Annotated in this window: 187 protein-coding genes, 1 tRNA gene and 25 pseudogenes; 126 read left to right on the forward strand and 87 right to left on the reverse strand. The window is 59.7% G+C overall.

Features of this window, described 5'->3' with window-relative positions; all coding sequences use genetic code 11:
• A partial coding sequence (locus NKH23_RS12770) for an IS3 family transposase (protein ID WP_353034735.1) occupies positions 1-916 on the forward strand: 916 nt, incomplete at its 5' end.
• A 764-nt stretch (positions 917-1,680) separates the two neighbouring features.
• Here the strand turns inward: NKH23_RS12770 and NKH23_RS12775 are convergent.
• Positions 1,681-4,614 carry a class I SAM-dependent DNA methyltransferase gene (locus tag NKH23_RS12775; protein WP_353034737.1) on the reverse strand — a complete coding sequence of 978 codons (2,934 nt, stop codon included), beginning with the start codon at positions 4,612-4,614 and terminating at the stop codon, positions 1,681-1,683.
• A 267-nt stretch (positions 4,615-4,881) separates the two neighbouring features.
• Here NKH23_RS12775 and NKH23_RS12780 point away from each other — a divergent pair, with 267 nt between their 5' ends.
• Positions 4,882-6,774, forward strand: a complete 1,893-nt coding sequence (locus NKH23_RS12780) for a UvrD-helicase domain-containing protein (RefSeq protein WP_353034739.1) — start codon at positions 4,882-4,884, stop codon at positions 6,772-6,774.
• A gap of 376 nt (positions 6,775-7,150) precedes the next feature.
• Here the strand turns inward: NKH23_RS12780 and NKH23_RS12785 are convergent, their stop codons facing one another.
• The 4 genes and pseudogenes from NKH23_RS12785 to NKH23_RS12795 all read right to left on the reverse strand — a co-directional run bounded on the left by NKH23_RS12785 (position 7,151) and on the right by NKH23_RS12795 (position 9,054).
• Positions 7,151-7,522 (reverse strand): protein NO VEIN domain-containing protein, encoded by a 372-nt coding sequence (locus tag NKH23_RS12785; protein ID WP_352502737.1) that lies wholly within the window; start codon positions 7,520-7,522, stop codon positions 7,151-7,153.
• Positions 7,417-7,665, reverse strand: coding sequence for a hypothetical protein (locus NKH23_RS34570; protein WP_502912348.1), 249 nt, complete (start codon positions 7,663-7,665; stop codon positions 7,417-7,419). Before NKH23_RS34570 ends, NKH23_RS12785 begins: the two co-directional genes overlap by 106 nt.
• 67 nt (positions 7,666-7,732) lie before the next feature.
• On the reverse strand, positions 7,733-7,864 hold the full coding sequence (locus NKH23_RS34575) for an epoxide hydrolase N-terminal domain-containing protein (RefSeq protein ID WP_502907050.1): 132 nt from the start codon (positions 7,862-7,864) through the stop codon (positions 7,733-7,735).
• A 44-nt stretch (positions 7,865-7,908) separates the two neighbouring features.
• Positions 7,909-9,054 (reverse strand): annotated as a pseudogene (locus NKH23_RS12795) (IS30 family transposase).
• A 531-nt stretch (positions 9,055-9,585) separates the two neighbouring features.
• Between NKH23_RS12795 and NKH23_RS12800 the strand changes: the two are divergent.
• From NKH23_RS12800 to NKH23_RS12860, 13 genes are all read left to right on the forward strand, one after another.
• Positions 9,586-10,923: a metallophosphoesterase family protein gene (locus NKH23_RS12800; protein ID WP_353034741.1), complete on the forward strand. Its 1,338-nt coding sequence runs from the start codon at positions 9,586-9,588 to the stop codon at positions 10,921-10,923.
• Entirely contained in the window at positions 10,924-12,990 is a 2,067-nt protein-coding gene (locus NKH23_RS12805; protein ID WP_352721688.1) for an ORC-CDC6 family AAA ATPase, read from the forward strand. It abuts the gene before it with no gap.
• Positions 12,987-14,039 (forward strand): hypothetical protein, encoded by a 1,053-nt coding sequence (locus tag NKH23_RS12810; RefSeq protein WP_352502734.1) that lies wholly within the window; start codon positions 12,987-12,989, stop codon positions 14,037-14,039. The genes NKH23_RS12805 and NKH23_RS12810 overlap by 4 nt, the downstream gene beginning before the upstream one ends.
• An 872-nt stretch (positions 14,040-14,911) precedes the next feature.
• On the forward strand, positions 14,912-16,543 hold the full coding sequence (gene ccoN / locus NKH23_RS12815; protein ID WP_353034744.1) for a cytochrome-c oxidase, cbb3-type subunit I: 1,632 nt from the start codon (positions 14,912-14,914) through the stop codon (positions 16,541-16,543).
• Complete coding sequence (ccoO, locus tag NKH23_RS12820; protein ID WP_352721684.1) at positions 16,534-17,265, forward strand: cytochrome-c oxidase, cbb3-type subunit II; 732 nt, start codon at positions 16,534-16,536, stop codon at positions 17,263-17,265. The genes ccoN and ccoO overlap by 10 nt, the downstream gene beginning before the upstream one ends.
• 11 nt (positions 17,266-17,276) lie before the next feature.
• On the forward strand, positions 17,277-17,426 hold the full coding sequence (locus tag NKH23_RS12825) for a cbb3-type cytochrome c oxidase subunit 3 (protein ID WP_352457387.1): 150 nt from the start codon (positions 17,277-17,279) through the stop codon (positions 17,424-17,426).
• A gap of 2 nt (positions 17,427-17,428) precedes the next feature.
• Complete coding sequence (gene ccoP / locus NKH23_RS12830) at positions 17,429-18,292, forward strand: cytochrome-c oxidase, cbb3-type subunit III (RefSeq protein WP_352808466.1); 864 nt, start codon at positions 17,429-17,431, stop codon at positions 18,290-18,292.
• A gap of 132 nt (positions 18,293-18,424) precedes the next feature.
• On the forward strand, positions 18,425-19,984 hold the full coding sequence (gene ccoG, locus NKH23_RS12835) for a cytochrome c oxidase accessory protein CcoG (protein ID WP_353034747.1): 1,560 nt from the start codon (positions 18,425-18,427) through the stop codon (positions 19,982-19,984).
• Complete coding sequence (locus tag NKH23_RS12840; RefSeq protein ID WP_353034749.1) at positions 19,981-20,478, forward strand: FixH family protein; 498 nt, start codon at positions 19,981-19,983, stop codon at positions 20,476-20,478. Before ccoG ends, NKH23_RS12840 begins: the two co-directional genes overlap by 4 nt.
• Complete coding sequence (locus NKH23_RS12845; protein WP_353034751.1) at positions 20,475-22,763, forward strand: cation-translocating P-type ATPase; 2,289 nt, start codon at positions 20,475-20,477, stop codon at positions 22,761-22,763. The genes NKH23_RS12840 and NKH23_RS12845 overlap by 4 nt, the downstream gene beginning before the upstream one ends.
• Complete coding sequence (ccoS, locus tag NKH23_RS12850) at positions 22,760-22,912, forward strand: cbb3-type cytochrome oxidase assembly protein CcoS (RefSeq protein ID WP_023679633.1); 153 nt, start codon at positions 22,760-22,762, stop codon at positions 22,910-22,912. The genes NKH23_RS12845 and ccoS overlap by 4 nt, the downstream gene beginning before the upstream one ends.
• A gap of 423 nt (positions 22,913-23,335) precedes the next feature.
• Positions 23,336-24,517, forward strand: a complete 1,182-nt coding sequence (gene ubiM, locus NKH23_RS12855; RefSeq protein ID WP_352711153.1) for a 5-demethoxyubiquinol-8 5-hydroxylase UbiM — start codon at positions 23,336-23,338, stop codon at positions 24,515-24,517.
• 303 nt (positions 24,518-24,820) lie between these two features.
• Positions 24,821-26,728, forward strand: a complete 1,908-nt coding sequence (locus NKH23_RS12860; RefSeq protein WP_353034753.1) for a putative bifunctional diguanylate cyclase/phosphodiesterase — start codon at positions 24,821-24,823, stop codon at positions 26,726-26,728.
• 95 nt (positions 26,729-26,823) lie between these two features.
• Here NKH23_RS12860 and NKH23_RS12865 read toward each other — a convergent pair whose 3' ends face one another.
• Positions 26,824-27,093 (reverse strand): DNA -binding domain-containing protein, encoded by a 270-nt coding sequence (locus tag NKH23_RS12865; RefSeq protein ID WP_352756854.1) that lies wholly within the window; start codon positions 27,091-27,093, stop codon positions 26,824-26,826.
• Positions 27,094-27,221: 128 nt separating this feature from the next.
• Between NKH23_RS12865 and NKH23_RS12870 the strand changes: the two genes are divergently transcribed.
• The 12 genes and pseudogenes from NKH23_RS12870 (at position 27,222) to rlxS (ending at position 36,746) form a co-directional block, all read left to right on the forward strand.
• A complete protein-coding gene (locus tag NKH23_RS12870) occupies positions 27,222-27,473 on the forward strand; it encodes a helix-turn-helix domain-containing protein (RefSeq protein ID WP_023722035.1) in 252 nt (83 codons plus the stop codon).
• A 135-nt stretch (positions 27,474-27,608) separates the two neighbouring features.
• The gene (locus NKH23_RS12875) at positions 27,609-27,836 is read left to right on the forward strand and encodes a hypothetical protein (protein ID WP_353034755.1); all 228 of its coding nucleotides are present in this window, start codon (positions 27,609-27,611) and stop codon (positions 27,834-27,836) included.
• A gap of 58 nt (positions 27,837-27,894) precedes the next feature.
• Positions 27,895-28,215: a sunset domain-containing protein gene (locus NKH23_RS12880; protein ID WP_352707152.1), complete on the forward strand. Its 321-nt coding sequence runs from the start codon at positions 27,895-27,897 to the stop codon at positions 28,213-28,215.
• A gap of 487 nt (positions 28,216-28,702) precedes the next feature.
• On the forward strand, positions 28,703-29,665 hold the full coding sequence (locus NKH23_RS12885) for an ArdC family protein (protein ID WP_353034757.1): 963 nt from the start codon (positions 28,703-28,705) through the stop codon (positions 29,663-29,665).
• Positions 29,662-29,865: a hypothetical protein gene (locus NKH23_RS12890; protein ID WP_352842612.1), complete on the forward strand. Its 204-nt coding sequence runs from the start codon at positions 29,662-29,664 to the stop codon at positions 29,863-29,865. Before NKH23_RS12885 ends, NKH23_RS12890 begins: the two co-directional genes overlap by 4 nt.
• Positions 29,866-29,879: 14 nt before the next feature.
• Positions 29,880-30,299 (forward strand): DUF2958 domain-containing protein, encoded by a 420-nt coding sequence (locus tag NKH23_RS12895; RefSeq protein WP_352884895.1) that lies wholly within the window; start codon positions 29,880-29,882, stop codon positions 30,297-30,299.
• A gap of 131 nt (positions 30,300-30,430) precedes the next feature.
• A pseudogene (locus NKH23_RS12900) lies at positions 30,431-30,850 on the forward strand (ParB/RepB/Spo0J family partition protein); the annotation flags it as partial.
• 1,768 nt (positions 30,851-32,618) lie between these two features.
• Positions 32,619-32,942 (forward strand): DUF736 domain-containing protein, encoded by a 324-nt coding sequence (locus NKH23_RS12905; protein WP_023672372.1) that lies wholly within the window; start codon positions 32,619-32,621, stop codon positions 32,940-32,942.
• 151 nt (positions 32,943-33,093) lie between these two features.
• Complete coding sequence (locus tag NKH23_RS12910; protein WP_352453595.1) at positions 33,094-33,363, forward strand: helix-turn-helix transcriptional regulator; 270 nt, start codon at positions 33,094-33,096, stop codon at positions 33,361-33,363.
• Complete coding sequence (gene lepB / locus NKH23_RS12915) at positions 33,360-33,908, forward strand: signal peptidase I (RefSeq protein ID WP_352480250.1); 549 nt, start codon at positions 33,360-33,362, stop codon at positions 33,906-33,908. The genes NKH23_RS12910 and lepB overlap by 4 nt, the downstream gene beginning before the upstream one ends.
• A gap of 8 nt (positions 33,909-33,916) precedes the next feature.
• Positions 33,917-34,582, forward strand: coding sequence for a lytic transglycosylase domain-containing protein (locus NKH23_RS12920; protein ID WP_502912353.1), 666 nt, complete (start codon positions 33,917-33,919; stop codon positions 34,580-34,582).
• 193 nt (positions 34,583-34,775) lie between these two features.
• The gene (rlxS, locus tag NKH23_RS12925; protein WP_353034762.1) at positions 34,776-36,746 is read left to right on the forward strand and encodes a relaxase/mobilization nuclease RlxS; all 1,971 of its coding nucleotides are present in this window, start codon (positions 34,776-34,778) and stop codon (positions 36,744-36,746) included.
• Between the two features lie 753 nt (positions 36,747-37,499).
• Here the strand turns inward: rlxS and NKH23_RS12930 are convergent.
• Together NKH23_RS12930 and NKH23_RS12935 are read right to left on the reverse strand one after the other, a co-directional pair.
• Positions 37,500-37,696, reverse strand: a pseudogene (locus NKH23_RS12930) (phage integrase N-terminal SAM-like domain-containing protein); the annotation flags it as partial.
• Positions 37,697-38,587: 891 nt separating this feature from the next.
• On the reverse strand, positions 38,588-40,234 hold the full coding sequence (locus NKH23_RS12935) for an MFS transporter (RefSeq protein ID WP_353034764.1): 1,647 nt from the start codon (positions 40,232-40,234) through the stop codon (positions 38,588-38,590).
• 442 nt (positions 40,235-40,676) lie between these two features.
• On the opposite strand from NKH23_RS12935, the pseudogene NKH23_RS12940 reads away from it, so the two are divergent.
• Together NKH23_RS12940 and NKH23_RS12945 are read left to right on the forward strand one after the other, a co-directional pair.
• Positions 40,677-41,559, forward strand: a pseudogene (locus tag NKH23_RS12940) (class I tRNA ligase family protein); the annotation flags it as partial.
• 89 nt (positions 41,560-41,648) lie between these two features.
• Positions 41,649-42,044, forward strand: a complete 396-nt coding sequence (locus NKH23_RS12945; RefSeq protein ID WP_352453596.1) for an FMN-binding negative transcriptional regulator — start codon at positions 41,649-41,651, stop codon at positions 42,042-42,044.
• A gap of 626 nt (positions 42,045-42,670) precedes the next feature.
• Here NKH23_RS12945 and NKH23_RS12950 read toward each other — a convergent pair.
• The 4 genes from NKH23_RS12950 to NKH23_RS12965 all read right to left on the reverse strand — a co-directional run bounded on the left by NKH23_RS12950 (position 42,671) and on the right by NKH23_RS12965 (position 45,812).
• Complete coding sequence (locus NKH23_RS12950; RefSeq protein WP_353034766.1) at positions 42,671-43,105, reverse strand: hypothetical protein; 435 nt, start codon at positions 43,103-43,105, stop codon at positions 42,671-42,673.
• A gap of 190 nt (positions 43,106-43,295) precedes the next feature.
• Positions 43,296-43,805 (reverse strand): GNAT family N-acetyltransferase, encoded by a 510-nt coding sequence (locus NKH23_RS12955; RefSeq protein ID WP_352835552.1) that lies wholly within the window; start codon positions 43,803-43,805, stop codon positions 43,296-43,298.
• On the reverse strand, positions 43,806-44,090 hold the full coding sequence (locus tag NKH23_RS12960) for a type II toxin-antitoxin system TacA family antitoxin (RefSeq protein ID WP_352453587.1): 285 nt from the start codon (positions 44,088-44,090) through the stop codon (positions 43,806-43,808).
• Positions 44,091-44,627: 537 nt separating this feature from the next.
• Positions 44,628-45,812 (reverse strand): glycosyltransferase family 9 protein, encoded by a 1,185-nt coding sequence (locus NKH23_RS12965; protein ID WP_352791170.1) that lies wholly within the window; start codon positions 45,810-45,812, stop codon positions 44,628-44,630.
• A gap of 320 nt (positions 45,813-46,132) precedes the next feature.
• Here NKH23_RS12965 and NKH23_RS12970 point away from each other — a divergent pair, with 320 nt between their 5' ends.
• A complete protein-coding gene (locus NKH23_RS12970; RefSeq protein WP_352457364.1) occupies positions 46,133-46,309 on the forward strand; it encodes a hypothetical protein in 177 nt (58 codons plus the stop codon).
• Between the two features lie 85 nt (positions 46,310-46,394).
• Here NKH23_RS12970 and NKH23_RS12975 read toward each other — a convergent pair whose 3' ends face one another.
• On the reverse strand, positions 46,395-48,461 hold the full coding sequence (locus NKH23_RS12975) for a carbamoyltransferase family protein (protein WP_352457394.1): 2,067 nt from the start codon (positions 48,459-48,461) through the stop codon (positions 46,395-46,397).
• Between the two features lie 1,013 nt (positions 48,462-49,474).
• Here NKH23_RS12975 and nadE point away from each other — a divergent pair.
• The 4 genes and pseudogenes from nadE to NKH23_RS12995 form a co-directional block, all read left to right on the forward strand.
• Positions 49,475-49,806 (forward strand): annotated as a pseudogene (gene nadE, locus NKH23_RS12980) (NAD(+) synthase); the annotation flags it as partial.
• A gap of 404 nt (positions 49,807-50,210) precedes the next feature.
• A complete protein-coding gene (locus tag NKH23_RS12985; protein WP_352874785.1) occupies positions 50,211-51,293 on the forward strand; it encodes a sensor histidine kinase in 1,083 nt (360 codons plus the stop codon).
• Between the two features lie 453 nt (positions 51,294-51,746).
• Positions 51,747-51,899 (forward strand): aminopeptidase, encoded by a 153-nt coding sequence (locus NKH23_RS12990; RefSeq protein ID WP_352453905.1) that lies wholly within the window; start codon positions 51,747-51,749, stop codon positions 51,897-51,899.
• Positions 51,900-51,954: 55 nt separating this feature from the next.
• The gene (locus NKH23_RS12995; protein ID WP_353034769.1) at positions 51,955-52,212 is read left to right on the forward strand and encodes an aminopeptidase; all 258 of its coding nucleotides are present in this window, start codon (positions 51,955-51,957) and stop codon (positions 52,210-52,212) included.
• 2 nt (positions 52,213-52,214) lie between these two features.
• On the opposite strand, the pseudogene NKH23_RS13000 reads toward NKH23_RS12995, so the two are convergent.
• Positions 52,215-52,532 (reverse strand): annotated as a pseudogene (locus tag NKH23_RS13000) (integrase); the annotation flags it as partial.
• 191 nt (positions 52,533-52,723) lie between these two features.
• On the opposite strand from NKH23_RS13000, the gene NKH23_RS13005 reads away from it, so the two are divergent.
• Positions 52,724-54,385 carry a tannase/feruloyl esterase family alpha/beta hydrolase gene (locus tag NKH23_RS13005; protein ID WP_353034771.1) on the forward strand — a complete coding sequence of 554 codons (1,662 nt, stop codon included), beginning with the start codon at positions 52,724-52,726 and terminating at the stop codon, positions 54,383-54,385.
• A gap of 242 nt (positions 54,386-54,627) precedes the next feature.
• On the opposite strand, the pseudogene NKH23_RS13010 reads toward NKH23_RS13005, so the two are convergent.
• Positions 54,628-55,275, reverse strand: a pseudogene (locus NKH23_RS13010) (site-specific integrase); the annotation flags it as partial.
• 77 nt (positions 55,276-55,352) lie between these two features.
• Here NKH23_RS13010 and NKH23_RS13015 point away from each other — a divergent pair.
• On the forward strand, positions 55,353-56,483 hold the full coding sequence (locus tag NKH23_RS13015; RefSeq protein ID WP_352750260.1) for an IS481 family transposase: 1,131 nt from the start codon (positions 55,353-55,355) through the stop codon (positions 56,481-56,483).
• Positions 56,484-56,541: 58 nt separating this feature from the next.
• Here NKH23_RS13015 and NKH23_RS13020 read toward each other — a convergent pair.
• Positions 56,542-57,026 (reverse strand): annotated as a pseudogene (locus NKH23_RS13020) (integrase); the annotation flags it as partial.
• A gap of 536 nt (positions 57,027-57,562) precedes the next feature.
• On the opposite strand from NKH23_RS13020, the gene NKH23_RS13025 reads away from it, so the two are divergent.
• Positions 57,563-58,531 (forward strand): glycosyltransferase family 10 domain-containing protein, encoded by a 969-nt coding sequence (locus NKH23_RS13025; RefSeq protein WP_352493678.1) that lies wholly within the window; start codon positions 57,563-57,565, stop codon positions 58,529-58,531.
• Positions 58,532-58,668: 137 nt separating this feature from the next.
• Here the strand turns inward: NKH23_RS13025 and NKH23_RS13030 are convergent, their stop codons facing one another.
• The 8 genes and pseudogenes from NKH23_RS13030 to NKH23_RS13065 form a co-directional block, all read right to left on the reverse strand.
• A complete protein-coding gene (locus NKH23_RS13030) occupies positions 58,669-59,025 on the reverse strand; it encodes a hypothetical protein (RefSeq protein WP_352874789.1) in 357 nt (118 codons plus the stop codon).
• A 266-nt stretch (positions 59,026-59,291) separates the two neighbouring features.
• Positions 59,292-59,453 carry an ATP-binding protein gene (locus NKH23_RS13035; RefSeq protein ID WP_502912349.1) on the reverse strand — a complete coding sequence of 54 codons (162 nt, stop codon included), beginning with the start codon at positions 59,451-59,453 and terminating at the stop codon, positions 59,292-59,294.
• A gap of 65 nt (positions 59,454-59,518) precedes the next feature.
• Positions 59,519-59,805 (reverse strand): annotated as a pseudogene (locus NKH23_RS13040) (transposase); the annotation flags it as partial.
• Between the two features lie 106 nt (positions 59,806-59,911).
• Positions 59,912-60,934, reverse strand: coding sequence for a transketolase family protein (locus NKH23_RS13045; RefSeq protein WP_502895560.1), 1,023 nt, complete (start codon positions 60,932-60,934; stop codon positions 59,912-59,914).
• Entirely contained in the window at positions 60,931-61,770 is an 840-nt protein-coding gene (locus NKH23_RS13050; RefSeq protein WP_352453734.1) for a transketolase, read from the reverse strand. Before NKH23_RS13050 ends, NKH23_RS13045 begins: the two co-directional genes overlap by 4 nt.
• A 19-nt stretch (positions 61,771-61,789) precedes the next feature.
• A complete protein-coding gene (locus NKH23_RS13055) occupies positions 61,790-62,542 on the reverse strand; it encodes an SDR family NAD(P)-dependent oxidoreductase (RefSeq protein WP_352453729.1) in 753 nt (250 codons plus the stop codon).
• 35 nt (positions 62,543-62,577) lie between these two features.
• Positions 62,578-63,354 carry an amidohydrolase family protein gene (locus NKH23_RS13060; RefSeq protein WP_352974128.1) on the reverse strand — a complete coding sequence of 259 codons (777 nt, stop codon included), beginning with the start codon at positions 63,352-63,354 and terminating at the stop codon, positions 62,578-62,580.
• Positions 63,354-63,758 carry an ATP-binding cassette domain-containing protein gene (locus NKH23_RS13065; protein WP_353034773.1) on the reverse strand — a complete coding sequence of 135 codons (405 nt, stop codon included), beginning with the start codon at positions 63,756-63,758 and terminating at the stop codon, positions 63,354-63,356. The genes NKH23_RS13060 and NKH23_RS13065 overlap by 1 nt, the downstream gene beginning before the upstream one ends.
• A gap of 184 nt (positions 63,759-63,942) precedes the next feature.
• Here NKH23_RS13065 and NKH23_RS13070 point away from each other — a divergent pair, with 184 nt between their 5' ends.
• Positions 63,943-64,914, forward strand: coding sequence for a LysR substrate-binding domain-containing protein (locus NKH23_RS13070; protein WP_352457357.1), 972 nt, complete (start codon positions 63,943-63,945; stop codon positions 64,912-64,914).
• A gap of 203 nt (positions 64,915-65,117) precedes the next feature.
• On the opposite strand, the pseudogene NKH23_RS13075 reads toward NKH23_RS13070, so the two are convergent.
• From NKH23_RS13075 to NKH23_RS13090, 4 genes and pseudogenes are all read right to left on the reverse strand, one after another.
• Positions 65,118-66,057, reverse strand: a pseudogene (locus tag NKH23_RS13075) (IS5 family transposase).
• Between the two features lie 583 nt (positions 66,058-66,640).
• Positions 66,641-67,772: pseudogene (locus NKH23_RS13080) on the reverse strand (site-specific integrase).
• A complete protein-coding gene (locus NKH23_RS13085; protein ID WP_352453724.1) occupies positions 67,769-68,155 on the reverse strand; it encodes a type II toxin-antitoxin system VapC family toxin in 387 nt (128 codons plus the stop codon). Before NKH23_RS13085 ends, NKH23_RS13080 begins: the two are co-directional and overlap by 4 nt.
• Entirely contained in the window at positions 68,155-68,412 is a 258-nt protein-coding gene (locus tag NKH23_RS13090) for a type II toxin-antitoxin system VapB family antitoxin (RefSeq protein ID WP_031195575.1), read from the reverse strand. Before NKH23_RS13090 ends, NKH23_RS13085 begins: the two co-directional genes overlap by 1 nt.
• Before the next feature lie 168 nt (positions 68,413-68,580).
• On the opposite strand from NKH23_RS13090, the pseudogene NKH23_RS13095 reads away from it, so the two are divergent.
• Both NKH23_RS13095 and scpB read left to right on the forward strand, forming a co-directional pair.
• Positions 68,581-69,601: pseudogene (locus NKH23_RS13095) on the forward strand (DUF1403 family protein).
• Between the two features lie 5 nt (positions 69,602-69,606).
• Complete coding sequence (gene scpB / locus NKH23_RS13100; protein ID WP_023679077.1) at positions 69,607-70,329, forward strand: SMC-Scp complex subunit ScpB; 723 nt, start codon at positions 69,607-69,609, stop codon at positions 70,327-70,329.
• 396 nt (positions 70,330-70,725) lie between these two features.
• Here scpB and NKH23_RS13105 read toward each other — a convergent pair whose 3' ends face one another.
• The 8 genes from NKH23_RS13105 to NKH23_RS13140 form a co-directional block, all read right to left on the reverse strand.
• A complete protein-coding gene (locus NKH23_RS13105) occupies positions 70,726-71,463 on the reverse strand; it encodes an SMODS domain-containing nucleotidyltransferase (protein WP_353034776.1) in 738 nt (245 codons plus the stop codon).
• A gap of 38 nt (positions 71,464-71,501) precedes the next feature.
• The gene (locus NKH23_RS13110; protein ID WP_023679075.1) at positions 71,502-72,011 is read right to left on the reverse strand and encodes an SLATT domain-containing protein; all 510 of its coding nucleotides are present in this window, start codon (positions 72,009-72,011) and stop codon (positions 71,502-71,504) included.
• A gap of 186 nt (positions 72,012-72,197) precedes the next feature.
• Positions 72,198-73,328 (reverse strand): DUF4238 domain-containing protein, encoded by a 1,131-nt coding sequence (locus NKH23_RS13115; RefSeq protein WP_023679074.1) that lies wholly within the window; start codon positions 73,326-73,328, stop codon positions 72,198-72,200.
• Between the two features lie 64 nt (positions 73,329-73,392).
• Positions 73,393-74,595 (reverse strand): toll/interleukin-1 receptor domain-containing protein, encoded by a 1,203-nt coding sequence (locus tag NKH23_RS13120; RefSeq protein WP_353034779.1) that lies wholly within the window; start codon positions 74,593-74,595, stop codon positions 73,393-73,395.
• Between the two features lie 146 nt (positions 74,596-74,741).
• A tRNA-OTHER gene (locus tag NKH23_RS13125) sits at positions 74,742-74,846 on the reverse strand.
• 6 nt (positions 74,847-74,852) lie between these two features.
• The gene (locus NKH23_RS13130) at positions 74,853-75,335 is read right to left on the reverse strand and encodes a helix-turn-helix domain-containing protein (RefSeq protein WP_353034781.1); all 483 of its coding nucleotides are present in this window, start codon (positions 75,333-75,335) and stop codon (positions 74,853-74,855) included.
• Between the two features lie 361 nt (positions 75,336-75,696).
• On the reverse strand, positions 75,697-76,647 hold the full coding sequence (locus tag NKH23_RS13135) for a DUF3800 domain-containing protein (RefSeq protein ID WP_353034783.1): 951 nt from the start codon (positions 76,645-76,647) through the stop codon (positions 75,697-75,699).
• 68 nt (positions 76,648-76,715) lie between these two features.
• Positions 76,716-78,011 carry a DUF2130 domain-containing protein gene (locus tag NKH23_RS13140; RefSeq protein WP_031212405.1) on the reverse strand — a complete coding sequence of 432 codons (1,296 nt, stop codon included), beginning with the start codon at positions 78,009-78,011 and terminating at the stop codon, positions 76,716-76,718.
• A 174-nt stretch (positions 78,012-78,185) separates the two neighbouring features.
• Between NKH23_RS13140 and NKH23_RS13145 the strand changes: the two genes are divergently transcribed.
• Positions 78,186-78,455 carry a hypothetical protein gene (locus tag NKH23_RS13145; RefSeq protein WP_023679069.1) on the forward strand — a complete coding sequence of 90 codons (270 nt, stop codon included), beginning with the start codon at positions 78,186-78,188 and terminating at the stop codon, positions 78,453-78,455.
• 161 nt (positions 78,456-78,616) lie between these two features.
• A complete protein-coding gene (locus tag NKH23_RS13150) occupies positions 78,617-79,420 on the forward strand; it encodes a DUF4236 domain-containing protein (RefSeq protein WP_353034786.1) in 804 nt (267 codons plus the stop codon).
• Here NKH23_RS13150 and NKH23_RS13155 read toward each other — a convergent pair.
• Positions 79,411-80,022: an SH3 domain-containing protein gene (locus tag NKH23_RS13155; protein WP_156937413.1), complete on the reverse strand. Its 612-nt coding sequence runs from the start codon at positions 80,020-80,022 to the stop codon at positions 79,411-79,413. The two genes, NKH23_RS13150 and NKH23_RS13155, sit on opposite strands and share 10 nt — an antisense overlap.
• A gap of 251 nt (positions 80,023-80,273) precedes the next feature.
• On the opposite strand from NKH23_RS13155, the gene NKH23_RS13160 reads away from it, so the two are divergent.
• Genes NKH23_RS13160 through NKH23_RS13175 form a run of 4 tightly spaced genes read left to right on the forward strand, consistent with a single transcriptional unit; the run spans position 80,274 to position 83,660 of the window.
• Positions 80,274-80,942, forward strand: a complete 669-nt coding sequence (locus NKH23_RS13160) for a vWA domain-containing protein (protein ID WP_023679066.1) — start codon at positions 80,274-80,276, stop codon at positions 80,940-80,942.
• Complete coding sequence (locus NKH23_RS13165) at positions 80,942-81,739, forward strand: PP2C family serine/threonine-protein phosphatase (protein WP_023679065.1); 798 nt, start codon at positions 80,942-80,944, stop codon at positions 81,737-81,739. Before NKH23_RS13160 ends, NKH23_RS13165 begins: the two co-directional genes overlap by 1 nt.
• Complete coding sequence (locus NKH23_RS13170; RefSeq protein ID WP_353034789.1) at positions 81,736-83,190, forward strand: helix-hairpin-helix domain-containing protein; 1,455 nt, start codon at positions 81,736-81,738, stop codon at positions 83,188-83,190. The genes NKH23_RS13165 and NKH23_RS13170 overlap by 4 nt, the downstream gene beginning before the upstream one ends.
• On the forward strand, positions 83,139-83,660 hold the full coding sequence (locus tag NKH23_RS13175) for a helix-hairpin-helix domain-containing protein (RefSeq protein ID WP_353034791.1): 522 nt from the start codon (positions 83,139-83,141) through the stop codon (positions 83,658-83,660). Before NKH23_RS13170 ends, NKH23_RS13175 begins: the two co-directional genes overlap by 52 nt.
• A gap of 445 nt (positions 83,661-84,105) precedes the next feature.
• Here NKH23_RS13175 and NKH23_RS13180 read toward each other — a convergent pair whose 3' ends face one another.
• From NKH23_RS13180 to NKH23_RS34580, 5 genes and pseudogenes are all read right to left on the reverse strand, one after another.
• Positions 84,106-84,699 (reverse strand): nitroreductase family protein, encoded by a 594-nt coding sequence (locus NKH23_RS13180; RefSeq protein ID WP_023679063.1) that lies wholly within the window; start codon positions 84,697-84,699, stop codon positions 84,106-84,108.
• A gap of 67 nt (positions 84,700-84,766) precedes the next feature.
• Positions 84,767-85,363, reverse strand: coding sequence for a 7-cyano-7-deazaguanine synthase (locus NKH23_RS13185; protein WP_023679062.1), 597 nt, complete (start codon positions 85,361-85,363; stop codon positions 84,767-84,769).
• A complete protein-coding gene (locus NKH23_RS13190; RefSeq protein WP_023679061.1) occupies positions 85,360-86,562 on the reverse strand; it encodes a PfkB family carbohydrate kinase in 1,203 nt (400 codons plus the stop codon). The genes NKH23_RS13185 and NKH23_RS13190 overlap by 4 nt, the downstream gene beginning before the upstream one ends.
• Entirely contained in the window at positions 86,562-86,996 is a 435-nt protein-coding gene (locus tag NKH23_RS13195; protein ID WP_156937412.1) for a hypothetical protein, read from the reverse strand. Before NKH23_RS13195 ends, NKH23_RS13190 begins: the two co-directional genes overlap by 1 nt.
• A 92-nt stretch (positions 86,997-87,088) precedes the next feature.
• Positions 87,089-87,721 (reverse strand): annotated as a pseudogene (locus tag NKH23_RS34580) (8-oxoguanine DNA glycosylase); the annotation flags it as partial.
• Positions 87,722-87,739: 18 nt separating this feature from the next.
• On the opposite strand from NKH23_RS34580, the gene NKH23_RS34585 reads away from it, so the two are divergent.
• The 5 genes from NKH23_RS34585 to NKH23_RS13220 all read left to right on the forward strand — a co-directional run bounded on the left by NKH23_RS34585 (position 87,740) and on the right by NKH23_RS13220 (position 92,490).
• A complete protein-coding gene (locus tag NKH23_RS34585) occupies positions 87,740-88,042 on the forward strand; it encodes a hypothetical protein (RefSeq protein ID WP_023679058.1) in 303 nt (100 codons plus the stop codon).
• A 210-nt stretch (positions 88,043-88,252) separates the two neighbouring features.
• The gene (locus NKH23_RS13205; protein ID WP_353034794.1) at positions 88,253-89,659 is read left to right on the forward strand and encodes a hypothetical protein; all 1,407 of its coding nucleotides are present in this window, start codon (positions 88,253-88,255) and stop codon (positions 89,657-89,659) included.
• Positions 89,660-89,734: 75 nt separating this feature from the next.
• The gene (locus NKH23_RS13210) at positions 89,735-89,902 is read left to right on the forward strand and encodes a hypothetical protein (RefSeq protein WP_156937410.1); all 168 of its coding nucleotides are present in this window, start codon (positions 89,735-89,737) and stop codon (positions 89,900-89,902) included.
• Positions 89,903-89,905: 3 nt separating this feature from the next.
• Positions 89,906-91,381, forward strand: a complete 1,476-nt coding sequence (locus tag NKH23_RS13215) for a deoxyguanosinetriphosphate triphosphohydrolase family protein (protein WP_353034796.1) — start codon at positions 89,906-89,908, stop codon at positions 91,379-91,381.
• Positions 91,382-91,464: 83 nt separating this feature from the next.
• On the forward strand, positions 91,465-92,490 hold the full coding sequence (locus tag NKH23_RS13220; protein WP_352671815.1) for an IS110 family RNA-guided transposase: 1,026 nt from the start codon (positions 91,465-91,467) through the stop codon (positions 92,488-92,490).
• 1,149 nt (positions 92,491-93,639) lie between these two features.
• Here the strand turns inward: NKH23_RS13220 and NKH23_RS13225 are convergent.
• Complete coding sequence (locus NKH23_RS13225; RefSeq protein WP_352541505.1) at positions 93,640-93,891, reverse strand: DUF6074 family protein; 252 nt, start codon at positions 93,889-93,891, stop codon at positions 93,640-93,642.
• A gap of 77 nt (positions 93,892-93,968) precedes the next feature.
• On the opposite strand from NKH23_RS13225, the pseudogene NKH23_RS13230 reads away from it, so the two are divergent.
• The 9 genes and pseudogenes from NKH23_RS13230 to NKH23_RS13270 form a co-directional block, all read left to right on the forward strand.
• Positions 93,969-94,166: pseudogene (locus NKH23_RS13230) on the forward strand (transposase); the annotation flags it as partial.
• A gap of 635 nt (positions 94,167-94,801) precedes the next feature.
• The gene (locus NKH23_RS13235; protein ID WP_352492323.1) at positions 94,802-94,999 is read left to right on the forward strand and encodes a hypothetical protein; all 198 of its coding nucleotides are present in this window, start codon (positions 94,802-94,804) and stop codon (positions 94,997-94,999) included.
• A gap of 668 nt (positions 95,000-95,667) precedes the next feature.
• Positions 95,668-95,895: a hypothetical protein gene (locus tag NKH23_RS13240; protein ID WP_352458909.1), complete on the forward strand. Its 228-nt coding sequence runs from the start codon at positions 95,668-95,670 to the stop codon at positions 95,893-95,895.
• 354 nt (positions 95,896-96,249) lie between these two features.
• Positions 96,250-96,504, forward strand: coding sequence for a DUF982 domain-containing protein (locus NKH23_RS13245; RefSeq protein WP_353034798.1), 255 nt, complete (start codon positions 96,250-96,252; stop codon positions 96,502-96,504).
• A 220-nt stretch (positions 96,505-96,724) separates the two neighbouring features.
• Complete coding sequence (locus NKH23_RS13250; RefSeq protein WP_353034800.1) at positions 96,725-96,970, forward strand: DUF982 domain-containing protein; 246 nt, start codon at positions 96,725-96,727, stop codon at positions 96,968-96,970.
• A gap of 8 nt (positions 96,971-96,978) precedes the next feature.
• Positions 96,979-97,221 carry a DUF982 domain-containing protein gene (locus NKH23_RS13255; RefSeq protein WP_352877556.1) on the forward strand — a complete coding sequence of 81 codons (243 nt, stop codon included), beginning with the start codon at positions 96,979-96,981 and terminating at the stop codon, positions 97,219-97,221.
• A 37-nt stretch (positions 97,222-97,258) separates the two neighbouring features.
• Positions 97,259-97,471: a DUF982 domain-containing protein gene (locus tag NKH23_RS13260; RefSeq protein ID WP_352877559.1), complete on the forward strand. Its 213-nt coding sequence runs from the start codon at positions 97,259-97,261 to the stop codon at positions 97,469-97,471.
• 541 nt (positions 97,472-98,012) lie between these two features.
• On the forward strand, positions 98,013-99,908 hold the full coding sequence (ligD, locus tag NKH23_RS13265; RefSeq protein WP_353034803.1) for a DNA ligase D: 1,896 nt from the start codon (positions 98,013-98,015) through the stop codon (positions 99,906-99,908).
• Between the two features lie 107 nt (positions 99,909-100,015).
• Positions 100,016-101,677, forward strand: coding sequence for a DNA polymerase/3'-5' exonuclease PolX (locus tag NKH23_RS13270; RefSeq protein ID WP_353034805.1), 1,662 nt, complete (start codon positions 100,016-100,018; stop codon positions 101,675-101,677).
• 21 nt (positions 101,678-101,698) lie between these two features.
• Here NKH23_RS13270 and NKH23_RS13275 read toward each other — a convergent pair whose 3' ends face one another.
• Positions 101,699-102,337: a hypothetical protein gene (locus tag NKH23_RS13275; protein ID WP_353034807.1), complete on the reverse strand. Its 639-nt coding sequence runs from the start codon at positions 102,335-102,337 to the stop codon at positions 101,699-101,701.
• A gap of 373 nt (positions 102,338-102,710) precedes the next feature.
• Here NKH23_RS13275 and NKH23_RS13280 point away from each other — a divergent pair, with 373 nt between their 5' ends.
• The 5 genes from NKH23_RS13280 to NKH23_RS13300 all read left to right on the forward strand — a co-directional run bounded on the left by NKH23_RS13280 (position 102,711) and on the right by NKH23_RS13300 (position 108,459).
• On the forward strand, positions 102,711-103,025 hold the full coding sequence (locus NKH23_RS13280; protein ID WP_353034809.1) for an alpha/beta fold hydrolase: 315 nt from the start codon (positions 102,711-102,713) through the stop codon (positions 103,023-103,025).
• A gap of 1,167 nt (positions 103,026-104,192) precedes the next feature.
• Positions 104,193-105,062, forward strand: a complete 870-nt coding sequence (locus NKH23_RS13285) for an MBL fold metallo-hydrolase (RefSeq protein WP_352492316.1) — start codon at positions 104,193-104,195, stop codon at positions 105,060-105,062.
• 355 nt (positions 105,063-105,417) lie between these two features.
• The gene (locus tag NKH23_RS13290) at positions 105,418-105,870 is read left to right on the forward strand and encodes a YidB family protein (RefSeq protein WP_352503351.1); all 453 of its coding nucleotides are present in this window, start codon (positions 105,418-105,420) and stop codon (positions 105,868-105,870) included.
• A 278-nt stretch (positions 105,871-106,148) separates the two neighbouring features.
• Entirely contained in the window at positions 106,149-106,352 is a 204-nt protein-coding gene (locus NKH23_RS34590) for a hypothetical protein (RefSeq protein ID WP_502912354.1), read from the forward strand.
• Positions 106,353-107,538: 1,186 nt separating this feature from the next.
• The gene (locus NKH23_RS13300; RefSeq protein WP_352492311.1) at positions 107,539-108,459 is read left to right on the forward strand and encodes an ArsR/SmtB family transcription factor; all 921 of its coding nucleotides are present in this window, start codon (positions 107,539-107,541) and stop codon (positions 108,457-108,459) included.
• A 233-nt stretch (positions 108,460-108,692) separates the two neighbouring features.
• Here NKH23_RS13300 and NKH23_RS13305 read toward each other — a convergent pair whose 3' ends face one another.
• Positions 108,693-109,616, reverse strand: a complete 924-nt coding sequence (locus NKH23_RS13305; protein WP_352473704.1) for a glycoside hydrolase family protein — start codon at positions 109,614-109,616, stop codon at positions 108,693-108,695.
• Positions 109,617-110,014: 398 nt separating this feature from the next.
• Between NKH23_RS13305 and NKH23_RS13310 the strand changes: the two genes are divergently transcribed.
• Together NKH23_RS13310 and glf are read left to right on the forward strand one after the other, a co-directional pair.
• Positions 110,015-111,187 (forward strand): glycosyltransferase family protein, encoded by a 1,173-nt coding sequence (locus NKH23_RS13310; protein ID WP_353034814.1) that lies wholly within the window; start codon positions 110,015-110,017, stop codon positions 111,185-111,187.
• Between the two features lie 2 nt (positions 111,188-111,189).
• Positions 111,190-112,332 carry a UDP-galactopyranose mutase gene (gene glf / locus NKH23_RS13315; RefSeq protein WP_352492345.1) on the forward strand — a complete coding sequence of 381 codons (1,143 nt, stop codon included), beginning with the start codon at positions 111,190-111,192 and terminating at the stop codon, positions 112,330-112,332.
• 139 nt (positions 112,333-112,471) lie between these two features.
• Here glf and NKH23_RS13320 read toward each other — a convergent pair whose 3' ends face one another.
• Both NKH23_RS13320 and NKH23_RS13325 read right to left on the reverse strand, forming a co-directional pair.
• On the reverse strand, positions 112,472-113,638 hold the full coding sequence (locus NKH23_RS13320) for a glycoside hydrolase family 1 protein (RefSeq protein ID WP_023677857.1): 1,167 nt from the start codon (positions 113,636-113,638) through the stop codon (positions 112,472-112,474).
• Positions 113,639-113,844: 206 nt separating this feature from the next.
• Entirely contained in the window at positions 113,845-114,369 is a 525-nt protein-coding gene (locus tag NKH23_RS13325; protein WP_023677856.1) for a YciE/YciF ferroxidase family protein, read from the reverse strand.
• 457 nt (positions 114,370-114,826) lie between these two features.
• Here NKH23_RS13325 and NKH23_RS13330 point away from each other — a divergent pair, with 457 nt between their 5' ends.
• On the forward strand, positions 114,827-115,336 hold the full coding sequence (locus tag NKH23_RS13330; RefSeq protein ID WP_353034816.1) for a ferritin-like domain-containing protein: 510 nt from the start codon (positions 114,827-114,829) through the stop codon (positions 115,334-115,336).
• 707 nt (positions 115,337-116,043) lie between these two features.
• On the opposite strand, the gene NKH23_RS13335 is transcribed toward NKH23_RS13330, so the two are convergent.
• The 6 genes and pseudogenes from NKH23_RS13335 to NKH23_RS13365 form a co-directional block, all read right to left on the reverse strand.
• Complete coding sequence (locus tag NKH23_RS13335; protein WP_353034818.1) at positions 116,044-116,808, reverse strand: hypothetical protein; 765 nt, start codon at positions 116,806-116,808, stop codon at positions 116,044-116,046.
• Complete coding sequence (locus tag NKH23_RS13340; RefSeq protein ID WP_353034820.1) at positions 116,805-117,689, reverse strand: hypothetical protein; 885 nt, start codon at positions 117,687-117,689, stop codon at positions 116,805-116,807. Before NKH23_RS13340 ends, NKH23_RS13335 begins: the two co-directional genes overlap by 4 nt.
• Entirely contained in the window at positions 117,686-118,081 is a 396-nt protein-coding gene (locus NKH23_RS13345; protein ID WP_353034822.1) for a phage holin family protein, read from the reverse strand. The genes NKH23_RS13340 and NKH23_RS13345 overlap by 4 nt, the downstream gene beginning before the upstream one ends.
• Positions 118,082-118,085: 4 nt before the next feature.
• Positions 118,086-118,601 (reverse strand): hypothetical protein, encoded by a 516-nt coding sequence (locus NKH23_RS13350; RefSeq protein WP_353034977.1) that lies wholly within the window; start codon positions 118,599-118,601, stop codon positions 118,086-118,088.
• Between the two features lie 69 nt (positions 118,602-118,670).
• Positions 118,671-119,216: pseudogene (locus NKH23_RS34595) on the reverse strand (transposase); the annotation flags it as partial.
• A gap of 48 nt (positions 119,217-119,264) precedes the next feature.
• Entirely contained in the window at positions 119,265-120,314 is a 1,050-nt protein-coding gene (locus NKH23_RS13365; RefSeq protein ID WP_352503337.1) for a YihY/virulence factor BrkB family protein, read from the reverse strand.
• Between the two features lie 236 nt (positions 120,315-120,550).
• On the opposite strand from NKH23_RS13365, the gene NKH23_RS13370 reads away from it, so the two are divergent.
• On the forward strand, positions 120,551-121,345 hold the full coding sequence (locus tag NKH23_RS13370; RefSeq protein ID WP_353034828.1) for an alpha/beta fold hydrolase: 795 nt from the start codon (positions 120,551-120,553) through the stop codon (positions 121,343-121,345).
• Between the two features lie 340 nt (positions 121,346-121,685).
• On the opposite strand, the gene NKH23_RS13375 is transcribed toward NKH23_RS13370, so the two are convergent.
• The 4 genes and pseudogenes from NKH23_RS13375 to NKH23_RS13390 all read right to left on the reverse strand — a co-directional run.
• Complete coding sequence (locus NKH23_RS13375) at positions 121,686-121,964, reverse strand: hypothetical protein (RefSeq protein WP_353034830.1); 279 nt, start codon at positions 121,962-121,964, stop codon at positions 121,686-121,688.
• Positions 121,965-122,403: 439 nt separating this feature from the next.
• Positions 122,404-122,686 (reverse strand): annotated as a pseudogene (locus tag NKH23_RS13380) (alcohol dehydrogenase catalytic domain-containing protein); the annotation flags it as partial.
• A 462-nt stretch (positions 122,687-123,148) separates the two neighbouring features.
• Positions 123,149-123,433, reverse strand: coding sequence for a DUF982 domain-containing protein (locus NKH23_RS13385; RefSeq protein WP_023680323.1), 285 nt, complete (start codon positions 123,431-123,433; stop codon positions 123,149-123,151).
• Positions 123,434-124,096: 663 nt separating this feature from the next.
• Positions 124,097-124,261: pseudogene (locus NKH23_RS13390) on the reverse strand (diguanylate cyclase); the annotation flags it as partial.
• Here NKH23_RS13390 and NKH23_RS34600 point away from each other — a divergent pair.
• Positions 124,253-124,423, forward strand: a pseudogene (locus tag NKH23_RS34600) (group II intron reverse transcriptase/maturase); the annotation flags it as partial. The pseudogenes NKH23_RS13390 and NKH23_RS34600 sit on opposite strands and share 9 nt — an antisense overlap.
• Positions 124,424-124,481: 58 nt before the next feature.
• Here the strand turns inward: NKH23_RS34600 and NKH23_RS13395 are convergent.
• Complete coding sequence (locus NKH23_RS13395) at positions 124,482-124,718, reverse strand: helix-turn-helix domain-containing protein (RefSeq protein ID WP_353034832.1); 237 nt, start codon at positions 124,716-124,718, stop codon at positions 124,482-124,484.
• A gap of 601 nt (positions 124,719-125,319) precedes the next feature.
• A complete protein-coding gene (locus NKH23_RS13400) occupies positions 125,320-125,673 on the reverse strand; it encodes a hypothetical protein (protein ID WP_352456137.1) in 354 nt (117 codons plus the stop codon).
• A gap of 176 nt (positions 125,674-125,849) precedes the next feature.
• Between NKH23_RS13400 and NKH23_RS13405 the strand changes: the two genes are divergently transcribed.
• Together NKH23_RS13405 and NKH23_RS13410 are read left to right on the forward strand one after the other, a co-directional pair.
• Positions 125,850-126,152, forward strand: coding sequence for a hypothetical protein (locus NKH23_RS13405; RefSeq protein WP_353034834.1), 303 nt, complete (start codon positions 125,850-125,852; stop codon positions 126,150-126,152).
• A complete protein-coding gene (locus tag NKH23_RS13410; protein ID WP_353034836.1) occupies positions 126,139-126,327 on the forward strand; it encodes a hypothetical protein in 189 nt (62 codons plus the stop codon). The genes NKH23_RS13405 and NKH23_RS13410 overlap by 14 nt, the downstream gene beginning before the upstream one ends.
• 313 nt (positions 126,328-126,640) lie before the next feature.
• Here NKH23_RS13410 and NKH23_RS13415 read toward each other — a convergent pair whose 3' ends face one another.
• A complete protein-coding gene (locus tag NKH23_RS13415; RefSeq protein ID WP_353034838.1) occupies positions 126,641-127,063 on the reverse strand; it encodes a KTSC domain-containing protein in 423 nt (140 codons plus the stop codon).
• Between the two features lie 68 nt (positions 127,064-127,131).
• On the opposite strand from NKH23_RS13415, the gene NKH23_RS13420 reads away from it, so the two are divergent.
• The 13 genes from NKH23_RS13420 (at position 127,132) to NKH23_RS13485 (ending at position 140,247) form a co-directional block, all read left to right on the forward strand.
• Positions 127,132-127,365, forward strand: coding sequence for a hypothetical protein (locus tag NKH23_RS13420; RefSeq protein ID WP_352467844.1), 234 nt, complete (start codon positions 127,132-127,134; stop codon positions 127,363-127,365).
• A gap of 976 nt (positions 127,366-128,341) precedes the next feature.
• Entirely contained in the window at positions 128,342-130,369 is a 2,028-nt protein-coding gene (locus tag NKH23_RS13430) for a conjugal transfer protein TraG (protein ID WP_353034840.1), read from the forward strand.
• A 120-nt stretch (positions 130,370-130,489) separates the two neighbouring features.
• Positions 130,490-130,903, forward strand: coding sequence for a CopG family transcriptional regulator (locus NKH23_RS13435; RefSeq protein WP_031193934.1), 414 nt, complete (start codon positions 130,490-130,492; stop codon positions 130,901-130,903).
• The gene (trbB, locus tag NKH23_RS13440; RefSeq protein ID WP_352449744.1) at positions 130,900-131,868 is read left to right on the forward strand and encodes a P-type conjugative transfer ATPase TrbB; all 969 of its coding nucleotides are present in this window, start codon (positions 130,900-130,902) and stop codon (positions 131,866-131,868) included. Before NKH23_RS13435 ends, trbB begins: the two co-directional genes overlap by 4 nt.
• 11 nt (positions 131,869-131,879) lie before the next feature.
• Positions 131,880-132,188, forward strand: a complete 309-nt coding sequence (locus tag NKH23_RS13445) for a TrbC/VirB2 family type IV secretion system protein (RefSeq protein WP_023680310.1) — start codon at positions 131,880-131,882, stop codon at positions 132,186-132,188.
• Positions 132,188-132,460, forward strand: a complete 273-nt coding sequence (locus NKH23_RS13450; protein WP_023718722.1) for a VirB3 family type IV secretion system protein — start codon at positions 132,188-132,190, stop codon at positions 132,458-132,460. Before NKH23_RS13445 ends, NKH23_RS13450 begins: the two co-directional genes overlap by 1 nt.
• Positions 132,454-134,904 carry a conjugal transfer protein TrbE gene (gene trbE, locus NKH23_RS13455; protein WP_353034842.1) on the forward strand — a complete coding sequence of 817 codons (2,451 nt, stop codon included), beginning with the start codon at positions 132,454-132,456 and terminating at the stop codon, positions 134,902-134,904. Before NKH23_RS13450 ends, trbE begins: the two co-directional genes overlap by 7 nt.
• Positions 134,901-135,626, forward strand: a complete 726-nt coding sequence (trbJ, locus tag NKH23_RS13460) for a P-type conjugative transfer protein TrbJ (RefSeq protein WP_352650984.1) — start codon at positions 134,901-134,903, stop codon at positions 135,624-135,626. Before trbE ends, trbJ begins: the two co-directional genes overlap by 4 nt.
• Positions 135,627-135,661: 35 nt before the next feature.
• The gene (gene trbL, locus NKH23_RS13465) at positions 135,662-136,984 is read left to right on the forward strand and encodes a P-type conjugative transfer protein TrbL (RefSeq protein WP_352755449.1); all 1,323 of its coding nucleotides are present in this window, start codon (positions 135,662-135,664) and stop codon (positions 136,982-136,984) included.
• Entirely contained in the window at positions 136,985-137,716 is a 732-nt protein-coding gene (gene trbF / locus NKH23_RS13470) for a conjugal transfer protein TrbF (RefSeq protein ID WP_353034845.1), read from the forward strand.
• Complete coding sequence (trbG, locus tag NKH23_RS13475) at positions 137,706-138,734, forward strand: P-type conjugative transfer protein TrbG (protein ID WP_353034847.1); 1,029 nt, start codon at positions 137,706-137,708, stop codon at positions 138,732-138,734. The genes trbF and trbG overlap by 11 nt, the downstream gene beginning before the upstream one ends.
• An 11-nt stretch (positions 138,735-138,745) precedes the next feature.
• Positions 138,746-139,963 carry a TraB/TrbI/VirB10 family type IV secretion system protein gene (locus tag NKH23_RS13480; RefSeq protein WP_353034849.1) on the forward strand — a complete coding sequence of 406 codons (1,218 nt, stop codon included), beginning with the start codon at positions 138,746-138,748 and terminating at the stop codon, positions 139,961-139,963.
• A gap of 11 nt (positions 139,964-139,974) precedes the next feature.
• Entirely contained in the window at positions 139,975-140,247 is a 273-nt protein-coding gene (locus NKH23_RS13485; RefSeq protein WP_353034851.1) for a DUF2274 domain-containing protein, read from the forward strand.
• 234 nt (positions 140,248-140,481) lie between these two features.
• Here the strand turns inward: NKH23_RS13485 and NKH23_RS13490 are convergent, their stop codons facing one another.
• The 4 genes from NKH23_RS13490 to NKH23_RS13505 are packed head-to-tail and all read right to left on the reverse strand — an operon-like array spanning position 140,482 to position 142,779.
• Positions 140,482-141,408, reverse strand: a complete 927-nt coding sequence (locus NKH23_RS13490) for an ImmA/IrrE family metallo-endopeptidase (RefSeq protein WP_353034853.1) — start codon at positions 141,406-141,408, stop codon at positions 140,482-140,484.
• 4 nt (positions 141,409-141,412) lie between these two features.
• Positions 141,413-141,913: a helix-turn-helix domain-containing protein gene (locus NKH23_RS13495; RefSeq protein ID WP_352643069.1), complete on the reverse strand. Its 501-nt coding sequence runs from the start codon at positions 141,911-141,913 to the stop codon at positions 141,413-141,415.
• A 16-nt stretch (positions 141,914-141,929) separates the two neighbouring features.
• Positions 141,930-142,559 (reverse strand): hypothetical protein, encoded by a 630-nt coding sequence (locus NKH23_RS13500; protein WP_352643068.1) that lies wholly within the window; start codon positions 142,557-142,559, stop codon positions 141,930-141,932.
• Between the two features lie 4 nt (positions 142,560-142,563).
• On the reverse strand, positions 142,564-142,779 hold the full coding sequence (locus NKH23_RS13505) for a ribbon-helix-helix protein, CopG family (RefSeq protein ID WP_353034856.1): 216 nt from the start codon (positions 142,777-142,779) through the stop codon (positions 142,564-142,566).
• A gap of 135 nt (positions 142,780-142,914) precedes the next feature.
• On the opposite strand from NKH23_RS13505, the gene NKH23_RS13510 reads away from it, so the two are divergent.
• From NKH23_RS13510 to NKH23_RS13530, 5 genes are all read left to right on the forward strand, one after another.
• The gene (locus NKH23_RS13510; RefSeq protein ID WP_353034858.1) at positions 142,915-143,634 is read left to right on the forward strand and encodes a multiubiquitin domain-containing protein; all 720 of its coding nucleotides are present in this window, start codon (positions 142,915-142,917) and stop codon (positions 143,632-143,634) included.
• Between the two features lies 1 nt (position 143,635).
• Positions 143,636-144,157, forward strand: a complete 522-nt coding sequence (locus NKH23_RS13515) for a hypothetical protein (RefSeq protein ID WP_352643061.1) — start codon at positions 143,636-143,638, stop codon at positions 144,155-144,157.
• Positions 144,108-144,680: a Mov34/MPN/PAD-1 family protein gene (locus tag NKH23_RS13520; RefSeq protein ID WP_353034860.1), complete on the forward strand. Its 573-nt coding sequence runs from the start codon at positions 144,108-144,110 to the stop codon at positions 144,678-144,680. Before NKH23_RS13515 ends, NKH23_RS13520 begins: the two co-directional genes overlap by 50 nt.
• Positions 144,677-146,149, forward strand: coding sequence for a ThiF family adenylyltransferase (locus tag NKH23_RS13525; RefSeq protein WP_353034862.1), 1,473 nt, complete (start codon positions 144,677-144,679; stop codon positions 146,147-146,149). The genes NKH23_RS13520 and NKH23_RS13525 overlap by 4 nt, the downstream gene beginning before the upstream one ends.
• A 242-nt stretch (positions 146,150-146,391) precedes the next feature.
• Positions 146,392-146,766 (forward strand): DUF4336 domain-containing protein, encoded by a 375-nt coding sequence (locus NKH23_RS13530; RefSeq protein WP_353034864.1) that lies wholly within the window; start codon positions 146,392-146,394, stop codon positions 146,764-146,766.
• 1,061 nt (positions 146,767-147,827) lie between these two features.
• On the opposite strand, the gene NKH23_RS13535 is transcribed toward NKH23_RS13530, so the two are convergent.
• On the reverse strand, positions 147,828-148,712 hold the full coding sequence (locus NKH23_RS13535; protein ID WP_353034866.1) for an SIR2 family protein: 885 nt from the start codon (positions 148,710-148,712) through the stop codon (positions 147,828-147,830).
• Positions 148,713-149,015: 303 nt separating this feature from the next.
• Between NKH23_RS13535 and NKH23_RS13540 the strand changes: the two genes are divergently transcribed.
• Entirely contained in the window at positions 149,016-152,285 is a 3,270-nt protein-coding gene (locus NKH23_RS13540; RefSeq protein ID WP_353034868.1) for an AAA domain-containing protein, read from the forward strand.
• Positions 152,282-154,009 carry a phospholipase D-like domain-containing protein gene (locus tag NKH23_RS13545; protein ID WP_353034870.1) on the forward strand — a complete coding sequence of 576 codons (1,728 nt, stop codon included), beginning with the start codon at positions 152,282-152,284 and terminating at the stop codon, positions 154,007-154,009. Before NKH23_RS13540 ends, NKH23_RS13545 begins: the two co-directional genes overlap by 4 nt.
• Positions 154,010-154,167: 158 nt before the next feature.
• Here the strand turns inward: NKH23_RS13545 and NKH23_RS13550 are convergent.
• The 3 genes and pseudogenes from NKH23_RS13550 to NKH23_RS13560 all read right to left on the reverse strand — a co-directional run.
• Positions 154,168-154,350 (reverse strand): annotated as a pseudogene (locus NKH23_RS13550) (IS3 family transposase); the annotation flags it as partial.
• A gap of 81 nt (positions 154,351-154,431) precedes the next feature.
• Entirely contained in the window at positions 154,432-155,130 is a 699-nt protein-coding gene (locus NKH23_RS13555) for a thermonuclease family protein (protein WP_353034872.1), read from the reverse strand.
• A 123-nt stretch (positions 155,131-155,253) separates the two neighbouring features.
• Positions 155,254-155,526 (reverse strand): hypothetical protein, encoded by a 273-nt coding sequence (locus tag NKH23_RS13560; RefSeq protein WP_023803258.1) that lies wholly within the window; start codon positions 155,524-155,526, stop codon positions 155,254-155,256.
• Between the two features lie 947 nt (positions 155,527-156,473).
• Here NKH23_RS13560 and NKH23_RS13565 point away from each other — a divergent pair.
• Positions 156,474-156,719 (forward strand): integrase core domain-containing protein, encoded by a 246-nt coding sequence (locus tag NKH23_RS13565; RefSeq protein WP_502912350.1) that lies wholly within the window; start codon positions 156,474-156,476, stop codon positions 156,717-156,719.
• Between the two features lie 124 nt (positions 156,720-156,843).
• On the opposite strand, the gene gmd is transcribed toward NKH23_RS13565, so the two are convergent.
• Both gmd and NKH23_RS13575 read right to left on the reverse strand, forming a co-directional pair.
• Positions 156,844-157,914 (reverse strand): GDP-mannose 4,6-dehydratase, encoded by a 1,071-nt coding sequence (gmd, locus tag NKH23_RS13570; protein ID WP_353034874.1) that lies wholly within the window; start codon positions 157,912-157,914, stop codon positions 156,844-156,846.
• Between the two features lie 140 nt (positions 157,915-158,054).
• Positions 158,055-158,370: pseudogene (locus tag NKH23_RS13575) on the reverse strand (nodulation factor ABC transporter ATP-binding protein NodI); the annotation flags it as partial.
• A gap of 1,634 nt (positions 158,371-160,004) precedes the next feature.
• On the opposite strand from NKH23_RS13575, the gene NKH23_RS13580 reads away from it, so the two are divergent.
• The 6 genes from NKH23_RS13580 to NKH23_RS13605 all read left to right on the forward strand — a co-directional run bounded on the left by NKH23_RS13580 (position 160,005) and on the right by NKH23_RS13605 (position 166,655).
• Positions 160,005-160,994 (forward strand): nodulation protein NodZ, encoded by a 990-nt coding sequence (locus NKH23_RS13580; protein WP_023718699.1) that lies wholly within the window; start codon positions 160,005-160,007, stop codon positions 160,992-160,994.
• Positions 160,995-161,146: 152 nt separating this feature from the next.
• Positions 161,147-161,308 (forward strand): hypothetical protein, encoded by a 162-nt coding sequence (locus NKH23_RS13585; protein ID WP_352479197.1) that lies wholly within the window; start codon positions 161,147-161,149, stop codon positions 161,306-161,308.
• A gap of 55 nt (positions 161,309-161,363) precedes the next feature.
• Positions 161,364-162,824, forward strand: coding sequence for a mannose-1-phosphate guanylyltransferase/mannose-6-phosphate isomerase (locus NKH23_RS13590; RefSeq protein ID WP_353034876.1), 1,461 nt, complete (start codon positions 161,364-161,366; stop codon positions 162,822-162,824).
• Positions 162,825-163,457: 633 nt separating this feature from the next.
• Positions 163,458-163,754, forward strand: coding sequence for a DUF4917 family protein (locus NKH23_RS13595; RefSeq protein ID WP_245278578.1), 297 nt, complete (start codon positions 163,458-163,460; stop codon positions 163,752-163,754).
• A 237-nt stretch (positions 163,755-163,991) separates the two neighbouring features.
• The gene (locus tag NKH23_RS13600) at positions 163,992-164,450 is read left to right on the forward strand and encodes a (2Fe-2S)-binding protein (protein WP_352467057.1); all 459 of its coding nucleotides are present in this window, start codon (positions 163,992-163,994) and stop codon (positions 164,448-164,450) included.
• Positions 164,451-164,453: 3 nt separating this feature from the next.
• The gene (locus tag NKH23_RS13605) at positions 164,454-166,655 is read left to right on the forward strand and encodes a xanthine dehydrogenase family protein molybdopterin-binding subunit (protein WP_352700478.1); all 2,202 of its coding nucleotides are present in this window, start codon (positions 164,454-164,456) and stop codon (positions 166,653-166,655) included.
• A gap of 378 nt (positions 166,656-167,033) precedes the next feature.
• Here NKH23_RS13605 and NKH23_RS13610 read toward each other — a convergent pair whose 3' ends face one another.
• Both NKH23_RS13610 and NKH23_RS13615 read right to left on the reverse strand, forming a co-directional pair.
• On the reverse strand, positions 167,034-168,431 hold the full coding sequence (locus NKH23_RS13610) for a tyrosine-type recombinase/integrase (protein ID WP_353034878.1): 1,398 nt from the start codon (positions 168,429-168,431) through the stop codon (positions 167,034-167,036).
• A gap of 11 nt (positions 168,432-168,442) precedes the next feature.
• Positions 168,443-168,745 (reverse strand): hypothetical protein, encoded by a 303-nt coding sequence (locus NKH23_RS13615; protein WP_353034974.1) that lies wholly within the window; start codon positions 168,743-168,745, stop codon positions 168,443-168,445.
• A 676-nt stretch (positions 168,746-169,421) separates the two neighbouring features.
• Between NKH23_RS13615 and NKH23_RS13620 the strand changes: the two genes are divergently transcribed.
• From NKH23_RS13620 to NKH23_RS13635, 4 genes and pseudogenes are all read left to right on the forward strand, one after another.
• On the forward strand, positions 169,422-170,519 hold the full coding sequence (locus NKH23_RS13620; RefSeq protein ID WP_353034880.1) for an SIR2 family protein: 1,098 nt from the start codon (positions 169,422-169,424) through the stop codon (positions 170,517-170,519).
• Between the two features lie 109 nt (positions 170,520-170,628).
• Positions 170,629-172,278, forward strand: a complete 1,650-nt coding sequence (locus NKH23_RS13625) for an ATP-binding protein (RefSeq protein WP_353034882.1) — start codon at positions 170,629-170,631, stop codon at positions 172,276-172,278.
• The gene (locus tag NKH23_RS13630) at positions 172,268-172,492 is read left to right on the forward strand and encodes a KTSC domain-containing protein (RefSeq protein WP_140739918.1); all 225 of its coding nucleotides are present in this window, start codon (positions 172,268-172,270) and stop codon (positions 172,490-172,492) included. Before NKH23_RS13625 ends, NKH23_RS13630 begins: the two co-directional genes overlap by 11 nt.
• 22 nt (positions 172,493-172,514) lie before the next feature.
• A pseudogene (locus NKH23_RS13635) lies at positions 172,515-172,922 on the forward strand (VOC family protein).
• Between the two features lie 185 nt (positions 172,923-173,107).
• Here the strand turns inward: NKH23_RS13635 and NKH23_RS13640 are convergent.
• Positions 173,108-173,971: a hypothetical protein gene (locus tag NKH23_RS13640; protein ID WP_353034885.1), complete on the reverse strand. Its 864-nt coding sequence runs from the start codon at positions 173,969-173,971 to the stop codon at positions 173,108-173,110.
• 345 nt (positions 173,972-174,316) lie between these two features.
• On the opposite strand from NKH23_RS13640, the pseudogene NKH23_RS13645 reads away from it, so the two are divergent.
• Positions 174,317-176,672 (forward strand): annotated as a pseudogene (locus NKH23_RS13645) (hypothetical protein).
• Positions 176,673-176,786: 114 nt separating this feature from the next.
• On the opposite strand, the gene NKH23_RS13650 reads toward NKH23_RS13645, so the two are convergent.
• The 6 genes from NKH23_RS13650 to NKH23_RS13675 are packed head-to-tail and all read right to left on the reverse strand — an operon-like array spanning position 176,787 to position 186,441.
• Positions 176,787-177,446: a hypothetical protein gene (locus NKH23_RS13650; RefSeq protein ID WP_353034887.1), complete on the reverse strand. Its 660-nt coding sequence runs from the start codon at positions 177,444-177,446 to the stop codon at positions 176,787-176,789.
• 10 nt (positions 177,447-177,456) lie between these two features.
• Positions 177,457-179,235: an AIPR family protein gene (locus tag NKH23_RS13655; RefSeq protein ID WP_353034889.1), complete on the reverse strand. Its 1,779-nt coding sequence runs from the start codon at positions 179,233-179,235 to the stop codon at positions 177,457-177,459.
• Positions 179,232-180,254, reverse strand: a complete 1,023-nt coding sequence (locus NKH23_RS13660) for a PD-(D/E)XK motif protein (protein ID WP_353034891.1) — start codon at positions 180,252-180,254, stop codon at positions 179,232-179,234. Before NKH23_RS13660 ends, NKH23_RS13655 begins: the two co-directional genes overlap by 4 nt.
• On the reverse strand, positions 180,238-183,072 hold the full coding sequence (locus NKH23_RS13665; protein ID WP_353034893.1) for a Z1 domain-containing protein: 2,835 nt from the start codon (positions 183,070-183,072) through the stop codon (positions 180,238-180,240). The genes NKH23_RS13660 and NKH23_RS13665 overlap by 17 nt, the downstream gene beginning before the upstream one ends.
• A 4-nt stretch (positions 183,073-183,076) precedes the next feature.
• A complete protein-coding gene (locus NKH23_RS13670) occupies positions 183,077-184,525 on the reverse strand; it encodes an ATP-binding protein (RefSeq protein WP_353034895.1) in 1,449 nt (482 codons plus the stop codon).
• Between the two features lie 50 nt (positions 184,526-184,575).
• Positions 184,576-186,441 (reverse strand): sigma-70 family RNA polymerase sigma factor, encoded by a 1,866-nt coding sequence (locus NKH23_RS13675; RefSeq protein WP_353034897.1) that lies wholly within the window; start codon positions 186,439-186,441, stop codon positions 184,576-184,578.
• Between the two features lie 682 nt (positions 186,442-187,123).
• Here NKH23_RS13675 and dcm point away from each other — a divergent pair.
• The 5 genes and pseudogenes from dcm (at position 187,124) to NKH23_RS13700 (ending at position 194,020) form a co-directional block, all read left to right on the forward strand.
• Positions 187,124-188,389: a DNA (cytosine-5-)-methyltransferase gene (dcm, locus tag NKH23_RS13680; protein WP_353034899.1), complete on the forward strand. Its 1,266-nt coding sequence runs from the start codon at positions 187,124-187,126 to the stop codon at positions 188,387-188,389.
• Complete coding sequence (locus NKH23_RS13685) at positions 188,382-188,837, forward strand: very short patch repair endonuclease (RefSeq protein WP_353034901.1); 456 nt, start codon at positions 188,382-188,384, stop codon at positions 188,835-188,837. The genes dcm and NKH23_RS13685 overlap by 8 nt, the downstream gene beginning before the upstream one ends.
• Positions 188,834-190,060, forward strand: a complete 1,227-nt coding sequence (locus NKH23_RS13690; RefSeq protein WP_353034903.1) for a type II restriction endonuclease — start codon at positions 188,834-188,836, stop codon at positions 190,058-190,060. Before NKH23_RS13685 ends, NKH23_RS13690 begins: the two co-directional genes overlap by 4 nt.
• Before the next feature lie 176 nt (positions 190,061-190,236).
• Positions 190,237-191,229: pseudogene (locus tag NKH23_RS13695) on the forward strand (IS110 family RNA-guided transposase).
• 670 nt (positions 191,230-191,899) lie between these two features.
• Positions 191,900-194,020, forward strand: a complete 2,121-nt coding sequence (locus tag NKH23_RS13700; protein WP_353034905.1) for a DUF3363 domain-containing protein — start codon at positions 191,900-191,902, stop codon at positions 194,018-194,020.
• A gap of 183 nt (positions 194,021-194,203) precedes the next feature.
• Here the strand turns inward: NKH23_RS13700 and NKH23_RS13705 are convergent, their stop codons facing one another.
• Positions 194,204-194,452, reverse strand: coding sequence for a helix-turn-helix domain-containing protein (locus NKH23_RS13705; RefSeq protein ID WP_352617894.1), 249 nt, complete (start codon positions 194,450-194,452; stop codon positions 194,204-194,206).
• A 144-nt stretch (positions 194,453-194,596) separates the two neighbouring features.
• Here NKH23_RS13705 and NKH23_RS13710 point away from each other — a divergent pair, with 144 nt between their 5' ends.
• The 15 genes from NKH23_RS13710 to NKH23_RS13780 all read left to right on the forward strand — a co-directional run bounded on the left by NKH23_RS13710 (position 194,597) and on the right by NKH23_RS13780 (position 216,730).
• The gene (locus NKH23_RS13710) at positions 194,597-195,316 is read left to right on the forward strand and encodes a hypothetical protein (RefSeq protein ID WP_353034907.1); all 720 of its coding nucleotides are present in this window, start codon (positions 194,597-194,599) and stop codon (positions 195,314-195,316) included.
• Between the two features lie 816 nt (positions 195,317-196,132).
• Entirely contained in the window at positions 196,133-197,755 is a 1,623-nt protein-coding gene (locus NKH23_RS13715) for an amidohydrolase family protein (RefSeq protein ID WP_353034909.1), read from the forward strand.
• Positions 197,756-198,019: 264 nt separating this feature from the next.
• Positions 198,020-198,358: a hypothetical protein gene (locus tag NKH23_RS13720; RefSeq protein WP_353034911.1), complete on the forward strand. Its 339-nt coding sequence runs from the start codon at positions 198,020-198,022 to the stop codon at positions 198,356-198,358.
• Positions 198,359-198,624: 266 nt separating this feature from the next.
• Positions 198,625-199,350 carry an AfsR/SARP family transcriptional regulator gene (locus NKH23_RS13725; protein ID WP_353034913.1) on the forward strand — a complete coding sequence of 242 codons (726 nt, stop codon included), beginning with the start codon at positions 198,625-198,627 and terminating at the stop codon, positions 199,348-199,350.
• Positions 199,351-199,798: 448 nt separating this feature from the next.
• Positions 199,799-200,470: a DUF6008 family protein gene (locus NKH23_RS13730; RefSeq protein WP_353034915.1), complete on the forward strand. Its 672-nt coding sequence runs from the start codon at positions 199,799-199,801 to the stop codon at positions 200,468-200,470.
• Positions 200,471-200,903: 433 nt separating this feature from the next.
• Complete coding sequence (locus tag NKH23_RS13735; RefSeq protein WP_353034917.1) at positions 200,904-201,893, forward strand: DUF1702 family protein; 990 nt, start codon at positions 200,904-200,906, stop codon at positions 201,891-201,893.
• Positions 201,890-203,854: a CRTAC1 family protein gene (locus NKH23_RS13740; protein ID WP_353034919.1), complete on the forward strand. Its 1,965-nt coding sequence runs from the start codon at positions 201,890-201,892 to the stop codon at positions 203,852-203,854. The genes NKH23_RS13735 and NKH23_RS13740 overlap by 4 nt, the downstream gene beginning before the upstream one ends.
• Positions 203,854-204,846 carry an enediyne biosynthesis protein UnbU gene (locus NKH23_RS13745; protein WP_353034921.1) on the forward strand — a complete coding sequence of 331 codons (993 nt, stop codon included), beginning with the start codon at positions 203,854-203,856 and terminating at the stop codon, positions 204,844-204,846. Before NKH23_RS13740 ends, NKH23_RS13745 begins: the two co-directional genes overlap by 1 nt.
• The gene (locus NKH23_RS13750) at positions 204,846-210,449 is read left to right on the forward strand and encodes an SDR family NAD(P)-dependent oxidoreductase (protein WP_353034923.1); all 5,604 of its coding nucleotides are present in this window, start codon (positions 204,846-204,848) and stop codon (positions 210,447-210,449) included. The genes NKH23_RS13745 and NKH23_RS13750 overlap by 1 nt, the downstream gene beginning before the upstream one ends.
• A complete protein-coding gene (locus NKH23_RS13755) occupies positions 210,446-210,916 on the forward strand; it encodes an acyl-CoA thioesterase (protein WP_353034925.1) in 471 nt (156 codons plus the stop codon). The genes NKH23_RS13750 and NKH23_RS13755 overlap by 4 nt, the downstream gene beginning before the upstream one ends.
• Positions 210,917-211,605: 689 nt before the next feature.
• Positions 211,606-212,658: a hypothetical protein gene (locus tag NKH23_RS13760; RefSeq protein ID WP_353034927.1), complete on the forward strand. Its 1,053-nt coding sequence runs from the start codon at positions 211,606-211,608 to the stop codon at positions 212,656-212,658.
• Positions 212,659-212,667: 9 nt separating this feature from the next.
• Positions 212,668-213,855 (forward strand): YcaO-like family protein, encoded by a 1,188-nt coding sequence (locus tag NKH23_RS13765; RefSeq protein WP_353034929.1) that lies wholly within the window; start codon positions 212,668-212,670, stop codon positions 213,853-213,855.
• Positions 213,852-215,213: a TfuA-like protein gene (locus NKH23_RS13770; RefSeq protein ID WP_353034931.1), complete on the forward strand. Its 1,362-nt coding sequence runs from the start codon at positions 213,852-213,854 to the stop codon at positions 215,211-215,213. Before NKH23_RS13765 ends, NKH23_RS13770 begins: the two co-directional genes overlap by 4 nt.
• Positions 215,214-215,510: a YciI family protein gene (locus NKH23_RS13775; RefSeq protein ID WP_353034933.1), complete on the forward strand. Its 297-nt coding sequence runs from the start codon at positions 215,214-215,216 to the stop codon at positions 215,508-215,510. It begins immediately after the preceding gene.
• Positions 215,511-215,518: 8 nt separating this feature from the next.
• Positions 215,519-216,730 (forward strand): AarF/UbiB family protein, encoded by a 1,212-nt coding sequence (locus NKH23_RS13780; protein ID WP_353034935.1) that lies wholly within the window; start codon positions 215,519-215,521, stop codon positions 216,728-216,730.
• Here NKH23_RS13780 and NKH23_RS13785 read toward each other — a convergent pair.
• Both NKH23_RS13785 and NKH23_RS13790 read right to left on the reverse strand, forming a co-directional pair.
• Complete coding sequence (locus NKH23_RS13785; RefSeq protein ID WP_353034937.1) at positions 216,695-217,831, reverse strand: hypothetical protein; 1,137 nt, start codon at positions 217,829-217,831, stop codon at positions 216,695-216,697. The genes NKH23_RS13780 and NKH23_RS13785 overlap by 36 nt on opposite strands.
• On the reverse strand, positions 217,828-219,765 hold the full coding sequence (locus tag NKH23_RS13790; protein WP_353034939.1) for a LodA/GoxA family CTQ-dependent oxidase: 1,938 nt from the start codon (positions 219,763-219,765) through the stop codon (positions 217,828-217,830). Before NKH23_RS13790 ends, NKH23_RS13785 begins: the two co-directional genes overlap by 4 nt.
• 692 nt (positions 219,766-220,457) lie before the next feature.
• On the opposite strand from NKH23_RS13790, the gene NKH23_RS13795 reads away from it, so the two are divergent.
• Positions 220,458-221,306, forward strand: a complete 849-nt coding sequence (locus tag NKH23_RS13795) for a hypothetical protein (RefSeq protein ID WP_353034941.1) — start codon at positions 220,458-220,460, stop codon at positions 221,304-221,306.
• 305 nt (positions 221,307-221,611) lie between these two features.
• Here the strand turns inward: NKH23_RS13795 and NKH23_RS13800 are convergent, their stop codons facing one another.
• Both NKH23_RS13800 and NKH23_RS13805 read right to left on the reverse strand, forming a co-directional pair.
• Positions 221,612-221,917 (reverse strand): MoaD/ThiS family protein, encoded by a 306-nt coding sequence (locus NKH23_RS13800; protein ID WP_353034943.1) that lies wholly within the window; start codon positions 221,915-221,917, stop codon positions 221,612-221,614.
• Positions 221,918-221,919: 2 nt separating this feature from the next.
• Positions 221,920-223,002, reverse strand: a complete 1,083-nt coding sequence (locus NKH23_RS13805) for a WD40/YVTN/BNR-like repeat-containing protein (protein ID WP_353034945.1) — start codon at positions 223,000-223,002, stop codon at positions 221,920-221,922.
• 697 nt (positions 223,003-223,699) lie between these two features.
• Here NKH23_RS13805 and NKH23_RS13810 point away from each other — a divergent pair.
• A complete protein-coding gene (locus NKH23_RS13810; RefSeq protein WP_353034947.1) occupies positions 223,700-224,740 on the forward strand; it encodes an alpha/beta hydrolase in 1,041 nt (346 codons plus the stop codon).
• A gap of 896 nt (positions 224,741-225,636) precedes the next feature.
• Here NKH23_RS13810 and NKH23_RS13815 read toward each other — a convergent pair.
• From NKH23_RS13815 to NKH23_RS13825, 3 genes and pseudogenes are all read right to left on the reverse strand, one after another.
• Positions 225,637-229,047: an AAA family ATPase gene (locus tag NKH23_RS13815; RefSeq protein WP_352975987.1), complete on the reverse strand. Its 3,411-nt coding sequence runs from the start codon at positions 229,045-229,047 to the stop codon at positions 225,637-225,639.
• A gap of 9 nt (positions 229,048-229,056) precedes the next feature.
• Positions 229,057-229,435, reverse strand: a pseudogene (locus tag NKH23_RS13820) (IS91 family transposase); the annotation flags it as partial.
• 3 nt (positions 229,436-229,438) lie between these two features.
• Positions 229,439-230,324 (reverse strand): annotated as a pseudogene (locus NKH23_RS13825) (site-specific integrase).
• Between the last annotated feature and the right edge of the window lie 362 nt (positions 230,325-230,686).

Consider the following 230,686-nt stretch of genomic DNA (forward strand, 5'->3'; position numbering starts at 1 on the left):
CGCCGCCAAGCGCGAAGCCGTCGCGCATCTGCAGGCCACGATGGGCCTGTCGGAGCGGCGGGCCTGTTCCTTTGTGGGCGCTGATCGCAAGATGATCCGGTATGGTTCTTGTCGCCCACCTGAGGCGGCACTGCGCGGCCGGCTACGCGACCTGGCCAACGAGCGCCGGCGCTTCGGCTATCGGCGGCTGTTCATTCTGCTCAGGCGCGAAGGCGAGGCATCGGGTATCAACCGCATCTACCGGCTATACCGCGAAGAAGGACTGGCCGTGCGCAAGCGACGCTCCAGGCGCCGAGCGGTAGGGACGCGGGCACCGATCCTGGTCCAGGCGAAGCCGAACGCGCGCTGGTCGCTGGATTTCGTCCATGATCAGTTCGCCTGCGGCCGGCGCTTCCGCGTACTCAACATCGTCGACGACGTGACGCGCGAATGCCTGGCTGCGATCCCGGACACCTCGATCTGCGGCCGCCGGGTGGCGCGTGAACTGACGGAATTGATCGCTCACCGCGGCAAGCCGGGCATGATCGTCTCTGACCACGGCACCGAGTTCACCTCGAACGCGATCCTCGCCTGGTCGAAGGATCATCAGGTGGAATGGCACTTCATCGCGCCGGGCAAGCCGATGCAGAACGGCTTCTGCGAAAGCTTCAACGGGCGGATGCGGGACGAGTTGCTGAACGAAACCCTGTTCTTCGGCCTCGACCATGCCCGAACAACCATCGCCGAATGGGCAGACGACTACAACCGATCGCGCCCACATTCGGCGCTCGGATACATCACGCCTGCGGCCTATGCCGCCAATCTCACCGCAACGGACGATCGGCTGCGCAACCCCGACCAGCTCCGCCGATCACCCGTTGCTCAACCCGCGCCATACGGCGTAAAACCCGCCGAGGCTCTAACTGCAGCCGGATGAAAATTCAGTGGCAGGTCACCAACAACCCCACAAATTGGGGTTTGACCATGTTTGATCGTGCAAGTCGTCCGTCAGGGGCCGCTCTACCTATGGCGACAGTTCCGCCTCCACTCAATCGGGGCGAGTTTGAGAAGGCCCCAGGGGATCATGCGCAAAGTCGCGGAACACTACATCGGAACCGATGAGAGCCGGGTGTTGGAGGAGGCCGCTCGCCTGCTATCCACACTTGAGGCCATGCCCGAGCGGGATGCGATGAAGCAAGGTGAGCGCGGGCCTTCGATTGCGCTACCTTAAAACCTATCCGCACTACGCCGCGAAGAGCAAAACGGTTAGGGGCTTTGTCCGCTCATTCCGCGCTGACGCTGACCATTATCTGAAAAACCGCAGCAAATATGATGACAAGCGAACGGAACGGCCACGCTTCGACCCTGGCTTTCAGTGCCACGTATCATCGAGCTTTGCGGCGGCGAAATTCCGAGCGACAATACCGTACGCCGCGATGTGCAATGATTTCAAATGGTTATGAAAATCGCGGGTCCTTCCGGGGCGGTGCCAGGGTGAGGGGAGCGCTGCATCGCACGTTCTCACTAGCGACAGAAATCTAGGAAAGCATATCTCAAGTTATAATGACGCATGATATTCTAAAGACATAATCTGTTTGATTAATTTCGTTTTGCATATGTGTCTTTCCGCTATTCGCAGTGATACCTGAACCTGCATTGCCCCGTGGCGGCAAGTCCGGCTACTGTCCCGAGCAGACCGAACTATGATGCCAAAGGGCGTTGTTGATTGAGGACAAACAGCCGGGCCACGATCTCATCGTCGCTGAGCACTCCAGCTCGCCAATCGTCGGCCCAGCCGTAGGCTTCTGCCACCGCCTCATCGAGTTCGGCGTGAGCGTTCGCCAGCCATTGGGGCCTTGCGTTGTAAAGGTTGGTCAAGGTGCGTTGGTTGAGCTCCTTAGCGGCGTGCTCATCCTTGGGCACAATGCGATTGGGATAGTCCGGCCCAATGTCCGGCTCCCGCTCGATCAGGTTGGCTGGATTGAGCCAATTCTCTCGCAATTCATCAAGTCGTGAGGCCGCGGTCGCGATCGCATTTGCGCGAGGATCAACGGCATAGTCAGCAGCGAGAATGTCGGGGGTGAGACCTTCGGGGAAGGGAAAGGTAAGGTATACAAACGACGCATTGTATCGCCGCTGATTTCCAGCGCCGATGCGGTTGCCAAAGTATGTGGACCACACTTCATGAAAAGAGCTCTGCAAAATCCCGAAGCCGGTCAAACCTGCATATGGGAAGGCATAAAGGGTCTTATCCGGAACCATCGTCGACGGAAGGAAGCGGAATACTCGATGCTCGGTAGTTTCGGCCGTAGCCAGATAGCGGTCAACCGTCTGAAGGATCGCCCTCATTGCTCGGCGTGATCGGTGAGGTTCCCACCAGGAAGGGTTTTGACCGGGGGTGGATGTCCGGTAGTTCGTAAAGCTGACTAGCTGGCCGTCCCTGTGGGGATCATATCGTGCGCTATGAAGGTACTCGAAGGGCAGCTCGAATTCGCTTGCAGTCGTTTTGCTCAGCCCTTGAGGGAAATCGATAAGAAACTCTTCCGCAGGACGCCCAACGATATCGTCGGTCGATGCGTAAGCTGAAAGAACCTTCGAATTCCGACTGCCATTCGGGTTCGTCGGCGATTGCAACCATTTCTTCGCCTGCTCACGAGGGACGGTAAGAGGGCCGCTAAGTTGCACGCCAATGAAGACGGAACCCGTATTTTGCCCGAGCCGTTTGACGCTGCTCGTATCAATACCTGAGGTAAGGTTCGGATTGATGTGCTTGACTTGAATTCCGTTTAGGCTTGTACCCCTGATAGGGTCTTTGCCAGTGAAGCAAACAACGGAAACCCTAACTGCTGCACCGTTGACCACCCACCGCTCATTCTGCCAAGCATTAAATATTCTAGTGTCGGCGCTCAATCGTATTAACACTGGAAGATTGGCGTTCTTTGCGATTGCCTTGGTAGCTACCAAGCCGCACCGGCGAAGCCTCCCCTCTGCAATCATCGCTCGCGACTTTTCAAACCAGTAGCAAACCAGGTCGGAGAAGGGAGCTATTCTCCCCGAATAGATACGCCGGATGGTTTTGGTGGTTTCGTCGCCGAGGTTGCGCCTCATGCTTTTCCCACCGAGAAACGGTGGGTTGCCGACGATCACATCTACCGTCGGCCAAACTGACTCCACCCAATTGTCCGCCTCGGCATCGTAGTCTACAAGGGCGTCTCGACACTCGATTGTCTCCAAGGGCCGCAAGATCGGGTCTTTCACAGCGTCGAAGCCATTGCGCCGCATCCATTGAATTTCGCCGATCCAGACTGAAACGCGCGCCAATTCCGCTGCGTATGGGTTGAGTTCGATTCCAAGCACACATTCTGGTCCTATACGCGGAAAGCCGCGTGGAAGGCCGAGAGCTTCGGCGTCGAGATTAGCGCGATGCTCTATGTCCTTGAGCGACCGCAGTGCGACGTACAGGAAGTTGCCGGAACCGCAGGCAGGATCGAGGACACGGAAGTTCGAAAGGCGCTCAATAAAGGCGTTGTGAATTGTTTCCGCCTCGGTGATTGCCCTTGTGCGCTTGGCAAGCTCCGACCCTCGCAGCAGCTTGTCTTTCGTCTGACGCGGGGCGTTCTCGACGAGCGCAGTAACCTTCGCAAACGCCTCAGCCCATTCGGCCTCGAGCGGTTCGATGATTGTCGGACGGATGATCATCATGATTTTGTCGCGGTCGGTGTAGTGCGCGCCCAACTGACTGCGTTTAGCGGGGTCCAGCCCCCGCTCAAACAGCGTACCGAGAATTGAGGGATCGATCTGCGACCAGTCACGTCCAGCAGCCGCGAGCAGTTTGACGATGTCATCGGCGGTCACCGGTAGTACATGGTTGTCCTTGAACAGGCCGCCGTTAAACCAATCGATCGCCGTAAAGCCGACCTTTCCCCCTTTGTGTGCCATCGCGCCAAAAAGCGTCGCAGCATTTTCAGTAAATTTCGTCGGGTCGTTGCGGCTGACCTCGAGCATTTTTGTGAAGAGATGGTCGGGCAGCAAGCCCACATCTTCCGCGAACATACAAAATACCAGTTGGATGACGAAATGCGCTACCTGATGCGCTTCGTGGCCACGGTCCCGCAGGCGCTGCGCCAGCTCAGCAAATTCTCCGGCGGTTTCCTCGGTTAATTCCTGGCGAGTTTTTTTCGGTTTAAAGATATCAGGATCGAGGAAAACTGCTTTTAGCCGGTCTCGCACTGCGCCATCGATCAGATCGTCGAGCGCGAATTCGTGCGTCTCCTGAACGCTATTCGTCCAGTTGGTCCGGATGATTATTCTGGCCATATCGGATACGATCAGAAGCGGCGGATTCTCCAATGCGACTGAATATTGAAGAAGCTGGTTGTAGGCTTTATCGAGGTTGGCATGCCGGCCTTTATACTCCCAGCCAAAATGGCCCCTCCGCCATACATCAGCCCAGCCTTCGCCACCGCTCGTTTTGCTCGCACCCCTCTCGAACGTAAACCAATCTCCCGTGGGATCAGCAGAGACTGGGTCTAGCACTCCTAAAAGCGCGCACAGATCGTTGAAATGGCTCTGCGAGGCAGAGCGTTCCTTCAACTCGACATTGCGCCATTTCATTAGGAATTCATGCGGAGTCATCAGCGGTTCTCATTAACGTTATGGCGCGCCCGACAAGCTGGTCGCAGGAAAGCTAGTACCGGTTCTGAACGGCAAAGCAATTAGAGTTACCCATGCCAGCATAATTGTCGGCAGCTTGCGTGAAGGTCGCGTTTGAAAGGGAACGATCGACAAGAGTCGGCGCGTTTGCTTACCGGCACTATCACGCCTTCGCGATGCGGGCGTGCTCGGGTTCTCAACTTGACTCGAGCCTGATTATAGGCGCGAAATCGGCTGGGGGGATTTTGAATGAAGCGGCCATTTAGTTCGTTGAGCATCGACCAGCTTGAGGCAATCCTGGAGAAAGCCACCGCGAGTGGTAATTCCAAGGCAGTCAAAGCCGTCGTTGGTGAAGCCGGATTTAGGAAGACAGCTCGTGCCGGGAGACTTTTGATGCGTGCCAAGTCCGCACTGGATGTAAAGCAGGCGGACCTCTTCGACCGAAGTCTCACAAATGGTAGAGACCAGCCCTCCGTGGCGCGCAAGGAAGTTGCGAGGAAGAGGGGAGGTCGCAAACCTACCGCAGATCGCAAACCTACCGCAGAGCAACAACAGGCAATTGAAGCCTTCCTGTCTGGTGGCTCGCTCCGTATCAACGCTTATGCGGGTACAGGCAAGACCGCGACACTGCAATTCCTTGCGCACGGCACTCGCCGCCGCGGCCAGTATATCGCTTTCAACAAGGCGATTGTCGGGGACGCCCGTGACAAGTTTCCTCCGACGGTAGATTGCTCGACAACGCATAGGCTGGCGCTGAAGGCACTGCACTCTGGTTATAAAGAAACTAGGGAAAAGTTCGCAGGGAAGGTCAGCACCAAGCAGCTCGCAGAGATCCTTGGGTTTAAGAAGACCTGGCGAGTCGACCGCGACCATTCGCTACAGACAGTTTCACAAGCCTATTTGATCCAGCAGACGGTCAAACGGTTCGCGCAGAGCGGCGACGATGAGATCTCTGACGCACACGTGCCTCGCCATGGATCCCTGCTTACGGCCAATGAAGACAGTCTGGCGGCGGTGAACGAGTTCGCCCGCAACAATGCCAAGCACGTGTGGCAGCGGATGTGCGACCCCAAGGACGCGATCCCACTGGGTTTTGACGGGTTTTTAAAGCTCTGGGGCCTGTCCAGGCCACAGATTGCAGCGGACTATATACTCCTCGATGAGGCGCAGGACACTAATCCCGTGGTGCTCGACGTACTGCAGCGGCAAAGCGCTCAGCTTGTCTACGTTGGTGACCGATACCAGCAGATTTACGAATGGCGCGGCGCGGTGAATGCAATGGACGCGATCAAAACCGACTCCATTGTTGGGCTGACCCAGTCGTTCCGGTTCGGACCGGAAATCGCTGGTGAAGCCTCCCGCGTGCTGCTGCGGCTCGGTGAGAGTGTGCCGTTGACGGGCAATCCCGCCCTGCGAAGCCGTGTCGGCAGCTGCAAACCCAACGCCATCTTAGCGAGGACCAACGCGAACGTCATGACAGCGCTAATCCAGTGCCTCGACGAGGGCTGCAAGCCACATCTCGTTGGCGACAACAAGGATCTCAAGGAGCTGCTCTGGGGTGTGCGCGACTTGAAAGAGGGGCGTCCGACCGACGTCCCCGACTTCTTCGGTTTCACAAACTGGGAATCGGTCGTCGATTTCGCCAAGACCACCGAGGGCGAGCACCTGACCATGTTCGTCAATCTGGTGCAGAGTAAGGGCGAAAAGCGCCTCCTGTGGGCTATCAACCAATCGGTCAGCCAGGAGGCAGCCGAGCTTGTCATCTCGACAGCCCACAAAGCCAAGGGACGGGAATGGAAGAATGTCCGACTGATGGACGACTTTTTGAAGACCCGAGAGGCACGGACTACTGCGGATAAGGCCCAACAAGAGCGTGAAGATGCTGCTGAACTTAGACTGTTCTACGTCGCCGTTACACGCGCCAAGGAGGCGATAGAAATCCCCGTCATGGGTGTCAAAGGTGAGCAAACGCGAACTTCGGCCGTGTCGTTAGGGCTGGCGGCGCCGGCTTTGGCCAAGCGCGTTGTTACGCAACCGGCCGACTGGGAGGACCCGGTAAAGGAAAGCGGCAGAGTCCAACCACCGCATGTCCCCCAGAAACCGGCCAAGCGTGGCTTCTTTTCCCGTCTATTCGGCGGGTAAGTTACGAGCCCGCCGGATACGCCCTATTCTGGGATTTAATCTGCCCCCTGCTGATTGATTGAATGTCCGCTTGGGCGCAGGCCGGCGACAACCGTCAAGTGTCAGGTAGCTCTCCGGACAAGATCGAGGACATCCACTTGGCGGCCGCACGTTCGATCATGTTCCGGATGCTCTGGTCCCACTTGCATTCCCGCGGGCTAATTCACGGCCGCTGCCCAGGGGTTGTGTGCGAAGCTCGGTCTGGAAACAGAAAAAAAGCGAAAACGCTGGCCGGCCAGGCTCGTCCGTGCCTCGAAGTCGCTAAGGAAGTTCCACTTCACCAGGAGTTGAGTTCTCTTAGTCGCTTATTTGGGCTCGACAAATCCGACCATTCCGCTCAGTCCACTCGCAACATGCACCGTTCCAGCAGGCCAGCTGGATTGGCGAACGGCTTCGCAATTGGATGCGTCGTGTGGGCTTCGTAAACGCGCCACAATATGTATCGGTCACGTTCACGGAGCGCTTTTTCGAACTCCCGCTGCGGCCATTCAAATCGGCCGTCGACCCCCATGGTCGATTTCACCTCGAGCCATAGGGGTTTTCCCTCCTTGTCGATGGATCGAATGTCGTGGTCGGCGCCAGGATGTGTCCTCGAGACCCAGATCACGTGCTTCTCGGGTTCCCCATGGCCGAGCAATCGAACCCGCTCCAATTCCGCGCGGTAAACGATTTCTTCTCCTCGGGCGCCGACCTTTTGATCCCTGTCCACGTCGTTGGCTTCCGGCGGACGCCAACTGCTGGACCCACCGGAATACCAGCTGCCGCTGGCGGGGTGAGGCGGTAAGCGGACGGACGATCTTCAACAACTCGAAAAATTGAGCCGGGCCAGCCATGGGTCATGATCAGCGGCAAAGCGTTTTCGTGCCCGGAACGGCTATATCCAGCCCGTCGATGGTGGTCACGAATTGCGGCAAGGCATTCAGCTTGGGTCTCCCTTGGACCAATCGTAGTCCGTACCCCAGTAGCGCAGCAGGTGCCGCAGTTTCTTCAGCTGTAGGCCCTGCGAAGTGTCGCTGGCGGTTTCGCGAAGGGGCAGGCGGGTCGGGGCCAACTGCTAAGTCAGCGTCGCGAACGACAGCTTTGCGCAGGGTGGGTTCAACCGGTCACTGCAACACCTTCTGTAGCCTATCGGCGGGTGTTTCGAAGTCCAGGGTTTTTCGGGGGCGCTGATTGAGCCGCAGGGCGACGCCGTCGAGTTGGGCCTGCGAGACCTGGGAGAAGTTGGTTGTTCTGGGGAAATACTGCCTGAGCAGACCGTTCGTATTTTCGTTGCTGCCGCGTTGCCAGGGACTGCGCGGGTCGCAGAAGTAGACCTGTAGATCGGTTGCGACGGTGAAGCTCTTGTGACGAGCCATCTCCTTGCCCTGGGCCCATGTCAACGAGCGCCGCAGCTCTTCGGGCAATGTGCCGATCTTCTCGGCGAGGGCCGCCACGACGGTCGCAGAGTCTCTCCTCGCCAACTTCACAAGCATCGTGAACCGGCTGTGTCGCTCGACCAGGCTGGCGATTCGCTCCGGTGAGCAGATCACCCTCCCAATGACCTGGGATGGCACGATCCTCCGCCTCGGCGGGACGTTCGCGGATGGAGACCATATCGAGGATTTGTCCTTGCCCCGTTCGGCTCTGTGCACCTTTGCCGAGGCGCATCTGTCGTTTGGTGCGCAGATGCGCTGTCAGTTCCTTCTTGAGCACCCCTCGCGACTGGATGAATAGACTGCGATAGATCGCTTCGTGAGATATCCGCATGCTTGGATCGCCTGGGTGCGCTCGCCTCAGCCAGCCTGCTATCTGCTCCGGCGACCATTGCAGCGCCAGCTTTTGCGCCACCCGCCACCGTAGCCGCCCAGAGCATGCCAGGCGACACTGCTTCGGTCGAAGCGCGCACTGCTAAGCCTGCTTGTCGGCCCGGGTTGCACGACACGTTTGTGCACCGCCATTGCGGGAGATCTCCCGACATATCGTCGATGGGGATCGTCCCAGACTTCGTGCAATAGCGCGGATGGCAAGACCTGCCGCAATCCCGCGAGAGATCTCTTCGCGCTCCCCCAGCTCGAGCGCCGAGGCCGCTCTACGCCTTGCTGCCGGAGCAATGCCGCCGTGTAAGGATACGATCCGCTGAACGCCGCCCTTGTTCCGGCGCTCCAGTGCCCGCGAGATCGACGAAATGCTCTGACCTTGCTTCCATCGCTCCCAGAGCTCGGCCTTCTGCTCCGTGGTAAACCAGATCCGTGACGTCACCATGCGACACCTCCCCATCCTCTCAGATCAAAGGTGTTGCGACGACCGGTTGAACCCACCGCCCAATTTCAGACACTCCGTGGTGATTTCGCTGCGCTCGAAAGCGGACGCTCGAATGACACGTGCGGTGTGACCGATAAGCATCTTTAGAGGTCGTCTGGCAAACGGTTCGCGGTGGAAAAATATCTTGGCGACTGTGAATCACGACGGCGCGCTCTGCAAATCGTGCCTATCGACACGCAACAACCACTATAGCCCTGCCGGTTCACCATCGACGCTGTTTTGCCTGACACCGACCATGCGGTCCGCATCAAGATATTCACGTTGGGTCGCTAACCGGGGCAATGTGTTCCTCCAATTCCATCTGCCTTGAATTCTCCACGAGAACGTTCCGCTGAATAAGCCGATTCACAAGCGAGGCGGGATGAATTTCATCGGCTACGCAAAGTAGTTGTTGCAAGTTGTGGCGACCCGTCGTTCGCGCTTGGCAAAGTCGGACAGTTCATTCTATGGCTATCGGCAGGGGAGCAATTTATGCAGCGTGTGCGAATCCTTCAAATCGGCGATGTTCACTATCCAGACTGGCATTCCTCCGCTAGCGACATCGATGCAAAGGACAGCAAGTTCGCTCCGAAGATCACCCAGAAGTTGCGTGCCTCCTCACTTCGGGCAGTCCTTACCAAGCTCCGGCGACTGATCACCACGAAGCGCCCAGATGCGGTGGCATTCATGGGGGATTTTACGAGCCGTGGCGACAAGGAATACATCGCGTCCGCCTTCCAGCATTTGACCCTTTTGTGCCGCGCGCAGGGTAGTAAATCAGCATTTCTCCCCCTGATTTTTGTTCCCGGTAATCATGACGTGAATCGCGACGATGCGCGGGAGCTCGGACCGACCGAGAAGTTCAGCGAAATGGCAGGATTGGCAGCTGGCCTCGGTTGGGAAACTGTGCCAGTGGACCAACCTGTCCACTTCAGGCTTCCGGCCAAGTCGGGTAGCGCCAATGTCATCTTGGTCAACACTGCGATAGGTAGCTGGGAGCTTCAGAACCTTCCTGCATTTCTTCGCGATCGGCTCAAGGAACTCAATACGGGGGCCGACCCGGTTGATTTGGGTACCTCGGATACCTCAGGTCATTCCCCCGCCACGCCGCCAAATGACCCAACAAAGGACGCATCGGATGATGAGTACTACGGTCAACTTGACACCCCGTACATCTCACGGGAGATGCTTGCTGGGCTTCAAGAGTTGCTCCAGCAAGTCGGTATGCGGTTCAGCATCGTGATAGGCCACCACAACCTGCTTCCGCAGAAAATTCCACGCATCACACCTTACGCGGAGATGCTCAACAGCGGTTTTGTCCGGACCCAGCTGCTTCAAAGCGATAAGTCGATCGTCTACTTGCACGGGCACATCCATAGTGACCCCGTAGAAATCGTCAGCGATCCGCGATCTCCAAACGGCAAGCTGATCTGCATATCAGCCCCAGAGATACAGGCGGGGTTCAACGAGCTTGTCTTCTTCATGACAGATCAGGGAGAACTTGTCGGTATCCGCTTGATTCCCTATCGAACGAACGTCGCCGATGGTCTGGTCACTGAAGGCGAGCATTGCTTCATCTCGACCATCGCCAGCGGCAAGGCCTTCCTGAGTGGCGAAACTTTTGATCTGCTCGGCCGGCTCCGTGATCACGTCAAGAAGCGTGGCAGCGCCCTACTGTTCTGGGACGAGTTAGTGGAGATCGCGTCGACGGCCGCGCCCGACCAGGATCTGGAAGACTCCCTGCTAATGCTTCAGGCAGCCCGGATCATCGAGATTGACGGGCTGACGAAACCCAACTCGGAATGGCGGATCAAGGTAAGGGAAGAGTAGATGCAGAACCCCTTTGGTCCCAACAGGATAGAATACGAAAGTCGACCGATTCTTTGGTTTAGTCAGAAATCAGCTTCGATTTCGACAGCAGCAAAGCCTGTTTTCGTGGCGGGTACCAGGGGAAGTGGCAAGACTAGCATTCTTAGATCGCTTTCCACGGCTCACATCCTTGAGGACGACAATCTTGCAGAACAAGTCGGAAAGCTCGGCTGGTATGGAGTGTTCTTTCAGCTGAACGAGACATTTTCGCCGCTGATCGACAATGCCGTCCTCAGTCTCATTCCCGAGAATATACAGCTTGATCCGACTGCGGTGGCTAACCGACAGTTTATAATCTTCTCTCACTACCTAGAGCTGAAGATCGTCGAACGTCTGCTTGAGAGTGTTGTCCAACTCAGGCGGGACGGACACCTCAAATATCCAGCATCTGGCGATCGCGACGTCGCGCTAGCCCTGCATCGCCAAGTGCTGCACTTCATCCCGCAACCAGCGCGTCCAGACTTCTTCAGCATCGACGAATTGCGGGCGGGGGTTACGCGATACATCGACGACTGCTTCAATGCCTTCTTCTTCGCGGCGGACACGGCAAAGACAAACTTCAGGGCAACAGACCCCGGAGCCATAATCAACAAGGTTGCAACTGCGATCACTCCGCTCTTGGAAGGGCCTGCCTTCGCGAGCGGCACAGTCCCGTTCTTCAAGATACTGATTGACGACTGCGAGGCGCTCACGCCGCTACAGCAGCAGTTCTTGAACACGCTGGTCAGGAAAACGCGCGGCAACGTTAAGTGGGTGCTCGCCTATATCGGCGGACTTTATGACACGATCCGGACCATCATACCGGGCCAGTCCCTATCGAACGCCGACCGCGACGTCGAAAATCTCGACTCAGTAACGAACAAGGAATTCGCAACCCTCTGCGAGAACGTGTCATCACTTCGACTATATTACGCGCTTCCCGATGAGCTGCGAAGCAACCTAAAGCGCAAGAGCCCACTCAACGCGTTTTCATTGAAAAGCCGACTGGGAAGGCTTTCGGTCAACGAAATCATAGAGCGGGTGATTGAAACGGGGCATTCCGAAGGCCGAGACAGGCTAGTGACCCTCGCGGAGGCAGCGCGCGAATTTTTCTCCATAAACCTCAGGTCCGCCGACCAGCAACAGTTTCATCTTCACAGGAAGGCGCGGCCATATGCGGAGGGTCTGGCGCTCGCGCTCATGAAACCGGAAATTAAACGCAAGCCCATGAGTTCGGCGGACGCAGCGAATCTGATGCGCTCGATAGCACGAAAGCAGGGGTGGGCGTTCCTGCAAGCGTGCCGAATTCTGGGCCTCCACGAATATCCCTACGTAGGGCACCAAATAATTACGTCATTGAGCGATGTCTGCATACGAGACTTCCTTGACATAATGGGGGAGATCTTCCGCCGTAGCGTTCCGAATGCGAGCGATCTGCGCAAGCTGGTGGACTTCATCAACTCGGATTCGCAGATCGCCATCGAACAGCAAAAACAAGCAGTAAACGCTGCCTCCAAGAGAAAGATGGACGGCCTGCAGGCGCTTTCACATCCCTATGAGGAAGAGAGCGTGCGCATGGTGCGTGCGCTCGGATACCTCACCGCGCGCCTCCAAACAGACTTTGCCGAGGATAGCCCCCTCGGCACAACTGAAAGGGGTATTTTCAAGGTTGATCTTAGTGAGATGCGCTCGCTCGTGAATAAGCTCGAGCTTCCAACAGGGAAACTAGACGAGGTCCTGCGACGTGCGGAGAAAGATGGTTTCATTCGCGAGGTCTCCGCTGCGGGCAACTTGGAGGTGGATCGGGCCGATGCAAGATCGAAGGAGATGCTCATACGGTTGCATCGTCGTTTTGCCCCGTACTTTGGATATTCTTATCGCGGGCCCTATGAGACGAACACAATTCCGGCTGCGCGAATCGTTGACCTGCTCTTCACGCGATACCGCATCCCGGAGGACTGGGCCGACGCAGTGTTCAAAGAACTCGTCGCACGGCCGGCTTCACATACCGAATTTCAGGGCTCTCTGTTTGAGAGTGATCTAGAATGACCCCAACGGTTGAGTATCGGGTGTTCGGCAACGTGGCTGTCACTGAGAGGGTCAGTGATCGCGGTGCTGTCGAAGTGGTCGAAGCAGACATTGCGATCGTTGCGCTTGGATGGGAGACGCGGTTCACCGCCTTCGGCGACCACGTTGATCTTAAGGTCAAGAAAATGATCGTTCTCGACTTCGCGCTAAAGAGCACCGGCATCGCGGCCGTTGAGGCCAACCGGGAAAAGCTCGTTGCGATAGGCAAGCGGTGGGGCATCGATGTCACGGTTGTCGACCTGGAAGCATCAATCGAATACCAGAAGAACATCAATATCCTCGACCACACGCTGTCGCAAATGGCCGAGTCCTATGGTTCCTACCAGGGAAACCTGCGCAAGGTCTTCGTAGAATGCTCAACGATGCCCCGGATCTACATTCAGTGGCTTGTTGCCTTCGCTTTCAAGAAAGTGGCTATCCAGTCGCTGGAGTTCGGCTATGCCGAAGGGACTTATGAGAATGCAGCCGGCAAAGAGGACTTTTCCAGCGGCCTCGACCGCTATGTGACGGTACCCCATCTTCAAGGCGGCGGCGGTATGGGTGAGGAGAAGATCCTGCTGGTGGGTATCGGCGGAGATGCGGACGTCTTCTATGGATTGATCGATCTGGTAAGTCCGGAACGAATCTCTCTTCTCGTTCCCCGAAGCGAACGAAATGAGCACATCGATGTATTGCTAGATCAGCAGGTTGCCAAAGTTCGTGAGACCCATCGGCTTGAAGAAGGTGAAGTTCGCGACATCGAAGCATTCGGCCTTACGGCTCACCTCGACGCTTTCGAAGCTTATCTCGAGGGTTTCGGCTCGCGATCGGTCGTGAACGTATTCGTGAGCGGGCCTAAAGTTCAGGCGATTGCCGCAGCCGTTCTGGCGTGCAGTGACAACCGGGTCCAGATTAAGGCGCGAATCCCTACCTCATATGCCCACCGGGAGGTTTCAGCGAACGGGCGATATCATTTTTACAAGCTGATCGATCTGACCTCGCCTGCTTGTAGCCTTCCTGGGACGTTCTGACTCTGTCTTGCTTTCACGCAGCATCGTGATCGCCGTGGCCATACGGGTTGATCCACAACATACATAGAAAGTGCGATATCATCCGGTATGTGATTTCAGGAGAACGGCAGCTTGCGGGTGGCTTGGTCTAACGGCGGACTGACAGCTTCCGGCCCTATTTTGGTCATTCGCGAGAGCCGCTCATATTCGGACGCGCCGTCTGGCTTCTTTGTTGGGCCGACGCCAGCGGAGCTCGCTTTTGAAATTTGTGAACCGTCATGATTCCACGAGTCTCCACGGGTCGCCAGGAGACGAATATTAGACAAATATCAAACGAGATTTTTTGAAGATGAGCTAGTGCTTGAAATTGCTGGTACGCCCAAGGGGAATCGAACCCCTGTTACCGCCGTGAAAGGGCGTTGGCGATACTGAAATCGTGCGAAGCCCTCCTGTCACACGACGATCGCGGCAATCATCAGATCAGCGATCAGCCGTTTTCCTCCGATTTTTTGGATCGGCTAAGTACTTGAAACTGTTGGCTCCCCGAACGATGAATGTCACGAAGGCAGCGCAACGCTGGCGCTGGCTGTCCCAAGGCATTGAAACGATCGACGTTCGGCAAGGCATCGGCCTACTTTCCACAGAAGGCGCGCTTCCCCACACGCCCGCGATCGCCTCCATACCCGGCCCGACCGGGGACGCCGGGCCTGTCGATTAAGCGTGGTGGCCGATGCTGCGCTTCCAAATTCGATCGCCACAGTCTGATCGCACCGAACTCGATGCTGCTCGAAGCAAATCGTGCGGCTCTGACATGGATCAGGGCGAGCAGGCCACGGCTGCGCAATAAGGCACTGCGGTTTGGCGCCCGCCGGAATTGGAAATCGGGGCTTGCGATGAAATTCGGCACAGAGATCGTCCTTCTAAGCCTGTTTGCGTTTGCGGCCCTGGTGGCTGCCGGCTTCGGCGTAGATGAACCTTTTCGCCAGCATATGTGGGTTTTGTTCTTCGCCGTGGCTGGCTTCACTGCGATTCTGTTGCGCAACACGGAGTTCAAGCCGACAGTTCCGATCGACCCCGCCGCTTACATGGATGGGCCGATCCGCTACGGTGCCATCGCCACCGTATTCTGGGGCGTCGTCGGCATGCTGGTCGGCGTGGTCATCGCCCTGCAGCTCGCCTACCCGGATCTCAACATCCAGCCCTGGTTCAATTTCGGCCGACTGCGGCCGCTGCACACATCCGGTGTTGTGTTCGCTTTCGGCGGCAACGCGCTGATTTGCACGTCTCTCTATGTGGTGCAGCGCACCTGCCGCGCGCGTCTGTTCGGCGGCGATCTCGGCTGGTTCGTGTTCTGGGGCTATCAGCTGTTCATCGTCATGGCGGCAACCGGCTACCTGCTCGGCATCACCGAGAGCCGCGAATACGCCGAGCCCGAATGGTATGTGGACCTGTGGCTGACCATTGTCTGGGTCGCCTATCTCATCCTGTTCCTCGGCACGATCCTAAAGCGCAAGGAACCGCACATCTATGTCGCCAACTGGTTCTACCTTGCATTCATCGTGACCATCGCAATGCTGCATGTGATCAACAACCTGTCGATGCCGGTCTCCTTCCGGGGCTCCAAGAGCTATTCAGCCTTCTCCGGCGTACAGGACGCCCTGACGCAATGGTGGTACGGCCACAATGCCGTGGGCTTCTTCCTCACCGCCGGCTTCCTCGGCATGATGTATTACTTCGTGCCCAAGCAGGCCAACCGGCCGGTCTATTCCTACCGGCTGTCGATCATCCACTTCTGGGCTTTGATCTTTCTCTACATCTGGGCCGGCCCCCATCACCTCCACTACACCGCACTCCCTGACTGGGCGCAGACGCTCGGGATGGTGTTCTCGATCATGCTCTGGATGCCGTCATGGGGCGGCATGATCAACGGCCTGATGACGCTATCCGGCGCCTGGGACAAGATCCGGACCGACCCGATCATCCGCATGATGGTGATGGCCGTCGCCTTCTACGGCATGTCGACCTTCGAAGGCCCGATGATGGCGATCAAGACGGTCAATTCGCTCTCGCACTACACCGACTGGACCATCGGTCACGTTCATTCGGGCGCGCTCGGATGGGTTGGCATGATATCGTTCGGCGCGATCTACTACATGGTGCCGAAGCTTTGGAGCCGTGAACGGCTCTATTCGCTGCGGCTCGTCACCTGGCACTTCTGGCTGGCGACACTTGGGATCGTCGTCTACGCCGCTGTCATGTGGGTGTCCGGCATCATGCAGGGCCTGATGTGGCGCGAGTACGACGAGCAGGGCTTCCTGGTCTACTCCTTCGCCGAAACCGTCGCCGCCATGCATCCCTACTACATCATGCGTGCCATCGGCGGCGCGATGTATCTGTCGGGCGCCCTCATCATGGCCTGGAACATCGCCATGACCATCCTCGGCTACCAGCGCGAGGAGGATCCGATGCCGCGCTCCATCCCCGCCCTCCAGCCTGTGCGATCAGGAGCCAGAAAATGGGCTTGATGGACAGACACGCGGTCATCGAGAAGAACGCCACACTTCTTCTCCTCGGGTCCCTGCTGGTCGTAACAATCGGCGGTATCGTCGAGATCGCGCCGCTCTTCTATCTCGACAACACCATCGAGAAGGTCGAAGGCATGCGGCCCTATTCGCCGCTCGAGCTCGCCGGGCGCAACATCTATGCGCGCGAGGGCTGTTACCTCTGCCATAGCCAGATGATAAGGCCGTTCCGCGACGAGGTCGAGCGCTACGGCCACTATAGCCTGGCGGCCGAGTCGATGTACGACCACCCGTTTCAGTGGGGCTCGAAGCGCACCGGGCCGGATCTCGCCCGGGTCGGCGATCGCTACTCGAACGGATGGCACGTCCAGCATCTCACCGAGCCGCGTTCGGTGGTGCCGGAATCGATCATGCCGAGCTACGCGTTCCTGAAGGACATGCCAATCGAGGTGAAGGATTTCTCGACGCATCTGATCGCCAACAGCCGTGTCGGTGTGCCCTATTCAGACGACATGATCGCTCATGCCAATGCCGATCTCATGGCGCAGGCCGATGCGAATGCCGACACATCGGGCCTGGAGAGACGCTATCCGAAAGTCAAGGTTGGGGACTTCGACGGCGATCCGCAGCAGGTCACCGAAATGGATGCGCTGGTCGCCTATCTCCAGATGCTCGGCACGCTGGTCGATTTCAGGACCTATGACGAAGCCGCCGGTTACCGCTGAGGAGAATGGCGATGACCTACAATTTCATGCGGGAGTTTGCCGACAGCTGGGGCCTGCTTGCCATGGCACTTTTCTTCCTCGGATGCGTTGCCTTTGCATTTCGTCCCGGCAGCCGCAGGCAAGCCGAGAGAGCCGCTCACATTCCTCTCAAGGACGACTGATCATGGGCAGCGAGCATATCGACGAGGTTTCGGGCATCTCGACGACCGGCCATGAGTGGGACGGCATCAAGGAACTCAACAACCCGCTTCCGCGCTGGTGGGTCATCACCTTCTACATCACCATTGCCTGGGCGATCGGCTACACCGTCGTCTATCCGGCATGGCCGATGCTGACTTCCGCGACCAGGGGTGTGCTGGGGTATTCGAGCCGCAAAGACGTCAAGAATGAACTGGCGGCGGCCGAAGTGGCCAAGGACAAATATGTCGCTGCCATTCAGGCGAAGACCGTCTCCGAGATTACTGCCGACGATACGCTACGCGAATTCGCGGTCGCCGCAGGTGGCGCCGCGTTCAAGGTCAATTGCGTGCAGTGCCATGGCTCGGGCGCTCAAGGGTCCAAGGGTTTTCCCAACCTAAACGACGACGATTGGCTGTGGGGTGGCAACGCCGAACAGATCCAGCAGACGATTGCGCACGGCATCCGCTTCGCATCAGACCCGGATACGCGCCTGTCGGAAATGCCTGCTTTTGGCGACATCATCACGACGGATCAGATCAAGCAGGTCGGCGCCTATGTCGCAAGCCTCTCCGATCCTGTTCAGGACACAAGCCTGATCGAACTCGGCGCCAATGTTTTCGCCGAGAATTGTGCGGCCTGTCATGGTGAGAATGCAAAGGGCAACAGGGAGCTCGGCGCACCCGACCTGACCGACGCGATCTGGCTTTACGGGTCTGGCGAAACAGCCATCGCCGCGCAGGTCCGCGCCCCGAGGCATGGCGTCATGCCGGCCTGGATCGGGCGTCTCGGCGAGATCAAGGTCAAGGAACTCGCGGTCTATGTCCATTCGCTTGGCGGCGGAGAATAGGAACGCAAGCCTATTCTCGTCCTCCCCCCAACCGCCAAGCGACGAGGCCCGGCGCGAGCCGGGCCTCGGCATCATCCAGAAACCGATGGGTCGGGCTTCCGGCGAAATCGTCGCTGGTGACTGGAGCTTCTCGTGCTCGATAACACGCAAATAGAACGGCTCGAAGCCGATGCGGTCAACTCCGCCAAGACCCGTCAGCCGCTCTATGCCGGACGCAAGAAGATCTTCCCGAACCGGGCCTCTGGCAGTTTCCGCCGCTTCAAGTGGTCGGTGATGGCAATCACGCTGGGGATCTACTACCTGACCCCCTGGCTGCGGTGGGATCGCGGGCCATTTGCCCCTGACCAGGCCGTGCTGGTCGATCTTGCCAACCGCCGCTTCTACTTCTTCTTCATCGAGATATGGCCGCAGGAATTCTACTACGTCGCCGGCCTGCTGGTCATGGCCGGTGTCGGCCTTTTCCTGATCACATCCACCGTCGGCCGGGCCTGGTGCGGCTATACCTGCCCGCAGACCGTGTGGGTCGATCTGTTTCTGGTCGTCGAGCGAGCCATCGAGGGCGACCGCAACGCGCGCATCAAGCTCGATGCCGGTCCCTGGACTGCGCGCAAACTCGTGCTGCGAACATCGAAAGACGCCATTTGGCTGGTCATAGGGGTGCTGACCGGCGGCGCCTGGATTTTCTATTTCGCCGATGCGCCGACGCTGCTTGGGGAACTCTTCACCGGCACCGCCGCCCCCGTCGCCTACATCACCGTGTCCGTGCTGACGGCGACGACCTATACGTTCGGCGGGCTGATGCGCGAGCAGGTCTGCACCTACATGTGCCCATGGCCGCGCATCCAGGCGGCCATGCTCGACGAGAATTCCCTCACCGTCACCTATAATGACTGGCGCGGCGAACCGCGCTCGCGTCACGCCAAGAGGGTCCTTGCCGCCGGGCAGCCCGTCGGCGACTGCGTCGACTGCAATGGCTGTGTCGCGGTGTGCCCGATGGGGATCGACATTCGTGATGGCCAGCAGCTTGAATGCATCACCTGCGCGCTCTGCATCGATACCTGTGACGGTATCATGGACAAGCTCGGCAGGGAGCGCGGACTGATTTCCTATGCGACGCTGGCCGACTACAACGCCAACATGATGCTGGCGACCCCGGGCGGCTCCGGTTCAGTCAACCCGTCACTGGTCAGGAGCGCTGACGGCCTGTTCTCCGACAAGGTGGCCCGTTTCCATATCCGCAAGATCTTTCGCCCGCGCACCTTCATCTACATGGGCGCCTGGTCGGCGGTCGGTCTCGCGCTGCTATATTCGCTGCTGACCCGCGAACGGCTCGAATTGAATGTCCTGCACGATCGAAACCCGCAGTTCGTGACGCTGTCCGACGGTTCGATCCGCAACGGCTACACCGTCAAGCTGCTCAACATGATCCCCGAACCAAGAACGATCATTGTCACGATGCAGGGCCTGCATGGAGCCGAAATGAGCGTTGTCGGCATCGACCTGCCGGCGGATCGCTCCTTCGCCATCCCGGTCGAACCTGACCGGCTGAAGATGCTCAAGGTTTTCGTGCGTCAGCCGGCAGATCAGGTTCGAGGTGCAGCGCAAAGCTTCAAGTTCCGGGTCGAAAACAAGGCAACGTTCGAGTCGGACGAATACACGGCCACTTTCAACGCACCGGAGATCGCCAGATGAGCGACACCTCGCGACAATCCCGCGAATTCACCGGCAGGCATATGCTGTTCACCATCCTTGGCTTCTTCGGCTTGGTCATAGCGGTCAATCTGACGATGGCGACGCTCGCCAACACGAGCTGGACCGGCCTTGTCGTCGAAAACACCTATGTGGCGAGCCAGCAATTCAACAAAAAGGCCGAGCAAGGGCGAGCTCAGGCAGCCCTCGGCTGGACTGGCAAACTGACCATCGCAGGCGGTGAGGTCCGCTACAGCCTCACCGATGCTGGCGGCAAGACGGTTGCCGTGCATGGCGTCAAGGTGCTGTTTCGTCATCCCGCCTACGAGGCCGAGGACAAATCCGTCACTCTTGCAGCTGCCTCCGGTCAGATATTCGCCGCGCACCACATCCCCAAGGATGGCGTCTGGATCGTCGAAATCGACGCCCATGCGAGCCTTGCGGAACCCTATCGCGACGTTCGCCGGATCGTGATTTCCCACGGGGCGCTGCAATGAGCTGCTGCGCGCCAGGCGCCGAAATGGCATTGGACCTGGAAAAGGTCACACTGGTCCTGCCTTCTGGCCAGGAAATCAGACTGGCGAGCCGCTCGATTGGCGAAAATCTTCGCCAGACCGACCTCTCGGTGCCGGCTGTGCATTGTGCCGCCTGCATCCAGACGATCGAGACGGCGATCGGCAAGCTGGATCGCGTCGAAGGCGCTCGTGTCAATCTTTCGACGAAACGTGTTTCGGTCCGGTGGCGCGGCGAGGAGGTTCCGCCATTCGTCGCCACACTTGGACGGCTGGGCTATGGCGCGCACCTGTTCGATCCCGAGGCTGACGGGAAGGACAAGATGCTCTCGGAACTGATCCGCGCCGTCGCGGTCGCCGGCTTTGCGGCGGGCAACATCATGCTGCTATCAGTCTCCGTCTGGTCCGGCGCGCAAGGCGCGACCCGCGACCTGTTCCATTGGGTCTCTGCCTTGATTGCCATTCCTGCGCTCGCTTTCGCCGGCGGCATCTATTTTCGCTCGGCCTGGAATGCGCTGCGCCACAGCCGCATCAACATGGACGTGCCGATCGCGGTCGGGGTAGCGCTCGCTTACGCCATGAGCCTCTACGAGACGATCAGCCATGGCGACCATGCTTATTTCGACGCGTCGGTGTCGCTGCTGTTCTTTCTGCTGATCGGCCGCACGCTGGATCACGTGATGCGGGAACGGGCACGGACGGCCGTGAACGGACTGGCTCGGCTGGCGGCGCGCGGCGCCATGGTGCTGCGCGAGGACGGTTCGCGCGACTACTTGCCGGTTGGCGAGATCGAACCGGGAATGGAGCTCTTGATCGCGGCCGGCGAGAGGGTGCCCATCGACGGCAGGATCATTGGCGGGGCGTCGGATCTCGACTGTTCCCTGGTTTCCGGGGAAAGCACGCCCAGAACGGTGGGCCCGGGGGCGCAGGTCCAGGCCGGTACACTCAATCTCACCGGTCCACTGACCATCGAGGCGACGGCCGCCGCGAAGGATTCCTTCCTGGCCGAAATCGTTCGGCTGATGGAAGCGGCAGAGGGCGGCCGCGCCCGCCATCGCAGGATCGCCGATCGCGTCTCCGCGCTCTATGCCCCCGTGGTCCACCTCACCGCCTTTGTGACGTTCCTCGGCTGGATGGCGGCGACCGGCGACTGGCACCGGGCAATAACAATCGCGATCGCCGTTTTGATCATTACATGCCCGTGTGCGCTCGGTCTCGCCGTGCCGATCGTGCAGGTGGTCGCTGCGCGGCGGCTGTTTGAAAGCGGCGTCATGGTCAGGGACGGCTCCGCCATGGAGCGCCTGGCGGGGATCGACACGGCATTGTTCGACAAAACCGGCACGCTTACGCTCGGACTGCCCAGGCTGATCAATGCGCCGTCCATCGATCCGACGATGCTCGCCATGGCGGCCGAGATGGCAGCGCATTCCCGCCATCCCTTTTCGAAGGCAATCGCTGGCAATGCAGCCTTTGCCGGCCAGCCGAAACTCGCGTCCGTCAGCGAGCATCCGGGCTTCGGCATCGAAGCCATCGCCGAGGGCAGTACCTGGCGGCTGGGTCGCCGCGGATGGCGTGAGTGGAAAGCCCGGACCGGCGGCGAAGGCAAACAAGGCTATGGCGGAACCGTTCTGACGAAGGACGGGGTCATTGTCGCGACTTTCGATTTCGAGGATGAGCTGCGTGCCGATGCCAAGGCGGCCATCGAGCAACTGAACGGCGCCGGCGTGTCGGTGGAGATGCTGTCGGGCGACACAGAAGCTGCCTGCGGCGAAGTCGCGGAAGCACTGGGCGTCGAGCGCTTCGTTCCCGCGTTGCTTCCCTCCGGGAAGGTCGAACACGTCGAAGCATTGACGCGAACTGGCCACAAGGTGCTGATGGTCGGCGATGGGCTCAACGACACGCCTGCATTGGGCGCCGCACACGTTTCGATAGCTCCCGCCACGGCGGCGGATATCGGTCGCAACGCCGCGGATTTCGTGTTCCTGCGTAAAAGTCTTCTGGCGGTCCCACTTGCTTTAGACATTTCGCGGAAGGCCGGACGGCTGATCCGGCAGAACATCGCCATCGCGATCGTTTACAATGGCATCGCCGTGCCGGTCGCCATTCTGGGGCACGTTACGCCACTGATCGCGGCGGTCGCGATGTCCGCCTCGTCCCTCCTGGTCATCGGCAATGCGCTACGCCTGCAAGGTTTCGTGTCAAATGCATCGGTGCAAGATGCCCGACATGACAGGCGCTCCGACATTGGCGCACTGGCACAATCCTCATGACGACGCTCGCCTACCTCATACCTGTGGCCCTGTTCCTCGGAGCGCTTGGGCTGGCGGGGTTCCTGTGGGCCTTGAGGAGCGGCCAATATGAAGATCTCGATGGCGCCGCGGAGCGGATCCTGATCGACCGCGACGAGCCACGCAGTTGACCCAGCCTGCCCTGCGAGGACTCGCTCGAATATTTTCCGCGGTTGCTTCGCGTCATGCCGATTTCGGCGCGCGACGGGTGCGAATGGATCAGCCAGAATACGTTGCCGAACTTTCGGCCAGGAAAGGGCCGCACCGAACGGGAAGCCGGCCATTCCATGATGACCTGACCAGACCATGGTGTGGCGGTCGACCAGTCGACCGTGAACCCGCCGTTGCCGCGTTTATCGAGCCTGGTTGATCCACATCAGGGTTATCTCTTCATCGGCATGGTTTCATTGAGCATTTTTGAACGGAGAACGGATGTCTAACGGACGGTTAGGTCGCGTGGAGACGCTTGGGGAGATGAGCCGCAAACCGTGGATCGATTGCGATGCGTTCCAGTGCCCTTCGTCGCAGATAGCCGACGCAATGGCGGCACGCTGATGGCCGGCTCTGTCGATAGATTCGACGTTATTGTGGTCGGAGCCGGGCCGGTCGGACTTTCCTTCGCCGCGTCGCTTGCCCAGAGCCGACTCAAGGTGGCAGTGGTTGAACGGCAGTCGCTCGAAAGCCTGGCGAATCCGGCTTTCGACGGTCGTGAGATCGCGCTGACCCACGCATCGGTTGGAATCCTTCGCGAGCTCGGCGCCTGGGATGCCATCCCCGCTTCGGACAAATCACCGCTACAAGGCGCGCGCGTGCTCAACGGATCGAGCCCTTTCGCCCTGAGCTTCGATTCTCCCAGCGGATCTGGGGAACCACTCGGAATTCTGGTCCCAAATTGTCGGATCCGCGACGCCCTGTTCAAGCTTGTCCACTTCCAGGATCATGCCCAGCTGCTGTGCGGCCGCTCGGTCGTCAATGCAACAACCAGCCACAAAGAAGCAGTCATAACGCTCTCTGATGGCAGGCAATTGGCCGCTCGGCTGCTCGTTGCAGCGGATTCGCGTTTGTCCGCGACGCGCGACCTGCTCGGCATTGGCGCCGACATCAATCGGCTTGGCAACTCCATGCTGATTTGCCGAGTGAGGCACGAGCGCGCCCATCACCAGATCGCGGTCGAATGGTTCGATCACCATCAGACGATAGCGATGTTGCCGCTCATGGAAGGCGTGTCGTCGCTGCTTCTCACGTTGCGCTCAAGCGAGGCCGACAGACTGCTTGCTCTCGACGACGATTTGTTCCTCATGGAATCGACGAGCCGGTGTCGAGGACGCTTCGGAGAGATGACCTTGGCAAGCACCCGCCATGCCTATCCGCTGGTCACGACCTGGGCGCACAAGTTCTGGGCTCCGAGTGCGGCACTGATCGGCGATGCTGCCCTCGGCATGCACCCGGTGACCGCGCATGGCTTCAACATCGGCCTCAGTGGCCAGAAGCAACTCGCCGATAGAATCCTGGCGGCATGTCGCGAGCGCCGCGACATTGCTGATCCCGACATGCTCGGCAGATACGAAAGCCGGCTGCGTCTGTCGGCGGCACCGCTCTATCATGCTACGAATGCACTTGTCGCTCTCTACTCAGGCGAGCACCCGGCGGCACGGCTTGCAAGACATGCAGGGCTTCGCTTTGCCCAATATCTTCCCTTTATCCGCCATGGCATTTCGGCCATGCTCAGGCGGTGAATCGCAGGCAGCGCTGCCGCTCTGGAACGCTATCTCGGCCCGGCTTCCTTTTGTCTCGCCGGGCGCGTTGATGCCGTTGGTAGGGCTGCTTCCATGGTGACGTTGCCGATCCTGGGATGATTCGGATCAAGGCACGCGTGCGGGCAAGAGCTCGATGGTCAGACGGCAAGGCCAAGAGGCAGACGTGCGCCCCGAAGACATGGTGAGCACACTGGTTATCCCCGCTGGATAGTTAACCCGTCCTTCAGTGGGCCTGCGTAGGCTTGTCCTCGCGAACAACGATGGGAGCAAGCTGGTCCGTCCATGGCCCCGAAGAATGAAGACACGCTGGAGGCCAAAATCCGTCAGGATCAGCTTGCTGACCTGAGGGCCGGCCTCTTCGTGTCGATGCCGATAAGCGCTATCCTGTCAGGCCTGATTTGGGCGGTGCACGCCCTTTCTGGCAGCGGCTTTGCAGCTGCAATCTGGTTCCTGGTCGTCAATGCGATAAATGCCGCCCGCCTTGCACTCGCGCGTTATCAGCTAAAGGAAACGGGGCGCCATGACGGATTAGTGGGGGTTTTGCCGCGGCTTCGCTGGTTTGGCATCCTTGCTCTTCTGGCAGGGTTTGCCTGGTCCTTCCTGGCCGTCCTGACTGTTGGATACACGACACCTCAAGCACCGCTGCATCTGGTCATTCTGGCGGGCATTTCAGCTGGTGCGGTTACATACGGCAGTTCGTATGCCGCGGCGGCGATCAACTTCATCACACCTCCGCTCCTCATCACGGTGGGTTGCCTTTTGGCGAAAGGCAATTTTGAAGACTACATTCTGGCTTTTACCGTTCTGCTCTTCATGGGCGGCTTGGTTCGAGCTTCGTTTGTTGGGCAAGCACGGTTCCGCGAAGCGAGCCGCCTGAGGCATGAGGCCGAGCGGCTTGCGGCGGAGATGAAGGCCAGTTCCAGGCAGGACCACCTGACGGCCCTTCTCAACAGGCGTGGCCTCGAAGACGCTATCGGACGGTTCGAGACCGCGGATGGCCCCTTCGTGGCAATGCTGGTTGACCTGGACGGGTTCAAATCCGTCAACGATACCTACGGTCACAGGACCGGTGATGAACTGCTTGTCAGGATCGCCCGCCGCATAGAGGAGGAAGCACCGGAAGGCTCAACGCTCGCTCGTATCGGCGGCGATGAGTTCGTGCTGTTTTTTCCCTCAACGAGGGTTTCGCTTTCTGCCAATGATCTCGCCTCCAATATCATAGCAAAAATTGCCCGCCCCTATCGGGAGGTCGCGTCCGTCCGGGTCGGGGCATCAATAGGAATATACCTGGCGGAAAGCCCGGGCCTGACCGAAATGTTGTTGCGGGCGGATATCGCCCTTTACACGGCCAAGCGTCGTGGCAGGAACGAATTTTGCCTGTTCGATGCCGAACTCGACAGGGAACTGCAACGCCGCCAGTCCGTCGAACGGGACCTTCATTCGGCGATAAAGACGAGAAGCTTGCAACCTTGGTTCCAGCCGATCGTGAAACTCGACACCGAGGCCGTGGTCGGTTTTGAAGCCTTGCTGAGGTGGTCCCATCCGACTCATGGTGCCATCTCTCCACCCGAAATCATCACAGCTGCACGCGAAACCGGAATGCTTCAGCTGCTGACGCAAACCGTCTTCGCCGACTGTTGTGCTTTTATCGACGGCTTGGTGAAAGCTGACTGTCGTGATTTCCGTGTGGCGATGAATGTTTCGCCGCGCGAACTGGAAGCCGGCGATATCGACGACTTGGTTTTGGATGGTCTGGCGGCAAAAGGCCTCCCTGCAACGATGTTCGAAATCGAGATTACCGAAGAATCCCCGGTGGACCCGGACAGAGTGGATGAAAAGCTCGGACGGCTTTCACATGCGGGCATTTCCATCGCGCTCGATGACTTCGGCACCGGCTTTTCTACGTTGGCATCGCTCAAGGACAGTCGGATACGCAAGGTCAAAATAGACCAGGGCTTCATTCGCGGCTTGGCCAAGTCCCGAGAGGACCGACTGCTTGTCAAATCGGTCATCGATCTCGGTAACATGCTCGGGATCGAGGTCATGGCCGAGGGCGTCGAAACAGAGGCGGATCGGCAAACCCTGCACAAGCTTGGCTGCCGAACCGCTCAAGGCTTCCTGTTCTCCAAGGCTGTGCCTCTGAGCCAAGCACTGGAAATGGCAGTCAAACAGCACGCGAACCAGTTGTGACCGCTCCCGCCGCGCCGTCTCTCGCGGCCGTGCGCTCATGAGTGACGGGTATCTGAACGTCCTTGTTTGAAGAGCATGACAGTCCGTGCTGTGCGTCAGCCGGCGAACAGTTCCTTGTAGCCGGTCGTCACCATCCAGTTCGCCCGGTCGATATGGCTGCGAAGAGCCTTGCGGGCGCGGACCGGTTCAAGGGCCGGGTCGATGCCTAGAATGAGATCGGCCATCTCCTCTTCGCTGGCATTGTCGGCGCAGGCATCCAGGATCCGCAGGTAGATCGTGAAATGCTGCCTGTCGTAGCTCGTGAGGTTCTCCGACCAGGGGACTTCGTCGCACAGAGTTGAGTTTCGAGTCTCATCTGTTCCCATTGATCGATTCATGCCTGTTGCGAGCCTCGGCTGTTGAGCGCTGGATGCAACGCAGCATATCCCAAAATGGGATAATCCGAAACCGGGATTAGTCGCTGATCCGGTCTTTACCCGACCGGTTCGCCTACATGCCCAAATCTCTTCGCTCGCCCCGCCACCAGCGGTTTCTGGCCCAGCTGGTTTCCCTGCGCAAGGCCAAAGGCCTGACTCAGGCGCAGGTGGCCGAGAAGCTTGATCGTCCCCAATCCTTCGTGGCCAAGTACGAGGGTGGAGAGCGGCGTCTCGATGTCATCGAGTTTCTCGACTTAACTGCGGCGCTTGACGCTGATCCGTGCGAGATTCTGTCCAGCCTGCGGGCTAACGGGCGCCTGCGCGTCTGACGGCTCGCGCCGGTGCCGTGAACCGAGCGCGCTTTTCTTCGGCAAGCTGCCATTCCGCTGCGGGTGGGTCTTTACCAAGCCATGCCGATATAGGATGATAATCCTAGGTGGGGCGATTCCTCAACGGAGATCGCAATGGCTAGGACCAAACTTTCCAGGCAGCTTTCACAGGCTGAAATCGAGCGCTTTCTCGCGGAGGCGGAACGGCTGCACCAGAGCATCGTCCAGCCGCTTCTATCACCTACCAGCAACCATTACCGGGCTCTCCAACGCACCCATGAAGCGCTGTTGAAGACGGTGAAGGATATCACCGGTAAGGATGCGCCGTTCATTCAATGGTTCGGAACAGGACCGGTGAATTAGACCAGACTTATAGACTCCAGGCTGCAAACGTCGCATTCTCTCTTCGGGGAGAAGGGGCGTGGGCAACCATCGCTATCAAGACAATCGGTACAACCGTCGCAGGTATGGCGAGCGCCATCGTTCGAAGGACGCTCCGTTGTGGGCAAAGATCGTTGCTGGTGGAACAATCCTGGCTGGCTTTCTTGCCTTCGAAATCGGCCCTGCCGCTCTCGGCTGCAACATCAAAGCCAATATCAGCTACAACACGGGCGAGCGCATCTATCATGTTCCCGGACAGGAATATTACTGGGAGACGCGCATCAACCTGTTGAAAGGCGAGCGCTGGTTTTGTTCGGAGGAAGCCGCGCGCAAGGCTGGGTGGCGGAAGTCTCGGGTCTGAGCGTCCGTGGTAAATGCTTGCGAAAATGCTGCATCGCACATGTTTTCGGTGCAGCATTCATTTGAAGTATTTATCGCGATCCGTTCGAAAAATCTGTCCAGCCTGCCGTCCTGGCGGGCGCCCGCGCGCCTGACGACGCGCACCAGGTGCTCGTGAACCGAGCCCGCTTTTCTTCGGCAAGCTCAGGCGGTCTCGGCCATTCGGCTTCGCCCCTTGGCGTGGGCAGCCCTTCGGGCTGAGACGGCCGCCGCCCTTGCGGGCGGCGCGGTTTGTCTGTTGGCCTTTCCCGGTGGCGCGGGGTGGGCGGCACTCCCTTCTAGGCCCGCCGCGGCATCCCGCAACCCTTCGCATCCCGCTCAGGGTCCTCCTCTTCGTTCCGGTCCTTCGGATGCGGTCCGCCTCCCACGGCGGGCCTTTCCGGTCGTGACTCGCCGCCCACCCCGCTTCCGGGGAAAGGCGCGGCGATTGGCGAGCGGAGGATGAGACGATGCATGCAAACAGCAAGCGTTGTGCCAGCACAGAGGCTGGCGCAGGCAAGGGCGGGCGCCCGGGCGCCAGCCTTTATCAGGAGATCACCGACCGCATCATTGCCGAGCTGGAGCGCGGCACCGTGCCATGGGTCAAGCCATGGGGCAGCGCAAAGGCAGGCCTTGGCCTGCCGAGGAATGCATCCTCTGGGCGCACCTATTCCGGCATCAATATCCTCATCCTGTGGGGCGCGGTCATCGAGCGCAGCTATCCCAGCCAGAACTGGCTCACCTTCCGGCAGGCGCTCGTCCTTGGCGGCAACGTCAGGAAGGGCGAGCGCGGCACGACCATCGTGCATGCCGACCGCTTTGTCCCCAAGGACGAGAAGGAGCGCGCACGCCACGAGGGCGATGAACCACAGGCCGTGCCTTTTTTGAAGCGCTTCACCGTCTTCAATGTCGCGCAGTGCGATAATCTTCCGGAAGACCTCTATGCCGCCGCCGAGCCGCTGCCTCAGTGCGAGATCGTGCCGCAGGCCGAGACGCTCATTCGCGCCAGCGGTGCGGATTTCAGAGTCGGCGGCGATCGCGCTTTCTACATGCCGGGCAGCGACCACATTCAGGTGCCGCCGCAGCCGGCGTTCCATCAGCAGATCGACTATTACCGGACCTGCTTTCACGAGCTTGGCCACTGGACCGGCCACCCGACGCGGCTTGCTCGCGACCTCTCCGGCTCGTTCGGCTCCAAGGCTTACGCGCGTGAAGAATTGGTCGCCGAAATCACTGCCGCCTTCGTCTGCAGCAATCTCGGTATCGAGCCGACCGTGCGTCATGCCGATTACATCGGCTCATGGCTGAAGGTGCTGCGCGAGGACAATCGCGCCATCTTCCGTGCCGCCAGTCTTGCTTCCAAGGCCGCCGATTTCCTGTTTGGCCTTCAGGCCGATGCCGAAGGCGAGGCGCACGAAGGGATTGCGGCATGACGATGCGCGATCCTCAACTGACCGCGAGCGAGCCGACGCCGCAAGGCGAGCAGATGCTCATTCCCGGTGTCCGGCCGATCACCACGCGCGATCGGCTCACCCTCCTGATGAACGCGCCGATGTGTCCGCGCGCGGCGCAAAAGCCGCTCGATATCGGCCTCTTCGATGAAGCCAGCAGAAATCAACTCGACCTGTTCTGACAAGGAGTCTTTCCATGATCCTGATCACCGATCCACTGCGCGCACGACTGCTCGCCAATGGCGCCGCCGAGGCCGACATCGACCATTTTCCCGTTGTGAAACTGTTTAATCCCTCAGGTGCCGCCACGTGGCTTTTGACCGAACTCGACGCCGATGGCGACACGCTGTTCGGCCTTTGCGATCTCGGCTTCGGCTTCCCCGAACTCGGCAGCGTCAGTCTGGCCGAGCTTGCATCCGTAAAAGGTCCGCTTGGCCTCGGCATCGAGCGCGACCTGCATTTCCAGGCGCGCTTTACGCTCTCCGTCTATGCCGAAGCCGCCCGCATGTGCGGCCACATCACCGAGGCCGAGCGACTTCTGCGGCAGGCAGCAGACGCCCTTTCAAAGCCCCATTCCGAGCTTCCGTCCGACACGGCGGAACAGCAGCGCCGATAGGCGCAAAAACCGTCCCGCCGCGCCGGCCTTCGGCCTCTGCGGCGGGGGACAACCTCAACCAAAGCGAAAGGAGAGTAACCATGCAGCTTGCCCACATTCCCTTGGATCAGCTCAACATTTGCGCGCTCAACATGCGCCATGGAAAACGCGCGCCCGACATATCCGACATCCTGCCCTCCGTGCGTGCGCGCGGCGTGCTGGTGCCTCTCCTTGTGCGGCCGAACGGCCAGCCGGAAACCTTCGAGATCGTCGCCGGCAGGCGGCGCTACTTCGCCGCGAAATCGCTTGCCGACGAGCGCGGCGAAGGCGATCCCTTGCCCTGCGCCATCATGGAGGACGGTGATGACGCCGATGCGCTGGAAGCTTCGCTGATCGAAAACCTCGCCCGCCTCGATCCTGACGAAGTATCGCAATGGGAGACGTTTTCGCGGCTCGCCAGGCAAGGCCGCACCGTTCCCGACATCGCTGCGACCTTCGGCATCACTGACCTCAAGGTCAAACGCATTCTGGCGCTTGGCGACCTCTTGCCCAAAATCCGCGAAGCCTATCGCCGCGAGGAGATCGACGCCGAGACGGTGCGCCATCTCACCATGGCGTCCAAGGCGCAGCAGAAGGACTGGCTGGCACTCTGTGCCGATCCCGATCAATACGCGCCGCGTGGCTTTCAATTGAAGCAATGGCTGTTCGGCGGCCAGTCGATTTCCACCAAGGTGGCGCTGTTTGCCATCGACGAATATCCCGGCCTGATCACCTCGGACCTGTTCGGCGAGGACAGCTATTTCGCCGATGCCGACCTGTTCTGGCAAAAGCAGAACGAAGCGATTGCCGCCAGACGCGACACCTATCTCAACGACGGCTGGAGCGAGGTGGTGCTGCTGGAGCCGGGCCAGTATTTCCACGCATGGGACCACGAGAAGACCCCGAAGAAGAAGGGCGGCAAGGTCTTCATCGCGGTCACGTATCGCGGCGAGGTCGAGTGTCACGAGGGCTGGCTGTCACACAAGCAAGTCCGCCGCGCCCGCGAGGGCGGCGAGCAAGAAGAAACAGCCGCCGAGCCGCCGCGCCCCGAACTCACCGGCCCGATGCAGAACTATGTCGATCTGCATCGCCATGCTGCCGTGCGTGCGGCCATGCTCGACCATCCCGCCGTGGCGCTGCGCCTCGTGGTGGCGCACGCCATCACCGGTTCCGGCCTGTGGCAGGTGCGCCCCGAGCCACAGCGCGCAGTCAACGAGACGGTGACTGCCAGCCTTGCCGGCTGCAAGGCTGAAGCTGCATTCGGCAAAAAGCGGCGCGAGGTGTTGGCCCTGGTCGGATCACCGGATGAGGATGGAGTGGTGGCCGGCGGCAATGGCGACGCCTTTGCTATCGCCGGCGTGTTCGCGCGCCTCTTGGCGCTCTGCGACGACGATGTCATGCGCGTTCTCACCCTTGTCATGGCCGAGACGCTTGCAGCCGGCAGCGCTGTCATCGAGGCACTTGGCAATCATCTGAACGTGGATATGGGCGCATGGTGGGAACCGGACGATGCGTTCTTCGACCTCTTGCGCGACAAGGAAATCGCCAATTCGATGCTGGCCGAGGTCGGCGGCAAGCTGGTCGCGGATGGCAATGTCGCCCAGAAGGTCAAGGCGCAAAAGAAGATCATCCGCGACTTCCTGGCGGGCGAGAATGGCCGCCTCAGGGTCGAGACCTGGCTGCCGCGCTGGATGAATTCCCGGCCGAAAGCTACACCAGCCGCGGCGGCTTCCGCACCGCCGATCAGTGGACACAGGTACAGCCGCTGTTCGTCCGCGAATAATCGATCAGGGCCCGAGCGGCGGTTCTCTCGATTACCGCCGCTCAGGTCGCGCGCGCCGCTCCGGGTCGCGCGAGCCAGTGCCGCGCGCGAGAAATCCCGACGCCAACTCGCCCCCGTTTCGGCAGCCCTGCACCGCGCCGGGTTGCTTGCCGAGGCGCTCCGCGCATGGGCCAATTACCGATCCGGTTGCCGACAGAGCCCCCGCAGCCGGCGCCCTGCATTGCCGCCCGCTCTTGTGCCACCGATCGCGCCACCTGTCTCCATGTGTCTCAGGAACCATTCCCCTGCGGCTGGCTTGACGACCTATGGGCGGATCCGGCCCGCCCGAAACCCTCGCCAGCAGCTTTTTTCCCCGCCGCCTGCGGCGGCTTCCTCGCGCCGCTTCGCTTCAAAAAAGCTGTCCGCTCGGGTCCTCCGCTATCGCTGCGGCCGTCCCGGTTCCGGCGGTCCGGACGCGCCCATCACGGTCCGCCATCGCAGGGGAATGGTCCCCGGCGAGCACCAAAAGGAGACTGAAAATGACCGCGATCGGATACGTCACCAAACAGGAAAACGGCGGCTACAAGGGCCAGCTCAAGACGCTCAGCGTGCGCGCCGACATCGACATCGTGCCCAATCAGGCAAAGAGCGCCGACACCCATCCCGACTTCCGGGTGCTGACGCAAGGGGTCGAAGTAGGGGCCGGCTGGATCCGCACCGGCGAGACCTCCGGCAAGGACTATGTGAGCCTGTCGATTGCCGCCCCGGAGTTCGGCCCGCGCAAGCTCTACGCCAATCTCGGCCGCGCCGCCGGCCAGGATGACGACGACACATACGCCATCATCTGGAACCCCGTCGACTGAACCGCCAGCCTCGAGCCCCGCGCCGCAACCGGCGCGGGGCTCTTCTCAAGAAGGGGCGGCGAAAACTCGCCCCCCACTCTTCGCCCGTCCCCAAAACGATCTCGCTCGCCGATCCTCGCCTTCGCTTCTCCGTAACGAAACGAGGATCATCATGGACGACGAAAACGAACGCGCGGCCCGCGCCAAGAAGGGCAGTCCGTTTCTCAACACCGCGCAGGCCGCCTTCTATATCGGGCTGTCCCAGCGCACGCTGGAGAAGATGCGGCTCAAAGGCGGCGGCCCGCAATTTCGCAAGCACGGCCGCTATGTCCGCTATCACATCGACGAGCTCGACGACTGGTCGAAGGGACGCGCGCAGGAGACCAGGCCCGAGGATGGCGGGCACAATTCCGGCTCGGCCGGTGAGGGAGGCCGCTCATGAGCCGGCGTCCCACTATCCGTCTGATCGGCAGCCATCTGCGGCGCATTCGGGCGCGCAAGACGATCGCCGTGGCCACAATAGGCCTCAGCCTGATCGGCTTCGCCGCTTTCGACAACCCATCGCCCTGGCTGGTCTGGAACGCCTCGGCCAGTGCGCCGGTCGGCCTCTATCGCGTCGCGTCCGGATCGCCGGCTCGTGGCGATCTGGTGCTCGTCCGCCCGCCAAAACCGGTCGCCGATCTCGCCGCCGAACGCTTCTATCTGCCCAGCAACGTGCCGCTGGTCAAGCGCCTTGCCGCGCTGCCTGGCGAGCATGTCTGCGCCTTCGGCGACGCCATCATCATCGGCGGCGAGATTGTCGCGCGCCGGCTGGCAACCGACACGCAGCACCGTCCGCTGCCTTGGTGGAATGCCTGCCGCAAGCTCGCCGCCGACGAGTTTTTCCTGCTCGGCAACGATAGAAACCGCTCCTTCGACAGCCGCTATTTCGGGCCGGTGCCGGCCGAAAATATTGCCGGGAGGCTCGTGCCGCTATGGACCGAGTAACCCTCCTGATGCTGGGCATAGTCGCGATAGCGCCATGCGCCTGTTCCGCCGCGACCGACGCTCAGCCGGCCGCCATCTCCCGTGGTCCGCAGCTGGCAAGATGGCAGCCCTTGGTAGCCGAAGCGAGCCGGCGTTTCAGCATTCCACAGCCCTGGATTTATGCCGTCATGGATGCCGAAAGCCGGGGGCAGACAAGGCTGAATGGACGGCCGATCGCCTCACACGCCGGCGCCATTGGCCTCATGCAGGTGATGCCCGGCACCTACAAGGAGATGCGCGCAGAGCTTGGCCTGGGAGCCAGTCCGCACGACCCTCGCGACAACATTCTGGCAGGCACTGCCTATCTGCGCGCCATGTATGACCGCTTCGGCTTTCCCGGCCTGTTTGCCGCCTATAACGCTGGGCCGGACCGCTACGAACAGCATTTGCAGCGTGGGCGACCGCTGCCCAGCGAGACGGTTTCGTATCTGGAAGAGCTCAAGGCTGCGGGGATCTCCGCCGCTGACATGGACGCGTTCACCGGCAAATCCCGTTCCGGAAAAGCGCCGGAAATCCCGTCCGGGCAGTCGCTGTTTTTCCTGCGAAACGGTGTTTCCGTGACCGATCCGAATGGCCAAATCGTGGTGCCGCTCGGATCGGAGCGAGCAAGGTCAGGCCGGCCGGATCGCAGGTGAGGGCAGGGGTACCGTGGGTCGGGCGGGGCAGGGAGGCAGGGAGGCAGGTCCGCGGAAGGCAAGATAAAGGCATCGCCTCCTGGAGGCGGCGAAGTCTTTGTCTGCACATCGTTTTCCACGGAGGCTGCCTTCAGCGTCAGGAGAGCTGCTGCCGACAAACCTCTGATATTGCTTAAGATTACTAGGAGGCTCAATGCAGGATGAAGAGTTCAAGCCGAGCCTGGGCAAAATCGGATCGCGCGGCTCGAAGGCAGGCAAGCGTTTCGCCGGCCAGATCCGCGCCGCGATCAACCGAGCCGGCGGCGGCAGCGGTCGCCGTGGCCGCTTCATCGGAAGCCGGGCGGGGCGCGGCGGGGCTGCTGCCGCCGTTCTCAGAGCGCGCGACCCCCACGCGGCGTTTCGGCAGCGGCGCGCCGTCGTCAAGGCGCGTATCGTCAAGCTGGCCGGCAAGGGTGTTGACGGGGCACGTGCACACCTTCGCTACCTCCAGCGCGACGGCGTCACCCGCGAAGGCGAGCCTGGCGAGCTCTATAGCGCCGACAGCGACCGCGTTGATGGCAAGGCCTTCATCGATCGTGCCGATGGCGACCGGCATCAGTTCCGCTTCATCGTCGCCCCTGAAGACGGCATCGAGTATGATGACTTGAAGCCGCTCACGCGGCGCCTCATGGCGCAGATGGAAGAAGACCTCGGCACTAGACTCGACTGGGTGGCCGTCGATCATTTCAACACTGGTCATCCGCATACCCATATTATCGTCCGCGGCAAGGACGACCGCGACGAAAACCTCGTCATCGCGCGGGACTACATCTCGTCTGGAATCCGTGAACGGGCGGCGGAGCTGGTCAGCCTCGACCTTGGCCCGAGAACGGACCGCGAGATCGAGCAACGCCTGCGCCAGGAAATGGAGCGGGAACGCTTCACCAACATCGATCGGCAGCTGCTCCGCATGCGCGACCATGAGGGGCATGTCTCACCGGCCAGCCGAGACACGTTTCGCCAGACGCTGCACCAGGGCCGCCTGCGCAAGCTCGAGCGGATGGGTCTGGCTGAGGAAGTCGGCTCGGGCCGCTGGCGCCTTGATGGCGAGCTTGAAGCGACGCTGCGCCGCATCGGCGAGCGGGGCGACATCATCAAGACCATGCACCGCGAACTGACCGGCAAGGGGCTCGCCCGCAGTGCCGCCGACTATGTTGTCCATGATCGATCTGCAGAGCAGATGCAGCCTGTCGTCGGCCGCATCATTGCGCGCGGCCTGGCCGACGAAATCACTGACCGCCATTACCTCGTCGTCGACGGCGTGGACGGCAAAAGCCACTATGTTGATATCGGCAAAGGCGAGGCCACCCAACCGACGCCAGAGGGCTGCATAGTGCGGGTCACGCCGAGGGACACCGGGCCAAGGCAAGTCGACCGCACAATTGCCGAGATCGCCACGGCCCATGACGGGCGCTACAGCATCGATATCCATCTCAAGCATGACCCGTCGGCCACCGAACGCTTTGCCGAAACGCACGCGCGGCGACTGGAGGCGATCCGCCGGGCGACCGGTCGTGTCGAGCGCGAGCCGGACGGCACCTGGATCGTCGCACCGGATCATCTCGACCGTGTGTCTGACTACGAGCGTCAGCGGGCCGGGGCCGAGCCTGTCACGGTTGACAAGCTCTCATCGACGCCGCTGGAACAACAAGTCAGCTTCGACGGCGCCACCTGGCTCGATCGAGAGCTGGTTTCCGACATACCGGAGGCCTTGCACAGCTCTGGTTTCGGCCGCGATGTCCGAGAGGCGCAAGGCCGCCGACGGCAGTGGCTGATTGCGCAAGGTCTTGCTCGGGAAGAGCAGGACCGGATCGTCTATCGCGCCAACGTGCTTTCGATGCTGCGCCAACGCGAGTTGAACCGCGTGGCCGGCCAGTTGTCGAACGAACTCGGTCTGCCCTATTCTGAAGCCCAGAGTGGAGATCGAATAGAAGGCACGCTCCGCCGCTCCGTCGAGCTCGCCGGCGGAAAATACGCTGTCATCGAGAAATCGCGCGAGTTCACGCTGGTGCCATGGCGGCCGGTGCTTGAGCATCATATCGGCAAGGAGGTTTCCGGCGTCGTGCGTGCAGAGGGGATTTCATGGACCATCGGCCGGCAGAGAAGCGGACCAAGCATTTCGTGACATGGCTACACAACTTCTTTTGCCCGCGTTGAAACAGGTACTCAGTCCGGACGGAGTTCGCCTGCTAATTGCCCGCGGCATTGATCTCGCGAGGGATAAATGGCTGGTCGTGCAAGACTTATCGTTCGCTCTACAAAATGCGCCGCGATGATTCATCGTGTTCCATGATTCTGAGCCAAAACCCTCCTGCGCCACCACGGCACTCTTCCCGGTGCCACGGAAGCCGCGCCGACGCGGCGGTGCCGGCCTGGTTGCACAGGGCTGCCCCCGACCCAAACAGTTGCGGCGCATTGAGGACATTGCAATCACTGACGGTGCAGCCATCGGCGCGCTCGATGAGATGGTCCGCCAGCTAGAGAGGTGGGCTGGCGCCTGGTGACAGCGCCTAGGGCTTTCGGCGGCCGTGGTACGGCGAAGCAGGCTCGCGGCGTCGAGGATGAAGCCGCACTTCGCGATGTTCTTCTGCTCACACGACCGGGAGACAAGGTCGACCCCGCGGGCCGGATGCTGTTGACCGGGCGTGAACTGGCAGCCCATCCCGCTGAGGATCTTCTAACGGGAGAAACCTCGCTGCGGTGGGGAAGATTTCGATCGTCGCCCGCGACGACGAGGCGGTCAGCGACCTGACCAGACGAGCTCGGCAGCTTTCCGCTGCGGCATGGTGACCGGCGCGATCATGGCCGCCGAATGAGATCGCTTCGAACGCACCGTCGGATGCTGGCTCGCCGACGCTTTACTGGCGCAGCGCCTGGGAGGGCACGAGATTCCGGTAGAGACCAGATGCACCTGGGAGGCGCGAACGTCCTCCAGGCCGAGCCGGTCCGGCGAGCGGTCGAATATCGCGAAAACTTGGCCACCGCGTGCACGTAGGATCGCTGGGTGGCCGGCGACAGATTGCGGATCGTCATGTCCTCGATCATGCGTCGGCGAAGAGGGCTCAACTCGGCCATCTCAAACTCTCAAACTCCTGTTCTCAAGATTGCGCTTCAACAGCCGCAATCCTTCAAAACAGAAGCGTCATCCGCAAACCCACGCACCAAATGACGCGTCAGCGGCTTCGTTCAATCCCTTTATGGGTCCGGATCCTAGCAGGTTGTGACCATTGCTGTGGCAATGCAGCAGTCCTGGATGGCTGCATCAAATAAGTTCCAAGATGCCCCGGGCGCGCTTCCACCGGACCACCTGGACGCTGCAGTTAAATGCACAAATCCACGCGCGTGCTGAAGCATCGTGAAAAATTCATGGATTATGACCCGATCCAATTTCGGTCGATCAATCAGCGCCCTTCGCCGGGGCTGTCGGTCCGCATCGCGCCTGACAGCGGCGCTATGCTGGCGCTCCCATGGCCGCCCTGTTGAATCGCTTTCTCCAGCACCGAACTGAATTGGTCCCGCTGGCGAACATTTCGATGCTTCCGCCTTGTAGGCCTTCTTTGTTGCGGCCGCCTCTGCGGCACGGCTGCGCCGACGTGAACGTGCTTGGCGGCACGTTTTGTCAGGGAGGGGAAAGAGGCGCGCGGCCCTCTCCCAGCAAGCCGCCGCTGGCGGATTCCTCCGTCTGCCCGCTGCGCTCCCTGCAGACCGGGGAGACCCTTCCGCCCCCCTTGCTCCCGCTGCTCGCCGCGATGCAGGGGGACAGGCGACCTGAACCCGTGCCCAAGCCGATCTGATGGCCGCAGAGGCGGTGGGGCTGGACATGGGCCCGTGGTGGACATACGTGCCACACAAATCCTCATGCTCGCCTAACCGGCTGCAACGTATGGCAATCCGGGCAGACCCGACGAAAGAAGGAGTAGGTCTCGGCCATTCCCGTGTCCGAACCCAGAAAAGTTACTGGTTTCCTTACGGGCGCGATACAAAGGGCACAGGCTGGACTTGGCTGCCGGGGGCGGGGCTTGTCGACCGCTCAATCGAAAGTGAGAGACGAGGAGGAGAATCACCGACCTGCAGAGCGGCAAGGCGCTCGCCTACTTCCCTGTCAGTCACCGTTAGCCGATGGTTTAGACGAAGATAGTCCGTCCATGTCGGCGTGCGGAATGTCTCGGTCCAATGAGTCGAGTTCTGAAGATCGCGCTGGAGGGTCCAGTCCCGCGCACCGGCACGGCTCTGAACGCGCCGCCTTTCGCGCATGCAGCTCAGAAATTCCTCGATATTCTCCTCGGGTATCGAGTACTCCACCTTGATCACGATCGGGCCGCTCCTGGGCTTCAAATCGAGGGCCAGTTCTGGTGGCCTGAAGTCGAAGGCCCCTTGATCCGATTCCTCCCATAGGCGGACCGGCAATAGCTTTCCCACAGCTGCAACCAGCAACAGCGCCGCTGCAGCACCTTCCAAAGCCCACGTCAGGGAATAGTTCTGCGCGACAGCACCCCAGATCCAGCTGCCCGCTGCCATGCCGCCGTAGGTCAGGGCGTAATAGATCGACAGGGTGCGACCAACGACCCACCTTGGGCTTGCCAACTGCACACACACGTCGGTTCCGGTCCAGGTGACAACCCAGCCTGCGCCAGCGATTGCAAGCGCGATCGCTGCTACAGCCACCGATGATGTGAGAGCCAGTAAAAGGCAACACGTTGCGCAAGCAACGGACGCGAACGTGATCAATCGATTTTGGGACGTGATGCGTCGCAAGTAGCTATTGCCAATGCCCGCGATGAAGGCGCCTGTGCCGAAGCCGGCCAACAGGACGCCGTAAACAATTGGCCCCCCCGCCAGTTGGTCGCGAACCAGGAGGGGGAGCAGAGCAAGGATCGAGATGCTTGACAGCCCGAACAGGGTTGCACGCACGATCGCCACTCTGATCTCCGAGGAGATTGCCGTGAAGCGCATGCCATCATGAATGGCCGTCGTCATCCGCTCGCGCGGAAGAGGCGAAGAGCGAACTTGCCACTTGGAGCGCAGTACAGCGCTCAACGGGACCAGGTCGGTCAGCGCAGCGAAGGCGAAAGCCGTAAGGGGGCCCAGCAAAGCCAAAATTACACCGCCAAGCGCCGGTCCTATGCTTCGAACCACGTTGTACCCCACCGACATCAGCGTCACTGCAGCGGGTATGTCGCGCTTTTCCAGGATGTCGCCGACCGAGGCGTGCCAGGCTGGATCATTCAAGGCAAAGCCGCATCCCGCCAAGAAACTCAGTCCCAAGATCAGCCATGGACTGACAAAGCCCAGTCCAACAGAGAGAGCCAGCGCCGTGGATGCCAGTGCGATCAGGCAATGTCCGGCAAGCATCACGCCGCGGCGGCTGAAGCTGTCTGCAATCGCTCCAGCAAGGATCGACAAGAAGAAGGCGGGCAGTGTCGATGCAGCCTGCACGAGCGCAACCATCAGATCGGAGGCTGAAATCGTTGCCATAAGCCAGCTTATAGCCACGCTCTGCACCAGCCAGCCAAGGCTGGATATCTGCGTGGCTGTCCAGATCGAACGAAAGACCGGATTCTGAAGAGGGATCAGTGTGTTTGCCGCAAAGGGCGGGGAATCTTGACGCCGCATGACTTCTCACCTCCACCACGTAGTTCTTTCGCTCACTCACTTGCTGACAGCGGTGCGCTTACGCACAGCTGCGTCACAACCAAGTTCCGATATCGCGCTCGCAACAAAGTAGATGTCGCATCCACGGTGCTGATGCGCGATGAGTGTGCCAGTTGGGCGTCAGCTGGTCTGGGTCGCGCAGCCCGATGGGGTGCGGTCTGCCCTGCGACTCTTGGCCTTGGACGGTGCTACCGCCCCGATGGCCGGGTTGTCAAACTGCCACGGTGCTAGCAGCGCCCATCCCATCCTGACAGGCATGAGCGTACGACGCAGCGCATCGCTGGTATCGGAGGCGGGTGCAAGATCAAGGGTGGCATCGTCTTGACAAGTACGAGCTGGTGGACGCCTTCGCCCGACCTATCACATCGGCGATTTATGGGGCCGCCGTTCAACTCGTTGGTCTATGCACAAAAAACATAATACGCTTCAAAAGACGTTTCGTGTCGGCGCAGGCGCCGAGGAGGGCGCGGAAGCCTTTACCATCGTCATCCCGCCACCGAACGTCACTGGCTCGCTGCACATGGGCCATGCGCTCAACAACACGCTGCAGGACATTCTGGTGCGCTTCGAGCGCATGCGCGGCAAGAACGTGCTGTGGCAGCCCGGCATGGATCACGCCGGCATCGCCACGCAGATGGTGGTCGAGCGCCAGCTTATGGAGAAGCAGATCCACCGCCGTGACCTGACGCGCGACGAGTTCATTGAGAAAGTCTGGGAGTGGAAAGCCGAATCCGGCGGCGCGATCTTCAACCAGTTGAAGCGGCTGGGGCCTCGGCCGACTGGAGCCGAGAACGTTTCACCATGGACGAGGGCCTGTCCAGGGCGGTGCTCGAAGTGTTCGTCACGCTCTACAAGGAAAGGCCTGATCTACAAGGACAAGCGCTTGTCAACTGGGACCCGAAGCTCTTGACCGCGAGTCCGACCTTGAGGTCGAACAGCAGGAGGTCAACGGCAATCTCTGGCATTTCCGCTACCCCGTCGAGGGCGAGGTTTTGGATCCGGAAAATCCTAAAACCTTCATCACCGTGGCGACGACCCGCCCGGAGACGATGCTGGGCGATATGGCGGTCGGCGGTGCATCCCGACGACGAGCGTTTCCGGCATCTTGTCGGCAAGAACCTCATCCTCTGCCGATCGTCGGCCGCAGGATCGCGGTGGTGGCGGACGAGTATTCTGATCCGGAGAAAGGCAGCCGCGCGGTCAAGATCACGCCGGCGCACGACTTCAACGAATTTGAGGTCGGCAGGCGCCATAAGTTGCCGGCGATCAATATTCTCACCATAGAGGGGCGGTCACCCTCACGGACAATGACGACTGTCTCGCCGGGCTGGAGGTGGCGCCGTAGCGCCATGCGGTCCGGGACGAGCTCGACGGTCTGACGCTTACATCTCGCCGAACTGGTCCAAGCAAGCATGAATTCCATAACCAGGCGCCGACGTGGAACTATCTCGTCGTCCACGCCCACGGACGCATCACTGTCCGGGATGATGAGCGCTATGTGCGCCGTAACGTGGCGAAGCTCACTCACATGCATGAAGCCTCGCAGCCTGCCCCGTGGAAGATGGGCGACGCGCCGAAGGACTTCATTGACACGATGGTGAAGGCGATCGTCGCCCTGGAAATCGAGATCACCAGCCTGGTTGGTAAATCAAAACTCAGCCAGAACAAAGAGGTGCGCGACATTCAGAACGCTGGTGAAATGCTGAATGCCCGAGGCGTCAATGGGATGGGAGAAGCGATGCTCGCGGTTGCGGCGGCCAAATCCCAATAGCAACTATCTTGTCCCGACAAGCCGCTGGTGCTGGATTTCCAACGGGTGACCTTGAGAGACAAATGCTTCGGCTCGCCGGAAACGCGACCAGCATCTGACCACCCGCTATGCGGCAGATGGACAAGAACTCAGGCCGCCATCGCCAGCCACATCCGCAATGCCGCCGGATCGATGGAAGCTGCTTACCCCGCCAGTCTCTCCGGTCATGCCGCCTGCGTCGTTAATACCTTGAACAGCAGCCTGGCGGTTAAACCGCCTTGCGTGTTCGGTATGGCGGCACAGCGGTTTGGAGATCGGCGAACGCCACGCCCCACGGTAGCGATGCCTCGCATGACCAAGCAGCGGCATGTGCGGCAGGCTTGCACCCGCTTCAGATGCGAGACGGGTCAAGACAATCATCCTGCACAACGCCACGCGGCGGTGAGCCGGTTTCGAAAAGGGCCGGCCCCGGCCGTTCATACAAGTGGAGTTGGGGGCGCGGGGCCGGATCAAGCCTATCGCGTTGGACCCGCCGGGACCGCGCGTACATCATCCCGGCAACGCCAGGCGCTCGCCTCGCGTCATGCGGGCTTCGGCTTGGCGCGCCGAATGTCTGGACCGGCATCGCGGAGCAATGGCGCACCAGTCTACGACATGGTGCGTAGTCGCCATGCTGCCCCTGGCCAGATCGTAGGTGACCTCGGCTTGTTCGCCATGGCGAGCCGAAGCACGTTGACGGCCGTGCCGGGTGATGCGCCGTCCCAGACTATCATCCCAAAATCGGCGCGCGCCATCTCCCGGTCTTTGGCGGCGTAGATCCAGTATCCTCTAGCACCTTCAGGAGACGGGACCCGGTAGGCAGCCCAGTCGCCCAGATCATTGCGGGGTTCCTTGGCCGCATGGAAGACCCCGACATGTTTGTAGCCGTCGCCCGCGAGCAGGCCCTGCGCCTCGGCATCGGCTCCAGACGCGTCGCCAATCAGCACGCCGTGCACGGCAACAACGATTGGGCGGATCCGAGCGATGGCAGGTTCCGTCAGCTCAAATATCTCGCGTGAACCCCCTATGAATATCATCGACATCATGACTTTCCCTTCTCTCCAGGGCTCCCTCGCTCTGACCGCCGTCTCCCTCTGGCCCTGCGTGAGGGGTCACCCGAACGCCGAGACGGCGAAGCCGGCTCGGGGAGCGGCGGGACGCCGCAACTAGAGCCCGGTCGGCGGCAGGCCGGCGCGCAGACCTGCCGCTTCCGGAGGCGCTACGCGCGCGGAGCTAGTGGCCTTTGTCGGCCAGCCAGAGGCTCACGTCCTGGATCGAGCGCATGAGCACCGACGGATTGTCCCGCGCGGGAATGAAGCCCCAGCTCTGCCAGTAGCGCTCTGCCTCGGCGTCGATCGCCCGCACCACCACCGCGCGGCCGCCGACGATGTCGGCGCCGGCGACGCAGCGATACAGCGCGTCCTTGACCAAGCCGCTACCGACGCCTTGTCCGGCATAGCGGTGGTCGATGGCGAGTTGTCCGATCAGCAGGCAGGGGATCGGATCGGGCGGGCGTCCGGTGCGGATGGCGCGCGGTGCGCTATTTGGCTGGATCACGCCCGGCGCGAGGCCGTAATACCCGACGACTGTTCCCTCGTCGTGAACGACCAGGACGCGGGTAAACCCGCGGGCCTGGTTCGTTCGCGCGAAGCCGGCCAGCCAAGCATTGAGCGCCGGCTTGCCGCAATCGAAGCTGTCGAGGCGGTGTGCGTGGTCGAGGAGTTCGATGCCTGAAAGCGCCACCTAGCGGTCCCAGGGCGGGGACCGACGCAGCCGCTCGGCCGCCTTCGCCGGGGGCGCAGCGGCCGGGGCTGAGATCGCCTGCATGAAGGCGTCATAGGCTTCCGGGGACACGCGGATGACGGTTTCGTTGAGGATGGCCGCCTGCGCCTCGTGCAGTGCGGCGCGCCGCATGAACTCCGTGCGCGACAGGCCGAGCAGCTCCGCGCCGCGGTCGATGATGGTGAGATCATCGTCGCGAAACCGCATCGAGACGGGTGCTTCCTTCCTGGTGGGTGTGGTGGCCATGGCGCGCTCCTGTGCTGCGGACGTATATACGTTAGTGTAACGCGGAACGCAATACTACGTTCCCTGGCGACGTCTCGTGGCGGATGGTCTCAGGATTTCTCGCCGCATCGGTTCTTCTCGGCTTCTCGCCCCAGTCGCCATTGCCGCAACCCAGAGCAAGGTGGCTTTGGTCAGCTCCGGGGATCAATTACGGCTTAGAAAGCGCATTTGTTTTTGGCGGCCGGATGAGCGGGTCCAGAAGCGAAGTCGCTGCCATGACTGTCGCCGGACGAGCCCCGGCTATCCCGAAGCTGATGAACATCTGACGCGATGGCGACTTTCGGGCCGTCACGCCACAAAGGAGGAACGGCTATGAAGCCTGGGCGGCGGCACTTTCATTCTCAGGCGCCGCTCTATGCCACCTGTCGGCCAATGTGACATCGCCACTGCGGTCCTTCGAACAAGTCGATTCGATTCTGAATTTCGGCCTTTAGATGATTGTAGCGATTGAATCAGCGACAAGGGCTGGGCAATCGCGGTTGTGGTGACCGCGAGCCACTAAGTTTGTGCCGTACCCTTACAATGATTCATCAAGGCGTTTACCTCGGCAATCACGAGATCCGGCGTGATGTCGAACTTGCATCGGACTTTGACCGGACAATGCCGCACTTGGTCCAGACCACATCCGCGACATTCAATAACACTCATAAGCATGCTGACCAAGGGACCTCGAAACCCCCAAATCTCCGGTAGATGTGACGCCGTGAAAATGCCGATAGTAGGGCGGCCAAGCTGGGCAGCGACATGGCCGGTGCCTGAATTGTTCGAAACGACGAGGGCGGCCGAATTCACGAGACAATTGAATTCCAATTCTGACAAGTCGACAGCCGTCCGAATGTTCGCGGCCCCACGTTCCCTAGCTATCTTCGCAACCTCCTCAAGCGCTTCCAGGCATTCGCCACGGCCAACGAGGACCACCTCACCACGGGTCGAAAGAGCAGCGACAACTTTGCCAAAACTTTCAATCGGCCAATCTCGCAGGCTGGAATTGGAGAACGGAGCCACGACAATCGGGGCATTGCCTGTAGTCGAATTCTGTGGGTGACCCGCTCCGCTTTCGAAATAGGCAGCTGCCTTTGCGACCAGAAAGAGGAGGATTTCTGACACATGCTGGAGACGCACCTGCTTACGGTCAATGAACCAATCAAGCCATCTACGGGGGATTTTGTTAGCAAGCCCTATTTTTTGGACCAGCTTGTAGAAAATGGTTCTGCGCAGTTTCAGATTGAATGGCGCTATCGCAATATCGATCTGATGCATGCTGTACGGATCAACTATCGCCGCACGGTGCCTGGCGGGAACTTCAAGCAAGATCGGCCTTGTTTCTTCCGGAACACGCATATCAATGGCAAGATCAAACTCGCCGGTCAGCAGCGGCCTTATGTCCGCGGCTTCTTTGCGCGTTTTGACTTTTGGGTTGCGAGGAAAAAAGTCAAAAGCAACGTGATCGTCGGCGAGGTCGAACTGTTTTGCAGTAGCGATGTTCCAGCTTCCCACCACCAGCGTAATGTGGGCATGCGCAAAACGCTGACGAAGGTCCTTTAGAGGCCCTAGAGACATCCAAAAGTCGCCGACATGATCAAGCTTGAGGACCAAAATTCTCATCCTTGCGCTTGACTGTTCCGGCTCTTCCCAGCTGCGGTATATAATTTGATTGCCGTCGTGCTTTGTAAAATATGCCATTGCCATTCCGAAAATTATACGGTCAACACTGATAGCCCAGTGACGCGTGTGTAGGTTGGAGTGCTCCCCACTTTGTCCGCGTCTCCGCAAGAATTCTGCCATCAGATCCAAGCCGCGCTCCAGCAGGAGCTGTTGGGCGAAGTCTGCATCTCTAGCGATGGTAGCGCGCCAAGAAAGCCAGCTATGTCCCGACCCGCAATGTGAAGGGATTCGTCACGGTCTCGCATGCAGTGAGTTCGGCAACGCCGAGTAGACGGTGATCGCCAAGCCGCCGTCCCCAGATCTCGGAGCATAACGGCAGTGGCCTCGCTCTTTGGTCGATGCTGATCCTGAATGCGACCGTCGCCGCCGGCGACGACACCGCCGGCCGCATTGACCGTCTCGGGCACGCCCTGTCGCTGTGGTCCCGCATCACGGTCGCTAGCAAGGACCCGCCGCAGCCGCTTTTTTCTGCGCGTCCGGTCGTCCAAGGTGAAGTGGACGAATCAACCCTGTGATGAAGTCGACTGCCTGCCAGCGGTGAGGTGGCAGGCGGCATCGATGAACACCATTATTCGCCGAGCTTGGATAGCGGCACCTCTATCACGCTGAGAGCCTGTTATGCTGGTCCAGCGTTTGATCGCAGTCTTGATCCATGCGAGCAGCTTGTGAGGGATGCAATCGAACGAGGCGCTGCTCCCACAGCCGTCGCAGGCCCTCCATCAGAGCTTCACGCTTAGCCTGATCCGGCGCAATTGTATTGAGGAGATCTCCCAACACGGCTTCGCCCTCAATCCGCATCAGCAGATTAAACAAGTCGTGTGAAATTCGTACACTGTCACTGCTGAAGTGGGTCGTGCTGATCTCGCAGTGAGTCTCCCGACGATCTGGCGCTTTGTAAGCGCGGGTTTGATGGAGGGACACATAGGGCGGCAACGAAACCGCAAGCGCAGTCCAATCCTGCAGCGTTGCAGCCCGCTTTTTTACCAGGAAGGGCCCGACCACAAGTCCATCCAGCTCTGTCGTCAGAAAGGTGGCAATCGCGTCTGCAACCGAATCCACGATCGGTTCGGCATTGTTGTTAAAGGACGTATTGAGCAGAATTGGAGTGCCTGTGCGCTTCTTGAACGCATTGATGACCTCCCAGTACGCGGGATTGGCGTTGCGCGATACTGTTTGCAGGCGAGCGGTACCGTCGACGTGCGTGATGGCACCGAGCAAGGCGCGCTTTGAGTCACGCACGCGAACGACGAAATTCATGAATGGAAATTCGTGCCTACCGTCCGGGAGGTCGAAAAATTCGCTCGCATCCTCCTCCAGCACAGATGGCGCGAAGGGCCGATAGCCTTCGCGCTTCTTGACCATCGCATTGATCCGGTCCTTGTTTGCGGCGGGCCGAGGGTCGGCAAGAATGCTGCGGTTGCCCAGCGCACGTGGCCCAAACTCCGAACGACCCTGCACCCAGCCGATCACGGCGCCGTTGGCGATCCAGTCGGCTGCACTGCTTGCCACGTCATCAGAGCGTTCAACCTCGAGATGTCCGGCCCATGCATTCAGTTCCTGTTGCACGGCGCGCTCGCTCCCGAGATCAGGACCCCAATAGACCTCCTGCAGTCGCTCACACGGCGCGGGGCGGCCCATCTCGTTAGAGACTATCAGCGCAGCTCCCAATGCGCAGCCAGCGTCGTGAGACGCGGGTTGCACGAAAATGTCTTCGAAAAGCCCTGAATACAGCAGCTTACCGTTCATCGTGCAGTTGTGGGCCACCCCCCCCGCCAGGCACAACCGCTTCATGCCGGTGGCCTCACGGTGATGCCGGAGAATGTGGAACACGATCCGCTCAAGCGCTTCCTGCAGTGACGCACTCACATCTCGATGCTGCTGGGTGAAGGGCATTCCCTTTCGCCTGACCTCGATATTGCGGAGCAACGCCGGACCGATGCGGTCGAGGTGAACACGGTAGCCACCGCCGTTGGCGGAGAGCTCGTAGAACTGCTCGAAGAGCTCGCGATAGGGAGCGGGGTCGCCGTAGGGCGCGAGTCCCATTACCTTATACTCGTCGAACAAGCCGTAGCCGAGATAGCGGATCGTCTCGAGATAAAACAGCCCAAGAGAATTGTTCTCGGGGAAAGCCTCGAGTTGCGTAATTTCTGTGCCAGACCCTACCGCCAAGAGGCCCGATAGGAAATCACCAGAGCCATCAATCGCTAGAATGAGACTTTGTTCGAAGCCCGACATTGCAAAGGCGCTCACGGCGTGCGCCTGATGATGACTTACGAATGAAATACGCGAACTGTCCAACTTAGTGCCGAACTCACGCGTTAACAGATCCTGCACCAACGTTTTAGCATCCAACGGAATGGAGAGAATGTCCGGGTGGGATGCGGACATACCTTCAAGCATGGCGTTGGCATAGGGCTCGCTGGCGTAGAGCGCGACACGATCAATGTCGTTGAGCTGAACCCCCGCCGCTGACAGACAGTATTGAATCGAACGAATTGGGAGCTTGTTGGAGTGTTTCATCCGATTGAGGCGTTCCTCTTCGACGGCTGCTATCACCCGTCCGTCTCGGACGAGCACCGCGGCGCCATCGTGCATAAAGGCGTTCCGAAGCTCGAATCGGTTTTCATGGACTTGGTCAAGTCCGCCGCTAATTCCTAGACACAGCATTTCTTTCTCCACATAGTGACGGGCAAGCCAAATTGGCCTGCCTCAGACCGTTTCCAACTAAATAGGCCGCGTTGTCGCTTGCAGCTGCAACCGCCTGTCAGGCATCACCGGCATCAAAGAACGCCTCATAAGGGTCCGCCTGAATCAACATGAGATGCTTCGATCGTGGCGCCTGCCGTTCCATGACGCCGAGAGCTTGGCTGGATCATCGAATCTTGAGCGGCTGCTGACTTGCATGCCGGCGATGCCGTTTTCATCTGCAGCACGAACTTGTGACGCGGGCTGCCTATATCCTTGCGAAGGGGCGGCTGTTGACGAATAATGCCGCGCCGTGAACTGGCCCGATTTCATTCCCCGAAAGACCGTCGCACAGGCGAGTGACATGTGCTGCACTGTCCGCCTGCTTCCCGGTCGCACATCCGATAACGCCTTCGCTTGTGCAGGAGGCCGCATCGCGTCATTCGTCGGCCAAACATGGCACCGACTGGAAGCCCGGCAATACCGCGTAGATGTAAAGTGCGCTGATGTTGTATGGTAGCGCTGCCGGCCGGGTCTCCAATCCGCTGCCCAAACGAGCGGACTGCCTGCGGCAAAAAGCCCGCCACAAGCAGAATCGCGCTGGGCAGCTGGCTCGCCTGCAAGACTTCGCAGCTCAGGAACATTGGGGACGACTAGCGTCGAACCGCCGACATGATCGGCCAGTTGCAACTCACTTCTCGGCACGACCTCCACTGCACGTCAGGGCGCATGGAAGATTTTCTCCTTTGGATGGGTGATCGGTGCGGACGTGCTTTTGTCCATGCAAGATTTCCGAAGAGTTATGAAATCGTTTGTTTCGATCAAAGTCATCCACACTATGAATAGCTGCCGGACATGCGCTTCAAAGGGGCTTCAGGCTTCCCGGATGGCTACTCCGATTCGAAGCGCGTGGCATTCCATGCGCTCTATGACAACATTTTTCAGCAAAGGGTATGAGAGCAAACCCACACTTCTTTTTCAGAAGTCGCTTCGAAGCAGCCGAGGCCTTGATGGGCTTCTTCACCAAGTTCGGCGATGGTGCCGCAGACATTCTTCCTCTTTCCGGGCTGAACAAGCGCAGAGTTCGCGCCTTGGCAGTGTATCTGGGCGCTCCGTCTGATCTTGTTGAAAAGATCCCGACCGCCGACCTGGAGAACCTCGTCCCGGTCTCACATACGATGAGATTGACGACTTCCTCGAAGGCCAAGAGATCAACGAAGCGGCGCACAGGCGTATACTTCATGCGCATTCCAGCACAGCCCATAAGCGAGCGCTTCCCGTCACAACGATTGCCATGACGGGTTCGATATTTAGGCATCGGCAATAGCGTCTCAACATACACGATCGATGGGCTTGCCGCAGTTAGGCAGCTAGCGGCCTGAATTACCGCTGGAGCGAAGCGCTGCTCTTTCAGCCCGCATGCGGTCATGAGGTTGACAGTGTCGGCACGTATCGCCGAGGCCGGCACGCGAACTCATTCTCCCTGAATGCCTGCTCTATCGATCTTCCGCAGCGTACCCACTTGACCGGTCGCTTCGACATTCCAGGCACCCGGATTGTAGCCGATCCTTGCCGCTCTCCTTCGGCCGGTCGCAATGCTAGACGTGCGGCCGTTACGCGATGCAGAGCTGGTTGTCAGATGCGTGATGCGAAACGTGAGATGCAGCTCCAGTTTTGGCGATGGCGGGCTCGCCGCATTGTTGATATTCTCCGCACGGAACAGGCGCGCAAATGACACCGGATTCAGAGAAGGCCGAGGCGGTCGAGCAGTTACTTGATACACCTGACCTTGCAACCGCACTGGAAAGCGAACAGTTCAAGAAATTCCTCGACCAGGTGCCGATCGCCATAGCCGTTTCGGACCTTGCCGGTGAAGAGCGCGTGGTCTACGCCAATCCGGAATTCGAGAAACTCTCAGGCCTGATGGCCGCCAGGCTCACCCAAGAAAACTGGGCGGCCCTTTTAGGGACGGGCCTCCATCAGCAAAAGGACAGGCCGCTAGCCGAGGCGGTGGTCGAGGGAACCGATTTGGTCGGCACCTTCAGGCTGGAGCGCGGCGAGGACAAACCCGCGATCGTCGACGTTTATTCCAACGTGATCGAGGACGACAACGGCAAGATGTGCTTCCGGCTGGTGGCCCTGGTCGACGTATCGGCTCACGGCGAGGCGGGAGATCAGCGCTCGGTGGAGGAGCGTGTCAGCGAGAAAGACACGCTGCTGCGCGAACTGCAGCACCGGGTGAAGAACAACCTGCAGATGATCACCGCGCTGATCCGGCTGGAAAGCCGCAACGCGACCGAGGCCGACCGGAGACGGTTTGAGCGGCTCGCCGGTCGCGTCGACGCTCTGGCGATCCTCTACCAGACGCTAACGGCCGACGAGCCGAAGGAGGAGGTCGATCTTGGCGTCTATCTCAGCCAGATCGCGTCCGCGGTGATGAGCTCGCATGCAGTCGAGGGGATCCGCCTGGATATGAAGGTGGATACATATCCCGTGTCAATAAACGTCGCCATGCCGGCGGGACTGGTCGTGAACGAACTGCTGACCAATTCACTGAAGCATGCGTTCAAAGGACGCGATGGCGGCACGATAACGCTGCACAGCATCGTCAATGGCGACGGCTGCCGGGTTATAGTGGCGGACGACGGAATCGGCCTGCCGGAAGGCGAGACGTGGCCCAAGCCAGGGAAGCTCGGAGCGCTGATCGCGCGCTCGCTGACCGAGAACGCCAAGGCGCAGCTCGCCGTCGAGTCCAGCGCCAACAAAGGGACGAAGGTGACCATCGTTTTCAAGCGGTCGGCGGCAGCAAGCTGAACGGTTGCTGTCGAACATAGCAGGCTGGCGGCTGGCTTCATGTCGCGGCTTTGAGCAGGTGGCTGCAAATAGGCTAGGTCGCCCTTCACGGCCTGCTTCACATGGTCGAGGTCTTCCATTATGCTCCAGGCTTGCTGCTTCTGACTTCGGCGGCCAGTCCATCCCCACCTAGCGGAAGCCACTCCCGCCTGATTGCGTTGCGGCTTGAGTCTTGACGGCGGGGGCACCTGACGCCTTCGCGCTCATCACGCGCGGGCCGGCAATTCAGCAGCGAGTCATCGCTTGGCCAATCTTGCCGAGGACGAAGGTCTAACCTACAAATAAAATTGGTCCGACTGTTCGTGGCCGGAGGTAACCGCGAATTTGCGCTATCGGGACAGGAGAGCAGTGCTGTAGGCAAACCGCGATGCGTGCATTCGTTCGATTGGTTCTACGATTATCCTGACGCCTGGGGTGACCAGTTGCACCAGTATTTCCTACTACGCGCAATCTTTGCAGGGTCATGTGCAGATCATCGCGGCCCGCCAAGACATCGGAAAACTGATCGACGATCCTTCAACCCCTGAGATATTGCGCGCCCGAATGGCATCGGCGGCCGCCATATAATAGTTTGCGGCAAAGACGGCCGCGATCGAACGGCTGAGGACGCGCTACCAACAGATTGCGCGACAGACGATGGGGTGGATACCGCGGATACGACGCCTGGTTCGATGCTCCGATCAACAACGCGAAGCTCGCCGCGACTTCCGTCTACAGCGATTCGGTTCAAAGGCTTGGCGCGTTGGACAAAGCTCGCAGCGCCGAAGCGCGATGCATAGAAGCGGGGATAGTCGCCCGAACACAAGTCGAACAAGCGGAGTGGTCGACCGTTTCGTCCTCCCCGGGGACGAGCCGGTTGCTCTGGCCTGGGGCGACCTGATGGGTCTTGCGGAGCACCGTCTCCAGCATGGCGATCAGGTCTTCGGGAAGTATGGCCTCATTCTGCACAGACGGTTTTGCGTGGCTGTTACGGATGCCGGCGGGCACGGTGGCGATATGGCGGTCCTTTCGATCGAGCGGCTCGCCACGCTGCGTATAATTCCACGCCAGGGAGGAGAGACGGCGCTCGATCGTCGCCACAGAGTTTGGTTTCTTGTCTCCTGTAACCTTTCTGGATCCACAGGCCGTGATGTAGAGGCCGACGGTCTGCGGATCAGGCGGCAACACCTCGAGGTGCTGCCGGCGCGCCCAGGCGCAAAAAATCCGCTCTCGACCGAGCGGCGTCAGACCGGTATTCTTATGGATGTTCATCCGGTCACCCTGGAGTCACTGAAGCTTCGACAATCTCAGCTTTCCCGGTTCGGACCGGATGGACAACCTACTGAAAGCTCACAACTAGCTACCAATGCGATCAGCTTTCGGGCTATCGGGCGCATCCAGGGAGGATGGGTATGTTCTTGGCTAACGGGCTCAAGCTGCGGGACCGCGGGTGCACGCTGGCACTGATGTTGGCGATCATATGTGTATGTGCGCCTGCACTGGCGGCAAACGCGTCGGATCAGGCGTGCCGGTCCATCGCCAAGCTCAAAATTCCAAGCGTGATCTTTACCGAGGCTAGCCTTCAAAAGCCGCAGGAGATCCCCGCAGATCCCTTCACTGCATTCACCGGCGCCTCGCCTCAGGCGGTAAAAGTGGGCGGGCACTGCCTTGTCCGAGGTGTTATCGGGAAACGCCAGGGGGTCGATGGTCAATCATATGGCACCCGGTTTGAGGTGCGTCTTCCGACGACCTGGAACGACATGTTCCTTTTCCAGGGCGGCGGCGCAGTTGATGGCTTCCTGGCGCCGGCCGTCGGGACCATTCCTTGCCGGAACTCGACCGCGGCTCCCGGGCTCTTGCGCGGCTACGCTGTTGTAAGCATGGATGGCGGGCACCCAAGCCCCGATCCGGCTTTCGGGGTCGATCAAGCCGCACGCATTGATTTTGCGTACGCCTCCATTGGCAAAGTCACTTCGGTCTCGAAGCAGGTGATTGCCAAGTTCTATGGGGCGGCTCCGAAAAAGTCGGTGTTCATGGGATGCTCGAATGGCGGTCGTGAGGCGTTGATAGCGGCTCAGCGATATCCGCTCGAGTTCGACGGCATTGTTGCAGGTAGCCCGGGTTTTCGTCTCAGTGCCGCCAACATTGCCGAAGCCTGGGATACTCGCCAGTACATGAGCATCGCTCCCAAGGATGAGGCCGGCCATCCCATTCTATCCCGCGCCTTCTCCCAGCAGGATCTGAACATCGTCGCCAAGGCGGTTCTCGCTGCCTGTGATGCCCGCGATGGCATTGAGGATGGCGTCATCAACGCCTGGCAGCAGTGCCGGTTCGACCCAAAGGTCCTGTCCTGCCAAGGCGATAAGACGGACAGCTGCCTCACGGCTGGTCAAGTGCAGGCCATGAGCCGCGCGTTCGCGGGTCCGGAAAGCTCCGATGGCGAAAAGCTTTACAGCGATTGGCCATATGATACGGGCGTTGCGGGCGCGGACTGGAGAATGTGGAAGCTGGGCAATTCCCCCACTTCCCAGTCGGATGCAAATAACATCGTTCTGGGAGCCCGCTCGCTTCAATACTACTTCATGACGCCCCCGGCGCCGAATTTTGACCCCCTGAAGTTCGACTTCGACAACGATCCGGCACGCGTTGCGGATACGGCCAAGCTCAATGATGCGACCGGCACGTATCTCGCCAGCTTCGCTGCCCACGGTGGAAAGCTGCTCTTGTTTCAGGGACTTTCCGATCCGGTCTTCTCAGCCAACGATCTGGTGCGCTGGTACAAGCAAGTCGTCGAGGTCACAAGCGGCGGCGATTTGGAAGCGGCTCGCCGTTTCGTGCGCATGTTCATAATCCCGGGGATGACCCACTGCGGCGATGGCCAAGCCTTCGACGACTTTGATCCTTTGGCCGCCATCGAGGGCTGGATAAACCAAGACAAGGCTCCGGATTCTCTCGCGGCTGGCAGCAAGGCATTCCCCGGCAAGCACCAGCCGATCTGCGCTTATCCCACTCAAGCTGCCTATGGCGGTAAGGGAAATCCCGATGAGATCGCGAGCTATTCGTGTCGGGGATAAGAGACCTCGTCATTTGTTCGCTTCAATCTGCGCGCATTCCCGGAACAGGTCTCCCGGACCAAGGATCGGTTGGAAAAGCTAAACCCGGAATTTGTGGGCCGTGCCATAACGCAGTTGATGATCATGCCTGACTACGAAGCGTCGGCCGCCGATAGTCTGGACACAGCGCTCGCTGTGCTCGATGAGGTAATTGTTATCGCCTGAGATCTGACCGCCTCATCCCAGCGGACAAAACGGGGGCATCAGAGCCCGGACGCCTTGGTGAGATTTACGCGGAAACGATCGCGCCGGCGCTGATAATTTCGCGTCATCTCCGCGGAGGCATGGCCGAGCTGTTTTTGCACATAGCGTTCGTCGACCTCGGCCGACGAGGCGAGGCCGGCGCGCAGTGAGTGGCCGGCGAATTTTCTTGGCCCGTTCGCCCTCCGACAGATCGCCGCGCACGCCGGCGGCGAGCGCCGTGCGCTTGACCAGGCGTGCGACCTCCTGGTCGTTCAAGCGATCGGCACCGACGGCTCTGCCTTGACCAGCAACGCGCCGAAACAGCGGTCCGTGCGCAATGCGCGCCAGTCTTAGCCAGGTCTGCAGAGCGACCACAGGGCAGGTGGCGTCGGAGGAGCCGCGGCCGATTTCGACCTCGCGCCAGCCGGTTTTGCCGCGCAATGTGACAAGCAGACCCTTATCGGCAAAAATCTCGACCCAGCCGCGCCCGTCCTCGGTCTGATCCCTGCCGACGTCGAGGCCGACGATTTCGGATCGGCGAAGGCCGCCGGCGAAACCCAAAAGCAGCATGGCGCGGTCGCGCAGACCACGCAGCGTGCCGCGGTCGAGGGTCTCGAACATGCGATCAGATCCTCGGGCAGGATCGCTTCCTTCTGCCGGGGAGGGTGTTTGGACCGGAGACATCGCGAACAGATGTGCGAGGACATCGCGAACAGTTTTGCGCTTTTGCGCGAGGGGGTTCGGGATGCCATTCGAGGACAGAAGCGTGATGAAGCAGAAGCTGGAGTTTGTGAGGCTGGCGTCGGCGAAAGGAGCGAATGTAAGCGTGCTGTGCCAGCGCTTCGGTATCGGCCGGACCTGTGGCCACAAGCTGCTTTCGCGCTATCGGATCGAGGGGGAGGCTGGGCTGGTCGAACAGTCGCGGCGGCCACGATCGAGCCCGGCGCGCAGCGCGCCGGAGGTGGAAGCGGCGGCCCTTGCGGTGCGTATGGCGCATCCGGCTTGGGGTGGACGCAAGATCGCGCGTGTGCTTGCCCGCGAGGGTATCGGCACGCCGGCGGCCTCGACGGTAACCGGCATCCTGCGTCGCAACGGCATTGAGTTGGGAACGTCGGGCGGTGGAGCGCAGTCCTTCATCCGCTTCGAGCATGCCGCCCCCAACGATCTGTGGCAGATGGACTTCAAGGGTCACGTCGCCTTGCGTTGCGGCCGCCTGCATCCGCTCACCGTGCTTGATGACCATTCGCGCTTCTCGGTCGCGCTGTCGGCCTGCGCCGACCAGACCACCGCAACCGTAAAAGCCCGGCTGGTCGCCGCCTTCCGCCGCTATGGCTTGCCGTGGCGCATCGCCACCGATAATGGCCCGCCCTGGGGCGATGGCGGCCGCAACGACTTCACGCTGCTCACCGTCTGGCTGATCGAAACCGGCATCGCCGTCAGCCACTCCAGGCCTTGCCATCCCCAGACCCTCGGCAAGGACGAGCGCTTCCATCGCTCGCTCAAGGCCGAGGCGCTGCAGGGACCGCCCTTCGCCGATCTCGCCAAGGCCCAGGACGCATTCGACCAGTGGCGCCATGTCTACAACGCCCAGCGTCCCCACGATGCGCTGGACGGCGGCGTGCCGCTCGATCGCTACTGGGCATCGCTGCGCCCTTATCGCGAAACGGTCGAGCCGTTCGAATACGCCAAGGGCGATCTCATCCGCCGCGTACAGCAGCATGGCTTCGTCTCCATTCTTGGCCGCACCATGCGTTTGTGCAGGGCCTTCACAGGAAAATCCGTCGCCTTCAGGCCCACCGCCACAGACGGTGTCTTCGACGCCTGGTTCAGACATCAGAAAATAGAAACCATCGACCTCAATGTCCTGGCGCGATAGCATGCAAAACTGTTCGCGATGTCCTCGCACATCTGTTCGCGATGTCTCCGGTCCAAACAGGAGGGGAGGCGTGGGTGTTGCGAACGCCAGCCATCACCGTGGCGATATGCCGGTCCTTGCGGTCCAGCGGCTGGCCGCGCGGGCAAAATTCCAGGAGAGCCACGAAAGCCGGCGCTCGATGGTTGAAACGGTGTTGGGCTTTTTGTCGCCAGTGGCCGTACCTGACGCGCAGGCGGCGATATAGAGCCCGACGACCTCAGGATCGGGCGGGAACATCTCGATGCCTTGGCGCCGGCACCAGCTCGAAAAATGCTTCCAGTCGGCTGCGTAGGCGCGGCGCGTGTTGGCCGAACTCGCCGCCTCGATATAATCGCGCGCGCGGCCGGCGAGCGCCTCAAGCTGCGCAGGCAGGCTGGAATTGGCAATGGCTGGAAGGGGAGGGGACGAGGCTAGGTCGGCATCGCCCATCTGCATGACGATATCGATGATGTCGGGCAAAGCCGCGGCGCTTTGTGTGTGAAGCTTGTCCGAAATTCGTAGCATATTTCGGACATCTTGACCGTCACTTCGTCCGAAATCGGACCACAGATTTCGGACAAAGCCCCAGCATCAACCCGCCAATATCTCGATCTGCCGTCGCCGCTGCAAACGTCGCCTGTGAGAGGCGAGCCGCCTCTAAACTGGTCGTATATCCCGATTAATAATAAGAATGTAGTCAACTTCCATATTTTAGAGGGCACGCATGCTGCCACTCAACCGGCCTGATCACCACACAAAGTGAGGAAGAACCTGGTTAGGTGCAAAGCGACAATTGCCTCGACAGCGGGTCCCGGAAGGTTTATGCTGCCCAGTCTTACCGCAATCCGAAATGGCGATTGAGTACCTTCACGAGTGAAGGGATTCCCGCGGTCTTAGAGATGAGTTGTCGAATGGCGCGAAGTCGCACAGAATCGCGAAGTCGCACAGAATCGTGTGTTTGATACCGATCAGGATCGCGAGCTATTTCAGGCGCAGAGAGGTCTTGCGCCCGATGCACGAGTTGCTCCCGGTCCAACGGAAGTGAATGGGGTGGAACTGCTTTGTCGACCAAATTGTTGACGGAACGTCCGGCGCCCATTGTTGCTACATGTCTGGATTCTTGGGGCGTTTTGGATGATGCAATCCACCATCTCACTCCAAAGGGCAGTGGAATCTGGAACAATGTCGCTTTTGTACGCAGGACATCCTTCGCGCCCGATTGGCATATTGTCTTTAACTCTGCTTCTATTTTTGGGCTCCCTGTTGATATCGAGGCGAGTCCAAACAGGACAATTTTTGCAATCGGCGAACCGCCGACGAAAGCTCATCGCGCATTTCATGAAGGGCAGGGGAAAAATACCATCGTCCTGACGTCTGACGCAGAGCTGGCTGCTCGGCAGAATGCAGAGCGCCGATTCGTTTTGTCTCCACCTATCACTCGGTCTTGGTCTGTAACAAAGACATATGACCAACTTCTGGTCAGCGAAGTCGTGGACAAGCCGCTTCGGCTCTCATGGATTACCAGTAACATCGCCCTGCTTAAAGGGCATCGATATCGGCTGGCGTTTCTGGAACGGCTGAGAGAGGAGCTCGATTTTGACCTGTTCGGCCGAGGTTTTCGGCTGATTGGAGATAAATGGGACGCACTCGCACCGTACCGTTACAGTATAGCTTTCGAGAATACTCGTGCTGATTACTATTTTACAGAGAAGCTTATGGACTGCTTCGTTGCTGAAACAATGCCGATCTATTACGGCAGCCCGGCAATCACGAGGTTCTTCCCTTCCGACTCAATGGTTCTGATTGACCCAGAGGACAAGAACGTAATCCAAAAAATTCAAGAAATCATCGACTCGGACCTCTGGAAGGAGCGTCGCGGCGCAATACAAGAGGCGAAGCGGTTGGTTCTTGAGAAATACAATACGTTTGCTTATCTCGCGGGCTTCATCGAAAGCGTTCACGATAAACCCTTACCGCCGGAAGTTATACACATCGGTTCGCCTGCGGTCGATTTTGGGAGAGACGAATGAAGTACTCCAACGCTCGCTTCGCGTGCCCGGCGGTTGGTGGTCTGGCGAGATCGGTACGGAGCGCTCGGCGGAGAATGCCTACCTGCGCAGACGGGCGGGCACGGGCGCACGAGGTCATGCGCCCCGGCTGCCGCTGATCAGACGAACTGGGGAAGGCCAGGAACGGAATTGAGGACCTCGTCCACGAGTTCGTCGCCGGCATGTTCCTTGGCGAAGGCGATCGTCTCGTTGGCGATGGCGGCGATCTTTAGAATGCTGAGACCCTCACTCATCAATTGCTGGCCGAGCCCCATGAGGCCGCCTCCGCCCTCTGGGTCGTTGCCATTATACTTCGCCACTAATTCCGAAGCTCCGGGAATGGCCGCGATCATGCGCGCAACGGGACCGTCGGCCGCGTGGCGTTGCAGGAAACCCAGCATTAACCCAACGGCCTTCTCTGCGAGAGCCGGGCCGATGCCGGCACCAGTGGCGATGCGCGATAAGAATTCTTCCATGGCAGGGTTCGTCTCTCTTTAATGAGGTTTACACGGGGCCGGTCCGGCGCCCAAAGCGCCCTTGGCCGAAGCACAATTGAACTCCACAAAAATAGGCCGGCGGAAGTGCTATTGCAACTGCGCGTAAAACCGCCTCTGTCAACGCAAGCTGCGTCGGACGTGCGTGTTTCGCAAAAACGGGACAGTCGTTCCGCTAAATCGCGGACAGCAGTTTCACTAATTCGCGGACAGCAGGATGGAGTCGGCGCTCGGTTGCCTGGTTGAAGTCATTTGCGATTGATTTCGCCGTTTTCGGCGCCGGTCAAGGGCGGCGGTGTTTTTTGCTTTCTCATGCTGTCGCCTTCGAGGGTGATGCGATGGGCGTTGTGGATGATCCGGCCGAGAATGGCGTCGGCTATTGTCGGCTCCGCGAATGCTTCATGATGCACCTTTCCTTGATCGCCTGGTCCGTTGCAGTCGGCGTTGAAGTTGATCGATCTGGTCGCTGGAAAGGTTTCCGCTTGGCCGCGGGCGTCACCATTTCTTTCCCACAAGATCCTTCAACGCGGCATTGTCGAGCATGGCGTCGGCCAGAAGCCGCTTCAGCCGCGTGTTCTCGTCCTCCAGAGCCTTCAGTCGCCGAGCCTCGGAGACATCCATCCCGCCGAAGCGGGCCTTCCAGTTGTAAATCGAGGCGTCGCTGACCCCGTGCTTGCGGCACAGATCGGCAACCGATACCCCGGCCTCATGTTCCTTCAAAATTCCGATGATCTGCTCTTCAGAGAAGCGGCTACGTTTCATGTCCTGGTCCTCTCGATGGGCCAGAACGAACTTCAAACCGGATTAGATAAGAGGGGCAAGGTCAAGGTCGATGACTCAACTGTTGTGTGGGGAGAGCTCTTACTTCTCATTCGCTCCAAATGCGGACGCGGCGCACGAGCTCGGAAGTTGAGATCCCGTAGCGATCGTGAAGCGTCGGCAGCGCGCCAGCGTCGAGGAACTCGTCGGGCAGGGCGATCTGGCGAAAGACTGGGGTCACTCTCTCGCGCATCAGCAGCGCGGCAACGCCTTCGCCAAGGCCACCAATGATGGTGTGGTTCTCCGCCGCCACCACCAGCCGTCCCGAACGGCGCGCGGCAGCGAGTATCGCCTCCGTATCCAGAGGTTTGATCGTCGGAACGTGCAGAACGGCGCAGCCGATCCTGTCGGCTTCAAGCGCCTTCGCGGCCTCCAGCGCGCGCATGGTCATCAGGCCGCTGGAAATGAACAATACGTCCGCGCCCTCGCGCAGCATTCGCGCCTTGCCGATTTCAAATGTATAGTCGTCTTCGTCGAGCACGACAGGAACCTTACCGCGCGAAAGCCGCATGTAGACCGGCCCGTTGTAGTCCGCGATCGCCTCCGTGGCCTGTTCGATGTCGAGCGCGTCGCAAGGGTCGATGATCGTCAGGTTCGGCATCCCGCGGAAGATCGCGATGTCCTCCGTCGCCTGGTGGCTGGGGCCGTAGCCGGTCGTCAGCCCCGGTAAGGCGCAGACGATCTTCACATTGAGTTTCTCCTCGGCGATCGCCATGCAGATGAAATCGTAGGCACGTCGCGATGCGAAGACGGCGTAGGTGGTGGCGAAGGGCGTAAAACCCTCCCGCGCCAAGCCGGCGGCGGCGCTCATCAGCACCTGCTCCGCCATGCCCATCTGATAGAAGCGGTCCGGATGCTCCTGTGCGAAGACATGGAGATCGGTGTATTTCGCGAGGTCCGCCGTCAGGCCAACTATCCCGGGCCGCTGGTGCGCCAGTCTGGCCAGTGTGTGCCCGAACGGCGCATTGCGTGTCGGTACGCCATCGGGCGCGATCGACGCGATCATCGCCGATGTGGTCTTGCGCTCACCGGCATTGGCGGCGTGGCGCGGCGCGAACTTTGACAACCTCAACGCGGACGTCCCTTTTCCAAAGCTTCGAGCGCTAACGTCCATTCGTGCGGTTCGACGCGGATGAAATGCGTGATGTCGCGGGTTTCCAGGAATGGCACACCCTTGGCCATGCGCGTATCGCAAACGATCACACGCGGACGAGGTTCCTTCAGGCCGCGCGCCATGTCGAAGGCCTTGCGGACCGCCTCGATGTCGTTGCCGTCGACGCGCTGCGCATGCCAGCCGAACGCCTCGAACTTGTCGGTCACCGGTTCGGAGGAGAGCATGGCCGTCGACGGACCATCGGCCTGCTGATTGTTGAAGTCGACAATGGCAATGAGATTGTCGAGCTTGTGGTGGGCGGCCGACATCGCGGCTTCCCAGGTCGAGCCCTCACCGAGCTCGCCGTCCGACAAAAGATTGTAGACGAAACTGTCGCTTCGCTTGCGCGTCAGCCCCATGCACATGCCAACGGCAATGCCAAGGCCGTGACCGAGCGAGCCGCCGGTGATCTCCATGCCGGGCGTGTATGGCGCCATGCCGGACATCGGCATACGGCTTTCATCGCTGCCATAGGTTTCGAGCTCTTCCTCCGGCAGCACGCCCGCTTCGATCAGAGCCGCGTAGAGCGCGATCGCATAGTGTCCGATCGACAGCAGGAAGCGGTCGCGTCCCTCCCACAACGTGTCCTCCGGCCGGTAACGAAGCGCATGGAAATAGGCGACGGCAAGCACGTCGGCGACACCCAGCGCCTGTCCGACATAACCTTGGCCCTGGACTTGACCCATCCGCACGGCGTGTCGGCGGATACGATAGGCTCGTTCGGCCAGGCTGACATTGCTGCCAGCGCGAGGCATCTCAAGCTCCGTTGTCCACTCAGCCATGGATTAGCATCCCACCGTTGACATCGATCACGGCGCCGGTGATGTAGCTGGCCAGATCGGAAGCCAGGAAGAGATAGGCGCCGGCTACGTCGCGCGCCTCGCCCAGCCGGCTGAGCGGGATTCCCTTGATGATGTCGGCGCGCATGGCGTTGGTCAGTTTGCCGCCGGTGATGTCGGTCTGGATCAGGCCCGGTGTGATGCAGTTGACGCGGATGCCTTCGGGACCGAATTCGCGCGCCATGGCCTTGGCAAGCCCCAGAACACCCGCCTTGGCAGCCGAATAGTGCGGGCCACCGAAGATGCCGCCGCCGCGCTGGGCCGAAACTGACGACATGCAGATGATCGAGCCGCCGCCATTTTCGCGCATGTTCGGGATGAATGCCTGGCTGAGATGGAGCACGCCGCGTAGGTTGACATCGAGGATGCGGTCCCAGTCAGCCGCGCTGATCTCCAGCGTCTTGACCGGCTGCGTGACGCCCGCATTGTTGCAGAGCACATCGATCCTGCCCAAGGTTTCTGTCACTTGCGCCGCCGCCCTCTTGCAGGCGTCGAGGTCCGCGACGTTGCACGCAAGGCCGATATGGTCGGGTCCAAGCGACGCAGCGGCGTCACGCGCTTGCCCGTCATCGAGGTCGAGTATTGCAACGCGAGCCCCGTGCTGTACCATCAGCGCTGCCGTGGAGCGGCCAATTCCCCGGGGGCCCGCGGCCCCCGAAATCACCACGGCCTTGCCCTTCAGCAACAAGTCGAACTCTCCTGCTATTTCTGTTTGCCGGTGATCTAAAGTCGGTAGAACCGGGCGGCGTTGTCATGGAACAGCGCGAGCCGCTCCTCGTGCGGGTGGGCGATCGTAATTTCCTTGAAGGCGTTCAAAATGGCGTCGAAGCTCGAGAACAGCTTGTCGACGGGGAAGTTCGTCGCGAACATCGAGCGGCCGACGCCGAAGGCTGCGATCGCCTCCTCGACATAAGGACGGATCGAGAACGTGGTCCAAGTCCAGTCGCCCATGCCGAGGCCCGAGATCCAGGCGACGTTCGGCGCTTGCGCTAACTGGTGCATGCCTTTTTTCCAGGCGCCAAAATGCTCGGCGCCCTCGACCTGCATGCCGGTGTGATTGAGAATGATCTGCACGTCGGGAAAGTCGCGCGCCAGTTCGAGGAACTCGCTCATCTGCGGATAGTAGAGCTGCGGGTCGAAGCTCAGCCCGCGCTTCGCCAGCTCCCGGAAGCCGCGCCGCCATTCGGGCGTACGACTGACCTCCGGCCGCGCCAGATAGGTCTTGGCGGGGTCGGGATGATAATTCATCGGCTGCCGCATGCCGCGGAAGTTCGGATATTCCATGTGGCGGTCGAGGAGGTCGCCGACGTCGGGTTGGGACAGGTCGGCATAGCCGACGATGCCATGCGGAAAGCCTCGCTTGTTGGCGATCTCCTGCAGCCAGCGCGTTTCCCCAACCGGATCGCCGGGATCGAGAAGCAGCACTTCGGCTCCGGTGGAAAGGGCACGAGCGATCTGGACGATCTGGCCTTCGTGGAGGGACAATTTGCGTGCCGGCATTATCGATGATCGCTTCGCCGATCGCTGGGTCGATCAGCTGGAGCGCTCCGAGCGCAGTTTCGCGCGTGCGGCGACGGCTGATCTGCCACCAGCCCGACCTCGCATGCACAATGCCGATGTTTTCCGCGACCGGACAGCTCGGGCAACAGCGCCAGCTCCTGATGCACCACCGCGATGATCGGGCTGTTGTGGTCGGCCTTCGACGAGGCGAAGCCAATCTCGCCGGCTTCGCGTGAGGTCAGCCCTGTGACGATGCGGATGAGAGTGCTTTTGCCGGCGCCGTTGCCGCCCAGGAGCGCGTGGATTTCGTCGGCCCGGACCTGAAAACTCACACCCCGCAGGACACGGGTTGCGTCATAACTCTTCTCGATATTGGCAGCTTCGATCAGGGGCTTCCTGGTCAATACCTGTCCAACTCCCGGCACGTTGCCGGCCTACCCAAGCTTTGGGTTGAACTCGGCTCCATCCTGTATCTCCTTCCGGGACCACTGTGCGACCGATTGACATTCGGCTCAATTTTCGTTTCTTAACATTCTGTGTAGCTGAGCTTAACTGACGAGGACGAGGTCAGACATCAAGTTCAATTCGATGACGCATTTCGAGGCAGTCGCGCGGCTCGGCGGCGTGGCAAAGGCCGCTCAGGAATTGCAGGTGACACCTTCGGCGGTTAGCCAGCAGCTGCGGCTGCTCGAACACCAACTCGGGGTGCGGCTTTTTCAGCGCGAAAAGCGCCATCTCTCGCTCACGATCGACGGTGAGCGGCTCTTCCAGACCACGACCCAGGCTTTCGAATCCATACGCGAGGTGCGTAATGCCATTGTGCGGCAGCGCGAAAGCTTCCAGCTTAGCCTGCGCGTCAGTCCTTCCTTCGGCGAGAAATGGCTGGCGCCGCGGTTGGCCGAGTTCAGCAAGGGCTATCCGAGCTGGAATTTGCGCGTCGACGCCACGCCCAATTTCTCGGATTTCGAAACGGAGGTCATCGATCTCGATCTTCGTTATGGCGACGGCGGCTGGGCCGGCCTTTATTCGGATTGCGTCGTCAACGATCTGATCCTGCCGATGTGCTCGCCTTCCTATCTTGCCGAACTGCGCGCGATCTCACCGGATCCGCGCGAGCAGCTTCGCCATGCGCGGTTGATCGACAGTGTGAAGGCCTATTTCCGGTGGGATTATTGGCTGCCGTGCAACGGTATCCAGGGCGCCCGCATGACGTATCCCTATCGTTTCGACCGTTCGTCAATGTCGGTTCAACTGGCGAAGGACGGTGCAGGTGTGGTCCTGGAAAGCACATCCATCGCATTCGAGGACCTGGTGTCGGGTTCTCTGGTTCCGGTCTCGATAGAGTTCGAGGTCATCGAGTTTCCGGGATACTGGCTGGTCTGTCCTTCGCGGCATATGAACCGGCGCGCGGTTCGCCTGTTTTCGGACTGGGTGTCACGCGTGGGTAAGCGCGACACCGATCTGGCTCGCCGGTTTCTGGCGGATAAGCAACTGCGCATATCTTTCGAACGACGGCCTCATTTCGGGGCACGGGATGACAAAGCGGCGCCAATGGCGTGAACAGTTCGGCGTTCAAGACATGGCAAGACGAAGATTGACAGCACGTTGCGGTTGAGGAGCTGGCAAAACGCAGGCTGTGTGCAAGCGAATGGGTTGGCCCCGCTTTTCATTTTCCGCGTAGCCTGTGCCTGCGGCTGCCCGCGCCACAAGGCGTTGGTGCACAAATGTGGCATTAGGCACAATCAGCTCTTTGATGCCGCCTGCTATGTCGGCCTTGCCGGGCTGCGAACGGACTCCGGGCGTGCGCACGCCGTCATGCGGTTGAGAACGGCGCAGCCGATGGCGACCTCGGTCTGCTGAGCCGAAAAGGAGCGGGCTCGCAGGCGACGTCCGATCAGCCCCTTGTAGCGCCCGACGGCGGTCTCGATCAGCGCGCGCTTGCCATAGCCGGTGGACGCCTGCCAATTCAGCCTTCCATCATTGGCGATCGCCGTGATGTGACCGTCCCTTTGACCGGGTGGTCCGGTGTCATCACTCTCCACGGCCGTTGAACGTGGCGGGATGACTATCCTTGCGGTGACGCTGTGTTGCAGCACCGCGCAGTAGGTGGGACCGCCATCATATGCTCCGTCGGCCGTGAATTGGTCGATCTCTGCATCGATCCGGTCGAGCAGCGGCTTCACCTGCGAGGGATCGTCGCCGTCCTGGTCGGTCAGACAATGGGCGATGATCTCGCCGCTGTCGGCATTGAGAACCAAATGCAGCTTGCGCCAGGTCCGGCGTGATCTGGCACCGTGCTTGTCTTCCAGCCATTGGCCGGCGCCGTAGACTTTCAAATCCGGTGCTATCGATCAGCACATGCAGCGGACCGTCCTCGGGATGCCGCTGCCGCTTGGCCGATGGTTCCCATATCTGCGCCCGGCGGCTTAGCGTCGTGTGATCGGGAACCGGTAGATCAAGCCCCATCAGATCGAGCAGCGAGGTCGCCAATCCCTCGCTCTGGCGCAGACGAAGCCCGAAGACGCATCCCAGTGTCAAGACCGCCTCGATGGCGAGATCGGAATAGCGGGGCTGGCCGCCGCGGGTCGTTCTTCGCGGCGCATGCCACCTGGCCAAGGCTTCTTCTGTCAACCACAGCGTCAGACTGCCGCGCCGCCGAAGGCCCGCCTCGTATTCCGGCCAGTTTGTCACCTTGAATTTCATCTTCGCGACTCGGTGACGGCGGCTGGCATTGACGACAGGGGCGGCGCACCATGGTCACGGCCGATACCCCCGCCATGTGGCTCGTGCTGGAAGCCCTCGGCCCAATGTCGGCTAAACAGATGACGGCCACCGGAGAGCATCTGATGGGACTTATCCCAGCGTTGTGCCCGGGGTGCGCGAATCGAAACCGCGCGGATCGACGAGTCCACTACATCTCGTGTCCCTTAGGGCATGGCCCCACCTTCCGGAAAAACACCCCACCAGCCCTGTCCGGATCTGGCGCTCCTTGCTCGCTCCGCTGGCCTACACAGTTGATTGCGAACGACCCAGAACGGCTCTCGAAAACGAGCGTCGAACGAAATCAGATCACCGTTTGTTCTCCCTTAGGGTTGTTTGGCGTACTTTTATTGCGATGCCCTCTTGTGGGCCGTGCCATAACGCAGTTGATGATCATGCCTGACTACGAAGCGTCGGCCGCCGATAGTCTGGATACAGCGCTCGCTGTGCTCGATGAGGTATTGTTATCGCCTGAGATCTGACCGCCTCATCGCAGCGGACAAAACGGGGCAGGGAGGGGGGCTTTTCAGAGCCCGGACGCCTTGGTGAGATTGACGCGGAAACGATCGCGCCGGCGCTGATACTTTCGCGTCATCTCGGCCGAGGCGTGACCGAGCTGCTTTTGCACATAGCGCTCGTCGACCTCGGCCGAGGACGCGAGGCCGGCGCGCAGCGAATGGCCAGCAAACTTTTGACCGCGTTCGCCCTCCGACAGATCGCCACGCACGCCGGCTGCGAGCGCCGTGCGCTTGACCAGCCGCGCAACTTCCTGGTCGTTAAGCCGATCGGCGCCGACTCTTTTGCCTTGCCCTATTACCCTTCGGAACAAAGGGCCATGGCCGATCCGCGCCAGCTTCAGCCAGGTTTGCAGCGCGACCACCGGGCAGGTGACGTCGGAGGAGCCGCGGCCGACCTCGACCTCGCGCCAACCGGTTTTGCCGCAGGGTCACCAGCACGCCCTTGTCAGGAAAAAACTCAATCCAGCCAGAAGAATCCTCGGTCTGGTCGCGACCAATGTCGAGCCCGACGATTTCCGAGCGCCGCAGCCCACCGGCAAAACCCAAAAGCAGCATGGCGCGGTCGCGCAGACCACGCAGCGTGCCGCGGTCGAGGGTCTCGAGCATGGCGATCAGATCCTCGGGCAGGATCGCTTCCTTCTGCCGGGGAGGGGAGGCGTGGGTGTTGCGAACGCCAGCCATCACCGTGGCGATATGCCGGTCCTTGCGGTCCAGCGGCTGGCCGCGCTGGGCAAAATTCCAGGAGAGCGACGAAAGCCGGCGCTCGATGGTTGAAACGGTGTTAGGCTTTTTGTCGCCAGTGGCCGTACCTGACGCGCAGGCGGCGATATAGAGCCCGACGACCTGAGGATCGGGCGGGAACATCTCGATGCCTTGGCGCCGGCACCAGCTCGAAAAATGCTTCCAGTCGGCTGCGTAGGCGCGGCGCGTGTTGGCCGAACTCGCCGCCTCGATATAGTCGCGCGCGCGGCCGGCGAGCGCCTCAAGATGCGCAGGCAGGCTGGGATTGGCGATGGCTGGAAGGGGAGGGGGCGAGCCGTGGTCGGCATCGTCCATCTCCATGACGACGTCGATGATGTCGGGCATGTCGTCATCGCCGGAAGCAGCCGATGATCTTGGAGCGTCGTCAGTCATGCTCATGCCGCTTCGATATCCGTTTGGGAGAAGTCCTTGCCGACGAAAAGCAGCGGTTCGTCCGCACGCTTTGCCAAAGCATAGGAGAGGCAATCGGCAAAATTCAGCGCCGCCGGGTGGTGGCCCTTGCCGTAGGTCAGCCAACCCTGGGTCGCCAGGTCAACCAATTCGGAGTCGACAGGAATGATGTCGGCCTCGATTTTGCGCAGCCAAAGATCGATCTCGGCCAACGCGTGTTCGCCGCGCCTGCTGACCAGCACCATGCGTGCCTCGAGCACGCAGGTTGCCGGGATCAGACGGATTGGGTCGGAGACCAGCGCTCGTTCCAGCCGTGCTGCCTCAGGCTCGCTCCGAAGGATCGCTACAACGGCTGAGGTATCGATCACCATCAGTTAGGGATTCCATGCTCGTCATACCCGATGATCTCCTCGTCGCTGCGACTATCCAGTTCAGGCAATCGTGCCACTCTTTCTCGGATGGCGCGCAATTCTGCTAGCAGACGCTCCTGAGCGGTCTCTCCAAAGCCCAAGCGATGCAAGCGCTCGCTCAGGGCCTGATGAATGGCTGCTGTCTTACTGATACCCTGGCGGCGTGCGAGTTCATCGGCGAGAGCAACGGTGGCTGGATTTTTGATATTCAGGGACACGAAAGACTCCAAAAGTCTACCTTTCAGGCGTATTCTACCATGGTCCCCCAGCCTCGTAAACAATGAATGATAATGCAACATTATCGGTCGTTTTACAGTTTCGACAGGCGCAGCGCTTTTTGTCCATTTTTGTTGCTAAAAGCGCCGCCGTGATTCATCTTGTTTTCGATGATTCTGCGGCCCAAACCCTCTCCGCACCACTACGCCACGCTTGCCGGTGCCCCTTCGACCGTGCCGATGGCAACAGTGCCGGCCTGGCTGCGCCGAGCCGTCGCGGATGCGCAAGGCCTTGCGGGAAAAGAATTCGAGGACATTGCCATCACTGTCGGCGCTGCCATTGGCGCGCTCGATGCGGTGGTCCGCCGGCAGGAGCGGTGGGCCGGCGCCTGGCGGTAGCGGCTGGCGCTTTCAGCGGCCGCGGCAACAGCAAAACAGGCCGGCCGCGTCGAGGATGAAAGCGCGCTGCGCGACGCCGTGCTGCTCACACGACCGGGCGATTTTTTGTCCGTCGGTCCCGCCGGATCGATGCTGCTGGCTTGGCGCCGGCTGGCCGGCACGCCTGCCGAGAAACTGCTGACCGAGGCGAGCATCGGCGCGGTGCTGGATGACCTCGGTCTCCGCCGCGACGACAACGCAGTCAGCGACCTGGCGGACGAGCTTCGACAGCTTTCCGCAGGTATCGGAATGGTCGGCATGCTGACCGGCGCGTTCACGGCCGCCGAAAAATATGGCTTCGCACGAGCCTTCGGATGCTGGCTCGCCGACGCCCTGCTGGCGCAGCGGCTGGGCTGGGCACACGCGGTGCCGCTGCTGGGCGCTGAAGCGGCCCTGGGCGCAAGCGCGCGCCCGCGCCGATCGGCAGCCGGCTCTGTGGCGACAGGAATTGAGACAAATCCTGAACGTGCCAAAAGTCTGCTGGCCGCCCAGGCGCGCGCTGCGCTGCGCGCCATCGATCTTTTCGCCGAGCTCGAGCGCCGAGCGGGCCGGCTGCTTGCCGTCGCCCCAAAACTCAGGGCCAAGGCGGCGGACCGTGGTGGAGCAACTCTTGTCTGACGATGCGACCGTGGCATCACAACAGATCGCCGGCATGAGCGACCGCGGCCTTCGTCGCCTGTTCGACCGGCTGGTCGAACTCGGCGCCGTGCGCGAGCTGTCCGGCCGCCCGGCCTTCCGCATCTACGGGATCTGACGATCATGGCGGAGGCAGTGCGCAGGCGAGGAGGGAGCCGGTCAGATGAGCGTCGATCAGGCGAACGGCGATCAGCTGACCAGCTGTTTGACCGGGAGCTGGATCACCTGCCGCCGGAGGCGCGCTGGCGCGAATGGATGCATCGCGTCGAGGCAACGATTTTTGCGGCGAGCGAGCCGGTCAACCGCGAAACGCTCGCCCGCATCGTCGGCAAAAGCTGCAGCATTGATCTCCTCATCGACGACATCCGCGAAGAACTGCGCGGTCGACCCTATGACCTCGTCGCCGTCGCCGGTGGATGGAAGCACCTGACCCGGCCTGCCTATGCAGACGCCATCCGCAGTGCAGTCGGCGGTAGCGAGCGCGCGGCAGACCTCACGCAGTCAGAGGTGCTGGTGCTGATGTGCATCGGCTACTTCCAGCCGATCACCCGAGCCGAGTTGTCGTCTTTCTTCGGCAAGGAGATCAGTCGCGATTTTATTGGTCATCTGCGCGGTGCCGGCCTGATCGCTTCCGGTCCGCGTAGCCCGACGCCGGGAGCGCCCTACACTTATGTCACGACCAAAGAATTCCTGCTGGAGTTCGGGCTCGACACGTTGCGCGATTTGCCGGATTTCGAGGCGCTCGAGGATGCCGGGCTGCTGTCGAAGGAGAAGCTGCTGGCGGGGGAGATCATGCCGGACTTTGCGGGCGTCCGAGAGGGTGTCGGAGGCGAACTCGACGAATAGCCGCGGCTTATTGTTTGTGAGGCTTGTCCGAAATTCGTAGCATATTTCTGATGTCTCAACCGTGATCTCGTCCGAAATAGGACTAGATTGTTCGGACAAAGTCCCCAGCGTTAACCCGCCAATCGCCGCCCGAAGCTCGAGTTGTCGCGGAGCCTCAACAGGTTTCCTAGGTTAGGTCGACGCGACTGATAGGTGGTTTGGAGCGTCGGCGCATGTCCCAATCACAGAGGCGTGGGGCACGTTGGACAGGTTGACCTGGCTTCGCTCAAGGTGCTCACTCCAACGACGGGGAGGGGACACGGCATTTGACCGGCCTGCGATCACTGATGCGCATGATCGCGTTTACAGGGACAGCAGGCTCAGCCGCGTTGGCCGGAACGGAAGAGCTCTCGCTCGCTATGCCGGGACAAGCTTCTTGACCTCGATCTCAGCCGAATTCGGCATGTCATCGGCTTCGTACTTGCGGACCCTGGCGATGATGTCCTTGGCGCGCGTGATCTTGTCGTTGCGCCATTGGGCCACTTCGTTCGCCGACAGGTTGTCGAACACTTTGAAGAAGTAGTCCTTCTGGGTGTAGCAGCCATAAAAGCCCAGGCCGACGATCCATTTTTCGAGGCCGTACGAATCGTAGACATAGCCGGCTTCTGCGTTCCAGAATTTGACGAGGCGGACGGTTGGCTTGATCAAATAGGAATTGTTGCCGTTGACAGTCTCGAGCGTGCTGTTGAAATCGTTCGGGTTCGTGCTTTGCCACTCATCGGGACCCTTGGGGATCTGATACGTCGTGCCCCACGAGAACAAGGCGGGCACTAGGTCGAACTTGATATGGTTGAGCTCCAGCACCACCGTGGGGCTCGATTGGTAGAGTTCGGAGTTGGCGTATTTCTGCTCGGCGAACCTACGCAGTCGGGTGAGGTAGGTCTGTGGGTTCAGTCCGCCTTTTTCAAAAACGATCATGTAGTCAACGTCCGAGTGCGCATCCATCTTGCGGGGAAGGATCGTGCCACGGGTGTGCGAGCCGAACCGGAAATGCGACGTTAGGCCATCACCGGCGACCGTGAAATAACTGGCCAGCCGGGAGCTCAAGGTCGTGACCGAGGTCGCGATCGAGGCCTTCTCGTCGGCCGAGAGCACCGCGTCGCTTGCACGGGATACGAGGTAGCTATTGACAGTCATTGGTGGGAACCTTTGTCGACCGCGTGCTTGGCTTCGCCGGCGTTAATGCCGTCGCGGGCCTTCTTAAAATCGCGGTCTGAAAAAGCAGGGCTTGCCTGGTTCAGTTCATCGCGCCGCGTGGTGAAGCCTTTCAGGGCGGTCAGCACGGTTTCGGCATCGGGCGTGTTGTCGAGTTCGACCTCGCGGAAAACGCGGGAATTGTTGCGTAGCGCCAGGTACTGGTCGCCCGAACTCTTATGGTCAGCCGACTTCTCACCGGGTTTCAGGAACGTCATCAGCGACGTGAGGACGGCAACGCAAAGCGCCATGGAACCCGCGACGACAGGATAGTCCTTGAAAAAAGCAGCGCCCGCTGCGGTGCTGAGGATCACCGAGGGAATGCCGAAGACATAGTTCCACACCGCCCAGCGCGCTGAAGCGTTGAAGTGCGCTTTGCCGGAATGAATACAATCTTCTTCCATGCGGAGAAGTTCGTCTGTCACGCGTTCCCGCGTCACGTCGGACATGATGTCTCCTTTGCAGAGAGAACTAGCACGCCTCGCATGGTCAAGCTGCGGAATTTCAATCTATCCCCTTCTTTCAGCGGGTTAATCTGGGACGGTCTGTCGAAGCAACAGCTGCGGCTTGGTTAGGGAATACTGCTGCCGGAGGCGCTTGACGCGCCGCAGTGCCGACGTCTCTTTCCTGCGCTACTAGCTCCCGTCGGACACGGGGCTCGATGCGGCTGAGGCCATTTTCGCTTCTAGCCGAGAGGCCTTTTCCGGGGTGTCAATGTACTGAGAAAGAGCAGGTTTCGGCCCGAAGATATGCCGCCAGACGATCTGGATTTCATTGTTGTGTCGGCGGACCTCGGTGCTGATCGTCGGTACGAGATGCGCATGGGCACAAATCAGCGCATCGCTTGACCGGTCCTGGCCGACGGTCATCCTGTACGCGAATTGAGCGATTGTTCGATTGAACCGGCGAATTTTGTGCTTATCCGTGACGTCGCGGTGCCGTGACAGGACGCCAAACGGCTGACGCTTGCTTGAACCGAGCACCAGCATGCGGGCGGTCAGGGGAAAGATCAGCTCGATGTCACCGGAGTGATCGTAGGGGGTGCGTGCGAGCAGCGGTTTGCGCGGGTCATAGGTGCACACCGGATTGTCGGAGGTGAGGAATGGGATGTCGGTCTTGTTGTGAAGAACCTCGAATCCAAGCCGAAAGCAGAGATCGCCGAACGTCTGGAATTCGTCCTCCATCGCGAGCAGAGTTTCTTGCGGATTGATGCCGACCGGGACTGTGTCGAACTGACCGGCGTAGCGTTCCAAGTCTGGGGGCAGTTTACCGATTTCCTCGAGCACCTTGCATTCGCTTCGCAGCTTAGCCTCCAGCATAAGCGCAATGCGATCACGGGTCGCCGGAACGCGCGTGCACATGATCGTTTGCATGCCTTGGACATTGAAGGATAAAGCCGGTGAAAGACGACGTGCTTGAAGCGCACGGACGGTCTCCGGCCAAACGGTCTCGATCGGATTCCAGAGGTCTTCGAATCTGTGGTTTTCTTGACCGCCACCGGGGAGTTTCTGAGAGTAATAGTAGTTCTCGTACCCAGTTGCCCTCGGCTGCTTCGGCAGCGGTGCCTCTGGCGCCTCGGCCCGATAGACTTGGACGCGGCCGCGGTCATCGGCGAAGCCTTCCATATAGGTGACCGAGATGAAGTGGTGTTTTCGGTTTGTCCGTCCCGCCCCGCTGCGGACCGGATTGAAGATGCTAAATGGCCTCACATCGCCGTCGATGGGGACGTCTCCCCATTTGCCAAAATAGAAGGGTGACTGCTCCATGGTCCTGTGGTCGGGCTCCCCGGTTACTGCACCTTGTCGGGCATGACCCTGCGGATTGGCATCCTCAGCTTCGGCTCTTCACGAAGCGCCGCGTGGCGTCCGTTTTCACCACCCGGATCGAATTGTACTGGCTGGCGAGTACCTTGTAGTCGACGATCAGCTTGCGGGCCATCAGATAGGCCAGAGCGGGGTTTATGCGCCTCGGCTCCCAGCCGTACCGCTCGGCGACCTGGCCTGTATCGTGGGGCATCAACGGGTCGTTGATCAGGTCGGCAGCGATACGCAGCGCGTCATCTTCGGGCGACCAATCCATGAAATATTTGTCGAATGTGGCAAACAGGTCCTCCTTGGGCAAGACGAGGCCGAAGCTGACGGAAACCAGATCGCGCAGCTCGTGCAGAGCGTCCTCGATGTCCTCCTCTGACGCTTCAATGGTGGCCGCCAGCTCATCTACCCCTTTCTGAGGGTGCGAGAACATTGCATCCGACGTCTCCTCAACAAAGATCTTGGCAATTGCCGTTGCGACCTTGGAGTAACCCGTCGCCGGCTGCACAGCCGCAATGGGCGCTGGGCCGAGCTGCGGCTTGCGTGTCACGCCATGGATGTCGTTCACCAGATTGCGCACGCCTTCGTCTAGGCGCGCGGCATCAAGTTCTGGCGAGAGCATGCCCGACAGAAGCGGCGGCAATTCCCGTGCCGCGACACCGTAGCGAAGGGCTATGAAGCGCGCCTGCCCAGAGATGCGGCGGACCAGGCCGGCATCCATCTCCTGCTGGACCCACGGCTTCTGCATGGCGCTCGGAGTCAGCAGCACGATGAAATGCGTGCAGTTGCCCAGTCCCTCGTCGATTTTGCGGCGCAAGGAATCTCCGGAACGGATCTCCCATTCCGCCCACCAGGTATCGATTCCATCCGCCATCAGGGCGCGCGCGACCGTCTCTGCTAGCTCGCGATCGTCGAACGAGTAGCTGAGAAAGGCTTTCGGGGAGCCCTGTTGCAGGGGCAGGAACACAGTCGACGCCTGCTCATTGTCGCTCATCTTGTCCTTCACCAGCGCGAGAAGCTGCGGCGAGCCCTCAATACTGAGCCGCAAATCGTCAAGGGCTTCTCCAAGGACCAGGACAGTGGGAAATTCGCCTGTATCAGGATGGCGAATGGCACTGAACCTCTCCCACAGCTGTTCCTTGATGCTCTCGACAGCCGCAGCTTCAAAATCCTTTGCAAAATCCCCCGAATCAAACGGCCGGCCATTGTATCGCATGCCCATATTGAGTCCTCGTGTTGGTCCCTTGATATGAACATACGCAGAACAAATATCAAAGGGAGGCCATTGAAAAACCACGGTAGATTACGGGTCCGGTACCGGAAATCTTTCGAGTTTCCGGAGCCGAGGGATCCATATTGAGGACAATGGCGTGACGGCAGGACTTGAACCTGCGACCTCCTCGCCCCTAGATAGCGGTGTCACGCACCACCCAGGTCGAAAGCGAGGCGCTCTATCCTCTGAGCTACGCCACGATCTGCCTATGCATCGTTGTCCACGACCAGCTGCGGCTTCTTACGCTCCAACCGGTTCGATCTCTCCTCGGCCGCCTTCTTGATCTCGGCGGCCTTTTCCAAGGCAAACGGCCTGGCGGCCTCGATCAGGCCATCGAAATGATAGCGGTTCGTCATGCTGCCATTGGGCGTGTTGCGCCGTTCCTCCCGGCCAAGAAGTTTAAGGGCCTCGAGGGCGGCAATGCGTTTCTGAATGGTGCGGGGCGTCACCCCGATTGCCTTGGCGATCGTCTCGACCGAGGGGTGGGGCAGGTTGTCGGGCAGCCACCAGTACTGGACCAGGTGGATGATGATGTTCATGTCGAGCGCATCGAGGCCGAGAGCCTGCTGCTTCTCGATGATGATGTTGGGGAAAGCGCTCCAGCCCGTGGCCATGAGTGCCTTGGTCCACTTCTTCTCGTTGGTGCGTAGCTTGTCGACGTCTGCTTTGGCGGTTTCTGGCTGGGCCATATGAGGCTCCCTGTGGTGAACTGCATCCAGATATGGTGGTTTCCCGTGATGACGCAAGGGCATTGGGGACGGTTCTGCATTCAGGGGGAGGGTGTTTCAAGGTTCGTCCGGCCTATGTCCCTGGATTCAGGGGCCGGGGAACCGCGCTGCGCCCGAAGAAGAGCCCGAAGAAGAGGACTTGATAATATGAAGTGTTGATCAGACGAACCGTGCTATATGCAAGCGATAAGATAGGGACCCCCCGACCAGAGGTTCACCCGGGGTGTTGACAAAGAGAGCGTCAATACCCATACTTTGGACGTGAGCATCGCTCCGGGGTTGGCGCCAGGCGCCAGCCGAACTTTTCAAAACGAAGGCCCGGCTAGTCCGGGTCTTTGTTTTTTATCCATTCAAAGCAGCTGTATTTGATGCCGCAGGATGCCAGGTCCTCGGGCGGCAGGTGCGCGTCGATCAAACGCTTGTGGTCCATCAGGGCCCTGTAGGGCCGGTAGGACGGGTCATAGCCGCCCTTGGCCATCGGATAGAGGTAGAGATCGGCGATTTGCAGCATCGGTGTGGATTTGGTTCTGCCGCGGGGCTCCCCGCGCACGATGTCCCTAAACTCCTCGGCAGTTAACGACCCGTAGCTGGCGGAGTTGGCGCCGTCGAACGGCATCCCTTGCGTCTTCAGGATCCGCGTGTAGGCCACCAGGTCGCGGTCCTCGGCTTTGCCGGCGCGCTCGAAGAACACGCGCAGCTTGCGGTCCTGGCTGCGGGCATATTTGGCGGCGCGCTCGATCAGGATGCAGTAGGCGGTCTTGCACATGAACCAGAGCTGGTCCCGGTACCGGTCGCGGTAGCGGGCAACATAGCCCGGTCGGTCGATGACTGCGGCGATGCCGATCACGGGCAGCGCAAGCAGCATTCCCTGCAAATCTCCCAGGAATTCAAAAGCGGACTCCGGCTTCTTCAGCCAGCCGAAGTCGCCACGACCGCCCCGGATCGCCCAGGAGTGAAGCGGATAGGTGATTCCGTGCTTCTGGCAGAAGGCCTTGTGGCGGGCATAGAGCTCATCGACGTCTTCCTCGTTGATGAGGATGCCGCCGAGGGCGAAATAATCCAGCTCGTCCCGCCGCTTCTCCTTTGGTTGTCGGTCTGGCTCGCGGCTGCCGCTATCATCGAGGTAAAGGTGGATTTCACGGTCCGTCACGGGCAGGCTTTCATTGTCCGCACAGCTTGGCGCAAAAACCGCAGGCTGCATAGCAATCTGATGACCCGGCCGGGCGAGGGGGTTGAGCGCGGCGGCTTCTTGGCATTGCGTTCCGCTTTTCACGGATCATCCGTCACAAGGAGCAGCTTGCCCTCGTTCTCAAATCCGATATCCAGTTTAGATTAGCCTTCTCAATCGGGGATGGACGCGGATGCTTCTATGGCCAAGACCTCCAAGCCCGCGATCTCCTGCATCACCTTGCCGGCGATGCCCTGCAGATCGCCGTACATTCCGACGGTCGACTCGATGACACCCTGGATCTGAGCCTCCCGCTTTGCCCACAGGCGGATTGTGGCTTTCCTTTCCTTGGCAAGGTCGTCCTGCATATCGGAGAATTTCTCGACGATCGCCTCGACCCGGTGGCGAAACCTGGGGCCAGTCAGATAGCCGTAGACCTGCTCCATCTTGGTGGCCTGGCCGTCCTGGGCGAGGCGGGAGTTGGCGAGCTCGATGAGGGACTGCCGGAGCATGATCGCGATCGGAATCGCGCATTTGGGATGGGCGATGTAGACGCCATCCACCAGATCGAACGTTTCGACCCCCGCAGGCAGCGCCTCGGAGATCATCAACGCGATGTCTGCCTTGGCGGCGCGCTGGTCTGTCCGCAGCTTGCCCAGCCAGCCTTGGCTCCAGTTCTTGGTGCGTTTTGATTCCCACAGGATCGCGCCGCACGGCTGGCCGGCCGGTCCCACCACGCGTTGCAGCACGTCACCACCGAACTCACCCTTGGCGACCGGTTCGATGATGTCCATCGGGAACCGGCTGGCGATCAGCGACTCCAGCTCGAGCTCAAGGACCTCGCCCTGAAGCTGCTGAGATCCTTGCTCGGCGCGGCGCTTCAGCTCCTCGATCTGGCGCTGCATGCCGGCAATCTGTTCCTCTTTCTCGGCCACCTTCATCTTGAGGCCGTCTTCGGCTTCGGTCCTGGCCTTGACGCGGACGGCGTCCAACCCTTCCTGGATCCTCTTTTCGATGGTCAGCGCCATTTCGCGCTTTTCATCGTCGAGCGCCCGCTGCTGCTTCATAAATTCGGCCTGCTGCAACTGCGCCGCAGCGAGCTTTTCGTCCCGCGCCCTCAGCGTCGTTTCCATCTCGCCCAGCCTCCTGTCCTTGTCCTCAAGGTCGGTCGAGACGAGAAGTTTTGCCTTGCGGGCCTCTTCGGCGGCGATGGCGGCACGTTCGAGCTTGAGTTTTTCGGCGACCTGGCTGTCGATGTCATCCCGGGCGGCGTCGATAGCCGCCTGCTTGCGTTGAACCTCCTCCTCCCTGGCCGTCATGGCGGCGTTGCTCTGCGCCAGTCGCCGTTCATATTCCTCGCGCGTGGCCGCAATCAGCGGCGCCGCGAGCGACTCATTGAGCTTGATGTCGGTCTTGCAGCTCGGGCAGCTGATTGTCGGCTCACTGAGAGTCCTGGGCTGGACAGTCATCAGGCAGATCCTCGCAAGGGAACGTGGTGCAAAAGAACGCCTCAAAGTATACAGGATTGCAGGGCGGCCGAATAGAACAAAGAGTGAACTTGCCAGTTATCCCCCGGAGAGGGTACCTGCTTGGTCACCTCTTCGACCGAACCGTGGTGAGGGGAGCAAAAGTGCTGACCGCAGATGAAGGGCTATGAGTTTCTGGATCAATTGCTGTCCGAGGAGCGCACCGCTCTGAACAGCAGCCTCGATCGGTTTCTCGTGTTGAACCCGTCGCTGGCCGATCTTCAGATCAACGTTGTATTCGAGAAAGAGCCAAAGGGTGATGAAATCATCCGTGTGGGCCGCAAGGTATTGCCAGACATTGAGCGTTTCCAGGAGACCCTCAAATCATATCTTGCGCAACAGGAGATAGCGCTTCCGGTGCTGCAGATCGATGTCGGGACACCTTAAGATCAAGGCTCGGCCAAAGCGGAGGCCGTTGCGGCGAAGCCGGTAAGCGCGAACGGAACTTTCAAATCGATAGACTACTTGGCCTCGAGTTCTATGAAACGGAAGTTGCTTCGCAAGTGCCCCAACGCTAGTGTTCGCTTCAAAGTACGCGCGGGGGCGCAGTGGGGTTTAGATACAGAAAGTCATTGAGGCTTATTCCCGGCGTTCGCCTGAACGTCACCGGGAAGGGGCTCAGCAGTGCCTCCTTTGGCAAGCCCGGCTCCACATTGAACATGGGCCGTGGCGGCATTCAGAGCACTGTTGGTCTTCCCGGTTCGGGCATGTCCTATTCTTCCAAGCGCAGCGGCAAATCCGCTCTTTTTCTGGGTTTATTGATCGCAGCACTCGTGGCCCTGATCTACCACGCCGCCAGAGGGAGCCGTGCGGCGCAAGTCTCCTTGCTTGTTATCGGCGTCGTCGGTGTGGGGGCGGCCTTGATGGCCCAGAATTCCGACACAAAATCCAGCGCTATGCCAAACCCGACATTGGCACCCCGAACCGATCGCCAGGAACCAGGGCAGACCAAACCGCTGCCGCCGGCAAGCCGCGACATCAGCCCTTCGAATCTGCCGCCATTTGTGAAAGCAGCCAAAGCGCCGGTTCAGCAGGACGCACCTGTTGGCGATAGCTGGCCCACCTCCGCTGGTGATCAGAAAACGCCAAGCACGTTATCGGGAGCCGATCCGGGTTCCTCGGTAGCGGTCGAGCCGCCGCCAGGCGAGCACTTCCCAACGGCAGTCGTGACCAGGACGGCGAATATCCGTTCGGATCCTTCAATGGCCGGGGCCGTGGTGAGTCAGGTGCCGGCGGGCAGCACTCTGACAGTCGTCGAAATCAGCGGTCGCTGGGCGCGGATCAGCAAGGACGATGTCACTTTAGGGTGGATCAACCGGTCGCTACTCGCGGCGCAGCCTTCCTACCAGTAGCACACCGGGCTCCTGCCACCGGGCCTGCTGTAGGCGCTCCGGCCCCCGCATAAACGCCCATTGCGCATCAGGTCGTATGGGCAATCGCATCTGCCTACCACGGCGTCTCTGACAGGCTCGCCCGAGGCATGCTCGGAAACGCTGCCGTCATCTGATGCAGCTGCTGGAGCGACCGGTGTGTTCGAAGTCAGCTCGACCGGCTTCGCCTCGCTGAGATAGTCGCCATGGATCCATCCGATCTGTGCGGAGACCGTCACATTGTACCAGTCTCCCTGTTGACCGTTTGTCTGGACCAGGTCGCCCAGTGGAAGCGTGGTGATGATACGCGCCTCGGTGTCCGGCGCGACCCTGACACGGACGTTTTTGGTGGTGTACAGCCAGCGAACCAACGTGGCGGGGCTAGGCTTCTGGGCAGCCACCGCGTCGGGCTTTGCATAGGCAATCGAGCTGCTGCTCGGTTGTACCCGAGGCGCCGCGGTGGTGGTTGCCGCGGGGACCGCGGGCGGGGCGGGGGGTGGCGACCGGGCGTCGATGCTCGACATGGCCCACCCGATTGCGCAGAAAACCGCGATGCCCCAGCCGATCCGTTGTTGGCTGACCATTTCACCCTCCCTGCACAATACAAAACAGAGCAGTCCGCGAAAGTCGAATCGACTTTTGGGTGGCTAAATCTCAAGTCAATTGACAGCAGAAACCGAGCATCTGTAGATAGGGAGGGGATTGAAAATTGGGGCGGGCAAGCGCATCGACGCGCTTTGCAATTCCGGTTTCAATAATTTTTGGACGCTACCTGCCGAGTGCCGGGAGACCCGGGCTTGCGGGAAGCGATATTTCGGCGAAAAAGGCGAGTAAAATGTCCAACCAATTTGATCAGATACCGTTTGGGGCGGCAGAGTTCGCGGATAACCCCGAACCTCGGTGCCCGTGCCTCCTTCTGCTCGACACCTCCTATTCCATGAGCGGAGCGCCGATCGACGCGCTGAACCAAGGCCTTGTCGCTTTCAAGGACGAGCTCGCGGCCGACAGCCTGGCGATGAAACGTGTCGAGGTCGCCATCGTCACCTTCGGACCGGTCAACATCGTCGCGCCGTTTCAGACCGCTGACCTGTTTACGCCTAGTACGCTAGCGACCAGCGGCGACACCCCAATGGGTGCGGCGATCGAGCAGGGCCTCGAGATGTTGCGACGTCGCAAAGATGAGTACCGCGCGAACGGCATCTCCTATTACCGGCCCTGGGTGTTTCTGATGACGGACGGCGCGCCCACGGACAGCATCGTCGCTGCCGAAAACGCGGTCAAATCCGGCGAGGCGGCAAAGGCGTTTTCGTTCTTCGCCGTTGGCGTCGAGGGTGCCAACATGGACATCCTCGCCAAGCTCTCCACACGCCAGCCGCTGAAGCTAAGTGGCCTCAAATTCCGCGAGCTGTTCTCATGGCTGTCCGCATCGCTGTCGGGCGTCTCTCAGTCGCAGGTCGGACAGACCGTGGCCCTCCAGTCCCCCGCAGGCTGGGCTGAGGTGTGATGTCTTGGCGCATAGCGTCGGCTAGCGCCATCGGCACTTCGCATGTCACGGCCGGCAAGCCCTGTCAGGATAATTCGGTCCATGCCCTGATCGAGAGCAGGGAAGGTCCAATCCTCGCGGCCGCTGTCTGCGACGGCGCTGGCAGTGCGGCGCACTCGGAGGTTGGGTCTTGGCTAGCCGGGCAGAACCTGCTGGAGCTCATTTTCGTGCACTTCGCGGAGAACGGTGCGCTCGATCAGATCGACCGGCCAAAAGCGTTGGGCTGGGTGACCGAAATTGCCGAGCGCATCGCTGCTCATGCGCGCGCACTCGGGCACGAGGTGCGCGATTATGCATGCACGCTGCTTGTTGCCATCCTCGGCCCCACAAGCACGGTGTTCTTTCAGGTCGGTGACGGCGCAATGGTCGTTTCGCACGGCAGTGAAGACGGATGGTCCTACGTGTTCTGGCCGCAGCACGGCGAGTTTGCCAACACGACCAACTTCGCCACGTCATCAAATGTCGCGGATGTCCTCGAATTCGAGTTCGCGCCGCGGCGCATTGACGAAGTCGCGCTCTTCTCCGACGGTATCGAGAACCTCGTCCTGCACCAGGCTTCGCGCAGCGTCCATCAGCCCTTCTTCGATACGATGTTCCCGGCCGTGAGACGATCGGCGGTGGCGGGCGAGGACTCTACGCTGTCGGATGGGCTGAAGGCCTATCTGCTTTCGCCGCAGATCTGCGAGAGGACCGATGATGACAAGTCGCTGATCCTGGCCACGAGATCGCCAGCTGAACCGAGGGTGGCCGCAAAATGAATGCCAAGGTCCGCGAGGTGTTCACCCTGCGAGGGGAAGCCCTCAAACTTGGCGAGATCGTCGGCCAGGGCGGCGAGGGCGCCGTCTACGACTTGGCTGCACACAAGAACCATGTCGCCAAGATCTACCACCGGCCCCTCGAGCAGCAGAGGATCGACAAGATCCGTGCGATGGGCAAGATCAAGACCGGTTCACTCGAAAAGCTGACGGCCTGGCCGACGGGGCTGGTCTGCTCCAAGGATAGCAAGCCCATCGGGCTGATCATGCCGAAGATCAGCGGTCGCAAGAGCATCCATCAGCTCTACAGCCCCAAAAGCCGCAGAACCGACTTTCAGCGGGTTGATTGGCGATTTCTGACCCGTGTGGCGGCAAACACCGCGAGAGCATTTGCGGCCGTTCATGACAACGCCTGCGTCATCGGCGATGTGAACCACGGCGGTGTGCTGGTTGCGCAGGACGCTACCGTGCGCCTGATCGACTGCGACAGCTTCCAGGTCTCCTATCTGGGCCAGCAATATCTTTGCGAGGTGGGCATCGAGACCTTCACACCGCCGGAGCTGCAGAGCAGATCGTTTTCGGGCATCGTGAGGACGCCCAATCACGACAATTTCGGTTTGGCCGTGATGGTGTTCCTGTTGCTGTTCATGGGAAAACACCCCTTTGCCGGCCGCTACGCGGGAACCGGCGACATGCCGATCTCGAAGGCGATCGAGGAGTACCGCTTTCCCTACGGGGCGAACGCCCCCGCGGTCGGAATGGCGAGGCCTCCGAGTTCCCCCGAACTCGCCATCGTCGGCCCACGACTTGCAAAGATGTTTGAGGATGCCTTCTCGCAAAGGGGAACGTCGGCTGGCAGGCCCGTGGCCCGGGACTGGGTGGCTGCCTTGGCCGAACTTGAAGCTAACCTCAAGCAGTGCTCCGCCAATTCCAGCCACTGGTCACTTGGCTCATCGCCGTGCCCTTGGTGCAAAATGGAAGGCGCTACGGGCGTCCCGCTCTTCTCCACCGTTGTTCCCGCCGGCGGGGCGACGCTTTTCGATATCGCCGGATTCCAGCGGCAGGTGGACGCCATCCCACATCCCGGGCCGGTGCCGACCGTCCCCGAAACGAATGTGACACCAGATCCCAACGCCTTGAAGCTCAAGGGGCACGCGCGCCGCACCAACTTCCGGGCCGGAATAGCGGCCGCAGTGGTTGGCGTCGCTGGCTTGATGATGGCGCAGATCTGGGTGCTGGGCATCGCCTTGGGGGTCTTTCTGGGGTTGAGAGGTTTCTTGAACAGGGACAGTGAGGCTGCGGATACCGGCGCGTCGCCGCCGAGGCCGCCACCCAGTGGAAAAACGCGCAAACCACGTGGATGCAGAGGGCCGGGCCGGACGCTTTCGACAGGCAAAAAACGGTGCTCGCCGGGCTCAGGCGCGAATGGGACATCTTGCCTTCCAAACGGGTAGCCAGGATCTCGGAGCTCGAGCGCAACCGCCGTCAGGCGCAACTGCACCGGTTCCTGGACAACTTTGAAATCTCATCGGCAAAGATCGAGAGCATCGGACCGGGCAAGAAACAGGTCCTGGAGTCGTATGGCATCGAAACAGCGCTCGATGTCGAGAGAAACAAGCTTTACAGCGTGCCTGGATTCGGACCCAAAACCGCGCAGAAGTTGTTGAATTGGCGAAAGTCCGTCGAAGCCCGCTTCGTCTTCGACCCCTCCCGAGCGATCGATCCACGCGATATCGCGCAGATCGACCAGGACATTCTCGGCGACCGCAAGCGGCTGCAGGGCGCCTTGGTTCTCGGTCTTGAGCAACTCAAGCAGACAAGAGCCCAGATTCTTGCCGCCCGTGAACACAGTCGCCCGGAAATGGAGCGATTGCGATTGGTATTGGATCAGTCGTCGGCAAACGTTGCCGCGATTTCAGGTTGAGACGGCTAACGATGGTTCGCCAATCAGGCTCGGTGAGTTGTGGCATACCTTCATCACCCTGGTTGCGCGTCACTGTGAATTACCGATTTCACCTTGTTGGAGGCCTCGACGGTTTTTGCCGGCCGGAGCGTTGACTTGAAGAGAGGTGAACGGCGGCTTTGCGCCCAATTGCAGCCGCTCCGGTGTCGTCGACCGGCTCCCAAAAGCGGACATCCGCCAGCCCTTGGCACGACGTCCAATTCGGACGGTAACGGACTTGGACGATACCTACTCTGAATTGGGCAAGATTGACCACGTCGCCCTTACTTGGCCCGCCAGCTTCTGGCCCTGGCGAGACCGGAGTAGGCACTGCCTGAACTTGAGAGGGAGCTGGAAGCCAACGGGATTCTCAAAGTGAAACAGCGAACGAGCGCGATTCGCCGCCTGCTAATGCTGCATTTACTGGCTAGCGAGACCTGGACGAAATTTGGATACCGCCCACGGCGAGGAAGCGTTCGCCGGGAAATCCGATCGACCGCATGTATTCTCCACCCGCAATACCCAGCATGGTTGCAGAAAGGCCGAGCCATTCGGCCACGAGACCTATTGTGGCCGCCAGGGCTCCGGAATCGCGCCACACCAAGCTCTCCGGATTGTTGTACGCCGCTGAGACCTTGTCCATGTCGGCCACGAACCGAAGCGTGCAGCCTGCGGCCCCCGGAAGCAGCTGGACCACCTCCGCCCGATTTAATGCAGCCGAGCCAGCGCGGTGGTTGAGCTCAGCGAACCCATGCCTGGGCAAGTATAGCCTCGGCTGCCCATCGTTTGCGCACATCTGGCAGACTATATGGATGCAGTGAAGCCCGCCCGCCGCCGGCGCTGGCCGCCGCTCAATCTCGATCCCGGCGCGCCCGACGCCGCCGTTCGTGACCGTTCTGGCCGAATGCCAGAGCACCGCCTCGATATCCGACCAAGCAATATCACCCCCGACGCTTGATCGGCGGGCCTGCAGCGTTTCCTGGAAGGCGTGCTCATGCGTTGGCTGCGGCGGGTCCAGCACCGATAGGGTGCAGTCGGGCGGGAGCCACGCAACCCATTTCCCTGCTGGCGTTCGAGGGTGGGGTTCGTCAGTGAGGAGTCCAGCCAAGGGCCTGCCATGTGTTGAAGTGCTTGGTGCAGCCGCGGCACCTGCCGCAAGCGTAGTTGCCGGTATGACAGGAATGCGCCCAGGCAAGCGTGCCCTGATCGATTCCCGATCGACGCACCAGCTCAACCGCATCGAGTTCGATGGCGGGCGCCTCGACGACTATCCCGCCCTCCTGCATGGCCATGAGCCGCGATGCCCGCTCCACGAACTCCGGCCGACCGTCGGCGTGGGCGCCATCGGTGGCCAGAGCGCCTATCAGCAGCCGCGACACGTCACGGCGCACCGCCGCCATTCCGGCCAGCGTGACGAGCAGTTGGTTCCGGAAGGGCCACCATTCCGACACTGGCGCCGCGGCGTCGGGCGCGGTACCGGCCATGTCGCCAGAACCCAGGGATGAGCAGTCGACCCGGATCACCTCGTGCGAGATGCCGAGCAGTTGGGCCACGTGGCCGGCGGCGTCGATCTCGGCTTCGGCCGGCTTCTGGCCGTAGTCGATGGTCAATGCGACGTCGGGCCGAAGCCACCATGCGATGCTCACAGAGTCCATCCCGCCCGACAGGAGCAAGGCGGTAGTCATCGCGGCAGTCTCCAGACAGCCTGGTAGATGGCGGTCGCGAAGTCGTTGGTCACCGTCGCTCCGGAGCCTACGAACATCTTGAGATCCTCCTCCCGCGAATTCTCGGCCAGCGCGACGACCGGTATGCCCTTGCGGATGGCGTAGCCCGCCTCAAAGACGGTCCCGGGGTCCATCCCGTTGATGATCGCCAGGAGCACGTCGCAGTCCTCGATGCCGGCGAGATCCGCCAGAGCGACGACCTCGGCCGCGCCGGGTCCGACCTCGTGGATGGGCGAGAATACCTGGGCACCTGCTTGCAGCAGGGCACGCCTGCCCTCCTCCACCAGCCAGCGCTGCCCGAGGTCGAAGAACGGCGCCGCCAAGTATATGCGGCCCGTACCCGGGCGCACCTGCTCGAACGGCATCGTGGCAAGCGTGGCGGCGTCCGGGGTGGGAAGGGCGCGGTGGCCGCAGTACCACGCGGTCGCCCGCGACGCGATGTCCGCCGCGTCATCGGGCGCCATGTCCTCCAGGGCCCACATTGCAGCGAACGTTGCGGAGAAGACGTCGCCGGATCCCAATTTCCAAACGCGCTCCGATCGATAGAGGGGGATTTCCCACGCCCCATCCGGCGTGATTACCCGTGCGCCCAAGGCACCCATCTTTAGCACGACCACCTCGGCGCCGTCGTTCCGGAACAGCCAGTCGGCGCCGGCGCGAGGATCTTCCTCGCCCGTGATCGAGCGCATCTCGAGCCTGTTGAGCACCACTGCAAGCCTCTTGGCCGACGAGCCGTTGGCAGTGAACGCGGCAGCGCCGAAAGCGGATTGTGGATCGTAAACCGCGATGTTGGCGGCGACGACGGCATCGCCCTCGAGCATGCCGTAGCGGAGCACGACGTCGTCTTTGACTGCGAGCGGCGGTCGCTGGCCCATCAAGCCGATCGGCGGCGATATGACAGGGTCGCCAAGCGTATGTGCGTAGTCAAACAACACCAGGAAAGGCAGGTCCGTGGGTACCAACTCGAAGTCGGCGAGCTCGGCGAGGAGTTCGACTTCGCTCCGCGCCCGATCGCCCATGTAAGCGTGCAACCGCTTCCGCGAAGCCTTGACGGTGCCGAGTGCCTGGGCGGCGCGACCGGCGGACCCGAGGACGGCATCCCAGGTCGGTTGCAGGCAGCGCTCGCGGTAGATGCCGCCGACCACCGAAAGGCTGCGCATCAGACGGGAACCACCTCGACGGTGTAGACGCCGCCCGCGATGGCCAGCACCGTCGCCGTGTAGGCCACGCCACGTTGGACGATGCAGTTGATGACTTGCGTATAGCCCAGGAAAGTCAGGGAGCCGCCGATTCGTCCCATCGCGTCACGGACGACAAGGGTGCTGGTAGTGCCGGTGGGGACGACGTCGACGGTGAGAACGGTACCGATGGACACGGGCCCCAGCACGGAAGGCTTGGGGCTGTTGATGGGGGCGTTGTAGGTCTGGCCGCAGGTGTCCGGCCCCCCTCCGATTCCCGGACTCAGATCGTCCCTGCTCGAGCCGCCACCTCCGGACATGCTGTCTTCCCCCTGCTGCGTCCTCCAGTTGAACTCGGATTCGACGCTGGCCGCAAGCCCGCGAATGACGGGCCGATCGATCGCATGGTTCGCCACATCAGTGCATCGAGCAAGGAAGCGCGTAGGCCAGCAGCGCGGCAGAACCCGATGAAACGGGATTCGAGGCCCGCGTAGTCCCTCGCAGGCGTCGCACCGCCGCCGAATATTCCCATATGGACGCACGCCCGCACGATGTGGATATCGAGTATCGCGACCTCGTCGCTCGCCCGGCGGTTCCGGACAACCCAAGATGCCGTTTTGGGGCCGATCCCCGGCAGCCGCGTCAGTGCGTCCCTGAGCGAGATGTCGTCCAGCGCGGCCTCGTCGATATCGGCGATCCTCGCGAGGCACTCTCCCAGTTGTCGCGACCTTTGCCTGGCGAAGCGATACCGGACCAACCTGTCGCCAACTTTCAGAGGCATCGTCAGCATGGCCTCGATCGCACCGACGTCAACGACGGCAGTGCTACGCATCGCTTGCCGCACCCTCCCATATGCCGCGAGACCGACTTCAGCGGGCGCACCGTACCCACCGAGCAGGCAGGCGGCAACTTCCTCCGCCAGGGTGTCGCCAAGGCCGAACGCCTCACCGCCCGCCAATTCCTGCATCCAGGCCTGTGCGGCCCAGAACGCAGGGGTCAACGCTTCTTCAAACCGGCCCCAAGCCACTCCCGGGACCACGGACTCCGCAGGATCGGGCAGGAAGAGTCTCACGGGTGTGCCGTTGTGGAGGGAGATGACGTGTTGCATAAATTGTCCCGAGGAATTATGCATTATATTCATTTCGTGAAACACAGGTCAATGCAATCGACGGATATCATCGATACCGTGAACGCCGTCCTAAGGAGCACTCGCACTCGACAGCGCGAGTTGGCAGAGTTCTGCCGCGTCACCCAAGGGCATGTGAGCAAGGTTCTTTCGCGCAAGGTGCCGCCTTCCGCCGGGCTCGAGGCCGACCTCGCTGACTGGCTCGTGAAGGCGGACAGCACGGCAACGGCGTCCGGTTCGGAGTTGGAGGAGGCCATGAGCCGCCTGCGCAACGCGCCGGAGGAGCATCGAATGCATATTCTGCATATTCTTAACAACCTTTCGGCTCTCGTATGATAGAGAGGGCGCGAAAGGGATTCGGCGGCGAGAATCGTCGGGCACGCGATCCGTGGCCCGGTGCCGCAAGTGCCAGGCTGTCGCAGTACCGTCTTTTGCTTGTGCAAAAAGCTGCGGTCGATTTGTCGCTTGCAAAGGGAGTGTTTACCGTCCCAAGTGTAAAACCAATGAGCAGCGAGACCTGATGACCATGTTGGATCCCAAGCGCCGATGATCCATTCCGGAAACCTGTCTCACCTCGCCCCGCCTGACTTCCGCAAGGACGCCACGCTGGACCGACTGGCCGAGAGGTTCAACGTCGCCCAGTTCGTGAGCTTCTCGCCGTCGCCCTCGGGACCCCGGCAGGAATACTGCCGGCTGGCCGGATTGCCGGCCAACCACCAATTCGCCACCGCCTCGGAAGCCGTGCAGGCGCTGTTCGAACGGAGCGGGGAAGGAACGGTCAACATTCGCACCTTCAGCGAAGCGTCTTCGCAGAGCCGCGAGTTCCTCTATGGGCTGCAGGACTCTGAGGCCGTTCTGACCGCCTTGGCCCGTTTCGCGGCGGACGGAAGCTTCGCCATAGTTAATGAGACCATCGACGTGTCCGATGGCGGCGTCTCCGGCGTGATCCTCGATGATGTCGTGGAGTTCCGTCCCGACGCGACGCCCCGTGGCGTCGAGAGGGAAGGTTTTGCCTCCCTCCCTGCCCCGTGGGCCAACGCCGCCTTCCAAACCGTCTTTGGATTCGGGCCCGAGCTCGCCCACGGCGAGGCGGCCCGCCTCGAGTTCAGCCTCCACCCCGCACCGCGGGGTTACCGGCAGTCGCACGTTCTCTATTGGGAGTTTGGTGCCCACCAAACCCTGCCCGGCAATCGGGTGGACGTTCGGTGGCCCAACGATTTCTCCCGGATGATGGGCGACAAAGCGTTCGGCCTGCTCGTCGCGCACCTGGCTGGTTTTCCGGTTCCACGGAGCACGGTAATTGGCCGGCGCTTGGCCCCATTTGCTTTCGGCACGCCGACCGGGTCCAAGGAGATTTGGACCAGGACGTGTCCGGTGGAACAGGTACCGGGCAAGTTCACCACCTCGCGAGGATGGTTGGACCCCTTCTCCCTACTGTCGAGGGAGGATCCCGACGGCACCGCGATCGTATCCGTGCTGGCCCAGGAGGCCGTGCCGGCCGTCTGGTCGGGCGCAGCGGTGCAGGGTGCGGACCGCATCCTCTATGTTGAAGGCGCCCGCGGCACCGGCGAGGACTTCATGCAGGGCACTACGCCGCCGATGGCCCTTCCGGATATAGTGGTGGCGACCGTCAAGGCCACGCACGCCCGCCTCGTCGCCGCGCTGGGCGACGTACGCTTCGAGTGGGCGTTCGACGGCGAGCAGGTCTGGGTCATGCAACTTCACCGTGGCGCTAGCCGTTCGGCCGGCTCGATCATCGTTCCGGGCGAGGCGGACGGATGGGCAGTATTCGACGTGTCGGAGGGTCTCGAATCGTTGCGGCTGCGGGTACAGTCGCTTCCGACCGGGCACGGGCTCCTGCTGCGGGGCGAGGTCGGTCTGACGAGCCACATAGCCGACGTCGCACGAAAGGCCGGGGTACCCACGCGCATGATTCGGGCGGACGATGCATAGCCAAGGCCGTCGAAATAGAACATAATGAGAACATCCAAGGCCAACCTTGGGTGGACAACCAAGCAGGAGAATAGAATGGCAAACTTCCAGGCTGTCGTGCACGCAAGGCAGGAGGCGAAGCGGGAACTGAGCACTCTGCGGGAGACGGTACGGATCCTGGCCGAGCAGCGTGCGCAGGAGAAGAAGGAGCAGGATGCTGGTAAAGATGGACAGCAGCACGGCCACGTTAATCAGCCGGCCTAGACCATGTACACCGATGCGGACCGCAGCCGAGAAGTAGTCCCCGAGAAGGACGGCCACGACAAAAAGTGGCGCGACGAGTTCGGCCGAGATTACGGGCGGATAATCCACTCCGCAAGCTTCCGCCGGCAGCAGGGCAAGACCCAGGTCTTCCCAAGCAGGGAGTCGGACTTCTTTCGCAACCGGCTCACCCACTCTCTGGAAGTGGCGCAGATCGCTCAGGGCATCGCCGAGCGCATAAACTACGACTACGACAAGGATCTCGGCGGCAAGATCGACCCAAGGCTTTGCGCGACCGCCGGGCTCGTGCACGACATCGGTCACCCGCCGTTCGGCCACAACGGCGAGAGCGCGCTCGACAAGGCAATGCAACGCTACGGCGGCTTCGAGGGGAACGCGCAGACCCTCAGAATCCTGACGCGCCTTGAGAAGAAGTTGCGGTACGCCGAACCTTTGGCGGGGGACGATAGGGCAGGGCTCAATCTCTGCCATCGGACCATCGCGGCCACTCTGAAGTACGACAACGAGATACCCGCCATCCGGAAGGCGGCGGACGGTTTTGTCAAAGGCTACTACGGCTCGGAGAAAATTATCGTCGACCGGGTCAAGGCATCGGCGCTCAACGGCTACGTCCTCGGTCCTGAGGAGAAATTCTGCACGATCGAATGCAGCATCATGGATCTGGCGGACGACATCGCCTACTCGGTCTACGACCTTGAGGACTGCTTCAAAGTCGGGTTCCTGTCCCCTGCGGAGATGCTGGCCTCGGACGACGCCTTGCTCAGCGCGGTAGCGAAACGGGCCTCGAAGCCGATGAAGCGGACGGTGACCATCAATGAGATACAGGCTGTCTTCATGGAGATATTCTCCGAGATAATAGAGCAGCCGGCGGAGGATGCGGATTCGCCGCTCGACGGCATCGTGATAGAAGACGACATCGCCCAACAAGCGAAGCGCGACGAGAGCCTGCTGACATTCGCCGAGGCGTACCGCACCTCCAAGGTCATGAGCGAGGACGGCTACAAGAGGACAGAGTTCTCATCGGAGCTCGTACACCAGTTCATCTCGGGGGTCGAACTCAAAGCCCACAAAGAGTGCCCATCACTCAGCCAGGTATACCTTCCGGAGAAGCTCATGCTCCGCAAGGAGGTGTTGAAGCAGTACACATTTGTGGCTGCGATCTATGCGCCGCGCGTGAAGCTTGGTGAATACCGGGGCTACGACCTCGTCACCGACATCTTCAAGGCCCTGATGGGAGACCGGGGTGACTTGTTGATGCCCGCCGATGTCCGGGGCCGCATTCGGAAAGCGCCTAATGTAAGCGTCAAAGCACGTGAGGTCTGCGACTTCGTCGCCGGCATGACGGACAGGTACGCGATGGAGTTCTGGGCGCGCCTCAACTCCGATGCAGCTGAAAGCATGTTCAAACATGGGGTAATCGCGGAGCGAGTCGCCCTGAAGCCGGAAGCGGTCACATATTGAAGAGCGGGTGGTTGTTCCCCGATAGGATGGAAGTACGGGCTCACGACTGGACGCCGGGCCCAAGCATCGAACGGAGAACAACCATGAGCGAATATATCGGTCTCGACGTGTCGTTGAAAGAGACGGCGATTTCTGTGCGGCGTGGCGGCAAATGGATCTGGCGCGGCAAATGTCCCTCTGATCCGAGTTTGGTCGCGGACGTTCTCCGCAAGCGGGCGCCGGCGGCCAAGCGGGTGGTGTTCGAGACAGGACCCTTGTCGGTGTGGTTCTATCATGCCTTGAGCGCCGAAGGACTTCCGGCGATCTGCATCGACGCCCGGCATGCCAAGGCCGCGCTGGACATGGCGCCGAACAAAACGGACGCAAACGATGCCGACGGCTTGGCGCATCTGGCGGAGGTCGGCTTCTACCGCGAGGTGCGGGTGAAGGGCTATGACAGCATGCTGAGCCGCACGCTGGTGGCCGCGCGGAGCCGGCTGGTCAAGATCACGACCGAGCTCTCCAACCAGATCCGCGGGCTCATGAAGACGTTCGGGCTGATCATTCCGCGAAGCAAGGGCGGCAAGTTCGAAGCCGACGTCCGGCGCCTGCTGGCCGGTCAGGAAGAGCTTGCCCGGATTGTCCTGCCCCTTCTCGAGGCTTGGCTCAGCATGCGCGCCCGCGCTGCTGAACTTGGACAGCAGCTCGTCGCCAACGCCCGGCACAATGACGCATGCCAGCTGTTGATGTCGATTCCCGGCGTCGGCACCATCACTGCGACTTCATTCATCGGCGCCATCGAGGATCCATCGAACTTCAAGACATCGCGCGCTGTCGGCGCGTGGCTGGGTTTGACAACCCGACGCTATCAATCCGGCGAAGTCGATTATGATGGTCATATCTCGCGGCGTGGGGATCCTCACCTGAGAGGGCTTCTCTATGAGGCCGCAGTCGTGATCCTTACGCGCAGCCGGGCTGACAGCAGTCTGCGCACATGGGGGCTGAAGCTGCGTGAGAAGATCGGCTTCAAGCGGGCAGCTGTCGCTGTCGCCCGCAAGCTCGCTGTCATCATGCATGCGATGCTAAAATCCGGTGAGTTGTTCAACCGGGAAGAAGCCATCGTGGCCTGACCATAAGGAAGTTCGAATGCGCCTACCCGAGGCGTAACGAGACGTCCCTGCCAGGACGTGGGCCGAGCCATTCCGCTGTGTCAGTTGCATCGTTGGCGGCACTACGCTCGCGATTGCGTTTCAAACCTTGGAAGGCTCCATCCCTCGCGAAGCCCATCATGCGGCGGCTTCATGTCGACCGCGAAGACGACCGTGCTCCCGGCAAACGACGCCTCAATACAAATTTGGGCTTGCATTTTGGTCCGCGATTAGACGACCGATATAACTTGTGCTCCATCAGTCTGCGTGGACCCTGGTTCCCGCGTCAGCGCGGCGCCGAAGCGGTAGGTGTCGGGCCCGTAGTGCTTTGGGGCTTTACCGCTTGGCTCGATCTCGATGGTTCCGACCGACCAGCCTGGCGGGGTGTGTGAACGGGCGGCCGGTCGTCCAGCCCAAACGGGTAGCCATTGCTATTGATTGGAAGGCAGCCCCGCTGCCGGCGGGTTTTTCGCTTTACGAGGTACCAGCCTTTTGATTCCGGGATCTCAGCGGTCCTGAGAACCCAACTCTCCCGCTGACCTTAGCTGCGTTGCCTCAGGCAGACATTCTCAACATCAGCAAAGAGCCCGAGAGCGGTGTTTGTGAATTTGATGTACCAAAGTCTGCTACGGAATCGGAACCCGCAGATAAAAGAGGTCCGCGCGTCCGACAGCTATTCGATCCTCGACACCCAGAAGCAGTCGGTCGGGTCACGGCCCCCTTCCGGTCATTCACAAGCCGGCCGATAGCCGAAGTGAGCCAGTGCTGTTTACGTCGAAAACACATAGGCCGCCGCTACATGTTCGTGTTTTGTGCTTCGAAAGTCGCATAAATGGCAGTGTGGAACTCAACGGCGGCTCATTGGTTTTGCGGGTTCAGCTCGTGGAAAAGGTCCGTCGGCCTTTCGTGAATGCGGGTTTCCGCATCGCCTACCTCGATTTGGTCGATGACCGCCGGACAGGCGAGGCGGAGCCGTATCTCCGCCCGAGAGCACATTCGCGCGCATTATTTCGACGAACGCGCCTATCTTTTCATCCGCAGTGAGAAACCTGCGTTTGACGGATGCAGTGGTGCTACGCTTGTGGAGCCCCGGGGCGTCTCTATGCGGCAATCCTTCATCGTGAGCCGATGCTATTGTGCAAGTTTCGCAGCACTGCGGGTGGCGATATCGGCCAAGACAGCATGAAGAAGCGTTCCAACTTCCTGTTCGGCGACCCCGGGTGCAATTCCTGATTCGGACAGTTGAACGAGAATTGCCTTGGCGGTGTTGCGCCAGAAGGCGTTCGCGTCCTTCCCGTTCTTGGATTCCAGGACCCGGGCGATCCCTTCGACCAACTTCCGCCGCCGATGCAGCGGAAACGCGCTTATGTTTGAATCACACATCGATCACCTCACCCCTTCAGTCGCGCGAATAAGCATTGGCGGGTGAGAAAATTTGGTTAACAGCGCTTTTTGGGACAATGGTCAGCAATGGAATAAAGCGTCTACCCAACAAGCCAAGAGGTGTGCCACGTGTTGATGATCGGCGCGTGCTGAACGGCATCTTCTGGGTGCTGCGCTCCGGTGCTCCATGGCGCGACCTGCCTCAGCGCTATGGCCCGCGCACCACCTGTTGCAACCGCTTCGTCCGATGGCGAAAAGTAGGTGTGTGGCTGCGCAGTAAGAGTCTACGCCTAAGGTTTGCGGAGCCTCACGCCGGCGCGGCTGCCGTTCTCCGGGATGAACTCGACGCCGGCGGCCTAGAGGGCGATGCGCAAGGCAGCAACGGTTCGCTCTTGGAGCCCTGTCGGGCCGCGACATCTACTTAATGTCTATTTTAGACAGTCGCCGCGACCATAACTTTTGATAACAGGTCAGGGTCGCGGGATGCCGAGCCGCTTGAAATACCGAGTTGTGGGGTGCTCGCGATCGTCCCGCCTCAACCGCGCAAGTGCGTCATCATCGCCGGCGAGCGCCATAGCCAAACCGGGAGCGCTTATTCTCCACGGAGCACCGGGCATTGTCTGATTGTGATGACGGTCCTTGATCACCAGCCGCCTGAGTGTGTCGTCGCTTGCGTTGTAGTCGTGCCTGAACAGATCAATGACCCTCTGGACCGTGATCGCCTCTGCCCGTGGCAGGTAGAGCGGCCGAAGCCGTTCGCCTGTTTCTGGCGCTGTTTTGACAGGGAGTGCATTTGTCATTCGGCCCATCGCGCTATTCTGCGGCCCGCCGTTTCGCCCGACATCACGGAACGATATCGCCCCCCATGTATTAGAAACCCATGGATACTATGGAACCCCACGGCCACGGGATGGCGGCCGATCTTTTGACATCGGAAGTTGCCAATGCCAGGCAGCGCATCCACCGGACCGAGCTCGCGATTCAACGCACTGAAGAAATGCTGGCCGAAAATCTCGCGCTGTGCAGCAGGATACGAACTGCGGTCGAGGCCGCAGACCGCTTGGTGAAGATCGATCCCCCCAGCTTTGAAGGACGTCGCGCGGGTTGAACTGGGCCGGCGTTTCATCGTCGCGACCTTGCGGCACCCTGCCGCAAGAGCCTGCCCTGTTGGCATCACAGCGTGAGCAAACATTGGACAGAAGCATTTCAACGGTCGCTATGTGCAACACCGACGCTAGATCGACACGATCTTCTGTTCAAACAGCGGGGATTAATGCTCGGCGGATCGAAGGGGGCACGGGGGTGTTCGCGCGAGCCAGTTAGCCGATCTCCCGCTCAGAAATTTCAGCCAAAATATTCCGACCTCCTGATGGAACCCGTTCGTTGCGGGCGAGTTACGGCTCATTGGGGACGGACTTCCCGAACATGACAACGAGCAACAAAGCAGACCATCAGTCTGTCTCCGGAGCGTTTCGGAAACTGATCCGTTCCGAAGGCTATCGTCATCACGTACAAACGTTCTTAAATCTGGAGGTCGAACCAGAACTGCCGCCAACCCTACAGTCATTACTTGCGGCTATTGATCGGGCCAAACAGGGGCCGACGGAAGAAGTCCCTTAGCGGGCTGGCTGAGCGTCAGGTCAAAGAGTATAGAGGCTCGCTTCGTGGCTTGTCCCCCTGATTCCCACTCAGAAGTTATCAAACATTCTTCTTGATTTTTCTCGACAGAGGATCATGAATGTTCCCTTGGGTTCTCGCTGAGGTGGGAGGCCTTGTATGAACGTTTGGACGAACTGCCGACCCGACAAAGTGACTGCCAAACACCTTGTTCACGAGCTGATCCTACAAGCCCGTCGCGGCCAAATCATCTCCGTCAAAGAGACTATCGCAGCGGTGCGCCGAGACGGGCCACATCTGGCGGAAACTGACTGCGAGCTGGTGGAGCTTATTGTCAATGTTGCCCCAGCCTTTGGCCTGTTCGTCGGGTTCGATCTTCGCGAATAACCGCCTCCTCAACAGGGCGGACCGTGGCGACACGGTCTCGATCAAAGCGGCACTACGCGAAGCTCGGGAGACTGCGCCTTATTTGGTGGCCTCCAACGAAGAACTAACCGAGGCGATCGTCGAGGCAGCAACTGCCATGGGCCTCTGCGTGGCTATCGACGGTCGCGAGTAGCTGTCAGCCAACTTCAGCCGCTGTGGCATCGCAACGGAAGCGCGCCGTCCTGCGCCATTTCAATAGTCAGAGGTAATCCGTAATTACCTTCGCAACCTGCTCACTCTGCCTGTAGAACGGGAACTGGGCTGAGCAAAAGTATTTGCTGGAGGAACTTGATCGGGCCGACAAAGAGTGACCGCATGGCTCTCCACTGGTTCAACCCTCCGGCCCCGGTCAAGACCGAGCGTCCCGGGGTTATCCGCAGCGTAAACAACGCCGAAGCAGCCGGCGAGGAGCTGATGAAGTGGACCAAGCGTGGCCCTTGCTGGGACCTCGCGGTGCGCGTTTGCATGGCCGTGATTTTCGACGAGATGGAACCTGAGGAGGCCCGCAAGGCATTCCTGGCTGCTGCCAAAGAGGAGGGGACATTACTCCCCCCAATGACAATTAGCTAAATTGGATGCGGTATAAGGTTCTAGGTGTCTCTTACCAACACCGCCTTCGCGAAAGGAGCCCGCCGCCGGTGAGGGAGAGGCGACGGACCCCCCTACAGCGGCTGCACATCCACGAAGAATCCCGCTGCCACCTCCAAACTCGCGAGGGCCTACATCGTTCCCTTAGCTGCGGCTAAAGCGGGGTTGGTCGGCGGGCTCTTGCCGCTCTAAGTTCCCCCTTATGGGTCCTCTCTGGTTCTCTCCACCGGTCTACGTGAAGACGAAACGTCCGGGCATTCGCAATGGGGTCAGCCACGTCGAGGGAACCGCCGAGGAACTCATGGGGTGGGACACAAAGGGCCCGAAGTGGACGAAGGCGGTTCAATCCTGCGTCGACGCGTTCGAGGGCACGGTGTCCCCCCAAGAGGTCCGTGAAGCCTTTGAGGCGGCTGCCAGGGAGGCCAACATGTATCTCTCCCCTGAGTAGGAGGTATCATGGCGCCCATCTGGTTCGTCCCTCCGGTGTTCGTGAAGACTGAAACCGGTGTCAGACATGGTTGCACCAATGCGAAGGAAGCCCTTGAGCAGCTCAAGATATGGACCCGGCGAGGGCCTCACTGGCATAAGGCGGTGACCCTCTGCCTGTCAGCCTTGGAGGGCGATTCAATTGATCCCCACATAATACGAAAGGCCTTTGAGGCTGCCGCTAAGGAGGCAAAGATGTATCTTTCCCCGTAGGAGGAGTTGTCGTGGCAACCACTGGTTCTCCCCTCCGGTGTACGTCAAGAGCGACCGACCTGGGGTCACCTACGGGTGCAACAACGTCGAGGGTGCCGCCGAGGAACTCATGAAGTGGACCAAGATGGGACCTAAGTGGAGGAAGGCTGTGCAACTGTGCGCCGACGCTTTTCAGGACCAAGTGACTCCGGAAGAGGTCCGTCAGGCTTTCGAGGCTGCCGCCAAGGAGGAGGGGGTGTTCCGTGACTAGCAGGCCGGTGCCCATGGCTATATTGGGAAGGACCCGTTAGGCTGTCTAATGCTGACCAAGTCCGCGCTGCTCGAAATAGACCCGGATACGAGAGCATTCACTCTGGTCGGCGCATTTATGGGCCATTTTGCACTTCTTGAACTGGCATCGGAGCTGCTCTGGGCGAGGTACTTGGCGTCAATGGGGCACGTCGACTAATCATCAATCGAAACACAGGGTTCGACGAGAAGATCAAAACCGTGCGCACACTATAGGGGACCGGAACCGGAATGTCAGGCTTCTAAAGCCGATGGCAGAAACCGGATACGCTGTGGCGGCATCTGAGGGCACGTTCCTGCTCTTGATTATCGCCTGTGAGCTGTGCGCGAAAATCGGGAATGGAAGGGCGGAGGCAGGAAGCACGGCCTCAGGCGGAGGCGCTAATCAAGCGGGTCGGCAATGATCGCAAAAGCTCCACACGGCCGGAAGCGAAACTAAAGAAGTAGTCGCGCGTTGGGCGGCGGATAACGCTGTTTCGTCTCTGAGTATGGTTTAGGTCAGAGTGGTCAAGCCAACGTCGCGTAAGGCAATCAATGCGTCGAGCGCTAGTCAAGCGAAGTCGCCCGCTCGTGACGAGGTCACTTTAGCGCCGCCCGCTTTCCGGCCGGTCCAGCTCGCAACGCTCGTGGACACGGTCCCTGCCGGTGATCGTTGGATCCATGAGATGAAATACGACGGCTACCGTATTCTCGTTGCCGTCGGCGGTGGCGAGGCGCGAGCCTACACACGATCTGGCCTGGACTGGTCTAGCCGTTTTCCCTCGATCCTCTCCGAGGCTCGCAAGCTCAAGGTGCGCTCCGCCCTGATTGACGGCGAGGCCGTGGTTGTCGATGCGGAAGGAAGATCTAACTTCCAGGCGCTTCAGAATGCATTGAAGGGTGCCCCGGCGACTATCGACTTTTATGCGTTCGATCTGCTGCAGCTCGACGGCGAAGATCTGACTAGGCTTCCTCTCCTTGAGCGCAAGGCGGAGCTGGAGGCGATCTTGCCTGCGAAAAATCCGGTCCTTCGTTACTCCGACCATATCCTCGGTCGCGGAGAAGAGTTGCTCGATCGTTTCTGCGCAGCCGGTCTTGAGGGCGTCATTTCAAAGCTCGCGGACTCGAGTTATGTGGGAGCCCGCGGCGCAAGCTGGCTGAAGATCAAATGCATCAGGCGGCAGGAGTTTGTGATTGTCGGCTGGACGCCGTCCGACAAGGTCCGCGCGTTTCGGTCCTTGATCCTTGGCGTTCATGACGGCGGCAAGCTGCGTTACGCCGGGAAAGTCGGCACCGGCTTCGATACCGCTGAACTTCTTCGTCTCTTGAAGATCATGGCGCCGCTTGAGCAGAAGGCCGCGACCGTCGACGCACCACGCGCCGAAGTGCGCGGCGCACACTGGCTCCGTCCGAAACTGGTCGCTGAGATTGCTTTCACCGAAATGACAAATGAAGGGACATTACGACATCCGAGCTATCTTGGTCTCCGCGAAGACAAGAAGCCGGAGGCGGTCGTGGTCGAGATGGAACGTCATGCAGCCGATCTCGCCGCGTCTGCGACAACCGTCGCGATAAGTAACCGTGACCGCGTCATCTATCCGGATTCCAACATCACCAAGGGACAGCTCGCCGACCATTATACGGCGGTCGCGGCGATCATGCTTCCTTGGGTTGGCAGCCGGCCGATCAGTCTCGTTCGATGCCCACAGGGCCGCGCGAAGAAGTGCTTCTTCCAAAAACACGACGCCGGCAGCTTTGGCGACAAAGTCCACCACGTCGGCATCACGGAGAAGGACGGGCACGAGGAACCATATCTCTATATCGACGATGCCGAAGGACTGATGACGTGCGTCCAGATGGGAACGATCGAGCTGCATGGATGGGGGGCTCGGATCGAGGATGTCGAAAAGGCCGACCGCCTCGTGTTCGACCTCGACCCCGATGAAGGCCTCGATTTTGAGGCTGTCCGCGCCGCTGCCTTTCAGTTCCGCGCTATCCTTAAATCGCTGGGGCTTACGACTTTCCCGATGCTGACGGGAGGCAAAGGAGTGCACATCATCGCGCCCCTCATCCCTGGCGCCGAGTGGCCCCAGGTGAAGGACTTTGCGTCTCGCCTGGCGCAGGCGGTCGCCCAGAGCGATCCGGCCCATTTCACGGCCGTGTTGTCAAAGGCGCGCCGCAAGGGTCGCATCTTTGTTGACTATCTACGCAATCAGCGCGGGGCGACCGCGATCATGCCCTACAGCGCAAGATCACGTCCGGGCGCCCCTGTGGCGGCACCGATCACGTGGGCGGAGATGAAGACAATAGATGCGCCCTCACATTTCCACGTGGGCGATGCTCCTGAATTAAAGAAACGCGCAGCCTCCAAAGCTCTGGCTGGATGGGGTCGCGCTGACCAATCCTTGCCCAATCTGTAGCGTCCGACGCGGGAAGAGTCAGTAAAGCCAGCATTCAAAGGGCAACGCGGCGCTCATGGCCCTGCCTGATTGGAACCTGCGGAGATCGGCCTCGTTTGGCTGAAGCCATGGCAAAAATCGATCCGATGACCGTCGCCAATCTTTTGAGGGAATATGCGCAACGGGCGTCCATGCGCGGCGACAATCCCTATCGCACAAAGGCATACCTGCGCGCCGCGGACAGTCTGACGGCGCTATCGCAGCCGCTTGATCGGATCATCGCCGCCGGCGCCCTCACCAAGATCCCGGGGATCGGTGATGCGATCGCAGATATCGTGACCAAGCTTTACCAAACCGGCACGCACCCGAGCCTTGAGAAGCTGCGCGAGGATGTTCCAGCGGGCGTGATGGAGCTGTTTGCCATACCCGGGCTTCGTCCCGATAAGATACTGAAGCTTCATCAGGCGCTCGGCGTGAACTCGCTGGCGGAGCTCGAGGCCGCGGCAAGAGAAGACCGCATACGCCCGGTCAAAGGACTCGGCGCTGCGCTTCAGACAAAGCTCCTGCAGAACCTGGCCATTGTGCGAAGCGGCGAAACGCAACTTCACCTGCACAAGGCCGCCGCTCTTCTCGAACATGCGGTCATATCGGTGAAGCAAGAGCATCCAGAGTTTTCGCGCGTCGAAATTGCAGGTGACTTCCGGCGCGGTTGCGAACTCGTTTCCGACTTCGCCCTGGTAGCGCAGGCCGAAAAATCGACTTGTATCGAGGAGACGACCCTCAGGCTTGTTGTCACGGACAGGAAGCACTTTGGCGCGAGCCTGCTCGAAGCGACCGGTTCGGCAGATCACCTTGAGCAACTGAAGACGTTCGCGGCCGACAAGGGGTTCACCCTAAACGCCGACGGGCTTCATCGCGGGAGAAAGCTGATCGCGTCAGCGACAGAAGAAGAAATGTACCAAGCTCTAGACTTGCAGTTTATCGAGCCAGAATTGCGCGAAGGCAGGGACGAGATTGAACGAGCTGCAAAGCAGAGGCTCCCCGCCCTCATCCGGGATGAAGATCTGCATGGCATCCTGCATTCTCACACGACCGCATCCGATGGCACCGAAACGCTTGAGGCAATGGCGGAAGCCACGCGCAAGCGCGGTTTCGAATACTATGGTGTCGCCGATCATTCGCAGTCCGCTCATTATGCAGGCGGCCTTTCGTTGCAGGAGATTGCTGAACAGCACCGCGAAGCCGACCGGCTGAACAAGGCATACAATGGAAAATTTCGCATACTGAAGGGCATCGAGGCGGACATCCTGGCGGATGGCACGCTCGATTACCCGGATCATATCCTGGAGACGTTCGATTTTGTCGTCGCGAGCGTGCACAGCCGCTTCAAGTTGCCAAAGAAGGAGCAGACGGAGCGTATCATCGAGGCGATCGGAAATCCTCGGACGACAATCATCGGGCACATGACCGGTCGCCAGCTGTTGCGCCGGCCCGGTTATGATCTCGACATCGACAAAGTCCTCAAAGCGTGTGCGAAACACGGCGTTGCCGTCGAAATCAACGCACATCCGTGGCGACTCGACCTCGACTGGCGCTGGCATCAAAAGGCACTCGATCATGGCTGCATCTTCAGCATCAACCCGGACGCTCATTCGATACGCGAGCTCGACCACATGCATTGGGGTGTCGAGATGGCGCGCAAGGGCGGAGTCCCTGCGAAGCGGGTCTTGAATACGATGCGTTTGACGGCACTCCTTGCGCATCTCGCACGCCGCAGGCAAACGTTCTGACCTGCTTGTGCGCCCGGCCCATCAGCGCAGGAGTCCGTCCTTCTCAAAATCTTCCCAGCCGCGCAAATCGGAGTGCGCGTTCTCATCGGGGCCATAGCCAGCTGAAGTTGCAGTTCCGCGACCGCTTCTTTGAGCGCGTTTAATAGCGGCCTTCCCCGCGCCACGCCGCCTATTCTCTGCAGCTGTCGCTGCGTCCTGTTCGCGCCAGACCGTGACCAGGTCGCGGTCAAGCACATCCTCGACGTGCTGCGGGTCGAACACGTGAAAGGTGATGTTCCTTGCCCGCCCGCGGAGTTTCACCGTTTTTGTCCCGGCGCTCTGCAAGCGACCATCTTTCAGCCAGCGGTGCCGTTCGGCCGTCGAGATCGTCAGAATGTCCTCGATTTCACGGGGGATTACGGGCAGGTCTTCGATATTCTGCAGTGCTTTGGATACGATCCCGAATACCACCTGCACATCGTTCTCGGCGCCCTCAGACAGGCGCAGGGTAAGCACGCGGGACTCGATATGGAGCAGTTTCCTGAAGTCCGTTGGAAGGCGGGCGCGTATTTCGAGAAAAATGCCCCTCGCTCTGACGGACGATCCAAGCGTTGCAGCCGGGTTTAAAGGCCACTCTCCAATCAGCTTCGCTGTTGCATTGATTTTTAGGCGCGCGGGCATGCCCCTTTAAATAGGTCACCGATTGTCGGCAGCGATGAGCCGATCGCAAAGCCAACATGAGTTTTAATCCGCCAGCGGTCTGAACCACGATGCCCTAAAGGCGCAACCACGATTGTTGGCGGGGCCGCTTGCAACTTCGGCTAACAGGAAGCGGCAGAGTTGATTTCAAAGTGCGATATCAGGCGCGTTGCCGCCTGGCGGCTTTGGGGCCGTTTGCTGTCCGTCCGGTTATTGCCGAGGGACCAGTTAAAGCCGTCGTTCGGCTCACGACCTCTTCTCGGAAATAGGAGGCAAGTTCACATCCCGCGGAAGCCGACATTGAACTGCCTCTCCGTTTACACGTTTGGCAAATGTTGCGAATGGAGGGAGTTGCATGTTTGAAGGTTTCTCGCTGGAGCAGATCAAACTTCCGGAAGCGACGCTCAGAGTGCGGGTTGGTGGAAGGGGCCACCGCTTCCTGATGCTGCACGGTCATCCTCGCACCCATGCCACTTGGCATCGCGTGGCGCCGATTTTGGCTGAGGAATACACCGTAATTTGCCTTGGTCTTCGGTGCTCGCCCTTGCGGTGTGTCGCAACACAATCAGCGCGTCCGGTTTGCCGTGAACAGATCTTGCTGATGCACCAGTTCGTCCGCGACGGGCTGACGGAGGCGGCGTGTGCCATTCGGGTGGATGGCCGAAAATAACCCCACCTCTGCATGACGCGAATTGTCCCAGCCCGGGTAGGCCGTTATCGGGTACAGGCAAATACCCTCGAATCGATGCTCCGACACCCATAGCGGCACGCACCTCGTCGCGGCATACATAGTGGAGCCAAGCCGGCCCGCCGGATCCTCTGAGCCGGTCTCGGCAATGAACATCGGCTTACCGTACCGATGAGCAACCTCGAGCAACATTTCCGACAAAGCGCGGTACTCATGGTGTCCCATCGATATCCTCGGCCCGTTTATTTACCATTGATTGTGCGGCTAGAAATTCAGGCCCACGACATCGACAACATCTTCGCTCCCGCCCAACTCAGGTTCGACGCGGCCCAGCAACATGTCGTAAGCTTCGAACTGCCCCTGACGGGCGTTTTCGGCCCGACCCCGTTCGCTGCGGGTCCGGTCACGAGGAGCGATTTGGATAAGGGGCTCGGCCCAGACAAATCTGCAGGCGGGGTCGATCTCCCGCATTGCACGAACACCCGCGATGGCAGCCTTCACGAGATGCCGCTTGAACCATCCACGTTTGTTCGGCCCCACGCGGGAAATAGCCGACCTCAACAGCCCATGCGAAAAAGGAGATCTAGTTGATGGGACACAACAGAGGCGGTGTTCCGGCGATCGAACGCTGTACCCTCACGGCTTCTGCCGCGAACGAGGCATAGGCATCGATGAAATGCACGATCCCTGATCGACATGGTCTGGAGATCCGTAATGGAAGATGTCCCAGATAACCTGGACACCTGCCGATCGGGCCGCCTCGACCATTGGCGCCCAACTTGACCAGTCATAGGCGAAGCTTGCGGAACCGGAGCCTCCACCTGGTGCTCGTCCATACGCCCCACTTCGCTCATTCGAAGTCTTCTTTCAGCAGTCGGCTTCGAACTCGGCCGCCTCGTTAGGACCGGGAACCGCGTTGGCGAAATACCGCATCCAATGGGGCGCGCGCCATCTTCGTTGCTCAGTCCAGCTCGTCCTGGCGTGACCGGTAACGCCGAACCGATTGTCGAGCCTTTGTTCCTGTGGTGGACTGTCCGGAGCTGGGTGGCGAAGGAGGAACAAGGAGGGCCGTGCCAAGTTCGGGGCGATATACCACCGCCGCCGATCGACTCGAGCGGCTGCTCAGCAACAAGAGAGGCACGGGATCACATGACCGTTCAGATTCGACTTTCCGAGATCGACCACGCCAGGCGCGAGGATCGTGGCGACGGCGCTTGGAGCATCGCACCGGACTTGGGCTATTTGCGCCTAGCAATCGTCAATGTCGTGTTCTTCGGCGCACCGGGCAGCGGAGATCGGAACTGGATGCTGATCGATACCGGGTTGCCGACGTCCCGCGGCAGCATTCTTGCGGTCGCGGAAAAGCGGTTTGGCACGAACGCACGGCCGGCCGCGATCATCCTGACCCACGGCCATTTCGACCATGTGGGAACGGTTCTAGACCTCGCGAATAGATGGGACGTGCCTGTCTTCGCGCATCCACTCGAGCGCCCCTATTTGGACGGAACCGCATCCTATCCGCCACCGGATCCCTGGGTCGGGGGTGGACTGATGGCACTGCTGTCGCCGCTTTTTCCACGGGGGCCAATTGATCTTGGCAACCGTTTGGAACTCCTACCTGCCGACGGATCGATCCCCGGAATGCCCGGATGGCGATGGCTACACACACCCGGGCACGCTCCTGGGCATATCTCGCTCTGGCGCGAGGAGGACCGCTCGCTGATCGTAGGGGACGCTTTCATCACCACCGGTCAGGAGTCAGTCTATGAGGTCGCCGTTCAGGATCTTGAGATGCACGGTCCGCCGCGCTACTTCACGCCGGACTGGGATGCGGCGGAAAGATCCGTGAAGCACTTGGCTGCCCTGAACCCGCACATGGTCATCAGTGGACACGGTGCGGCTGCCGCGGGAGTGGGCATGCGTCAAGCTCTTGACAGCCTGGCTGAGCGGTTCAGGGTGTTCGCCGTCCCGCCGAAATTGAAATTCGTGCGCGAGCCGGCGGCAGTCCAAGGTAGCTGAGGCTAACCGAGCCGCCGTCGTTCTGAAATATGGTCAAATTGGGCAGACTCTGTCTCTCGACCCGTAGAGTTACCCCGTCGGGTCGCGCTCTCCATCGTCGCCGACAAACTCTGACAAGCGGAACAAACCCGGAAGGCGCCGGGTTAGGGCGTTCGATCGGCGTAGGGCGACTGCGGGCCAAGCGCCCCGAAATTCTGCGTCAGGAGAAGACGTCAGATGAAAACGAGTAACCCGAAGGACGCGTCCTCTCCGCCGGCGAGCCGACCGGCAAGAAGTTGTTCGAGCCCACACGGGTCGTCATCCGCCAAGACTTGGCTTCGATTCGCTCATCGGCCAAAACCGTGGAGGAGATCAAATGGCAAATCTGGGAAGATTGGCGATCGCGATGCTTGGCGTTCTGGCATACCAAAATCGCGACAAGCTCTGTGAATTGATTCCGGGAGCGGGGTATCTTAACCCAAACGACCCGCAACGCAGAATTCTGGCTCAGATAACGAATGGCGTGTCGAGGGCTGACCTTGGTGAGATCCTCGACCGGTTCAGGGAGGTGGGGGCAGGATCTAAGGTCGACTCGTGGGTTGGCAGCGGGCCAAACCAACCGATTGAGCCAAGGGACGTCCAAGCGGCAATGGACGAAGGTACACTCACGTCCATTTCGATGCAGACGGGTCTTTCGCGCGAGGAGCTAATCAGAAGGATTGCGCGGGATCTACCCGAGACAGTCAACGAGATGACGCCGAATGGTGAATGGCCGCCTGAGCCGACACATGGCTTGGATAAGTCGACCCTGCTCGACAATGTATCCTAGGGGACACAGCCAGGAATGCAGCCGGCCAAGGCGAGATCCAGGGTGGCAACTCTACACGGGGGGACGCTCCTGCGCGATCGCCTTCATCCGCTCGCGAACCAAGGATCTGTTTCGAGCGCGCCGAACGCGCAACTGGCCGCCATCCTGAAAATGCGCACCGCTGCATCGCGGCGCCCTCGCTCGCGTATATCGGTGAGCGGAAGAAGGCGCGTTCCTGGCTGGCCAGAGCGCTGGCGATCGATCCGGACGACTTCGTGACGCAGTACAACGCCGCTTGCATGTATTCCGTGCTCGGGGAAGTGGAGGAAGCGGTGCGGTACCTGGAAAGAGCCGTCGGAGGAAGCGTGAGTCAGAACGTATTGGAACGAATCCGTCACGAAGTCGATTTCGACGCCATTCTCGATCACCGCGGTTCGTGCAGCTTCTTAGTTCACTTGGCTTGTGACGCACAGCTGTACTTGCACAAGCTTCGGCCTGCCTAGCAGCCGCGTTCGCGGCGCGTCCGCTTTGGGGGTGGCGGATTCAACTGCTCGCAGCAACACACGAGTCTGTCTGAAAGATGGAATGTGAGCCATGAAGCAGCGACGTCGCATCTACTACTCGGCCGCTCAGCGGGCTGAGATTTGGGTTGGATGGGAGGCGGGCGAGTCGATGATCTCGATCGGACGACGATTCGATCGGGGGTCTTCATCTGTCCGCTCTTGCCGCCGCGCCTGGGCCTTGCACTGGCGGGCTGCCGGCCTTTGCCTGTCGCCGGTGGTGTTTTCCCCCACATTTTGCTGCCGCTGCTTGTGCTGCTCACCTGGCCGCTCGCCATGGGCAAGTATTTCGCCCCGGCATCGTCTCTGCGGGGTTTGCTTCGTCGGCAAAGGACATCGCCAGCTGGCCTCACAGCTGCGGTCGATCGCGGCCGAATCGGGATTGATGCTGGCCGACGCGCTGGCCGGCGGCCGCTTCACCCGCTACAATGATCTGTTGATGCCTGCCGGCATTATTGCCGGGGCCGGCGACCGGTTGTTCGATGCGAGGCTCTTAGACTACAATCGGAGATTCCTGGTTCCTTTGTCGATATCATCCCGCAGGCCGGCCACATGGTCCACCACACCGCACCGCTAGCTGTTCTCGCCATGGTGGACAGGGTCGCTGCCGCGGCCAGCATGAAGTAGGCCGGCACTGGCGCGATCCCGAAGAAGTGGAATCGCGATTTTCGGAAAAGATCATGCTCAAAAGCAATAGGTAGAACCCCGTCCCGACTCTATCGGGTGGCGAATCCGATGATTTACTTCACGGCGGCACGCACTTCAGCGAACCGCATCCTGTGCATCCATCCGCGCCGGTTCGGCTAACATCGACGTCGAGGTCCCGTATCTTGGGATTTGGCCAGGGGAACGGCCCCAATTCCGTGTTCGGCTTCTGCCTCTCTTTGTGGCTGCCAGCATCTAGTCGTCTGCAAATCGAGGCCACGGACTGACAAGCACCCCCGCACTACAAGGAGCTGGCGGTCGGAGAACAAATGTAGACATGTCGCACCATCCTTGCGGTACGGCTTGCGATGCATACTGACGGTCGAGGGCTTAATGTAACCAAATCAACGGCTCGGCGTTTCGGTCAGCGCCGTTGCAATGAGCGAAGCCATAACCTCTGTCACGAGCATAGACTGGCGATTTCATGAGTCGCAATTTTCTGGTGATCGAACCTGAGGAAGGCATTGCCGTGCTCAAGGGGCTTGCCTCCTCGGCGCGTATCTCGATGCTGAAACTGCTGCATGAGAAGGGGCCGATGAATATCAACGAAATCGCCGCCGTGCTGTCGCTACCGCAGTCGACCGTCTCGACCAACATCCAGGTGCTGGAGGATGCGGGGCTGATCCGCACCGAGAGAGCGAAGAAAGGCAACCGGAAAATCTGCTATCCGACCGCCGAAAAAGTGCTCGTCGTGTTCAAGAGCGAATATCGTGCGGTCAAGAACGACGCGATCGAAGTGTCGATGCCGATCGGGCTTTATACCGGCTTCGAGGTTACCGCGCCCTGCGGCCTTTGTTCGCCGGACGGCATCATCGGTCTGCTCGATGTGCCGAACACTTTCCTCGATCCGGACCGCATGAAGGCCGGTCTGCTATGGTTCACGCGCGGTTTTGTCGAATACCAGTTCCCCAACAATGCCAAGCTCGCCAATGCCGAGATCACTGGTCTCGAAGTTGCGATAGAGCTGTCTTCGGAAGTGCCGGGCACCAGCGCCGATTGGCCCTCGGACATCACGCTGACGATCAATGGCGTCGATGTCGGCACCTGGACGTCGCCGGGGGATTTCGGCGACAAGCGCGGCGTCTTCACGCCCACCTGGTGGAAGCTTAAGGGCTCGCAATACGGTAAGCTGAAGAACTGGCGAATTGCCAATGACGGCACCTATGTCGACGGCCTCAGGATTTCCGAAACCGGCCTCGCCGCACTCGATCTGAAGAGCCATCATTCAATCCGCGTCCGTATCGGCGTCAAGGACGATGCCAAGCGCCCCGGCGGGATCAATATTTTCGGCAAGGGCTTTGGAAATTACGATCAGGACATTGTGCTCAGGATCAAAACCGCGTGAATCGACTGGCCGCGTTGCTGCGCTCAGTTACAGTTCATTGCTAGGCTAGGCTTGCAGCTGGCACCGCCGTCCATGAGGCGACCGGCTTGCCTGACGTGTATAGATCCCTCGTCGCAAGCTTTGCCCACTGGCTGCGAATCCCCTGCTACCCTCAATCACCAGTACAAAGGGATCCGTCCCACCAACCAACAGCCAGAGCATCCTCCGTTCCGGCAAATGCCGGAACTTACCATCTAGGCAACTCTCGAAAGTATATGCCGATCCAGGTCACACTTTGCCAACCCGAACCGCCAGCGATGGTTCGTCGCCTCACGCCTGCTCTGGTAGAACAAGGTCAGTTGCCGGCCGTCGATCATCACCGTCGAATGGCCATTCTCGCCGGGCTCACCAGGGTCGAGAACGGGGCCAACGGAAACGTAGGGACCCTTGACGTCATCGGCGATGGCGAAGAAGACGCGCTGCCGGCTGCCGCGCGGACCTTCGGGGAGGAAGCAGGTGGCGTTGAGAAGCACACGACCGTCCGGCAGCTCGACGAGCTGCGCGCCTTCGATCCCCCATTCGTAATCGGGGTGCTCGCGCGCATTGTGATGTGGCACGTCGAGATGATCGAGTATCTTGCCGAGACGTTTCCATGGCCCGAACCAGGAATCGGATTGGCTGCGCGCCAGATAGACATCAGGCTGGGGCACCCTGGTGAATTTGGGCATGCCTGAATAGACGATATAGCGCTTGCCTCCGACGATTGCGGGGTGGGGATCGTAGATGCCGTCCTCATCGGTGTCGGGCAGCGACAATATCGCCGGATTGAGCACCACCCAATGAAAGCCGTCATTGGACACCGCGTGCTCGCAACGTCCGCCGGACTTCATGAATTCAGTCTGGATAAACATGTGGAAGACGCCGCACTCATGAATGACGCCGGGCGCCGCAATGCCAGATCCGGTTACCGGCAAAACGATCGCCTCGTGCTCTGTCCAGGGTCCATAAAGATCCGGCGCTGTGGCGTGGAGGATTTTCCAGCTCTCTGTTGTGACGGTGCCGCTGGAGCCGAAGACGTGCCAGAGCGTGCCGTCGAACACCGGACAAGGGTCCTTCAGATCATCCACAACCTGCGGGTGAAACAACGGAAAGACGTTGGTTTCAAAGTCGATCTTCATTCGCCAGCCATCCCTCGATTCGTCCCGGTCTCCATTCAAATGAACCACCGGCGCGACTCAGATGAATCGATTCCAAGCGTATTTATAGCTCCGCTGATGAACGGTTGTTGAACGATTGAAGGATTTGAACCGCTCTGTGGCAAAGGGCCACATTTGGGGAGCCGACCTGACGCGAGGGGCTTCATCATGTGGATCGAATGGGGGCGGTCGGCTCGCCCCTTCTCTGTTGAGCCGTCGCAAGTGGAGCGGACGGCTGGTCTCGCCCGAGACAGTTTGGAGCTATGGAACAACTTATCGGGATGGAAGTTATATAGAAGGCTGCGAACTTCATGTCAAAGCTGCCTCGATTGACTTTTGTTAGTCGAGGCATTTTGTAACTATAACGAAGGATAATCTACATGGAAATGGCGGCGGGCCGGGCCAAAACACCAAAGAACCCTGTACAACCGTCTATTTTAATTTGCTTTTCACACCTCCGATGGAACTTCGTATATCAGAGACCACAACACATTCTGACCCTGGCGTCAAAACAGCAACAGCTAATTTACTTCGAAGAGCCGATCTTCGATGAGAGGCGCCACCCTTCGATGCGGGTGCACAATGTTACCCCCAAGATCAGAATAGTGACGCCGCTGATCCCAGTTGGTACTTCCGCGACCAGGGCGGACGCAATCCAGCGCAGGTTCGTCGATCAGATCCTCGCCTCCACGCCGCATGACCGATTGACGACCTGGTATTACACGCCCATGGCGCTACGCTTCAGCGACCATCTCGCCTGTGACGTCTGCGTCTACGACTGCATGGATGAACTCTCCGCGTTCAAAGACGCTCCCGCAGAGTTGACGCAGTTGGAAAAGGCGCTGTTGCAACGTGCCGATGTCGTCTTCACGGGCGGGCAGAGCCTCTACGAGGCCAAGCGCAGCTTGCATCGGGCGATCTTTCCCTTCCCGAGCAGCATCGACGTTACCCATTTCCATCAGGCTAGGGCGCCAGGTGAAGACCCGTTCGATCAGGCCGACATACCTCACCCGAGGGTGGGGTACTTCGGGGTCATCGACGAACGGCTCGACCTTGAACTTATCGCGCAGGCGGCTGCGGCAATGCCAGACGTGCATTTTGTCATGCTCGGCCCTGTCGTCAAGATCGATCGGGCGAGCCTTCCCACGGCAGGCAACCTGCATTGGCTGGGCGGCAAGTCCTATGCAGACCTGCCGAACTATCTCAGGCATTGGAGTGTCGGCTGGATGCCGTTCGCGCTCAACGAAGCGACCCGCTACATCAGCCCGACCAAGACTCCCGAGTTTCTTGCGGCAGGACTGCCGGTGTTGTCCACGGCGATCGTCGACGTTGTGCGTACCTACGGCGTCGAAGGCCTTGTCGAGATTGTCGAGGCGGAGGACATCGAGGCCAAGCTTCGCTCGATCCTGGCCCACCCCCGCGATTTCCTGGTGAAGAAGGCCGACGCCTACCTCGCCGACATGTCCTGGGAGAAGACCTGGAGCGCGATGGCTGCCCACATCGAGCGCCCCCATGCGATGAAGAGCGTCGTCCCATTCCTGAGGAGGGCGTGAGCGTGTTCGACTGGTTGATCGTAGGGGCCGGTTTCGCCGGCAGTGTGCTGGCCGAGCGTATCGCATCGCAACGGCAGGAAAGCGTCCTGATCATAGACCGACGAAATCACGTCGGCGGCAATGCCTATGACTGCTACGACGAGGCGGGAATACTAATTCACCGTTACGGGCCGCACATCTTTCACACCAACGCCCAATCGATCGTCGACTATCTGTCGCAATTCACGCAATGGCGGCCTTACGAACATCGTGTGCTGTCGCTTGTCGATGGAAAGCTGCTGCCGATACCGATTAATCTCGACACCATAAACCGCCTCTACGGCCTTGAATTGACGTCCGAGCAGCTGCAGGACTTCTTCGCTTTCCGACGCGAAACGGTCAAAGAAGTCCGCACCGCCGAGGACGTCGTGGTGAGCACAGTAGGCAGAGAGCTCTACGAGAAATTCTTCCGCGGCTACACGAGGAAGCAGTGGGGTGTCGACCCTTCCCAGTTGAGCAAGTCAGTGACGGCGCGAGTCCCGACCCGGACCGATCGCGACGATCGGTATTTTGGCGACAGCTTCCAGAACATGCCGGCAGGCGGGTATACGCGCATGTTTCAGCGCATGCTGGATAGTCCCAAGATCAAGATCATGCTGCAGACCGACTACCGCGAAATTCGCGACAAGATCCCCTTCCAGCAGATGATCTATACCGGTCCGATCGACGAGTATTTCGACTGGAAGCTTGGTCGCTTGCCCTACCGTTCGCTGCGCTTTGAGCACACGACGCTTGATTGCGAGCAGTTTCAACCGGTCGCCGTCGTCAACTATCCGCAGACGGAAAAATACACACGGATCACCGAGTACAAGCATCTGACCGGTCAGCAGAGTCCGAAGACCAGCCTCACCTACGAATACCCCACCGACGTCGGAGATCCTTATTACCCGGTGCCGCGGGCCGAAAACGAGGCTTTGTACAAACGATACGAAGCTTTGGCCGCGGCGTGCCCGGAGGTCTGGTTCGTCGGACGTCTTGCAACATATCGCTATTACAATATGGATCAGGTGGTCGGCCAGGCATTGGCTACGTTCGGGCGCATTCAGACACGCCTGCCAGCAAACGGGATGCTCGTCACGCCGACGCAGCGCGAGGCGGCCGAGTGAATGATGCGCCGGCCTGACCGGCGTCGGGCGACCCACGGCCAAAGAGACCAACGATGTTTCTCGGCTTCTCGGCGAACAGCTCTAGATATGCTGTGCTGTTGATGCAGCTGAAAAGCGCGCACTGTTCGTATCAGCGAGGCTATAGCGCGCTTGCTTGTTGTTCCTCAAACGCCAAGAACGATTGGCGCTGGCGCTCCAACTCGTCCGCAAGTGGCTTGCGAACAGTGCGCGAGCCGTCCGCATGGATGGTGGAGAACAAGCCGACTTCGGCGTGGCGCGAATTGTCCCAACCTGGGTAGGCCGTCACCGGGTATAGGCATATACCCTGAACAGGTGCACCGAGGCTCGTCGCATCGCGCACTTCGTCGCAAACGTAGTGAAGCCAGGCTGGCCGGCCTGAACCTTCGGCGCCGGTCTCGGCGATGAACATCGGCTTCTTGTATCGTTCGGCGACCTCGACCAGCAATTCCGAAAGTGCACGGTATTCGTGGTGCCCCATCGGTATCGTTGGGCCATTCAAGTACCATTGGTTGTGCGGATAGAAGTTGAGGCCGATGACGTCCACAACGTCCTCGCTGCCGCCCAACTCCGGTTCCACGCGCCCGATCAGCATGTCATACGCCTCGAATTGGCCCTGGCGAGCATTTTCGGCGCGCCGCCGCTCGGGGTGAGTACGGTCACGAGGAGCAATATGGATCAGCGGTTCAGCCCAGATGAACCTGCAGCCGGGTTCGGCCTCCCGCATCGCCCTCACGCCGGCGACCGCTGCCCTGACAAGATGTCGTTTGAACCATCCACGCTTGTTCGGCCCGACGCGCGGGAAATAACCGACTTCCACCGCCCATGCAAAAAACGAAATCTCGTTGATCGGGCACACCAGGGGAGCCACCCCGGTAGCGGAGCGATGAACCCGAACAGCTTCCGCGGCGAAACGGACGTAGGCCTTGATAAACCCCGGGCCACCTTGGTCGATATGGTCTGGCGAGCCATAGTGGAAGATATCCCAGATAATCTGCACCCCGGCCGCCTGGGCTGCTTCGATCGCCGACGTCCAACTCGACCAGTCGAAGACTCCGGGCGCTGTTTCAATCAGGTGCCAGCGCAAGCCGTCGCGGATCGTGCGAAGCCCAAGCTCGGCACAACGGCGATAGTCGGCATGTGCATGGATGTCATGTGAGGTCGCGCGGATCAGATCAAGACGGGCCCCGTCGGCGCGCCTGTGGGAGGAACACTCGAAACCAGCCATGAAAAAGCTGTCGAACCCGGAAGAGCCTGCCGTGGGCCGACGAGCGGTATCCTCGTTCATACCAACATCCTGTCGCCCAAGGCGTGGGCAAGTAATCGCATTCGCAGTCCCCCATTGTCAGTTCCGGTGGCCTAGTCGAAACCGGTCGGCCACCACCACGTCGACGGCTCGGCGGCTGCGGTGTACACGTGTGCCTGGATTGGCGAATACAACCAAGCTCCAATCCCGTCTGCCGGGGGCCGCGGTCGCGTCGATTCGATCCGAAGTTATGCGGCCTGTTGCATCGCCCGTTCGTTGACGCCTGTTTCGCCTAGTCGGGTGAGCGCCTCATCGGTTGCTTTTTCTTCCTTGAGCGTCTGTTCGAGTAGCGGGACGGCGTCTTTCAAGCCAAGTAACCCGGCCCATGTGACAAGAGTCCCGTAGCGCGCTATTTCATAATGTTCGACGGACTGGGCTGCAGCCACGAGACCCGCGTCCAATGCCGGAGCCTCCTCGAATTCCTCCAAAATCTCCTGTCCTTCTTCGATGATGCCGTCGATCGCCGGGCACGTTTTCCCTTGGGCTCTCTTGCCAAAGGCGTCGAAAACTTGCTGCAGACGCTCGATCTGACCTTCCGTCTCGTCACGATGTTTTTCGAACGCCGCCTTCAACTCTTCGGACTCCGCGCCCTTTGCCATTTTCCGGAGCGCCGTCAGAATCTTGCGTTCGGCGTAGTAGATGTCTTTCAGACCATCATAGAAAAGGTCTTCCAAGCCCTTGGAGCTGCCCTGAGAGCTTTTTTTCGTCGCCATTGTCATCTCCTCTTTCATTTCTATCGACGCATGCATGGCTCTAACTGGACCAGTCTCTTGTTGTTCCTTCGGCGACGGCACACCGGCAGCCAACAGCGAGCGACGGTCGGGTTGACCGCTGATTTCAGTCCGCCGCGCCAGCAGCGGCTTCAGCATCTCGGCTGCGGGACCTTCAATATGTCGCCGTATGTCGCCGCGTCGGATGGCCAGGAAGCGGCCAGTGCCAGTTGGACTTTGTGATGGAGCGGCGCAGCGGCGAGCGTCCACGGGCCGTTTTCCTTGCGCCGATCTTCCGCGATCTTGGCCTTTTCCACGCATCGCTGCAGGATTTTTCGCGAGGTGAATTGAGACCCGCCACGACGCTGATCTCTGCGACGGTCAAGGCCCGTTCGGCGGGCTCTACTCCGGAACAATGTCCTCTTCTGAAAGTTTCCTTAGATCGCAAAGGAGATTCGAGATGTCAGAAAGCCGCGAATGGTTTGTCCAATGGCTTAGAGATGCCCATGCCATGGAAGAGCAGGCCGAAACGATGTTGAACGGGCAGTTGGGTCGCATCGAGAACTATCCCGAGCTGAGCGACCGGATCCGACAGCACCTCGACGAGACGAAGCAGCAGGCTGCCCGGCTGAAGACTTGTCTCGATCAGATGGACGAGGGTTCATCCACGATGAAGGACGCTGGCGCTAAGCTGACGGCGATGGCGCAATCGCTGAGCGGCGTCTTCGCTGGAGACGAGGTGATGAAAGGATCGCTCGCGAGCTACACGTTCGAGCACATGGAAATCGCCTCCTACACGATCCTGATTGCCGCTGCTCGATCGCTCGGCGAAACGGAGGCTCTTCGGGTTTGCGAAGAGAATCTGCGAGAGGAAGTCGCGATGGCGGATTGGCTGAAATCCCGTCTTCCCTCGACGACCGAGCAGTTCCTTGCGCGGGCCGAAGCGGACAGCGACAGCGCCAAGCGGTGATCGGGTAGGAACGTAGTGACCGTGAACTGGGTGATCGGGATTCGTCCGCTAGCGCGTCCCTCTTCGTGAACGCTGGGCAACGAACACGCCTAGCAGGCGGTCGTCGAGCTGCGCATTTCGAGAAATTGCAACGACGAGCGATGCTAATATTGCGGCGTCGTCACTTAGAGAGTTGAAGCGTTCATCTGCGCAAGCCTGGTCGAATACGCATTGGCACTAGCCAAGATCGGAAAGGCTAGCGCAGCGCTCGGCGAGATCAAGCTTGAGGGGGCGTGTTAAAACGTTCGAAACGAGGTCGCGATAGCGGAATGCCCGAGAACACTCCTCCCTGATCACTGAGCAGTGCGTGCGCAGGCACCGGCAGCGCCAAGCCGGATGGAAGAAAGTTCGTCCTGACAGCGGACAGAGCGCGCCCTTGCGCTCACGTTATGGGGTCGGCAGCACTTGCACGCTTCGGGGTGAATTCCGCTTCAGCCGGTCGCTGGCGGTTTCGCTGAAGGCCGTGACCGACCGGCCGACGATCATCATGCTCGAAGGGGTTGACCGCTTTGTCCGATCTTCTCCGCCGTGCGCATCGTCATCGCGCCGTCCGTGGTTCCAGAATATGCAATCCGATGGCTGAACTCGTCGGGACTCGATAAATGTGAGCGCGGCATCATACTTTGCCTTCAGGACGACTGTTTCTCTGCAATGACCTCTGTCTACGCTCATCCAGTTCGGTCGGTGTCCATCTGCTCATTCAGACGTCGTTGATAGGCAAAGCCGACAGCCGCGGCGACTGCCAAACCCGCCGCCGCCAGAAGGAGTTTGTCCTCGGTATGCTCATTGCCCGATGCGTCTTGAACAGCTAACGAAGTTTCATCGAAGGGTGCGGATGCTTTTGCGACAGTCTCGCCCTGGTGCGGCCCAACGCCGCTATGGCGGATACCCGCAGCCAGACGTTCTGTCTTCTCTTTAACAGTTTCCTTGGCCACGCCGGTCAACTCGGCAGCTTCGCGTTTTATTTTGCCAGCCGTTTCAAGAGCGAAATCACTGACGCTTTCCGCCAAATCGCTAGATTGCTCCTTCAGGCGCTCCTTGGCGTACGAAAGGTGATCAACCTGCTGCTCGCTGGGTGGCCGGGCTGAATTGGCCCGCAACAAGCTGATCAATCCCGCTCCGACGAGTGCGGTTGCGATCGGCGGATGGCGGAGGAAACGCCACCCCAAACCGGCCCCAATCGCCAAAGCAGCGCTCGGATTGGCAGCCGCCTTGGCCTTGAGATCGTCAATAATCGCCTGCGCCACCGATTGCATTGAGTCTCTTGCTTTCTCCACCAGCGCATCCTTTGCCTCAAGCGCTTCGTGTTTCAAATCATCGGTAAATTCGGAGAGCGTGTTTGGCGACCGAAGTGTCGACAAGTCCTGGGCGAGCTTAGCCCGGGCAGCCTCAACTTCGTATTCAAGATGCTCAAGTTGCGGATCGGCCATCATAAATCTCTCTTGCCACCGGGGCGGGCAGGTTTGCTCGACCGAGCGTTGCCCGACCGCTGCGATTTGGCCGTTATTCCTTCCGAAGGGGTGGCGCTGCCCGGTTGCAGCTTGGCGGCCGGAGTGGATGAACCGCTCGATCCACTTGGGCTTGGCGAAGGCGGCTGCACGGGTTCACTTGATTGCTCTTCTGACAAGGCGCTTCCAAAGGCGCCCGCAACGTCCCTTGCGACCTCCTTCAGGCCGTCCGAATTCAGCCCATGTTCCTCGGCGGCGCTTTTGAGCCGTTCGCCCGCCTTTGCTGTCGAGGACTTCAAGCGTTCCCCAGCTTTTTCAGCGGCATCCGTCAATCGCTCTCCTGCTGGGCCGAGCGTGCGCCTCTCGACATCGCTGGCCGGCAAAGCAGCAGCTATAGCGGCACCGGCTGCGAAGCCGGCCAGAACAAAAGCCAATGGCTGTTCTTCCACCATGCGGCCAATCGTGTCTTGGAACGTTGATTGGGCTTGCTGCACCACGCGCCCTGACTTCTCGGATACGGTGCGACCGGTCTGTTCGGCGTATGCCACGGCAGATGATGCGTAGTGACTTGCGGTTTCACTCACCTTCTCCCCCATGCCGGCTAAATTGTCGCGCATGGCCTCTGCTGTCTCGCTAGCCTCTTCATGCGCTTTTGACGCCCCGCCGCTGGCGGTGCGTACGTGCGGAGCATTTTGGCGCCCGTTGGTTCCACGGGATTGCTCGCGATGCCCGGCACTTGAACCGCGGCTGCGCATTAGCAACGCGCACCCAGCTGCGACGAGCAGAAGGCCTTCGGGATTGTTCCTAGCGGAGCTGAGAAGCCATTCTTTCGTTCCAAAATCCTGGACCTGTGAATTGCGGCTCATGTTAATTGCTCCTTGGTTGTCGCAATATCCTGCTTTATTTGGCTTATGGAGTGTGTCGGCAGAAGTTCTTTTTGCGCATCAGCGCGGCCCCGATAGTAGGCGAAAGCGGCGGCGACGGCCGTTGCGGCCGCGACGATCAGACACGACCAGTGCAGGGCCATCCCTAAGCTGGCTATTCCAAGTACGAGGGCTTGCACTAGAAGCAGAGCGGCGACCACTCCCAGCACGCCAGCAGCAGACATCCACACACCTGCTTGGAGCTTCGTTGAGACGTTGGCGGACAGCTCCGCATGCGCCAGGCGCAACTCTTTTTGAAAGAGGTCCGCGACGTCCGCCAACACTGCCGACAGTGCTTGAGGGAGAGGCGAATTCTTCGGTTGTTCCTGTGCCATCAGATCAGTTCGCTCCCTGCCGCCTTCCCTTGATGGACTCTGGTGCGGGAGGCGCGCTCTTCAGTGTGCGGAACGTCAAAAAGCCCGCTACTGCGGCCAGCCCAAACACCAAACCCGGCTTGCGCCTGGCCAAATCGGACGCTGCAAGAACCAGTTGATCGACGGACCTGTCTCGCAGGTCGTCTGCGTATCCATCAAGCCTATTCGCGAAGGTGCGCACGACCCCAGCGACTATCGGTGCGTTTGCGTCGAGGTCTTCGGCCGCACGCTGGGTCGAACTCGCCAGCTGGCCCATCACCTCGGCGCCGCTGCCGACCTGACGGTCCAACATCTCCTTCACCTGATTGGTCACGGTGGACGCGCCACCAACGGCCGCCCGTTTGGCGGTTTCCGCTGCCCCCTGCGCTATGTCGGACGCTTTGGATAACGTGCCGCTTACGGTCGCTCCTATGTCTTCCGAGGTACCGTCACCAGCTCTTGCCGCAGTCGGGGGACGCCGTTCAGAATTCCGGTTGTTCATGGTTTCCTCCATTCGAGGAGCAAACGGAGGTAAGGCCCGTTGGTTCCCAATGAGTGACTATCTGGGGTGTCAAGTTGCGTTTGCGAACTCGTGGCGCGCATCGCGTGCTTTTGCATTGGGAATGACGGGTAGCTTGCGGGCGGGCGCAATGCGAATAATCATCTTTCCCTTTCCTGCCTGAAGGCGCCGGGTGGGGATCATTTCTGGCGACGGTGAGCGCGATGAGGAAGAGGCTGGAGCGCGTACCTTTACAGCCGCCGCGCACCGGTCTTCGACCGCTGCGCCTGCCGCTGTCATTGGCGATCGGCGCCAAGCCCACGAGTTTGGCGATGGCCTTATTGGAAAGGTGTCAATCGGGACAACTCGGCGTCAGGAGTACGCGGGGCCCTTGACCGAACGGAAGACCTGATCGAGACAGGCCCACAGCGGATCGTCGTCGATTAGCGAGGCGATCTCGCCTTTCAAGTCGGCGGCTCTGACGTTTGAGCAGAAGAATGACCTCGTCGAGGCTGGCGAGGTTTCGGCATCGGCGACGATGCTTTTGCGTTGCTTCTGGATGGTGAGATCGCCAGTCACCTGGGCAAGCCGGGCGACCAGCGCCTTGAGCCGTTGCTCACGCTCGGCTGCAGCCGCTTGACGATGGCGTGCAAATTGATCTGCGCGCTACGCGTTGCGTTCGTCCAAACGCGACTGCTGGTCGGCGGCATCGGCCGGTCCGCCCAGTGTGTCGGCGACCGTGGCACCTCGCGCACCCATCGGCTGCTGCGCACCTGTGGTGGTGTCCATCGCTGTCTGATGCTCCATCTCGGAATTCAGCTCCGCACCTACAACCAGGATAATCACAGAAATCCAAGTCCACATCATCAAGCCGATGACTGCCCCAAGAGCTCCATACGTGGCGTTGTAGTTGGCGAAGTTTTCAAGATAATAGGAGAAGCCTATCGAGACTGCGATCCAGACCACAGCGGCGAGGAAGGCGCCCCATGTCGCCCATTGCCACTTTGCCCTTTCCCGGCTGGGTCCGTAGCGGTAAATCAGCGTGATCCCGACGCCCACCATGATCAGCATCATCGGCCACCGAAAGATCCGCACAAGGGCTTCGGTCCAGCCGCCGAGGTTCAGCAGCACAAGCATGGCCGGCACAATCCCCACCGAGATGATAAAGCCGATACCAATGAGGATGGCGCCAAGTGTGAAGCCCAAGGCCAGGAGATTCAGGTGGATGAAGCCGCGCTTTTCACTCTCCTCGTAGGCGATGTTCATGGCTTCGAATAGCGTCTTTATGCCGTTACTGGCGCTCCACAGTGCGACGGCAAGGCCGAAGATGAAGCCGAAGCTGAGCGCGCCAGCCTTCTGAGCGGCCAAGGACGCAAGCTGAGATCTGATAATATCCAGACCTCCCGAAGGCAGTACGCCGCCAAGGAACGCAATGTGCTCAGCGATGGTCTGAGGATCGGCGACGAAACCATAGATGGACACGAACGCGGCAAGCGCTGGAAAGAGGGCAAGAAGCAGATAGAATGCAGCCCCCGCCGCGATCAGCATAACACGGTCCTCGGTTACCTCAGCAAAGACCCGCCACAGCACGTCCTTCCAGCCGCGGCTGGGAATCTCTGACGGCCATTCGGCATTGCGTCCGCGGCTCTCCCGTTCGGCCCGCCGCTCAAGTTGCACTTGACCTTCGTAAGCGTCCTCGGTTGTTTTCTTCGACATGGCCGCCGGTCCGGAGCATCTTCTTCGCGGGGCAAACGTATAATAGCGCCAAAGGATGCAGGTGCAGACCTGCGCTTACAAATAAACATCCGCCGCCTGCAGCAACACCTGCGCCATCCCCACTTGGCCCTTCGGCTCCCATGCCCATCGCTGAGCGTGCATGTTGTCGGGACGACGCAGCCTGATCTAAATCCTCATTGCCCTGGATCACTTTAACGACACCCACGTTACCAGCCATGATCTCACTCGCGCCTGAACATCAGTTCATGCTCCTGCACGGCTTCCCGGACTTCTGGATCGGCTGGAGACGGCAGATCGGTACGCTCGCTTCCGCCGGATATCGGGTCATCGTTCCCGACCAGAGGGGCTACAACACCAGTGACAAGCCAGAGGGCATCCGCGAGTACACCCTCCCCAAGCTCCTCGGCGATGTCGTCGCCCTGGCCGACGCGCTCGGCATCGGAAGGTTTCACCTCGCCGGCCATGACTGGGGCGGCATCGTCGCTTGGGCCGCCGGGGCAAAGTTGCCTCATCGCCTGGACAAGCTCGTCATCCTGAATGCGCCCCATCCCGAGGTGCTGTTTACCCATGTCCTGCGATCTCCGACGCAGTTTCTGCGGAGCAGCTACGCGGTTTTCTTCCAGAGCCCCTTGCTGCCCGAAGCCGTTTTGGGTGCGCGCCGCTCGGCCTTGCTCGCACGAGCACTCAGGACATCCAGCCGGGAAGGCGCCTTCGAAGAAGAGGAGATTGCAGAATATCGGCAGGCTTGGGAGCGGCCGGGGGCGCTGACCAGCATGCTCAACTGGTATCGCGCCTTGCGCTTTCGCCCGAGCCTGAAGGAGCGGATCACGACGCCCACTCTTGTTATGTGGGGGATGCAGGACCAGGCTCTGGAATCCGGGCTGGCCAAGCGCAGTCTCGCCCTTTGCGACGATGGCCGCCTGCAGACTTTCGAGGAGGGGACGCATTGGGTTCAACGCGAAGAGAGCAACGCGGTGAATGCGGCGCTTCTGGCGTTCCTGGAGGGCTGAGGAACTCAAAAATGGATAGAAACTGGGGGCAGCGTCAGATGGAGCCGGAGGAGGCCTGCAGGGCATTCCTGGCTGCTCCAAAAGAGGAGGGGACATTACAACTAGCTAAGTTGCATTGCGGTATAAGGTTCTATTATCTCCGACCAACACCGCGCTTTGCGGAGTAGATCGACAATGAGATCGACATCGTCCATCGCCCTGACATCCCCAAGCGTGACTTCGTCGGTAATGAAAAGAGCGGTCGTGCATCCGCCCACAAATATCAGACGCTCCCGAAAGTCGCTTCCCAGCGCCTCGGCTACTATCTGTAGCATGTGGAGCAGCTGGCCTCTGATGGTAGTCATTTCTTCAGAAGCCTTTCAGAAAGCCGCTCACCGGCAAGGCCCACCTCCCGCTGGTTTCCGAGCCGGATCGCATCGACAAGCGCAAGATATTCGTCCAGCCGGTCATTTTTCGGAACAGCTTCAGGCACGCTCTTGAACAAGGGCTCGATCGATTGCCCCATATCCCGGCCTTCCGCAAACGGCCAGATGTGGATGTACTCACCGCCGCTTATCAGCAGTCCTTTTAGCATTGGCGCGGCAAAGGCCGTCGGCATGCCGCGCGTGATGCCGCCCACCTTGCGGGGAACACAAATTTCAGTCCGTGGACGATAAAATTGTGTAGATTGCGGCGATGGGGATTGGCTCGGCCCGTATCTCGATCTTTGATGGCGAGTCCCGACGAGAGGCTTCGCTTGATGGAAGCGTCAATCTCGTTTTGCTTATCCCGAGTAGCGATTCCAGGCCGCGAACTGAGTACGGGGCCTCGCCCGAGAAGCTCCAATGAAGCTCCCCGGAGCCAACTTGCCCCTCCTGCTCCTGCAAGCTCACGAGCTTCAGAAGCACCACGATATCCTGACTTCTCATCCCATTCATACGGTGTGTCCTCTGTCCTAGGACTAAGGACATAAGACCATATCAAGGTGTATGACCCCAGTGCAGAGCGAACTTCAGAAACTCAAGTTCTGGCAATGGCTTGCGCCGTCACTCGGCCTCAGCAAACTCGAAAGCCAACTCTCCGCCAGCGAACTGGCCGGGACGAACCGTCCTGATTTCGCTGCCGACCTCGATGACGATGCCGCAGTATTCTTGACCCATGTGCATGGGGCTTCGACATTCTGGATCCCCCTATACGGCCACAGGTCCGAGCCGCAAATGCAGGTCGCCGAGAGCTGGATGATGGGTCAGTCGGATGAAGAACCTTCGGGTCGGCGACTTCATCGCAGCGGATATCGCCAGGAGACGCTTTCCGCCTGAAGCCCTCGGCAAGCGTAGAGAGCTCGCGCTTTTGTTCAAAAATCTCGCGGCGCTTCGCACGGACGCTCGGCTGTCTTCGCGTCCGGGACAGCCAGGACCCGCTTATCCGACGGTGAATTTCTGCGCTGGCCAAACAGTGCGGCTGCACCTTATCAAAAATCGCGATCAGGATTGCGCGGAGAACTGGGCTTGATGAGCAGATGATTCTCCGTGGTCTCTTCGACCGCGAGTGTCTCGGCTCGACGGCATCGGTCTTGGCATCGCGATCCCTCACGCTCTGCTGGGCACGATCTCTTCGCCAGTCGTGTCTTTGACACGCTTGGTCCAGCCCGTTGACTTCGACGGGCCCTACGACGACCAGTCGATCTCATTTAGACTGTGCAGCCAGGGCCTTCTCACGTCCAGGCTAATAGCCCGTTTTGAGGCGTTTCGGCTGCCGCGGGAGAAGGCAGTATTTCGGCTTCAAGTGGGGCGGCTCTTCAGTGTTAGCGAGGCCGGCATGACCTCACATCAGATCTTCAACCATCCGCGCAATTTTCCCCAGACCTGCGGTGGTCCCTCTTGTTCTAAGGAGTCCCTGTTCAGCCGCGGCCGCCTTGAAGGCCTCGAGCGCAGCTTGCTGGCTGCAATGCCCGGCGAGGGACTCCTCGACCATTCGGATCGCGTTGAGCCGCCCCGGCTTTCCCATTCTAGGCCATGGTTGCTGAAGCACCTTCATTGCGTCGGCTATGGACGCGACCACCGTCAGGTTGCGATTGAGGCAGATTGTAATTGGACTGAAGGCCCGCATTCTTGTCGCTCCCCACGATTGAACGCAGCTAAACGCGAAGACAAGGGCAGTGGTTGCATGAATGTGGATTACCGCGAATTCAAAGAATCGCTGGCCGATGCGATTGAGGCTGAGCTGGCTCTCCTTGGGCCCGGCACTTTGCCTAGCCGGACCATCCTCTCGTCGTACAACAGGACCCGGCCGGCAAAAAGCATCTGTGCACCGTCCGACGCCGCGAACTATTTTTCGAGCTCGTCACGCCGCTTGCCGACGGCTTCTCAAGCACACCGCGACGAATTCGACGGCTGTGAGGGAGGAGATGAAAAGATTATGGTCGTTTCGTTGGGCCGTCCTTTAGAGCAGGGGCTCCGAGGCGGTTTGTATCGAGCAGATGTCGCATCAGATCTTGACCTGGAGATCGGCTCCGGCAGCGGGATCGGCGCAGCGCGGCAAGGATGCCACGTTCCTTCGGCGGCCCACCGGCGATGGTCTGGCTGACGGCCCCGCGAAGGCGCGAAGCATCGAGGTCTTCTTCTGCCAGTCGGGCGAGCCAACTTTCTTTGGCTGGGAGGGCGGTGCAGTGCTTCGGCTCGGAACTGTTGACACATGCGCCAGGCTGGCAGACCGGAAGCGGCGGCGTGCCCTGACGTCATGGAGACTAGCCTCGCTTCCGAAGCCGCAGATTGTGATCTCGTTGGCTATGCAGAGCATCCAGCCGTCGTTTTGATCCGTTTCCGTCATCCAGAGCCAGCGACCATCCATGAGATCCGTCTCAAACGCTTAAAAGCCGGTCTTGCCCCGCCGCGACTGTGTGGAAATCAGCCATGTTTCAAAGTCGGAATGCTGGACGAACTCGACAAGGAACTGGAGCGACGCAAGCACTGCTTCGTTCGCTACGCCGACGACTGCCTCTATGTTCGCAGCGAGCGTGCGGGCGCACGGGTGATGGCCAGCGTCGAACACTTCCTCGACAGGCGTCTGAAGCTGAGGGTCAAGATACGGAAGAGCGCGGGTCAGCTTGGGAGAGGAGCGTTTCATAGTCTGGTGGGGCCTAATTCCCCTCATAGTCCTAGTGGTCACCTATCCGCTCACCGGTCCCCTGAAGCGCCCGATAAACGCTCCGCTCACTGACCCCCAGTCCTTTGGCTATCGCTGTTCTGGTCATGCCCTCGGCATCCAACTTCACGATCTTGTCGCGCTTCCCCATCGCTGTTGGCTTCCGTCCTGGGTACTTGGTCTTGTCGCCTTTTGGCGGCATCGATCCCGATCCGTTGGCGCTCCAGCATGACGCTACGCTCAAGGCCATCCGCTAGTATCTGGCGCCATTCTACAAGTGGCGGCAGGCCGAGATCGTGGCGGCGGCCGAGCCGCTGATGCCTGGCCACCAGGCCTTTATCCGCATCATCAACCGGCGCGATCAGGCCAGACCTTTGATACGCCTGTTCGTGGCCTCCACGCTCATATCGGCGCAGCGGGCGCTCGACATCACTAGAGCTCATTTGGCAAGCAGCCCGCCGCTATATACTGGCCGTGTCCAGGCGTGGGCGTGGCCTTTCCGCTTGGGTATTAGGGTGCGGCCTGCCCGATCGGCCGTCCCTCGATCGACCCTGAGTTGCTGATCCGCATGCGGATCGTCGGCCAGCTCGTCCTCGACTCGATGAGCGAAGTCGTCGACGCCGTGCGCACCGGGAAGACAAGCCTGGAGCTGTAGCGGCCTCGCCTGTCCCGCCCCGGTGTCGTCGCTTCGCTGGCGCCACGGTGAGAACGCATAGATCTGGTCCAGTATTTTCAGCACCAGAACGTTGAGCTGGCGGGAACTTGCTCGCCAGCCGAGTTGAGTTCAGGCGGTGGTCGGGGGAGACTGGCCAGCCACACGCTGGTGATTCCAACCTGAGCCGATGTGCCAATCAGCAACCTTCGTCGGTCTTTTTCACCTGGCCCGGCGCGGCGGTGTTGGCTGTCGTGTCCTGCTGACCAGGCGCCGCCTGCTGAGCGCTGCCAGTCTGCTGGCCGGGCGCGCAGTCCCTGGCCGAGTTCGGATTCGTGGTGCCGCTGGTGGTGGTCGTGTCGGTGCCCTGATCGCCGGACATGTTGGTGCCGCTGCTCGTCGTGCCGGTGCCCTGATCCGTCGTACTGGGCATGGTTGTCGTGGTCGAGGTTCCGCTCGTCGAGGTTCCGCTCGAAGTTCCGCTCGTCGTCTGGGCAAAGGAAAGCCCGGCCGACACCGCCAGCACGGCCGAAGCCAAAAGGATGCGTTTCATCTTCTTTCTCCTGTCTGAATGCGCGGGATGCACCTGGCAAATCCAACAGGCAGATAGAAGGAGTGTTCCCCGATGAAGTTCAACTTTTGTAACTCTGGTCGTAGGTCAGCCTTACGATGGCGGGCGTATATTAGAAGCCTCTTGAAGAGGACACTGCCCGCACCAGAATCCGTGGCATGGCTCGGGGAATAGGCATTGGTGACCAGGTGGCGATTACTGCCACGGTTCGAAGGCGGATAACAGAGGACCGCGTAAGCGTCTCTATCCCAGGTTACGACTTCCCACATTCCATCATCGACCACACCAAGGTGAACCGAGGCCAGCAAATCGACCTGAAAGGCGAGGTCACGCGCATCGACAAGGACACCGTGACGATCGACCTCGGGCCGCTGGTCACGGTCGACCGTGACAAGGTCCGGTCGGTAGAGAAATATAGGCCGCCAAACCGACGAAAGGCACTTGTCGTTGCCCCGGATTAGAACCGACAACATCGCGACCGGCTATGAGGGCAGGCCGCATGACGGGCCGGTAGAGGACGAGTCGAAGCACTTGCTCTACTGCCCAGTCTGCGGCCAAACGTTCGACGCGCGCGATCTTGGACAGGTCTTCCACCACGCTGAGCCGCAGCACGAGCCGCTTCCGGTCGAGCAATAGTCAGCTAGTTGAGCTCCGGCGGCAGACCGACGTCGAGACCCTTCAGCGCGCCACCGCGTACGTTGGATGAGAAAAGGTGCTGCGTGCACCGCGCCTTCCCCGCGCGCCGATGCTCCACCTGGACCGCAAAAAAGTCCCGCCGCACTGCCAGAACGGCGGGACCGATCAAACGCTTTGCACCAGGCGGGGGGATGCGGGGGGGTGGGCTTGCCAGGTGAGCGCGGACCGTAACCAACCCTAAGCGCAACAGCGGCAACGCGTCCACCAACCGCCGGTTGGAGCGACAGGACGATTGAGCCGCCGGCAGGTCAGGTCATCCCGGGTCGCTATCGCTCGCAACCAGACGGTAGCGGAAATTGTTGCGGATGTGGTCGTTGAAATAGCGGCCCTTGGCGAACGCGGCCCGGAACGCGGCGAAGGTTTCCGGCGGTACCCCCTCAAACTCGTACCGTTTACGGCTGGCGACGAACCACACCGAGAGGGTTCTTCTATCCCGATCATATTCCATCTTGCGGATCGAAGTAGATGGCATGAGCACCACAGCCCCAGGGCCCGCGCCTTGCGGGGAGCGCGGGCCGATCGGCATACCGATCTGCAGCAAGACCTGGAGGGGGAGGATTCGCTGCGTGCACCGAACTTTCGCGGCGATCCCGTGTTCCATCGAGATGCACAAAAAGCTAGCTGCACCTTTCGGCATCACGTGGACGTTGGATTTCTGAGAAAGCGCGAGCGTCAATACTAACTTCTGGTGATGGAATTTTCCCGTGAGATAGGCACGCTCCACGGCGAAAGGAGTGCCCCGCTATGACCGTCCTCGCCTACAACCTTGCCAATGACATCAAAGGATTGTGGAGGGTCGTCTTCGTGCCGGACGAACTGCATCTGTATGTGGAATTCAGCCAGCCAGACGCCGACACAAACCCGGCTGATTGGATGAGCGTTGATGATTTCCTTGCATGGCGGCCGAAAGGCGCACTCCACGAGCGAGCGCGCGACAGCTTGGTTTCGCTCATTTGCAAGGCGCTGACAGGGCGATGAGACAAGGGAAACCCGCACCGAGATCGAGTGCGAGCGCCGCGAGTGGGCCTAGGGCCCCACAAGCCAGTGCCACCCCGCCGCCGGCAAACCGCGGCGGGCGAGTGCCTCGGGGACACGATGGTAGATTGCTAATGCGTTCGCGCGTGTGGCCTTAAGTCGCAAACTATTGGCTTCAGAAGCAGGGCGTAGGGCTTCATTGATGGTGCTACCAACACCATATGGTGACCCATAGCCCTCCAAAACGAGAGAAGCTCGTCCCCCGACGGTCGCACTGCGGCCGTCAGCTGGTAAATTGCTACGAACTAGGAAACCATCATGCCTGAAAATATCAGACCAACTTCGAGAGATGTCCCCCTCATTCAGCTAGGCCTCTATCAGTGCCGCTTCCCGGTGAGCGAAGACGCTTCTGTACCCGGCGGTTATCGTTTTTGTGCTGGGCCAACTTCGCCGGATCGCGTCTACTGCGATCACCACCACAACATTGTGACCGCCGTGGACCCTCGTCGAGCCCGTTCGGGTCTCCACCTCGCTCAACGACGCGCCGCGTAAGTCTGACGGGCGGCGGCCTCCCGGCCAGGCGCTATGCGCTCCAAGGCCTTGGCTACGCCCATTCCGTCGGCTCGGTCTGGCCCATCCTCCCTTATGCCGTCTTCGCCGATGTATCCCCCCGTCGTCCGATTGAGAACGACGACTTCTCGCCGAGCCCTTCAGCTCGCTACTCGCACAAACGCGTCGGCTCCAAAGGTTTGTCTGTCAGCACATCTTCAATGTGCCCGCGCCTGAAGCCCCAACATCTTCTGCGACCAAACCGCGTACCTGGCACCGCCGATCGGTTGCTGCGGGGGATTTTCGCTGTTCGCAGCTGAACAATGCCTATCAACCTTGTCATCGCACCTAGTCGCACGTAGCGGCCGTTCGAATTCTCATCGCTCGGCGCGATGTTTGGTCCGTCTGGCCAGAAGAGCGGAGCAAGCCATTGACACCCACGAAGTTGCTGATTGGGCAGATCGCTGTCGTATTCGCAATTGTCATTCTTGGCGTGTGGACTGCAACCCAATGGTGCGCCCACATGCTCTCCTATCAGCCGCCACTCGGCGCGCCATGGTTTGTGACAGTCGGCTGGCCAATCTACCAGCCGTGGAAACTGTTCGAATGGTGGTTCCAATTTGACGCCTATGCGCCTGAGGTCTTTGACAAGGCTGGCATACTTGCCGGAGCCAGTGGGTTCCTGGGCTGTGCCGCCGCGATAGCTGGGTCCCTCTGGCGCGCACGGCAGCGGGGGTTGGTCACCACCTATGGGTCCTCACGATGGGCCATGAAGCTGGAAATCGAGAAGGCGGGGCTGTTTCAGCCGGCCGGCGTTTTCCTTGGCGGACTGAATTATCGCTATCTGCGCCATGACGGACCGGAACACGTCATGGCCTTTGCGCCGACACGTTCGGGCAAGGGCGTCGGACTCGTTGTTCCAACCCTTCTTTCCTGGACCGGCTCGGCCGTCATTCACGACATCAAAGGCGAGAACTGGCAGCTGACCTCTGGCTGGAGGTCGAAGTTCTCGCACTGTCTCTTGTTCAATCCGACCGATCCGAGATCGGCGCGGTACAACCCGCTGCTGGAAGTGCGCAAAGGTCCAGATGAGGTCCGCGACGTTCAGAACATCGCCGACATTCTCGTCGATCCGGAAGGCGCGCTGGAGCGGCGGAACCATTGGGAGAAGACCAGTCATTCACTTCTAGTTGGCGCCATCTTGCACGTGCTCTACGCCGAAGAGGAAAAGACACTCGCCCGTGTCGCCACCTTCCTGTCGGACCCGCAACGCTCATTCGCTGCGACACTGCAGCGGATGATGACCACAAACCACCTCGGCACGGTGGACAAGCCTCAGGTCCATCCGGTCGTGGCCTCGGCGGCTCGTGAGGTGCTGAACAAGTCAGAGAACGAGCGCTCAGGCGTTCTCTCGACCGCCATGTCGTTTCTCGGGCTCTATCGTGATCCAACGGTGGCCGCGGCAACATCGGCCTGCGACTGGCGCATTGCCGACCTTGTGGATGCCGAGCGACCGATGTCGCTGTATCTGGTCGTGCCGCCGTCGGATATCTCGCGCACTAAGCCCCTGGTGCGATTGGTGCTCAATCAAATCGGCCGGCGGCTGACCGAGCGCCTGGAGGGCGATCCAAAGAAGAGCCGCAAGCATCAGCTCCTGATGATGCTGGATGAATTCCCGGCGCTCGGTCGGCTCGACTTCTTCGAGACTGCGCTCGCCTTCATGGCAGGCTATGGCATCCGCGCTTATCTGATCGCGCAATCATTGAACCAAATCTCCAAGGCCTATGGCGAGAACAACGCCATTCTCGACAATTGCCATGTGCGGATTGCCTTTTCCTCAAATGACGAGCGCACGGCCAAACGCATCTCGGACGCGCTCGGTACCGCGACAGAACTCAGATCGATGCGTAACTATGCCGGCCATCGGTTGGCGCCCTGGTTGTCCCACGTCATGGTAAGCCGCCAAGAGACCGCTCGCCCCCTGCTGACGCCGGGTGAGGTGATGCAGTTGCCGCAGGCTGACGAACTAATCCTGGTTTCGGGATTGCCGCCGATTCGCGCCAAGAAGTTGCGTTATTACCAGGATCCGAATTTCACGAAGCGAGTGCTGCCTTCGCCGGTGCTGCGCGACGGTGCCTACGCGGATCGGCCCACGTCGCGCCCGGACGATTGGAGCGGACAGGTGCGCGGCGTGGATCGGCGTCTTGCTGGCGATGACGACAGTGCCGGCGCGGCAATCGAAGACGGAGGTGTCCAGCAGCAGCGCCATCCGGGCCTGCGCGAAGAACGGACCCTCGTCGCCCAGGAGCCTGATCAGGGCGATCTGTTCACGCCCGCAGACGATGACTGCGAGACGCTCGCCGACAAGCGCGTCATGGATCGGATTTCCACCGCGGCACGTGCGTACGGCCTCAATGAGGGAATGGGCGACGACAAGGACATCGTGCCCGGCTTCTGAACGGCGCGCCATACGCGGGCGCATCTCAGCGTAGATAACGGCCGTAAGCGATTTCGAGGATCTCGACGATGCTCGTTCCCGTCGCCGGTGCATCAGCGCCGGTCAGAGGGAACGAGCAGCATGAAGCCCCACCGCATTCGTCACCAGTTTTTGCTTGAACCCGAGTTGAGCGAGAAGCTGGAGAACCTCAGCCGCAATCCATCGACCACCAAATCGGCCATTGTGGCGCACGCGGTCGAGACCTTTATCGAGCGGCGTGGGGAGAATGAACTCGACCAGCGCTACGGCAAGAGGCTCGACCGTCTTTCCCGCGACCTCGGACATGTCAGGCGCGATGTCGAGATGATCCTGGAGAGCCTGGCGCTCTTCATCCGCTTTTCGATCACGCTTCATGCTCACACGCCGGTGCCGGACAGGGCCACGCAAGCGATTGCCCAGGAGCGCTTCGACAAATTCGTCGAACAGGTCGGCCGCCAAATCGCTTCCGGGAAACGGTCACTTGGCACCGACGATCGCACGGGAGGGGAAGGATGAGTTCTCATCCGGAAGCCGACCATCGCCGCCGCGTCATGCTGCGCACCGCCATGGGTCCGGCGATCACCGAAGCCCTTGCCGATCCGACCGTCATTGAGGTGATGGTCAATCCCGACGGTGCGCTGCGGCTCGACCGGTTGGGTGAAGGCCGGGTCGACACCGGCGTGCACATGCATCCTTCTGAGGCCGAACGCATCATCCGCCTGGTCGCCTCCCACGTGCGCGCCGAGGCGCATGCTGACAATCCGATTGTCAGCGCCGAATTGCCATCGGGCGAGCGCTTCGAGGGTCTGCTGCCGCCTGTCGTGCTGGGGCCATGCTTCGCCATCCGAACGCCTGCGGCGAAACTCTACACGTTGGCCGACTATGTCGCCGACCGGGTCATGCTGCCGCTGCAGGCCGATGCGCTGAAGAAGGCGGTCCGTGAGCGGCGCAACATCCTGGTCGCCGGCGGCACGTCGTCGGGCAAGACAACACTTGCCAATGCGCTGCTGGCACAAGTCGCCGATTGCGACGAGCGGGTGATCCTGATCGAGGACACGCGCGAACTGCAATGCGCGGCGAAGGATTGCGTTGCCTTGAGGACGAGGCGGGGGTCGGTCACGCTCGCCGATCTCGTGCGCTCGACCCTGCGGCTCAGACCCGACCGCATTATCGTGGGCGAAGTCAGGGGCGCGGAAGCCCTGGACATGCTGAAGGCATGGAACACCGGGCATCCCGGCGGCATCGCGACGGTTCACGCCAATTCGGCGCGTTCCGCTCTCTACCGTATCGAGCAGCTCGCCCAGGAAGCCGTCGTCACCGTTCCCCGCCGCCTCATCGCTGATGCGGTAGATCTGATCGTCTTCATCGCTGGGCGCGGATCCTCGCGCCGCATTGACGCGATCGCTGAGGTCACCGGTCTCGACAGCAGCGGTGATTACGCCGTCACCCCGCTCACGCTTCCGCAACTCCAGCAGTTTTGAAAGGTCACCTCATGCTCAAGAAGCTTCGCTTCCTTTCGTCCACCGCGCTCGCGTTTCTTCTCACCGTCCCGGCCCACGCAGCGGGCTCCGGCATGCCTTGGGAACAGCCGCTGCAGCAGATCCTTGAGTCGGTGCAGGGACCGGTCGCCAAGATCGTCGCGGTGATCATCATCATCACCACCGGCCTGACCCTTGCTTTCGGTGACACGGCAGGCGGTTTTCGCCGGCTGATCCAGATTGTCTTCGGCCTGTCGATCGCCTTCGCGGCATCGAGCTTCTTTCTCTCCTTCTTCTCCTTCGGCGGCGGGGCACTCGTCTGATGGCCACCGGAGAGCAGCATATCGAGGGTTTCGAAGTCCCCGTTCACAGGGCATTGACTGAGACGATCCTGCTGGGCGGCGCGCCGCGAGCGGTGGCGATCCTCAACGGCACGGTGGCCGCGGCAATAGGCCTTGGCCTGCAGCAGTGGATCGCCGGACTGGCGCTCTGGATCACCGGCCACACCCTCGCGGTCTTTGCCGCTCGCCGCGATCCGGACTTCGCCAGCGTGCTTGTCCGTCATCTTCGCCTGAAGGGGTGGCTTGCATGCTGAACCTTTCGGAGTATCGCGGCAAAGCCGATCGGCTTGCCGACCATCTGCCCTGGGCCGCTTTGGTCGCGCCCGGCATCGTGCTCAATAAAGACAGTAGCTTCCAGCGAACCTTCCGGTTCCGTGGCCCCGACCTTGAAAGCGCGACCGAAGCCGAGTTGGTCGGCATCTGCGCACGAGCCAACAATGCGCTACGAAGGTTGGGCTCCGGATGGGGGTTGTTTTTCGAGGCCGAGCGCGTTGAAGCGCTGGGCTATCCGAGCTCGGCTTTTCCCGATGCTGCCTCATGGCTGGTCGATGAGGAACGGCGCGCGGCCTTCGAGGGCAAGGTCGCGCACTTCGAGAGTCGCTATCATCTGACCTTGGTCTTCATGCCGGCGCCAGATGGCCAGGCGCGGGCGGAAAGCGCACTGGTCGACTCGCATCACTCGGGAGGGGCTAGAGACTGGCGCCAGGAGCTGGCGTGGTTTCGCGACGGGACCGACCGCGTCCTGGATTTGCTGTCCGGCTTCATGCCGGAAGTGCGCGCCCTCGATGATGCCGAGACGCTAACCTATCTGCACGGCACAATCTCGACCTACCGCCATCCGGTCGCCATGCCGGAAACGCCAATGTATCTCGACGGTGTTCTGGTTGACGCGCCGCTTACCGGCGGCCTGGAGCCGATGCTGGGTGAGCAGCATCTGTGCACCCTCACCATCCTTGGTTTCCCGAACGTCACCCGGCCAGGGATCCTCGACGCGCTCAACCATCAGGATTTCGCCTACCGCTGGATGACGCGCTTCATCCCGCTCGACAAGACGGAAGCCACAAAGACACTGACCCGGTTGCGCCGTCAGTGGTTTGCCAAGCGCAAATCGATCGCAGCCATCCTGCGCGAGGTCGTGACCAACGAACCCGTCCCCCTCGTCGATAGTGACGCCGACAACAAGGCGCTCGATGCGGATGCCGCCCTTCAGGCATTGGGCGGCGATCACGTCGGCTTCGGCTATCTCACCACAACGGTGACGGTATGGGACCAGGACCGGCAGGCCGCCGCGGAAAAGCTCCGAGCGGTTGAGCGCATAGTCAATGGGCTCGGCTTCACCACGATCCGTGAAAGCATCAATGCGGTCGAGGCGTGGCTCGGCTCGTTGCCCGGTCATGTCTACGCTAACGTTCGCCAGCCGCTCGTTCACACGCTGAATCTTGCCCATGTCATGCCGCTGTCGTCGGCGTGGGCCGGTCCGGCGACAAACGAGCATCTCGCGAAAGTCACCCGGATCGAAGCACCGTCGCTTCTTGTTGCCGAGACCAGCGGGTCCACCCCGTTTCGGCTTTCCACCCATGTCGACGATGTCGGTCACATGCTGATCGTTGGTCCGACCGGTGCCGGCAAGTCGGTTCTGCTTGCCCTCGTCGCTCTGCAGTTCCGCCGCTATGCCGGCGCACAGGTTTATGTCTTCGACAAGGGCAACTCGGCCCGCGCGGCGACACTCGCCATGGGTGGAGAGCACCATGGGCTTGGTGCGGACGGTGCGCTTGCCTTCCAGCCACTGAGCAATATCAATGACCAGGCTGTCCGCAGCTGGGCAGCCGAATGGATCGCCGGCCTCATCGCCCATGAGAATGTCACCGTAACGCCGGAGGTGAAGGAGGCGATCTGGTCGGCCCTGACCAGCCTTGCCACCGCGCCGGCGCAGGAACGCACGCTCACTGGACTGTCGGTCCTGCTTCAGTCCAATGCGCTGAAATCCGCGTTGATGCCGTACACGCTCGATGGCCCGTTCGGGCGGCTGCTCGATGCCGATGAAGATCGGCTGGCTTTGTCGGATGTGCAGTGTTTCGAGACCGAAGAGCTGATGCACAGCCAAGGCGCTGTGCTCCCGGTGCTCACCTATCTGTTCCATCGTCTCGAGGAGCGGTTCGACGGACGGCCGACCCTGCTGATGCTCGACGAGGCGTGGGTCTATCTCGACAACCCTCTCTTTGCCGCCCGCATCCGTGAATGGCTGAAGGTGCTGCGAAAGAAGAACGTCTCCGTCATTTTCGCCACGCAGTCACTTGCAGACATCGCTGGCTCGTCGATCGCGCCGGCGATCATCGAGAGCTGCCCACAGCGCATTTTTCTTCCCAATGACCGTGCCGTGGAACCGCAGGCGCGGGCAGCCTATGAGCGCTTCGGCCTGAACGAGCGGCAGATCGAATTGGTCGCCCGTGCCACACCGAAGCGCCAGTATTATCTGCAGTCGCGCCGCGGCAACCGCCTCTTCGAGCTCGGGCTCGGCCCGATCGCTCTTGCGCTCTGCGGCGCCTCTGATCCGGCCACGCAAGCTTTGATCGACAGCGTCCTGTCAGAGCACGGGCAGGACAGCTTTGCCTCCCGGTTCCTGAGTGCGCGCGGCCTCGATTGGGCTGCCGAACTTCTCCAGCAATTCCCTCAACCAGACAAGGAGCAATCGTCATGATGCGGCGCCGCCTTCTCACCAGCCTGATCACCGTTTCCCTGATCGCAAAACCGATGGCCGACTACGTCCAGCCGGCCCACGCCCTAATCGTGTTCGATCCCTCGAATTATGCGCAGAACGTGCTGACAGCGGCACGTTCCCTGGAGCAGATAAACAACCAGATCCAGTCGCTTCAGAACCAGGCGACCATGCTGCAGAACATGGCGCGCAACCTTCAGCGCCTGGATTTTTCTTCCGTGGGCCAGCTCACAGGTTCGCTCCAACGGATCGACGGCCTGATGACCCAGGCCAGCGGCCTGAGCTTCGATCTCGACAAGCTTCAGAACCAGTGGCGTGTGCAATATCCGGAAAGCTACGACGCCACAATCGAGGTCAGCGATGTGGCGAGCGCCGCGCGCGAGCGCTGGCAAAACGCCATGCAGGCGTTCCGCCAAACCATGAGCGCGCAGTCGCAGATCGTGGAGAACGTGCGGGCCGACGGCGACCTGCTTACCGATCTCGTCAACCGCAGTCAGGGCGCGGCAGGTGCCCTTGAGGCAAGCCAGGCCACCAATCAGCTGATCGCGCTTTCGACCAAGCAGCAGATCCAGATCCAGACGCTGCTCGCGACCCAGTTCCGGGCTGAAGCCGAAGATGCTGCCCGCAGGGCGCAGTCCGAGGAAGCTGCCCGCGAGACGACGAAGCGTTTCCTGGGCACCGGTACGGCCTATCCCGGCAACTGATCAGCAGTTCTTCAGACAACGAGGAAGGCGGCGACATGAATGACCTCGGCGTCATTGATCGCTTCATGGAGACTTTTACCCGCTATATTGATAGCGGGTTCGGTCTGCTTTCGGGCGACGTCGCCTTTCTCACCACCATCCTGATCGGCATCGACATCACGCTGGCAGGCCTGGTCTGGGCGTTCGGCGGCGAGCCCAATGTTCTTGGCCGGCTTGTCCGAAAAGTGCTCTATGTCGGCGCCTTCGCCTTCATCCTGAACAATTTTAAGAACCTCGCCGACATCATCTACCATTCCTTTGCCGGGCTCGGCATCAACGCATCGGCCGGCAATCTGTCGGCCGACAGTCTCCTGCGGCCAGGCCGCATTGCCGCGGCCGGCTTCGAGGGCGCCTGGCCGCTGCTCAATCAAGCGAGCCAGCTAGTCGGCTTCCCCGAGATCTTTGGCAACGCGCTGACCATCTTCGTGCTGCTTCTCGCCTGGTTCCTGGTCCTCATCGCCTTCTTCATTCTTTCAATTCAGCTCTTCATCACCATCCTGGAGTTCAAACTCACCACATTGGCCGGTTTTGTTCTGGTGCCTTTCGCGCTCTGGAACCGCTCGGCGTTTCTGGCCGAGCGCGTGCTCGGCAATGTGATCTCGTCGGGCATTAAGGTGATGGTGCTTGCTGTCATCGTCGGCATCGGCTCCACGCTCTTTGGCGAGTTCGCTTCCGCGCTGCAAGGCAAGGAGCCGGACTTGGCCGCGGCCATGTCACAGGTACTGGGCGCGTTGGCGCTGCTTGGGCTCGGCATTTTCGGGCCGGGAATTGCCTCGGGTCTTGTTTCCGGCGCGCCGCAGCTTGGCGCGGGAGCCGCACTCGGAACCACCGCGGCGGCCGCCGGATCAACGCTCGTTGCCGGAGGTGCGGCGCTTGCCGGCGCGCGCATGGCAACCGGCGGCGGTCTCGCCGCCGTTCGAGCCGGCACGGCCATGGGATCGGCTGCTTCCACAGCTTGGCAGATGAGGCGTGCAACATCGCCCGAGTCCGGCCTCTCCGGCGTAGCTGCTGGACTGCAGGGCGTTGCCGGCGCAGCTGGCGGCGCCGCGATTCGGGGAATGCGATCTGCAACAGAACCATTCCGGCGCAGCGCCGATGCCGGCCGCGATGCCGCCTGGACCGCGACGGGCGGCACGCCGACCGCATCAATGACCGGAAACCCTGCCGCGTCAGGTGCCAATGCCGCGCCGGCGTGGGCGAGGCGCTTGCGTTCCGAACAGACCGCGCGCGCCCATCGCCACGCCGCCACGCAGGCCGTCCGCGATGGCGATCGGGGTGGAAGCGGCGCCAACCCCTCTCTCAACGATAAGGAAGACTAGATGCTCTTCAAGCGACCTGTTCAGCGTTACGGGAAGACGCCCCACCCCGTCACACCATACCAGAAGGCCGCCCAACTTTGGGACGAGCGCATCGGCACTGCGCGCGTGCAGGCAAGGAACTGGCGCCTGATGGCCTTTGGCTGCCTCGCTCTGGCCACCGGGCTCTCTGGTGGACTCTTGTGGCAGTCGATGCAGGGCCGCGTCGTGCCCTATGTCGTCGAGGTTGATCGTTTCGGCGAGGCGCGCGCCGTCGCTCCAGCAGTCCGGGACTACGAGCCCACCGATGCCCAGATCGCCTGGCATCTCGGCCGCTTCATCCAGAATGTCCGCTCTGTTTCCACCGATGCGGTGCTGGTGCGGCAGAATTGGCTCTCGGCCTACGACTTTGCCACCGACCGCGGAGCCCTCTTTCTCAACGAGTACGCTAAGGCCAACGACCCGTTCGGCAAGATCGGCACGCGCAGCGTCTCGGTGCAGGTGACGAGCGTGGTTCGAGCGTCCGACAGCTCCTATCAAGTCAAATGGACCGAGCAGGTCTTTGAGCGCGGCAGCCTCGCCAGCACAACGCGTTGGACCGGGATCCTCACCATTGTGAACCGGCCGCCGAACAATGCCGATCAGCTGCGCAAAAACCCGCTCGGCGTCTTCATCAACGCCATCGACTGGTCGCGCGAGCTCGACAGTGCCGCGCAAACTTCCGTTCCCCCAAAGGAGCCCGCCAATGATAAATAGACTCTCGTCGCTCCGCACTGCGCTGATCCTGTCTGCGTCGGCTGCGGTCATTTCCGCCTGTGCCTCGAAGCCGGTGCCGCCACCTCAGATTTCCTATGACCATGCTGACTTCAAGCCGGCCGCGATTGAGAAGGCGCCGGAGAAGCCCGTCAAGGTCGTGGAAGTGCCGAAACCGCTGCCGCTGCCCGGCCAGTTGCAGCCCGAGCCGGGCAAGGCTGCTGAAGACAGGCGCTCGCCTGAAGAACGTGTCGCCGATGCCAACAAGGCGGCGACGCAGCAACCCACCAAATATGGCTATGTGAATGCGGTGCAGGTTTACCCCTTTGCCGAAGGCGCGCTCTACCAGCTCTATGCCGCACCGGAGCGCGTCAGCGATATCGCTCTGCAGTCAGGCGAGAAACTCCAATCCGTGTCGGCCGGCGATACAGTGCGCTGGGTAATTGGCGACACCGTCAGTGGCTCCGGCGATGACCAGCGCACCCATGTGCTGGTGAAGCCCTTCGCGCCAGGACTTGCCACCAATCTGGTCATCACCACGGACCGGCGAAGCTATCACCTGCAGCTTCAAAGCACGGATAAGACCGCCATGGCGGCAATCTCCTGGACCTACAGCGAGGACCAGATCATCGCGCTACGCCGGCGCAATGCGCAGGCCGAGGCTGCTATGCCAGTGGCGTCGAATGTGGCTCTCGAAAACATTCGCTTCCGCTATTCGATTACCGGCGACATGCCGCCGTGGAGGCCGACGCGCGCGTTCGATGATGGCAGCAAGGTCTACATCGAGTTCCCGCGCCGCATCGATCAGGGCGAGGCCCCGCCGCTCTTCATCGTCGGTGCTGACGGGGACAACCAGCTCGTCAACTACCGCATACGGGGCAACTATTACATCGTCGATCGCCTCTTCGCCGCGGCCGAACTGCGCCTCGGCGCCAAGCAGCAGCAGGTGGTGCGCATCACGAGGACCGACGGCAGGCAAGCGCCGCGGCGGATATTGCTCTTTTCGCGTTCCAGCAGGTGAGGGACCCGCCCATGACGGATACTTCCCGCTCCGATGCTCCACCGAAACTCGATCCAGAACAGCTGCAACTGCGGGCCTCGCCTCGCCGCGCTGTGCGCTTCAAGCGCAGCATTATTGTCGCCATTGCTGCTGTTGGTTCCGGGACCGTTCTAGGCGTCACCATGATGGCGCTGCAGGGACCGGCGCTGCGCATCAAAGAGCAGGCTGAAGAGCTTTACAACACTGAGCGGAAGCCAACCGCGGAGGCAATTGAAAGGCTGCCTAAGGACTATTCCGGGATCAAGCCCAAGCCTCCGGTGCTTGGACCACCGCTGCCCGGCGACCTCGGCCGCCCCATCCTTGAGCACCAACGCCAGCTGGGCATCACGCCGGGCCAGGAGGTTTCGGCGGAGGAGCAGCGCCTTGCACAGCAGGCGATCGAGGCGCGCGAATCGCAAGTCTTCTTCCGGATCGAAAATCGACCCCGGCAAGCGGATGCCGCCGGCAACGGGCAGGGCAGGCGTCCACCCTTTGAGGCAACGGCTCCACAATCGGACGCCGCACGCGATTCAGCTTCCGTAGCACCGGCCGAGGGCGACCAAAACAATCAACAGCGAAAGCTCGATTTTGTCAGCCAGCGGAACACAAGTGGAATCTACAATCTGCATGCACTGCAGACGCCGGCTTCGCCGTATCAGCTGATGGCCGGCAGCGTCATCGCAGCGAGCCTGATCACTGGCATCAATTCCGACTTGCCCGGCCTCGTCGTCGCACAGGTCACCGAGAATGTGCAGGACACAGTCACCGGCAGCACCTTGCTCATTCCGCAAGGCTCTCGCCTGATTGGCACCTATGACAGCGTTGTTGCCTTTGGACAAAGGCGCGCGCTGCTGGTCTGGCAACGGATACTGCTGCCCGACGGCTCTTCGATCGAAATCGACAATCTGCCGGCAACAGACACCGCCGGCTATGCCGGGCTTGAGGACAAGGTGGATTTCCACACCTGGCAGCTCATCAAAGGCGTTGCGCTGGCCACGTTGGTAGGGGTCGGCACCGAGCTGAGCCTCGGGGACGACGAAAGCGACCTGGTCAAAGCAATCCGCGAATCCGCTCAGCAGAACGTCAGTCAAGCTGGCCAGCGCATCACCGAGAAGAACCTCAATATCCAACCCACCATCACTATCCGGCCCGGTTGGCCACTGCGCGTCATCGTGCACAAGGATCTTGTGCTGCGGCCGTACCCGAATTGACTGGAGTCATCATGACCAATCTGAAACTCGGCAAACTTCCGGATCGGACACCTTCGAAGATCACCATAAGCGTAAGTGCAGACCTGAACCAAGCACTGAAGGACTATGCGGCGCTTTATCGTCAGACCTATGGCGAGTCCGAATCGGTAGCGGAACTGATCCCGTTCATGCTGGCGGAGTTCCTGGAGAGCGATCGAGCGTTTGCCAAGGCCAGAAAGGAAGGGCTCCCTGTCGTCGACAAGTCACAGAAATCGCGGCGGCAGCCAATTTCAGGGTCCGAATAAGTGACAGCGACCAGTGAGTCCGAGGCGGCACCTTTCTAGGCGGGCAAATGCATTGAAGCAATTTGCGGCGGCAAGCCGAAACACAGGGCACAATAGACGAGCTGATCTGCCCCGAACCAATGCCGGCTCTGCGCCGCATATCGGGTGTTCGTTCATGCAGCTTGAATTCCTGGAAGCTGCCGTTCCCTCACCAGCGGACGTTGGCGGGGCGAGCTTATCAGTGCCGCAGCAGGATCACCTAACCGGTATAATCAGCGGCGCCGGGCGCCTGTGTACGGCATAGGTCAGAATCGCGTGGTGGTTGCAGAAGCATTCGATCGCGAACTCGTGCCGGATTCCGTTCGCGTCCGTCAACACGACAGTCCCGTCGAAAATCGGACCTCTTCTGGCCCGGCCGGCACTGGCCCTGAGAAAGTTCCAACAGAATTCCTGAGTGATCCCCGGAAACCGTGTCCTGAACGCGGGTGAGCGGATGAAGTATCGCACGTCTTTGCCGCTCGGGTCGCGGCCGATATCGTCGTGGTGCGGATGGGCGCTGACCATCCCGAATGCCGGCATTTCGACATCCCGCTCCTCGACCGTGCGCCAAAGCGTGGTGGTTATCGTATTGCCGTAGCGCTTGGCCAGATTCTGGATGGACTTGAAGGTGATCTCGACGTCGCGAGCCTCGCCCGCGAAACGGTCCTGAAGGAACAGCAAGCGTGCGGCGGCGAAATTAGCCTCCGCCTCCACATTCGCGTGGCAGTTCGGGTCGAGCGTGTACTGATCGTCGCCGAACAGGAAATCCTTGTGCCAGGGAATGAAACTATGCCCGACCTCATGGGCCTCGATCCATCGTTTTTTCGCGTCGGGAACTTCTTGGTCGATCAGGATGCGATTGCCGTCGGGTATCCATAAGGCGGAGAGGTTGGCCTTCTTGATTACGTCGATCAGAATGGTCGGACGGGCGATAACCTGCTTGCCCGCCACCTTCATCCTATGCGCGACTTCCTGCAGGAGCGTCGGATTGGACAAGCTATAGTACTTGAGGTCTAGCGCGAGCAACTGCCGGACCTCCGGGAGACGGAGGGGCGGTTCGGGATTGCCGAGTTCGCGGAGAATCCTGTCGACGATTCCTCGGATGTCGTCCGCCTCATATGCTCCAACCGTCCCCTCCATCATCGGTTCATTTCTGCCCGAGCACCAGAAACTTAACGAAACTGTCCAAGACCTGTTGCTCGTGCTTACTGAGCTTGGACAGATCATCGGACTTGGCCGCGAACTTCTGGGCCTCTTCCTGCAGGGCCTCGTCCCTGGTAACCGTCGCGCCGGAGAGCTTCATCAGCGCTCGTGGCGGCATCCTGAAAAACTCGGCCAACTGGTGAACGGTCCTCGGCCTGGGTTTGTAGTTGGGGTCCCGTTCGATCAACCTGATCTCGGCGGCATCCACCCGTGCCTTTGCGGCCAAGGTTTCTACCGACAATTGGTCGCGTCGTCTCAACTGTCGTATGAAGACCCCGAAGGCGTGCTTCATTTCGACCACGTTGCCCGCGTCCGACACAAGTTCGGACGGCAGGAACATCCCTATATTGTCGATGGCTTCCAACGGCCATCCCGCGTCATGGTCCGTATCCGGATCGGACTCGATCTTTCGCCGGAGCCAGTCGCGTGAGACAAGCATCTCCATCATCTGCTCCTTTCGTTTAAGTGAGGAAGGCGCGCGCTTGTGCTTCGGTCATCTCAAAGTAGCGCATGCGCGTGTCGTCAATTTCCAGGTCGGTCATTCCAACCACATCTCGATACCAAGCTTCGGCCTGTGGCAAGGCGTGCAGGCCTACCCGTCCCCTGAATTCCTCTTGAACACTCAAGCTGATCGCGGCGACCATCATGATGCGTCCCACGCCCTTGAAACGAGGGGACGCATCGAAACGCGGTCTGTTCCAGGGCGCGGTAGCCAGCAGGTCTACCGTGACCAGCGGCTTGCCGCGTTGCGAGGAGTCTTTGGCAAAACCTGCGGTCGTCACGAGCATCAGGCCCTGTGTGGCACCTTCCGCCACGATCGCGAACGACTGCCGGTCAAGCCGGTTTGACGACATCTCGACTTTCTCGGACCATCGCCAATGAGCGTCCTGGATGTCGTTATCGCCGAGGAATTGCAGGTTGTATTGGCCGGCGGCTTTCAGTTCGGCAATCCTGGCTTCTATCAGCGGGCGCCACGAGCCGTCTATATCGGCGACATTGCCGGCATCCGCGGGGCTGAGGAGATGGGATTGTGTGAACTTGCCTGTCCGGCGGTCTAACAGGTCGTAGGTACCGATTAGGCTACCCGACATGGCTTCAGCTCAGCATCATGAGCTCGGACTTTTCCTTGGTGGAGGGGTGTTCGAAGAACACCTTCTCGCCGCGTTCCATTCTGTCCGTGATGGATTGGTAGAGCCTAAGGGCCTGTCGGACTAGGGCGGTCTTGGACAAACCTTTTTCATCCGCGAGGCGATCGACCAGATCCATCTCCTGCGAACTCAAATTCAGCGTCATCGTACGTTTTTCGACCATGGGGTCCTCCTTGACAGTCACGCTTTCATATCATTGTCCACCGAGCTAGTCAACAATTAATAGCTATCGTTCACGTATTGACTAGCTAAAAAATAGCTACTATTTGATCTGATATCGAGACGCAGGAGAAACAAAATGAACGACAGCGATTCCATTCGCATCCAGATCGCCGGCACCGACCTGGTGTTCCGCACGGTCCCCATAAACGACCAGACCCCCTCTGGTGACCAGATCGCCCTCGTCGCGGGGTTTTCATCCGACGATTACAGCTATGTCCTGCAGATGTGTGACAACGGCGAACTTGAGGACGTCCGCAACCGCAACTCCGTGCCCTTGTCCGACGGACACCGGTTTATCGTCGCCCTGAGCGACCGATCCTACCGGCTTGCCTTCGCCGGCGACCCGCTGGATTGGCCCGCGCGCTTCATCACGGCCGGAACCTTGCGCAAGCTGAAGGGCGTGGCCGCCGAGAAGAGCATCTATCTGGAAAAGACGGACGAGCCCGACATTCCCCTCGATGAAGACGAAGTCATCGATCTGGATAAAGAGGGCGTCCAAAGCTTCAAGGCGGGCAAGCTCGCCGGGCCAAAGAAGCAGACGGTGCGCGTCAAGCACTTGGGTGAACTGGAAACCGTGCGCTTCAAGGTCGAGTCCGGTACTACTCTGCAGTCGATCTGGGACCGGGCGTACGACGAGCTCGATGTCATGCGCAACGAGCGTGACGTGTTCCAGGCCGAGACGGACGTCGGGACAGTGAGCCTGATGGACCACCTCGGCCTTCCACTCGAGACGGCCCAGCAGGAGGGTGTGTGCGACAAGAAGTTCGAGATCGCGGCCAGGACCGGGGGGGCCTGAAATGGCATTCCATGGCGTCCGGCCCACCATCGACCTGCAGGCAGCCAGGCAAGTGCTGGACCAGCACTTGCCGAGGGTGCTGTCCTTCAAGGGCCGGACGATAGAAGAGCTCGGCTGGAGCCGGCCATCGGACCGGACGCTGCTTGTCCCGATGCGCGGCACTTTCGGCGGAAACACCGAAGAGTATCTTCTCCGGCTCGATTTTCTTGCCGGTCCGGACTGGCCGCCCAGCGCCAGGTTCGTCAATCCGGCGACCCTTGACTACGCCGGCCTAGCCGAACAGCACCATCTGCCCCAACTGACCTCCCCGGAGGTCCACGTCCATCCGGCTTACCAGAATCCCAGCGGGCAGATGATCCAGCTCGTGTGCTGTTCCGCCGTGTTCGAATACTACGACGTCAATCACGGCGGCGAAGACACCACTCTCTGGCGCACGGGCGATACGTTTAATCATACGTTGGCGGCGATCGAACGTGCTTTCCGCGACCACTATTCGGGAAGATTCGATCGTCATGCAGGATGAATACTTATTGTGGCGCGACCCGGCGCCCGGCCCTTATGAGCCGATCGGGTCCGTCCTTCGCTTACCCCCGACTGCGATTTCGGCGACACGGGATCTGCTTCAGCGCGCAGGCCGCCGAGAATCATGCGTTTTCTGGTACGGCGAGCGGGACGGCAATACCGCCGTTGTGCGATCGGTCCGGGCGCCCAAGCAGCGATCGATGCCTGGAAACTATCATGTGGAGCCGGATGCGATCAGCGAAATGGTGCGCGATCTGCCCGAAGGGTGGAAGCCCGTGGCTCAGATTCACAGCCATCCCGGCATGGGCACGGAACACTCGAGATATGATGACCGCATGATTTCGAGCCGCCGGATTCTCTCGCTCGTATTCCCGATATACGGCGTCCCGGCCGCGCCCTGGCCGCAAGGCATCGGCGTGCACGAATGGCAGAACGATTATTGGCACATGTTGTCGCCCGAGCAGGTCCAAGGCCGCCTTGAGGTGATCGCCGCACCGGCAGTGGACAGGAGGGATTTCCGATGAGTGACTTGGCATTGGGGGATCGTCATTCACGACCCTTGGATGGTTTGGGGGACATCGCCTCGCCTAAAACGATCCTCATTCGTGCCGGCGACGTATCAGGGGCAGTCAATCGCCAACACCTTCTCGTCTGTCTCGTCAATCTACTGGCTAGGCTGCATGGCGTGGTCGGTTCGATCCGGGTGGCGGTAGAAGGCGAGATGACGGTCCTCACGCCGAACGGGGCCGGTCCAGCAAATGCCTTCCAGGCCGTCGAGAACCTCGCGTCCTGGGCCAACGGCGGGCGGATACCGGTGCTTCCGCCCGATGGCCTGGAGGACCTGACCATAGACATGACCGGTCAGATGCATGGAGGCGCAAGCATCTATGTTTGGGGAGAGGGGTGGAAAGCTTGGATTGGCTCCGCACCGCGAGCCTTCAGTGGTTCTTTCGGCCGGCGCGATTGCCTCGGCCCCTACCTAGCGGCGGCCTTGGCAGCAGGCGAGGTCTTCAAGCGTGCTAAAGGCTTGAAGAAAGGACGCTTCGCCCGGGATGACGCGTATTCCCTGTGGTCAGGGGAATCCGGCCGCTGGGAAGTATTGGATGACGGTCCGGCCGTATCGGACACGCACTTGCCCCCTTTGTATGTCGTCGGGGCAGGCGCCGTCGGTCAGGGGATCATCCAGGTGTTGGGCGCCAGCGAATTGGCAAGCTCATTCCTCGTTACCATCGACCACGACCGCCACGACCTCGAGGGTACCAATCTCAACCGGTGCTTTTTGGCCGGCCTCGACGATCTCGCCCGACCTAAGGTCGAAGCCGTGGAGCGATACAGGACCTTCAGCGGACTGGGGGGCTTGGAACATTCCGGGACGCTTCGGGACTACATCCTCTCGAGCCGGTCAGGCCTGCATCCGCAGCTTGTTCTGGCGGAAGCGCGGGACTCGTACGACCTCGTGATATCGGCCGTGGATATCAATACGTCCCGTCAGGACATCCAGGGTCTGTGCCCCCGCGTCGTCGTGGGCGGAAGTACGGACGGCTTAAGGGCTCAAGCGGTGATATACGGCCTCGTCGGACAAGCCGAATGCCTGGGCTGTTGGAACGACCCCGATGACAGAAAGGCCAAGGCCGCTGCCCGGGAAGCGACCCTGCGGGGAATGTCGCCGGAAGAACGACGGAAGGAATTGGCTGGACAGGTCGAAAACCTTGATGCAGCCCTGTCCTATCTCGCTTCTGTCGAGCCCAAATGCGGACAGTTGGGAGAAAGCGACGTCAAGAGCTTCGTAGACCGGGTGCCGCCCGAGTTTTCGGCTTCGTTCGTGTCTATGGCGGCTGCCACGATGGCCGCAGCCAGCCTATTTCGTGTCACATCAGAATTGGCTCTAGAAGTGGACTTGCAACCCAAGACAATTCTCCAGTTCAAGAACTTGTCGATGGCCAAAACGGTGACTGCACGACGGAGCGGTTGCCCGCATTGCAGTGTTGTCTGAGAGGCCGGTTCTTCGGCGAAACTCAGCTAGTACTTGGTCGCGGTCAATCGCTCGTCCCCTTGGACACTACCGAAATATATGGGGCCTGGCATGCCACCCCAGTCGCGTCGGCACTCTCACCGCTGAACAGACTACTGACTTTCGGGACCTTTGGTCCCGCAAGATGAAGCGACACCGAGGGCGCTGCACTTGTTCAACGCCATCGGTGGAAAGCGTCCATTTGGCGAACTAGACTTCGCGACATGCTGGAGCCGCTGGGATCGGACCTATGGTTTGCGGATGGCGGAGTCGTCTCGTTCAAAGGCTTCGATTATCCGACACGCATGGTCGCCGTGCGTCTTGCCGATGGCGGGTTATGGTTGTGGTCGCCGGTCGAAAGGACGGCGGCACTGGAGGGCGAGGTTCGAGCGCTGGGCCGTGTTCGTCACATTATCAGCCCCAACAAACTGCATTTTCTGTTTCTAGGCCAATGGCAGACCGCATTCCCGGATGCCAGTTTGTGGGCAACGCCGGCGACAATCGCCAAATGCAGGGAACTCCGGTTTTCCGGGGCACTGGCCGACGATCCGCCCGCCGAATGGAAGGGGCAGATCGACCAGTTCTATCGTTTTTCATGAACGAACTGATCTTCTTTCACCGCGCGTCGCGCACCGCCATCATCGCCGACCTCTCGCAGACTTTCAGCGAGACGTTCTTCAAACGCCATTGGCCTTGGTGGATGCGGCCAATCGCAAAACTTTCGAAAATGGTCGAAGGATGGGGCCATCCGCCAATCGACTACCGGATCAGTTTCCGCGACCGCGCAAGCGCACGCCCAAAATTCGTGAGCTAATCGGCAAACATCCCGAGCACGTCGTCGTCGCGCATGGTGAGGTTGTCAGGACGGACGGCGAAGCCTTTTTGCGGCGCGCCTTTTCATGGCTGCTCCAGTAGTCCTAACCTCGGCAACACTTTCGATACGGCCCACGTCAGCGATCGGCATAGGTTCAAAGAGCGGGACGCGCCGATGTGCAGGAATGGTAGGAAACGGGCTGGCAGATTTCAGGCGGCTACGCCGCGAAAGCTGCCTCACCGCGCCAAGGCGCTTCGGCCGGGAAGCGCCAAAATCGGATGAAAAATTCAGGTTTGCCGCTGCCTGAAAGCGGACATGGCCGATGAGCACCTGAGAGTTCATAGGCGTTAGTTGTTAAGCGGTCTGAGGCTGCCTAGGCGCAGACAAATGGCCGCCGATGCAGGCGGCCGCGCTTGCTGCCGGCCGGGCGATCACTTGGCCAAAAAGCCATGCCGGATCCTCACAACGAGGAGGCCGACGCGCTTGCCAATGCCGCTGCTGCACGAGCCTTGCAACTATCCCAACGAGCGAAGGAACAAGCATGAGCGCCGGCCTTTCCGAGGCGATCAAGAACGAAGCGCTTCGGACCGGCGTTGACCACCAAGACTTTGCAACCGTCAGATATGTAGCGGCCAAATGCTTACTCAAGGCCGCGAACGCGGCCTTGAGGGGCGAGAATATGACCCAATCGCAGGCTAGGGCAGGTTGGAATGGATACGTGCGGCTAGTGAACCTCCTACGCCCTCGACTATCCTCGCCCACATGATTGAGGGCGTGCCGAGTGACCGCACACAAGGCCGGAGCAAGAGAAAGCCCGGTCAACTGCAGGGGTTCTCCTTCGTGAGCTCACTGGATACGCCCGGCCGCCCTTAGTCCCTTTACTCGACTATTTTTCAGCTCAGAGGGCAAAAAGTTAACGCGATGGTCCAGTTTAGCAATAAATTGTTCGAAACCCATATTGATTTGATTTATATAAAGTCGATTTGAGTACATCTTCCGTACCTGATGATCATCCCTGGGGAAGACGGCATACCAAGGAATGCCTCGGTTTTTTTGCCTGATGGAGTATAACTCAGCACCAATGTCCATATCACTTAATGAATACCCTATAAGAAGAACGCAGTTGTTTTCGAAGCCGCCCATGGCTTTTGATATCATCTTTCGATACGATGATATCATTTCAAAATAATCAAATTGAGTTATAACCAAGCCACCTTTACCGACCGGCTCGTGGGCGTAGGTTAAACTTCCGTGCGGCTTGTAGAGCGGCATGCGCCCGCTCAAAGCTTGCCTATCATCATAAATTATGTCCGGAGGGAGAGAGCTACTCGACTTGTAGCCAAGCTCAACCAGCTCATCGTAGTTGGTCGTGAATATCGACCGTGCTCCTAGATTGGCCAGTGCAACATGCTGCCACAATGGCAGGAAGCAGGTAAAATGTTCGACCAAGAACTCGGACATCGGCGTTCGGCCGGTCTTGGTTTCGATTATCGCGGCAGCATGCTCTAGGCTCATGAGCTTTAGGCTCTCCGGGTCAAACGCAGTCGAGCCGTCATGCTTGAAACGCCGCCATAGCGTGTTTCGCAGAGCATATGCGTTGGGAAGATCCTCGCCCAATTTGTTCTTGGCGCCTATCGAAGCTCCTGCGCCTAGAAAAATTGTCAATCGTCCGCGAAACAAATCCCAGTTGGACACGAAGTCTTCGAAGTTGTCGTCGATTTTGCCCGGCACGCGTTAGGACCTTATGTGGGGAAGTGATTTTGTGTACTAGACGAGGAGTGCGACTCATAGTCTTAAAGCAACATGGCCACAAAAATATTAGGCGGACGTTACGTCCTCAAAAGGAAGCTGCTGCCGGGTAGTGTCGAGAGGGGCGAGCCGGAGTTATGGCAAGCACAGGACGCCGGTGACGTGTACTATGTCAAATTGTGGCCTCGTCGCAGCGGCGACGAAATGGACATCCGGGCCTTGTGGAATCGGGAGGTTAGAGGCCTCAGGCGGCTTCAAAGCTATCCTGGAGCCAGCCAGAGATTCATGACCCTCCAAGATCTCGGCATCACTGATGATTATTTTTTTATCGCGCTGGAAGGCGGACGGCGCGGAATCCTGTCGGAATTGCTTGAGCGAAGGCAGAACGTCCATTGGCTGCTTAACTTGACAGTGGCATCGAGGAGACGACCGCTGTGGGAGGGGCTTTTACGCATATCCGAAGCCTTACGCCTTTTACATGACGGCGGGACGATCCACCGGACGCTTTCCTCGGCTTCAATTTTCGTTGGCCCTGACGGTAGCAACGACTTTCGATTGAGTGGTTTCGAATGGTCGCTGCGGATTGCAGGTAACGACGGTGCTTCAGCAAATCCAGCCAAGCAACGCGTCGCGAGACCACCGGAACTTGAGCGCGGTCCCGGTGAGTTTTCGACAGCCACCGATTGGTTCGACTTCGGACTACTAGCTGCGGAGATGTTTGGCGCGCCGGTCAGGACTGTAAGAAAACTCAGTGCGCTCAAAAAAGCGATTACCGATCTCCCAACTCTGCGAGAGCGGGAAAAGACGCTTCTCTTGTCGTTACTTGAGGAAGAGGCAGATCGCCGTTTGGTGGATGGTGAGTCCGTGGAGCGGGCCATCCGCGATATTGTTGTCGGCTTAGAAGCTGTTGCATCCGCGTCCAGCAATCCGATTGTTGTTGCGGTGCGCTTAGGACCACTTACGGACCTGTCTCGCGCCATAGAGCGTATCGCAGGAGACCAGGCCCGCGCCGACGCCGTCGAGAATCAAAGAAAATGGATCGAAAATGACTTACGGGGTGATATCCGCGTGATCGCTCGGAGCTACCCGAGGCGTCGATTTATCCTGAAAGGGTCGAAGCTTGAGTATCGAGTATCTCAGTGGGATTTGCCACAGGGGGGCGCAACTTGGGATGTCGGATATTGCGATTCAGTTGAAGACTATCCGAAGTCTTTCCAAGGGGACGACATTCTAAACACTGGTGAACGTAAATTACAGATTCGCTTATACCCCCACGTACGCAACAACATTAACTCGATCCGGGACAAAAGTCTTCCTTGGGACAAGGCATTTCCGGCCAGGGTGGTTGACTCAACCGTAGAACCACACCTTCAAGACGTCCATGATTTCTTTAGGGTCACCCAGCAGATAGACACGCTTTTGATTGCTGCTCAGATTTGCCCCGTTCGAGTGATAGAAGTCGATACGATGGGGGGCATCACCTATATCTCGGTGACCCCCCTCAAGGAAATCGAACGTAATGAGCTGTGTACGTTCCTCAAGCTTTCGCCGACTGCCGATCAAGTTGCAGACTGGTTTGGCTTGGGTGCTGAAGAAATTTCAGATGATGATGAAAAAGAGCCGAGCAGAGATACCTACTATCTTCTTGATAGAAGGACGATCTCGCGTGACCCGCAGGGGGCCGTTCAATGGTCATTTGACCGCCGAGAGATGAATTCTGGAGGCCCCCGCTACCATTTTGTTACAGAGCAAGGCGCCGTAACACGCGCTGGTGCCACGCTCTACTTGGCCCGGAACTTCGGTGGAACCATTGCGCAGATTCGGAGGCGTCACAAAGCCATTGAAGATTTGCGCCAGCACACTTCGCTGTTGCGACTAATCTCGGACCCCTACATTGCGAGCAGGCGCGGGTTAGATCGGGCACCGGCAGGAAGAGCAGCAATCGACCTTGACGAATCGAAAAGAAGAACTATTGAGCAACTCTGGCAGGTGTATCCATCCTTTGCAGTCCAAGGGCCACCGGGGACTGGCAAGACGACTCTAATCCAGGCGTTCTCTGATCGCCTGCTTACTGACGACCCAACGGCGCAGGTTCTTCTTACAGCCCATTCTCATCACACCGTTGACGATGTGCTCCAGAAGACTTCAAAGCTTTTCAATGAGCTGCCCCCAAACCGTCGCCCAATCCTTCTCAGGCTGGGCGCACGGCAAGGGTCTGATTTCGATATTGATGCCACGACCAACGTCATTTTGGATTCCCTCGCGGCCAGTGAAATGGCGCAGGCCGCTCCAGGGTTTCTTAAGGTGAAGCTGGCGGAGGCCATATCATCTCCGGATGAACACATGAGCCCAAGTGTTGAACGGAAGGCCATGCAACTGCTCATCCAAGATGCGGCGAATCTAACGTTTGCCACGTCCAACGCGCCTGACTTGGCCGAGCTTTCCAATAGGGGGCGGCGGTTTGATTGGTCTGTAATTGAAGAAGCGGGCAAGGCGCATGGCTTCGATATGGCGGCGGCGTTGCAGGCAAGCCATCGCATTTTGCTGATCGGAGATCACCATCAGCTCCCTCCCTACAACGCAGAGACATTTGAGGACCTCTTAGGGGAACCTCTTCGAGTACAAAAGGCTGTGCAATTGGGTGCTCAGTTCGCTCCAGGACTGGTTGACCCCGCTCTCGTCGATGAGGATCCTAGCAAAGATAGCTTTGCCGACCGCTGCACCAAGTGGAGATCAATGGTTCGCTTTTTCGGCCGCTTCTTCGAGCAAAGCATGGGAGAAGGCATAGGATTAGACGGCCCAGCCTCCACACTGACCGATCAGCACAGGATGCATCCAGATATCGCGGACTTGGTGGGCCGAATTTTTTATCCAGATGACAGCGGTACTCTCCTGAAAACTCCTGACGAGGCGAAGGTGAAATTTGAAGGCCTACCTCCATACGACATAACCCTCTCTTCTTGGATGCCGGAGGCGCGGATAATTTGGCGTGACGTTCCATGGATACAGAAGGAAAAGTTTTCAGTCGGCGAGCAAACCGGACTTTTTATTTCGGACAGCGAAGCCGAAGCGGTTGTTGACACTCTTCAACAGTTTCGGCCGCGCGGAAACCAAAAGTGTCACATCCAGATTTTGTCGCCATACAACGATCAGTTGAAGCTTATCCGAAAAAAGATCGAGGCTGCGAGGGCGGCTGGGACACTTGAATGGATGTTCCAATCGCCTTTCGATCTTACGGTCGACAAACGGCTTGGTGCGACGGTTGATGAATTCCAAGGAAGTGAGGCTGATATTGTCATAGTAAGTCTCGTGCGGAACAATGCGTTGGTTCCGTGGAAGAGCCTTGGGTTTCTTAAGCAAGAGACGAGAATGAACGTTTTGCTTAGTAGAGCAAAACAGAAGCTTGTCATTGTAGGGAGCTGGGATTTTTTTTCGAGCCGATGCAACGATTTCACTCCCGAAGAAGCTGATTACGCCTACATCGGACGAATGATGGCGTTCATGGAGAGAGCGCAGGTGAATAGAACGTTGGTTAGGACAGGAGGACGCTCGTGACCTCACTCTACGTTCCAGTCTTCCGCGTTGCGGTGAACTATTTGGTGAATTTTGGCCGCCGATGGAGTGTTCTTGAGCAGATGTTGCTGCTCGAATTGGCTTCTGGGCGACACTCGGTCCGCGAGTTGGCCCGAAAATCTCTGGTTCCGGACCGTCTTGTTGTGGAGGGCTTGATCAATCTAATGCGGGTGGGTTGGATTGAAGTGCGATCCACAGCAGCAGGGAACTTTTTCACGGCTACTACCGCCGGCAAAAGACGGGCCGCCGACGAAACTCTGCCTGCCCAACTACAGCGCGGCGGGCGTTGGATATCGCTATGTTTTGATCGATTGTCGGGAAGCTGGCTTAGAGCAGACGATCTTGATCTGGTGTATGAAAAAGACCTGCCGGAGAACGCTAACCTCCTTGAGTCGATTGAACAAAATTACGATCCGAACGACGCGACCATTCGCGATCTTCTGTATTTAGGCGTTGACGAGGATCTGGAGGACGAAGAGCCGAAGTTGCGGACACCATCCAGGCCCTATGCTCGGGTCTATCTCGACATGGGGGAACTCACAGGCCTCCCCGACTACGCCCCTATGCGTCTCCGGGAGAAGCTACGCGCACAACTCATTAAACTTGGGGCCGTCCCAACGAAGCGGGCGGCCAAGATCAGCACCGGCATAGGCGAGGGGGTCGGGCGTGCGTCCTTGGATTCAAGCAACTTTATCGTTGGTGGGGAGGAACACCTTGAATTTCTTCAGAGTGCTCTGAGATCTACAAAATCATACATTGCGTTCCATTCTTGTTTCGTTCATCCAGAGACAATCAAAAGACTTCTGCCATCACTTTCAGAGGCAGCTAGGCGCGGCGTAAAAGTTGATCTGTTGTGGGGGTTGCGCGTAGACGCTGAAGATCCGAAACCTGCGGCCCCCATCGGGGAAGTGCAACAGTTGCTTGCAATGCTGCCCCAATCTGCGAACCAACGCATACAGCTATCTCCAAATTCTTCAGGTTCTCACGCCAAGATCATCATCTTTGACGACAAAGAGTTCGGTTGGACTACCGTCGTAGGGTCCTGCAACTATTTGTCTTCATGGTACAGCGCCAAGGACGTGTCGCTCCGGACCACCTCGCGTGTAGTTGGTCGCGAGGTGGTGGGTCAGCTCATCAGCGCCCAGGTTCCCTCAGCGGGGAGTTGGCCCGCTGTAGCTAGAAGACTGCGCAGTGTTTGGCAGGAAATTCGCAGTTTCGATCCACAAACAGAGGCAGGCGAGTACTCTATTGAACTCTTGGTTGACGAGGACCATTACGCGTGTATTACGCGAGCTCGGGATGAGGCTAAGGCCCGAATATTAATTGGGTGTGATCTCTTCGGCTTGGCAGCCGAAACGTCGGTGGTGGTTCCGATGGAGGTCGCGGCTCGAGACGGGTGCCGAGTAGAACTCATGTACAATCGGCCCAGCAAGACTATGACAGAGCAGGGCCGGACACCCAGTGTGAACGAACTTGCCGCGCGCGGCTTAGAATTGCACCGCGATCCGTCATTACACGGCAAGTTCCTTATCGTTGATAACGACACCGTCGCGGTGACGAGCTTCAACTGGCTCTCCACTTCGGTTTCCGGCGCCCGATCGCGCGGCGCCGAGCTTGGTTTGCACGTAAGAGGGCCTGGGGTTGGCTCGTGGTTGGCAGAGAAGTTGACTGCTAAGCAAGGCGCCGGATCAGAGCGGGCCTCCTAAACACCTCGGATCCCGCTTCGTGCCTGTTAGCTGCCATTCCGCAATCGGCCCCATGTTTGACATTCAGTCAGACGGTCCCGCAATGCGCCGACGACAATTCTTTCTCTGAGATGCCTCAGTTGGCTCCACTTTGCATTCTGTGACCTGCCACCGAATGTTCATCCAGCCGCAATTAGAGCCTCGGCGGGTTGTACGCCGTATGGCGCGGGTTGAGCAACGGGCGATCGGCGGAGCTGGTCGGGGTTGCGCAGCCGATCGCCCGTTGCGGTGAGATTGGCGGCATAAGCCGCCGGCGTGATGTAGCCGAGCGCCGAATGTGGGCGCGATCGGTTATAGTCGTCCCGCCCATGCATGGTCTTCGTTGGATCGGTGTAAGCGGAAAGCCGAACAGGCCGTAGCGCGCTTACTCCGTTACATTTCAGCTAGCAGAGTGTTTCGCAGGGGATCCCATCCTTGTCGCGATCGAGTTTTCCGCCCCATGAGCAGTTTTGCAGGTACCAGTTGGCGTCGTCGCAGGAACCGATCTGCTTGCACGTTCTCCGCGGCTCGCAAGAATAGCCGCTCTGCGCGACCAGCTTACGGCTGATGATGCCCAGCGGGCGACTCGACGGCGCCGCGCCGTCGGCGTGCGCAGCGCGCCATTCCCAGGGTGCCTGAAACGTCCCGGCCCACAGGCCGATCTTTGAGGCTTGGGCTTGCGCCTGCTGCCCCGCATAAGCGCCCTGGCTGTAGTGAGGCCAATCCAGCGCCTGGCCGTGCTCGACCATCCAGGCGGCCACGCCCGCGCCGTCGGCGCGCCGACAATCGCCGACAAAGCGGTGGTAGCGGTCCCACGTCACGAATGTGCATTCGAGCGGCCTCGACGCGGCTAGGAAAGTGTCCAGCGCTTCGGCCGATCGCCGGCCGCAAGGATACTCGGCGCCATTCGCATCGCGGCACAGCTGCCGGCTCTCTGGCGCGTCGATGCCGTTGAAGCGGACGCGCTGGCCGTGGATTTCGATCGTATCGCCGTCAATGACGGAAGCGACACCGGTAAGCGAAGCGGGCGCCACCCTTCGTGGGCTGGCCTTTGATGCATCGTTGCTACGTTGCGCGCTCGACTGCGCCAGGAAGGCGGCCACTGCCGCCGCTGCCGTAAGACCGAGCATTGCCGGCACGCTCGCAAGTTGGCGCCGCCACAGCTTGGCACCGGTGGGTCTCTGCCACCGATTGGATCGATATTTGCGGTATGGCCTGCTCATCCGCTACGCCGACCAGCCCGGCCATGCGCTGTCGACCATGGGCAGGCCGGCGCAATAGTAATCGTCAACGAACCGCCCGGTGGACCGGTCGCGGCAGCGCCAGATAACGCTGTAGTTCTGGCCATAGAATTGGTCCCACGCGACGCCATAGGTTTGTGGTGGCGGTGGCCGGTAATATGTTCCGCCTCCATAGCCGTTGTTGGCAGCGACACCCACAGCTGCGCCGCCGACAGCCGCGACCGCTATGCCCGTCGCGACAGCATTGTCGGTTTGCACAAGCCTGGTGCACTTCTCTGCTGTTGCGCCCCTGCGCACTAGAAGGGACGCTACCCGACTACGATACTGTTCGTCCGTGCTGCTGGCGAGAACGTGACATAGCGCAACGGTATTCATTGCCGTGAGATCGCTGTCCGACACGACAGTGCTCGTAGAGCAGCCGCTGACGCACAGGGCTGCACTTGCGATGAGTGCTCCAATTTTCATGTGAATTCCCCCAAACAAATATTGGGGCGAGTCCGACCTGGAAGTCCAGAGTTTTGTTTTTCACTTTGCTACGATTCACAGCATGCTGCGGCTAGCTGGCATCCACTGCAACCAACCCTTCCGCCGGTCGTTGACTGATGCTGGGTTGAACTCAGCTACTCCAGAACTTGCCCGCAGGCTCAAAACCGGCGGGCTTTTTTCCGCGACGCCGGAAAGCTCTATCTCGCCGCATGTTGTGGTACATCGGCACGCCGTCATCGGGCCGTGCCGTTGACCAAGGTGGTCCCTCCGCCATGGTCGGCCGGCGCAGCCTTGACCGTCCGCGCGGGCCATCCCAATCAAGCCCGCTGGCTTCGGTCGGCGGCTTTTTATTTGATCCCCGGCGCCGTCGGCTTGGATCTAGATCCTCGCCAGTGCCGGATTTGAAGGTAAGCTGCGGCGGTATGATCGCACTTCGCGCGGGACGGACCATTGGTGTGCAGCAAGAGCGCCGAGTTCATTCGGCCAAGATTCTGCACTAGGCCGAGGTAGGTGAAGGCAGATAGCTATCCGGTAATCGCTGAGATATTGGAGATAATGTTCCCCCATGGAGGTGTGTACCAGTATTATAAGTTTCCAAAATTCATGTACGAACGCCGTGGACGAGCTGCTGTGTGCGCTTGCCGTAAATCGCTTCCGCGAGTTCACAGTCAGAGGTTGGCTAGGACCCTAACGCGAGAGCATCAAGCGCCCCTTTCGCGATGAACTCCTCAACGAGAGGCTCCTTGGCCCAGGCCCGCGCGAGACTCAATATATGGCGCGCCGATTACAACGGCGCGCATCCGCACTCGCAGATCGGATGGCAGACACCCAACGAATTTGCATCGACCTTCAACCCGCGACGGTCGCTCGCGCTGCGCAACGTGAAACGCTCCGCGCCAGCACCCGTCGCGTCCACCGCCCATCAGGGCAAATCCACCCCCGGAAACGAACTCACGACTGGATAAAATTTGGGGGAAACGTCAGGGCGGCCATAACTTTGCAGTCTTCAGACGCGAGGCGGCCTACAACAGCGCTGCCCACCATGCTTGTGGCCCGCGACCCACACGGCTTTTCCCTTCAGATCGTACATTATGCTTCCTTCATGATTACCGATGTCTGCATGACCTTGAGGTCTTCCCGCACCATTTCCGCGGCGAGCTCGCGCACGGATGTCTCATGCACCCAGCCGAGCTTCTCCTTCGCCTTGGTGGCATCGCCCAGGAGAAGATCGACTTCCGTGGGGCGGAAGTAGCGTGGGTCTACCTGGACTAGGCATCTGCCGGTCTCGACATCATAGCCCTTTTCGTTGACTCCCTCACCACGCCATTCAAGCTCGACGCCGACATCTTCGAAAACCCATTCGACGAATTGGCGGACAGCGGTCGTCTTGCCCGTCGCCAGCACGTAATCATCCGGTTGATCCTGCTGCATCATCATCCACATACCACGCACGTACTCACGCGCATGGCCCCAATCGCGTTGAGCATCGAGATTGCCGAGATAAAGCTTGTCCTGCTTGCCGAGGTAGATAGCAGCGGCGGCGCGGGTGATCTTGCGCGTCACAAAAGTTTCGCCGCGCAGTGGGCTTTCATGATTGAAGAGAATGCCGTTGGAAGCATGGATACCATAGGCCTCGCGATAGTTGACCACGATCCAGTAGGCGTAGAGCTTGGCGGCGGCGTAAGGGCTGCGCGGATAAAAGGGCGTTGTTTCGTTCTGCGGTACGGATTGCACGAGGCCGTAGAGCTCTGAAGTCGAGGCCTGATAGAAGCGGGTCTTGTCCTTCAGACCGAGGAGGCGGATCGCCTCAAGAAGTCGCAATGTTCCGATACCGTCGGCGTTTGCTGTGTATTCCGGCGTTTCGAACGACACCTGGACATGGCTCTGAGCGGCCAAGTTGTAAATCTCGTCTGGCTGGGATTCCTGAACTACTCGGATGAGATTAGTCGCATCAGTGAGGTCACCGTAATGCAAAATTAGGCGCGGATCGGGATCGTGCGGGTCTTGGTAGATGTCTTCGATGCGACCCGTGTTGAAGGAAGAGGAACGTCGCTTAATCCCATGAACGACGTAGCCTTTTTCCAGCAGAAGACGGGTAAGATAGGCACCATCCTGTCCCGTTATGCCCGTAACCAGAGCAACTTTCCTGTTCTCGCCCATTTTCTTCCTGCTCTATGGTAGTTGAAGTTTCGAATCTGGCTCGCACACCGCCAGCAAACTGCGGCCCGCCCCATACCCTATGGTAGGATTTCGACAGATGCGGCGCGGAGCTCGTCATTGACAGTGTCAGCCAGCGAGCACACCTGCTCCTGCTTCGAGGCAGAGCAAAACAGAGTCTCGCCGCTAACCTGCCTAAGTCGCACATGCGGCCTGAGTGCCGAACTCAGCTCACGGGGTGAGCGACATAGATTTCAGTCACGTCGCACCCGATTTGCTCATCAATCAGCGAGTGAGGACGCCCTTCTGGGAATCTACGTCCGTTCTCAAGCACGCACAGTCGGTTGCATAGCCGCTCCGCTTCTTCCACGAAGTGGGTGGCCAGTAGAATCGTCTTGCCCTGCGCCAACAGGGCAGTAGCAGTTCCCAGATAAAATGGCGAGCATGTGGGTCCAACCCACACTAGCACTCCACCATCCCTCTTTTGCGCTGACCAAGTAATCTTTGCCTGCTTCAGCATCTCTAATGGAAATCGTTTTGATCAGTGAAATCGATTGTTTGGATGAGGTGCATCCATAAAATGGATTGTTTGACAGGGCAGCGCGGCACCATCGGCGGCACAAAGTCGTGGGCGCGAGGTTTCGCTCCGCGCGAAGACAAAGTTCGTGGCAGTCGGGGGCTTCGGGCGAACCGCACATCCGAGACGGCGGCGAAAAGCCGGGTAGGGCATTACGTATTGACCTCCAAGGAATTTCGGGCGCGCTAGCCCGAAAACGGTAGCTGGGCTTCAACGATGGGCGGGACGAGGCGACCATCAAACTGTGTTTCATACTGTAGGCGATCGCAGTGCGGCGAATTTGAACGGCCGCCTTTGCCAGCCCTCGCCATCGCATCCGGCTACAGGTGCCGAAGATCTTCTCGATCCGAGTACAAATTCTAAGGATCGGTTGGTTCCAGGCGTCGAGCTTTCGGCCTCGTCGCGCCCCCACATAGCGGTTGCGACGATGCGCGGCCTTCCACCCTTGGCGCGCACCGCGTCGCCGAGATGATTGCCTCGGTAGGCGCTGTCGGCAAACACTTCGCCGGGATTGTCGGGCAGAGCATCAGGAACGGCGTTGCCGTCCTCGGTGTGGGCGCCGTGACGGCGATCTCCTCGACAAGGGCCGTCTCGGCGTAGGCACCGAAATGGGCTTTGAAGCAATGAAACGCTGGTCGGCGCTTGTACTTGACCCAATGGCCCTCTTCATCATCTTCGCTGGCCGAGGCGATGATCGCCGCATCGACCGGCGTGCCGATCTTCACCTGGATCGCTGAACTGGCGGGTGATCTCGGCGAACAACAGGGTCATGAACCTCAAGGGCCTGTCGAAAACGGACGAGAGCGGGTTCGCACAGGTGTCGGCTCTGACACCGAGAACCCGCAGAACCGTCGGAACGATCCTCCACATGGCTGCAGACGCCAAAATTCCTCTCCCGGCCATCGTCGCACAGCATCGCGTGCCAGTCGCTCAGTCCAGCCGGCTCGAAAGCTATCCGGCAGGAGTTGCGCCATGTTGGCGCACTTGAAAGCGTCAGAGGGCGCCGTGTCGCATCTTTCGGTGGGACCGACGCCATGATGGCCATAAATGACGTGGATGGCCTGCGCCTGACATTCGACGGCTGGCGGGTCCTGCACATCCGTCCTTCAGGAAACGCCCGCAAATGACATGTTACGTTGAGGCAGTTAAGAATTGGACTGAAAAAGGGACTTTGTGGACTGCCTCGACCGGCTGTTTCGCTTAGCTAAGCGCGGCCCCACGTCAGCAGAGGCTCATGGTCACGCCTTAGTATCCATCACATGGATGGGCCACATTCACGCAATCAATTTTACACATGTCGCCGGGCGCATTAGAGAACGCTGAATTTAAACCGGAAGCGAGTGTACCTGGCGTCAAGATTTGCGAGCGTCACAGAAGATAAGGATAGGCAGTGCTGAGGGAGCTCTTCTGCCCCACGCGCAGCCTCTACCAAATCGCCCGGCGTAACGGTCGACTAGTATCGATTAAGAGATCCCAAGCCAGATGCAACCTCGTCTCTGAAACGAGATTTCCGAAAATGCAGGTCAGTGGATTGGTAAAGCGCAGGTTCGTCGTCTCTCAGAGGCGTACGGGGTTCGGTGATTGTCTGTGGTCGCTGGCGGCCGCTTGGCGCTACGCTCAGCGGTCGGGACGAACGCTAGCCGTCGACTGGCGCGGGTCCTGCTATCTCGACCAACCCTTCACAAATGCCTTTCCGGTGTTCTTCCAACCGATCAATGACATCGCTGGCGTACCGGCTATTTGCGACGACCGGATCAACGACTTTTCCTTTCCGGGTCCATTCTTCCCGGAGTGGTGGAATAGGCCAGCGATCAACTGCCTTTACCGCCCAGATGAGCAGATTTTCCAAGAGCGCGACGAGTTGGGCGAGCTCTTTCAGGCCGAACACGATGTCGAAGCGAACACAGTAGTGTGTGACGCTTGCTTGATGTGGCGCTGCGATGAGGATGCCGAGCGGCAGGTCTTCCAGAGTGTCAAGCCTCGGTCTGAAATTCAAACACGCATAGATGCCATTTACCAAGAATGTTTTGAGGGGCACAGCATCATCGGGGTTCATGTTCGACATGGTAACGGTGAAGACATCATGGACCATGCGCCCTACTGGGCCAATCCGGAGTTCGCCGTTCGACAAGTGTGCACTGCGGTTGATAAGGCTAAAGCGTTACCGCACCCCAAGCCTGTGCGGCTGTTCTTGTGCACGGACAGCGCGCAAATCCTGGATCATCTGTCGGCCAAGTTTCCCGATCTTCTCACCGTCCCCAAGCATTTCCGATCCGATCAAGACGGCCCCTTACACACTGCAGCACTTGGGATCGACGGCGCAATTTCCGCCCTCGTTGAGATGTATCTTCTCGGGCGCTGCGATACTGTAATTCGGTTTCCTCCGACGAGCGCCTTTACACGATATGCACGCCTTTTCGTACCGCGGGTAATTGAGTTCGATCTGAAGGACCCAAGTCGTTTGATTTTGATAGAAGGCAGCCAAAGAATCTCTCATCTTGATTAAGACCGCTACCTGAGCAATTCGGCAAACGGAACGAACAGGCATAGAGACATCGACCGCAATCCACGAGAGGCGGGCCATGGCATACGCTAAATGTCCCGCAGCTGCTCAGCTTGATCCGCAGGCTTGAGGATCCGGACACACTGCAGCAGTTCTTGGCTCCATTCGGGACTGTTGCCGACGTCGATGAAACCAACGGCCTTAGGGCACGAATACAGAATGACGAGATCATTCATCTGCGGCCGTCCGGCAACGCGCCAGAACTTCGCTGTTACTCGGAGCGCCGCAAGACCATCCTAGAGCGACGGCGGTCGTGACGCTGACGCTAAGGGCGCGGGCAATGACGTCCAGAGACGAAATCGAGGTTGTTTAATGAAAGTGGTTCCCGTCATCATCAGCGGTGGAGCCGGATCGCGGCTATGGCCCGCTTCGAGGCAATCGCACCCCAAACCTTTCCTTAAAGTAGCAGATGGACATTCTCTCATTCAGCACACTGTGCTGCGCGTCGGTTCGATAAAGGGCGTAGTGGAACTCGTCGCCGTGACATCTGGGGAACACCTCTTCCTTACCAAGGACGAGTTCGACGAACTAGATTCCGTGGTCCTGCCACGCACCTTTCTGCTCGAGCCTGAAGGCCGGGATACGGCCGCAGCCGTTGCGGCAGCCGCCATCCATGCCAAGGCAACGCAAGGCCCTGACGCGATTCTATGCGTCTTCCCAGCCGATCACATGGTTGGCAACCTGCCTGCATTTTTAGACGTCATGTGCCGGGCCATCGAACATGCGAAGCTCGGGCGGATCGCCACATTGGGCATCGCCCCAACCAGACCGGACACGGCATTCGGCTATATCGAAGCGGATGGTGAGGAAGTCGTCCGTTTCGTTGAAAAACCGGATCTGGACACAGCCAAAGCCTATGTCGCGTCCAAGCGCTTCTTCTGGAACGCCGGCATTTTCTGCTTTAGCGCACAAACCATGCTCGACGAGATGGCATCGCATTGCCCCGCGGTGATCCAGGCCGTCTCCGACAGCTACGAGAACGGGCGCTTCAGTCAAGGCGAAGGCTTTGCCAAAATCGAACTCGCGCCTGAGCATTTCGGCTCCGCCCCGCGAATCTCGCTCGACCACGCTGTCATGGAGAAGACGAACAAACTTGCCGTGGTTGCCTGCGACATGGATTGGAACGACATCGGATCCTGGAACGCAATGGCCGATTTGATCGCCCCCGACGAAAGCGGGAACAGGATACGCGGCGATGTGCATATGGTCGACACGACCGGCAGCTATGTGAGCTCCGACAAGCGCGTCATCGGCACGGTCGGTGTCAGCGATCTGGTGATCGTCGATTCCCCGGACGCTTTGCTTGTCGCATCCCGCGACCGCGTTCAGGACGTCAAGAAGCTGTTCGAGGGCCTCAAGGCTTCAGGACATGAAGCTCACCTGGTCCATAGCACGGTACACCGGCCGTGGGGTACCTACACGGTTCTTGAGGAAGGCGAGCGCTTCAAGATCAAACGCATCGAGGTGAAGCCCGGTCGGCAGCTGAGCCTGCAGATGCACTATCATCGTTCGGAGCACTGGGTCGTGGTCAGCGGCTCCGCGAAAATCGTCAATGGCGAGCAGGAGTTGTTCCTGGCGACAAACGAATCAGCCTACATCCCCTGCGGCCATAAGCATCGGCTGGAGAACCCAGGCAGAATTGACCTGGTGATCATTGAAGTGCAGAGCGGCGATTATCTCGGCGAGGATGATATCGTTCGCTTCGACGACGTATATGGTCGAACGCAGATTTCACCCGCGCATGACGAGAAAGGTCAACGTGTCGCTGGCTAATTGCCACTAGGAAGGCCGTCTGCCCACTCAGGACCGGATGCTTGTGGAATCGGGAATTGACCAAGGCAGCGGCGAATGACCGCAATCGGCATCAGGGTGGGACAAATCAAACGGAAAAGACCGGAGAGCGTAGCAACGCAACACAGTCCCACTGTCGAATAAGCCTTTGATATTTCTGACTTTCCAAGCACCCCGCGCCCACCAAAATGTTTAATGTCAATGGCTTATGGCCGACTTCGCTCTGAAGTGGGCCAAATCGGCCTCGCTATCCCCGCAGCACTCAGTTGATTATTTTCGCATGAAAACGAGCAAGGACAGGGGGAGGGCGATCTTGTGCTGGCTTGTATGTCCAATCTTGCTCCTGTTCGTCGTCAGGTTGTGTGCAGCCGCATAGCGCGGCTATCGCGAGGCTGGAAGCCTCCGATCGATAGGTGCGGCGAACGGGGGCAACGAGGTGCGAATAGGATGGGTGAGCGTATGATCGAGAATACCGCAGCTGCGGTCTAGCGCGAAATGCGGCGTCTGTGACTCATCGGTCATTGCAGCGCGATGAACCGGAAATCATGACCCTAAGCCGCCCTTCATCAGCCCACCAGCGCCCAGAAGAAGGCGAAGATCCGTCACAATGCCCACCTGTACCAAGGCTTCAAGCAGTTCACCGCGAATGTGAAGACCGCCAGCCATTGCTTCTTCATTTTCGGCCATTCGCTCGCTACGAATGACGACCACATCCTTAACCGCATAGCGCGTGGCAAGTTTCGCAAGCTCTGTGTTGGCATCTATGGTGAACCAGCATCCGCGGATAACCAGCGGATCATGAACCACGCGAACGAGCTAGCGGTGCAGCGCAACGAAAAATCGCCGCTTGATGTCGTCTTTTATGATGCTGCTACAGTTCATGTCTGGGGTTTAGGGTTAGAAGCGGAATGACTGCCAACCAGGTCATCGAGCCGGAAACTGACCGGCCGGTCGGCCCAAAAATGACATTCAGTTGCCTCCAGCCTTTCGACACGAGCCACTTCACGATCTCGCGATTGCCAGCTAGCGGCTTGTTGCTCGAGCTGCGCGATCCTAGTCTGTGGTCGCTATGCCTCAGCAAGAAGAGTCCGGTTTCTAGCCGGGCGGAGGGGCAACGAGATAGCCAGCTCAGGACAAGGAGAGCAAGCCATGGTCGCATTTACCCTCAATGGCGAGGCGCGAACACTCGACGTCGATCCAGAGATGCCGCTGCTCTGGGCGATCCGTGACGGCATCGGACTCACAGGAACGAAATTCGGTTGCGGCCTTGCCCAGTGCGGCGCTTGCACGGTTCACGTTAACGGCATGCCGACGCGCTCGTGCCAGACCGCAGTCGGCGACATCGAAGGAGCCTCGATCACCACCATTGAGGGCGTGTCGGGCAAGATCGGCGAAACGGTCCAGGCCGTGTGGGCCGAGTTCGACGTACCTCAATGCGGCTATTGCCAGTCTGGCCAGATCATGTCGGCCGTGGCCCTCCTGACAGAGACGCCGAAGCCGACGGACGATGATATTGATTCGGCGATGAGCGGCAATCTCTGCCGCTGCGCCACCTATCATCGCATCCGCGCGGCCATCCACGAGACCGCCAACCGGCTGGAGACTTGAGGCATGTTGCAGTTTCTCCCGAAGCATAATGCCGTGGGGCCCACGCGCCGCCAGTTCCTCCTCGGCACGGCCGTCACCACCGCGGGCCTCGCCGTGGGCTACCGGCTAATGATGGCCGCGCCCGCCAACGCACAAACGACGCCTGCAGCGGTCCAGGCGAACCCCTTCCAGACCTATGTCGAGATCACACCGGAGAACCGAATCGTCATCCACTCGTCGCAGTTCGAGATGGGACAAGGCTCCTATTTCGGCATCGCCACCCTGGTTATGGAAGAGCTCGACGGCGCCTGGGCGCAGGTCCACGTGGTCGGCGGATATGGCAATACCGCGCTCTACGGCAATCTCGCCTGGGGCGGGGCCGCGCAGGGAACCGGTGGCTCCACGTCGATGAGCTCGTCGTGGGAGCGCTATCGCAAGGCGGGTGCTGCCGCACGGGCCATGCTGGTGGCGGCCGCGGCGCAGCGGTGGGACGTGCCAGCCGGCGAGATCACAGTCGCTTCCGGGGTCGTGTCGCACGCCTCAGGGATGCAGGCGCGCTTCGGTGACCTGGCTGAAGCCGCAGCGGGAATGCCGGTTCCCGACGACGTGCCGCTAAAGCCGCGCGACAAGTGGGCCCAGATCGGATCGGACAGCCTCAAGCGCTACGATTCCGCCGGCAAGACCAATGGCGCGCAGACCTACACGATCGACCTCAAGATGGATGGACTCAATACGGCCGTTATGATCCATCCGCCGAAGTTCGGCGCTGAGATCGAGAGCTTCGACGCCTCCAAGGCCAAGGCACTCGACGGCATTGTCGATGTCGTCCAGACGCCGCGCGGCATTGCCGTGGTCGGCAGGGACATGTGGACGGCGCTCAAGGGCCGCGATCTCGTGGAGGTGACCTGGAACGAAGAGAAGGCCGAAAGGCGCGGCACGGCCGAGATCATGGCCGAATACACTAAGGCAGCAGACGATCCGGGCGCGGCCACCGCGCGCGACGACGGTAACACTCCCGCAGCGTTGGCCAGTGCTGAGAAAGTCATCCAAGGGCACTACGAATTCCCCTATCTTGTCCATGCTTCGATCGAGCCACTCAACGCGGCCGCCCGAATCAACGAAGACGGCACCATCGACGTCTGGGGCGGACACCAGATGCCCGACCTTTATCAGGCGGCTGCCGCTCAAGTAGGCGGCACCACGCCGGACAAGGTGAGGCTGCACGTGATGAAGACCGGCGGCAGCTTCGGCCGCCGAGCGGTCTCGGACGCAGATCTCATTATCGAAGCTGTTTCCACAGCGCGTGCACTGGGACCCGGCAAGCCAGTGAAGGTGCAGTGGACCCGCGAGAACGACATGCGGGGTGGGCGGTACCGGCCGGCCTATGTGCACGCAGTCGAGGCGGGGCTCGACAAGGAAGGCAATGTCGTCGCTCTCCATGACCACATCGTGGGCCAATCGATCGCGGGCGGTTCGCCCTTTGCGGCGATGATCGAGAACGGCATCGATCCGACCTCCGTAGAGGGCGCCACCAACCTGCCCTATGCGATCCCGAACCTGAAGGTCGAGCTGACCACCACGGACGTGAACATCCCAGTGCTGTGGTGGCGTTCGGTAGGCTCCACCCACACCGCTTACGCAATGGAAACCCTGATCGATGAGCTCGCCGCCGCTGCGAACCGTGATCCGGTCGACTTCCGCATGTCGATGCTCGGTCACCATCCACGGCATGCCGGCGTGCTGAAATTGGCTGCTGAGAAGGCAGGCTGGGACAAGCCTCTGCCGGAAGGCCGTTTCCGCGGCGTGGCCCTGCATGAAAGCCTCTCGACTTATGTCGCCGAGGTGGTCGAGATCACCTTCAACGATGGAAATGATTTCAAAGTCGACCGCGTCGTCTGCGCGGTAGATTGCGGCACCGCGATAAATCCTGACCAGATCCGCGCTCAGATGGAGGGCGGTATCGGCTTCGGGCTAGGCGCGATCCTCCAGGAGGAGCTGACCCTGACGGGCGGTGTCGTAGACCAAGAGAACTACGACACCTATATGCCGCTCAGGATCGAGCAGATGCCGCGCGTCGAGGTGCACATTGTGCCGTCCGACGAGCCGCCCACGGGCGTTGGCGAGCCGGGTGTGCCGCCGATCGGCCCGGCCGTCGCCAACGCGCTACGGGCGGCGACGGGCAAGACGATCCGCAAGCTGCCGATCATAAAGAACTTGTCAGCATAGCCGGGAATGACACCATGAAAACGGCCGCGATGAAGATCGCGGTCGTAGGTCGTTTTTGAACGCCTCCTGACATGCGATCACCTCCATTCGATCAATTTCCGGCGGCTGCCCGGTCCAATATACGGTTTAGAGACGGTAACCCGTGTTCTGAACGACCGCCGACGGTCGTTGGTGCTGGTAGCACTAAAGAACCGCTTTCGAGACGCAAATGCCGCACGCAAATGTCTCGAAAGGGTCACGCTAGAGATTTTGTACCACCTAGTTGCATGTCTGCTATCGCTTCTTGGCGCGACAAGCGGCCGGTCCTCTGACGGCCCCATAACAGGACATTGATGTCTTCGCGCTGAGCGTCAGCAGTTGGCGCTACCGCGACCTTTCTCAGGAAGGCTGCACACCGACGCGATCTTCCTTTCGCCTTGCGCAAACCTCCCTTCCGAGTGAGGCGTTCAGTGCGTCGGCTTGGTGGACTGAGGCACTTCTGAGTGGGACAACAACATTGAAAAACATTGGAAAAGATTTGAATGCTCTGAAGTCCCACTGATCTCTTACCAATTGATTTTTATGGCTTTCTGAATACCCTCCGGGCCCACCATTATCGTTATTTATCAATGATTTATGGACCGGTTCGCCATGAGGTTCGCCAACAGGTTCGCCAAGCAGCGGCTTGCGCGTCACCAGCCGGACGACCCGGTCCATGCCCTGCACAGCCAAACGCACCTGCGACGCTTCCCGGGAGTAGAGCTCGGCATGGTCGATGTCGTCGTGGCCGAGAACATCCATCATCTGCCTGGTGGATGCTTCCGCTTCGGCGAGATAGACCCCGAGTGACTTCCTCAGGCCGTGCAGCGTAAGGCCCTTCGGCAAGCCAGCGAGCTTGCACCAGTGTGCCATGGCACCGGTCAGGGATTTCGCCGAGAAAGGCTGGCCATATCCCGTGACCAGGACGGTTTCGCCGCGTCGGTCCGCGGCGTCGAGGATCTCAGCGAGCATGGGAGTTACCGGAACGAAAAGCCGCTTGCCGCCGGTCCTTCCCTTGTTCTTGGCCTGAACAATATCAAATCCGTCGAATTGACGCTCGACACCATCGATCAGGACGCGGTGGGTTACGCGCTGGTCCCATCGCAAGCCTGCGACATCGCCTCGACGATTGCCAAGCCAAAGAGCAAGGCCGTAGCACGTGCGCGCGGAACTGCCGACTGGCCAGCGCCGTTCAAATTGTTCCATCGCTTGGCGAGGCCACGCCTTCCAGCCGGTATAGGCAGGCCGCCATTCAACCGAGGCGGTAGGGTCTGTCTCGATCCAATCCTGGCGCAGCCCGACATAGACCAGTTTGCGAATTGCGACCAACAGGTGCTTCGCCTTGTGAGGCGTGGCAATGAAACGGCCCAGAAGTTCTTCGACATGCGCACGCCTGAGATTCTTGACTGGCACGTCGCGCCAGGTGAGCGAATGATCAGGCACTACCCGCAGGTCCAGGAACTCGTCGATCAGACGAGTGTTCTTTCGTCTTGTCGCTTCGTCGTGGGCCAGCCATTTGACCGATACTTTTAGCCTCTGGGTGGCTGCGCCGAACGTGCCGGGCAGGGCAGCTCCAGGCATCCGGACCACTGGAGCCTTGGGGGCTTTCCGGCCCTCGACCGCTGCTTGGTACGCGTCCTTGAATCCGGGTTGATTGGGGGCTGGCAGACTAACCACACGCTCCTTCGTCCGATAGCGCCAGCGAACCTTGCCGTGGCGATCGGTGTAAGAGGAGAGGCCAGGATATTTTTCCGTCATCGCAAACGATTCTATTCCTTTCGATGATTCCCCTGCAACAGGAAGTCGACGATATTCTCTTCATCGTCGCCAGGCAGGTCGGCAAACGCCGCCTCAAGTTTGATACGATCCCAGATCACTCGACCGTCCACCTTCTTTGGCTTCGGCATGCGACGGTCCGAAACCATTTGGTCGAACTTGGAGATCCCGACGCCGACGTATCGCGCAGCTTCCTCGCGTGACAGGCCTCGTGGAGGATAAGAGAGCGGGTCGCTTCTCACGGCTTCACCTCCGGTCCCGGTTGAGAAATCAGAAATTCCGTAAACTGGCGTCATCCCGGGGGGAAGAGGTGTGATTGGGCTGTGCGGCAAATTGCGGTCGCGGCCTGTAGACAGGATGCATCGACTCATCAGATTGGTGCGGTTGATGATGGTAGCGCTCGAGCGCTACCGCCAATACAGCGCTGCAACCGAGTTCGTCTGTTGAAGGGACTTCGCAAGCGAGGTCAGCAGATACAAATCCTGCCCCCGCAACCAATTTTGTCATAAATCAATAACCGTCCCAGTCTAACCGGGGCGGTTTTTGGGTTCTAAGGCCGGGATGTCACGGTTGCGCCACTGTGGACGATGCGGCCGCGATGGCGCGTACACAAGGCCTGCCCCTCATAATCCATGGTGCAGGCGGTACGGGGAGGGATGGCAGGCAAAGGGCCGCGATGTGCAGCTCGGTCGGGGTGGGGGATTTCAATAAGTTACCAGACGTTTTCGCGATTTGGTAGATTCGCGATGTGCTCCATAGCCAATTTCTCAACTCCATCAAGTAAAGCGGCACCTCGCACGCTTTGACACCACCAGAACAGACCTTGGACTATGCAGTGGCCGGAATTGAATGCCGAGCGCGTACTCGCGCTGGACTCGTTTCGTGTTACATACTGTCATGCCCGAGCATGACCCATCGAAATTTGCGGCCGAACTGAGCGCCAAATTGGCTACTAGGTCGCGGCATGTATGCGTGTTTCTGGGTGCAGGAGCTTCTAGAGCATGCGGGCTTCCTGACATCGCGCAGTTGCAGGAGAGGGTACTCATAGCGCTGGGGGAAGAGAAACGAGTTGCGCTCACCAACCAATTGACTGGTCGAAATCTAGAGGAGGCGCTAAGTCGCCTTCGCCGGATTGCGGCGCTGATCACAGGTGACCAGACGGTCGACGGTCTGACTGGGATACAGGCTAAAGAACTGGATGCTGCCGTCTGCCAAGAAATTGTCAAACAACTGGATATTGAAAAGGCCGATCTTGCGCCCGTGTTGCGGCTGGCGGCATGGGCTGCTCGCGCAGGCTACCGGTTACCGATCGAGTTCTTTACAGTTAACTACGATCTGTTGTTGGAGACCGCATTTGAGCGGCTGGGTGTGCCCTATTTCGATGGTTTTGTTGGCAACCTAAGGGCCAGATTTCATACCGACCTCGTCGAAAGCGTTCCTGGATCGGGCGGACAATCTGTACCAGCTTTTTTTGTGCGACTTTGGAAGCTGCACGGCTCTGTGAATTGGGCTTGGGATAATGAAAGGCAAGTGGTCAGGCTCGGGCAGCCGGTTGCCGCCGGTCGGGCAGCCGCCATCTATCCAAGCGACACCAAATATGAGGAGTCACGGCGGGTTCCATTCGTGGTCTTGCAAGACCGTCTCAGGCGCGCTTTGCACCAGCCCGAGAGCCTAGTCATGATTGCAGGCTACTCGTTCGGCGACGCACATCTAAATGAAATGATCTTCGACGCAGCTGCCCGCCGCGAGCGGTCCGAGTTTGTGGTTTTCTGTTATTCGCAGATCCCTGAAGCGCTATCTGGCCGTGCCAGTACTACTCCTAACCTTCAGGTTGTTAGCGGCCGCGAGGCGATAATTGGTGGTATGCGAGCTGCGTGGAAGTCCCCGGAGGATGCGCCTGTGGATCTGTGGGAAAACAATCAACTTGCGCTTCGAGATTTCGGCAAGTTGGCAAGCTATCTAGCCAGAAGCGCGACGCGGGACACCGAGGCGGAAACGACATTGCGTGAGTTGATTGAAGTTGCGTTCGCCTCGCGCAGCAACGCCACGGACGGGAAGGTCGATGGTTGAGCGCGACCCGACCTGCATTGGTAGAGTACGCCACGTTCTGGGGGCCACAGTTACCGTAGCGCTCGATCCTGATCTCGCCGGGGTTACACCCATATACAGAGGACACCTAATGGCGATTGGCCAGATAGGTTCACTCGTAAGGATTCCGCAGGGGCTAGTTGATCTGATTGCCACAGTTAACCTGGTGGGAATTGCCGAGTTAGCAGGTTCCCTTGCGCCAACCGATGCAGTTCAACGCGACGAGCGCTGGCTTCAGGTTCAATTGTTGGGCGAGATCGACCATGGAACTGGCCGTTTCCAGCGCGGAGTGGGTTCCTATCCCGGCTTGGACGATCCGGTACATTTTGCCACGCCTGAGCAACTCAAATCTATATTCCCTAGTGCCGATTCGCGGCATCTCCGGATTGGCCAGTTGGCGGCAGCCGAAGGAATACCTGTCTGTTTGGATGCAGCGCGGTTGGTCGTTCGGCACTGTGCCGTCGTGGGTTCAACCGGCTCTGGAAAGACCAGCGCTGTTGCCTCTCTTTTGCAAAACTTCATCAAAGGTGGTTGGAGCGCGGCAAATATAGTGGTTGTCGATCCGCACGGAGAATATGCACGGGCTCTTGCCGGAAGTGCCTCGGTCCGAAGCGTGCTCGCCGATGGTGATCAGCGGTTGCGGGTCCCCTATTGGGCACTTCCAGCGGGAGACATCATACGCATCTTTGCTGGAGCACCTGGGGGCGCGACGTTCGTTAATCGATTTGTGGAGCTCGTGACCGCGGCCCGGCGTGCGTTCGTCGAGAGTGCCGAGTGGCTGACCCTAGATCCAACCGCAGTCACGGCTGACACGCCGGTGCCATTCGATATTCGTCCAATTTGGCATAGGTTGGATGCGGAAAACCGTGAAACCCGAACGAATAAAGGCGATCCAACAACTGCGTGTCTGATTGATCCTGGCAGCGCGGCCAACCTGCGTTCCTCGCGATATGAGCCCTATAACCCCGGTGGACAAGCGCCGCATCAAGCGCCGACATTCGGCGTTTATGGCACCACCCCAAACCTTCTCCGTCTTGGTCTCCTTGATCCCCAACTGCGCTTCTTCCAAGAACCCGCCGGCGATCCGCAAGGCAATGACCCGCTGGTGGCGGTTGTGCAGGAATGGCTTGGAGGCGACCAGCCTGTATCGGTGCTAGACTTCAGTGGTGTCCCGTCGGGAGCCGCTGATTTGGCTATTGGAGTTGTGCTTAATTTGCTATTCGAGTTAGCCTTGCATAGCGAGCCAGAAGGGCCAGGGATCGGCAGACCCAGCCCCGTTCTCATCGTACTAGAGGAGGCGCACAGATACCTTGGTGCAGCCGCCAGCTCATTGACGCGTGACTCAGCGAACCGAATTGCGCGCGAAGGGCGAAAATATGGTGTTGGGCTTCTTTTAGTCACTCAGCGCCCCACTGAATTGCCCGACACGGCCCTGGCACAATGTGGTACTTTGATCGCACTTCGCCTGTCCAATGCGGCGGATCAAGGCGCAATCAAAGGGGCTCTTCCGGATACTGTCGCCGGCTTGGCCGCAGTCCTGCCTTCGTTGCGTACTGGGGAGGCAATCGTGAGCGGTGAATCTTTGATTTTGCCAGTGCGCGCTCTGCTGGACAGACCGGAGCCAATGCCGCGAGCGGAGGATCCGTCGCTGGAACCTTGGCGGCAAGCGTCGCATGTGCCTGATATTTCGCCTGCTCTGGCGGCTTGGCGCGGGACCTACGAGGTTGTCGATGCCGATTGAATGGATTGCGGTCGTGGGCTCCACGCGTATCGTCGCGGAGGCTTATGATGTCGAGTTGGAGGCTGTCTACGTTCGATTCCCGAATGGAACGGAGTGGTGCTATTCCGCTTGTCCCCCTCATGTGTGGGAAGCATTCACGGCTGCCGGCCAATCTCGGGGCGAATACATCGCTCGGGTCTTAAATTTCAAACCAAACGGCCGCTACTCAGCCTAGACACACTTTGTAGATTGGACACATGGCGCTCAATCGGATGGACAACGTAGGAATCGCGAGCTCGGCTTCGAGGTCGAAGGGCGGCCACGATCGAAGGAGAATGGGCTGGACGTGTTGCTGGATTTGGCGATCAGCGCGTCGAGATTGCCATGATGCGCACACCGGACGGCCACAGCCGGCTCGAGCTCTCCCGCTTCTCACCCCGCCTGTCGTCTCAGATCACCAGAACTCTCCGGTCAACGCCATGGGCTACCTATGCGTCATGTTCACCGTAGACGACATCGACGAGACGTTTGAAAGGCTCCGCACGCGCGGCGCGCAGCTCGTAGGCGATGTCGTCCAGTATAAAGACGTGTATCGGCTCTGCTACATTCCAGACCGAAACATGCGTAGTCCGAAGGCCGGTGCTGTATTTTGCCTATCCTATTAGGCGGTCCAAGAACGTTCTGTGACGCGTCTTCAGCTCATATAGTTTCCGTGCTGCCTCGTCTCCATCGATCTGTCCCTCGGCATGAAGCCGAAGGATTTCTGCCGCAGCATCGCTCAGTTCCTTCATTTGCGCGGAATGATCACGCTTTGGTTTTGGCAGCGGCTGATCGGCGATCGCGACTGGCATTAGCTGTTCTCCCTCAGCAAATCCTTCAGGTGGTCGACGATTGCTCTGCATGTAACGGCAATTTCGCGACTTCGGTTCCCGTAGAAGGCATACGGCCGGCGGCAGTCGATGGATACAAAACCCTTCATGCGTCTGCCGCCCTGAGGTGTCTGAACCTCTAGCGGTATGAAAAACATGGACTTGTAATCAACAGACGTCTGCGTCGGGCTCTCTTGGGTCTTTCCAAAATGTACCAGTTGGTGAACGACTCTCGGCGAGGTCCCAGCGCAGCATGCATGATGCCCCAGCAGATCAGGACGGTCAAATTCACGTCCAACGGGGCGCAGGTTGCCTGGATTGCGATGTGATACAATCATCTTCGTTTTGCTGCTGCCGACGTATTGCACGAGAGACACCGAGAGCTCGCCCTTGCTGGTCTTGGTAATTCGTCGGGCGTGTATCTCCAGAATGCCGAGGCACGCCCTTATCGCATCGCTCCGTTTCGATTTCACGACGGATCCAGTTTTAAAGGCTGTAAGCAAATCGCCGAACCTGACGAGCGCCTCTGTCTGAGGGTGGTCGCTAGGATCCTTCGGGCTGGCGGCGTGGCCGATCACGCCAACTATCGCATTAGCAGCGAACAGGCATCCTGCGGTTACATATGCGGTGGCCTGTCCGATCGACCCGTAAAAGAGCGCGACAAATGGGCTGGATGCTGCCAGCCCATTTCGGCTAATCCAATGCAGCGCCGGCATTAGCCTGAAGGTTCGGGGCACTCGATTGTGGAACACGCCCGCCGCAGCCCGTCGCCATCTCGCAAGCCGCCCATAGTCGTCGGCAAGCCAAGTCCTTATCTGAGCGTCGAACTTGTCGTCCGAGTTCAAGCTGGCGCCCCGTACGCCATAAATGCGACTATCATTTCCGGAGCCCTCCCAAGACTGTTTAGGGAGCTAACAAGTTTCCTAGCCTCTTACAACTCGACCGAGGGGTGCGGCTCCTAGTTTCCCCAATACAGCTCCCCGTCGTCGCGATGCTCGAAACAGAACCAGTGCGGTTCTTGCTTTAGCTGCCAAAGACTCATGATCCGCTGGCAGTCTCAGGTCGCTCACACTCAGCCGTTCACGACATTTCTGTTGGCGTCACGCTCTTTGGGTCTCTCAGGATATAGGAATCGGGTATGTGCGCGCACTACTTCACCGCCATAGCTGACAACCACATAGCCTACCTGCATGACTGAAAATTCGCATACCAGACTGCTCTCCCGAAAAATCTCGGATTTCTGCCGTCTCCGTCTTGATCCTGTGCTCCCGCCTCAAGAAAGCGCACGCATCAGAGAGTTCTTGCTCAACCTCATCTCCCGCGCTCAAACCCCGCCGCGAAAACTCCGCGGCTATGATTGGCAAGAGATCGCCATTCAGTGCGGCCTCGACGACAAAGCCATGCGATCTGCCTGGGCCGCAATCGAGCCGGCATTGGATGCGATCGTTCGTCACACAAAATCTTCGCCGAAGCGGGCGACCATCGGCGGTTCCCGCAGCGCCGAACCGGAGCATCCTAGGCGGGTGTGTCCGCAGAGGCCACCTGCCAAGGTGTCCCCGGCAAGTCGCAACCGAAAGCTCGACCGGTCGCAGCGCGCAGCGGCAAAAAACCGGCAGAAGCCCGGCATCAAACCACGCGAGATCGAGGAGTTCCCGGAACCTCTTTTCGAGGATGCATTTGATCTACCGACCTTTCAGATGGCGCTGGATTTCCAGATGCGCCGCCATGGCGACAGCTATTGGCATCTCCATCGAGCTGTTGTCCGGGACGACGAGACCCTTGACCGCTCCACAATTCGGCATTGGCTGCAGGGATCGAAATCGCCGCGCAGCGTAGTGAGCATGGAAGTGCTAGCTCGAATCGAGCGTCGTTATCGTCTTTCGGCAGGGTATTTCAAAGCGAAACTCCCGCTTCAGACGCGTTCCGCGTCTGGGCATGTCCTTGATGACATCGGCTCGGCTGAACGCCGTCGGCTCGCGTGGCATTTGCCTGACGACTTCAACACGCGTCCTCCCGAGGAACAGGAAGGGATCCTCGAATGGGTTCGTCGTGTGATTATCACCGGGTCTACGGACTACCGGAGATTCCAGGCAGCTGCCCTGAAACAGCGTTCCGCCATCCGGTTCCCGGGCGTCACATATGGTCAGTCAGATGCTGCGAATGACGGTTATGGAGTTGGGCGCGAGCAACGGGACGATGGTGGCGCCCAGTTCACGGACCCCGATCTGATGTCCGGCGTCATCGACGCTCCACCTGCGCTTGCGATGGAAATGGCGGATCTGATCCGCTTCAAGACCGCGACACTCACTGCGTTCGGTCTACAGCGCAACGGTGTCTGGGGTGAGGAGCCGCATCACAGAAGGTCGCGCATCTCGGTTTGATGTTCGGTGCGTTGGCCGCGCATCCGCGCGGACCCGTACGTGGCTATGGCGTTCCGACGCAGCATGTGACTTTTGGCCTGCTCGTCTTCCCCTCTGTCTGGGACTGGTACGTGCAGTGGCGCGAGAAGCGGCGCGGGTTCTACACCGCTTGGGAGGTGGACATGCTGCGAATCTCGCTCGCGCTCACCCGCAAGGAGACGGGCTGGCTGAGGCAGCAACCTCATCTGGCGTCGCGGCTCCGCCCCATCAATGGATTGGTTTCACAGACCGACATTGATCGCGCTTGCGGTGACTGGGAGGACGCCTGCGATGTCTACTTCAAGCATGCCTCCTCCCGCGTGAAGGAGATTCAGCGGATCGCACGTGTGCATCGTGATCCTTTTGAACCGATCATGCCAGTGCTGGAGGCCGATAGCCCGGTCGGCGAGTACCGAAAGATCACTGAAGAGATACTCCGGCTGATCCCAGATGAACGCATTTATCGCCGTCCTGCCGCCGAGGCAGTCCGATCGTTCCTGATGCTTCGGTTCGGGCTGCATCTTGGGTTGCGGCAGAAGAACCTGCGTCAGTTGATGGTCAGTGAACGCGGGAGACTGCCGCGGTCTGAGCGCCAGCTTGCCGACATGAAGCGTGGTGAACTACGCTGGAGCGAACGCGAAAAGGGCTGGGAAGTGCTGATTCCTTCAGTCGCTTTCAAGAACGCGAACTCATCCTTTTTCGGGAGCAAGCCATTCCGGCTCGTCCTGCCTGATTTGGGCGGTCTCTATGAGCACATTGATGCCTATATCGATCGCCATCGGCGAGTGTTGCTTGGAAGCGCGGAAGACCCCGGCACCTTCTTCATCAAAACGGTGAAGGCCACCAGCAAGGAGGCGTCATACGATCGAAACACATTCTATGAGGCATGGCGCCTCACCATCCAGCGATATGGCATCTACAATCCATATACTCAGCGCGGCGCAATCGCAGGCCTTCTCACGGCCCGCACAATGTTCGTGACGTGCTGGCGACACACATCCTGAAACAGACCGGCTCATATGAGCAGGCAAGCTACGCCATACAGGATACGCCCGACATGGTAGCGCATCATTACGGTCGTTTCTTGCCGCAAGACAAAGCTGCGCTCGCCGCTCGGATTTTGAACCAAGTGTGGCAGGCCGCTTAAGGACAATCAAAGGGCCACCGTGCCCTTTGAGCAGTTTTCAGCGCGGATCGAAGACCGACTTCGGCGTTCGGGAGAGTGAATGGAGTGCGATCCGGCCTGAAGCAATATGCTCACTTACTCTTCGGGCTGAAAAGTGGGCAATGTCGTGACCTCTGTCCTGCTGGCATATTCTCCCAGCTTTTTCTGCAGGATCCTGATGGAATTTCGCAGTTCGGGAGGCTCGTCGGACAATCGCACGCTTTCGTCTGTCTCCCAGCTTGCCATCTCATCGGGATTGTCCATGCCGAATGCAATACTGAGTCCTGAACGCTCTGCGGCATCGAGATCGAGCGCAGCGAAAGCCGCGCCCGGCTCGACCTCGATGCCGAAGAGCCAGGCAATGCGCGTTGCAGCCGCGCCGGTCGAAGGCGCTATGAGGAGAAATGTCGATTTGTCAAGCTTGCGGCCAATAAGCAGTGTATCTCCCGCCGTTGCCTTCCGGGTTACGGAATTGTCGTAGTAGTAGAGCCGGTACTCCGTCCGTGTCGGATGACGCGCTCTCGCATCATACCACGTCAGCATGCCCCTTTCAGACACAAGCTGCCCGGCGTTGGACATCCAGTAGAAATCGGTGTCCAGACGCTGCGGCTGTTCACGGCCGAACAGCTCGATCAGAGGTCTGGAGCCGTTAAACTCATGCTGGTTGGATCTGACGGCATCGACCTCCACAGGGCACAGCCGCTTGAAGACAATCCCCTTGAAAAGGTCCGAGAGCACGCCTGTGCCGGTTGCCAAACGATTACTCCTAACGCGCCAGTTCGGGCACTCCATCAGGAATTGCCGGCAGCGACGCAAGCTTCACTTTATCCCAGCATTCTTCTTTTTTTGCCCATTCGGATACCTGGGCTCCGCGGGCCGTCTGAAGCAGCACCTCGTTCATTCTCGAAGCGAGTTCCGAAATGAAGCTCGACAGCTGCGGCGAAACTGCCTGGCGCTGCCAGATCGATTCCAGGGAAAGCCGGCTGCGCCATTTCTCGGCAACATAGGCCACTGTGTACGCGGTTATGTTTGCCTGGGCCTGGCTGAAGCCACCAGTTCGAACCACTTTCTGGGCTGCCTTGAACAGGATCGCCTGTGCAATCAGCCTCTTGTACCCCGCCACATCCAGAGAGCCGGCTGCCGTGCTTTCGGGTTCAGCCATAAACCTCTCGAAATTTTTCTGGCTGCCCAGCGAAACGATATGCGGCCTGCCGGACCAGGCCTGGATGTACTTGGCGAGATCGGTCTTGATAATCTTTCTGGCTGGCGGCACCGCATCCCTGATCTGTCGCAGTCTCGCCGGAGTCGTTCCTTCTCTCGCAAGCATGACGTTGTAGCTGCCGGCTGCCCGCTCATAGAACCAGCGGCCAACGCCATCTGGACAGTAGGTCGACAGGGCAAGTTTCTCGAGTTCGACATGGAACGGCTTGTTGGCGGAGAGATCGGAAACCTTCACCGCGTTCTGGCTGTTGGCGTACCTGGAGATGTCACCAATCAGGATTTCCTCCGCCTCGGGGTCGTGCCGGTGCAGGATTATCACCTTTGCCGGAACCCTGACCCGGCTAAGATCCGTTTCAGGGTACTTCCGCTTTGTAAAATAGATTGACGCGGTGGTCTGGCCACCATTCACGATCTGCATTCCCTTGAGCCAGGCAAGGCCGGTCGAACTGTCACCGGCGCCCGCAAGGCCTGCCTCGTCTGCAATCAGCACGATCCCGTTGTTGTAGGCCATGAACCGCTCGGGAGTGTCCCGCAGCGTGTCCCGAATTCCCTTGTTCACCTTCCCGGTCTGGCTCAGGAACGACCTCACATTTGCCTCGAGAAGCCGGGCTCCATAGCGGTCGTAGAGCATCCGCAGGGCATTTGCCGGAATGGCCGTCAGCGCGTAGTCATATTCCTCGTTTTCACCAGGCACATAGACACACGGCAGCGGAGAGCCGCAGATCTCCTCAAAACTGGCGACCAGTTCGTCACGCGGCTTTCCTTCCGACCAGTGCCGGTGAAGGCGTTCGATATCCATGACCTCCAGCCGAACCGATTTTCCGGCGACATCACGCGGCTTGAACGTCCTGGTCCTGGCCTGGCGATCAGTCAGCACGTAGACACGGACCTGCTCGAGATCGGCGTAGCAGTCCCGGATTGTCAGACTGAACTCGTAGGCATCATCCGAAGGATCTATTGCCTTCACCAGTTTGCCATCCGCGGAGCTGCCCAGGAATTTGAGGCACTGCTCGGCTGCCTTGACAACCTCACTGTCCGATATGGTCTGAACCGTATCGGCCCCCGAATACAGTGTGACGAACAGGTCGACTTGGTCAGCCTCGTCCGACACGGCGTAACCATTCAGCTTGAGCGTTGCAGCACCGACCTTGCGTTCGATATGTAGAACACGGGGATCAAACGTCATGCCACACTCGGCCATGTGCTGCATGACCACGTCGGTAAAGGCAGCCTCCGCCTTGAGATATCCGCCTTCCGTCATTCGATCACTGACGAGGGCATTCACCTCGCTCTGGGTCTGAATCAGAAATTCCTGAAGGGTCATGCGGAAAGCACTCCGTAGCGAGTCAGAGCTTCGGGCAGTGAAACGACATTCGCATTCACCAGGTCAAGATCGATTTCATAGACCGCTGCCCTGATTGCCGGATCAGTTGAACTTCTGAGCAGGCAGGGAAAGCTGTCATCGATTTCGAAAACGCGGACGTCCACCAGATCGAACCGGCGGGAATAGAGGTCTGCAGCGGAACCGTCATAACCGGCGAGAAGCAGTGCGCGGTCCATGGAAGCAGTGAGATCCCGGGATGACGCGACCCGGGCTCTCAGGGCATCAGCCAGCTCGGGCAGCGTCTGGCCGGTCTGCTGCTGGCAGAGCCGGAGACCGGCAAGCAGAACCGGCCGGCCGGCGAGACCGTCCAGCTGTTCAAGCGAGCTGATCTGGGCCGGGAAGCCGTTGACCGAAGTCGTCGACTTAACCTCGATCCCTATGGTGTCGCTCTGGAAGTCCTGGAGACCGCCCCGGGGGCCCGCCCACGAATGGACCATGATGTCGGGCACGGCCCCGGCATCAAGCGATTCGCGAAGAAAGACCAGCTCGCCATACAGACCGATCTCTTCTTCCGGCGAAAGCCGGTCTGGCCTCGGCCGGCGCATGAAATCCTGCCACGCCCTGATTCGGGCAAGCATCAGCGCGAGCAGCCAGCTGTCCGATTTCCTGGAGGTAGCCGAAAGCGCAGCGACAATATCGGCCGACATCTGGACAAAAAGATCGCGGCCGGCTCCCGCCTGACGGATCAGGCAGACCCATAATCCAAAGCCCGGCGCCAGCGCTTCCCCTGCAGTGTCGACGCGGAACCCGCTGCCTTCGGGCAGATCGGCTTTGGCAGGAGTGGTATCGACATTGAATCCTACAAGGAGCGTCTCGCCTCCTTCAGGAAAAGCAATCCCACCTCTGAAGCGGGGTTGTGAATGGCCAAGTGCAACCGTCAGAAAGCCTTTCTCCGCTTTCTGGCCCGCGAGCGCACTCCATGCGGCCTCCAGTTCGCCCGTGTCAGTCAGCACCACCATACTCCTGCATCCATGCGACGTTGTTCACCTTGTACTCGACCTTTGTTCCGGACTCGCTGGCAGGAAAACTGATGCCGAAGGCGACCACCGGCGGCAGACTCGCCGGCACGTTCCCGCCTGCTTCGGCCGGGTCAAGGAGATAGATCAGAAGCAGGCCGCGTTCGGGATGTCCGCCTTTCTCGTTGATGCCCTCACCCCTGACCCGCCTTATCGCCGGTCCCGACGGATCGGAGGGACCCTCGACGGATCGGGAACGCGCAGGATCAGGCTTCCAGCCGCTTCTGGTGATCGCCATGGCCTCTTTCCATTCATCTTCGTCCAGATCGAACGCCTCGTCGCGCGGTGACAGCAGCCGTCCAATCGAATAACGCCCCTCTACACCATCGGAAGACCGTTTCAGCATGGCCACCTCAAGATCTTCGGCAAGTGGATGGGACACGCCGCGCCCGCCGCCGACGACGACGACAGTCCAGCTGGTCAGCTCATTGACGAGATTCATTTTCGTGATGAACTCGGCGAGCAGGACGCTGTTGACCTTGTATGCGTCCGGATGCGTCCTGTACGAATTCAGGAAGGCAATGACGTCGGTGGCGGCGACTTTTTCCCAGAGCCGCCCCTGCCAGCGCTGCATGCCATCGCCCCGCTGTCGTTCGGGATTGTCCTCGCCTTCTCCGAGCCTGCGGACGAGATCCGTCGCAGCATCCAGATTGCGCTGCAGCACCGTTTTGTCGGTGAAGAGGGTGATCGTTTCCGAAACCTGGCCGCTGAACGAGAGCATGAGGCTTTTGGCCGATCTCATCTTTAGCCGCGACGTGACAAGCAGCACAGGATGTGACTGGACCTTCAGCCCGTATTCCCGGGGAGTGGCGCCAGAAGCGGCCATGAGATCGAATTCCTCGCGAAGTTCCTCGGCGGCGTCTGCGATGTGTCCGAACCAGCCGGCCAGTTCAGCAGTGGTGTAGAGCCGGCAAAGGTCGATGTAACCCGGGCGGTATCCAAACCAGCGGCCCATCTGCATGAGCGTGTCGTACATTTTCGACGTCCGCAGGAAGTAGCTGACGCACAGGCCCTCAAGGGTGAGCCCGCGCGAAAGCTTGTCGCCGCCAATGGCGATCACCTTCAGTCCGGGACCTGTCTGGTCTGCATAGTCAAGCGCATCCTTTGCCGTGCCGTTGATCATGCGGACGTCGATGTCGGCGACAATCAGCCGGATTGCCTCGAGCACATCCGGCCAGGCGGGAAGTACTGCATCTCCAGCGAGGGTCCCAAAACTCTCTGCTGACGTCTCGCTTGTCGGGACGAAATCGGCGAGCCACAGCTGCCCGAGACGCGCCTCAGCGTCTTCATGTCCTATCTGGCGGCTGAGCCGCTGACGCATCGACAGGACGTACTCCTCGACCTTCTGGTGCACGATCTTCTGCACGGAGGTGAATCGTGTGACGTGCACCAGCATCGAGGAATGTGCGTCCCCCTGGCCGCGCAGCCGCCGCACCGCGCAGGCGATCAGGAAGGAGTCGATTGCCGCCTCAAGCGTTGCCGGAATGCCTGTCTCGCGGTCGCTGCGCGGCACGTAACCGTTTTTGTGCGTGTGCGGCATCCATCCGTTTCTGCCATCCTCCGACATATGATCGTCCACCTCCCGGTAAAGTGGCAGTCCAGGTGTGCGTCCTGCTGTCGACCGGAGCCCGAAGATCTGCGCCGGACCGACATAACTCGACGGCGCAGCCAGATTCACGATGAAGGCGGAGGGGAAAAGGTCCGGACCTTCCTCTTTTGTTTCTCCCCGTTCGTGAATGAAGATGTTGGCAAAGGGCGTCGCAGTGTACCCGACATATGCGGACCGGCTGAAGGTGTGCACAATCCTGCGGGTAAGGCTGTTTATCGCGGTCGGCTGGTGCTCGGGATCCGGGATGCCGTCCTCGTCAAAGATCTGCTCGCCTGTATCTACAGAGGCATGGTCGGCCTCGTCATCGATCAGCAGCAGGGGCAGTCGCTTGACGATCTTGCGCCCGTTCTCGTCTTGCGCGTCGGCAACATGATGGCGCACCCACCCGAGCAGCCGCTCGAGCACGGTTTTGTTCTTCTTGACCACGAAAAGCCACGGCCGCTGCTCGGGCGTGATGCCGAGCGTGTTCGCACGGGCTGTGCTGAAATCACCATTGTTGGTGCGGTTCGTGACGTAGTTGGGACGGATCGAGGGATCGCGGTCCACTAGGCCGACGCCAATCTCGCGGATATCGTCAGCGATCGGCCTTGTCTCATATCCAAGGAACCCCTCGTCGAGACGCATCTGCGTCTGCGAGCGCAGATTGTTGTGGAGGCCGGCCAGCACAATGATGATCTTGTAGCCCGCATCAGCTGCCTTGCAGATCAGGCCGGTATAGTTTCCGGTCTTGCCCGACTGGACATGGCCTACCACCAGCCCCCGTCGATCCCACGCTCCGTCACGCAGCGGATCCTCCAGCATCCCGAGGATCATGTCGGTGGAGCGGTCAAGCCCATCGACCGCTGCAAGGGACATCCGTGCCTCGAGATACTCGCGATACCGCTGCCAGTACCGCCAGTCGCTCTTGCGCGAAGCTTCAAGCCACGGCCTGTGGCCCTCATCGTTGCGTATGGTGGAGTCGGTTCCGACCCATACGCTGAAGCGTCTCACCAGCTCGGCGATCGCTGCATCCTGGTCGAATCCCTCTCGCCAGGCTGGCTGGAACGCAAGCACCTGATCGATCTTGGCGCTGATCATCCCCGGACTGATCGTGCCGGGATCCTCGTTGACCAGCAGCTCCTGGGCAAACTTGATGACACTCTGGTTGCTCAATGGTCTATCCTCTGGAGACGGATTTCAGTGTTTCGACAAAGCTGGGCCAGCTGTCGAAGGGTTCGGTGGCCGCGAGCTGGCGTCTTGCCTGCTCTTCCGTGAACCCCTTCCGGTTCACAAGGTTGTTGAAGACGGTCTGCATGACAGATCTGACCTCTTCCGGCGGTACGCCCTGGAAACCCGTGCGCGGCGTCTCCCTTGCCTCGGCCGTATCGAGCCAGATCTGTTGCACGGGCACGGTCTCCTCGATGACCCTGAGCATGGCGATGACGTCGTCCCGAAGGACGCCGGCATTCTCCAGCACTGCTGCTACAGCTGGATGGTTCCGGTCGACGTTGTAGCGCAGGCCGCCCGTGAGGTGCGTCGCATGCCAGGCGGGCGAGACCGGTCCCGCACCTGGAGACCGTTCCGGTCTGCCCCGAAACGCAAAGACCTTGCGCGCACGCTGGCGAACGTCCTCTGCAAACAGCGACAGGCGCATTCTTGCCTCAAGGGGCGGGCGCGCGGTCGACTTTCTGATATCGATCTTCCAGTCCTCGTCAGCACTGTTGGGAATGTCGAGGCGAATGCGCGCAAGCCTGAACGGCTCTTCCTTGGTCCAGGATCTGCCTTGTCCAAGACCGAGCCAGTGCCCGGCAACGAGAAGGCGCTCGTTGCGGTATACATAAAAGCCTTGCTGGGACGTCCACCCGTCCGGTCCGGCCGCCTCGTCGTATTCCTTTGGTGTCAGCCGGTCCTTGTGGGGAAGGACAAAACCTTCCACTGCAATGCCATGACCGTTGACCCGGAACGATTCCGAGCCCGACCGCCAGGTGTCCGGCCGGCTGCGCAGAAATGGGTCCCAAGGGCGGATGGCTGTGCCATTGATCCGGATCACCAGCCGGCGGGTCTCAAGGTAACGATGAAAGACCATCGAAAGGTGCCGTTCGATACGGTCTATCACGGCCAGAAAATCTTGGTCCCCGGAGCGGGCCGAAACGATGCGGTCCATGTTTTCCCATAGAACCAGCGTTCCACTGGACATCTCGTCCAGAGGCATCAGCAGGGATTCAGAATCCGGCGAGGGTCCTTCGAGAAGTGACCAGCTCCCCGTCGGGTCGTCACGCAGAACATCGAGGTCCCAGCGCAGCGAACAGGTCGCGCCATCGCGTCTTGATGCTACAGTCAGGCGCCGCGCCTGCGAAAATGACGCCGTCTTCAGGCCGAGGCCGAACCGGCCAAGATCGCCTGTCTCCCTCTGCTCGAGGGGGCTTCTTTCGCCAAGGCGCATCGCTGAATCCAGCGTCTGCTCGTCCATGCCTGCGCCATTGTCGGTTATCGAGATGCTGCTGTCCGGCCCGTTCCAGACGAACCGGATGTCGACAGTGGAGGCATGGGCGGCAATGCTGTTGTCGACAAGGTCCGCAATGGCGGTGGCCGGCGAATAGCCCAGCCCGCGCAGCGCCTCGACCATGGCGCTGGCACGTGGTGGAGCGTTTCTTGAACGTGGCGGAACAGTTGCTGTCAAAGGAATGGCTGCAGCGCACTTGAGCGATTGGGATGTCTCAGGATCTTGATAGCCTTGGCCTCGATCTGGCGGATCCGCTCACGGGTGACCCCAAACAGATCTCCGACCTCCTCAAGCGTATGGTCATCGACATTCGCCAGCCCGAAACGCAGCCGGATTACCCGCTCACTGCGGGGCGAGAGTTGCGCGAGGATACTTCCGATCAGCCTGCGAAGGCACGCCGCATCGTGGCGGCGATCCGGCGGGCAAACGGTTTCATCAGCGAGTCTGTCAGAAATCTTCCGCCTTACGGTCGCTGGGATGTTGAGAAGGCGTTTTGCGATGTCTGGCGTACCTTCTATCTTCTGTACCACTTCAGCGACGGTAGCGTCCCGGTTGAACTCGGCGCGTGAACGTTCACGCAGTCGCATGATTTTCTTCAGCCGCTCGCCGAGGTGCACCGGCAGGCGGATCACGCGCGACTGGTCGTCGACGGCCCGGAGCATCCGCTGGCGAATCCAGAGGGACGCATATGTTCCAAATCGCGCTCCCTTGAGCGGATCGAATTTTTCGACAGCGCGCATCAGGCCGAGATTCCCTTCCTGGACAAGATCGTCCAGCGGCAGCCCCCTCCTGCTGTACTTTCGCGCGATCCACGGCACGAGTTTCAGACCGCCTTCCATCGCGCGGTTGCGTGCCGCGCAGTATTTTTCGAGCGCGTCCGACAGCGCTACAACGACCGGATCGTGCCGGTAGATGCCGGCTTGTTCCACCGCCCTGAAAAGGGCTTCATAGGGCAGGGTCCCTGCACCAGCATCTGCGGCAGCCAGTTCTGTGTCATCCCGGGGAACGTCTGCACCGGGCACGGGTGTTACACTGTCCGGGTCTTCCGGCTCATCGCCGCTTTCATCAGGTGTGGTGGCAGTCTCGATGCTACCGAGCAGATGGAGGCAGCGTTTCACTGCGTCAGTCACTTCCTTGCGTGACTGTTCCAGTTTCATGAATATCTGCTGTTCGCGTTCGGGGCTGAAGGCAGAATACGAACGGATGTCGGCAATGTATCGTTCGGCAGCAGCAAGACTGTTCAGCTCGTCCTCAAGCTGGCTGATTGCTGCCTTGGCAAGCTCCCTGTCATGCCGGTCAGCAAAAACCGCGCCCCGGCTCAGGAACGTGGCTGCGAGTTTCCCCGGAACAATCCTGACGCCGGCCTGCTGGACAATCAGTCTGAACAGGAGCCGCTGATCGACCGTAGCCTCCGGCCAGGCCTGCCGCAGGCTACGGCCCGAGATCCATCCGCTGGCAATCGCATCGGCCAGAATCATGACCGCCTGCTCAGGCAGGACTAGGGTCCGGCCGGCGGAGGATGTATCGGGCAGGGAGATTTCGGCAGACGACCAGTCGTCGTCATCGACCCTTGCCCGATGCGATGAAATGGCTGCCTGGAGAGCCAGAACGCTCTCGTCGGGGGCCTGTTTTCTTTCTGGCGGCTGGAAATCCTGCTCGGGCTCCCATCCCGGGGCGCCGGTTTCTGGCTCGGGGGCGCGGAAGTCGTCAATGGCCCGCTGGTCAAGCACAGTATCCGCCAGAGCCACCTGCGCAAGATAATGCCCGACTTCCCGGTATCCTGCCCTTGTGGCAAGCTCGGCAGCAGTCAGGCCGCCAGGATCCCTGAGCGATGCTTCCGCCCCTTCGTCCAACAGAAGGGCACAGATGTCTTCACGTCCAAGCGCGGCCGCGATCATCAACGGCGTTCGCCCTGACGCGTCACGGCCATTGACAGCCGCTCCGCGCCTGAGGTGCAAAAGGATGGAGCTCTCGGGGCCTTTCGAAAGCGCGAGCCTGAACAGCGGCGAAACCGCTACGGTGCCGACCGAGTCAAGCACGGAACCGCCTGCCGCGTGTCGGCAGCATCATGTCAAAATCCCCCCAATATTTCCCAAACCCGATTTATAGCAAGAAGAAGGTCATGGGAAGCGTGCGGTCTACTTTTCCCGGACTTGCCGTTCACCTGCCAGCGCAAGAAATTCCACAGCATCTGCAAGCCAAGGGCCTGCCGGGGCAGACACTACGCTGTCCGGACCGTTCGGGGCCGCCGGAGCGCTCCGCAGGGGACCTCGTGTCTGGTCCAGTTGCAACGCCAGGCTCCGGCTCAACGGGTGCCTTCAGCCCGCCACGAGGTAGACCAGCCGCTTCATATGGCACCTCTCGCAGGGGGCGGCGGCCCCGCGTCCCGCCTGCGGCGTCGCCATGCTGACGCTCCTTCGGCGCCCCGTTAACCGGTCTCGAGGTCACGAACTGGCTCTGGCAATGAAATGGACCTGTCTGTCTTGCGGACATTTCATTGCCTCCGCCTTGTGCGCCCTTTCTCCTGGGGCCGCTGGCGCGGCGGAACCAGTCCTGCCTAAGGCAGGACTCTGACGGGCAAAGCGGGGATCGGAAGCCCACAGTACTAAACATGTGGATGCAGGCACGCTAATGAACAAAAAGAGAACAAAATTCATTGCCCGTTAGGACATCCAGTGTCAGGCTGTCAAAAAATGACACAGCAATGATTCGGAGCATCCGATGCGCGCCAGACGTACAGAATTCACTAGAATCCGGGACCAGGCAGGTCTGACGCTGGAAGAGGCGGCCAGCCTTCTCGAGGTGGCCCTGCGCACCGTCTACCGCTACGAGGAGGGCAGGAGCGAGCCAAGCAGGCTCGCCATGCGCACGCTCAGGGAAGCTGCCCGCAAGCGGCTTGCGCCGGTCGAACAGTCACCAGTCGGATTCCGGTTCATTGATCTCTTCGCCGGCATCGGCGGCCTCAGGATGGGTTTCGAAACCATCGGCGGACGCTGCGTGTTTACGTCTGAATGGGATCCTGGCTGCCAGAAGACCTACGCGCTGAATTTTCCGGACAATCACCCGATCGGTGGCGACGTGCGGGAGTATTCGAAGAACCCGGAGAAGGTGCCCGAACATGAGGTGCTTCTGGCGGGCTTTCCGTGTCAGCCGTTCTCGATCGCCGGCGTATCCAAGAAAAATGCCCTGGGCAGGCCGCACGGTTTCCTGTGCGACACGCAGGGCACCCTGTTTTTCGACACCGCGCAGATCATTGCACATCACAGGCCAGCCGCGTTTGTCCTGGAGAACGTGAAGAATCTTGAAAGCCACGACCAGGGGCGCACCTTCGCTACCATCACCAACGTGCTGCGCAACGAGCTGGGGTACCACGTCCAGCACCGTGTCATCAGCTCCGAGCCATGGGTGCCCCAGAAACGGGAGCGGATATTCATCGTCGGTTTCAGGGACCCGACCGATTTCGATTTTGAGGCGCTGGTGCTGCCGAAACCAGGCTCGGGGCCGAAGCTGCGGACCATCCTCCAGGATCATGACGAGGTCGACCCGAAATACACCCTGACGCCACGCCTGTGGGAATATCTGCAGGGTTACAGGGAAAAGCATCGTGCCGCAGGCAATGGCTTCGGTTTCAGCCTGTTTGGTCCCGACGACGTCTCCCGGACCCTGTCGGCGCGCTATTACAAGGACGGATCCGAAGTCCTGATTGACCAGCCCGGCCGACGGCCGCGGCGGCTGACACCTCTGGAATGCGCAAGGCTCATGGGCTTCGAGCGTCCCGACCGTCCTTTCCGCATCAACGTTTCTGACACACAGGCCTACAGGCAGTTCGGCAACGCCGTGGTGGTGCCTGTGGTCGAGTTTGTCGCGCAGGCCATCCGGCCCTATCTGGAGGTTGCGCTGGGGCGCACGCCCACCGCCGGACCGTCTCCGCTTGTCCGCAGGGTCACACGGCCCGATGAAGACAGGGCCCTCGCGGCCAATGGCTGACATTGTTTCGCCCGAGGTGCGCAGCCGGATGATGGCCGGCATCAGGGGCGTCAATACCAGGCCCGAAATGATCCTGCGGTTAGCCCTTCATGCGGGCGGATTCCGCTACCGGCTCCATGACCGGCGCCTGCCTGGCCGGCCCGACATGGTGTTTCCGCGCCGCCGCGCGGTCCTGTTCGCGCACGGCTGTTTCTGGCATGGGCACGACTGCCATCTCTTCCGGCTGCCAGGAACACGGCCTGAATTCTGGCGCGAAAAAATCGCCCGCAACCGGGAGCGGGATGACGCAGCCGAACGCGCCCTGGCCGGGCTTGGATGGCGCTGCGGGGTCGTCTGGGAGTGCGCCATCCGTGGACGAACTGCCCTTGCCCTGGACGATGTAATCGCCCGGTGCGCCGCCTGGCTTGAGTCCGGTGAGCTACAGCTCACCGTGAGAGGGCGGGAATGATCAGGCGCGGCCTGCTCTCTGATTACTTCGAAGGTGTGGCCGTCAAGCGGCTGAGCATGGTCGAAACCACACCGGACGGTTCAAACCAGCATGAGTTCAACAGTTCCCGCACCCTCCGTGCACTGATGGGCGATGCCGACCGAAAAAAGATCCCGACGCGGTTCATATGGCTCGGGGAGGAACAGGAAGGTGTGGCAGCCGACGGCATGCTGAGCTGGTACGATGCACGCAGAAAGCACGCGACGCGGACCGAATACCACCTCTATTACTACGCAAACGACGTGACCGACCTGATGAAGGATGGCGATACGCTGTTTGTCGCCCTGCTTCGCGACGGTTCGGCGATGACGATTGTCACGCGCGCCGACAGCACCGTCCAGAACCAGCTGCTGTGGCTTTTCGGTCTGGAGGACCAGCCCGAACTCCAGTTCACCGGCCGCGAAATTACCGAGGACCAGGCCGCAACCGTCGACTTTGCGGCGCGGTATATCCTTGACGAGCTTGGCATCGATTTCGAAGAGCCGGAGGCCGGCGAACTTGACATGCTCATTGAAAGATTTGGCATGAAGTTCCCTGGTACGCGGGAATTCTCGCAGCTTGCACGGACTTCTCTCGCCGGTGTCTCGGCACTGGACGATCCGGACGCGGTTCTTATGGCGTGGCTGGAGCGGGAAGAGCTTCTGTTCCGGCGACTGGAGCGCCACATTGTTGCAGAGCGGCTGCGCAACGGATTTGTAGGCGACGATGAGGTCGCTGACGTGGACGGCTTTCTTGCATTTTCCCTGAGCGTGCAGAACCGTCGGAAGTCACGGGCCGGGCAGTCGCCGGAGCATCATCTGGAAGCGCTGTTCCAGGCGCGGTCGATCCGGTTTTCGCGCGGTGCGAAGAGCGAAAACCGCAACAGGCCGGATTTTTTGTTTCCCGGTCATGCCGAGTACAGTGATCCCGGCTTTTCTCCAGACCTGCTGACGATGCTGGCCTCCAAATCGACGCTGAAAGACCGCTGGCGTCAGGTGCTTCCGGAGGCGGCACGGATTCCGTCCAAGCATCTGCTGACACTTGAGCCGGCCATATCCGAGAACCAGACCGACCAGATGAAGGCCGAGCGCCTCCAGCTGGTGCTGCCTGCGAAACTCCATGAGACCTATCGGGACAGCCAGCGGTCGTGGCTGATGACTCTCATGGATTTTGTTCAGCTTGTTAGTAGTCGCCAGCCACGATAGAGGCTGGTCTCTTAGATGCCGTTGGACTTCGCAAGCGGGGAGGGAAGTTCCGGCGGCCTTCAGGCGGTGGCATGGACGATCTTGTCAACTCGTCGATGCGGCTTTCAGCGTAGACAATCTTTTGCCAGTATCCGCGACGCCTGCAGCCTTCAGATCATCAAGGACTCGATGTAGCGATGGACGAGACGGCAGTTTGCGTCGTCGACGATCATGGCGGTGCATCTCGAGGCGGCGGCTGTGGCGATCCCGATGCGGGATCGCTGTCGCCGTCGCTGCATCCGGAGCTTGAGAAAACTCGGTCTGCCGACGATCTGCCTGGTGCATGTGCGCACCGCGACGTCGGCGCAGCGCAACAAGACCTATAAGGCCGATGTGCCCGGCATCGCCCATATCATGCGCACCGGCTGGTTCCGACAAGCTCATATCAAGTCGGAAAGCTGTTACCGGACGAAGCTTCTGCTGACGCACCGGCGCAATCTGAAGGCCAAGTTCCTCGACTTGGAGAACGCCATCCGACACTCGCTGAAGTCGTTCGGCATCCGGCTCAGCAAGGTCGGGCGAGGGTCCTTTGAGCAAGCGGTCCGCGCGGCCGTGGCGGACGATCCGCTGTCCGCTGAACTGATGGACGCCATGCTGTCGGCGCGCGCAGCGCTGTGGAAACAGTACTGCCGGCTGCACGATCTCGTCGTCAAAATAGTGGCACGCAGCGAGCTATGCCGACGCTTCATGGCGATCCCCGGCGTTGGCCCCGTCACGGCACTTTCGTTCATGACGGCCATCGATGATCCGTCGCGCTTCCGCCGCTCACGCGACGTCGCGGCCTACTTCGGGCTGACCTCGCGGCGCTGGCAGTCGGGCACCTCGATCAACGTTCAGGGTCGCATATCGAAAGCCGGCGATGCTGATGTACGACGCTCGCTTTACGAGGCGGCGTCGGGGTTGATGACGCGCTTCAAGGGCTGCGACAAGATCAAGAGATGGGGCCAGGCGTCGCCAAACGCTCCTGCCACCGCAAGGCCTGCGTGGCTGTGGCGCGCAAGCTGGCAGTGATCATGCACGCGATGTGGAGCGACGGCACGTTCTATGTCGGCGATCCGGCGGGAAGCCAGGCGGATGCCGGCCGGCGTGCCCATGACAACGCCCGCAAGCTGCTCGGAGCGCATCGGTGAGCAGAAGACCGAGAGTTGAAGCGCATGGCGCCGGCACGCTGACGGACGCCATCTGAACCAAGAGATCCGCTCCGGCGGATGAGGACCGATGCAGACCAGGAACGACGGAACGCAAATTTTCTTGCCTGCGGCCGCGCCGATCGACAGACGGCCGGACCGCGCTCGATTGCCTGTGACGATGCTCCGTCAGACCGATGGAAAAATGCGCCACGACGGTTCGAGCGCTGCATTCGTGCAGCCAAAACACCCCGTCGCAGAGCGCGGAAGACTGCACGGCACATCCGAACTCAACGCCAGACTGCGGAATCGTGGCATCGAGCATAGAATAGTGTATTATCGTAGTTTGGAAAAGGAACGACGATGGGATTCAAGTCTAGAAAAGCGCAACCGATTAAGACGGCAAGATAAAGCGAGCTGGCGCTCGCCCTCGCTTCACTCGTAAGTATCTGTCTGCACATTGTTTTTTCCGGCGTATGCGAGCGCCAAGCGGAATGACGTGAGGTGCGGGGCTTACAATTATCGGCTATGCTATTGATCTGAAACGCAAGACTGTGGTGTCGCAGCGATGTGCGATCCGCCGTTTTACGCCGCAGCAAGTCTTTGTGCGCCATAGCACACTTGGCAATCCAGCCATCTTGAAGCGCGAAATCCGACTGCCGATGCTGTCGTCATGGCAGATCGTGACGGCGACAGGTTCCAGGTTCGCACCGGCCGGACGCGGGATGGCGGCGCGCCGGTCAATGCGCGCACGCTGCCCTTCGTGCGCCAGGTCGAGATTGCCATCCGCAAGCAAGGCGGCAATCCCAATCGCTTGGGCGCAAGCAGCGGTCGCGGGAAGGAGAGTGGCCGCTTCAATGCCCGCGGCCGCGGCAGCAAGGTGGCGGCAGGGTTGCCAAAGGACGCCGGCGGCTGGCGCCAGGACGGCAATGGCGTGCGCTTTCGTTCCCGTCGCGTCGTGGTGAAGGCGCGCGTCGTCAAGCTGCCAGGGCGAGGCAAGGGGACGAGCGGGCGCGGCCGAAAGTTCATGACGACGAGCAAGGCCGTCGATGCGCATCTGCGTTATCTCCAGCGCGACGGCGTGACCAGGGGCGGCGAGAAGGGCAGGGTATACTCGGCCGTCGACGACGAGGCCGATGGCAAGGCCTTCGTCGAGCGCGGCCGCGGCGACCGGCACCAGTTCCGCTTCATCGTCGCGCCGGAGGATGCCGCCGAGATGGAAGACCTGCGCTCCTTCACCCGCGATCTCATGCGACAGATGGAGACCGACCTCAGCACGCGCCTCGACTGGATCGCTGTCGACCATCACAATACCGGTCATCCGCATACCCACATCCTGGTGCGCGGCGTCACCGACGACGGCAAGATCCTGAACATCGCCGGCGACTACATCGCCCATGGCATCCGCCACCGGGCAAGCGAGCTGGTGGAACGGGAACTCGGGCTGCAAAGCGAGATTGAGGTCGCCCGCAAGCTGGCCAACGAGGTCGGGGCCGAACGGCTGACCCGGCTCGACCGCATGCTGATCGCCGAACAGCAGGAGCACGATCTTGTCGACCTGCGTCCCAATGCCAGCGACAGCTACACCATTTCCAGCAACCGCTACCTGCTGATCGATCGGGCGAAGACACTGGAGCACTTCGGCCTGGCGAGCGAGATCGAGCCCGGCCGTTGGGTCGTTTCCGACAAAGCCGAAAGCACGCTGCGGGCGCTTGGCGAGCGCAACGACATCATCAAGACCATGCACCGGGCACTGGAGGAGCACGGCCTCACGCATGAGAGAGGCCCCGCCCAATATGTCATGCACCGGCAGACCATCACCGAGCCGGTCGTCGGCCGTGTGCTCGCCAAGGGCCTTGCCGGCGACGAGATGAGTGACCGGCTGTCGCTGGTCATGGATGGCGTCGACGGGCGCACCCACTATGTCGAGACTGCTAATGCGGCAAAGCTCGACGACGTCCAGCGCGGCCATATCGTGGCGCTCGATCCGATCCTGCCGAAGGAGGAGCCGCGTGCGGCCGACCGCAACATCGGCGTCGTAGCGGGCGACGATGGCATCTATCGCCCGAGAACACACCTGGAGGCGATCCGCGAGACATTTTTGGAGCAGGGCAAGGACCCGGATGCCTTCGTCCGCTTCCATATCCGCCGTCTCGAAGCGCTGCGCCGGGCCGGCCATGTCGAGCGCATCGACGAAGACCACTGGCGCGTTCCAAAAGACCTGTCCGAGCGCGGCATCGCCTATGATGCCCGCGACCGCGGAAAGGACTTCTCCGTCCGCGTGCTCTCGACGCTCGATCTTGACGCGCAGATCGGCAGCGACGGTGCTACCTGGCTCGACCGGGAGCTTACCGCCAAGAACCCTGTGCCGCTGGTGAGGTCAGGCTTTGGTCTCGACGTGGACAACGCGCTCGACAGACGGGCTGCCCAGCTCGTCGGGATGGGTCATGCCGCACGCGATGCGACTACCGGGACCATCACCTTCTCGCGCGACCTTGCAGCCACGCTGGAGCGCCAGGAGGTGGCGCGCGTCGGCAAGGAAATGGCCGCTGCGCGCGGCCTCACCTTCGCGCCCGTCCAGCCCGGCAACCATGTCAGCGGCACGCTCCTTGGATCGGTCCGTCTTGCCAGCGGCCGCTTCGCCATGCTGGACGATGGCATCGGCTTTCAGCTCGTTCCCTGGCAGCCGATGCTCGACAAGCGCATTGGCCAGCACATCACCGGCCTCGTTCAAAACAGCGGCGGCATCGACTGGAGCTTCGGCAGAAAGCGCGCCATGGGGATCGGCATGTGAGGGTCGGTCCGTCCGAAACTCATTTCAGGTCCGCTGCCGCTCTGTACGATGAATTCTGTTCCTGCATCTGTCAGGCACTCACGGCCCACCCCGGCATCGCGCATCCGCTCCACAGGCCGGACACCTATGTGCGACTTCCGTTCTCCTTGCACCTCATGCGACAGGTAGCCGGTCAATCCACGGTCACAGCTTGCCCTTTGTACCGTCAGATCGACGCGCCAGGCGAACACCAGCACCGCCTCCGTTCTCCGGGATGAATTCGATCCCGGCCGCTTCGAAGACTGCACGAATTTCGGCGAGGGTTGAATTCTTTAACTGCTCGCCTCTTTCTAACCGGGCGATGGTATCAGGAGATACGTTTGCGTTTATGGCTAGTTCTCGAGTTCCCCAGCCCAATGCGACGCGTGCCATCTTGCATTGAACCGCGTTCATTTCGTAACCGTGATACGATTCTTGTTGATCCATCGCGACATTTTCATTATCGTATCTCTGATACGATTTTTGCTTGAAAGCGGCTGCTGTTGGTGTGCAACCACCCTCAGCAGCCTGACCACAACCAAGCCAGGAGCTCGGATCATGGCTGATTCCGACAATACCATGACTCTGCCTTTCGTCACTCGCCGACAAGTGCTTACGGGAGGAATGATCACGTCCACCGCTTTGATACTTGAGAAGAATGCGCTTCCCGGGAATGTAGCAGCAACCAGCATGCTCTCCGACCCTGCGATGGCGCTTTGGCGCGAATGGGAGATGACCCGCGGGTCGGCCGAGCGGCATTGCCGCCGGCAGCAGCGCCTGGAAACAAAGCTTGTCGAGAGCGTGGGCTTTCCTCGTGTGACCGTCCGCCTGCCCAACGGTGAGGACGTGACGGTCCACTCGATCGAGACGCTCAACGAAGTGCTCGGCAAAGGGCCGGATATTGCGGCTCTCCGGGAGAAGGCTCAAGCAGATTTCGCGGCACATCAGGCCCGCTGGGACGCGGCTGCCGAAGAGGGCGGCTACACCGCCGCGCTCAGGGCCGAGCGCGAGGCTGGCGAGCGGGCGGAGGATCTGCTGGAGGCGTTCTCCACCACCCCCGCCACGACGCTCGCCGGTGTCGCGGGCAAGCTCGATGCTTTATTGCGTGAGGGCGAGGCCTGCGAAGAATGCCGCGAGTTTCCCTGGCCGCAAATCCGCTCGGCGCTCAGCGATCTGATGCGCATCGCCGACCCGATGATGCCGGAACAGTTCTTTCATGGCAAGCAGCGATCCAAGGTCCGCAGGCGGTGGGCTGGCGGCTGTTCCGCACCTAATTGACGAAAGATGAAGGTGAGATGTGAAGACCTTCAAAACCGTCGTCCTGGTGCCCGATCGCATCACGTCTGCGACAGCACGATCTCGCGGCTGCACCTATTAGCCCACACATTTTTGCGACTCAAGCGATAACGTGCCGAGACTTTCGCTCGCGACGCAACGGCTCCGCAAGCTCTTCGAATTTCCGGGCTCCGGAAATCGAGGAGGGTTCACCCGTTGGTTCGGCAGCGATCACCAAAACTATTTACACCTTTCGACTTCGGCACGCGCCCGGTCAGGCGTTCGCGACCTCCATGCCCTTCCCGGACACGATAAATGCTTGGCTGCACGGTGCGCGTGATCCTCAGGGGTGTACCTGGAATTATTCGTGAAGATCTGGAAGGCCCGTATATCTTCCACTAGGGTCCTGACAAAGTCGACAGAACCCTCGACAGGAGCTCCCCCGCGTACACCCCGCGTACAAGAACCCCGTCCATATCCAGAAGGAAGGCGATTTCCATCATTGACTCCGAGTTGCTTGATTCAGGAGCTATGAACGCGAGAGCTGTCGACCTTGAAAAGTCGTCCAGGCCTGTCGTCCTGGAAATGGGACATTCCGTCGTGCGAAAAGGCGAGGCAGAGACGACTGCGCATTGCGCTTGCGAGGGGCTGGTCCGATAGGGTGTCCGTTCATCTGGCCCCGAGGCGTGTCCGAGGTGCTCGAGTCCGGCCTTGCCGGTATCGCGCGAGGGCTGAAGACTTCCGTTCGATTATGCATTCTTGGCAGTATTAAGCATCGTCTGTGATAGGATCTTGAGAAATCAATCCAAGGGGGGTCTCGTGGGAACATTCAGAAGACAAGACGGCGCAACACCCGAAGCAGCACTTGCCTTGGATGCGGCAGGACCAGTGCTGACTGTATTGGCGGGACGGGTGGTTACGCTTGACGCCGGATCGACAATCCATAGCGCCGGCTACGTTTGCATAAGGGGCAACACGATTGCTGCAGTCGTTGATGACAAGACCGGAATCCCGGCAGAATTCGCAGCCGTAACGCCAGTCGACACGAAAGGGACAATCTACCCGGGACTCATCGAACTGCACAATCACCTCGGCTACAATATGCTGCCCCTCTGGGAAGTCCCTCAGCGATATTCAAACCGGAACATCTGGCGCAACGATTTCGCCCGTTATCTGCCGGAGGTGAGCTGGCCGGCAACGGTTCTGGGCAAGAACACCGATCTGGATTACCAGCGCGCGATTGTGCGTTATGTCGAGTGCCGCTCGCTCTTTGGCGGCGTGACTACGGCGCAAGGTCTCTCGGGTAATGGAGAATTCTACAAAGGCCTTGTGCGCAATGTCGAAGCGCCGTTGGACGCCGCATGGCCGAAGGCGGAAGGACAAACGCTCGACTATCGCGCTGACGAGATTGAAACTGCTTTATTGCCGAAGCTGCAACAGCCCCGGCCGTTTTTCTATCACCTCAGCGAAGGCACAGATGACGATGCCCTTCAGCGTTTCCTGGACCTTGATTGCGGCGCCAAAGGATGGGCGATCAACGGGAATCTCATTCCGATCCACTGCGTGGCGCTTCGCCCCGAGCACTTGCAACGCCTCACCGCGGCGGCTGGCATGGTCTGGTCGCCGCTGAGCAACTTCCTGCTTTACGGCCAGACTGCCGACGTTGCTACGGCCAAAAAGCTTGGCATCCCGATCGCACTCGGCTCGGATTGGGGACCAAGTGGCAGCAAGAATCTGCTCGGTGAGTTGAAAGTGGCGCGGATTGTCAGTGACGAACACGCCAGGCTGTTTTCCGACGAAGACCTCGTGCGAATGATCACTACCACGCCAGCCAAAATGCTCGGCTGGGACGGGTATCTGGGCTCGATCGAGACAGGCAAACGCGCAGATCTTTTAGTGCTGGCCGATACCGTCGAACATCCGTATTCGCAGCTTGTCAACGCTCATGAAAATCAGATCCTGGTGATTGTCATCGACGGACGTCCGCGGATCGGCCGCCAGGGCCTCCTTGAGTTCGTGCCGGATCAGCAGGAGACGGTGCGCATCGGCGGCTGGCGATACGCCCTCGATCTGGCCGAGGACAGCGGCCAGACGCTCGGCGGTCTGACGCTTGCCTCGGCAATCGCGAAGCTGACCTACGGTCTACAGCATCTTCCGGAACTCGCCCGCGAATATGTTCGCCAGACTGCATTCCTTGTCGCGCGCTCGGATGAAAAGGCGCTGTTCACAGAGACGCTCGATCTTGACCACTGGGGCCTCGATCTTGAATTCGAGCCACAGCTCACGACGCTTCGCGCAGCCATGGAAAAAGCGCCGGAAATTGATCCGACGCTCATCAAGCGACTTGAACTGCCACCCCTTACCGAGATCGACGACGCATCGTTTCGCCATCGTCTGCGCGCGAATGTCAATCTGCCTGAATTTGTGCGACGCGGTCTCTGAATTGCAGGTACTGGCCGCATAGGGATTGCCTGCAGCAGTAAACAGCCGTCTGCCATCGGTACCCATAGCCCCTGCGCCGTCACGTCCCTGCTTTGCCTGCTCTCGCCCGGCCTCTCAACTGGGACAACGACAGCGCGGGCGCTCCGAGCTTGCAGAGGGGGACAAGTCAAATTCGATCGATTTGCAATTTCTTCTGATCGAATGAACAGACCTCTAGTGCATGCAATCCAGTTCGAGATCGGGCACTAGGGCTAGGAGGAGTCGATGGACAGCCGGCAGCATGCGAGACAGGTTGAAAGAGCGCTTCGCGCAACCGAAACCCCCATAGTCGACGACTTGCCGGACTGTCCGGGCATTCTGGCTACGATGATGATTTCGCCAGACTTGGCTACGCCGCTGAGATTGCTTGCTGACACCCTTCTCGTAAAGGAATTTCCGGGCGCAAAGTTGATCGCCTCGGCGTTCTGCATGTATAACCGAATGCTTGACGGGTTTCGTGCGCGTACGCCATTAGACCCTACTGCGTTCGAAGATCGCGCCCAGCAGATCGCGAGCTATGGATATTCAGACTTGCGTGTCACGGCTGTTCCAACTGCAGCGTGATATGTCAGGCGGCCAGTCTGATCGTCCCCTCGTATGATAAATTTTCTGGGAGATTTGATCGATCCGTGATTTTATGGTGAGTGACCTCTGCATTATTGCCAGACGGGCAAGTAATATTGAGCCGGACCAAGTGAAGCAGCGGTCGGTGCGGGCAAGTCCGTGGGGCTTGGGGGTGGGTTGTGTTGCAGGTCAACCTATTGGGATCATTCGCTATCTCGGTGGATGGTCGGCGTGTTCACTCCGACCTTGGGCCCTCGGGGCAGAGGATGGCTGCATTCCTGTTTGCATTCCCTGGCAGGCTTCACCGGCGGGAACGGATCGCTGATCTCTTCTGGCCGGAGATGAACACTGAGAGGTCGCGGGCCGCCCTGAACTCGGCGCTATGGCGCCTGCGAAAGATCCTTGGTCAGGAGCCGAGCAGCAACGGTGGTAGAAATCTTCGATCGATTGGTGACGACGTGGTGCTGGACCAGGAACCCTGGCTTCACGTGGACTCAAGCGCCGTTACCGATCTGGCAAGAAAGTTGGTTGTCGGATCAGATTCTCAAGAGGTGGCAACGCTCGCGGCTATCAGGGCAGCAATCGACCTGTACCAGGGGCCATTTCTCGACGGCGAAGAAGACGCCCTGTTTGTCGAAGAGCGCGAGCGAGTTCATACGTGTTTCGTCACACTCGCGCACAATGCGCTGACCCAATATATCAGGGAAAGCCATTACGCCGATGCCATCGCAGTGTGCCGCAGGGTCCTGTCATTTGATCCATACCGCGAGTTCTTTGTTCGGAACATGCTTGGCCTGTTGTGCCTGGATGAGCAGCGAGCCGAGGCAGCCAGGTTCTTTGACCGGTGGCAGAGAGCCCTTCGACTGGACATCGGGGTTGGGCCCATGCCTGATACCGCTCGGCTCTTTCAGCTTGTCCGGCAATGCGATAACAACGATGACATAGAGTCTATCCGGCAAGCGTTGTGCCTTGAAAGGCGAGGACTGCACTGAATTCGCATTCCCCTCTGGGCGATGGGGAACGAATGCTGGCATTGTTCAGGTCCGCATCCCTGCGCTATTGGCCGAACGGTCTCACATCCCTGCCGTGGTGTCTTCATTGACGAGACCACCGTGATGTCACCCGGTCAGCCGCCGCAAGGATACGCTCACAAAGACCGTTCGATGGCGCTCGTATCGTTGAAGCTGGCTTGAGTTCAGCGGGCATCCTGCATCAGAACGCCCCCTGATCGGAAATTCTGTCCGATTCAATCAATGGACTGCTGCCCAAGCAGGGCGCTGGTCGTTTTGTCCGTCGCAATGACTGCGCCGGCAATTTCGACATCAAGGGATACGTTTTGGCCTCGCAGTATTTCGTGAGGGTCTGGTAATTTTGGTACTAGCGCTACGATGTAGCTGTCGACCTTGGACGAACAGGCTAATGCGATCCGGGGAACTCGAGATGGCCACTTCAGATGTGTCTCAAACTACCGAAGCGTGGAATTTCAAGATTGTATTTGGTGCGGTCGCCGCTCTTGGTCTGATTTTCCAGGTTGGCCATTTTGCAGAGCATGCGTTCCAGTTTGGTGTCTGGGTTCTTGGCGACTGGTCGAATATTTGTGGCCGGGACACTCCCTGGATGTCTCCATGGGCCATGGACCTCGTTCAGCAGATAGGGCTCGTTGTGGCACCTGCCGGCGATGCCGGTCGCCGTACAATGCTGGGGATGGAAGTGCTGCATCTGATCGGCAACAGTATCTTTCTGACAGGCCTTGTGTGCCTCTACGTCTGCCTGCCGTCCAAATGGGTTCGCTGGGCCTTATACATCGAGACCTTCCACCTCTACGAGCACATCATGCTCACGACCAGCGCCTTCTTTGTCGGAAAACCCATAGGCATGAGCACGCTCTTCGGGGCAGCGGGTGTTATCGGCAGCAGGGATTTCGCGGTAGGATTCAGGGTGACCTGGCATTTTGCCATGAACCTCCTGCCGATGCCCTTCGCAATGCTTGGCATCATGGAATACGAGCGCATGAGGAACGCGCTTGCCAAAGTCGGTCCGGCAGACCGTTTTCGTGGGCTGCGACTGATCCCCGGCAGATTGCGTCAGGGGGAAGACTCCGGGACCAGCTGATGAAGATCCTGCTGCAGTGAGCGGCGTTCGTCGGCGATGCAGCCCCGAATTCCGGGTAGCATCCAGGCACGGGCCCGCAGGGGGCGCTCGAGAACCATCAGTCGTGAGGCATTCGTGAGAATTCCTTGAGACGCACGCCACCGTTTTTCGATTTTGCTACAACAGATTGATGAGAGCGCAAACACCACTGCGCGAAATACTCCGTTTAATCGAAGGAGCCTGGTTGTGGGAGAAAAGGCCTACTCAAGCGTGCCGGACAAGGTGTTCGTGCTCCGTTTCTGGGGAGACCCCGGAAGTCAACCGACTACCTGGCGAGGAGAGATCAAGCAACTGAGCTCAACCGGGCTTTTTGAAAAGAAGTTCAACGTCCCTAGCTTGGAGGCCGCATACAAGAGAATCGCCGTGCAATTGAAATCGATCACGAGGGGATGACGTGATCCCCCTTCCGTTCGATCCATTTGATCCGCCGGTCCTGTCGCCCCCAAAGATGCTGTGGCGGCCATTTCTTCTGTCTCCTCTTGAAGCAGGCTTCGAACGACGGGGTTTCGCTTCGTCGTCGCAGGAACGAACCGCTCAGCTGGAGACGATCGGTAAGGCCTTCATCGAAGGTTACAACAAGGGTCTCCTTGCCAGGGATCCAGCCGAGGTGCGGCAGGCCAGCATGGACGTTGACCCCTTCTTTCGCGGATTCGCTGTTGAAGGCAGTGCGATGGGGGTAGCGGTCCACGATGCTCTCTCCCTGCGGCGTCCAGTTCTCCCCGAATTGCTGGCCGAGTTTGACCCCGATTACACCTATCTGGCCCACGTTGGATGTGGATGGGCGATGGCAAGGTTGCCCTGGCGACGAGGTCCCATACTGAAAGCACTCGATCCGCTCCTTCGCTGGCTTGCATTCGACGGGATGGGTTTTCACGACACGTACTTCAAGCCACGTCGCGTCCTGTCGCTCTGGCGCAGAGTCGGCAGTGGCTATGCAGCGCGCGCGTATGACCAGGGGGTGGGACGCGCGCTATGGTTCACCTGCGGCGGCTCCGTTGAAGATGCCGTTCGTACAATCCAGCGATTTCCCTTAACCCGACAGCGCGATCTTTGGGCAGGTCTAGGTCTCGCCATGGCCTATGCCGGCTGCGGTGGCCGATCTGATTTCAGGATCGCCCTTGCTGCGGCAGAGCTCAACAGGTGCCATTTCGCGCAAGGGATCGCATTCGCCTGCGAAGCGCGCGCGCGCGCCGGGGTACCACCTCCGGCGGCCAACCTCGCCGCGATGACAGTCTGCGAAATGTCGGCGCTCGAGCTGTCCGAGCGGGTTCGGGTATCCCGAGAGGATCTCTCCCGTGGCGATCGCGATATTCCTGACTATGAGGTCTGGCGAAGCCGGACATCTTCGTCGCTGACCGTCAGTCGACTGGAGGCCGCCGAATGAAAAGCCTTCTACTACGACACGCAGCAAAGATCGCGACTGTGTCGATGGCCGTGGCGCTCTATCTGGTAGCGTCTCCAAGTCACCTGACGGCAGAAGCGTCTGCTGATCTGGCGGCACCGCTGAGATTGTCGCCGACCTATCTCGAGCCAGCAGACACGGGACGACCTTACCGCACAATTCGCGATGTCAATCCTTCGCTCAGGCGCATCGAAGCCTGGATCTCGTCAGTAGGTGCCGGCATCGCGCTTGCAGATGTGCAGGGAACAGGATTGCCGGATGACATATGCCTTGTCGATCCTCGCAACGACAGTGTTACGTTGATGCCGGCTCCGCAAACTGGCGATCGCTTCGCGCCATTTGCCCTTGAGCCTCCGGATAGAGGCTTCGATCGCCGGACAATCGCCCCGATGGGCTGTCTTCCGGCGGATGCCAACGAGGACGGCCGGATGGACCTGATAGTCTACTACTGGGGCAGAACGCCGTTGATCTTCCTCCGCAATGAACGTCCGGATTTCGACGCCTCAGGGTTCACGCCCGTCGAGATTACTGATGCTCCGGAGATATGGAACACCAATTCCGCAGTCCTCGCCGACGTTGATGGCGACGGTCATCCAGACCTTGTTTTCGGGAATTACTTTCGCGACGGCGATCGGGTGCTCGATGCCCGGTCGGACAAGCCGGTTGCAATGCAGCACTCAATGTCACGTGCGGAAAACGGTGGCAGAAACCGGCTGTTTCTCTGGTGGGATGCGACCAAGACGTCCGTTATCTACCACGACGCAAGCGCCGCCTTCACCGACGAGATGGCGGACGGCTGGACATTGGCACTTGCCGCACGCGATCTGGATGACTCATCGCTTTCAGGCGACATGCAGAAATATCGCGGCCTGCCGGAGATCTATGTAGCCAACGATTTCGGCAGTGACCGGCTTCTTCTCAACCGGTCAACTCGTGGCACACCGCATTTCAAGCTGGCCAAAGGAACAAGAACTCTTGGCGTTCCACGCTCCAAAGTGCTCGGTCAGGATTCATTCAAAGGGATGGGCGCTGATTTTGGAGATCTGGTCGGCGACGGCCGGCCGGCGCTTGCCGTGAGCAACATTTCATCCCCATACGCGCTTCTTGAGAGCAACCTCCTGTTCGTAAACGATGGCGACGACACCGCATGGTCCAGAGATGTCGCGCCTTACATCGACCGGAGCTCAGAATACGGGACCTGGACCAGTGGCTGGGGGTGGGACATCAAGTTTGCGGATCTGCTGAATTCGGGACGTCCGGCTATCCTTCAGGCAATTGGCTTCGTCAAGGGGGCAACCAACCGATGGCCCGAGCTTCAGGAACTTGCCATGGGCAATGACGAGCTTCTGCAGTTTCCCGCCGCATGGCCTCGTTTTTCCGATGGGGATGAACTGTCCGGAGGAGATCATGATCGTCTCTTCCTGCCAACGGTCGACGGGAAGTATTCGGACGTATGGATGTCTCTCGGGCTGGACTCTGAAACTGTATCGCGCGGAATAGCGACCGGCGACGTCTACGGCGACGGTCGGCTCTCCGTCGCTATTGCGCGGCAATGGAGCCCGTCTGTTTTCCTGAGAAACCTTTCGAAGGATGCCGGACAATCGATCGTGGTCGACCTAAGGGTGCCAGGATTGCCAGAATTGCCAGGGGCCACAAGACCGGCGATTGGCGCGGAAGCGCGCGTCGTCCTTCCAGGTGGCCGTATTGTCACCTCGATTGTGGACGGTGGATCCGGTCATGCCGGAAAGCGTGCACCTGAAATCCACCTCGGCCTCGGCAAGGTGGCCCCCGATGCACAATTCGATGTGCAGTTCAAATGGCGCAACGCCGATGGCCAGCAGACAATGACGATGAGGCTGACGCCCGGGCGGCATCGTCTGATCCTGGGCGATACGCTGGCAGTTGCTTCACAGCTTAACTCCCGGAACAGGGGTGGTGGTTGATGTCAATCGAAACAACGTCACTTACTGGCCGCCGCGTTGACCGCTTTGAAGCTGTTGCGGAACGCTGGTATTCAGAGAAGCGTCTGGGCGGTCTATCCCGCTTCGCGTTCGCCATCACTGTCCTGAACGTTGTCGGCCACGCGTTTCTCGGGTTCGAGCAGTCGTGGATAACGCCCTTTGTCTCAGTTGGGACTACCTATTCAGTAGATCTGATCGGCGAGACACTGGAAGCGCGCGCTGCCGGCCGCAAACCGCGCTATGCAGGCGAGTTTCTAAATCTGGTCAGGTTTCTGCTGCCAGCCCACATCAGCGGACTTGCAGTTGGTATGCTCTTGTATGCCGCGGACAATCTGGCCGCCGTTGCTTTCGCCGCCAGCGTTGCGATGGCTTCAAAGTATGTATTTCGGGTCACTTTGGGGCAAGGCAGAGACGGCAGACCCGTCCTGAGACATTTTCTCAACCCCTCAAATTTCGGCATCACGGTAACGCTGCTGCTATTCCCCACGGTAGGAATTGCGCCTCCCTACCAGTTCTCCGAGAACACGTGGGGTTCCGTGGACTGGCTTCTGCCGCTTGTTATCGTTGGAACCGGAAGCTACCTCAATAGGAAAGCGACAGGCAGGATTCCGCTGATCCTCACCTGGGTTGGGGCTTTCGCTGCGCAGGCGATCATTCGTGCCGCCATAAACGGAACACCGATCACATCCGGTCTTGTGCCAATGACCGGCTTTGCCTTCATATTGTTCACCTTTTACATGATCACCGATCCGGCGACGACGCCTGCCAGAACGAGCGGCCAGGTTGCCTTCGCTGCTGCGGTCGCACTTGCTTACGCTGTCCTCATGGAAGTCCACACGGTTTTTGGGCTGTTCTATGCTCTCACCGCAGTGACAGCAGGGCGCGGAGCGTTGCTTGCAGTTGCCAATGTTGCGCGCAAGGCGCGGTCGCCTGGGCAAACCCGAGGGTCCGCTGCCCTCTCTCCAGGTGAGTGATGAACCCGCAAACCAGGATAGCCATCTGCTCTCTGTCATGCCGGTTTCCCGATGCGGCAAGCCCAGCCGAGTTGTGGCAAAATGCCATGGAGGGGCGCCGATCTTTTCGAGCCATCCCGAAACAGCGGCTGGACCTCGATCAGTACGCGGAATGCATTCTCGGCGAAGCGGACTCAATTGTGGCGGTGAAGGCAGGGCTTCTTACAGGCTGGGAATTTGACCGCGCCCGGTTTCGCGTTCCGCTGACAACCTTTGAAGCGACCGACCTGGCCCATTGGCTCGCGCTTGAACTTGCCGCTGATGCGATCAGCAAAGCGGGCCTCGACAGACTGGACCGCAGCCGGACGGCCGTGATCGTTGCAAACACGCTGACGGGCGAATTCAGCCGGGCCGCGATGCTCAGGCACCGGCTGCCCTTCCTTGATACCATGCTGGCAAATGCCGTCGAGGCCGAGGGCCTCGAGTCGACTGTTGGAGCGAGGCTTCGGCAGGCTTTTGGTCGGGAGATCCGTGGAAGATTCCCGGCGCCAAACGAGGACAGCCTGGCCGGTGGACTGGCGAACACCATAGCAGGCAGAATTGCCAACCATTTTGATTTGCGCGGCGGCGCATACACTGTCGACGGAGCATGTGCATCTTCACTGGTTGCGGTGGCTGACGCAGCCAATCTGCTGGCGTCTCATCAGGCCGATGCGGTGGTTGTTGGCGGTGTTGATCTCAGCATTGATCCATTCGAGCTAGTTGGATTCTCTCGAAACGGTGCGCTTGCCCAAGGCGATATGCGGGTCTTCGATGTCAACTCGAGAGGCTTCTGGCCGGGAGAGGGAGGAGCGTTCGCCGTAATTGTGCGGGACGGTGACGCAGGCCGCGCCGGTCTCGACCGGCTGGCCGTGCTCCGCGGCTGGGGAATGTCAACCGATGGAGCAGGGGGTTTGACCAGGCCATCCAGCACAGGTCAACTTCTTGCATACAGGAGGGCCTACGAAGGCGCCGACGCGGATCCGGCGGATCTGGCCTTCGTAGAAGCCCACGGCACCGGGACTGCTGTAGGCGACCCAACCGAAATACAAGCTCTGGCTTCGTTGCGTGGCGCGACAACGAATCCGCTCCTGATTGGATCAATCAAGGCAAACATAGGCCACACTAAGGCCGCGGCCGGCTTTGCGGGCCTCGCAAAGGCGATCGAGGCTTTGCGTCAGGGTGTCCTGCCGCCTCATGTCGGGTGCCGCGATCCGCATCCGGCCTTTGCGGAAACAGAAAACAGAGTTCAGCCCTCCCTCATTCCAAAACGGATTGACGGGAGTCTCGCCGGCATCTCGAGTTTCGGGTTCGGCGGTATAAATGCGCACATCGTCATCGAGCAGGTCGGCAAGCCCAGGAGGACATCGGTATCGCTGCGCGCCCCCAGCGCCTTTGACACGGAGCTGTTCCTATTTTCGGGCGATAAGCAGGACGAAGTTGCGCGCGATCTGGACGTCCTGCTGGCGAGAGCATCGTCGATCTCGACCTCCGAACTTTCCGACGCTGCGGCAGCCGTCTGTCGGCGACAGTCCGGCGGGAGCATCAATGTTGGCATTGTGGCCTCAGATGCCGGAGAGCTTGTTGGTCGGCTATCTCATGCCAGATCCGTGCTCGAGAACGGGAGATCAGTGTTCTTGCGGGAAGTGGGTGTGTTCGTGGGGGTTGGCGGCGTCCGTCCTCGGATAGGCTACATCTTTCCCGGGCAGGGTGCGCCTTCGCACACGGATGGAGGACTCTGGGCGCGCTGCTTTGGCGCTGCCGATAAGTTCCGCCGCCTGCTGCCAAAGGATCAGCAGCACAAGAGCACTGCGACCGAGGTCGCGCAGCCCACAATAGTTGCCGCCAGCATGGCGGGACTTTCAGTTCTCGACAGCCTTGGCATTAACGCCGGGACGGCAATTGGCCACAGTCTCGGCGAGATTTCCGCGCTTTCGTGGGGCGGCGCGCTTACCAGAAATGATGCGATTGCGCTTTCCGCGAAGCGCGGCGCGATCATGGCCCGCCATGCTGTGCCTGGCGGCTGCATGCTGCGCGTCGCACTGTCTTCGCCAGACGCCGAGGTAATCGCTGCGTCGGTCGGTGATGTGACGGTGGCGTGCGAGAACGGTCGCGCAGAAACCGTGCTGTCCGGCCCATCGCGATCGATTGAGCGCCTTGTTTCGCTTCTTGACCACGCGTCTGTCGATCATACGCGGCTTGCGACATCGCATGCGTTCCATAGCGCGGACATGGCGCCGGCCGTCGATCCGTTTCGAAAGGCACTTGAGAGTGTTGCTCTTGGCACCTGTCAAAAGCTCGTTCTTTCAACCGTTACGGGCGTTCCGATTGATGAAACAGTTGACCTGCGCACGCTTTTGGCAAGCCAGCTTGTCGACAGAGTGCGCTTTGAGGCGGCGCTGGTAAACGCGCAACAACATGCGGACATTTTTGTAGAAGTAGGCCCGGGTCACGGCCTTGCCGCACTGGCCGAACTGTCAGGTGTGCCGGCCTTGCCCATTGACGCCTTCGGGGCGTCGGTCGCGCCACTGCTTCGGACCCTTGGCGAGCTTCACGCCAGGGGGCATCAGATTGACGCGACGCCGCTCTTTGCCCAGCGTGCCATACGGCGCTTTGAAACCTCTATCCCATCGTTTCTGACCAGTCCATGCGGCTCAAGGGACACCGGCAGGACGCAAGTTCCATCCCTGAGTTCAATTCCGCCGGTAGATTCGAAAGCGAACAACCAAGTCGCGGATGACGCGCCATCGACGGTGATTGCCGAGACGGGAATTGCCGACAGTCTTGGGGCCATTCTGTCATTAATTTCAGCCCAGACAGGCCTTCCCCAGGAATCAATCGGCCCCGACGACAGGTTTCTGGACAGTCTGCATCTGAACTCATTGTCCGTGTCACGGATCGTGATTGCTGCGGCCAGAGCTGTCGGTGCCCGATCTCCGAAGGCGCCTACCGAGTTCGCAAATGCGACGCCGCGCATCCTGGCCAGCGCGCTAGACGAACTGCGCGAGTTCAGTCAGGCAAAAGGTGATCCTGATCGTGTTGCAGGGGTCCGCCCGTGGGTGGACACATATTCGATGCGCTGGGTTGATGTGACGCCGTCCACTCTGGTCTCCGAACCCGTGATCTGGTCAACTATTGCGGTTTCGGAGGAGCAGGATCTGTCTGCGCTGCCCGATACACGCGATGGCTGGCTCCTGCGGCTGCATCGCCCATTCTCCCGGGCGACTGCGGAGTCATTGATTGCCCTCGCTGCCGAGGCTGCCCGTCGTGGCGTCCGGAATCTGGGCATCGTTCATAGCGCAGCACCCATATCGGCCTTCGCGCGATCACTGGCACTCGAAAATGCATTCCAGACGGTTCGTGTTCTGGGCGTGGCCGAAGGCGACAACCACAAGGCATTTGACAATGCACTTCAGGCGCGATCGGGACGATACACCGAACTCCGGTCTGACAGGGAAGGGTCGCTGAAGTCGCCGGTGTTCGTTCCAGTCTCCCTATCAGGCGATGCTTCAGGTTCAGCCGTTGGTGCCGGCGATGTCGTGGTGGTCATCGGTGGAGGCCGCGGCATTACAGCGGAATGCGCTCTGGAGCTGGGCAGAAAGGGCGCGGCGCTGATACTCGTGGGACGGTCGTCTGCAGAGAGTAAAGAAGTTTCCGAGACGCTGGAACGGGCTGCGAAGCTGGAGGTTCGCTGTGCATATGTCTGTGCCGACGCGTGCGACGCTTCGCAGCTGGAATCCCGACTTGCCCCTGCAATCCGTGCAATCGGGAAACCGACGGTGCTTGTCCACGCCGCCGCGGTTAACGAACCGATGCAGATCGCGAAAGTCGACGCGTTCACTGCGCGTCGCTGCCTTGCGACCAAGCTGGATGCGTTCACAAATGCGATCTCATTGTGTGGCCCATCGCTGCGAACGGTTCTCACTTTCGGCTCCCTGATAGGTCGCATCGGACTTGAGGGCGAAGCGCACTACGCGCTTGCGAACGAGGCACTCTCGGATGCTGCCATGACATGGGCACAGGCGGCGGCGGGTCGCTCTGCATTGGCGCTGGAATGGTCGATCTGGGGCGGGATCGGCATGGGCGAGCGGCTCGGGACTATCGAACGCCTTATGGCCCAGGGGGTCGATCCCATTTCTGTCGACGATGCACTCGCCAAATTCGATCGACTTATCCAGACAGGAGCTGAAGGTACGGTCGCCGTGACGAGCCGCTTCGGGCAGCCGCGTGACCTCGATCTGGGTCCAGCCGATCTGCCTTCCTTGCGTTACGTGGATCGTCCGCTCCTTCATTATCCGAACAAGGAAATCGTCCTGGAGACAGATATTTCGAGGGGCCGCGACCGCTATATAGACGATCATGTCATAGCGGGTCAGGCGATACTGCCAGGCGTCATGGCTCTGGAAGCAATGGCGCAAGCCGCGTCGTGTCTGTGCGATGGCGATGTCATCACCTCGATAGAGGATGCTTCTTTTGAGCGCGCAGTGCAGCTGGACATGAGGCAGACGCCGCTTCGCCTGGCGGCATTACGCCATGAGGGTCGTATCGAGGTAACCCTGTCTGCGGGCGCAGACGACTTCAGCGCGCCGGCGGCGCGAGCCGTTTTCAGGCATCTACCCAGGCGACCCGACAGTTTAGCAGCGAGCACTCGCCCGCACCTGGACGGGCAGGGGTTTGATGCGAAATCGCTATACGGCCAGCTGTTCTTTAATGAAGGCCGATTCCGACGGATTGACCGGTTCCTGACGCTGAGTTCACGCCACGTGGTGGCAACTCTTTTGCCCGAGGCGGGGAGTGGGTGGTTTGGCGCCTACGAATCAAGACGACTGATACTTGGAGATCCGGGTGCCGCGGACGCCTGCCTGCACGCGTTGCAGGTGACGATCCCGCACAAACGCGTGTTGCCGGTCTCGGTTGAACGTGTTGACCTGATGGACGGCGGTCCGCCGGCTCTCGTTCGTGCTGTCGAACGCGAGGTGCGATCCGGCAACTATATTTTCGACATCGAAGTTGAGGATAGCGAAGGCCGCTGTGTCCAACGCTGGACCCGCGCGGCTTTCCGGTCGATTGGCAAAGTGGATATTGCCAGCGCGCTCAGGAGTGAGTTCTGGTTAAGGGCGCCTTTCGTGGAGCGTTCGGCCAGGGAAGCGTTCGATGACGACAGCATCAAGGTCGCAATAATCAACGACGATCTGAACACACGCGAAACTCGGCGCGTTTCTGCCTTCGCCATCCTTGGGATCACAGACAGCATAGAACGCCGTTCAGACGGGCGGCCAATGCTGAGGAATGGCGAGGGATTTATCACTCTCGCACACCGGGAAGGGATGACACTCGCCCTGTCGGCGGACAACCACATGGGCTGCGATCTGGAGACTAGTGACGCAAGCGGGGAACAATACCGGTTTGCAGCGATCGAAGCGTGTCGGAAGGTGGGACGCCAAGCCATAATTCGTCCGACAGAGGAACTCCGCCGAGGGGAACCCTTCCAAGTTGATGGCGTCGACCTTCTGCTCGTGGACCTTCCCGACCAGGCAAGCGGGAAAACGATCGCTCTAAGCTCGATCCGGAGGATTCAGGCATGAATGAGCAGATTGGCCGAACCGGGCATGTCTCGCCCGCAGGGAAGCCTTTTGTCTATCGACATGTGGTCTCGTTCGAGGAGACCAATGTCGTCGGAAACGTCTATTTCGCGCGTCATGTTGCCTGGCAAGGCCGCTGTCGGGAAATGTTCCTTGCCCAGCACGCGCCGTCGGTAATCGATGAAATACATAGCGGGCTAAGATTGGTGACGATCAACGTCAGCTGTCAGTACTTTGAGGAAATCTATGCGCTGGATGAAATAGAAATCGCCATGCATTTGTCGTATCTGCGTCAGCATAGGATAGGTCTGGATTTCGAGTACTCGAAATTGGTGACTGATCGAAGAATCCCTGTTGCACGAGGGTTTCAGGAGATTGGCTGCATGCGCAAAGGTCAGGATGGCTTGTCGCCGATCGCCCCTCCAAAATCGCTTGCAGACGCGTTGGGTCAATTCGCAATACGGGCCTGAAGCCAAAAAAATATCCCAAGTGGACCTATCGGCATTTGATCCCGAGCGCTGACAGGATCTGAGTCGCCTGCTGTGCTTCGCGGATGGCCACGCGACAGTCACGATATGGCGCCGAAAGTCCTGCAGCCGCATGTGACACGCCTGATCGAAAGAGACCTGAAAATCAGGCGATAGGTGGTGAGCAGATTGCTCGCGCTCGTCCATTCGTGCGGAATTGTGTTCGCGTCCAACCCTACGAAATCGAGTGGTGATTGCGTCGCTAGACAGCCGTGATCCTTTTGTCTGTCTGCATCGACAGGCCCAACATCCCTGTCATCTATAACGTATAACGCACCTCACCGCAGGAGATCTAGGCGATGCCGCAAAGTGCTGAACATACTTTCTCTTGTCCGGTCTGCAGCCATTCAAATGAGGAATACACAAAATATTGCAATAACTGCGGCTCGGAGATAGTCATCCGTTGCCAAATATGCGCCAACAGAGTTAGATCTACAGATATAAGATGTGAAAACTGCGACTTTGACATTCCATCAACGAGATATGTTAAGTACCTAACGCCAGATATGATACCTGAGAAGGTGACGTCACGCGTAATAGAGCGCCTAAATTCCCATAGCGATCCAGAATTATTGTGGAGTGAGGTAGAATTACTCGGAGAGGACGATACCGGGAGAGATCTGGCACGAGGATTGCTCGCTCGAAAAGCCGATTTTGGCGGTGCTTTCACGAGCCTGTCGGCTGTATGGGAAGCTCCCGGCATCGGGCCGGCCCGCTTTACCGAGCTGGTGATCGCCTTGGGAGTCGATACGATTCCTCATACGCCGACGCTGTCGCAGGGCGACACGCAACCGGCGCATCCACGTGATTCCGCGAGCGCAACTGAGTTGGAGTTCAGCTATGAGGTTATGAAAGAAGGACTCGGCCCCACCGCAGGCACCATCATCGCCCGCGCTTGCAGCCGTTGCGCATCCTTCGCCCCTGGCTTTAACTCAGAGCTTGGGGTCTGGGAAGCACAGGTCGAAATAACTGGACTGGTATTGGACGGTGAGGACGACAATGTAGCTGTCTCGATCCAGATGGATGAGAGGATGCAGCCATATGATTGGCTGCAGCCGCTAGATAAGGCGGTCCCTCAATTCCAGTTCCCAGCCAAGATGCAGCTGAACAACAGCATGATTATAAAAGCAAAGATCAAAGCGACAGGAGAAGTGATCTCTTTGGTCTCCAGAGATGTTCCCTGTCAGGCCGGACGCATAGTGGATTGGCCACCTTACGGCGTGCGACTGCATTCGCAGCGTGAAATCAATTACGTCGATGCGTCACAACCGCTCGGTCCGCCCCTCCTGAAGATAGGAGATGCAACGACATACCTTACTGGCCCGGCCTACTTCTTTTTGCATCGTCCGGATATCATGAAGTACGAATACATACCAGGGGATGGACCACGCGACCTGCCCGCCGTTCGCCTCGAGTGGGCTGCCATGCCCGTGGATTTGCCAACGACTGATATGTTCCACCATTACCATGTGTACCGGTCGCCGAATCCGGATTTTGGGGAAGGCGGTTGGGCCAATGTGAGCGGCGCCATTTTTGAAAATGAGTGGGTCGATCCAAATCCACCGTCCGGTCCGCTACATTATCGCGTTGTATGTGTCACGAAAACGATATTCGGAGATAATTACGAGGCGCCTCCTGGTCAGATAAAACGAGTGGAGCCCGGTATTTCACTGTTCAGGGTGTAGGTAAGAAACGTGTTTAAGAGTGGGAGCGAGGAAACAGCAGGTAGAATCCGAGCATTTTATGATCGCTTTGGTATCACAAGGGTGGGGAATACCACGGGGTTAGACATACTGGGTATCCCGACTGTTATGGTCTTTAGACCCAACTCCCGTTCTTCCGACGTGTCGCAGGGCAAGGGAATCAGTCTGGCTGCTGCCGAAGTTTCCGGGCTAATGGAGGCCGTTGAATCTTGGCACGCAGAGCACATTCGCCTGCCACTTCGGCATGCGACCTTCCAAGAAATGGCTGCGACAGCGAACGTAGTCCCGCTGGACGCCCTGCCCAGGATGTCTGACGGGGATGTTGCGCCTAATGCAAAGATCCTCTGGTGCGCCGGATCCGAGTTAACAACCGGCCGAGAGGTTTGGGTGCCCTACGAGACCGTCACAAGTGACGCGTGTCAATCAAGCTGCGTCGGAAAGAGTATATTTCCAGTTACAACAAACGGACTCGGCGCAGGGAATACGAAGGAACAGGCAATATTACATGGACTCTACGAAGTGATCGAGCGCGATGCGATTTCCTTAAATAGAGAGCGCTGCGTCATGCGGCCGACGCATCGTGAAATTGACGTCCGGACAGTTGTTGATGGTACAGCCAGAAGGCTTGTAGATCAAATCGTGCGAGTCGGTCAGATTCGCCTTTGGGACATTTCCAGCGAGATTCCGATCCCGGTTGTGCGATGTGAGATTGCTGCACCGCATCCGGGTATACATTACGTACCTCCCGCCGAGGGTTTCGGCTGCCACTCGCGAAGAGAGATTGCGCTTCGCCGCGCTATCCTGGAGGCGGCGCAAAGCCGCCTAACCCATATAGCTGGAGCACGGGAAGATCGTCCTCGAAATTGCTATCGCCCGCCGATAGCAACAAATGCGCTGAAGGATAATAGGGAAAGCGGAACACTGGACTGCCGCAAATTGTATCACAAGTGTCACTCAGGACGGCGAGCTGAATTGGTCAGTGTTTCTCGAACCTTGAGGCAACTGGGTTTCGGTTTGCCTGTGGTGGTAGACCTGCGGCAGGCCGAATTCGATATCCCGGTGGTTCGGGTTATCGTGCCCGGGCTGGAAGGCCCGACCCATGAGTTCGAAGGGAGTTCACGTCATTTGATGGCTGTAAATCCGAGGCGTGTGGAGCGGGCGCGGTGGGTGGAGTCATGACAACCATCGTCTTCAGCGGTCCGACGATATCCGTCGAAGAGATACGCACCTACCTGCCGAACGCGATTTGCCTGCCCCCAGCTTCGCAAGGTGATATCCTCCGGGCCTGTGCGCAGAACCCCAGAACCATCTGTCTGATTGACGGATATTTCGGCTGCGTACCGTCTGTTTGGCACAAGGAAATCCTCTGGGCGATGGAGGCGGGAATCCACATGGTCGGGGCAGCCAGTATGGGCGCGCTTAGGGCCGCAGAATTGGCGGCGTTCGGAATGGTCGGCATTGGTGCCATATACGACGAATTTCGCAGTGGACGGCTTACCGATGACGACGAGGTTGCAATATTGCATGGCCCCTCAGATCTTCAATTCATGCCGGTCACTGATGCATTGGTAAATATCCGCTCCACCGTAGCAAGAGCCAAATCAGAGGGATTAATATCCGAGAGAGAAGCCAAGCGAATTGTGTCCGCTGCCAAGTCGATCCATTTTTCTGATCGAAAGTACGAGAATATACTGTCTAGCGCGTTCGAGGCTGAGCGAGCCGCAGACCTGTTTGCAGCTCTGAAGAAGGTCAAGGTCGATCAGAAGAGGCGGGATGCGATCCATGCTATCAAGTACCTAAGGGAAGTAGATCATAGTCAAAGATACGTGGCAAAGTACGTTACAAACAGGACCGTATACCTAGAAGAAATGCTGGCGGAGGCGGGCGCTCTATACTATGACCGATCGAGCGGTGCAATGGTTCCAATCTCCAATGACCAGATACTTGACGAGATAAAATTGCAGAATGGCACTTTTTCAATGGCACTCAAAGACGCTCGTTTAAGGAAATTTGGTGCACAATACGCCGCGAAAAATGGCTATCAGCAACAGGTCGAAGGTCGCGTCGAGGAAGTACGACGTCGATACTTTCAAGCGAAGGGTGTGACCAATCCCCGGTTGGAAAGCCTGTGGCTTCGGAGGCAGTGCCTGTCGGAAAGTACATTCAGTGGGCTGATGCTGGATACTGCATTGGCGATTCAGGCTTGGGCACTTGTCGGCGATCAGTCGGCTGCAATGATCTTTGAGCAAGTGAAGCTCGACGGTCTGTTCGATACCTTCGTAAATAGAGCAATTCGAAAATCAACTGCGCTGAAGAGAGCCGCCACCGCAGTCAAAACTGAAGAAGCAATGTCGTGGTACTGTCAGAAACATGGGCTTTCAGATGAAGGGCGCCTGAGATCGTTTATGGCTTCCAACGGCTTCTTGTCAAAAGAGGACCTCTTTCGCATCGTTGTCGATGAATACGCCTATATGAAAAGTCGTGCACTGCGCGGAATATGTCCCATCAAGGATGAGGTTACCGAGGAGGCGGGGTAGATGAAAGCGGCCTACGTATTTTTATGGACACTAACTGGAACCCAAGAGCAATTCGATGAATTGATACCGGATCTGATAAATTGGCTGAAAAAACTCGAGGAAGATGATCACCTTCTGGCCTGTGGGTCTTGGAAAGATAGCAGCGGCGGCTTGACGCTTATTAATGCAGATGATCTGGAGACCGCCAGGAAGCTGCACCAGGGCAATCCGTTAAATCCAATTGGTAATGTTGTGGAATACGAGTGGGATGTTTACTATGCAAATCTGAGTACTTCGGCTGATTTCAAACTCATTTGAGTGACCGAATGATTCGGCTGCTTGCTACAATATCGTTGTATGCGTTGGTTGTCAGGATATCGCCTAGATTCGGCGGAACGGCGGTCGGACGGTATGTCATCACAACGCTAGCTCGCCAATGTGCTGCCGATAGTCCCGCTGTGATTAAGATAGCGCAACTTATTAGCGGTAGGGCACAGTTTTCTGATCGGTATTTCTGCGAAGGGCTCCTGAAGTTACAAGCTGACGTGAGTCCGAACTGTTGGTTCCGAGGCGAAGTCGATGAGACTTGGTTCGCAAAAATTGATCAACGCGCCTTGGCTTCAGGGTCCGTTGGGTCGGTTTTTCGCGCGACTCTTTTGAGCGGCGCGCCAGTCGTTATCAAGGTTAAAGATCTGCATCGAGAGGAAAAGCATCTCAAATCCGCGAGGACGTTTCGATCGATATCGACTTTAGCGAACCGGATCATGTCTGTTTGGAACATTCCGGCTTTGGATTGGATAAATGCACTGACGCCGGTCTTTCGCGGCCAGTTCGATTTCGATAGCGAGCGCGCGAATGCCTTGCAATTTGCGGAAGCATTTCGACGCGTAGACGGCGTCGTCATACCAAGATGCTATGCTCAGCACAGCAATCCTGTTGCGTTGGTGTACGAGAGGATCGAAGAACTGGCGGTAATATCCGAGGAACTGAACGGAACTCAAAGAGGCACGAGGGCGGCGGACATATTGTTGAAAGCTTACTTCAAAATGGTATTTATCGACGGATTAATTCACTGCGATCTGCACGCGGGGAACGTTTATCTGAACGCGAAGGGAGACGTTGTTATATTGGATTATGGATACGTCGAGAGGATCACAGATCGAGTCAAGGTAAAATTTCGAAAATTCTTTGGTGCAATCGTCAGTGGCAACAGTAATTTGTGTGCAGCTTTGATAGTGGATATGGCGACGTCGCGGGCAAAAAGGTACAAAGAATTTGAGTTCTTTACTGCCATTGGCGATCTCGTCGAACAATTTCATGGGCGTCGAGCAGGAGACGTCGATGTTGGAAAGTTTATAATGGCCGTTTTTGTGACTTGTGCCCGGAGCGGTGTTCGGGTGGAGTCTTGGTTTGCTAACATCTTGGTGAGCCTGGCATTTCTGCAGGGGACGTTAGTGAAACTGGATTCTAGCCTTGATTTTCAGCTAGAGGCGAAAAGGCTGCTACACACTTTGGAAGAGGGCGCCATTGGCCTTTGATCGTGCTTCATTTGTGTGTGCAGAATCGTGTTTTGTGTCCAACCCATACCGCCGAGCCCAAAACCCTGTCCCGAACCGTTGGCGGCCTGCGCGATACAGGCTGACACGTTCTGTGAGGTAATGTTGATATGAAACTCGCGCCCTGTGTTCAAGCAGTGCGAGTCGGTTCGGACGTGCGTCGAGCATCATAGCCATTTCTTCTGCCATGCGGATAGCAGACCAAAGTCCGCGCCCTGCCAACGGGTCAAAGCTCGCTTGGGCATCGCCCAATCTGAGGGTGTTGTGAGCGACGTTGAGAGGCAGCCAACGACAACGTACGGGAAATGTATGAAACGAGACCGGCTCGTTCAGCTTACTGGCCAGGCGCGCAATACCGGTGGTCGCATCCAGCACTCTCGAGGCCAGGGAGTGCGGAGTTGACCCAATTAAGGCCTCCGCGTCAGTAATCACTCCGAGACAAGCACGATTGCCAGGGCCGACGATCCCATATGCCCATCCGTCCGCGGCAGCTTCAATAAGCAGGCGGGCGTCGAGCGGCTCACCGCCCGCGTCTACCCTTCCATACATAACGAGCGCGATAAGCCTGTCGTCGTATTCTGACTCGGACTTCAGACCAGAACGGCTGTTAACGGCTCCCGTCGCCAGGATCCTCCACTTGCCGTCGTGTTGTTCCGGAGTGAGCGCCGCGTCATTATCCGACGAGACTGTCGGATCTTTGTCCGAAGCCAATGCGATGCCCGCCTTGGCGACGTGGTATTGAAGCAGAGTTTCAAGGCCGGGGCGATCCACCGCCCATGCCGAGCCGTATGGTCCAGTCAGATAGTCATGGCAGTGTGCGTCACAGGTGTCCCACCGAGAACAACTGCCAGGACATGGTCTGGCAACGGCGTGGATTTCGTCGATGGAAAGGCCCAGCCTGAGCAGAACAGGAAGTGCGGAAGCCCCCAGAACATCGATGCGGGGCTGGTACGGACGGCGTCTGGGCGGAGTTATGAGTTTAATCTTCCATTCGCGTCGGGCCAGCGCGATGGCTGCCACCAAAGCAGCAGGCCCGTTGCCGATAATGTCCGCACTACTTGCGCGGCGGACGGCAAAGCTCATTGGCCAAACCTCATTTTGCGCACTGCGATTCGATCGGCCTCGTCAGCGAAACCCGCCCCTTGTGCCCGTAAATCCGCTGCCGAGGCGCTGGCCGGCGCAGAAGCGGGAGCGACACCACCAGCATCAGCAATGACAATCTTGTCTTTGGTGCCGGGATGAGTTTCCACGTAGATGACCGGCGGAATATGATCGTCTCCTCCGACGCCGGGGTAAGCCTCGACCACCCCCATATTGCCGAACTCTTGGATCAGATGTTCTCCCCAGTCCTGGCCAGGGCTATTGAGTGGCGCAAACCAGCTCCTCCTCTGGTTAAACGCGTTTAGACGTTCCTCCTTCGGGAGGGACAGGTTCGTAACTTTTAGGTAGTTTTCATGGGCGAGCACATGGTTGGGAACGCGTGAGGGCCAGAAGCTTGGTGCGTCGAATGCTAGGCTGTCCTCATACCCTGCCAAGCAGCCGCCCGTATCTATCTGCCACGGGAGCAGCATCCATCTGGTCAAGGAGCCTGGGAATTGGCCGTGTAAAGGTCCGGTCGAACCCAACGCAGTGTCCACGTCGAGATGCGAGCCGTAGTCGAATTCCCCCTGGGTTGCGCGCGCGATACGGAATGACTTCGAATAGATCGACAGATGGCGCATTGGCCATGTCAGCTCGATTCCCGGATGAAATGCGTCGGCGGCACAGAAATCCAGCATTGCACGGTCGAGCGTATCCGGCTGATCGTCGAGCTCATAGCGGTCGATTGTGGAGGGCGGCGAGGGGCGCTTGCCCCAATCGGCGATGAAATTGCCTTCGCTCCAGGACTTCATTGAACGCAAACGCTCGCCGCCTAGAGCAAGGTTTCGGTATGGATCGTCTTCGGGCGATGTACCATAGGAGTCGCCGTAGAGCCATGGCCAAGCAGCTGGATCGGAAGCATGAGCAGTCTGTTCACGAAAGATCTTGAAGATCGCCATCCGTAGCGGTTTGTACACATCGACCGGGGTGCCGCCATGGAGCTGATTGATCTGGTCGATCCTGTCCTTGTCAAGGAAATCGAAAGGTGCATTGTGCCCAAAAACTGCTGCGAAGGCCTTGTTGACCCACTGCAGTCCGCTCATTCGGGCGAGCATCGGGTAGACGTCCTCCGTGAACGAGATAGCGGGATTTCGGGGAAGCCACCCTGCATCTATGTAGAGATCGATCAGCAAGTCATAGAGCGTTCGCCAGGATTTGATATCGGGGGCATAATTCGGGGGGGCGGAGGCGATCCATGCTCCCTCTGTTGGGATGTCGATGTCGTCGATGCGCACTATTGCGTCGATGGGCCCGTCAGCTATGTCGTCATGCCAGTCTTCAGCATTGCCGAAAGCATCGGAGTCCGAGTCGACATAGGGTGGGGCACCGCTGGGTGAACTGGAAACGCCGCGACCACCAAGAAATAGCAGACGCCCCTCCGCTGTTGTTCGGAGCTCTCCAAGGTTTACCGGCTGTTCTTTGAAAGAGCCCGTATCAAACCGGTGTATTTCCGTTCCGCCCTGACTGCGGCCAGATATCCACCGGCTGCCAGGATCGATCACCAGCTTACGGCGTTCGGAAGGATCGAGGATCTTGGGATTTCGGCGTTCGACGATGGTACTCTTGAGCGTATCCAGATCCATCGCGTGTCTAAATTTGAACCACGCGGCCTTCGCGTTCGCAACGTGGACAGTCCAGACGATTTCGGCATTATCAGCGGTCAGTTCGGCAACGACATGATCGTTCTTGTCGTATCCATAGATACGGAACTCCACAGCCTCACGTTTGAGATGGCCATTCCTGTCGTGGGAGCTGTCGACAGGCCTTGGCGGCGGGTGCGGAACTTGCGGGGCGAGCAGATACTCATCTGGGCTGCTGCCTAGCCGGGCGATGCCTATAGCCGGGTGTATTGAAGCTCGCACGATTGTAGTGGCCATTCTTTCCCCCACGCTGACCTTCGGCAGGCCGTTCCTGCTCAGATCGAAGTGCATTCCGAGAGGCATGACGACTTCAGCCGCGCTCTCGCCGACCCCATGCCCCAGATCTAGAGATGTTCCGTTGGGCTACATTGCGACTTCCCAGAATAGTCATTTTTAGTGGAAAAGGAAATTCTATCGCTGATCTATTGGAACTGACTGCTGAAATTGCCGGTGGATATTAACGGGATAGCTGCGGGGCTGGCGACGTTGGTCGGCGTCCACATGAGATCCTTCGAACAACCGTTGGAATCACTTCGAGACCAGCCATCCACCCAAGCCCGAGTTTCAAGCAAGACCTCTGCATGCAGCGCAGCCCGTTCGATCATATCGTGGGCCTTTCGCACCTGGTTGTGACGAGAGTCGAAATGGGCCTCTCTACAATTGCTCTACGAAACGACAAGAGGCCAAGTTGCCCAATGCGTTCGTATGGAGTCTATCGAGAGGGTCTCGTGATTGTATAGGCATTTCTATGTTGTAAATGCAGGTGCAAGGTATGGCTGTAATAAAGTTCGAGAAGGTAGAAATCCCCGGATGAGCTGAAGCAAGTAACTTTGCGACGGTCCCGCGTGATTAGACACTCATCAAGCCGAACGGCGGTAGAGGAAGCTATGCACTTTTAGCATATCTCAAAATCAAGGGGTGATTGTCACATGAAAACCCGCGTATGTTTATTTGGCGTTTTTCTGGCTATGACCAGTTTCTCAGTCGGAGAATCTTCTGGACAGGATGTTTTTGCCCCATTTTCATCGCCGGTGGCAGTTCGAGGGGGGGCCATTTTCGGGCAAGCAATCGGCGTAACATCGGTGGTGTTTGGGAAAAAGCCCGAAGGAAAACCGGAAGTAATCTTATTTTCGGGACTACTTGAAATCACAAAATCGCCTGTGGTTACCCTCTCAGATGGTTCGCATCAGATCGCAGTTCAGTTCGACTCGATTACTCCACAAGGCGCACGGGTTGCGCGCGCAGCAAAGACGACGAAGGGATTTGTCGAGGTCTGGGTGAATCCGAACAAGGCGCTTGAGTCAATTGGCATCCTTACTGAGATACCAGAGGCGAAGCACGGACATGAGGCTGCCGAGGGACACGCTAAGCTCTATCTAGCCTTCAAGGCTGGATTCGATTTCTCGGGTCCGGATTTCGGCGAGCTCCACAACACAGAGCCGGTTGAACTCAATGGCCATATCCACAGGGTCCCACCAATTACAAAGCCTATAAAGCTAGAAAAAAATATGACGTCGGACGAACTAATTAAGTTGATGGACGACGTCGGCGAGGCCGACAAATGGGTTGGCGCAAATGACCATCCTATAGCTTTGCTCGACAAAGACGGCGTGGCGCGTGCCTGGTTTACACCGTATGTTCATGTCACGACGCTCACCGGATTTTGCGGCGACAAAATTGATAATGATGTCGACGGACGCATAGACGAGGAGAATGGGGACAACGGAGACGATGACAATGACGGATTTGTCGACGAGGACTCAACCTGTCCGTCTTGAACGATAAGCTTGGGCTCACCTGCCACGGACTTTCATCCGGCGGCGCTTGGAGTCTCGGGCAGATCGCCTTTTCGGCGATGCGCGATGCCGGCTCGGACCCGTTCGTCGATCGCAGAGCAGCCAGAGGCCATCGCATCATAGCTCCCGCGTCGCTGTTTTCCGGCGGCAGAGGCCCGCGGAGCGGTCCGCGGCGAGCCTGGGTTGAACGGACTGGCGCGAAAGGCTGGCGCCGAGGTTGCTGTTCTCCTGCAGAAAGGCAATGTCCGGGGCGAGGCGCAAGCGGCGAAAAGTAGCCGTCCCGAAGCTTACCCTCCGCTGATCGCCATGATGACGAACACCTTCGTCCTTGGTTCGACGGGCGTATCAAGCCTGGCGCGCTCACCGTCGATGAAGACGTTGATGTGCTTCCTGATCGCCGGCGTCGAGTCGCAGAGCCGGTCGCGCATGCCCGGCCACCGCCGGTCGAACTCGTCCATCATCTCGTGCACCGTTGATACCGACATCTCCACCGAGCGTGTCGAGCCAGGGAACAGGTCGACCAGCACTCCGGGTAGTCTCACGGTGATTGCAACGGCTTGAGCGGGTCGCGGGTGACGCGTGTCGTTCGGCATCCTTACCTCTCGATCACCATTGTCTCGACCGAGGTGATGACGGGCAGATGCTCGGCGATAGGTGCAAAGCTATCGCCCTCGTCAGTGCTGGCAAATATCGTGCCGCTCGATGTGCCGAAATAGACGCCGGCCGGCTCCAGCCGGTCCGTCGCCATCGCTTGCCTCAGCACGCCGAAATAAGCGTTTTTCTGCGGCAGGCCTTCGCGTAGGTCCTGCCAGGTCTTGCCCGCGTCGCGCGTGCGCCACACTGCGGCTTTCGCATCGGGTACATAGCGGCCCGCCGTGTCGCCATTGAGTGGGATCATGAAGGCCATGTCGGGGTCGCTCGAGTGGGCCGCCACTGGGAAGCCGAAGCTCGACGGCAGACCTTTCTCTATGCTCTGCCAGCTCTTGCCGCCGTCGTCCGAGCGATACATGCCGCAATGGTTCTGCTGGTAGAGCCGGTCAGGCCTCCCTGCAGCCATAACGAGGTTGTGCACGCACTGGCCGAACTCTGGATAATTCTCACCCTCCGGTAGGAAATCGGCACGGGTTCCTTTGTTGCGGGGCTCCCATGTCCCGCCGCGGTCCGACGTATGGAACACGCCGGCCGCCGAGATGCCGATCCACATCTGATTCTCGTCGTACGGGTGAAGCACAAGCGAATGAAGGATCAGGCCGGCGCCGCCGGGGCTCCACTGTGGGCGTGACGGGTGTTTTTGCAGCCCTTCAACATGCTGCCAGGTTTCACCGCTATCGTCGGAACGGAACAGGCCAGCAGGCTGCACGCCGGCATAAAGACTGCCGTTCTTCGGCGCGACGCTCCACACCGCCTTGATCGGCTCGGCGCCCCCCTCATAGGCGAGCCCCTTGCTCGAATGGGTCCAGCTCTCGCCGAGATCGGTCGATTTCCAGACGGCCGGGCCGAACCATTCATTACCGCCGCCGCCATAGATCGTGCCAGTCGCCGGGTTGCCGACAACATGGTTCATTGGCCATGTCGCGCAGAACGGACCTTTGAGGCCCCACGATTTGCGCGTGGAATCACTTTCCAGGATGAAAGCACCTTTGCGGGTGCCGATGAGAACGAGCACATGATTCGCCACGATCAGCTCCTTTTGCCGGCGACAGGTCTGCCCCTTCGACCTCTCGTTTTTTCTTCGTTGGCACTCGCTGCCGGAGGAGGAACGTTACGCCCTAAAGCAATAACGTCAACTCGTCGCCACCGAGCTCTGTTTCCACTTCGCCGCAACTGCGATGGGCGTTTTTGATCGCGTCATTGTGCGCCATCGAATCGGCGGTGACGCGCGTTGGCATAGACTTTAGGGATCAATAGGCTCTCCCGTCGGCTTCCGGGGGTCGCCAGACGCAAGACCCTGATGCACACGTTATTGCGAGTGGAGCGCTGTCACGTGATAACGATCTGACGGGTTTTGCCGCGAAATCCAATCGATGGCGGTTTGCGGAGAAAAAATCGACGCGGAAAGTCGCGAGATTTGCCAACGATTTCTCGAACGCCGCCAGTTTCGTACCGGCTAATCTCAAAGCCTGTTTCTGAATCGGTGACAAAAAACGGTCAACATCGACCATCTCCACGTCAACTACTTATGGCATTGGTATTTTTCGCACTGCCTCCAAGACATCAGTGCTAGTCTGTGAAAGAAAAATCAACTTGCCATATCGACAGTCCGCGAAAGCAAAGAGTTCGCAAATACCGAAAATGCCCGGGTCTTTGCCCGAGCCGTGGTTGATAGGCAGCGAATGGCAGCGCGGCTGGTCCTAGCTGGTTCTTTGGGGGGAACAATGCGTGATAGTCGAACAAAACGCCCGATCGTGCTCTTGATCCACGGCATCAGGACACGGGCTTACTGGCAGGGGCCGGTCAAGGCACTGCTCGAGAAGCAGGCAGGTGTCGAGGTCGTGCCGGTCAAGTATGGCTACTTCGACGTCTTCCGATTCTGGTGCCCGTTTGGTTTTTGCCGATCTGGGCCAATTGATCGCTTGCACAAGGAAATCCGTGACGTGGCCGCGACCTCGAACGGTCGTCCTCTTTACCTCATTGCGCACAGCTATGGGTCGTATGCACTTACGCGCATTCTGCTCCGTTACAATGACATAAGGCTTGACCGACTAATCTTATGTGGCTCCATCGTGCCGCGAGGGTTCGATTGGGGGCGCATCTCCAGTCAGATCAATCATTCTCCCGCAAGGGAGGCGATCGTCAACGAGTGCGGTACTCGTGACATTTGGCCAGTCGCTGCCGAAGCTTTCAGCTGGGGATATGGGGCTTCCGGAACGTACGGCTTCGGATCGACACAGGTCAGAGACCGCGTTCATGAGATGCCACACAGCGGCTACTTCAAGATCGCCTTCATTGAGAAGTACTGGGTTACTTTCCTGGCGTCAGGCGAGTGCAAGACCTCTGAGGGCGACGTCAGCGGTGCTCGACCTCCATGGTGGTCTGGCCTTCTATTATTCCCAATCAAGTCGGCCATCGCGGTGCTTCTCGCGCTCTCCGTTTGGATGACGTATGCGGCGCCCCCTTGTGTAGCGCGAGAGAACGGCGTTTCCCACTACCTTAAGGAAGAAATGCGTAGCGCCGAGGTGACCGTGAACATTGGACTAGAAACCCCGAATGAAGCGTGCGCCAAGTACGTCCGCAAGCTCTACAAGGACTCGGGGCCAGAGGTCGGGTACGGGACTGTTGAGCTGCCTTTCGCCGATACCCGGTGGGTCGGCGAGGGAAAGATTGTATGTGAATATTCGCATCTGACCGTGCCGGTTTACGAATATGAGCGGTCGTTCGCTTGCCTTTCCCGATATTGGCTGGGCCGCGAGGAGTAACGTGGCAGGAGTAGAAAATTTGCCGCCACCGGTGGCGCCGGTATCTGTGAGTGGGCCATCATGCCCGCGAAACTTGGGCGCGCCGCAAGGACATCTGTGTGCGCTGTGATTGAGAAGCTGATAGACAGGTTCATTCCTCCTTATTGTCCTCCGGTTCGCCAGACCATTTGAGAAGATACGAAGGAAATGGGTTGGCGAACCATCCGCTAACGTATTGATTTCCAACAGGAAACGTTGACCCTCCGGGCCCACCAAAACTGTTCAATATCAATTAGTTATGGCCATCTTCGCTTTGAAGTGGGCCAATTCAGATACGCTATGTTCCCGCGCTCAGTTTACGATACTTGATCCATAAGAGGGGAGGGGAGATTATGCCTGCCCTTATGCTCCGTTGTCCTCGTGTTCGTCAGTCAGGTTCTTGCAGCCACATATAGTCCAGGCGTTTCAAGCTGGAAAGGCCGTTGGCGGTGTGTGCGGCAAAAGGCGGTAACGGCGTACGAATGGGATGGTCGCCGCGACCTCGGGAGAATGCGCTGTGACTTCTGCCGAGCCGGAACTATGGCTCGAAGCCGGCCTGGGTCGGCCGCCGCGTGATGACCGCTTTGCGCTGCATGTCGGACGTTAAGATCGGCCCTGCCGCTTCCCGTTAGCCGACACCAACAATCGTGGTTGCGCCAATTACGGACATACAAGTTGGAAATCAGGTGCGTTCGCCAAGCGAACGATCCGCTCAAGTTCGCAAGATTCCGTGGCCGCTAACCTATCGAAATAGTCAGCCTCAAAACCTGTGCACCAAACGTGCAGGGTTCACGGCCTTGGAGAGTTCGGGCTAGAGAACGCTTATTCAGCCGCAGTGGCGGGCGGCATGGTTGCTGGGCACGCGTCACGTAGCCACGCTAGAACAACTCACGCGCCGCGTGCGCATCCGGGCTATCGTGGAGCTTGCCGACCAGCTTGCCGTGAGGCGCGATAAGTTCACGCGCTTTCTCGACATCTCCACGGCTTCGAAGACAGCGAGCGAGTTCCACAGCGATACGCAGTTGGCCAATCGCGGAACGCTGCAAGGTAGCGACGTTCGCAGCCTCGTGGAGCATCTTCTCGATCTCGTCAGGTCCGCCACCGCTCCTTTCGCGGATACAGGCTTCGATCCTAAGTACTTCGGCGAGCTGGAAATAGGTTCCGTTGTAGCGGCCGAGCTCGAGGGCAGCTTCAACCGACTTGCGAGCGCTGTCCAGCCTGCCGCTGTCGCCAAGCGCTTCGGCGTAAAGGCCTATCAGATAGGGCAGCCCCATTTCAGCGCCGGTCCGGCGAATGGCAGATATAGCTTCCTCCATGCCGCGCAGGCCAGCCTCCTGTTCCCCAAGCCGGAATTGCCCCCATCCAACCTGGAACGCGGCTTGGCCGATAAGGAGCGGCAACTGGGACTTCTCTGCTATCTGCAGCTCGCTTTCCGCCGCCCGAAGCGCGGCCGCAGGCTCACCCGCGAACATATGGAGGTAGCTGGTCCCCCAATACGCAAGTGCCATGCTCAGCGGATGCTCGAAACGTCCGGCGAGTCCGATTGCGTCTTCGCACCGTAGCCTTGCCTTATCCGGCTCGCCGGCCAGCCAGGCTGACAATCCCGCGAAGCAGCGGCAGCAGACGCCCGGGTCATGACCGGAGTATTTGTACGTCAGATAGTGATCGCGGTCGGGGTCGTAGAGGCCGATGGCGCGTTCCGCATGGCCATGGGCCGCCGCCGTCTCCCCAAGGAAGAAATTGTTGGTCCAGAACATGTGCTCGGTTTCGATCGCGAGACCGGGGTCGCTGTCGTCCTTAACCATGCCAGCCCATCGGCAGGCCAGTTCCTGCGCGGCTGCCGGCTTACCGCTAAGCATGTAGTATTGGGCTCTCCCGCGCAGCGCCGTGAACAGACGCGCCTGGTCGCCGATCTTGCCGCAAAGTTCCTCGGCACGCTCGAATGCGGCGAGCACTTCGGTCGCACCCCAACCACGAGCCGCCATGAGGGCCACGCCCCTCGCGAGCTGGAACTCGATCTCTTGCTCATCGGCGTCGGCGACATCGTTGCTCCTCAGCAGCCTGAGCCCAAGGTCCAGCTGCTCAAGTGCACTGACGTGCGCCGACCGCCTGATCGCCTTGCGAGCCGAGATCAGAAGATAGCCGACGGCTTCGTCCCAAAGGTGAGCCTGTTGCGCGTGTCTGGCCAGGCGTTCGCTGTGCTCCTCAAGCCGGTCCGCGTAATGGGCCTTCAGTTCGGCAAGCGCAGTCCTGTGGAGCTCGATGAGCGCCGACGATACGATACGTCCTGACACAGCAGTTCGGATGAGGACGTGCTTGAAGCGGACGAAAGCCTCGGGAAAAACCTGAAGCTCCACCAGGAGATCGGCCTTCTTCAAATTCTGGAGGGCGGCATCGAAGCGCAGGCTCGACAGCGCCGCCATCGTTCGTAGCAAGGGCACCGGAATCTCTCCGCCGAAGATCGAGGCGACCTCGGCCACCCGCTTCGCGTCCTTGTCGAGACGTTCGAAGCGAGCGTCGACGATCGTCTGGATACTCGCCGAAACGACGATCTCGTCGACCTCGCCAGAAGGCCGGTAGCGGCCCGGCTCCCCTTCCAGCTTGCCGGTCTCGGCGAGGGCGTGGACGGTCTCTTCCAGGAACAATGCATTGCCCTTGCACGCATCCGAGACCGCGCCGCGGAGCCGCTCGAGCTCAGGGTCCCTGCCAACCAGGTAGTCAAGAAATGCTGCTGCTTCGGCCGCATTGAAGGCCGGCAGGCGGATTTCGGAAGGTCCTGCAGCGGCGAAGGCACCGCGATCGTATTCGGGCCGACAGGTCAGGATAAGCAGGCAGCGGACAGTGGGCAGTGCCTGCGCCAGCCGCACCAGGACCCCCTCACTCTCGGCGTCTATCCAATGAAGGTCCTCGACCAGGAGAACGACGGGCTTCCTGCGGCCAAGGAAGAGCAGAAGCCCAACCGCTGCTTCCTGCATGCGCCGGGATCGCTCCTGGCCAGAAATGATAGCCCAGTTCGGATCCTGAACGGGCAGCTCCATGACTGCCATGATCGGATCGAGGAGCCGCTCATCGAAGCCCTGCGCGCTTTGCGCGGCCAGCACCTTGTCGATAGCGATTGCCGGGGCTTCGGTGTCGCCCACGCCGAACAGAGCCTGCGGCAATTTCCGAATAACTACGAAGCCGCTGCGCAGGTCCGTTTCGAGCGCGCCGACCTCCAGATTCTCAGCGTCATCGTGAGGGATGGCGCCAACGAATTCATGCGTGACACGCGACTTGCCGTGACCGGGATCGCCGACCACGAAAACCGTCTGACCTTCGCCGTCGAATACGTCATGCCAGGCCTTGTTCAGAATCTGCAGCTGCATCTCGCGGCCGACGAAAGGCGACAGCTGCGTTTCGGCGCGCAACTGCCAGCGCGAGCGGCCCCGCCTGATCTCGCTCACTTCAAAGAGCCGCTGGTTCTTCGGGTATTCCGACAGAAGTGGCGCTGCCAGCGCTTCCATGCTGACGAAGCCGCCAGCCGATGCCCGGGTCCTGGCGGTTGCCACCACGAGATCGCGCCCCAACGCCTGGCACAGCGTATGGGCCACGGACACCGGCCCGCCGCGCACCTCCAAAGCCCGGTCACGTGCCGGGCCGACGATGACGATGCCTGTGTCCAGGGCAGCACGAACTCCGGTCATCCAATCGCCGTGGCGCAGCGCGAGCTCGCGCAACGCGAGTGCGGTCCGGCAGGCAAGCGCTGCATGTCCTTCGAGCGGCTCGGGCGCGCCGAACGACGCGACCAGCTCGTTCTCAGAAATCGCCAGAACCGTTCCTCCGTTGTCGCCCACGAGTGCGGTGGCCTGCGTGAGGAAAGGATCGACCCGCTCCAGCGCGACGTCGGCAGGCAGGCTCTCCATCACCGGTTCGGCGTATTGGAAATCGGCGCACAGGATCGTTGCCTGTCGCCGGGTCCTCGGGTCGACCGCAACGACCGTTTGCGCCTGAAGCGCCTCGTTGGCAAATGCCGACGCCTCGATAATGAAGTTGCGGAACGCGGGTTCCTCGGCAAGCAGGATGTGATTGGCGCTTTCCAGTTCGACGAAGCGGGCACCGGTTATCGATCTGGCGAGCTCCAAACCTTCCGAGAAAGGCGCGACCCGGTCGCCGTTGGCATGCAGGACGAGCGCTGGCACATGCAGCCGTTCAAGCGATCGCGATATGTCAACGTCGGCAAAGGCAAAGCTCAACCGCAACGCATTTTCGGGCGAGAGCGTCCGGCGCTGCAACTCGTTGAACCAATCCATCTGCACGCGATTGGCGCCCGCCTTGAACAGCAGGTCGTAGACCGCCGCCTTGTTCTGGAAGGCGATGTCGGCGACCTCGGCGGGGAGCGTGAATACGACGTGGAAGTATCCGACCGGCAGCAGGTCGGCCTCTCGCTTGGCGAGCCATGTCCGCGCGGCCGCGCCCTGGCACTTGGGACAATGCCGGTTGCGGCAGGAATTGTAGGCGATGCGCCACTCGCCGCGGTCCTCGCAGGCTTCGACATGCCCGCCGAGGGCCGCGGTGCGACATTGCTCGATCGCCGACATTGACCTTGAGTTGCTGCAGGCTCAGATGACCCGCATAGACGGCCCGATAGGCGGGCCCGGCGGCACGGAAGATGTCGGCGACCTCGACAGAGGTGCGCACGGCTCAGCCGTCGGGCGAGATCTCTCCCGGCTTGAACAGGCCGAGCTTGTCGAGCGGGCTCGTCACCGTTCGCACCGTGCGGGTCGCGACCTTGGTATAGAAGGCGGTGTTGTTCAGCTTGGCGTGCCCGAGCAGGACCTGGATGATCCGGATGTCGGTGCCGTCTTCCAGCAGGTGGGTGGCGAAGCTATGGCGCAGCGTGTGTGGCCCGACCGGCTTGGCGATGTCGGCGGCCTGGGCCGCCTCGACGACCACGCGATAGAGCTGCCGCGTGCTGATCGGCTTCATCGGATGCTGCCCCGGAAACAGCCAGCCATCGCGGTGCATCACGCCCTGCTGCCGCCCGACCTTCCACCACTGGCGCAGCAGCGCGAGCAGGTCCTCGCCCGCCTTTGCCGCGCTCGACGCGCAGCAGCATGCGCTCGCTGTCGACGTCGGCAACCTTCAGCATCGAGACCTCGGCGACGCGCAGGCCCGCGCCATAGGCGACCGAGAGCGCGGCCTGCTGCTTGAGGCAGGTGGTGGCGTTGAGCAGCCGGGCAACCTCGTCGCGGCTCAGGACCATGGGCAGCTTGCGCGGATGCGCCAGACGAACGAGCTTGCGCGCCAGATCGGGACGATCAACCGTATGCGTGAAGAAGAAGCGCAGCGCCGACACGATGCTGTTCATGGTCGGCACGGGAACGCCGTCGTCCTGTTGCCTGATCTGGAACCGGCGCAAGTCGTCGGTGGTTGCTGTGTCTGGTGATCGCCCAAGGAATGTCGCCAGGCGTCCGATGTCGCGAAGATAGTTGCGTTGCGTCTCCCGGGAGAAACGCCGCATGTTCATGTCGTCGATCAGCCGCTGGCGCAACGGGCTGATCGAAGCTTCGAGAACTGGATGAGGCATGGTCAGGCTCCTTGTTGAAGAAGCCTGTGATGCTCTGCCGCTGCCGAACCCCGCTCAACGCAGGCGCAACGACCGGTTCTTGATCTCTACCTCAACCGCGGGCGCCCTCCCGCGCAGCGGGTCGTCTAATCGCTCGGCCGTCAAGGGGGTGAGTGCAAGGCAGTCGTCCTTTCTGTCCATGCTCGTCGTCTAATCGCTCGGCCGTCAAGGGGGTGAGTGCAAGGCAGTCGTCCTTTCTGTCCATGCTCGTTCGTTCGTATGCCGGGTACAGGGTCGTCTACGCGGTCGATGCAAAGATCGCCGCAGGATGAGTTTCGCAGGTGAGATCTTCCTATGTTCGTTGCGCAATCTGCTTAACGAAG

The organism is Mesorhizobium sp. M1328 (assembly GCF_040318075.1).
In the GTDB taxonomy this organism is placed as follows: Bacteria; Pseudomonadota; Alphaproteobacteria; order Rhizobiales; family Rhizobiaceae; genus Mesorhizobium.

What these genes read in the sequence shown, in the direction of transcription:
- NKH23_RS12775 (WP_353034737.1), bottom strand. Translation starts at nt 4,614, where the DNA reads ATGACTCCGCATGAATTCCTAATGAAATGGCGCAATGTCGAGTTGAAG.
- NKH23_RS12780 (WP_353034739.1), top strand. Translation starts at nt 4,882, where the DNA reads ATGAAGCGGCCATTTAGTTCGTTGAGCATCGACCAGCTTGAGGCAATC.
- NKH23_RS12800 (WP_353034741.1), top strand. Translation starts at nt 9,586, where the DNA reads ATGCAGCGTGTGCGAATCCTTCAAATCGGCGATGTTCACTATCCAGAC.
- NKH23_RS12805 (WP_352721688.1), top strand. Translation starts at nt 10,924, where the DNA reads ATGCAGAACCCCTTTGGTCCCAACAGGATAGAATACGAAAGTCGACCG.
- NKH23_RS12810 (WP_352502734.1), top strand. Translation starts at nt 12,987, where the DNA reads ATGACCCCAACGGTTGAGTATCGGGTGTTCGGCAACGTGGCTGTCACT.
- ccoN (WP_353034744.1), top strand. Translation starts at nt 14,912, where the DNA reads ATGAAATTCGGCACAGAGATCGTCCTTCTAAGCCTGTTTGCGTTTGCG.
- ccoO (WP_352721684.1), top strand. Translation starts at nt 16,534, where the DNA reads ATGGGCTTGATGGACAGACACGCGGTCATCGAGAAGAACGCCACACTT.
- NKH23_RS12825 (WP_352457387.1), top strand. Translation starts at nt 17,277, where the DNA reads ATGACCTACAATTTCATGCGGGAGTTTGCCGACAGCTGGGGCCTGCTT.
- ccoP (WP_352808466.1), top strand. Translation starts at nt 17,429, where the DNA reads ATGGGCAGCGAGCATATCGACGAGGTTTCGGGCATCTCGACGACCGGC.
- NKH23_RS12840 (WP_353034749.1), top strand. Translation starts at nt 19,981, where the DNA reads ATGAGCGACACCTCGCGACAATCCCGCGAATTCACCGGCAGGCATATG.
- NKH23_RS12845 (WP_353034751.1), top strand. Translation starts at nt 20,475, where the DNA reads ATGAGCTGCTGCGCGCCAGGCGCCGAAATGGCATTGGACCTGGAAAAG.
- ccoS (WP_023679633.1), top strand. Translation starts at nt 22,760, where the DNA reads ATGACGACGCTCGCCTACCTCATACCTGTGGCCCTGTTCCTCGGAGCG.
- ubiM (WP_352711153.1), top strand. Translation starts at nt 23,336, where the DNA reads ATGGCCGGCTCTGTCGATAGATTCGACGTTATTGTGGTCGGAGCCGGG.
- NKH23_RS12860 (WP_353034753.1), top strand. Translation starts at nt 24,821, where the DNA reads ATGGCCCCGAAGAATGAAGACACGCTGGAGGCCAAAATCCGTCAGGAT.
- NKH23_RS12865 (WP_352756854.1), bottom strand. Translation starts at nt 27,093, where the DNA reads ATGGGAACAGATGAGACTCGAAACTCAACTCTGTGCGACGAAGTCCCC.
- NKH23_RS12870 (WP_023722035.1), top strand. Translation starts at nt 27,222, where the DNA reads ATGCCCAAATCTCTTCGCTCGCCCCGCCACCAGCGGTTTCTGGCCCAG.
- NKH23_RS12875 (WP_353034755.1), top strand. Translation starts at nt 27,609, where the DNA reads ATGGCTAGGACCAAACTTTCCAGGCAGCTTTCACAGGCTGAAATCGAG.
- NKH23_RS12885 (WP_353034757.1), top strand. Translation starts at nt 28,703, where the DNA reads ATGCATGCAAACAGCAAGCGTTGTGCCAGCACAGAGGCTGGCGCAGGC.
- NKH23_RS12890 (WP_352842612.1), top strand. Translation starts at nt 29,662, where the DNA reads ATGACGATGCGCGATCCTCAACTGACCGCGAGCGAGCCGACGCCGCAA.
- NKH23_RS12895 (WP_352884895.1), top strand. Translation starts at nt 29,880, where the DNA reads ATGATCCTGATCACCGATCCACTGCGCGCACGACTGCTCGCCAATGGC.
- NKH23_RS12905 (WP_023672372.1), top strand. Translation starts at nt 32,619, where the DNA reads ATGACCGCGATCGGATACGTCACCAAACAGGAAAACGGCGGCTACAAG.
- NKH23_RS12910 (WP_352453595.1), top strand. Translation starts at nt 33,094, where the DNA reads ATGGACGACGAAAACGAACGCGCGGCCCGCGCCAAGAAGGGCAGTCCG.
- lepB (WP_352480250.1), top strand. Translation starts at nt 33,360, where the DNA reads ATGAGCCGGCGTCCCACTATCCGTCTGATCGGCAGCCATCTGCGGCGC.
- NKH23_RS12920 (WP_502912353.1), top strand. Translation starts at nt 33,917, where the DNA reads ATGCTGGGCATAGTCGCGATAGCGCCATGCGCCTGTTCCGCCGCGACC.
- rlxS (WP_353034762.1), top strand. Translation starts at nt 34,776, where the DNA reads ATGCAGGATGAAGAGTTCAAGCCGAGCCTGGGCAAAATCGGATCGCGC.
- NKH23_RS12935 (WP_353034764.1), bottom strand. Translation starts at nt 40,234, where the DNA reads ATGCGGCGTCAAGATTCCCCGCCCTTTGCGGCAAACACACTGATCCCT.
- NKH23_RS12950 (WP_353034766.1), bottom strand. Translation starts at nt 43,105, where the DNA reads ATGTCGATGATATTCATAGGGGGTTCACGCGAGATATTTGAGCTGACG.
- NKH23_RS12960 (WP_352453587.1), bottom strand. Translation starts at nt 44,090, where the DNA reads ATGGCCACCACACCCACCAGGAAGGAAGCACCCGTCTCGATGCGGTTT.
- NKH23_RS12965 (WP_352791170.1), bottom strand. Translation starts at nt 45,812, where the DNA reads ATGGCATATTTTACAAAGCACGACGGCAATCAAATTATATACCGCAGC.
- NKH23_RS12970 (WP_352457364.1), top strand. Translation starts at nt 46,133, where the DNA reads ATGCTGATCCTGAATGCGACCGTCGCCGCCGGCGACGACACCGCCGGC.
- NKH23_RS12975 (WP_352457394.1), bottom strand. Translation starts at nt 48,461, where the DNA reads ATGCTGTGTCTAGGAATTAGCGGCGGACTTGACCAAGTCCATGAAAAC.
- NKH23_RS12985 (WP_352874785.1), top strand. Translation starts at nt 50,211, where the DNA reads ATGACACCGGATTCAGAGAAGGCCGAGGCGGTCGAGCAGTTACTTGAT.
- NKH23_RS13005 (WP_353034771.1), top strand. Translation starts at nt 52,724, where the DNA reads ATGTTCTTGGCTAACGGGCTCAAGCTGCGGGACCGCGGGTGCACGCTG.
- NKH23_RS13015 (WP_352750260.1), top strand. Translation starts at nt 55,353, where the DNA reads ATGCCATTCGAGGACAGAAGCGTGATGAAGCAGAAGCTGGAGTTTGTG.
- NKH23_RS13030 (WP_352874789.1), bottom strand. Translation starts at nt 59,025, where the DNA reads ATGGAAGAATTCTTATCGCGCATCGCCACTGGTGCCGGCATCGGCCCG.
- NKH23_RS13050 (WP_352453734.1), bottom strand. Translation starts at nt 61,770, where the DNA reads ATGCCTCGCGCTGGCAGCAATGTCAGCCTGGCCGAACGAGCCTATCGT.
- NKH23_RS13060 (WP_352974128.1), bottom strand. Translation starts at nt 63,354, where the DNA reads ATGCCGGCACGCAAATTGTCCCTCCACGAAGGCCAGATCGTCCAGATC.
- NKH23_RS13070 (WP_352457357.1), top strand. Translation starts at nt 63,943, where the DNA reads ATGACGCATTTCGAGGCAGTCGCGCGGCTCGGCGGCGTGGCAAAGGCC.
- NKH23_RS13085 (WP_352453724.1), bottom strand. Translation starts at nt 68,155, where the DNA reads ATGGTGATCGATACCTCAGCCGTTGTAGCGATCCTTCGGAGCGAGCCT.
- scpB (WP_023679077.1), top strand. Translation starts at nt 69,607, where the DNA reads ATGGCGGAGGCAGTGCGCAGGCGAGGAGGGAGCCGGTCAGATGAGCGT.
- NKH23_RS13110 (WP_023679075.1), bottom strand. Translation starts at nt 72,011, where the DNA reads ATGTCCGACGTGACGCGGGAACGCGTGACAGACGAACTTCTCCGCATG.
- NKH23_RS13115 (WP_023679074.1), bottom strand. Translation starts at nt 73,328, where the DNA reads ATGGAGCAGTCACCCTTCTATTTTGGCAAATGGGGAGACGTCCCCATC.
- NKH23_RS13120 (WP_353034779.1), bottom strand. Translation starts at nt 74,595, where the DNA reads ATGGGCATGCGATACAATGGCCGGCCGTTTGATTCGGGGGATTTTGCA.
- NKH23_RS13130 (WP_353034781.1), bottom strand. Translation starts at nt 75,335, where the DNA reads ATGGCCCAGCCAGAAACCGCCAAAGCAGACGTCGACAAGCTACGCACC.
- NKH23_RS13140 (WP_031212405.1), bottom strand. Translation starts at nt 78,011, where the DNA reads ATGACTGTCCAGCCCAGGACTCTCAGTGAGCCGACAATCAGCTGCCCG.
- NKH23_RS13145 (WP_023679069.1), top strand. Translation starts at nt 78,186, where the DNA reads ATGAAGGGCTATGAGTTTCTGGATCAATTGCTGTCCGAGGAGCGCACC.
- NKH23_RS13155 (WP_156937413.1), bottom strand. Translation starts at nt 80,022, where the DNA reads ATGGTCAGCCAACAACGGATCGGCTGGGGCATCGCGGTTTTCTGCGCA.
- NKH23_RS13160 (WP_023679066.1), top strand. Translation starts at nt 80,274, where the DNA reads ATGTCCAACCAATTTGATCAGATACCGTTTGGGGCGGCAGAGTTCGCG.
- NKH23_RS13165 (WP_023679065.1), top strand. Translation starts at nt 80,942, where the DNA reads ATGTCTTGGCGCATAGCGTCGGCTAGCGCCATCGGCACTTCGCATGTC.
- NKH23_RS13170 (WP_353034789.1), top strand. Translation starts at nt 81,736, where the DNA reads ATGAATGCCAAGGTCCGCGAGGTGTTCACCCTGCGAGGGGAAGCCCTC.
- NKH23_RS13185 (WP_023679062.1), bottom strand. Translation starts at nt 85,363, where the DNA reads ATGACTACCGCCTTGCTCCTGTCGGGCGGGATGGACTCTGTGAGCATC.
- NKH23_RS13190 (WP_023679061.1), bottom strand. Translation starts at nt 86,562, where the DNA reads ATGCGCAGCCTTTCGGTGGTCGGCGGCATCTACCGCGAGCGCTGCCTG.
- NKH23_RS34585 (WP_023679058.1), top strand. Translation starts at nt 87,740, where the DNA reads ATGCAATCGACGGATATCATCGATACCGTGAACGCCGTCCTAAGGAGC.
- NKH23_RS13205 (WP_353034794.1), top strand. Translation starts at nt 88,253, where the DNA reads ATGATCCATTCCGGAAACCTGTCTCACCTCGCCCCGCCTGACTTCCGC.
- NKH23_RS13210 (WP_156937410.1), top strand. Translation starts at nt 89,735, where the DNA reads ATGGCAAACTTCCAGGCTGTCGTGCACGCAAGGCAGGAGGCGAAGCGG.
- NKH23_RS13215 (WP_353034796.1), top strand. Translation starts at nt 89,906, where the DNA reads ATGTACACCGATGCGGACCGCAGCCGAGAAGTAGTCCCCGAGAAGGAC.
- NKH23_RS13220 (WP_352671815.1), top strand. Translation starts at nt 91,465, where the DNA reads ATGAGCGAATATATCGGTCTCGACGTGTCGTTGAAAGAGACGGCGATT.
- NKH23_RS13225 (WP_352541505.1), bottom strand. Translation starts at nt 93,891, where the DNA reads ATGTGTGATTCAAACATAAGCGCGTTTCCGCTGCATCGGCGGCGGAAG.
- NKH23_RS13235 (WP_352492323.1), top strand. Translation starts at nt 94,802, where the DNA reads ATGGCGGCCGATCTTTTGACATCGGAAGTTGCCAATGCCAGGCAGCGC.
- NKH23_RS13240 (WP_352458909.1), top strand. Translation starts at nt 95,668, where the DNA reads ATGAACGTTTGGACGAACTGCCGACCCGACAAAGTGACTGCCAAACAC.
- NKH23_RS13245 (WP_353034798.1), top strand. Translation starts at nt 96,250, where the DNA reads ATGGCTCTCCACTGGTTCAACCCTCCGGCCCCGGTCAAGACCGAGCGT.
- NKH23_RS13250 (WP_353034800.1), top strand. Translation starts at nt 96,725, where the DNA reads ATGGGTCCTCTCTGGTTCTCTCCACCGGTCTACGTGAAGACGAAACGT.
- NKH23_RS13255 (WP_352877556.1), top strand. Translation starts at nt 96,979, where the DNA reads ATGGCGCCCATCTGGTTCGTCCCTCCGGTGTTCGTGAAGACTGAAACC.
- NKH23_RS13270 (WP_353034805.1), top strand. Translation starts at nt 100,016, where the DNA reads ATGGCAAAAATCGATCCGATGACCGTCGCCAATCTTTTGAGGGAATAT.
- NKH23_RS13275 (WP_353034807.1), bottom strand. Translation starts at nt 102,337, where the DNA reads ATGCCCGCGCGCCTAAAAATCAATGCAACAGCGAAGCTGATTGGAGAG.
- NKH23_RS13280 (WP_353034809.1), top strand. Translation starts at nt 102,711, where the DNA reads ATGTTTGAAGGTTTCTCGCTGGAGCAGATCAAACTTCCGGAAGCGACG.
- NKH23_RS13285 (WP_352492316.1), top strand. Translation starts at nt 104,193, where the DNA reads ATGACCGTTCAGATTCGACTTTCCGAGATCGACCACGCCAGGCGCGAG.
- NKH23_RS13290 (WP_352503351.1), top strand. Translation starts at nt 105,418, where the DNA reads ATGGCAAATCTGGGAAGATTGGCGATCGCGATGCTTGGCGTTCTGGCA.
- NKH23_RS34590 (WP_502912354.1), top strand. Translation starts at nt 106,149, where the DNA reads ATGTATTCCGTGCTCGGGGAAGTGGAGGAAGCGGTGCGGTACCTGGAA.
- NKH23_RS13300 (WP_352492311.1), top strand. Translation starts at nt 107,539, where the DNA reads ATGAGTCGCAATTTTCTGGTGATCGAACCTGAGGAAGGCATTGCCGTG.
- NKH23_RS13305 (WP_352473704.1), bottom strand. Translation starts at nt 109,616, where the DNA reads ATGAAGATCGACTTTGAAACCAACGTCTTTCCGTTGTTTCACCCGCAG.
- NKH23_RS13310 (WP_353034814.1), top strand. Translation starts at nt 110,015, where the DNA reads ATGGAAATGGCGGCGGGCCGGGCCAAAACACCAAAGAACCCTGTACAA.
- NKH23_RS13320 (WP_023677857.1), bottom strand. Translation starts at nt 113,638, where the DNA reads ATGAACGAGGATACCGCTCGTCGGCCCACGGCAGGCTCTTCCGGGTTC.
- NKH23_RS13325 (WP_023677856.1), bottom strand. Translation starts at nt 114,369, where the DNA reads ATGGCGACGAAAAAAAGCTCTCAGGGCAGCTCCAAGGGCTTGGAAGAC.
- NKH23_RS13330 (WP_353034816.1), top strand. Translation starts at nt 114,827, where the DNA reads ATGTCAGAAAGCCGCGAATGGTTTGTCCAATGGCTTAGAGATGCCCAT.
- NKH23_RS13335 (WP_353034818.1), bottom strand. Translation starts at nt 116,808, where the DNA reads ATGATGGCCGATCCGCAACTTGAGCATCTTGAATACGAAGTTGAGGCT.
- NKH23_RS13340 (WP_353034820.1), bottom strand. Translation starts at nt 117,689, where the DNA reads ATGAGCCGCAATTCACAGGTCCAGGATTTTGGAACGAAAGAATGGCTT.
- NKH23_RS13345 (WP_353034822.1), bottom strand. Translation starts at nt 118,081, where the DNA reads ATGGCACAGGAACAACCGAAGAATTCGCCTCTCCCTCAAGCACTGTCG.
- NKH23_RS13350 (WP_353034977.1), bottom strand. Translation starts at nt 118,601, where the DNA reads ATGAACAACCGGAATTCTGAACGGCGTCCCCCGACTGCGGCAAGAGCT.
- NKH23_RS13365 (WP_352503337.1), bottom strand. Translation starts at nt 120,314, where the DNA reads ATGTCGAAGAAAACAACCGAGGACGCTTACGAAGGTCAAGTGCAACTT.
- NKH23_RS13370 (WP_353034828.1), top strand. Translation starts at nt 120,551, where the DNA reads ATGATCTCACTCGCGCCTGAACATCAGTTCATGCTCCTGCACGGCTTC.
- NKH23_RS13385 (WP_023680323.1), bottom strand. Translation starts at nt 123,433, where the DNA reads ATGCGGGCCTTCAGTCCAATTACAATCTGCCTCAATCGCAACCTGACG.
- NKH23_RS13395 (WP_353034832.1), bottom strand. Translation starts at nt 124,718, where the DNA reads ATGGCCTTGAGCGTAGCGTCATGCTGGAGCGCCAACGGATCGGGATCG.
- NKH23_RS13400 (WP_352456137.1), bottom strand. Translation starts at nt 125,673, where the DNA reads ATGAAACGCATCCTTTTGGCTTCGGCCGTGCTGGCGGTGTCGGCCGGG.
- NKH23_RS13405 (WP_353034834.1), top strand. Translation starts at nt 125,850, where the DNA reads ATGGCTCGGGGAATAGGCATTGGTGACCAGGTGGCGATTACTGCCACG.
- NKH23_RS13420 (WP_352467844.1), top strand. Translation starts at nt 127,132, where the DNA reads ATGACCGTCCTCGCCTACAACCTTGCCAATGACATCAAAGGATTGTGG.
- NKH23_RS13435 (WP_031193934.1), top strand. Translation starts at nt 130,490, where the DNA reads ATGAAGCCCCACCGCATTCGTCACCAGTTTTTGCTTGAACCCGAGTTG.
- trbB (WP_352449744.1), top strand. Translation starts at nt 130,900, where the DNA reads ATGAGTTCTCATCCGGAAGCCGACCATCGCCGCCGCGTCATGCTGCGC.
- NKH23_RS13445 (WP_023680310.1), top strand. Translation starts at nt 131,880, where the DNA reads ATGCTCAAGAAGCTTCGCTTCCTTTCGTCCACCGCGCTCGCGTTTCTT.
- NKH23_RS13450 (WP_023718722.1), top strand. Translation starts at nt 132,188, where the DNA reads ATGGCCACCGGAGAGCAGCATATCGAGGGTTTCGAAGTCCCCGTTCAC.
- trbE (WP_353034842.1), top strand. Translation starts at nt 132,454, where the DNA reads ATGCTGAACCTTTCGGAGTATCGCGGCAAAGCCGATCGGCTTGCCGAC.
- trbJ (WP_352650984.1), top strand. Translation starts at nt 134,901, where the DNA reads ATGATGCGGCGCCGCCTTCTCACCAGCCTGATCACCGTTTCCCTGATC.
- trbL (WP_352755449.1), top strand. Translation starts at nt 135,662, where the DNA reads ATGAATGACCTCGGCGTCATTGATCGCTTCATGGAGACTTTTACCCGC.
- trbF (WP_353034845.1), top strand. Translation starts at nt 136,985, where the DNA reads ATGCTCTTCAAGCGACCTGTTCAGCGTTACGGGAAGACGCCCCACCCC.
- trbG (WP_353034847.1), top strand. Translation starts at nt 137,706, where the DNA reads ATGATAAATAGACTCTCGTCGCTCCGCACTGCGCTGATCCTGTCTGCG.
- NKH23_RS13480 (WP_353034849.1), top strand. Translation starts at nt 138,746, where the DNA reads ATGACGGATACTTCCCGCTCCGATGCTCCACCGAAACTCGATCCAGAA.
- NKH23_RS13485 (WP_353034851.1), top strand. Translation starts at nt 139,975, where the DNA reads ATGACCAATCTGAAACTCGGCAAACTTCCGGATCGGACACCTTCGAAG.
- NKH23_RS13490 (WP_353034853.1), bottom strand. Translation starts at nt 141,408, where the DNA reads ATGATGGAGGGGACGGTTGGAGCATATGAGGCGGACGACATCCGAGGA.
- NKH23_RS13495 (WP_352643069.1), bottom strand. Translation starts at nt 141,913, where the DNA reads ATGGAGATGCTTGTCTCACGCGACTGGCTCCGGCGAAAGATCGAGTCC.
- NKH23_RS13500 (WP_352643068.1), bottom strand. Translation starts at nt 142,559, where the DNA reads ATGTCGGGTAGCCTAATCGGTACCTACGACCTGTTAGACCGCCGGACA.
- NKH23_RS13505 (WP_353034856.1), bottom strand. Translation starts at nt 142,779, where the DNA reads ATGGTCGAAAAACGTACGATGACGCTGAATTTGAGTTCGCAGGAGATG.
- NKH23_RS13510 (WP_353034858.1), top strand. Translation starts at nt 142,915, where the DNA reads ATGAACGACAGCGATTCCATTCGCATCCAGATCGCCGGCACCGACCTG.
- NKH23_RS13515 (WP_352643061.1), top strand. Translation starts at nt 143,636, where the DNA reads ATGGCATTCCATGGCGTCCGGCCCACCATCGACCTGCAGGCAGCCAGG.
- NKH23_RS13525 (WP_353034862.1), top strand. Translation starts at nt 144,677, where the DNA reads ATGAGTGACTTGGCATTGGGGGATCGTCATTCACGACCCTTGGATGGT.
- NKH23_RS13530 (WP_353034864.1), top strand. Translation starts at nt 146,392, where the DNA reads ATGCTGGAGCCGCTGGGATCGGACCTATGGTTTGCGGATGGCGGAGTC.
- NKH23_RS13540 (WP_353034868.1), top strand. Translation starts at nt 149,016, where the DNA reads ATGACCCTCCAAGATCTCGGCATCACTGATGATTATTTTTTTATCGCG.
- NKH23_RS13565 (WP_502912350.1), top strand. Translation starts at nt 156,474, where the DNA reads ATGAACTCCTCAACGAGAGGCTCCTTGGCCCAGGCCCGCGCGAGACTC.
- gmd (WP_353034874.1), bottom strand. Translation starts at nt 157,914, where the DNA reads ATGGGCGAGAACAGGAAAGTTGCTCTGGTTACGGGCATAACGGGACAG.
- NKH23_RS13580 (WP_023718699.1), top strand. Translation starts at nt 160,005, where the DNA reads ATGCAGGTCAGTGGATTGGTAAAGCGCAGGTTCGTCGTCTCTCAGAGG.
- NKH23_RS13590 (WP_353034876.1), top strand. Translation starts at nt 161,364, where the DNA reads ATGAAAGTGGTTCCCGTCATCATCAGCGGTGGAGCCGGATCGCGGCTA.
- NKH23_RS13600 (WP_352467057.1), top strand. Translation starts at nt 163,992, where the DNA reads ATGGTCGCATTTACCCTCAATGGCGAGGCGCGAACACTCGACGTCGAT.
- NKH23_RS13605 (WP_352700478.1), top strand. Translation starts at nt 164,454, where the DNA reads ATGTTGCAGTTTCTCCCGAAGCATAATGCCGTGGGGCCCACGCGCCGC.
- NKH23_RS13610 (WP_353034878.1), bottom strand. Translation starts at nt 168,431, where the DNA reads ATGACGGAAAAATATCCTGGCCTCTCCTCTTACACCGATCGCCACGGC.
- NKH23_RS13615 (WP_353034974.1), bottom strand. Translation starts at nt 168,745, where the DNA reads ATGACGCCAGTTTACGGAATTTCTGATTTCTCAACCGGGACCGGAGGT.
- NKH23_RS13625 (WP_353034882.1), top strand. Translation starts at nt 170,629, where the DNA reads ATGGCGATTGGCCAGATAGGTTCACTCGTAAGGATTCCGCAGGGGCTA.
- NKH23_RS13630 (WP_140739918.1), top strand. Translation starts at nt 172,268, where the DNA reads ATGCCGATTGAATGGATTGCGGTCGTGGGCTCCACGCGTATCGTCGCG.
- NKH23_RS13655 (WP_353034889.1), bottom strand. Translation starts at nt 179,235, where the DNA reads ATGACCCTTCAGGAATTTCTGATTCAGACCCAGAGCGAGGTGAATGCC.
- NKH23_RS13660 (WP_353034891.1), bottom strand. Translation starts at nt 180,254, where the DNA reads ATGGTGGTGCTGACTGACACGGGCGAACTGGAGGCCGCATGGAGTGCG.
- NKH23_RS13670 (WP_353034895.1), bottom strand. Translation starts at nt 184,525, where the DNA reads ATGGTCGAGGCGCTGCGCGGGCTGGGCTATTCGCCGGCCACCGCCATT.
- dcm (WP_353034899.1), top strand. Translation starts at nt 187,124, where the DNA reads ATGCGCGCCAGACGTACAGAATTCACTAGAATCCGGGACCAGGCAGGT.
- NKH23_RS13685 (WP_353034901.1), top strand. Translation starts at nt 188,382, where the DNA reads ATGGCTGACATTGTTTCGCCCGAGGTGCGCAGCCGGATGATGGCCGGC.
- NKH23_RS13690 (WP_353034903.1), top strand. Translation starts at nt 188,834, where the DNA reads ATGATCAGGCGCGGCCTGCTCTCTGATTACTTCGAAGGTGTGGCCGTC.
- NKH23_RS13700 (WP_353034905.1), top strand. Translation starts at nt 191,900, where the DNA reads ATGGCAGATCGTGACGGCGACAGGTTCCAGGTTCGCACCGGCCGGACG.
- NKH23_RS13705 (WP_352617894.1), bottom strand. Translation starts at nt 194,452, where the DNA reads ATGAACGCGGTTCAATGCAAGATGGCACGCGTCGCATTGGGCTGGGGA.
- NKH23_RS13710 (WP_353034907.1), top strand. Translation starts at nt 194,597, where the DNA reads ATGGCTGATTCCGACAATACCATGACTCTGCCTTTCGTCACTCGCCGA.
- NKH23_RS13720 (WP_353034911.1), top strand. Translation starts at nt 198,020, where the DNA reads ATGGACAGCCGGCAGCATGCGAGACAGGTTGAAAGAGCGCTTCGCGCA.
- NKH23_RS13725 (WP_353034913.1), top strand. Translation starts at nt 198,625, where the DNA reads ATGGCTGCATTCCTGTTTGCATTCCCTGGCAGGCTTCACCGGCGGGAA.
- NKH23_RS13730 (WP_353034915.1), top strand. Translation starts at nt 199,799, where the DNA reads ATGGCCACTTCAGATGTGTCTCAAACTACCGAAGCGTGGAATTTCAAG.
- NKH23_RS13740 (WP_353034919.1), top strand. Translation starts at nt 201,890, where the DNA reads ATGAAAAGCCTTCTACTACGACACGCAGCAAAGATCGCGACTGTGTCG.
- NKH23_RS13745 (WP_353034921.1), top strand. Translation starts at nt 203,854, where the DNA reads ATGTCAATCGAAACAACGTCACTTACTGGCCGCCGCGTTGACCGCTTT.
- NKH23_RS13750 (WP_353034923.1), top strand. Translation starts at nt 204,846, where the DNA reads ATGAACCCGCAAACCAGGATAGCCATCTGCTCTCTGTCATGCCGGTTT.
- NKH23_RS13755 (WP_353034925.1), top strand. Translation starts at nt 210,446, where the DNA reads ATGAATGAGCAGATTGGCCGAACCGGGCATGTCTCGCCCGCAGGGAAG.
- NKH23_RS13770 (WP_353034931.1), top strand. Translation starts at nt 213,852, where the DNA reads ATGACAACCATCGTCTTCAGCGGTCCGACGATATCCGTCGAAGAGATA.
- NKH23_RS13775 (WP_353034933.1), top strand. Translation starts at nt 215,214, where the DNA reads ATGAAAGCGGCCTACGTATTTTTATGGACACTAACTGGAACCCAAGAG.
- NKH23_RS13780 (WP_353034935.1), top strand. Translation starts at nt 215,519, where the DNA reads ATGATTCGGCTGCTTGCTACAATATCGTTGTATGCGTTGGTTGTCAGG.
- NKH23_RS13785 (WP_353034937.1), bottom strand. Translation starts at nt 217,831, where the DNA reads ATGAGCTTTGCCGTCCGCCGCGCAAGTAGTGCGGACATTATCGGCAAC.
- NKH23_RS13790 (WP_353034939.1), bottom strand. Translation starts at nt 219,765, where the DNA reads ATGGCCACTACAATCGTGCGAGCTTCAATACACCCGGCTATAGGCATC.
- NKH23_RS13795 (WP_353034941.1), top strand. Translation starts at nt 220,458, where the DNA reads ATGAAAACCCGCGTATGTTTATTTGGCGTTTTTCTGGCTATGACCAGT.
- NKH23_RS13800 (WP_353034943.1), bottom strand. Translation starts at nt 221,917, where the DNA reads ATGCCGAACGACACGCGTCACCCGCGACCCGCTCAAGCCGTTGCAATC.
- NKH23_RS13810 (WP_353034947.1), top strand. Translation starts at nt 223,700, where the DNA reads ATGCGTGATAGTCGAACAAAACGCCCGATCGTGCTCTTGATCCACGGC.
- NKH23_RS13815 (WP_352975987.1), bottom strand. Translation starts at nt 229,047, where the DNA reads ATGGATTGGTTCAACGAGTTGCAGCGCCGGACGCTCTCGCCCGAAAAT.